The sequence below is a fragment of the Sporosarcina sp. HYO08 genome, assembly GCF_001563475.1.
GTDB lineage: Bacteria > Bacillota > Bacilli > Bacillales_A > Planococcaceae > Sporosarcina.
In genome coordinates this window covers 173,014-403,699 of record NZ_LPUT01000001.1, presented here as the reverse complement: position 1 = coordinate 403,699, position 230,686 = coordinate 173,014, and the positions used below count along the sequence as shown (strand labels likewise).

Genomic DNA, 230,686 nt, shown 5'->3' with positions numbered 1-230,686 from the left:
ACTTTAAACGCAACGTCTTTACTGTCCTCTTGACGATAGTTTTCACCTGATACCTTTTCAATCGAATGAATAATCGGCATGAAAAGATCCGTATCGAAGTTTGTCGGAGCATCTTGAAGAACGGATGCTAACCGCTCAAGCCCCATTCCTGTATCAATATTCTTTTTCGGAAGCGGCGTATACGTATGGTCTGGATTATGGTTAAACTCAGAAAATACTAAGTTCCAAATTTCTAAATAACGTTCATTTTCTCCGCCCGGATAAAGTTCCGGATCAGAAAAGTCATCTCCATAGGCAGGACCACGGTCAAAGAAGATTTCAGAGTTCGGTCCACTTGGTCCTTCTCCGATATCCCAGAAATTTCCTTCCAGACGAATAATGCGCTCTTCTGGAATTTGGATTTGATCGCGCCAAATGGCATAAGCCTCTTCATCTTCCGGATGCACCGTTACGGATAACAAATCTGGATCCATGCCAATCCATTTTTCGTCTGTTAAAAATTCCCACGCACGAAGTATCGCTTCCTCTTTGAAATAATCACCAATCGAAAAATTGCCAAGCATTTCAAAAAATGTATGGTGACGCGCCGTTTTTCCGACATTTTCAATATCATTTGTTCGAATCGATTTTTGTGCATTCACGATTCGCGGATTAGCCGGAACGACCCGTCCATCAAAATATTTTTTTAGTGTTGCGACTCCGCTGTTGATCCAAAGTAATGACGGATCATCAATTGGAACGAGCGGCGCAGAAGGCTCAATACTGTGACTATGTTCCTTGAAATAGTCTAAAAACAATTTTCGAATTTCAGATGCAGATCGCTTTTTCATTCATTTTTCCTCCTTTTTATTTGCGAACATAAAAAAACCTCGCCCCCTAAAACAAGGGGCGAGGTTTGTCTATATACTCGCGGTACCACCCTAATTACCGGACAAACAAACTTCCGATATCTCTGGTTGCCTTAACGCGGCGGACGGCAGGGATTAACTGCACTTAGGAGTAGCTTTCCGACAGGACACTCGAAAACCCTTTCAGCCGAGGGGGTTTCTTTCTGCACGAGTTGACATGCGTACTTTCTCCGTCAACGTATTAAATATTTACGCTAATACTTCATTTTCTAATTGAGATTATAAGGAACTTTTTTCCCGCTGTCAATTAGTTGCATCCGAAAAGTCATACGGCGATACACCTTTCATGCCGATCATTGGATCTACATGGACGAATGTTTCCGTTGTGAGTGCGTATATTTTAGGTTTCACGTCTTCTGTCTGGGCATTTTTTTGTTTTTCGTCCAGTGTTGCTTCTTGCGCGTTCGCTTCTGCTGACATAACATCTCCGGTCAATCTTTCCTTAAGTGTTGTCTGTCTTTTCTGTTCATCTATTCGTTTGATGCCTGCTTTAAATTCATCCTGCTCACCGCAGAGTATTAAAAAGTTTTTCGCACGTGTAATGCCTGTGTAAATTAAATTACGTTGCAGCATTTTCCGATGGCTGCGCACGATCGGCATAATGACGATCGGAAATTCACTGCCTTGGGATTTATGTATCGAACAGCAATAGGCGAGCGTAATTTGGTTTAAATCACTGCGTTCATACGTCACTTCTATCCCGTCATATGACACAACGAGCAACTCTTTTTTATCTACAGTTTCTTTCGCTTTAATAATCGCAATAACTTCACCCATATCTCCATTAAACACATTGCTTTCTGGCTGGTTGACGAGTTGCAGCACTTTGTCGCCAATACGGTATATCGCATCTCCAAAAACAACTTCTTTTCGATCAGGTCCGGGCGGATTGACCATTTCTTGGATCATCTTGTTAATGCCGTCAATACCGGCGGGACCTTTATACATCGGGGCTAGCACTTGAATATCTTTGATTGGATGTCCTTTCGCTAGCGCATTTTTCACAACTTGCTCAACGACTTTCAAAATTTGATCGGTGCCCGATTGAATGAAAGAGCGATCGGATGTCTTCGCTGTTACGTCGTCAGCCCATTCGGCACGCTTAATCATATGCGCCATTTCAACAATCGTAGACCCGGCACTTTGACGATAAATATCGGTCAATTCAACAATCGGCACTTTTTCCGACTCAAGAAGATCTCGCAATACTTGGCCTGGACCTACCGGCGGCAATTGATCTTGGTCTCCGACAAAAAGAAGCTGCACATCATCCGCGACCGCTTTTAGCAGTTGATGGGCAAGCCATGTGTCAACCATCGACATCTCATCAATAATAATGAGCCGTCCTTTTATTTCACGCTCTGTTTCTTCTTCTTTTTCTTGTCCAGTAAAGCCAAGCAGCCGATGAATCGTCATGGCGGGCAACCCTGTCGATTCGGCCATTCTTTTTGCCGCCCGTCCAGTTGGTGCTGCTAAAATAATCGGAAACGGCTCTTGCTTTTTGGCATATTCTTTCGGATCCAACGATAAGCCATGCAGTTTCGCATATACTTCTACGAGTCCGCGAATCACCGTCGTCTTACCCGTTCCAGGCCCCCCTGTTAAAATCATCGTCGGGGAATGCAGCGCTGTTTCGATTGCAGATACTTGCGTTTCTGCATAGTAAACACCAAGGGATTCCTCAACTTCCCCAATCGCTTTTCGAATTTCAGAGACTGGAAATTGATCCGCCAGCTCGTTCTGAAGGATTTTCTCAATCTTTGAAGCTATGCCTATTTCTGAAAAGTACAAAGAAGGTATATAAAGTCTTTGCCCTTCTCCCGAAAGCTTGCTTTCCTCGACAAGTTCTATAATTGCCTGGGAAATATCCGAATATTGAATCTCTATCCTTTGACTCATCTCTAATAGACGTTTCACTTCTGGTAATGCGGTCTCCGCTTCCAAATAGACATGCCCCGAGGACAGCACGGATTGGTTCATCGTATGCAAAATTGCAGCTTTGATCCGTGCTGGGTGATTGCCTGTAATACCAAGATGCTTCCCTAATTCATCGGCACGTTGAAAGCCAACCCCTTCAACTTCTTCAATGAGACGGTACGGATTTTCAGTTAATAAATCGATTGTCTCTCCTTGATACGTTTGATAAATACGCATCGAAACTTGAGGGCCAAATCCCCATTCATTCAATTGGATAACCGTCCGTTCCAGGCCCATGTTTTGCTGAAGGACGGAAACGATCGTATCTTTTCTTTCATCTGTCAATCTAGGGACGGTATCGAGCACAGAAGGATCTTCCAGTATCTTTTTAATCGCGTCTTTACCAAGTTTTTTGACAATCGAATTTGCCGTTCGAAGTCCAATTCCTGGAAATAAGTCTCCTGACAAATAATGAACGAGTCCCGTTTCCGTCGCTGGCATTTCTTTGGCAAATGTCTGTACATCGAATTGTGCGCCATAAGTCGGATGACTCACAAGTTTTCCTGTAAATTTATAATCTTCATCACTTGAGAGTTCTGGAAAATTGCCTTTTACAACGATTTCTTTATGCTCATAGCTACTATTTGTTTTGTGGATTTTTAGTTTAGCAATGGTAAACAAGTTGGTCGCATTATGGAAAATTGTTACGATCGGCCGACCGATAACAAATTGCTCAGTCGTTTCCGCTTCGATATGCTCTTCCATTGCAGCCACCCTTTCCTAATTATTGTCGCCCATTTGAATCATGTCGTAAATATAACGTGCCTGCACATGATCTGGTTCAATCGTATATGCTTTTTCTAAATGCTCAAGCGCCGTTTCTTTTTGATCGGTTGAAACTGCAAGCAGCATCCCTAAGTTATAATGAGCATCTGCATTATTTTCATCTTCCGCAATAATGAATCTAAACTCTTTTTCTGCTTCACTAAAAATCTCCATTTTAGCTAGTAAAATACCATATGACAATCGAATTTCCAAATCATTCGGTGAAAGTTCGGATGCCCGTTGCAAATAAGGCAACGCAAGCTTATCATTGTCCGCGCGCTCCAGGCTTTTGCCGAGCATGAAATAGGCATCTGCCTCATTAACGCCTTGGCGAATTGCTCTTTCATACAGTTTGGCCGCTTCACCGTAGCGTTCTTGATTGTAATAAAGATTCGCAAGTCCATAAAATGCCGTTCCTGATTGTTCATCTAGCGTAATCGCTTTTTGAAAAAACGGCTCGGCTTTTTCGGAATCCCCGAGCGACGCAAAAATATTTCCTAAGTTAATATAGCCAACCGCATTTTCCGGATCTTCCTCAACCGCTTTGACAAAAGCTTCGACAGCTTTCTCGTAGTTGCCTTCTTGCAAGGCAGTGATCCCTTTTTCGGTATAATTCATTTTCACAAACTCCTATCCAACATAGTCCAACTGCTTGCCGTTTTTAATAACCGTATCGATTGTTCCCCCGCCTAGACACTCTTCTCCGTCGTAAAATACGACTGCTTGTCCTGGTGTAATCGCTCGAACTGGTTCTTTAAAACGGACAATTGCCGTATCATCACTTGTTACTTCGACTGTCACTTCTGTATCCGGCTGGCGGTAGCGGAACTTCGCTGTACACGTAAATGTGTTTGGCAGTTCTCGTGCTGTCGCAAAGCTTAACTGGACTGCCGTTAAGCTATCCGAATAAAGCGCATCATTGTGAAAACCTTGACCGACAAGGAGTACATTCGCCTGTAAGTCTTTTCCTAAAACGAACCAAGGCTCTCCTGCTCCGCCAATCCCTAAGCCATGCCGCTGTCCGATTGTGTAATACATCAAGCCATCATGCTTTCCGACCGTTTCACCGTCCATCGTTTTCATGTCACCAGGCTGCGCTGGAAGGTATTGCCCTAAAAATTCTTTAAAGTTTCTTTCACCGATAAAGCAAATGCCCGTGGAATCTTTCTTTTTGGCAGTCGTCAAGCCTGCTTCTTCCGCTTTTTTGCGCACTTCGCTTTTATCCAAATGACCGAGCGGGAACATGACTTTTTGCAATTGGTCTTGTGTTAATTGGTTTAAAAAATACGTTTGGTCTTTGTTCGTATCTTTCCCCCGAAGCATCGACACGCCGTTTTCCGTTTGAACAACTTGTGCATAATGACCCGTCGCCAAATAATCCGCGCCGAGGCTCATTGCATGGTCTAAAAATGCATTGAATTTAATTTCCTTATTGCACATGACGTCTGGATTTGGCGTACGGCCTGCTTTGTATTCATCTAAAAAGTACGTAAATACTTTATCCCAATATTGTTGCTCAAAATTAACTGCGTAATAGGGAATGCCAATTTCATTACAAACACTAATGACATCTTCATAATCCTCAGTGGCTGTACAAACACCAAATTCGTCTGTATCATCCCAGTTTTTCATGAAGATCCCAATGACGTCATAACCCTGTTCTTTTAATAATAATGCTGCAACGGATGAATCGACGCCTCCGGACATGCCGATGACGACGCGTGTATCCGCTGGCGCTTTCGATGTTGTCATATTTTTTTCATCCTTTATCTATTCATTATTTCGTCATTCGCAGAATGATGTCTGCTGTTCTTTCTGCTGCCTGTTGAATCTTTGCCTCATCAAGTCCAAGACCGAAGCTAAAGCGTACGGAATTCCGCAATCTTTCGGAACCTTCTCCGAACAGGGCAGTTAATACGTGCGATGGATCCAATGAACCCGCTGTACAAGCCGATCCGCTGGAAACTGCCACTCCTGCAAGATCCAGATTCACAAGCAAAGATTCAATGTCCGTGCCTGGAAAACTAAAATTGACGATATGCGGCAGCCGTTCTATGGATGGTTCAACATTATGAATATATTGTACGCCCGCCTTTTCGAATGTCTCCGTGAATATTTCCCCATACCTTTTATAGGCAGCCGTATTCGCCTCCATATTTTTTAGGGCGATTTGGACGGCTTCCGAAAAGGCGATAATACCCGGAACATTCTCCGTACCAGCACGACGTTTCCGCTCTTGTTCACCGCCATAAATGACCGGCGTTGTTAAAATGCCTTTTCGCTGATAAAGAAAGCCGACACCTTTGGGGCCGTTTAATTTATGAGAAGAAACGGAAAGTAAATCGACACCGATTTTTTCTACATCGATCGGCACTAATCCATAAGCTTGCACCGCGTCTGTATGGAAGATTGATTGATGTTCCTTTAGCAGTTCCCCAATTTCACGAATCGGCTGGATCGTACCGACTTCGTTATTGCCAAACATGATCGACACAAGAATCGTTTGATCTGTTAAAGCTTGTTTCACTTGTTCTACATCTATTTGTCCGTTGTCATTGACTTCTAAATACGTCACGTTAAACCCTTGCGCTTCCAGCTGTTTACATGGATTTAAAACGGCATGATGCTCAATATTTGTTGTCAGTATATGATTGCCTTGACCTTTCATCGCAAGGGCTGAGCCGAAAATTGCAATATTATCCGCTTCCGTTCCGCCCGAAGTGAAAATAATTTCGCTTGGTTCCGCGTGGATCGAAGCAGCTAAACGTTTGCGCGCATGGTCCAGCACTTTTCGAGCTTCACGCCCGAAACTATGAATGCTCGATGGATTTCCCAAACAGTGTTCAAGCTGTTCCTTATATACTTCTATGACAGCCGGATGTACCGGCGTTGTCGCCGCATGATCAAGATAAACCCGTTTCATCATATGTGTGAAAACTCCTTTAAATATAAAACATGTAATTATCGGTGACGTTAGACTTGCCAGATTCAATTAAATCATCGATCGTCGTTGTATCTAACACGGCGCGCACCGCATCGCCCATTCTCTTCCAAAGTTCACGTTGCGGAACATCCGATTCCTCGAGTCCTTCTACCAATTGGATCGGTCCTTCTAGCACGCGAATAACATCCCCAGCAGTGATCTCCGCAGGTGTTTTCGTTAACATATAGCCGCCGTAAGCACCGCGGACACTTTTGACGATGCCGCTATTTCGAAGAGGCGGAATGAGCTGCTCCAAATAGGCTTCAGACAAGTCATGGTCTTCTGCGATTTTTCGAAGCGGGATTGGCCCCTCACCGAATTTACTTCCTAATGCGACGACGACCGTCAACCCATATCGTCCTTTTGTAGATATCTTCAACATTAACCCCGTCCTTTTCCTCAATTACCTCAAAATATTATAGCATAACTGACCCATTCACTTCCTTCAAATGACTTCATGCTTTTCGTACTGTATAATGAAGGAACAGATGTACGAGGGGTGATTTTTTGCACAATGAACCACTAGCTTTTCGAATGAGACCGAGAACAATTGATGAAATTGCCGGCCAACGAGACATTATTGGTCCGGATACAGCACTTTATCGCATGATTAAAAATGGGCATGTGCCATCGATGCTGTTGTACGGTGAACCAGGCATCGGCAAAACGTCGCTCGCCTATGCCATTGCCGGTACGAGCAGTTTGCCATTCATCGCTAAAAATGCAACCGTTTCAGGCAAAAAAGATATTGAAGAGGTCGTTGCAGAAGCAAGATTGACAGGAAAAGTTTTATTATTTCTCGATGAGATTCATCGTTTCAATAAATTACAACAAGATACACTGCTTCCCCACGTGGAAAGCGGTGCAATCGTATTAATTGGCGCTACAACGGAAAACCCATTTCACGATGTCAATCCCGCGATCCGCTCCAGGTGCGGCGAAATCCGGCAATTATCGCGTTTAGAAGCGGACGATTTAATGGGAGTACTACAAAGGGCTTTAACAGATGAAGAGCGTGGTCTCGGTAAACTTTCGATCTCCATCGCAGACGGACAGTTGCGAAAAATTGCGGAAGGGACGAACGGCGATGCAAGAAAAGCATTGACCTTATTAGAATCAGTCATTTCCGCAAGCGACGAACAAAACGGCGTTACGGTCGTTGAAGATTGGCTCGTCGAGAATTTAATCGGACGTATTGGCGTCTTTGGCGATAAAAAAGGTACGCACTTTTATAATTTACTATCGGCGCTACAAAAATCCGTACGCGGCAGCGACGTTAATGCGGCCGTCTATTATTTAGCCCATTTGCTTGAAGTCGGTGACCTTGTCGCAGTATCGCGCCGGCTTCTCGTTATGGCATACGAAGATATTGGCCTTGCCGCACCTGAAGTCGGTCCGCATGTATTAGCTGCAACTGATGCAGCCGTTCGACTTGGCATGCCGGAAGCGAGGATTCCGCTGGCCAACGCTGTCGTTGAAATGTGTCTTGCTTCTAAATCCAATTCAGCTTACAAGGCAGTAGATGCGGCCATTCGAGCAATTAACGAAGGTAAAACTGGCGACATCCCCCTTCATGTACGGGATGCCCATTATGCGGGCGCCGAGGCGCTCGGCCACGTCGGCTATGAATATCCGCACGACACACCCATCGGCTCATTCGGTGGCTGGGTCAATCAACAATATTTACCGGACAAACTGGAAGGAACGGAATTTTATCAACCCGTTCTTGCCGGCGAAGAGAAGAGGCTCGCCGCCATCTATGAGAGATTGAAAGAGTTTCGGAAGAAGTGATCCGTTTACATTTTTCAAGTCACTAAAAACGCCGCATGGATATACCCCCATGCGGCGTTTTTAGTTATACTTTATCTTTCACACGTTCCACTTTAATATCTTTTACGATATCATTAATGACCCAGCTTGCACAGACTAATCCAGCTACAGACGGAACGAAGGCGTTCGATGCGGGTGGCATCTTCGCTTTACGGATCACCGCATCTGGTTTTCCGACTGTGTCGACAACGTCTTCTCTGACAACGATCGGGCTCTCATCTGAAAACACGACGGGAACGCCTTTCTTAATGCCTGCTTTTCGCAACTGCAGGCGAATAACTTTTGCGATTGGATCTGTATGCGTTTTAGAGATATCTGCAATTTTGAATCGCGTTGGATCCATTTTATTTGCAGCACCCATAGACGATATCACTTTCACGCCGCGCGCGACACATTCTTTGATCAGGTGAATTTTATAACTAATCGTATCCGATGCGTCAATGACGTAATCCGGTTTGTAGCTAAAAAACTCTTCGTATGTCTCTTCCGTATAAAACATATGAAGTGAGATCACTTCACAATCTTTATTAATATCTTGGATGCGCTCTTTCATCACTTCTGTTTTCGAACGGCCAATTGTCGACAAATACGCAACGAGCTGACGATTAATATTTGTAATATCAACATCGTCTTTATCTATCAAAATAATGCGTCCGATTCCACTTCTTGCACACGCTTCGGCAGCAAAAGAGCCGACGCCCCCAACGCCAAGGATCGCTACCGTCATGTCCGCCATCCGTTTAACGCCAGCCTTACCGATGGCCAATTCATTTCTTGAAAATTGATGCAGCAAACTAATTCCGCCTTCCGTCAATGGCTAATAAGCCCAAAATAGTCCGTATAAATTACGCCTCGACGTAATTGCGTCCAGATTTTGAATCGAGCTTGAGGCCTACAGGAGGTAGGTCATGCAGGCGTCGCGACAGGATGTCGCGCACTTAGACTGCCTTCCACTTACTCCTTTCAAAATCTGTGACATCCGCCGGAGGCTTTATCTGCATTCAGCGGGCGGTTGGCCGACCGCTGAATGCAGATAAAAACCCCCTCAATGATTGAGGGGGTATGAAAGTCAAATAAGAACAAATCCCAAATGTGCCGTCCATGTCGATATCGTTTTGATCCTGCGGGTTTTCAGCAGGTGGGTGTCCTATCCGGCCGTTCTGGCGTCCCTAATAAGGGCATGTCATCCAAGCCAAAATCCAGACTCCCTACGATAGAATGTTCGGTCAAAACTGAATTGCACCGACGAACACTTCAGGATTCGTATTACCAGTATGGTAACACATTTTTTTTTCCAGTTCAAGAAATTTCACACCGGAATTTCAAGAATAGTTCGTATTATCTCATTTCACCAACTTATTAGCATTACACAACGAGACTTAAGACTTAATGCTTATGCCTAATTCTCTTAACTGCATTGGGTCAACATGATCAGGTGCAGCTGTCAGTAAATCGCTCGCACTTGCTGTTTTCGGGAACGCAATTGTATCACGCAAGTTTGTAGAGCCTGCCAGTAACATCACGATGCGGTCTAGGCCAAACGCGATTCCACCATGTGGAGGTGTTCCGTATTCAAATGCATCAAGTAAGAACCCGAACTGTTCTCTCGCCTGTTCTTCACTGAATCCAAGCGCTTTGAACATTTTTTCTTGTACTTCACGTTGATAAATACGCAAAGATCCTCCGCCAAGCTCATAACCATTTAACACAAGGTCATACGCCTGCGCCTTCACGTTTTCCGGCTCTGATTCTAATTGATCAACATCTGCCGGCATTGTGAATGGGTGGTGAGCAGCATAATAACGGCCGTCTTCTTCGTCATATTCAAATAATGGCCATTCTGTCACCCATAGGAAGTTGAATAGAGAATCATCAATTAATCCGTGCTCTTGACCTAATTTCAAACGAAGTGCGCCAAGTGCATCTGCCACAACGTTCTTCTGATCCGCAACGAAAAGAAGTAAATCCCCCGGTTCCGCACCCGCAACCATGCGGAGCGCCTCACCATCTTCGCCTTGGAAGAATTTCGCGATCGGTCCTTTTACGCCTTCCTCATCGACTTTTAGCCAAGCGAGTCCTTTTGCTCCGTATACCGCTGCAAATTCAGCTAGACCGTCAATTTCTTTTCGAGTATAACGATCTGCGGAGCCTTTTGCATTGATTAGTTTCACTTGACCGCCTGCTTCGATTGCACCTGTAAACACTTTAAGATCCGTCTTTCCCGCGACTTCTGACACGTCGATTAGTTCCATACCGAAACGTGTATCAGGTTTGTCAGAGCCGAAACGTTCCATCGCTTCCTTGTACGGCATGCGCTTAAATGGAACTTCGATGTCAATGCCTTTGACGTCCTTCATCACTTTTTGCATGAGGCGCTCGTTCAGCTCAATAATTTCTTCCATCGACATGAAACTCATTTCCATATCGATTTGTGTGAACTCTGGCTGGCGATCTGCACGTAAGTCCTCATCGCGGAAACAGCGTGCAATTTGGTAATAACGATCGAAACCAGATACCATAAGCATTTGTTTAAAGAGCTGTGGCGATTGCGGAAGTGCATAAAATGCCCCTTCATGTACACGGCTCGGTACAAGATAGTCGCGTGCGCCTTCCGGTGTCGATTTTGTTAAAATCGGTGTTTCAACTTCTAAGAAACCTTCATCGTCCAAGAAATTGCGAACTGTCTTTGTAATATCCGAACGCATTTTGAAGACATTCGCCAATTTCGAACGGCGCAAGTCCAAATAGCGGTATTTCAAACGAACTTCTTCCCCTACATCTGTTTCATCTTCAATCATGAATGGCGGTGTTTTCGATGCATTGATAATGTGAATCGTTTCTACTTGCACTTCAATAGCGCCTGTTTTGATATTTGGATTTTTCGTTTGTTCATCACGCTCAATGACTTTACCTGTCAATTCAACGACATATTCACTGCGAAGCTGATCCGCAATTTTAAGCGCTTCTTTTGAAAAGTCTTGGTTGAAAACGGTTTGCACGATACCTGTACGATCTCGAACATCGACAAAAATAATTTCGCCTAAGTCTCTTCTTTTTTGAACCCAGCCTTTTAACGTGACCGTTTCACCAATTACTTTCTCTGTTAACTCTCCACAATAATGCGTACGTTGCATGTTTAGTTCCGCCTTTCTTTATCCGATCAATGATTCTTGTAGTTTTTTTACGAGTTCTGCTGCCGATACTTTTTCTTGTGAACCTTCAGCCATATTTTTCAGCTGAACAACGCCCTCTGTGATTTCATCTTCACCGATTAATATAACATTTTGCGCTTTCAGCCGATCAGCTGACTTCATCTGTGCCTTCATTTTCCGGCCTGTGTAGTCCATATCGGCACGGATGCCGGCCACACGTAACTCCTGCAGCAATTTGAAGCCCGGTTTTCGTGCCTCGTCACCAAGTGTGACAATGTACACATCAAGCATGGATTCGTCCGAAAATGCTTTCCCTTCCGCTTCCATCGCAAGCAATAATCGTTCAATACTCATCGCGAAGCCGATGCCCGGCGCGGATGGGCCGCCGATTTCTTCCGCAAGTCCATTGTAACGTCCACCGCCGCATAAAGTCGTGATCGCTCCAAAACCATCCGACGTACTCATGATTTCGAATGCAGTATGGTTATAATAATCGAGCCCGCGCACTAAGTTCGCATCGACGACGTATGGAATACCTGCATCATCTAAATAGCTTTTCACTTCCGTGAAATAACTTGCTGATTCTTCATTTAAATAATCCGCAAGTGACGGAGCGGACGCGATCAATGGGTTGTCGCGATCTACTTTACAATCTAAAATGCGCAATGGATTTCGTTCTAGCCTTGACTTACAATCTGAACAAAAGCCTTCGATATGCGATTTAAAATGTGCAATCAACGCATCGCGATGCGCTTTTCTCGATTCATTGTCACCAAGCGAATTGAGGACAAGTTTCAAATCCGTTAAGCCAACACGTTTGTACACGTCCATCGCTAGCGCAATGACTTCCGCGTCAATCGCTGGATCCGCGCTGCCGATCGCCTCTACGCCAAATTGAACGAATTGACGATAGCGCCCAGCCTGCTGACGTTCGTAGCGGAACATTGGACCTGTGTAATAGAGCTTGATCGGCTGATCCGGATACCCAAACATTTTGTTTTCAACGAATGAACGAACGACAGATGCGGTTCCTTCAGGTCGTAACGTCATGGAACGATTACCGCGGTCAGTGAACGTATACATTTCCTTCTGTACAACGTCTGTTGTTTCCCCTACCGTCCGTTGAAATAATTCCGTTGCTTCAAACATCGGTGTGCGAATTTCTTTGTATCGATACAAGTCGCAAGTTTCATTAATGATTCGTTCAACTTTTTGCCATTTCCACGATTCAGAAGGTAAAATATCTTGTGTCCCTCTAGGCACCTTAAAATTCATATCCCAAATCCTCCTTTGTCCAAACAAAAAAGACTCCCCTCCCTTGCGACTGCAAGGGACGAGAGCCTTAATAGCTTCCGCGGTTCCACCCTGATTGGCGCCGACAAATCCTGCGCCCACTCAAATCCGGATAACGGCCGGTTCCGTCCATACCTACTGAAAAGTTCTTCGTTCGGCATGGAGCTTCGATGGTGTTTTTCATCATACCTGTCTGCAGGATGGATTTCAGCCATGTCCGTCCCTCTCTAATCAGCCATTTGTATAACTACTTTCCACGTCATTAGCACATTTTGTTGAATTAAACTTAATCATAAAGAGTCCCGCACAAAGTGTCAACCTTTTTAACTATTTCTGTTGAATGAATGCGTATAATGATTTTTTTGATTGGACTAATGAATCTTTTTTGCATTCCCATCTAGTTTTTACCATCAGGAACTTCTACAATAGAAAGAAAAGGAGGGGAATTTATATTGTTGAAGATTAGTAGAGTAGCCATCGCATTCCTTTTACTTGTGACACTTTTCCAAGACTTGCCCGTCACAAATGCTGCTTCTACAACAGTTGTGATCGACGCAGCGCCATTAAATGTTCGCTCGGGTCCTGGACTTACTTATCAAATAACAGGTTCCCTCAAAAAAGGTGAACGTGTAGAAGTCGTCAACACGTCAGGTGATTGGTATGAAATTCGTCTCGGAAATGGGACAGGATGGATCGCTTCATGGCTAACTTCATCCGATCAGGAAACCAAGCCCCAAAACATAAAAATCGTCTCACGCGTCGATGCATTGAATGTTCGCACGGAACCGTCCGTTAATGCGGCAGTTTTAACAAGGCTTCATGCGGGAGATGAGGCGCTGATGATCGGAAAAAGTGGTGTTTGGGCATCGATCGCAGTAAATGGGATCAATGGTTGGGTACATACAGACTACATAACAGAAGTGAAAAGTGCATCGCAAAAGGAACACGTCCAAGAAAAAACGTCCTTTGACCGTTTTACCGTTTCCGTCGATGCGTTAAATGTTCGAAAAAAAGCAGATTTATCCTCTCGGAAAGTTCGCGTAATCCACAAAGGTGAAACATATACAGTGAAAGAGATTAACGGCAATTGGGTACGCCTTTCGCTGCAAGATCAGGAAGAAGGATGGGTCTATGCATTTTACGGTACATTGTCTTCACAAAAGAAGAGTGTTTCCGCACAATCCGTTGCACCAACAATTGGAATTGTAACAATCCTTGAAAATGGGACAAACATTAGAATGCAAGCAACAACTGCTTCCGACGTCGTTGTACGTGCGAATGCCGGCGATCAATTCGCGATTCTAGAAGAAGTAGACAATTGGTTTAAAATCGCCCTGCCATCAGGTGAAACTGCACACGTTGCCAAATGGGTTGTTACGACTGACGTTGCCGCGCAATCGGCGCCTAAGAAAAAGAATAAAGAGAAGCGTGTCCCCGGCACTTTGCAAGGATTGACAATTGTTATTGACCCAGGGCACGGCGGCAATGATCGAGGGACAACTGGTACATTCGGTACAGATGAAAAAGAACTAACGCTGCTCACCTCTGAACTACTCGCTAACAAACTAACAGCTGCAGGCGCAAATGTCGTATTAACACGTGAATCGGATACATATGTGACACTTCGTAAACGTGTGACGATCAGTCACCAACACGAAGCAGATGCTTTTATTAGTATTCATTACGACGCCAGCCTTAATTCTTCCATTAATGGTTTCACGACGTATTACTTTGCGCAGAAAAAATTAGCTGAGGCAATTAATGACGGACTTGCTTCCTCCATTCACTTGCGTAATCGTGGCTCACAGCCTGCCGATTATCTTGTATTGCGGGAAAATCGCCAGAAATCTATTTTAATTGAACTCGGTTTCTTATCGAATCCAGCTGAAGAACGCGCGATGACGAATAACTTATTCCGTGAAAAAGCAGCCCAAGGGATTTATAAAGGACTTATTCATTATTTCGATGCGAATTAATGGCGTGATGCCGTAAAAAAAACAGGCGGAGGGAAAATCCCTCCGCCTGCTTCGCTTTCAAAGGCTGTCCTTTTTAGCAATTCACTTCGATTCTACGATGATCGTAACTGGTCCATCGTTCAACAGTTGGACATCCATCATCGCACCGAATACCCCTGTTTCAACTGTTAACCCTTCTGCCTTCAACTGGCAATTGAAATAATGCCAAAGCGGCTCGGCCTGCTCAGGTCTTGCAGCCTCGATAAAGCTCGGACGTCTTCCTTTTCTTGTATCCCCGTAAAGTGTAAATTGTGATATTGACAAAATATCCCCGCCCGCTTCAAAAATCGAACGGTTCATCTTTCCTTCTTCATCTTCCCATAACCGAAGTCCTGCGATTTTCTTCGCAATATAATCAGCATCCGCTTCTGTATCATCATGTGTGATCCCGACAAGTAACACATAGCCTTTTTCAATAGATCCAGTCACTTCCCCGTCCACTTTGACAGATGCAGCACCTGATCGTTGCAATACAACTTTCATGTTCCACCGTCCAATTAATTGATACCGCGCTGTACAGAATAAATATCCCCAACACGTTTAATCCGATCAACAATTCGATGCAGATGATCGACGTTTGTAATTTTCAGCGTCATATTAATATGCGCAATTTTGTCACGATCCATTTTTGCGCCAACAGCAATGATCGGCGTTTTGGATTCCGCGATGACCATCATCACTTCATTTAACAAACCTTGTCGATCAAATCCAGTAATTTCAAGGTCGACTTGGAATTCCTTTTTCAGCTCAACATTCCCTGGTGCCCATTCAACTTCAATAATACGATCGGTTTCCTGATCGCTAGGTTGAATATTTGGACAGTCCGTGCGGTGAACCGAAACCCCGCGCCCTTTTGTGATAAATCCGACAATTTCATCACCCGGAATGGGATTACAACATTTTGACAACCGAATGAGCAAATTATCGATTCCTTTAACGATAACGCCTGATTCCGTTGTTTGTTCTTGCTGAATCGTCTTCATATCAGAAACAATTTTATCGATGGTTTCTTGCTGTTCACGCTCTTTGCGCATTCGTTCCGCTAGGCGATTGACAACTTGTTGTGCGGAAATGCCGCCCGAACCAATGGCTGCATACATATCTTCTTCTGAAGTGAAGCTAAACTTTTCAATTGCCCGTTTAATATTGTCAGGCGTAAGAACGTCCTTCGCGTCATATTCCTGCGTGCGAATCTCTCTTTCGACAATTTCACGGCCTTTGTCAATATTCTCTTCCCGCAATTGCTTTTTGAAGAATTGCCGGATTTTATTTCTCGCTTGTGAAGTAATGGCAATTTTTAGCCAATCGCGGCTTGGCCCGAATGATTGCTTAGACGTTAACACTTCGATAATATTTCCCGTGAATAGTTCCGTATCGAGCGGCACGATTTTGCCGTTGACTTTTGCACCGATTGTTCGGTTACCTACTTCAGAGTGTACCCGATATGCGAAATCGATCGGCACTGACCCTTTCGGCAATTCGATGACGTCCCCATCCGGTGTAAACACATAAACCATGTCGGAAAACAAGTCGAACTTCAACGACTCCATAAATTCTTCCGCGTTTGAAGATTCATTTTGAATTTCTAAAATCTCTCTAAACCACGTAAGTTTTGAATCAATATCGCTTGGGTTTGAAATTGATTTCCCCTCTTTGTAAGCCCAATGCGCAGCCACCCCGAATTCGGAAATTTTATGCATTTCTTCCGTTCGAATTTGCACCTCGAGCGGATCTCCTGCGGGACCAACAACTGTTGTATGAATCGACTGGTATAAATTTTGCTTCGGCATCGCAATATAGTCTTTAAATCGACCGGGCATCGGCTTCCACAATGTATGAATGATCCCTAATACTGCATAGCAGTCTTTAATACTTTTAACAATGATTCGGACGGCAAGCAAATCATAAATTTCGTTAAACTCTTTCTTCTGAACGATCATTTTACGATAGATGGAATACAAATGTTTTGGACGGCCCGAAAGATCTGCCTCAATATCCATTGCCTTAATTTCGGAACGGATTTGATCCATCACATCGTCTAAATAGTCTTCACGTTCGACACGTTTACGCTTCATCATATTAACGATTCGATAATATTGCTGCGGATTTAAGTAGCGAAGCGCTATGTCTTCTAACTCCCACTTGATCGCAGAAATTCCTAGACGGTGCGCAAGCGGTGCGAAAATTTCTAACGTTTCCGCTGCCACACGGCGCTGTTTCTCCTCCCTAACATGTTTGAGCGTGCGCATATTGTGCAAGCGGTCCGCTAATTTTATGAGAATGACACGAATATCTTGTGCCATTGCGATAAACATCTTCCGATGGTTTTCTGCTTGTTTTTCTTCTTTCGAACGAAATTTTAATTTTTCCAACTTCGTCACGCCATCCACCAGCATGGCCACTTCCTCGCCAAACTCACGGACAACGTCTTCTCTAGAGACGTGCGTATCTTCAACGACATCATGAAGAAATCCTGCGGCGACTGTCGAAGGGTCCATCTGTAAATTAGCTAGAATACCCGCAACTTGCACCGGGTGCAGAATATACGCCTCTCCGGAGCTTCTAAACTGCCCTTCGTGTGCGGACTTCGCGGCCTCATAGGCCTTTCTGACGAATGCTACGTGTTGATCATTCATATAGGTGGCAACAATTTTGAAAATGTCTTCCGCCATCATGTCACGATTCTTCGCCATGTTTCTTCCCCTTTTCGACATATTTCCAAAAAAATGATAATAATTCTATTGTATGTAAAAATGCGTTCGAATGTAAAGCGAATATTACTACTTTTAACAACACCTCATGATTTTTTGACAAAATTCGACATCGTAGACAAAGAATTGTCACAATTCCTATTAAAAAACCGTATAGAAAAGAAGCTATCCTAAAAGTGCCTGGCACTTTTAGGATAGCCTCATCATTTTCTCTTAATAAGTAATTAACGAGCGCATTTCATAGCCTTTAATTTTTTCGCGGCCATTTAAATACGACAATTCAATAATAAACGCACAGCCAGCCACAACACCGCCAAGCTGCTCAACGAGTTCAATTGTTGCGCCGATTGTTCCGCCTGTCGCAAGTAAATCATCAATGATTAGGATGCGTTGTCCCGGTTTAATCGCATCTTTATGAATTGTTAATGTATCGGTGCCATATTCAAGATCATATTCCACCTGTACCGTTTCCCTCGGCAACTTTCCGGGTTTACGAACAGGTGCAAAACCAATTTCAAGTGCATAAGCGACGGGACAACCGATGATAAAGCCGCGTGCTTCCGGACCAACGATCATATCTACCTCCAGCTCCTTGGCATATTTTACGATTTCATCAGTTGCATACTTATACGCTTCACCGTTGTCCATAATAGTCGTAATATCCTTAAAGGTAATGCCTTTTTTCGGATAGTCTGGAACGATGGTGACAAATTGTTTTAAATCCATACTCCGGTTTCCTCCCTGTCGACAGCTTCGCTTCTTGCAGACGAAAGCAATCGTTTCAATTCAATATAAGGTGCATATAATAGTTGTTGCTCAAGCTCCATCTGTTGAACGCGGCGTTGATACGTCGGCGCTTCAGACAGATCTCTTTTTGCAGCAGTCTCAATCATAGAAACAAGGCCATTTTCCATCTTAACAAATCCAAGCTCAGAAAACACCTGTGACATGAACTGAACGGTTTCAACTTTCCAACCTTTATGCTTTGCAAGTTGCGCAGAGTGCGTACCCGCATCAAAAGAACCGCGGTTTTTCAAGAAACTGTAAAACCATCCAAACTGTGACCGATCAGGCAGTCCGTCAAAATACATGGAATCCGGAACATAAAAATGGGCATACACCCGTTTCGGATTCATTTGACCGACAAGCTGCTCCAATTGCCCTTTCGAATGCGGCATATCTAATAAAACAATATGATCTGCATTTGGTATTAATCCCGGTTCAGCCAAATGTATGGCAATCCCTTTTAGCATTGTTTGGAAGTGATGAACCGACGCTTCTCGAAAGGCGATAAACGCTGTCTTTTTCTCTGGTATAATTGGCAGCCACCTCATCGGCTCCCGCATACCGCGCAAATCGAAGAGCTGCCATTCGTCCGTCCGAATATCTTTCAGCAGCAGTTGCGGTTTTTTATGACCATTCCACTCATTCACTTGTAAATCTCCAATAACAGAAAACTTCACATCCGGCGTTAGTTGGTCTGCCAAATGTCCGATGCCAAACCCAATCGTATCAAGCGAATTCGACAAGTCTGCTAACGTTAGTTTTAAATGATTTTTCGATGCGCCAATTTTTCGGATAGACTCAGCCTTCACCTCTTCGATCATGAAAGTCGGCTTATCAAACGCCATTCCAAAAGGCCGCAATAGCTCTAATGATTCCAAAACCGATACATCGATTTCATCGATTGCAAGCGGCACATCGATGAGCAATTCAGGTATGAGCATGTCATCCGTCAATACTTCCTCCGCTTGTCGGATTAAATTGTCCCGCAACTGATCGATGTCATTGATCGCAAGCGACAGACCTGCCGCCATTTGATGTCCGCCAAAATGAGGCAGCAACTGTGCATTTTTGGACAGTTCACCAAATAAGTCAAAGCCTGCAATACTTCGTGCAGACCCTTTCGCCATCCCCGTTTCCGGATCAATCGATAAAACAATGGAAGGGCGATAGTATTTATCGGTGAGGCGAGAAGCAACAATGCCGACCACACCGGCATTCCACCCCTCCCCCGCTATGACAAGCACATGCGGAATATTTTCACCGTATAATGTTGTAATCATTTGATCCGCTTCTTCAGTAATCATCTTTACAATCGCTTGACGTTCTTTATTCAGCCCGTCAAGCTCTTCTGCAAGCATGGAAGCAGTTGCTGCGTCATCTGTCGTTAATAAATCAACAGCAGGTGATGCATCCCCAAGCCGCCCCGCAGCATTCAGCCTTGGTCCCATCGTAAACCCAATTGTGTCTTCAGTCAGTTCGGACTGTACAGTGCTGCTCACTCCAATGAGTGCTCGAATGCCAGGTCGATGTGACAACCGTAAACGCCGTAAACCTTCTTTAACAAAATAACGATTTTCATCCCGTAATGGAACCAAATCGGCGACCGTTCCAATGGCAACAAACTCCAGCAAGTCCAGCGGAACATCTTCCAGCAGTGCACATGCAAGTTTAAATGCGACCCCCACACCAGCCAGCTCCTCGAATGGGTAAGAACCTTCCGGGTGTCTCGGGTGAATAATTGCATCGGCAGCTGGCAGCACTTCACCCATTTCATGGTGATCCGTAACAATAACGTCCATGCCAAGCGATTTTGCGTAAGCGACTTCATCAATGCCCGAAATCCCATTATCCACCGTAATGATGAGGGATGCTCCTTGTTCATATAGTTCTAAAAACAACTCTTTATTCGGTCCATAGCCATGTAAAAAACGATCTGGAATCGCAAAAAACACATCGGCTCCCAAACGCTCAAGCGCCGTCTTTAAAACCGAAATACTCGTTACACCATCGGCATCATAATCCCCAAAAATAGCAATTTTTTCATTCGTTTCAATTTTTTTCTGAATCATCGATACGGCGATATCCATGTCATGCAGTAAATAAGGATCATGCATGCTCGTTTCGTCCATATATAGAAAAGCTTTTGCCGCTACTGGGTCCGTTATTCCTCTCGACGCAAGTATTTTCGCGTGCATGGACGGTATATTCAATTCTTTCATTAACTGTTGGACGCTGTTTTCATCAGGTCGATCAATTGTCCATCTTTTCATTGATTCTATCAACATCTTTCACATCCTTACGTTCCATTATAACGGATGGCACACACGATCGAAAGAAAAGTATGGTCAAAGCACACGATGAAAAAGCACTGTCTTTTCATGAGAGAGATCAGACAGTGCTTTCATCGATTTGCTTTTCAATTTTCAAAGTAAAACTCTACATTAGACAACGGGTTCGTCTGATCCCCATTGCTTTTTCTCTTTCTCGACTTTAATCGACCCTTTATTTTTCATTTCTCGTTTTTTCAAGTCATACCAAATTTGGGCGGAAATGAAAATCGAAGAATAGGTTCCTGCGATTAGTCCGATCAGAAGTGCAATCGAGAAAGGTCGAATGGATTCAGCACCCATTAGCATAAGTGCCACTACGACAAAGACCACAGTCAGAACTGTATTGACAGAGCGTCCCAATGTCTGACGCAGGGATTTATTGACAATATCCGCAAGTTCCGCTGCATCCTTAATGGTGCCGCGGCGATTAAGGTTTTCCCTAATTCGGTCGAACGTAACAATCGTATCGTTGATGGAATACCCAACAATCGTCAAGACGGCCGCGATGAATGTAATGTCTACTTCAAGACGCGAGATGCTGAATATAGCCAACATAAAGAATGCGTCATGGATAAGCCCAATAATTGTCGCCGCCCCCATGCGCCATTCAAAACGGAAAGCCACGTAGACTAGAATGCCAAGGGCTGCATAGAGCAGTGCATAAAATGCGTTTTTCGCAAGCTCTTTACCGACCGTAGGTGAAACGGTTGATACATTCGGATCGGCACCATAAACCGCAGCAAGATCCGCTTTAAATTTGTTGACTTCTTCCTGATTGAAATCTTCTTTGTACCGGACAACACCAATATTTTTAGTCTCGCCAGAAATAACGATATCACTGGATGGATGGCCAATTTTTTCTAGTTGTTGTTGAAGATCAGCTTCCACCAATGGTTCGTTCGACAGAACTTCAACACGTGTACCACTCGAGAAATCGATACCAAGATTCAGTTTGAATACACCGAGCATAATCGCACCTGCAAGAAGAAGAATCATCGACAGCACATAAAATCTCTTCCGCGTACCGACAAAATCGAAGCGATCGAATTTCGTTGTAAGATCAAGTGTTTCTAATCCTTCTTCAGGAGCATGAACTTTCTTTTTCGAAATACCAAAAAGTTCTGTTTTTCCGTCAAGGCTGCCGCTATTTACCAAGAGGCCAAGCAACAGTCGGGATCCCCATACAGCTGTCACAAAGCTGACAAGAATACTAATAATCAAGATCAATGCAAACCCTTTAACAGAGCTTGTCCCGAAGATGAAGAGAACGACCGCTGCTAGAATCGTTGTAATATTCGCATCCAAGATAGCCGTGAATGCTTGTTTCGCCCCTGCTTGGAATGATGTCTTCACCGATTTCCCAACGCGAAGTTCTTCTCGAATTCGCTCATAGGTTAGGATATTCGCATCGACTGCCATACCGACTCCGAGCATAAGCGCCGCGATCCCCGGCAATGTCAGTACGCCATTAATCAGCGTAAAGACAAGCAAGATTAAATAAATATAGATCGATAGTGTAACAACGGCAACAAATCCAGGTAAGCGGTAATACACAAGCATGAAGAGGAAAATCAATGCAATACCGATAGTCCCAGCAAATACTGTTTTATTTAACGCTTGTTCACCGAACTGAGCACCGATGGATGTTGAATAAATTTCTTCTAAGTGAACAGGTAATGCCCCAGCATTTAAAATACCCGCGAGATTTTTCGTTTCTTCAACGGAAAAAGAACCTGAGATCTCAACATTTGAAGAGTTGATCGGATATTGTACGCGCGGATCCGATACAAATGCTGGATTCGGCTTCATCATCTCTTCTTTATAAGAATCGACGCCTTCTTCAAAGTCGAGCCAAATGACAAGTACATTATCCGGTGCCGGCATGCTTGAAACTTTAGTTGTCACTTCGCCAAACTTATTAGGATCTTTCATTTCCAGCGTAACGACTGGATTCCCATTTTCGCCAAAATTGGCTTTGGCTTTTCCTTCTTTCAAATCCGTGCCATCGAGAAGCAAATTGTCATTGGCATCCCTAAACGTTAAGTTCGCTTGCGTGGAAAGCAATTCACGTGCGGATTCCTGATCTTCTACACCGGCAAGCTGTACACGAATACGATTCCCTGACTCGACTGAAATGATCGGTTCACTTACACCGAGCACATCGACCCGTCGTCCGAGAGCACTGGCCGTATCCGTCACCATACTCTCTGTTACTTTCGATTCTCCGTCTTTCTTCAACGGCTCAACTTGATATAAAACTTCAAAACCGCCTTGTAAATCAAGTCCAAGCTTTACATCTTTCACAATCGGATTGGATGTCGTTCCAATCGTCGTTGCAAAAACGACGAGCAATAATAGGAACGCTATAATCCGTCCTCTACTTTTCATAATCCCTTTTTCCCCCTCTAATTTGAATGCAAGGTACCGCAAACGAATATGTAACTAAATGCATTCTCGCATTCATCCCGCTACTTCTAGAAAGGGACTTCTGTAGCTGACGCTTCGCTTTCAGTACAAAAACATTTGCTAAATCTAGTGGTCGTTATTCATTTAAAAATACACTACTCATTATGAAACACGGATTCCTATGTGTCAAACAGTTGCGTATAGGAGTCTATTAATTTTTCTTTTCCGATTTTGGCGGAGCAAGCAGTGTTTCCAATTCTGCGCGATTCAGATCCGAAAACCAATCGGACTCCCGCTGTTCTTCAATCTGCTTGAATGTCATATATTCAGCAGGTGAAATGCTAAGAATACCATTCACGATTTCATGCATCCGCATCGATTCAACATTTTTATTCCGCCATTTTTTACGAATACAGTACGTCCAAATGTCCTCTTCCGTGACCGCTTCATAACCGTAAAGATGGAATTCCTTCATTTTACTTTCAATTGCCGGCAGTGTATGGGTAAAGATTTTTTCAGATTCAATGGCCATCTTCTCCATTCCTTTCCTACTTGAGTCGTAAGTCCGCGCCCATATGCATAGGTTTAGTGTATACGAAATGTCCGGAATTGAGAAGGAGTTGTTTGATTTGTCGTCATTTGTGCGAGGTACAGTTGTCTTAATGGCTGCTGTCTTTCTTTCAAAGCTGCTCGGTTTTGTTTATCGGATTCAATTTATGCGAATTGCGGGTGAAGAAGCAGTCGGTATTTACATGACGGCTTATCCAGCGTTCATCTTTTTTCTATCGCTCGTCCAGCTCGGGGTTCCAATTGCACTTGCGAAAGTGATCGCCGAACTCGATGCAAAAGGGCAATCCGCAAAGCTTGGTGCAGTGATGAAAACAGCGACATTTATCACGCTTTTAACTTCCCTTGTTTTCATTCCCGCATCTATTCTTTTTGTTCCTTATCTAGCGGAAACGCTGCTTGGCAATGCCGCCTCTTCCACCACTTTGTATGTCGGAATTGCCATTGTTCCAATTGCAGCCATCGGCGGGTTAATCCGCGGGTATTTCCAAGGAATTGCTCGTATTGAGGAAACGGCATGGTCACAAATTATCGAACAAGCTTGCCGCATCGCACTCATCACTTGGATGCTGCCCTATTTACTTCAGTCCGACCAAACTGCAATAAACGCCGCCTATGCAATGGGCATTACACTTATTGCTGAAGGTTTGTCTGTATTGTATTTACTTTTCAAGTATCGTCAGCGTAAAAAGCAAGTCGCACAAAAAAAAGAAAAACAACAACGATATCCAATGGAACCGCTGCTCGAAATTGCCCTTCCTTCATCCGGAAGCCGGTTATTCGGAACTTTCACATGGTTTTTAGAGCCTATCATCTTTATCCGGGCACTGGGCATGTCGGGTATTGCGGCAGTCGCGGCTACTTCCCTATACGGGGTCATTTCTGGCGTTCTCATTCCACTCTTGCTATTCCCGTCGTTCATCCCATACGCATTGTCTGTTGTACTCGTTCCGGCCGTCAGTGCTGCAGCTGCTTCGAAAAATGTCCGCAAGCTTCAAGAAAGAATTCATTTGTCGCTTCGGTTATCCGCCATTACAGGAACTTTTGCGGCGGCAGTTTTCTACATACACGGACAGGCGCTTGCTGAAAAACTGTTCCATGTGACAGATGGTGCCTCTTATATGTCAATTCTTGCGCCTGTCTTTTTCTTTTACTATATTCAAAGCCCGCTCTATTCGATTTTACAAGCAACTGGAGATGCAAAAGCCGGCATGATGAACTCCGTTTACGGCGGTGTTGCGAAGCTGGGCGTCATGTTTATCCTTGCATCACAGCCCGGCTTGCAAGAAGCGGGGGCTGTTTTGGCCATTGGCTTCGGCGTACTGGTCACATCATTTCTTCATATTGCAACGCTCCGAAAAAACAAAGAAACTGCTACAGGATTTCGGATGTTTGCACTGCCTTATTTATCATTTATCTTAGTTTGCATTATGCGCCCGATTTTTCTGCCAGTCGGAGATGAAGGATTATTCATGGAATGTTCGATCACCGTATTGTTTCTTTTAATTCTTATGATGCTAACAGGCCAAGTAAAGAAAAGCGATTTTTTCCTATTCAAAAAACTGTCGAAAAGTCGTCATTGAAACTTCTCTTTTAGTTGGAATTTCAACTCCCCATTTTCAATTGAACAGTAAAAAACATGCCGCACATCATAGATGCCATGGCTTGACAACTCTTTGTCAAGCCAGTCTTTTGTTTTCCCGACAAGTTTTAAATGTCTCTCTTGAACGACACCATCGGAAATGAGAGCAAGAACAGGTTGTACATTTTCATACTTAAAGACCGACAAATTGCCGGAAGGCTCCAAAAAGGCATATGAAACTTCGTATACGGAACCAATTTGCTGTTCGCGAAGCTGTTGAAATAAGTCATCTAAATTATAGCGCTGCTTCCGCATTTCAGACTCCAAAATGACACCGTCTCTAATAATGAGTGTTGGATCACCATCCACAATATCCCTAAACTTCTTACTTTTTAATGATATGAACGACGTTAATATTTGGATAAACAATAAAATAATCATCGGTACAATCGCATGCGATAGCTTTTTATCCGGTGAATCAAGTGAAATGGCAGCAACTTCTGCCATAATAACAAAAATAACAACGTCAATAATGCTAAGTTCACCGACTTCTCGCTTCCCCATGATCCGTAAAATGACCAAAATGACCACATAGAGGAGCACGGTCCGAAAACCGATGATGACTAAATCTGGCATAGACACCCCCCTTTTAGGAAAGCATGCCCGAAACCATTACTGAACTATACAAAAAAGACGACCGGCATTTGGAATGTTATCCCTTCGCCGATCATCTTTTCATACATCTTCAATCTTATGATACTTCAACGACACGTCCAACTGCTTGACGATCGAATTGCATGATCGTACTGTCAGACACCTTTAAAAATACAGATGTTTCGTCAACTGCATCGATTGTTCCATGGATGCCGCCGATCGTAATGACTTTATCTCCGCGCTTCAATTCGCTTTGCATTTGTTTCGTCGCTTTTTGTCTCTTTTGCGCTGGTCGAATTAGTAGAAACCACATCACTGCGAACATCGCAATGAAAGGCAGTAAACTCATTATGCTTTCCATTCAATTAATCCCCCTTTCAATCACGTTTTTTATTATACAAGATTCAAAAGTTTTTTGCATTCGGTTTATTAAATCCATAACGCTCAAAAAACTCCTCGCGGAAATCGAGTAAACGATCTTCACGTATTGCTTCTCGAACTTGCGCCATTAAATTCAATAAGAAATGAAGATTATGATACGTCGTTAAACGAATGCCGAACGTTTCTTCCGCGCGGATTAAATGATGAACATAAGCACGGCTATAGTTTTTACACGTATAGCAATCGCAGTTTTCATCGAGCGGACGGTAATCATTTTTGAATTTTGCGTTCCGGACAACGAGTCGCCCTTCGCTCGTCATTAATGTTCCATTTCGGGCAATGCGTGTCGGTAGTACGCAGTCAAACATATCTATGCCGCGGATCGCTCCATCAATGAGGGAATCCGGCGATCCTACGCCCATTAAATAACGCGGCTTGTCCTGCGGTAACAATGGCGTCGTAAATTCAAGCACACGATTCATAATGTCTTTCGGTTCTCCCACCGAAAGACCGCCAATTGCGTATCCCGGGAAGTCAAGAGATATTAAGTCTTGCGCACTTTGCTTACGGAGCTCTTCAAATTCTCCTCCTTGCACAATCCCAAATAATGCCTGGTCGTCTGGTCGTGCATGCGCTTCTAAACAACGCTCAGCCCATCTGGATGTCCGTTCAACACTTGCTTTCATATACTCGAAAGTAGCCGGGAACGGCGGGCATTCGTCAAATGCCATCATAATATCTGGACCGAGTGCATTTTGAATTTCCATCGCTTTTTCTGGGCTTAAAAACAATTTACTCCCATTTAAATGATGTCTAAAATGAACGCCTTCTTCTTCGATCTTGCGGAAATCGCTCAACGAGAATACTTGGAATCCCCCGGAATCCGTTAAAATCGGACGATCCCAGTTCATAAATTTATGCAGTCCGCCTGCTTCTTGAATAATCTCATGTCCTGGACGGAGCCATAGATGGTACGTGTTACTCAAAATAATACCTGCGCCCATTGCTTTTAGCTCTTCAGGCGACATCGTTTTCACCGTCGCCTGCGTACCGACCGGCATAAATGCAGGTGTTTCAAATGATCCGTGCGGCGTATGGACAATGCCCAGCCGAGCCCCGGTCTGTTTACATGTTTTAATATGTTCGTATGTGATTGCTGCCATAATTACAATTCCTTCCTACGCGGTGAGCGGATGAACATCGCATCTCCAAAACTGAAAAAGCGATAGTTTTGCCGCACTGCCTCATGATAAGCCGCAAGAACTTTGTCTCGCGATGCAAATGCCGAAACGAGCATAACGAGCGTCGATTTCGGTAAATGAAAATTCGTAATGAGTCCATCCAATACACGAAATGGATAGCCTGGGTAAATGAAGATTGAAGTCCAGCCGCTAGAGGCAATGATTTTCCCATCGTTTGCCGAAGCGATCGTTTCAAGTGTTCTCGCGGAAGTCGTACCGACCGCAATGACACGGCCCCCCCGTGCTTTTGTGTTGTTGATCGACTCCGCTGTCGCTTCGCTTACCTGATAATATTCGGCATGCATCGTATGATTTTCGATCGTATCGACGCTCACCGGACGGAATGTGCCAAGCCCTACATGCAATGTGATGAATGCAAGGTCGATACCTTTTTCTTTTATTTGCTGCAAGTATTCATCCGTAAAATGAAGTCCCGCTGTCGGCGCTGCTGCCGAGCCGCGTTCTTTGGCAAACACAGTTTGGTACCGCTCCTGATCGTCAAGCGTCTCACTAATATAGGGCGGAAGCGGCATGGTCCCAAGCGCGTCCAGCACTTCATAAAATATCCCATCATAAGAGAATTTAAACGTGCGGCCGCCTTGTTCGAGAATGCCCGTGCATTCCGCTTTCAATCGGCCATCGCCGAATGTAACAACTGTGCCAACCTTTACCCTTTTCGCCGGTTTCACAAGTGTTTCCCACTCGTCGATATCCAATTCTTTTAATAATAATACTTCAATTGCGGCACCCGTATCTTCTTTTACACCCATTAACCGTGCAGGCAGCACTCTCGTGTCATTTAAAACGAGAAGATCTCCCGCTTCCAATTCGTCTATGAGCGCTTTAAATTGATGATGCCGGATTTCACCCGTTTCTTTATCAAGCACCATCAAGCGGCTCGCTGTACGATCTTTGAGCGGCGTTTGGGCAATGAGGTGATCTGGCAATTCAAAATCAAATTCATTTACATCCATATTTTAAAATAAACTCCCTTTATTAAATTAAATAAATCACTCTTCCGGATAATTATAACCGAAATGTTCGTAGGCCATCCTTGTGGCAATACGCCCCCGCGGTGTCCGCTGAAGAAAACCGATTTGCAGTAAGTATGGCTCATAGACATCTTCAATCGTTACCGACTCTTCCCCAATACTTGCTGCAATTGTGTCGATACCAACCGGCCCCCCGCGAAAACGTTCGATCATGCCCGTTAATAGCTTATGGTCAATGTAGTCGAGCCCATGAGAGTCCACTTGCAACAGTTCAAGTGCTTCCGCAGCAATACCCGCCGTAATCTGGCCATTCCCTTTCACTTGCGCAAAATCGCGCACTCGCCGTAAAAGCCGATTGGCAATTCGCGGTGTTCCTCGTGAACGGCGCGCAATTTCCCCGGCCGCTTGCTCATCGATTTCCACATCAAACAATCCTGCACTTCGAATGACAATTTCAGTTAAAGGATTGACATCGTAATATTCTAGACGAAGCGGAACCCCAAAGCGGTCTCGGAGCGGTGCGGACAATGATCCTGCGCGCGTCGTCGCGCCAATCAGTGTAAATGGCGGTAAGTCGAGACGAATGGAGCGTGCAGATGGTCCCGTACCGACAATAATATCGAGACAAAAATCTTCCATGGCTGGATACAGCACTTCCTCAATCGCGCGGTTTAAACGGTGAATTTCATCGATGAACAAAACATCGCCTGGTTCAAGTGAAGATACGACTGCCGCAAGGTCTCCAGCCCGTTCAATCGCAGGCCCGCTTGTCATTCGTACATTAACATCCATCTCATTGGCAATGACGGTGGCAAGCGTTGTTTTCCCAAGGCCAGGCGGTCCATACAGCAAAACATGATCTAAGCTTTCACTTCGCCCTTTCGCTGCCTCAATAAAAATACTCAAATTGTCCTTTACCTTTTCTTGCCCAATATACTGATGGAGAAACTGCGGTCTTAATGACTGCTCGAATCGTTCATCAAATTGTGACACTTCTCCTGATAGGACTCGTTCCACACCGTCCGCCATCCTTTCTCACACTAGCAGTTCAAACTAGCTTTTATCATAAACTGTCAGCCTGCCTATTCGCCATTCATTTGTTTACAAACTTATTTTTGCTTTAATAATAATCGTAAAGCCAATTTCATATAGCCTTCTGTGTCGTGCTCTTCTTTTTCCAACTTTGGCTTCACTTTGTTTAGTTCCCGCTGTGAATAGCCGAGTGCTTGGAGTGCCAAGATCGCTTCGTCGAGCGCATCGTTTTCAACGAGTGTTAATAACGTCACTTCTTCATCCGGCATTTCAATTTCGCTAAATAAATCATGCAGCTTCCCTTTTAAATCTAAAATCATTTGACGCGCTGTCTTTTTTCCAACGCCTGGAAATTGTACAAGAAAACCTTCATCTTCACGTTCGATGGCACTGACGACTTGCGCCGGTATGCCATTTGCTAAAATCGCCAGCGCTCCTTTTGGTCCAATGCCCGAAACGGTAATAAGTTTTTTAAATAACTCTCGCTGCTCTAACGTTTTAAATCCGAGAAGCATTTGTGCATCATCTCGAACATGTAAATAAGTAAACACTTGTTGAACTTCTTCTGTTTTATGAAACGCATATGGATTAGGCGTCAAAATTTGCCAGCCGACGCCCCCCTGCTCCAACGTAATATATTCAGGCGTCACACGCGTAACTAAACCTTTTATGTAATCGTACACAGCTACTTCTCCTCCTATGCCTTAAGTGATTATAGCATACGAACGCACTTTCTATCTATTTGTCTAATCAAATTAAAAAGGATTGTCCCAGAAGTGCCTGGCACCGCTAAACACTGTCAAAACATAGTATCACTGTTCAATCACGATACTATCTTTAGCGCTCGATGGTGCCTGGATCTTCATTTTGGGACAACCCCCACTTAAACCGGTATGATCAATCGAAAAGTTGTTCCTTTACCTTTTTTACTTTTCACATCAATTTTTCCTTTTAAACTATGCACGATACTATACACCATTAGCATGCCAAGACCCGTACCTTCTTTTTTCGTCGAATAGTACGGATCCCCTAATTGTTCAATTTCTTCCTCTGTCATGCCGATGCCTGTATCCCCTATTTGAATAATAATTTGTTTTTTCCGTTCGAATACATCGATCGATAAAATACCGCCTGTCTCTTTCATCGCTTCAATCCCATTTTTGTATAGGTTTAGTAAACATTGACGAAGTTGGTTTTGATCGTAATCCTTTTGCAAAGTGTTTGAAAATCGTGTCTGAATCTTAACCCGATGTGTATTCGCGTAAGGCTTCATAATATTTCCCACGTATTCGATATCCTCTTTAAAATCGCCTGTAACCATATGGATGGATTGCGGCTTTGAATACGCAAGAAAGTCACTTACGATCGATTCCGCACGCTGTAGCTCGTCCAATGAATAATCAATATAGGCCTTTTCCTCAGGGGAAAGAGACTTGGAACCTTTTAACAGCTGTAAGAAGCCATTCGTAACGGTCAGCGGATTTCGTATTTCGTGGGCGATACTTGCGGACAACTCACTAAGTACTTCAAGTTTTTCTGAATGTACGTACATCTTTCGGCTTTCTATATTCGACCGGATTTTCTCACAAAGAAGAACGACAAAGAGCATCCCTGTAGCCGTCGTTAAAATGGAGTCGATCGCAAGCCAGCGAAAAATATGTAATTTCCCTTTATACAGATAGAAAACTTGCGACAAGTAAATACAAACATTTAACACCGCAATTGACGTAGCGGCGACAACACGCTGTTTTGGCCCCATACGATTGAATTTTTTACTGAGCAGCGGAACGATCAGAAAAAAAACTGTCGAGTAAAGAAAAGACTCGATGACACCATCTCCACCAATAAAAAAACGAACCACATTTAGCACAATATAAAGTGGAAACACCTTTTTATAACCGCCGTATAAAGCAAGAACCGCAAACGGAATATAGCGCAAATCTACGATATAACCAACCTCTAATTTGACTGGAAAAAGCATGCACAGTACCATTGAGATAACTGAAAAAAAGACAACGATATGATTAAATTGATTTTTATGATCTTCTATGAAAATTAAGTAGATCATGATCGGGAAAATTAAAAATAAAGCATTAATGAGCAATGTTTCAAGCAAAACGAACTTCCTCTCGTGAGTCATTTTCGCATAGATGCATATTTCTATTGTACAACAAGTTGTACATTAGTCATATGTCGTTTCACTAAAAAATCTGTTCAAACGAAGATATCAAACCCATCTTCGCTCGAACAGATATCCGTTTTACTCTTCCGCATTGTGGAAAACGTTTTGTACGTCGTCGTCATCCTCAAGCATGTCAAGCATTTTCTCAAACTTTTCGACATTCTCTTCGGCGAGCGCCGTGTACATAGACGGAATCATTTCCACTTCAGCGGAAATAAATGCAATGCCTTCAGCTTCTAATGCCTCTTTCACAGATAAGAAATCGGATGGCTGCGTAATAATTTCAAAGCCTTCTTCAGAAGACATAATGTCCTCCGCCCCTGCTTCAAGAGCCGCCATCATGACAGCATCCTCGTCTGTCTCGGCTGTCCGTTCAATGAACAAACGACCTTTACGATCAAACATATAACTAACGGAACCACTTTCACCTAAGTTCCCGCCGTTTTTATTAAATGCTACGCGGACATTTGGCGCCGTGCGGTTACGGTTTTCTGTTAAACAATAGACGAGAACCGCGACCCCTCCAGGACCATATCCTTCGTAGATAATTTCTTCGTAATTTTCATCTGAGCCAGCGCCAGTCGCTTTATCGATTGCTCTTTTAATGACATCATTCGGCACATTTGCACTTTTTGCTTTTTCTAAGGCAAGACGCAGCGTTGGATTCGTCTCCGGATCGGGACCGCCCGATTTAGCGGCAACGTAAATTTCTCTCGACATCTTTTGAAAGATCTTTCCACGTTTCGCATCTTGCGCGCCTTTGCGGTGCTGTATATTTTTCCACTTGGAATGTCCTGCCATAAAGAAACCCCCTAATTTTTTATCCGTTCTACATCATACCATAATTTCGGCCAATGTGAGAGAGCGGAATCTGTAAATAGGGTCAACTGCTTCGCTTGCCTTTCCCTTGACTGAGGAGAAAGTGTAAATAAATGGAGCCATTCTCGAATGACCTCATTTGGAAAAAGCAGAAGGGATAACGATGCTTCATCTAATTTTTGTAATGATGGCTGTTCGTCAAATAAAAAATTCACATCATATCCGATCTGCGGCAACACACGGTGAATCCATAGTGCAAGCTCAGTTCCGGGCGGTCCCGTACAAGCTAAGTCAAAATCGATAAAGCGGATCATCCCATTTGGATCACGCAAAATATTATGGTGGACAACATCCCCATGTAAAAGCGTTCCATCTAATACATTTCTATACACCTTTTTAATATGTGAAAGTGCATTTTCGGCATAATAAAGAATTTCGTCAATCTGGCTTTCCTCGAGATAAGCGCTACATGCTTTTTTAATCCCTTTGAATCTAGCAATCCGATCTTTCCACTTTTCAAGAATGGGATAAGGATGTAAAAAAACGGATGCATGCCAATCAATTTGTGCAGTTGTTTTGTGCAAGGCATGCAAGGCTGCCAATGAATCGATACGGTCGATTCGTTTTTTAAAGTTCACAGCCTTTGCACCATCAAGCCATGGTTGAACAATCATAAGGGGATCATCTTCGATCTCGATCGGTACGATGTGCGGAAAAGATACAGATTCCAATGCGTTATGGATAAAACGCACTTTCTTCGCCGTTGAGATAGAATGGTATCCCTTGACGGAAAAATATGAACCCTCTTTCTCCATTTTCCAGACGTTTTCTTTTATCTTCTCAAATTTCCCCTCCAGCACCATATGCCGATCAATAGGCCCCGTACCAGTCAAAACCAGGGTACGGTGCGGGCATCATTTGATGGTGTGGGTGAGGTGGACAGCCACATGGGTAACCAATATAAAGCGGCATCATTCGCGGTTGCGGTTGACCGCCGCCACAGCCACAGCCATAATCAAATCCATGGGAATAACTTGGGAGCGGCATACATGGATTAAATTGGCCTGCTGGCGCTACTTGCTGTGGAACATACCCCATTCCAGGTGAAAACGGAAGGCCGCCAAACTCCTCCAGCTCATCAAACCCTTCCATTTCTCCCTCTGCTGCTACCTCAGGTTCCTCAGCAATTCCAGGTGATTCGATCAATTGCCAGCCCCCTGGCATCGGATATGGCAGTGGCTGCGGCATCGGTGCTGGTTCTGGAGATGGCATCGCTGCTTCTTCCATTTCCTCCATAACCGCTTCCTCTATTGGCTGTTCCGGAGCTAACAGCGGTGCAGCTTCCTCTGTTCCCGCCATAACTTCAGGCGCTTCTGTCATTTGTGGTACTTGCATTGCTTGAATTTGTCCGGCATGCATGAACGGATGGCAGTCGGCATCGTAAATCGGCATCCAACCGCATGGAACTCCAAAAATTGGCTGTACATAAGGCGGCGCCTGGTACATCGGCATTTGCGGCATTGGCATTTGCGGTGGCATTGGCATCTGCGGCGGCATCGGCGTCGGTTGGGCCGGCGGTGGAATCGGTGTCGTCGCTTCCGGCGCTACTTCCGGTGCAGGTGCTGGCGCCTGTGGGAACGGAAACGGAATTGGGATTGGCATTGACGGCATTTCAAACTCCGGTTGCGGTGCAGGTTGCGGAACCGGTGGAACCGGCGGCGCTTCTGTTTTAGTCGGCTTCACCTGTTCTTTTTTCACCGGTGGACGCTCATGCTTTTTCTCATGATGTGGTTTCTTTTCATGATGCTTCTCGTGATGCTGTTTTACGGGATGCTTATGTTTTTCCGGCTTCTTCCCACCATGTGCAGGCAAAAAGATTTTCATCCCAGGAACAATATAGTCGGGATTGGCAAGATGCGCATTTACCCGTTTTAATTCATCAAACGGAATGCCGTATTGGCGCGCAATCTTCCACAGCGTATCCCCTTTAACAACAATGTGGACTTCCACTTAAAAATTTCCCCCTTCCATCAATCCATCGTATGAACGGACGCCCGTCTTTGTGCTACAAACGGAATGTCCTCTCTAACTATGTATATTAAGATAGAAGTGGCAATATTCAATTGCTGCCTAATTCGATTCGATGAAGAATGCGTGTGATATTGGTTTCCAAAACAATTTTATTGTTCAAAAAAACCCATCACGATTTTAGATATGTGATGGGTTTTCATTATAGAAATAATAAGAACCAAATGATTGAACTGTACAATCTAACGCACTAAGCTCTTCCAAAGCGCCTTTCATCATTGGGTGATCTTCAGATTCATTCACGTCGATAATGAAGAAGTAATTGCCAAGGCCAGTTTTCATGGGTCTTGATTCGATTTTGCTTAAGTTGAGTCCACGCCACGCAAAAACAGATAAAATTTTATGCAACATACCGGATCGATCATCTTCCGGCTGTTTCACCATGAGCGTCGTTTTCTTGAAATCAGAGTGACCTTTTTGCGCAATGTATTCTTTCCGCAAAGACAAAACGACAAAACGTGTGTGGTTAAAGTGAAAATCATGAATATTTTCTTCTGCAATATGTAAATCATACTTTTCCGCTGATAGCCTGTTGGCAATCGCCGCAATTTGCTCATCGGGATGTTCCGCAATATATTTTGCCGCCGCAGCTGTCGAAGTTGTTTGAATTAATGGAACGCGGCGGTAATTATATTGCAAAAACTTATGGCATTGTGCGAGTGCATGCGGATGAGAATTAATCGATTTCAATTGATCGAGCGAGTTGGCTTGTTTTTTATTGACCAGCAAATGCTGTTCAATCGGAATATTAATTTCCGCGTTAATGAACAATTCACTGCCGTGGAACAAATAGTCGATCGTTAGCGGCACGGATCCTTCCAGCGCGTTTTCTAGCGGAACAAGTGCATACGCCACGTGCCCTGCGGCTACCGCTTCAATACAATCCGGAATCGTCGCGTGCGGCACTAATCCTTCCGCGCCGAAAAAAGAACTGGCCGCCACATGTGTAAATGATGCATCTGGCCCCAAAAATGCAACAGTTGGTACGAACGTTTTTTCTTTCATTTCCCCATTTCCTCCTATATGTACTAAATGGCTCCGGAACTAATTAACGTAACCGAATCGACAAAATCAGGTGCTTTTAACCGTTGGAGCAACTCCTCCATTTTAATGGGCATTTCTGTCACGTCTAGCGATAGTGTAATATTTGCACGTGCTTGAACAGGAATCGTTTGGTGGATCGTCAGGACGTTGCATTTTGCATTTGAAACAATTTGTAGCAACGTCGCGAGCGATCCCTTTCGATCTTCAAGCTGAATAAAAATCGTCAACACACGTTCGCGAGCAATCGATTCAAAAGGAAATACTGTATCTCGGTATTTGTAAAATGCGCTTCGAGACAATCCCACCCGCTTCGTCGCATCTTGAATCGTCGACTCTTCCCCGCTCGCTAAAAGCCTTTTCGCTTCCAACATTTTTTGCATCGATTCCGTTAACACATCTTCTCTCACAAGGTAAAACTGGCCTTCACCAAGCTGTTTCAAGTGATTTCCCCCTCCCAAGAACACTTCGCTTTATCTCTATTTCTTATTCTAGGAATTCAAATTCAAAGTCCATAATACGAACGATGTCGCCGTCTTGTGCACCACGCGCTCGCAGTGCATCATCGACACCCATTCCGCGAAGCTGCCTTGCGAATTTACGAACCGATTGGTCAAAGTTGAAGTCTGTCATTTTAAACAATCGTTCAAGCGCATAGCCAGATAACACAAATGCACCATCGTCATCCCGCGTAATTCTAAAGTTTGCTTCTTCTGCTTCATGTTTATAAAGCACTGCATGCTCTTCTTCATCTTCTTCAATTTCGTAAAGCGGGAACTCTGGCGTCGTTTCCAATAAGTCCATCACTGCAAATAACAGTGGATCCAGTCCTTGTCGCGTAACGGCCGAAATTGGGAAGATTTGTGCCTGTTCATCATTTAACTTTTCTTTAAATGCTTGTAAATTCTCTTCCGCATTCGGCATGTCCATTTTATTCGCAACGATAATTTGCGGACGTTCCGTTAAACGTAAATTGTATTTTTCCAATTCCTCATTAATCGTTTCATAATCTTCGAAAGGATCTCTTCCTTCCATTCCGGACATATCAATGACATGAATAATGACGCGTGTCCGTTCGATATGACGTAAAAACTGATGACCAAGCCCAATCCCCTCGTGCGCCCCTTCGATTAACCCCGGTAAATCAGCCATGACAAATGCACGACCGTCTTCCGTTTCAACCATCCCCAAATTGGGTACGAGCGTTGTAAAATGATAATCAGCAATTTTCGGTTTGGCAGCAGAGACGACAGACAATAACGTCGATTTGCCGACACTTGGAAATCCAACTAAACCAGCATCTGCCAACACTTTCAACTCAAGGGTTACTTCCCGTTCAAGACCTGGCTCTCCCTTTTCGGAAAGCTCCGGCGCAGGATTTTGCGGCGTCGCAAATCGGCTATTTCCACGCCCTCCACGTCCACCTTTCGCAATGACGGCTTTTTGGCCATGTTCAACGAGATCTGCAATGACATGGTCCGATTCCAAATCTTTCACAACAGTTCCAGGCGGCACTTTAACAACTAAATCTTCTGCGCCTTTCCCATGCTTATTTTTACTCATACCGTGCTCTCCGCGCGGTGCTTTAAAATGACGTTGATAACGGAAATCCATCAACGTGCGCAAGCCCTCGTCAACGATAAAGACGACATCTCCGCCTTTCCCGCCATCACCGCCGGCCGGTCCGCCATATGCAATGTATTTCTCCCGACGGAATGCTACCATTCCATCGCCACCGTCACCGCCTTTAACATAAATTTTAACGTGATCGACAAACATGTAATTTCCTCCTATTGTCCACGAATGGTGAACGTCCATTGATTTTCTGAATCAGTTGCTGTGACCTCAAAATCACCCATCGGCTCCGGCAGTTCGAGCTTTCGCCGAAAATCACCTTGAATCGTAAAGCGTAAAGACCAGCTCGTTTGTGATGCATAAACGCTAATATTTACTTCATAATCACTTAAAGGGTCAATCCATCGTTCGATCTCTTGAAACAGCTTATCCAAATAAGATGCCACATCCACATCATTCGACTTTCTGACCCCACGCTCAATTTCCGTTGTTACTGTTTTTGAAAATGTCGGATGCAGCCAAACGAACGTATGAATCCAAGTCTCTACAGCGGGAAGACCGAGCTTATCGAGCACGGCTTCTTCGCGCATTCGTTCAGTAATTCGAAGTATATTTGTTCTGGCTGCTTCTTTTTGATCCAGGTCTAGATTCAATAATACTAATTGCAATTCATTCAAAAAATCATGACGTGCATATTTCAATGCCTCTTTAATTGTTAGCTTTTTCATTTCCATACTGTGTGTAAGACTTGTTGGAATTTCAGACGTGAAGGATGCAAGTCTATCCCCTTTCCCCACAATTTCAACATTATTCCAATTTGACAATTCCCTTGACTATCAGTATAACATTTCTCGTCAAAAAACCTCAAAATAAAAAGGACTGCAAATATTGTGTGCAGTCCTTTTTTTCGTATATTATGCTTCTTGAGCTTCTGGATATACGCTAACTTTCTTTTTGTTACGGCCTAGACGTTCAAAACGTACTACACCGTCAACTTTTGCGAAAAGTGTATCGTCTCCGCCGCGGCCAACGTTTTCACCTGGGTGAATTTTTGTTCCGCGTTGACGATAAAGGATGGATCCGCCTGTTACGAATTGTCCGTCCGCACGCTTTGCGCCAAGACGTTTCGCTTCAGAGTCACGACCGTTTCGTGTCGAACCTACCCCTTTTTTCGATGCGAAAAACTGGAGATCTAAACGTAGCATGTGTGCCACCTCCTACTATTTGAGGATGATTTTTATATGTTGCCCATAATCTTTTTCAATCGTCTGCAAAGAAACAATCATTGCCTGTACGATTAATTGTGCGTCATAATCGTTATCGGATTCAGGAATACTAACCTTTAAATAACCGCCGTCTGTTCCTTGTTGGATGTCAGGGGTCATTCCTGCGAGGGCAATGATCGCATTGACAGCACCAAATGATACTGCTGATGCGCCCGCACAGACAAGATCTTTTCCATGTTCCGCATAATCGGCATGGCCTGTCATTTCAAAAGAAGTGATGCGGCCGTTGGACTGTTTATTGATAATGACTTTAATCATATCAGCTTACAGATTGATGCCTTCGATGACAACTTTTGTGTAAGGCTGACGATGACCTTGCTTTTTGTGGTAGTTCTTTTTCGGCTTGTATTTGAATACAGTGATTTTCTTAGCGCGGCCTTGTTTAACGATTTTACCCGTTACAGAAGCACCTTCCACGAATGGAGCGCCAACTTTCACGTCTTCTCCACCAACGAATAGAACTTTGTCGAATGTAACTGTTTCTTCAGCTTCACCAACTACTTTTTCAATGTAGATTTCTTGGCCTTGTTCGACTTTGATTTGTTTACCACCAGTTTCGATAATTGCGTACATACTTGCACCTCCTCATTAGACTCAGACTCGCCTTCACAGGTGATCCATAAGGATGCTTGTACCTGATCAGCGCGGTTGTAGCACGGGTGCTACAAACAATAACATTTGAATATTACCATGGATAATGCTTCACGTCAACCTTTTCAGTTTTAAATTTAAATAAGCCGCTTCATATTTTCGAAAACGAAAAACCGAGATATTTTGAATAAGAAGAAAAAGTGCAAGAAGGATATATGGAAGGGTTTTTGGCAAACCAGCAGACAATATAAGAATCGCAGCAAAAAGGAAACAAATCGAATGCACAATTAACACCGTGCGCATTCTTACCCCTTCTCCGCCGATCCTCGTTAAAGCGCTAAGCACTTGGCCGCCGTCAAGTGGTAAAATCGGCAGCAAGTTGACAGCTAATAACGCCATTTGGATCCGAATGACTTCTTCGCTTGCGGGGAATTTAAAAAGAAGCGCTGCACATAAAAGCAAAGCTGTCGCAGTCGGACCTCCGAGTGCGACGGCAAGCCTAGCTGGTGTAGTTGCTAAATGACGGTCCTTGATCTGTATTTCTCCGCCATACGGCATGATTGTACAAGACCTAACTGTCATGCCGACAAACTTTGCAGCTAGCAAATGGCCAAACTCATGAAATAGAAGTGAAGTAAACAAAATCGCATAGAGCGATAACCCGCCTGTAAATGCAAGGCCAATAAAAACTGGAAGCAAGACAGGGTGAATGCGAAACTTCATCATTCAACGAGCGATGTATTGCCGCCCGATAAATACGTCGGCATGAGCGAAGCATCTAGCTTAACGCCATTACGCTTCACCATCAAATACATCGTTCCCTCTTCCAATAATGCCAGCGTGTCCCCTTCTTTCACAGCTGTATAAGGAAGTTTAGAAAATGTGCCAACAAACCCATACGTCACTTCATCCCCATCATCGTACATGACGGTGATCGTCTTGCCTGATTCCCGTGTGAAACCTGTGAAAATAACAAGGCCATTCCCTTGCGCTGCAATCGGCAACGGATCTGTGTACGATACGATGACACCATCTTTGTAGGGCTGCATCGATTCATACGCCGCAATGAGCGGTCCTGTTTCGTCTGGAATTTCCCCCGTTACAGCGATTGTCCGCGGGGTCGCATCTTTTAACATCGAAGCTACCCACTTTTTCATTTCGATAAAATCTTCACCTGTCGTCACGTATTGTGACACAGGTTTCAGTAAAATGCCCGTATCCTCAAGCTTTGCAACACCGAAAACAGCAAGTGCCAACAGAATTGCCAGCACCCACTTCGTCCTCCATTTCACCCGTGCACCACCACCCGTTTTTGTCAGTATATGAATGGGACACGGGGAATATTAAACTATTGAAAAATCGAGTGACTATCATCGCCTAGTTCATAAGTGCGATCACAAAATTACGAGCACACTTTTATAAAAAATCCCCAACACAAAAAACATGTTGGGGATTTGGTTACCTCGCAAAAATTGCTTTTAACTTCCCGAAAAATCCTTGCTTACTCGACTCTAGTGACATAAGCGGTACGGATTCTCCTAAAATTCTGCGTGCAATATTACGGTATCCAATTGCAGCGGGATTGGCCGGGTCCATGACGACGGGTTCTCCTTTATTAGAAGCTGAAATCACGTTTTCGTCATCCAGCACGATTCCTAGTAAATCGATCGATAAATGCGTGGTAATGTCGTTTACATCCAGCGCATCTCCCGATGACATCAGTTGGCTTTTAATCCGGTTAATAATCAATTTTGGCGGTTCAATCGATTCTTGTTCTAACAAACCGATAATGCGATCCGCGTCACGTACCGCCGAAATTTCTGGTGTCGTGACAACAATGGCACGATCCGCACCGGCAATTGCATTTTTATAACCTTGCTCAATTCCCGCAGGGCAATCAATTAATACATAGTCGTAATCACGTTTCAATTCAGTAATCAGTTCTTTCATTTGCTCCGGGGTTACGGCGTTTTTGTCCGTCGTTTGAGCAGCGGGCAATAAAAAGAGTCCTTCATCAAAACGTTTATCTTTCACAAGTGCTTGATGCACTTTACAGCGACCTTCGATGACATCGACTAAATCATAGATAATTCTATTTTCAAGTCCAAGAATGACGTCAAGGTTTCGAAGACCGATGTCGGTGTCAATCAGACACACTTTCTTGCCTTGTAGGGCCAATGCAGTTCCAAGGTTTGCGGATGTCGTCGTCTTACCGACACCGCCTTTACCAGATGTTATCACAATTGCTTCACCCAACTCAGCTTCCCCCTTTAAATGTAGACAGATTCGGACGGAGTATCCGAAGTTCCTGCAGACGGTCAATCGCAATGAAGCCATTCGCATGCAAATACGCACATTCCATTTCCGGTTGCTCCGACAAAATGGTGAGCTCATCCGTCATGATCTCAAGTTTGTCCGCAATCATTAAATGTGTTGCCTCCAGCCATGATGCCGCGATCACTGCATCCGTATTACCTTTCGCGCCTGCATGGGCAAATCCTTTGAGTCTGCCTAAAATATATATGCTGCCGGCTGCAACGACGCGGCCATTTGGGTTCACGTCGCCAATCACGACCAAATCGCCTTCTGCCTCCACGACTTGTCCTGATCGAATTATACCGACATACGTTTCTGATTGTTGTTCTACGATTTTCCGGTTACATTCTTCCGACGTGATGACATCGCTCTGAACTTTCGACACACGTAAATTCGGAGATTCGTGAATTACGCAAATAATCTCCTTCACTTCATCTTCATTACAATAACGATTTCCTGTATGGACTTGGACAGCAACCTCCTCCATTCCATCTAAGCCATCTTCCTGCACTTTTTTCCGAAGTTCCGCAATCATTTCTGTGTAGGAACATTTATCATCCAGGCGAAGAACAAGTCCATCCTTCGTCCCTTTGATTGTCACATATTGTTGCTTCACCATTTGCGTCCCCCCGCGATTTCCTCAATTCACAAAATATCACCACGTTTAAGAAGTACCCTTTTGTAAATTACATTTTTAAATAACCAGCCAAACATTATGATAAAAATGGAGTTGGCAACCATTGTTGGCACAAGCCTTGTCACGATAAACTCATCCAAATGAATCGATGTCAAAGCAATTAGGCTTGCGAAGAAAAATGAAAATAATTCCAGCAAAATGATCATTGATAAAGACAAGAACATCACCGTTACAATATGACGATGCACTTCGCGAATGATCAATGATGCGATAAAACAAATTAACGGATATAGGAATGCGTATAAACCAATAATATCAATGTGAAACATATCATACAAGAGTCCGAGTATGATTCCGTAAACGATTGCACGCTCACGGCTATAGTAGGCTGTAATGAAAATCAAATAAATCATCACAAATCGCGGAACAAGCGTATATCGAATATCTCCCAATTCAATCGGCGAAAAAAGACTAAAGACAGGCTCCAAGAAAAATAATAAAACAGCAATAAGAGGGACGACGAATCGGATCATGATCCATCCTCCCCCTTCGTGTCTTTATCTGAGATGCCAGCGTCCGTTCCATTCGGATCAGTCGTCACGTTCCGTCTTGTCACAATGACATGATCAAGCATCGAAAAGTCTGCCGCAGGACGAATATACGCAAGTTTTGTCAGCCCATAATCATCTGTCGACACTTCCGTAATTTCGCCGATCAAGAGACCTTTCGGAAAAATACCGCCAAGACCTGAAGAAATTACCTTTTGCCCTTCTTTGACATCGAGCCGCGAATCGATCCGTTTCATGATCAATTCACTCCGCTCATGGTCGTACCCTTCAATCAGGCCAAAAACTTTTGTACCTGCCACAACCGCCGCAACGCGAAAGTTCCGATTTTCCGTTGTTAAAAGCTCAACCGTAGACGTTAACGGCGTCACCAAAACGACCTTTCCGATGAGTCCATTGGATGTAATGACGGCCATATTTTTTTCAATCCCATGCACTTCCCCCCGATCAATAATGAGTTTTTGTTCCCACTGGTCAGGATTCCGTGAAATAACGGTTGCTTGCACAGAATCATAAGCCCGTAAATCATCTTCCTTCTTGACAATGTTGAGTAAACGCTCATTTTCTGATCGCAAATCGATGACTTCCGCTTGTGTCGCCGCGTACTCACTTAATCTCGCTTTTAACTGCTTGTTTTCCTCATATGTATTCAATACCCCATCAATGTTCCCGATGACATTCGTTATGTAATGTGCCGGCTTTGAGAACAGCGATTGTCCAAAGCCGACGACATCCTTGACTAGTTGTTCCGGTAGGCTGGCATGTTGCCGATCCTTCAGGGAGAATGAAATTAATGCCACAAGCACGATAATGCTCACGAGCAGTAAGATCAATCGTTTATTTGAAAAAAATCGCGGCATTGCCTGTGCGCCCCCTCATTATTTTGCTTGCATTTTGCGAATAACATCTATATTGTCGAGTGCTTTACCTGTTCCAATTGCTACACAGTCAAGTGGATCTTCCGCGATAAAGACAGGCATATTTGTTTCGTCTGATATGACTTTGTCTAAATTACGCAGCAACGCGCCACCGCCTGTTAAGACAATTCCGCGTTCCATGACGTCGGATGATAACTCTGGCGGAGTTGTTTCAAGCGTCTTTTTCACACCTTCAATAATTTGTGCAATCGATTCTTTCAATGCATCGACAATTTCAGCCGAATCAATTTCAAGTGTTTTTGGCAGACCTGTCAACAAGTCCCGTCCGCGAATTTCCATTTTCTCGGATTTTTCCAATGCTCTTGCAGAGCCAACTTCGATTTTAATCGCTTCAGCTGTACGCTCACCAATTGTTAAATTGTACGTTTTGCGGATATAGCTAATAATGGCATGATCCATTGTATCGCCGCCAACACGAATCGATGAACTTGTAACAATTCCACCAAGTGAAATAACCGCGACTTCCGTTGTACCACCACCAATATCGACGACCATACTGCCAGTAGGTTCCCAAACTGGCAGATTTGCGCCAATTGCCGCTGCAAAAGGTTCTTCAATCGTAAACGCATCTTTCGCACCCGCTTGTTTTGCCGCGTCTGTTACAGCACGTTGTTCAACGGATGTAATGCCAAACGGCACACAAACCATGACATTTGGCTTTTTCCAAGCACTGCCAGATGCCTTTGTCGCTTCTCTCATATAATGTTCAATCATTGCTGTCGTAATTTCAAAATCGGCGATAACACCGTCTTTCATCGGACGTGTCGCAACAATCGATCCAGGTGTACGACCGATCATATTTTTCGCTGCACTTCCGACTGCGACAATTTCGCCCGTATGCGTATTTTTCGCCACAACTGAAGGTTCTCTAAGTACAATTCCTTTTCCTTTTATAAAAACAAGTGTATTCGCTGTGCCAAGGTCAATCCCAACATCTCTTGATCCAAATCCAAACAAGTAAGTTCTTCCTTTCTTCTAAACCGCTCCGTAAACGGCATTCATGAAATCATACACCATAGTATAACGGATAGAAGCAAAAATTTACAGTGACACATGATGCCAATCTGCTTTTAGTTCAATGAAACTAGAAAAATAATTGAAATCGTTAGTCCAAGGGCTTCACATGTACCCCTTTTCTTTAAGGCTAATGAACTTATGATCCCCGACAATAATATGATCGAGCACGTCAATGCCCATAATTGAACCCGCTTCTATTAATCTTTTTGTAACGTCGATGTCCTCTGGTGATGGTGCTGGGTGCCCAGAGGGATGATTATGCGCGATGATAATCGAGGCGGCGGAACGTTTTACGGCTTCGCGGAATACCTCCCTAGGGTGTACAATGGAAGAATTTAATCCGCCGATAAAAACAGTCTTTTTATAAAGCACTTCATTTTTCACATTTAAAAACAACACGATTAAATGTTCCTGTTTTAAGGAAGACATATCCGTCATTAAATATGCGGCTGCGTCTTCGGGTGAGCGGATGGCATAGCGGCCGCCTTCTGTATGCTTTCTGTATAATCGTTTACCAAGTTCTGCCGACGCAAGAATTTGGACAGCTTTTGCCTGTCCTACCCCTTTGACGGACATTAACTCTTCAATCGTTGCATCTTTTAAATCTTGAATTTGGTCAAGGCTCGATAAAATTCGATTGGCGAGAACGAGGACAGATTCTTTTCTTGTCCCCGTCCGCAGCAAAATGGCGATCAACTCTTGATTCGATAAACTCTCCGCTCCTTGTCGAATGAGTCGCTCTCGCGGCCGATCAGCGATATGTACATCTCGAATCATCATTTTCGGCTGAAGATCAATCGGCATTTGGTTGACCTCCTTCCTGTAAAACAATCAGTTGAAGTCGTCGTAGTTCTTCCACAAGCTTTGCGATCGGAAGCCCGACGACCGTGTGATAATCCCCTTCAATTTTGGCGACAAGGAGCGCCCCTGCCGTTTGAATACCATAGGCGCCCGCCTTGTCCATCGGGTCTTTGGAGCGAACGTAAGCATCGATAAGCGCATCATCTAGCTTTCGAAATGTTACAATCGTTTCGGTCGCAAAGGTCTCGACTTGTCCGTTATGATAAATGCCGACGCCTGTTATGACAGAATGTTCACGGCCTGAAAGCTTCCTCAGAAACCGAATGGCCTCCGCCTCTGATGCCGGCTTTGGATAAACAACACCGTCTTGCACAACGATCGTATCCGCACCGATCACGATCGCTTCTTCATGCCCGGCCGCAACCGCCCACGTCTTTTTAGCAGCCAATGCCCGGGCCAATCCTTGAAAATCATCGCCTTTCCACCCTACATCCTCCGATACATCGCTTGGAATGACCGCAAAAGGCAGTCCAAGCAGTTGCAGCAACTCTCTTCTGCGTGGTGAAGCAGACGCTAAAATCACTCGTTTTGGCGCGATAAACTTCATAAAAAATCCCTCCTTTTTCTTTAGTTTACCCGAAGGGACGATTTGTGAAAATTGTGCCGAAAAGCGAATAATAAGAACTTAATAGGCAATTCTGGCTCAAAATGAAATTTTCACGCATGGATCTGTATGAGAATAATGAGAGAGCAAATGTAATTTAACGATGCCAACATCATCCGTAAACGTTGTCATAGCGGCGATATGACTATTAAACGCTTTCGTTTTTTCGTCGGGTTCCACCCCCTCTTCCGCTTTCGCCAAAGATTTAATTTGCGCCAATTCAGTCGCTGTCATCACTTCACGTAACTTGCTTGCGCCTACCGCTTCACATGCCGCTGGGTTCGCCGTAAAAGGCTTTCGGAAAGTCCCTTCTTCTGCGCTTACCGGGATCGTACTGCCAGCTGCACCGACCATTGACCAGACGTAAAACTGACCGTCCACTTCGACCAACGCCGCTTTTGCGAGCGCTGGGTTTTCATTCATAAAAGAAGTCGCGGCTTCTTTTGAAGAAAAGACGCCATGCTGTTTCGCCACTAACGAAATCGCTTCGCTGTCGGCGACCGGCTGCTCATCTTTTCCCTCAGGTCCCGATGTCGCCACTTTATCGCCATTCGCCCCCGCAGAATCTTTCCCATTCGTATTCATCAACAACAACCCAATGACCGCAACCGCTCCAATGCCGATCAAGACACCATGCAAGATCGCCATAAAAACCGACATATTTGAATACTGTTTACCGAACTTCATTTCCGACCACCTCGTCTGTAGGATAGGCTTAACTATCTATTCACCGTAACAGACGAGACATGAAAAAGAACAAGACGCATGTCGCCTTGTTCTGAAAAACTTTTCGACCGTTCAAAACAAATTCGTATACCAACCGACAATTTCAGATCCCCAGAAATAAACAATCACAGCCGCAGTGGCAATGGACGGCCCAAAAGGAATCGGTGTTTTTCGTCCTTGCCCGGTACGTTTTAAAAAGATGAGCCCAACGATCGAGCCAATGAGCGCTGCCAAAAATAACGTCAACAACGTATGAACCGTTCCGAGCACGAGTCCAATGACGAAAAACAATTTAATATCACCGCCGCCCATGCCGCCTTTCGACACGACCGCGATGAGCAGTAAAATAAGAAATCCGGCCGCCGCACCGAGCAAACTATCCCACCAAGGCGCGAGAGGAATAAACAAACGCAAGATGAGCAAAACAACCCCAAACGGCAACAGCACTTTGTCGGGAATTAACATATACGCAATATCCGATACCGTAATGATGACGAGCAGTGAGATGAATAGCAGTGCTATGATAAGTTCCATTGAAAACCCGAGCATCCAATAGCTCAGCACGAATAGTACGCCTGTCAACAGCTCCATAAATGGATAGATCAGGCTAATACGTGTGCCGCATCCTCTGCACTTTCCTCCTAAAAAAAGAAATGAAAATACAGGCACAAGATCGAGCGCACCGAGCCGACGTTCACAAATTGTACAATGTGAAGGCGGCGAGACGATCGATTCTTTTTTTGGCACGCGCAGTCCGACGACATTGTAGAAAGAGCCTAAGGCGATGCCGTATATGAAAAAGAAAACACTTATAACGATCCCCATAAAAATCTCCCTCTATCAGGTACCGATCTACTCACACAATCTATGAAGGTCAACATGTATAAGTGACTGGCACCCAAGTAATCACTCTTCAGAATAGAATGTTGTCAATTGCACAGAAACGCTTATACGCTTGTCAGGATCTTTTAATGCCAACTCCCCTTCACCCGGTTGAGCGATATCGATCGTATCAATGCGAACCACACGTTCCAGTGATTCAAGCTCCTTTAAAAAGAGCATTAAATAATCCGCGTCCAGCGTCATCAGATCAATATGCAACGTCATCAGTTTTAGTTCGGGGGGAAGTGTTGTAATATCAATAAACGTAACAGGCTTTTCTTCTTCAGAATTCTCTTCTTGCTTCTGAGCCTGTTCTTCCTGTTGTTCCTCGGCTTCTTTTTTCGCCTCTTCTTCCGCGGGTGTTAACTTCGTCGATTGTGACACTTCATCATCGTAATTATTAAATGTGATCGCGATGATTTTTGATTCACTAATGAGCTCCACTTCATTCAAATCACGAAGGAGCTTATCCAAATCCCGGCTGACCGGAAGTTTTTTTCGAAGTTCATAGTCGTCAGATGTACTCGTTTCCACTTTACTTAAAGCGATTATTTGCTTTTCTAAAGCAATGGTTTCTTGCTGAATTTGTGTGATTGATCGTTCCAATTGATCTTTTTCTGCGATTTTTGGATAGATCAAATAATAATAGACGGCGCCAAGCAACACGAACGCTAGGAGGCCGAGTAAGAGGGCAAGCAATTTATTTTCTGCAAACGATCCCCTCATTGAACGACACCTCCGTTTCGTAAATACGATGGCTCGATCGTCACCGTAATTGTATTAGCAAAACGTTCTACTTCATCGAAGCTTGTCGTTTTTTCTTCCTCATCATCTTTCGGACTAAATGTGGAAATACTTTCAACTTTAACATCTGTGAAATAAGCACTGCCGTCTACATCACCGATATACGTCGAGACATGCGACAGTGTTTCAAAATCGACATCGACTGTAATGGTGTTTTCGGTAAACTTATACGAACGAACATATGTATTTTCCGGGATATACTTTAGCAGCTCTGTAAGTAATGGCGATACCGGATATGATACGCTTTCTATAAACTGCACTGATGTCGCAAGGTCTGCCACAACAGGCGTTTCTAGTGCAGCGACTTTCGCTTGAAGCTGCGATTTCCCCGCTTCTTCGGTTTGTTTCATCGCTTGCAATCGGTCGATGTTTTTAGAAACGATCACATATTGGGTACCGATCCCGATGAATAATAACGCGAAAACGATGCCGAAAATGATGAAGAACAGCCTTTTATTGGCTAATGACCGATCCCTTTTCGGTAATAAGTTAATGTCGGGTGCCATTATTTGGGTGCCTCCCTCTCAAAGCCAAGCCGATCAATGCCGCATGCTTCGCCTCAAATTGAGGGAAATCCCGCTGCACATACACATCGTCAATGACATGAACCGGTAAATCGATGACCGTTTTCAGCTGTTCGACGATGAATGTCATTTCCGGATTGTCACCCATCATGACAATGTCATCGACAGATTCCTCACCTTTATTCAAAGAGAAGCGGTAGAAATTCAAAATGCGCTCGATTTCAAACAGATGATTGATTAACGTTTGTCGATACTCTTCAATATCCTCTTCATATGTATAACCCTTGTCCATTGAATAACGCCAGCTGCGAGATGGATTTTCAGTCGGCTGGTAACGAAGAAATTCAACGTTGCCATCTGTATAAATACTGAGCGCAGCAGCATGAATCGACCAATCGATGAGTAAATACGTTCGACTCTCTTTAAAAAAGGAGGTATGTTTCAAGAAACGGATATTCGATAACGTCCGGACATCTAAAATCGTCGGATGCAACCCAACATCTTCAAACAATTGCATGGCCTTATAAATTTCATCAGAAGGTGCCGCAAACAAAACCGCTTCCCCGTCATCTGGCACATGGTCGTACACATCGATCAACGGATCGTCAAACGGCAAATGGATCGTCTGCCCAATTTCCATCTCAACATACGCTTTAAGTTCCTCTGTCGCAACATCATCGGGATGCGTAAACGCCCGCATCATAACGGAGTGATCCGGCGTAAAAAAACGAACATCACTTTTTGAGATATTCCACTCTTTGACAAAGGTTTTTAGCGTATCAAATAAAGCCAATTCATCTTTTACTTCTTCGTCTACAATGACACCTGGCTTTAATACGACTTCATGGACAGTAGCCATTGATAAATCGCCAGTAGTGTCTACAAGCGCACGTATTGCAAAATCATCCATTTCAAGCGAGACAGTTCGTTTTCTCTTTCTACGAAACATACCCGTTCCTCCTTTTTCTAAAAACAGTAATTTCCTCTCTTCTGGATGCCAATCATTAACATCTTCACCTTACGGGTGCCAGAGACCCAAGGGAACAAATTACCGTTGTGCGGGCTTGCGAACGAATGTATTGGGAGAAGACAGCAGCCTGGAGGGCTGCTGTAAAAGAATATAATCTCAAGTGTTAAAATATTATTGAATAGTAGTATCACCACTAATATCTTTAGCTTTTTTAGTATCAGCATTAATAATATCTATTGTTGCACCAGTGAATGATATAGAATGACCATTTACTTTCTGATTAGAAGTTCCTGTAATTGCATGTGGTTTTTCTTTAGTAATTGATGTACCTTCCGGGAATTTTCCTATCGACTCTAAATAGCCCTCATCTTTTAGTTCTTTAAGAGTGACTGTATCGGTACCATTTAGGCCTTCTGGATTGTCAGTGAAGAAAATATTCGCAGCATTTAAGGCATTAATCGCATCCCCTTTTACCGCATTATAACGTGAATTATCAATAATATTCCCAATCGCCGGCACAGCAATCGCCGCAATAACCGCTAAAATAACAATAACTGCTAGTAACTCAACGAGCGTTAACCCTTTCTCGTTTTTTAACTGCTTTCTTAGTTTCTTTAACATGTTTATCCCTCCATTTATTTTTTCTTCGTTCCTCTATGATGTTTCTATGTGGTCTCCCTCCCTTTCCCTCCCTTCTGCCAGCACTGTCCCTCTGGGTGGTGCCAGGCGGAGTCACAATTCACGGAAGGACGCGAATTGTGTCTCCGTCCGGCACCACAACAGGTGTTAGATCTGCTCATACAAGCTAAACATCGGCACCATAATCGCGAGTACAATTGTCCCAACAACTGCCGCCAGGATGACGATCATAAGCGGTTCGATCATGGATTTCAATGTGTCGACGGTACGGTCGACGTCGTCTTCGTAGAAGTCGGCGATTTTTTCGAGCATGTAGTCGAGTGAGCCGGTTTGTTCGCCGATTGCTGTCATTTGGGTGACGAGCGGCGGGAAGAGCCAGCTTTTTTGGAGTGGTGCGGTTAAGGTGCTCCCTTTTTCCAAGCTTGCTCTTGATTCCAAAACAACTTTTCCGATGACCGGATTTCCGACGACGCGCTCGACGATCGTTAATGCTTGTAAGATCGGAACTGAGCTGCTAAACAACGATGCTAGTGTTCGAGACATTCTTGCAATGGCCGATTTTTGCAGCAGCTTGCCAAAGATCGGCATGCGAAGAAGTAAGTAATGGACTTGATAGTGAATGTCTTTATTCGTTTTATAAAGATAATTAAAACCGATAGTGGCAATGATCAGAACGATAGCGATAAGCCACCACGCTGTTTTCAACATGTCACTTGCTTTCATGACGAGCACTGTAATGAGCGGCAGTTCTGCGTCAAAGTCTTCGAACATCGCAACGAATTGCGGCACGATCGTTAAGAGTAAAAAAACGACGACGATTGCCGTAATCACGGCTAAAACAGCTGGGTAAATCATTGTTGATTGGATTTTCTTTTTCAATGTGTGCTGTTTCTCGTAATAGAAAGCTAATCTGTCCAATGTCTCTTCCAAATTCCCTGTCGCTTCTCCCGCCCGTACCATGTTCACGAACATTGGCGGGAAAACTTTGCTGATTTTCCCGGCCGCGGTTGAAAAAGCGGTTCCTGACCGGACATCCTCTTCTACGGTGTATAAAGCTTGCTTCAACGCTTTACTCGGCGTTTGTTCGGCTAAAATTTTTGTTGATTCCACAAGGGGGATGCCCGCGCGAATGAGCGTTGCAAACTGCCGGCAATAGACAACGAAGTCTTCATTTTTCACACGTGATCCAAAGGATATTTGCTTATGTAAAATACTTGTCGATTCTGCAATTTCCCTCGGATTAATCCCTTGCTGCCGCAACTTGGCAACGGCAGCGTTTTTGGATTCTGCATCGACAATGCCTTTTTTCACCCGGCCATCCGCCGTCCTGCCGATATACTTAAAAACGGTCACTGGAATTCACCTTCATCCAAATACTGCTTCACATCGTTGAAGTCGATGATTCCTTTTGTAATGAGCTGTTGAATGGATGATTCTAGCGTATGCATGCCAAGCGCCCGACTTGTCTGCAATATATTCGGGATTTGATGGACTTTTTCGGAACGAATTAAATTGGCAATTGCCGGCACTTGAATTAACACTTCCGTTGCTGGGACACGTCCCCGACCCTCTTTTTTCACGAACAGTCGTTGCGAGATAATCCCTTGTAATACGTTTGCGATTTGAATGCGAATTTGCGCCTGTTGGTGCGGTGGAAAAACATCAATCATTCGGTCGATCGTTGTTGCGGCACTACTCGTGTGAAGTGTCGCTAAAACGAGATGACCTGTTTCCGCAGCTGTAATGGCAGTGGAGATCGTTTCCAAGTCCCGCATTTCCCCGACGAGAATAACTTCGGGGTCTTGACGTAAAGCTGCTCGTAGCCCGTTAGCAAAACTCATCGTATCCGATCCAACTTCCCGTTGGTTGACCATCGATTTTTTATGGACATGTAAATATTCGATTGGATCTTCTAACGTTACAATATGCTTTGCGGAATACTCGTTGATGTGATTAACCATTGCTGCTAGCGTTGTTGATTTTCCAGAGCCGGTTGGACCTGTCACAAGAATAAGTCCTTGCGGCTTTTCTGCAAGTTCATATAAAACGTGTGGCATCGCCAGCTGTTCGACCGTTGGAATTTCTGACGGAATGAATCTGGCCGCAATAGCGATTAACCCACGTTGATGAAAAGCATTCACACGGTAGCGGCCAACTCCAGGCAAAGCGTAACTAAAGTCCATTTCCCCTTTTGCTTTAAACGCTTCTTTTCCCGATACGGGTAAAATGCCATCTAACATCTCCTCTAAATCTGTCGGCATTAGCTTCCGGTCATCTAATTGACGTAATTGACCGTCCACTCGAATGACAGCAGGTATTCCAACAGTAGCATGTAAATCCGATGCACCTTGTTCATACGCTACCCTTAGCAATTTGTTGATCCTACTCGACATCGCTTCCCCCCCTTTAATTAGACGTCGCTACCCTTAATACCTCATCGATCGTTGTGAGTCCATCCGCAACTTTTTGCAACCCATCTTCCATTAACGTCTTAAATCCTTTCGTTTTGGCGTATTCGCGAATTTCTATTGATGTAGCTTGTTTGGTAATTTGTCCTTTAATCATTTCATCCACCTGCAACAATTCGTGAATAGCAAGACGTCCGCGGTATCCGGTATTTGTACAAGCTGGACAACCTTTTCCTTGAGTGATTTTTGTTACTGGAATATCGTACTGTTCAAACACCTTTTGTTCATGTTCAGACGGCGCTCGATGCTCTGCGCAATCACGACACACACGTCGAACAAGTCTTTGCGCCATCACCCCAAGCAGTGAAGAAGATAAAAGGTAAGGCTCGATTCCCATATCTGTCAATCTTGAAATAGATTCGATCGCATTGTTTGTATGTAGTGTACTTAGTACGAGGTGACCCGTTAACGATGAACGGATCGCAATTTGCGCGGTTTCCATATCGCGGATTTCCCCGATCATAATAACGTCCGGGTCTTGACGTAAAATAGAACGCAAACCAGAAGCAAACGTTAAGCCGATTTCTTCGTGTACTTGAATTTGATTGATCCCTGCGAGTTGATATTCGACCGGATCTTCAATCGTAATGATATTGACTTTTTCATCATTTAAATGGTTAAGCCCCGCGTACAAAGTTGACGATTTACCGGATCCAGTCGGCCCTGTTATTAATAAAATGCCATTTGGCTTATTCAACATCGACTGAAAAGCTTGTAAGTTTTGTGCTGTAAATCCCAGGTTATCTAAGTCATTTAACGCGTTGCTTAAATCCAAGACCCGCATAACGATTTTCTCACCGTAAATCGTTGGCAACGTCGAAAGCCGGATATCGATCGGGCGATGATGAACGATCGATTTAATGCGGCCATCTTGCGGAATCCTTTTTTCCGTAATATTTAAATTGCCCATAATTTTAACGCGTGCAATGACGATGTTCTGCATGTTTTTCGGCAATGTCCGTTCTTCCCGTAAAACCCCATCGACCCGGTAACGAATTTTCAAATCTTGATCTTGCGGATCAAAATGGATATCACTTGCACGTTGCACGACACCATTTGCGATGATTTGATTGACTAGACGGACGATCGGTGAGTCTTTATCAGTGATATCATTAATTTGTGCTTCTTCATCCGCCGAAACTAAGTCACCCATCGCATCTTCCATCGATTCTTCCAAGTCATAGTACTTCGTAATCGTCCTAAAAATATCGTCCTTTGCCGCAATACTCGTTTCAATTTGACATCCCGTTACCATGCGGAGTTCTTCGATCGCAAAATAGTCCATCGGATCAGCCATTGCGATTAGTAACTTGTTTTGGTCGCGTCGGACAGGCATGAGATCTGCCCGCTTCGCTAATTCTTTCGGCACAAGGCGGATTAGTTCCGGATCGATTGGATACTGGCTTAAATGGATGCGCGGAATGCCAAGCTGCTTTTCCAGTACTTCGATTAATTGGTTTTCCGTAATCCATTGTTGCTTGATAAAATAGTCACCGATTCTTTCATCGCGCTTTTTATGGGCAAGTGCCTCTTCTAATTGTACTGTAGTAATAATATTCGCTTCGACTAACAAGTCACCGATTCGTTTTCGTGAAGCAGGTCTCACTAGAAACGCACCTCTATTTCTTTATTTTGTCCGGATAAGATTGCCGCCTTTATCATATACAGCGTCTTTTGAATCTTTGTTATCCGCTCCTTCTTTTGATGGAGACTTGTCTAGATTTTTCTCATCCGGTTGTTTAGTTGCTCCTGCGGACGTACCATCTGTTGGCGTAGACGTGCCATCTTGTGTGACAGTTGCCGGCGGTGCCTCTGCGGATGAAACTAAAACAATTCGATGAATAGGCGGATAAAAGTCACGACTAATTAATTCATCCTTTTCTAACGAGCCGCCTGAATAGACTTTATACACCTGTACACGGAAACCGTCTTTCCCTTCCTGCTCGACTTTTTGATGTCCAGCGGTCAAATTTGGCGTCAGTCTATAGATCGTTCTCGGTTTCACAGTTGCTTTATTGGACACTAGGTAAGATACGGTCATATCTGTTTTAAATGAATAGACTTCGATTAGTAAACGACCTTCTTTGATATCGGCATAAATGACATATGGTCTACCCGTTTGATTTTCGAATGCCAAATCGAGCCCTCTTCTGACATCGACTTTCGCTTCGATCCCCGGTTCTAAGTATGCTGGTACTTTACCTTGGGAATGACGTTCTACTACGATCAACTCTGTTTGCAACATCGCGCTGTATAGCGTGGAAGCGACAAAATTTGCCGCATCTGCTGAATAAAGGCTATCCGTTTCATTCAGCGTCGCTAAAAAAGAATATTTTTCTTCGTTTGTAATGATCGTTTCATTTAAAGCGGCGGCTATTTGAAAAATGCCTGTACCATTTTCCGCAGTGTCTTGCAGCTCAAATGAAATTCGATCCATATTGTCTTTCGACAGGGCTATTTCTTTCGGTTGAACAACTTCGCTTTTTAATGCCCCCGCATGTTCTCGAATCGCTTGAATGGTTTCTTCTTTATAAAAGAAAGGCGCCCCATCTAACAACTTATTAACTTCCTCATCGATTGTTACTTCCAATGGAATTCGCACTTGCCTTTTACCGCCCCAAAGCTGATACCAAGGTTTTTCGGTTAAGTTTATGTAATGATCTACTGTTTTTTGTATGTCAAAATGGATAAAATTGGCGGGCACTTCGAATGCACCTGTCTCGCCTTGTACGATCACATCATGTTTTTTCCAATTGGCCACTTCTTCCGCCAAAAGTGCTAACATGTCATTTTTCTTTACGCCATCGACTTGTATGCCAGCAATCGAACCCATATCGCTTTCATCTTTTGCCGAAACGAATGTAGATGGCGTCACCATTTGAATATATAAGAAAATAGTCAAGAGACCCAAAAAAACGATAGGGAAATAGAACTTAAGTCTCATCTGGCAATGTCCCCTTTATCAATTAAGCTTCCCAATTAATGGTTAAACAAATCTATTTACCTATGATTATACTTTCTTTAAAGAATACAGCAACTATTTTTTTGATTTTCACACATAACATTAATAACTTTTCTACAAAATTAGTAAAATATACATATTTTTGTTTCATATCTGAAATAGCTAAAAATCGGATATCTTTTCACCATCACCTCCTGAAAAATTTCGGCATATCTTCATAAAAAAGATCGGTCGCCCGATCTAAGGATTAATCCATTAAGCTTGCAATTAAATAGAGCGAACCAGCAACTACTTTTTTGCATCCGTTATCACTTAACTGTAATAACGTTTCTTCCACACTTGTTGTCGTTGTCTTGTCGTCATGCTCACAATGATTTAGTAATTCGTGCGCACTAATTGCTTCTGGATGTGGAAAAGAAACAAATGTAAAGGAAGCCGCCACAGGGATTAACTCCTGCAAAGTACCTTCAATATCCTTTCCTTTTATCATCCCAATGATAAAATCTACCTTCTCCCCCGGAAATTCCGTTCGAATTGTATGTGCGAGCATTTTCGCCGCAGCGGGATTATGTGCCCCATCCATATAGACATCCGCTGCAATTTGTTGAAAACGAAAGGCTAATTGGGCGGTTCGAATGGCGGTTGCGACTGCTTGTTCTTGAAGGTCAATACCCGCCACTTGTAATGTTTCAATGGCGACAGCTGCATTGATCGCTTGGTGGGGACCTTTCATTTTCCGCTCTGGCAAACGGAATTTACGCATACCATTGAACTGTTCCCCCTTTAAAGATTGCTTCATCGTAAATTGATCATTGTAAAGAAAAAGTTGACTATTATTAATATCGGCTGCTTTCCGCATAATTTGAAGGGTTTCTCCCTGTAACGGCCCGCAAATGACCGGGACCCCTTCCTTTATAATGCCTGCTTTTTGCGTCGCAATTTCTGAAAGGGTGCCACCAAGAAACGTCGTATGATCGAGTGCGACGGATGTAACGACCGATGCAATCGGCTGTACAACATTCGTGCTGTCCAAAAGCCCCCCCATTCCAGTTTCCAACAAGACGTAATCGGGCCCAATCCGGTCAAACGTAATAAATGCCGCAACCGTCAGCAATTCAAAATCCGTTAATTGCCCACTTAGCCCTGCTCGTCGAATCGTTTGGAATGTGCTATCAAGTTCCTCTTCTGGGATCGGTTTCCCATTTAGTCGTATTTGATCATGGATATCAATGAGTGCTGGAGATGAAAATACGCCCATTGAAAATTGATGTTCTCGCAAAATTGCTTCCATAAAAGCAATAGTGGAACCTTTTCCATTCGTACCAGCCACATGAATGGCCCGGATATTTTTTTCGGGATTGCCCACTTTTTCTAATGCATGTTTGATCGCATCTAGTCCAGGTTTGATCGAATGATCGCTTTGTATAGCCCATTTTGTTAAATAATGTTGTAGTTTGGGAATCATGTAAACCCTCCGTGTGGTAAAATCTATCTAGAAAAAGTATATCATGGTCGGGGGAACGGGAATTGAAGAAATGCTGGATTATTTATAATGGAAGTTTAACGAGTGATAAATTTAAAGATCAGGCCGAATTAGTAAAAGAAGCCGCCGAAAAAGCAGGCATTGCCGCAGAACTGAAAAAAAACTATGAAGTGATGATGAATTTGAAGGAAATCGTGGATCAGCCACCCCATTTCATCGTTTTTCTCGATAAAGATATTTTACTTGCAAAGTATTTAAAAAACGCAGGGATCCCAGTTTTTAATGACCCGGAAGTGATTCATACATGCGATAATAAGGCGTACCAATATTTGGAATTGGCGAAGCATGGAGTGTCAATGCCAGAAACGATCCTTGCGCCGAAAGTATATCCCAAATTTACGATTCAGGAATCCGGCTATTATGAGCGTGTGGTGGAACAGCTTGGACTCCCAATGATTATTAAAGAAGGTCATGGATCGTTTGGTATGAAAGTGTATTTAATCGAAAACGAGGAGCAATTTTATGAAAAAGTGGAAGCGTTGCGAGGTGTCGATTACGTCTTTCAAAAGTTCATCGCCACGAGCCGCGGACGGGATATTCGGGTGAATATTGTCGGCAAGAAAATCGTTGCTGCGATGTATCGCTATTCCGAGACAGATTTCAGGGCGAATATTACAAATGGCGGCGTTGCGCGTCAAGTTGAACTGACGGCGGAGCAAGCGAAACTGGCATTGCGAGCGGCACAAGCTGTTGGCGCAGAGTTTGCGGGTGTCGATTTATTATTTGGCGAAAACGAAGAGCCACTCGTCTGTGAAGTGAATGCTGCCGCGCATATTCGTAATATTTACAATGTCACTGGGATTAATGTTGCAGATGCGATGATTGCGTATATTTTGGAGAAGCTCGGATGAAGGGGTATGTGTATTATTCAAGTTTTGAGGCAAATCGCAACGGGGCGTTTATCATTGATTTACAAAAAGAAGCGTCCGCGATCGGCATTGAATTGACGTTACTGGTAGATGATGAAAAACCTGAAGCAGATGCAGATTTTATTTTATACCGTGATCGTAACCACGAACGTTCTGCTGGATGGGAAGACGCGGGTTTCCGTATTTTCAACCGATCCGAAGTGAACCGTGTTGCGAATCATAAGCTGCGTACGTTTGAGTTTGCGACAATGCTTGGCATTCAAGCCATCCCGACTAAACGCGTTCAGGAAGTGACGGATATTCGAACCTACCCCATTGTACTAAAGACGGTTGACGGACATGGTGGAAATGAAGTTGTGCGATGCGAATCTTCACATGATGCAAAAGTGTTTTTGAAGGAGTTCTCAAATCGGGAACTCATTATGCAGCCTTTTATTCAATCGGGTTCCACTGACGTACGAGTCTTCATGATGGGAAATGAGGTGCTCGGTGCGGTAAAACGAATCGGCAATGATTCATTCAAATCCAATTATACACTTGGCGGAACTGTTGAAAAATACGAGTTGGTAAACTGGCAAGTAAAAGAAGTCACGATGATCACCCAGGTGTTAAAAAGTGACTATATCGGGATCGACTTTTTATTATTGCCAGATGGCCGCTGGATTTTGAATGAAATTGAAGATCCGGTCGGTGCCAGATCAATGTACGCGACGCATGATTTTTCGGTGGCAAGGAAACTGCTGAACTATATCAATGAAGAGATCAATATGCTTGTTCGGATGTGATGTTCTGGCAGGTGATTCGTTCGATCCTTTCATTTTCTCTCCTTTGAAACGAGTCACTTGATGGAAATCATGCTCATTGTTATAGTCATTAAAGAAGAATGGGGGAATTCGATGCTTGAACAATTAGGCATTACGACCGTTACATTAGATTTGCCTTTCCGACTGAACCATGTGAATTGTTTTATGGCAGAAGGTGAAAATGGCTGGACTATTATCGATGCAGGACTACATAATACGTATACGAAAGCAGTTTGGGAAGAACAGATACGCGGTAAAAACATAACGGATCTATATATCACCCACTATCATCCAGATCATTTTGGTTTTGCCGGCAGACTTCAACAAATGACCGATGCACGCGTATCTATGTCAAAAACAGATGCCCACAATAGCCTTTCAAAATGGAATATGGATTTTATCCAGGAGCTGCCCGTTCATTACGAAAAAGCAGGGCTTCCGCTTGAAATGGCTCATCACATTGCGAAAGACAATGAAAAAGCCATTCGTTCTGTCACGCCTTTTCCGACATTCGATCATTATTTCACGGAAGGTGAGAAGGTTCTGATCGGACGTTATGAATATGAAGTGATCTTTACACCGGGGCACGCTGAGGGATTGGTTTGCTTTTATAATGCAGAGAAAAATGTACTTTTTTCAACCGATCATATTTTGCCGGGCATCAGCCCCAATATTTCGCATTGGTTTGGAAAAGAGGAGAATCCGCTGCGATCGTTTTTTCATTCATTAGAGAAAGTGAAACAATTAGATGTGGAGTTTGTCATTCCTTCACATGGGAGACCTTTTTACGGTGCGAATGAGCGAATTAATGAACTCATTAAGCATCATGAGGAACGATTGGAAGAAACACTTCAAGTGATCACTGTGGAGTCGACGGTTTTTGAAACGTGCGAGCGCCTCTTCCGCCGGGAATTGTCCGTCCACGAATCACGGTTTGCGATTGGTGAAACGTTGGCACATCTAGAATACTTGCGGCAGGATGGTCAATGCCTGAGAGAGTTAAAAGATGGTAAGTGGTATTACTCGGCAAATTAAAAAATAGCGGCACCCATTCGCGGGTGACTGCTATTTTTTATGATCATCATTGCGTAGGTACGGCCAAGTTTTCTAAGAGTTGTTCGTACACCCTTTCCGTCAGCACCGGATCTGGATCGACACCATTTTTCTTTGGAACATCATATTGGGTCAAGATAAAATGGTGTTTCGGCTGCAGGTCATGCCTTGCTAAAATATGCTTCGAACAAGAGAGCGGACAGCCATCCAGCGCAATAATATCCCTGCCCGACTTCGCCGTTTTCACAAGTGATTTGACATCGCCGCCGACACCCGCAATACAAGACATTTCCGCAATTTCCGCCCGATCCATTTTAATCGCAATTGTATTAGCGGTCTGAGCTGCGGAAGAGCAGCCCGAACATGAATAAACAAGCGGCATATCTGTTTTTTTCCTCATCCTCACACAACTCCTATCTATCTTTATACTCGAACAATTCAAAGTATTCGAGAGTTAAGTTTAATACACTTCTAGATTCAATTCTGTGATAAATATCACAGATAATTTTGTTTTTAGTTGTGTGAGGATTTTGTTGTGCTGGACTTGCTTGTTTAAACAATCCAATAGCTTCTTTATGAAGGCACTTACGAAGTTACTGATCTGGATTTAAGAGAAAAACGTCTTTCTCGATTTGTACGGTTTTATGTTTTAAATATCTAATGTCTTTGGAAACCGTAGCTTCAAATGCAATGCGGGCCTTCGCAACTTCTTCAAACTGTAAACCGATCCCATTTAGTTTCTCGTCAATCGAATCCAGACGAGAATCCACCTGTTCAAAACGATTTTCCATGTTCGATTCAACTTGTTCAAAGCGGTTCGACATTTCTGATTCAATATGCTCAAAGCGATTGGTCATCTCTGATTCAAAACCCTCGAAGTGGTTTGTCATCTTTGATTCAAAACCCTCGAAGCGGTTTGTCATCCCCGATTCAAAACCCTCGAAGCGGTTTGTCATCCCCGATTCAAAACCCTCGAAACGGTTCGTCATTTCCGATTGGAGTTCATTAACACGACCATTCATTTTGGACATTTCCGTCTGTAGTTCGGAAATAGATCCCATCATTTTCTTCATCATTTCTAACATTTGTTTTTCCATTAAACTCCACCTCCGAATCTTCTTTATGTATTTTTGTTTTTATTTAATATCTACGCTGACCCTTACTATATAACAGAAAAGAGAGTACGTAAATTGTACAGAAAGTCGGATAACTTCATTTTGGAATTGAATTTGAGGGCATTTTTAGATTTTAAACGAAAAAGACTATCTAATTCCGTGAAAAATAAAATTTTGATGAATAAAAACATCCCTTGATCAAAAAGGGATCAAAGGATGTCGAATAAGTTGAAATTGTGGAACGCGTAGGCACCTTAAAATCTTTCAGCCTCAATATATTTGGGGCCAACGCTAGGATGAACAAACCAGTTTATCTTAGGATTAATGAGATTCGGACAGTTCGCTTTACTAGGTTGCACTTTATATTGATCTAAATCACCCAAGTTATTACCCGTTACATTTCCCTGCACAAATATGCTTGCATTATTTATTTTACCAGGGCCAGTATGAAAATAGGCATTACCATTTACAACGATATAAACTTTTCCACTAATATTTTCAGGTACACTTCCCAATACTGTTAAATCGCCATCCACTACGATACATGTATGATTATTAATATCTATATTCCCTTCAATATACAAATCATTCATTACAGTCAGATTTGTATTGTGATTTCCATTCACCGCTGTAAGATTACCTTTGATATGAAGATCTTTATTAATTGGGCCGTAACCATTTTTAGGTATTTCAAATCCTTTTTCTATTATCAAGACATCATCTCTTGTAGGTGGGGAGTGCTTCCCATCCAGATCCTTCCCATTTTTAGTATTTATGACAATTGTTGCTTCGATTTTGCTTCTTGTTGTTCCAGATATTGGTTCCCCTAATGACTCTATTTTAATTTGTAACCTTTCTTCAACATTGTCATAGATACTATTAATCCTTTTTACTTTATAACCATAACCTACTTCTGGAATAGATATTCCTACTATATTATTCTTCAAACTATCAATATCTTCATCGTTACTAGAAACAGCCTGTTCCACAATCTTTTCCACTTCTGCCTTATAATGCAAAACCCCCATCTCCGCCAAGTGCCTCGCCTGCACTCGCTCCTCTTTCTTCTTAAATTGCTTTGCTGCGGAGATGTTCATCGTAAGAAGACTCATTCCCAGTAGCGTGAAAACTACCACGAGCAATAGCACTATCAATAACGCACTACCACGTTCACTATTCCTAATTTTCATCTTGATCCCTCCTCGTATATTAGAAGTAGGAGCTACTGTAACTTGCTAAATATTGTATCAACCGAGAATGATTTACCGTCCTTTTCAATTGTTAATTCGAAAGTAGGTGAGCCCAATCGAGCTATAGTTGGAGTCACACTATACGTATAACCTTCAGATATTATCTTTCCATTCATTTTTAGAACCTTATTAGCGGCATCACTTTCCAACTTAATTTCATTTTTATATTCTACGTCTGTGATGTCCCCCTGACGTTTCAAATACTCTTTTCTAACTGTTTCTGTAATATAATTCGCTTCCTGCTGAAGTTTTTGGTTTGTAGCGCTTCGTTCGGATGCCCTGAATCCATTAATAAAGACTGTTGTAAGCAAGGTTATCATAATACCCACAACGGCAAGAACTGCAAGCAATTCTATTAGCGTTAGACCACGTTCATTTTTCATGGCGTTTCCTCGCTAACATTAAAGTACATTTCTGTTGTAAATGGTAAGGCTTTAATTCCTGTTTCAGAAAGTGATTCTATGGTAATTATTGCTTTACCTAGGGTGGAAATCGGACCCGGAGTTGCATTAATTTCCACTTTATAAGAAGGATAAGTCGTAGTGTCTACATATAAGCCGCCAACAAGTTGAAATTCATCTAACCCAAGAATCTCGTCCTGACTTTCGATATCGCGGATTTTTGCTACGACTTCCTCCGCGACTTGCACAGCTGTCAACTTCTCTTTATTAAACTTAGAGTATTTTGTAGATTGAGTGAAAAAGCTAAAAAAAGTGACTAATACAATGGAAAGAATAACAATCGCCGCTAGCACTTCCACCAGCGACAACCCACGCTCATCTATCCGTTTGTTCAACTTTCCCATCCCGATCCCCCTTTTACAAAGTGATTACTAATTCATTTTTCCTATATACAAATTATAATTCTATTAAACTACTGTAACTTCAATACCATATTACCATAAATTACTTGCAAGCTATCAATTTCAATCTTCGGTTTTTTTGAATTTCCTACATAACAAAAACCCCGCAGAAATTTCTCTCCGCGAGGCTTTCCATGCTCTAAAATATTAAATCTCTTTCAACTCCTGCATACGGCGCTCAACCGCCGCACGTTTTTCCAGGTAGTCTTTTTCTTTTGCACGTTCTTCCTCTACAACTGCCTCTGGGGCTTTGGAAATGAAACGTTCGTTGGATAGTTTTCCTTGGACGCGTTTGACTTCGCTTTCCCATTTCGCCAGTTCTTTTTGAAGTCGTGCGAGTTCTTCATCGATATTTAACAAGCCTTCAAGCGGCAGGAATAGTTCTGCGCCTGTGACGACTGCTGACATCGATTTGCCTGGGGCTTCGATGTCTTTTCCGATTGTGAGTGTTTCTGGGTTACAGAAGCGTTCGATGTAGCCGCGGTTTGCTTCGAGCACCGCACTCGTTGCTTCATCTTTTGCCGCAATGTAGAGCGGCACTTTTTTGCTCATTGGTGTGTTCACTTCTGCGCGGATATTTCGTACTGCACGAATGATGTCCATGAGCAGTTTCATATTTGAAGCACGCTCAACATCAGATAGTTTTTCATCGACAGTCGGCCATGCCGCCACTGTGATGGACTCCCCTTCATGCGGCAAGTTTTGCCAAATTTCTTCCGTGATGAATGGCATGAATGGATGCAACAAACGCATTGTGTTGTCGAGCACGTGCGCAAGCACCGAACGTGTCATTTTCTTCGCAGCTTCGTCTTCTCCGTACAATGGCAGCTTCGCCATTTCGATATACCAGTCACAGAAATCATCCCAAATGAAATTATAAAGCGCACGACCCACTTCACCGAATTCATATTTATCCGCGAGATGCGTCACTTGCTCGATCGTTTCATTCAAACGTGTTAATATCCATGCGTCAGCTACAGATTTCTCGCCGGATAGATCGATCTCATCATACGTCATGCCATCCATATTCATGAGTGCAAAGCGGGATGCGTTCCAAATTTTGTTCGCAAAGTTCCATACTGCTTCTACTTTCTCATTTGAATAACGAAGGTCATGCCCTGGTGACGATCCCGTCGATAAGAAGTAGCGGAGTGCATCTGCCCCGTACTTGTCGATGACATCCATCGGGTCAACGCCGTTGCCAAGTGACTTGGACATTTTGCGTCCATCTTCCGCACGTACAAGTCCGTGAATTAAGACATCTTTAAATGGACGCTGCCCTGTAAACTCTTTTCCTTGGAAAATCATGCGGGATACCCAGAAGAAAATGATGTCATACCCTGTCACAAGCGCATCTGTCGGGTAGTAGCGCTTGAATTCTTCATTGTCTACATCTGGCCAGCCCATCGTTGAAAACGGCCATAATGCAGAGGAGAACCATGTGTCCAATACGTCTTCGTCTTGCTTCCAATTTTCAGCGTCTTGAGGCGCATCGTGTCCAACGTATACTTCGCCCGTTTCCTTGTGGTACCAAGCCGGAATACGGTGCCCCCACCAAAGTTGACGTGAAATACACCAATCATGAATGTTTTCCATCCAGTTCAAATACGTCTTTTCAAAACGTTCCGGCACGAAATGGACTTTGTCTTCTGATTGTTGCAGTTTAATCGCTTCATCCGCTAGCGGCTGCATTTTAACGAACCACTGCGTAGAAAGGTAAGGCTCAACGACTGCGCCGCTGCGCTCAGAATGTCCGACAGAGTGCAAGTGATCTTCGATTTTGAACAGAACGCCCATGTCTTGCAAGTCCTTCACAATTTGCTTCCGGCATTCAAAACGATCCATGCCGTTATATTTACCAGCCAGTTCATTCATCGTGCCGTCTTCATTCATGACAAGTACGCGCGGCAAGTCATGACGGTTACCGATTTCAAAGTCATTCGGGTCATGCGCAGGCGTAATTTTCACGGCGCCACTTCCAAACTCCATATCAACGTAGTCGTCTGCGACAATCGGGATTTCACGTTCAACGATTGGCAATTTTACCATTTTACCGATTAAATGCTTATAGCGCTCATCTTCTGGATGCACCGCAACGGCTGTATCGCCGAGCATCGTTTCTGGACGTGTCGTCGCAATTTCGATGCTGCCCGTACCATCCGCCAGCGGATAACGCATATGATAGAATGCGCCTTGTACATCTTTGTGAATAACTTCGATGTCGGAAAGAGCTGTTTTTGTCGCTGGGTCCCAGTTAATAATATATTCACCGCGGTAAATAAACCCTTTTTCGTACAACTTGACAAACACTTCACGCACCGCACGTGAAAGTCCCTCATCTAACGTGAAGCGCTCGCGTGTGTAATCAAGCCCAAGCCCAAGCTTTGCCCATTGTTCACGAATATGACCTGCATATTCTTCTTTCCATTTCCATGTTTCTTCCAAAAACTTTTCGCGCCCTAAATCATAGCGTGACTTTCCTTCTTCACGCAATCGTGCTTCAACACGTGCTTGGGTTGCGATGCCAGCATGGTCCATTCCAGGAAGCCATAAAGCATCATATCCTTGCATACGTTTCATACGAACGAGAATATCTTGTAATGTCGTATCCCATGCGTGGCCTAAGTGCAGTTTTCCTGTCACGTTCGGCGGTGGAATGACGATTGTATACGGTTCTTTCTCGCTTTTTGGCTGTGCCTCAAAATACTTCCCTTTTAACCACCATTCGTAACGACCCGATTCAATCGCCCCGGGATCGTATTTTGTTGGCATTGACGTTTGCTGTTCGTTCGTCATAACTAAATTCCTCCTTAAAATTGAACACAAAAAAACTCCTGTCGTCTTTAAAGGACGAAGGAGTTGTTCGCGGTACCACCTTTATTCGTGTACGTAAAATCACGTACACCTCAACCTGCTTTAACGGCTTCAAACCGGTTCCCGCTATGATTACTTTCACGGAAACTGCTCATGGGTGACTTCGGTCAATCGTTTATAGGTCCTTTCACCACCGGATCCCTCTCTACAATAAACAAATTGACGTACTCTTCCAATCATCGCATCAGTATTCAATTGTCACTATTGTAGCGGAAGCCTTACGCGAACGTCAAGTAATTAACTGTAATATACTATACGAAAGGATGGTGTCATGAGAAAAGGCTATAACCCATACTTGCTGCCGCCATGGTTGCGGAAATGTCGATTTTACTGCAAAGGCATTATCATTCCCATTTGCGTTTTTCAACTTATTCGATTGTTGATTGTTCCTACAACAGCAGACTTTTTACTATTTTGTATCTTATGCGGCTTAGCTTTTATTTTGTACAAAGATATCATTTGAACGGAACGTGGATGTAGAAATTCCATCTCCCAATCCTGCAATGAAAGCAAGAGCTTCGTCCTCTTCGCTGTAAGGTGTGCTATGTGTCACGACGGCTTTAGGTGCTTCATCTGCCTCGGCATTCGCTTCCTCCTTAAAGTCGTCGGCCATTGCCTCTGCGGTCTCAAAATTCTCCTCTGCTTGTGCAGCATTTGCTTCCACATTTTCTGCTTCTTCTACTAATGCGATCTCTGTAGAAGGCGTCACCTCTTCCTGTGCAGCAGTCATTTCCTCCTCCTGTACTTCCGCTGCAACGTCTTCTACTTTCGCTTGCTGTAAACATTCCACGTTCCAAATGACGTTAAGTGAACCTTGTCCGTCAGTTTCATATGTCGCGTCGGTTGCAGAAACATGCAAGGGTCCTTGCACGTCAGCTGGCAAATCGATGTTAAGAGGTACCGCATATTCGAAATACCCTGTATTCTCGGCTACCTCCACATCACCAACAAAGACGGCTGATTCCGGGATCTCTTCCACCGTCTGCTCGTTATCAAAATTCAAATTGACCGCAATATGATAAATACCAGACAGACGTATTGAATCATTCGTACGTTTTTCTGTATAACCCGGCGTTATTTTTATTGACTCGGCACTGATTGGCATACCTACATGCTCCGGAAACGCGAATGTCTCTTGCATTTTCCATTTTTTGGACTCCATAGTTCGTCTCCTCCCCTATTCCTTCACAAAATATGATATGCATAAGGGTCTAGACATAGAAGAAAACCTCCTATGAAAAATCATAGGAGGTTCATTGTCGCTCGCTTTATCTCGCTAATTGTGCAAAGACTTTATGGAATGCTTCTACCGTCTTCGCAATATGTTCTTCCGTGTGCGCCGTTGACAAGAACATGCCTTCAAACTGTGATGGCGGCAAGAAGATACCTTCCTCGGCCATTAAGCGGTAGTATTCTGCAAATAGTTCTAGATCAGATGATTTCGCTTGATCGTAATTTGCCACTTTTTCATTCGTGAAGAAAAAGCCAATCATTGAGCCCGCGCGGTTTACCGTATGCGGAATGTTATATTTCTCGGCAGCTTCTCTGAAGCCCGCCTCCAACTGGTCACCAAGCTTGGTGAAATACTCATAAGAAGCTGGCGTTAACTGTTTTAGTGTTTCGATGCCCGCTGTCATTGCAAGTGGATTTCCAGATAACGTACCCGCTTGGTAAACCGTTCCCGCCGGTGCAACATTTTCCATTATTTCACGTTTACCGCCGTACGCACCAACTGGTAATCCGCCGCCAATCACTTTTCCTAAACAAGTCAAGTCAGGTGTGACGCCGTAATAGCCTTGTGCGCAGTTGTATCCAACACGGAATCCTGTCATCACTTCATCGAAAATGAGCAAGGTGCCATTGCTTTCTGTTAACTCACGCAAGCCTTCCAAGAATCCCGGCGTTGGAGGGACGACGCCCATATTTCCTGCAACAGGTTCCACAATAACAGCTGCCAAATCTTCGCCGTACTGTTCGAACGCTACTTTTACACTGTCCAAATCGTTATAAGCAACTGTAATCGTATTTTGCGCAATAGACTCAGGTACGCCCGGGCTATCTGGCAATCCAAGTGTTGCCACACCCGATCCCGCCTTAATTAATAGCGAATCGCCGTGGCCGTGATAACAACCCTCGAACTTCAAAATTTTGTTGCGATTTGTATAGCCGCGTGCCAAACGGAGCGCACTCATCGTCGCTTCTGTTCCCGAGGAAACCATACGCACCATCTCAATCGAAGGAATCCGGTCAATGACAATCTTCGCCAGTTCGTTTTCAAGCAAAGTTGGCGCCCCAAAGCTGGATCCTGTTTCAGCAGCTTTTTGAATGCCAGAAACCACTGCCGGATCCGAGTGTCCTAAAATAAGTGGACCCCAAGACAATACGTAGTCTATGTATTCGTTGCCATCGATGTCCGTAATCATTGCACCTTTTCCGCTTTCCATAAAAATCGGATCCATATTGACGGATTTAAATGCGCGGACAGGCGAGTTAACACCGCCCGGCAATAGTTCTACTGCTTCTTTAAATGCCTGTTTCGATTTATCGTAATTTCTTCCCAATTATTTTCCCTCCAGCCAGCGCGCTGCATCTTTCGCGTGGTACGTCATGATCAAATCCGCACCTGCACGCTTCATACTTGTTAACGTTTCAAGAACGATTTCTTCTTCATTGATCCAGCCATTCCCAGCAGCTGCTTTAATCATGGAGTATTCGCCGCTTACGTTGTACGCAACAACTGGCAGGGCAAAGTTGTTTTTAACATCTCGCATAATATCTAAATAAGAAAGGGCTGGCTTGACGATTAAGAAATCTGCGCCTTCCTCTTCGTCAGATGCAGCTTCGCGGATTGCTTCCATGCGGTTGGCCGGATCCATTTGATACGTTTTACGATCGCCGAACTGCGGAGAAGAATGCGCTGCATCACGGAATGGTCCGTAGTAAGCGGATGCATATTTCACCGCATACGACATAATCGGAATGTCTTCAAAACCTGCCTCATCCAACCCTTGACGAATCGCTGCGACAAAGCCGTCCATCATATTAGACGGCGCAATAATATCTGCGCCGGCTTTCGCTTGGCTAATCGCTGTACGTGTTAGCAATTCAAGGGATGGATCATTCAACACTTTGCCATTTTCAATAACGCCGCAGTGACCATGGTCTGTATATTGGCACAAACATGTATCCGCGATGACAACAAGATTTGGATGACGTTCTTTCACAAAGCGAGTCGCACGCTGGACAATCCCTTCATCTGCATAAGCTTCTGAACCATGCGCATCTTTAGAAGCCGGAACACCGAAAAGAATAATCGAGGGAATGCCGAGAGATACGACTTCATCGACTTCTTTTTCTAGATGATCGAGGGACATTTGATAAATACCTGGCATAGAAGCAACAGGGTTCTTCACATTCTCCCCTTCAACAACAAAAATCGGATAAATAAAATCTTCTTTTTGAAGTACAGTTTCACGTACCATTGAACGCAATGTAGACGTATTGCGTAAACGGCGATTGCGTCGGAATTGCAAATTGTTCATAGTTTGTTCCCTTCTTTCTGCCCCGCTAACGTATTAACGAGATCCATGAGTGTGTAAGTATCTGGCCTGACGTGAACGGTTGCACCCGCATCGAGCAGTGCGTTTTCTGTTACATGCCCAATCGCACCAATTGTGTAACCATTCCACCCGCATACCGGCACTACTTGCTGCGCAAAAACATTGACTGCCGAGGGGCTGGCAAATAGCACATTCACCATTTTTTTTTCTTGAATAGTTTGGATGAGCGCGTCTGCCGATTCTTCCGCAGACACTGTTTCATATACCGTCCATTCATCGACATCGAACGGTAACTCTTCTTTAATAAGACTGCCAGCCATCGTACCACGTAAAAATAAGACGCGCCGCACCGTATATTGTTCAGGTCTAAATTCTTTTACTAACGTATCAGCACTGAAAACGGTTGGAATAAAGTCTACCCGAAACCCAAGCCCTTCAAGCGCTTCCGCAGTTCGCGTACCGACTGCGGCAATTTGGGAGCGGATCGTATCGGCAGGTATTTGATAACGTTCAAGTTTTGCTTGAAACGCATCTACCGCACTTTGACTCGTAAAAATGAGCCAATCATATGTAGGACAGGCGAGCATTCGCAGCTCGTCCGTTGTTTCACGTATTTCTTTCACTTGAATAAGCGGAAAAGAGATCGGTACCCCGCCATATTGCGTCACAAGATCGAATACATCCTTAGACTTTGGTGTACCGGTGAAAATGACAGTTTCGCCTTGTAATGGCTTATCGTCCTTCATCCAATTGTGCCATCACTTTCTCAATCACTTCTGTTGCGCCTTCTTTCCTGAGCGCTTTCGCCACTTCTTCCCCAACCGTTACAGGGTCGTTATGGATCATCGTATTTTTAAAGACTTGTTTAGCATCCGGAGACGCAACATAGCCTGTGAACTTCACTTGCTCTCCATCATATTGTGCAATTCCTGCGATCGGCACCTGGCAAGATCCATCCATTGCAGCAAGGAAAGTTCGCTCTGCTTCGACTTCTTTCCATGTCTTATCATCGGAAACTTTCGCAAGCTCTGCGAGTAATTCTTGATCATCCGCACGGCATTCAATGGCAAGGGCACCTTGTCCAACCGCTGGAATGCAATCCTCAATGGACATGAATTCTGTAATCATATCCATGCTCCACCCAACCCGTTTCATGCCGGCTGCCGCGAGTAGAATGGCATCATATTCACCGTCTTGTAGTTTTTTCATACGCGTATCGATATTGCCCCGGATCCATTTGATTTCAAGATCAGGACGAAGCAGCAATAATTGTGAACTTCTGCGCAAACTTGACGTTCCGACGACTGCGCCCGCCGGCAAATCTTTAAATTTCACATGACCATTTGAGATAAAGGCATCGCGCGCATCTTCACGCGGCGGTATGCAGCCGATCACAAGGCCATCCGGAAGATTGGCGGGCATATCCTTCATACTATGCACCGCAAAGTCGATTTCTTTGTCGAAAAGCGCTTGTTGGATTTCTTTCACGAAAAGACCTTTCCCACCCACTTTGGACAACTGAACATCGATGATGCGATCGCCTTTTGTAACGATTTCTTTTACTTCAAATTCAAACGGTGCACCCGCTGCCTTCATTTGCTCGATAAACCAATTTGTTTGCGTCAATGCAAGTTTGCTTCGTCTTGACCCTACGATGATTTTTCTCAACTTACTCCAACCTTTCGTAACCAATTGTGCCTCGCGACTTCCATCTTACATCCAAAAATGGAATCCGGATAATTTACTGCCTAAGAAAAAGTTAATAATAACGAAAAGAAAAGCAAAAATATTTGCCCATGCAAAATCATTCGCAATTAGCTTTCCACTTCGCTGTAAAAATAAAACAGATCCGTAAACGGCAATGAGGAAAAAAGAGCCCATAATTTTCATATCGAATAAAGACCATTCCGAAAGCGCGACATGCGCCCATTGCATCCCTAAAATTAAACTAATAAACAATACAGGTATTCCTATGTAAATGGCTACCTTCATGCCTGTTGCAGTTTGTTGCAATGATGGCAATCGGCTAAATTGCTTAGACCATTTCTTCTTTTTTAACAATGTATATAAAAAAAGATAAAGCACAGCAAACACAAATGCTGCCGAAAACAACGTATAGGATAAAATCGCAAATGTGATATGAATAAATAAAAGCTCAGAAATGAGCGCTTCTCCGATTGGAGATTGTTCAATTTGAATCGGTGCAAATGTGTGGATCGTCATGAAAATAAATCCAATTACATTTAAAAAGAAAACGGCATAGCCCACTTTATAAAATAAATGCAACAAAATAGAAAGCGTTAACAGCAACCATGCATAGAAGTAAATTCCTTCAAATAAGGAAAGAACCGGAAATCTTTTCATCCCGATCATATACGAGATAAGAAAACCAGTTTGTAATAGAAAGACAATTGTCAAAATCCAAAAAGCACTGCGATGTATAATTTTATTATTATTTAAATAATCTATAAAATAAAAGACGAGGCTGGCAGCGTACAAAATGACCATACCCTCGTGGAGCCTTGCCATCGTCAAGTCCGCCATAAGCCTTCTCTACCTTTCAAAAAAGAGTTACCTACAGTATAGCATTCATGCGCAGGCAACTCTTCTGACAAAGACTTAAAGATTATTGTAGGGGTTGTCCTAGAAGTGCTTGGCACCGCTAAACACTGTTAAAATATAGTATCGTCTTACCGTTTACGATACTATATTTAGTGTTCAATGGTGCCTGGCTCTTCGTTTTGGGACAGCCCCCTTTGCTACTTAAGTTAACGAAGGGTTCGCTGCAATTTTTTCGGCACGGGCACGCAGCCTTTCTTTCGCTTGTTTTGCGAGCTGTTCTTTCTCTTGCAAAACATCTTCATGAATGCCAAAAATTTGTTGGAACAACGCAATCTTTTCCGTCGGATTCGATTCCATTGCCAGTTCTTTCACTTGTAAAATAGGATCTTTCAGCAATTGGTTAACTATTGACTTCGTATGCTTGCTTAATATTTTCTTTTCACGTGCTGTTAAATTTGGCATTTTGTTTTCAATGCTTGTCATTGTTTCAGCCTGAATACGATGTGCCTTTTGACGAAGTGCAGAAATGACAGGAACGACGCCTAAAGTAGCGATCCACTCCCGGAACACGACGATTTCCTTTTCAATCATAAGACAAATCTCTTCTGCCGCACGTTCCCGCTCTGCTAAGTTTGCATTCACAATCCCTTGCAAGTCATCAATATCATAAAGGAAAACATTTGCTAATTTAGCAATTTCGGGATCCAGATCTCTTGGTACTGCAATGTCGACCATGAAAATCGGACTCCCTTTTCGAAGCTTTTCCACATATTGCATGAGTTCAAAATCGATGACGTAATTCGTTGCACCCGTCGAGCTGATTAAGATGTCCGCTTCTAGCAATGCACATTGTAATTGGTCCAGCGATTTCGCCTCGCCGCCGAATTGCTCCGCTAGTTCTTCTGCTTTTGACAGCGTACGGTTAATAACCGTTACTTTTTCCGCCCCGCTGCCGTACAAGTTTTTAATCGCAAGCTCGCCCATTTTACCTGCACCTAAAATAGCAACATGTTTATTTTTCAATGAGCCAAAAACTTTCTTCGCAAGTTCGACTGCTGCGTAGGAAACAGAAACGGCATTTTCACCGATCGCTGTTTCAGAATGCGCGCGTTTCGCAAATGTGACAGCTTGTTTAAATAATTCATTGAAAATAGTTCCAGTTGTACCAATTTCCTGTGCTTGTAAAAAGCTATCACGTACTTGCCCCAAAATTTGCGTCTCACCTAATACCATTGAATCTATACCAGCAGATACTCTCATCAAATGCTCGACTGCACCGTCATTTTCACGGATGACAAGATGGGATGAAAACGTATCGATTGGCAAGTTGAACCAGTCCGCCAAAAAGCGCTTTACATAATAGCGTCCCGTATGAAGCTGGTCTACCACCGCATAGATTTCCGTACGATTGCATGTTGAAATAATAATATTTTCTAATATACTTTTTTGTTGTTGTAATGTTTGCATCGCCTGTGACAATTCTGTTTCGGCGAATGATAATTTCTCTCTTATTTCGACAGGAGCAGTCCTGTGATTGACACCGACTACGATTGTATGCACCAGGTGCTCACACCTTTCACGTTCTATATTCACAATTTTCATTATAACATATCCAGTTCATACTATATGATCAAAATGTGAACAACATATGAATAGTAGGGGTTTAAAGGATACTTTTATAATCATTCTAATATATTATATCGCGTAACGAAGCATCTTTCAATTAATGTCTTTTTTTGGCATAGTTAAAAAAATCCGGCGACGAGTTTTCGCCTGCCGGATTTCCTATGATGTAATTCCTACATTCTATCTTCAATTTCTCTCCAAGCCTGTTCCATGCCGATTCCTTTTTCGGATGAAAAAACAATGAGCGGATCAGTTTTACGCATTTGTAGCTGATCTTTAATGACTTTTTTATGTTTCTCCCATTTGCCGCGGGGTATTTTATCCGCTTTCGTCGCAATGACAATTGCGGGAATGTCGTAATGAGCTAAAAAATCATACATAAGGCAGTCGTCAGCCGTTGGCGGATGGCGCAAATCGACAATTTGTATGACAGCGCGCAGTTCTTGACGGCCCGTCATATATTGCTCGATCATTTTTCCCCATGCTTCTCTTTCTGTTTTAGAAACTTTGGCATAGCCATAACCCGGGACATCAACAAAAAACAACTGCTCTTCGATTTTATAAAAGTTTAATGTTTGCGTTTTCCCAGGCTTTGAAGATGTCCGCGCAAGACTTTTTCTTCCGATCATTTTGTTGATAAAAGAGGATTTCCCAACATTTGAACGGCCTGCCAGCGCGAATTCTGGATACCCTTCTATCGGATATTGCTCAGGTTTTACAGCACTCATAATCATTTCTACTTGATGGACTTTCATGAAGAAGTCGCCTCCAATGCAATTTCAAGCACTTCTTCGGCACTTGACACAAGCTTAAATGTCAATTCCTTACGAACGCTTTCTGGAATGTCTTCAATATCACGTTCATTGTCAATCGGTAAAATAATTGTCTTTAACCCTGCACGATGGGCACTTAACGTTTTTTCTTTTACGCCGCCAATCGGCAACACGCGTCCTCTTAATGTGATTTCACCTGTCATCCCAACTTCTCGACGCACTTTTCTTTTCGTTAAAGCGGAAACTAGCGCGGTCGCAATCGTTACGCCCGCTGACGGACCGTCCTTCGGAATCGCTCCTTCGGGCACATGGATATGAATGTCACAAGTTTCGTGGAAATCCCGATCAATCCCAAATTCTTCTGTTTTAGAGCGCACGTACGACAAGGCTGTTTGGGCGGATTCTTTCATGACATCCCCAAGTTTCCCAGTTAAAATAAGCTTTCCTTTCCCTGGGGAAAGGGAAACTTCAATTTGCAATGTGTCGCCGCCGACTTGCGTATAGGCCAGGCCGGTCGCAACACCGATTTGATTGACTGTTTCAGCTAGTCCAAAACGGAATTTTCTTTTACCGAGTAACGACTCTAACGTTTTCGGGCTAACCGTAATACTTTTTCTTTCTTCCGTTACAATGAGTTTTGCAGCTTTCCGGCAAATCCCCGCTACTGCACGCTCGAGACTTCGAACACCAGCCTCACGTGTATAGTACCTGATAATGTCTAAAATCGCAGCATCATTAAAACGAACTTGTGACTTCGTTAAGCCATGTTCTTTCAACTGACGCGGGATTAAATGGTTTTTAACAATGAAGCTTTTTTCAATCTCCGTATACCCCGCAATTGAAATGATTTCCATCCGATCACGCAATGGACCTGGAATTGCACTTAAATCATTCGCTGTTGCGATAAATAACACACTCGATAAGTCATAGGGCTCTTCAATATAGTGGTCACTGAACGTTCCATTTTGTTCGGGATCCAATACTTCGAGCATCGCTGCCGAAGGATCACGGCGGAAATCATTCGACATTTTATCAATTTCGTCGAGTAAAAAGACAGGGTTAATTTTCCCAGCTTTTTTCATCCCTTGAATAATACGTCCTGGCATCGCACCAACGTACGTTCTTCGATGACCTCGAATTTCAGATTCGTCGCGTACGCCTCCGAGTGAAATTCGAACGAACTTTCTGCCAAGTGATTCAGCAATTGAACGTGCTAAAGAAGTTTTCCCCACACCCGGCGGACCTTCCAAACAGAGAATTGGACCACGCAGTGAATTTGTTAGCTGGCGGACGGCTAAATACTCAAGTATTCGCTCCTTTACCGTTTCGAGCCCTTCATGGTCACGATTCAGAATTTCTTCTGAGCGGCTCAAATTGAGCTGATCTTTCGTCGCATCTGACCAAGGAAGTGTGACAAGCCATTCAATATAGTTTCGAATGACGCCGCTTTCCGCAGCAGCTGTCGGAATGCGCTCATATCGGTCTAGCTCACGAAGCGCTGCTTCCCTCACACCTTCTGGCATATTTGCAGCTTCAATGCGTTCACTTAGTTCTGAGACTTCAAGCCCTTTTCCGTCTTTGTCTCCCAGTTCTGTTTGAATGGCTTTCATTTGTTCACGTAAGTAAAATTCTTTTTGCGTCCGTTCCATCGCTTCACGAACACGCTCATTAATTTTTTGTTCAAGATTTAATACTTCTTGTTCATTGTACAGTCGATTGATGAGCCATTCGAGACGCTCTTTGACATCTATCATTTCTAATATTTCTTGTTTTGCAAGCTGTTTAAGTGGTAAATGAGAAGCGACCATGTCTGCAAGCCTACCCGGTTCCGTGATTGCAGCAACGGAATTATACGTTTCCTTCGTCACACGCTTTGATACATTAGAATACTTCTTAAAATACTTTAACAATGTGCGCATGAGCGCTTCGGATTCCGCATTTACTTCTTTGTCATCCGGAAAGCCCGTTACTTCAACGATCGGATACAAGTCCGCCTCTTCATAATTTGACCATTTCGCCCGTTCAATACCTTCAATAAGTACACGATACGTCCCATTAGGAAGTTGTGTCATTGATTTAACATGTGCTAATGTACCAATTTCAAAAAGATCGTCTTGTTCTGGATTCTCATTGTTCATATCTTGCTGTGTAGCGAGAAATATGAAGTTATCTTGTGCAATCGCATGTTCAATGGCGAAAACAGATCGTTCTCTCCCTACGTCAATATGTAAAATCATCGTTGGGTAAACGAGCAGCCCGCGAAGTGGCAAGAGAGGAATGTTCTTTTTTTTGTTTGTAGACATGCGGAAGTCACCTCCATTTAGATATGTATACCCGATTTTCGCATTCGTATAAGTAAGGCCCTTTTAGAAAATCGGGTGTAATCGTTTCCTTGTTCTTATGTAAGGCAGAAAAAGCTGACTACCGATGAGCGCATAGATACGTGCGTCGCCGGAGTCAGCTTCTCTGTAGCAATTTTGTTAGGCTGAATTTTTCTCCTTGTCTAGCTCAACCTGGCTGCCGTCTTCCCGATAAAGGATCGGGCTCGACTTCCCTAACACTGCGCCCTGTGTAATGACACATTCAGTTACTTCCTCTAACGAAGGAAGTTCATACATTACGTCCAGCATGATGTTTTCAATGATGGAACGAAGTCCACGGGCGCCCGTCTTGCGCTCGATTGCTTCTTTTGCAATTTCAATGAGTGCACCATCTTCAAATCGCAATGTCACATCGTCGAGTTCCAGCATTTTCTGGTATTGCTTGACAATTGCGTTTTTTGGAATTGTAAGGATTTGATAAAGCATATCTTCCGTTAGCTGTTCCAAGCTCGCAATGACCGGCAAACGACCGATAAATTCTGGAATGAGTCCGTAGCGCTGAAGATCTTCAGGAATTAGCTTTGAAAGGACAGATTCTCCTTCTTTCACTTTCGTCGTTTCAGTTCCAAATCCGATGACTTTACGGCCAATGCGGCGTTTGATAATGTCTTCAATGCCGTCAAATGCACCGCCAACGATAAAGAGAATATTCGTTGTATCGATTTGAATAAATTCTTGATGCGGATGCTTGCGCCCCCCTTGAGGTGGTACACTCGCAACCGTTCCTTCTAAGATTTTCAGAAGTGCTTGCTGCACGCCTTCACCAGATACATCACGTGTGATCGATGCATTTTCTGATTTTCTTGCAACTTTATCAATTTCGTCAATATAAATAATACCTTTTTCAGCACGTTCAACATCATAATCAGCCGATTGGATTAATTTGAGCAAGATATTTTCAACGTCTTCTCCGACATAGCCTGCTTCTGTTAATGAAGTAGCATCTGCAATTGCGAATGGAACGTCAAGAATTCTTGCAAGCGTTTGCGCAAGCAATGTTTTACCGCTTCCAGTAGGGCCGATTAGAACAATGTTTGACTTCGAAAGCTCAACATCATCAATCTTGCTATTCGAGTTGACGCGTTTATAATGGTTGTAAACTGCCACTGCAAGTGATTTTTTTGCACGATCCTGTCCAATCAAATAATCGTCGAGTATGCTTTGTATCTCTTTCGGCTTTGGAACGTCTTTTAGTTCAAATCCTTCTTCTAAACCGACTTCCTCTTCAACGATTTCAGCACAAAGTTCAACACATTCATCACAAATATAGACGCCTTGTCCGGCAACTAATTTTCGAACCTGATCTTGGGATTTTCCGCAAAAAGAACAGTGTAGGTTATCTTTTTCATCGTTAAATTTGAACATTATGCTCACCCCTATTCAAGTGACAATCTTACAAGATTCCTTCACTTTTATCAACTAATTCGTATTCATTTGTATGTATGTAGCGCACATTGTATGCAAAACAAGGTACGGTCTTCACCCGTACCTTGTGCTTATTTGATCTTTTTATTCTGTTACCTTTGCATTTTCAACAAGAAATTCAACTGTTTTGTTGAAGCGCAGGTCATTTTCTAGAACAGTTGTGCCGCCAAGCATAGACTTGATTTTTTCAATTTCCATATTGAATTGAGCAGCCATTTTCTCAAGTTCAGCATTGACTTCTTCTTCTGTTACTTCAATGTTTTCTGCTTTTCCAATTGCTTCTAGCGTTAATGAAACACGGACACGGCTTAGTGCATCGTCTTTCATTTGCTCACGAAGTGCTTCCTCGTTCTGACCAGAGAACTGGAAGTAAAGCTCAAGGTTCATACCTTGCATTTGTAGGCGTTGTCCGAATTCTTCCATCATGCGATCGATTTCGCTATCGATCATGACTTGTGGAATATCGACTTCTGCGTTGCGTGCTGCCTCTTCAACAAGGTCATCGCGCATCGCTGTTTCAGCAGCTTTTTTCTTTTCTTCGCTCGTTTGTTCTGTTAGCTTTGCACGAAGCGCGTCTAAACTTTCAACTTCTTCATCGATTTCTTTTGCAAGCTCATCGTCCAAAGCCGGGACTTCTTTCCCTTTAATTTCATGGATTTTCACTTTGAATACTGCTGGTTTACCCGCAAGCTCAGCTGCATGGTATTCTTCTGGGAATGACACTTCGACGTCTTTTTCTTCGCCTTGTTTCAATCCGACCAATTGCTCTTCAAAGCCTGGGATGAATGAACCAGAACCGATTTCAAGGTCATAACCTTCTGCTTTACCGCCTTCAAATGCTTCTTCACCTACGAAGCCTTCGAAATCCAAGGTAACTGTATCGCCGTTTTCAACAGCACCGTCTTCTTTCACAACCATTTCAGCAAATGCTTGTTGACGGTCTTTTAGTTGCTCTTCAATTTCTTCTTCTGTTACTTCTGTCTCTTGTTTTTTCACTTCAAGACCTTTGTACTCACCTAGTTTAACTTCTGGTTTCAATGTAACAACCGCAGTGAAGATCAAGTTCTTGCCTTGTTCCATTTGCTCGATGTCGATTTCCGGACGATCCACTGGCTCAATATCCGCTTCTTCGACAGCTTTTGCATATGCTTCAGGAAGAATGAAATCAAGTGCATCGTTGTAAAGTGCTTCTACACCATACATTTTTTCAAACATTTTACGCGGCATTTTCCCTTTACGGAAGCCCGGTGCTTGCACTTGCTTAACTACCTTTTGGAACGCTTTGTCAAGACCTAAAGCTACTTCTGCTGCTGGTACTTCAACTGTTAGCGTACCTTTGTTTCCCTCTTGTTTTTCAAATTTAACTGACATTCTAAAACCCTCCAAATCATTATGGCCACTATATGTTCGCACTATTATAGTCCGTTATAATAACCATTACAGTATATCATAGTCTCTTCATCTTTCAACAAATTTCATATTTTGAATTGAAGCTTTTATTCATCCGGAATCGCATCGATTCGATGAATGAGTTGGTTCAGTTCTGTAACCGGAAACTCAAATCCTAATAATAAACATTCTATGTAATTTTCATAAGCCGCTGCAATTTCTTCTGCCTCGTAATCCCCCCATCCAAAGGGATACATTGTAATGGTGAATTTCTCAATAAGTGCCCGAGCCATTTCCAAGCGTGTCGGGTCTTTGATAAGCGTTTCGTCCAAGACATCCATCACTTTATCCGTTTGTGGATCTTTGCCCGGAAAATCCAGTTGAGCGGGAACAATTGTCTTTTCCATTCCGAACTTATGAACTGTCACTTCTCCGTCATAGCCTTCCTGTTGAAGAAGTGTTAATGCAAAAGTTATGACAGCAGGTGATATGTCTTCCTGCCCGGCAATTTGAACAAGCGTCGGAAGCATAGCGGTCAAATCGCTGCCTTCTAATGAAGCGAGTACATGTTGCTGCGTACTTGTATTCATGTTAAGGAAGTCATTAAGTGTAAACATTTCGTTTTGTATCCACTCTTCAGAGACATATCGCCTGGATAGACGGCTATTTAGTTCGCGCAAGTATTGAAACTTATTCAGCATGTCTTCCGGGATGACTTTTTCGTCTAGCAATGCCCCGATTGTCAATTCCACTTCCTCATATTCCTGCAATTGAATGCTGATCGTTAAATACAGTTCCATTGCATCTATATAATTTGCAGTCCCGCTAAGCAGCAATTTCCCCGCGATTTCTTTAGCACGCTCAAAATCTTTCGTTTCATATAAAGCGACAGCATATGGACCAAGGAATGAAACATCTTCTGGCTCGTAAACAATCGCCTGATCGAATGCTTCAATAGCTTCTTCAAATTTTGATCGCTCAACAGCCTGCAAACCTTTTTGCACAAGTCTTTCGAAAGTACCCGGGAAAACAATGACATTTCCGTTTTTCCGCAGCCTTTGGTATTTCCTGCGCATTTCCGCTCACCACCTTCACTTTCACCACTATAACACAGCCATGCAAAATGTTGGAAATCTAAAGGAATAGTTATCGCCACCGCAGTTTTCAAAGTTATGTTATAATTTCCATGTTTAAACAACTGGTTAACCTTTCCAAAAGATTTATTTGCATGCTTGAAAGTAGCGACTTCTGACATCAATGACATAATCATTACATATTTTGTATTGGGGGTATGTGGTTATGATTAAAGAAAAAGTAGCGATTATTACTGGTTCTGCAAGGGGCATTGGGTTCGAGATCGGAAAAACTTTTGCTAATAATGGCGCAAAGGTTGTGTTGTCTGACCTTGACCAAAACGCTGTTGAACAATCTGCGCTCGCTCTTCAGGATAAAGGCTTTGAAGTGATCGGCTTGAAAGCAGATGTAACAAGCGAAAGTGACATCGTTCAGCTAATTGATCAAACGAAAGAAAAATTTGGCCGAGTTGACATTCTTATTAACAATGCTGGGTTGCAGCATGTCTCGCCGATCGAAGAATTTCCGACAGAAAAGTTCGAGCTGATGATTAAAATTATGTTGACCGCGCCTTTTATTGCGATCAAGCATGTGCTGCCCATTATGAAAGAACAAAACTTTGGCAGAATTATTAACATCGCATCTATTAATGGATTAATCGGCTTTGCGAACAAAGCAGCCTACAACAGCGCAAAACATGGCGTCATTGGACTGACAAAAGTTGCCGCCTTGGAAAGCGCCTCATCAGGCATAACAGTCAACGCCCTTTGTCCAGGCTATGTAGACACACCACTCGTTCGCGGTCAACTTGAGGACTTGGCAAAAACAAGAAATGTTCCGTTAGAAAGCGTTTTAGAAGAAGTAATCTATCCGCTCGTTCCACAAAACCGCTTGCTTGATGTTAGTGAAATCGCTGACTACGCGATTTTCCTAGCAAGTGAAAAAGCACGGGGTGTAACCGGTCAAGCGGTTGTCCTCGATGGTGGGTATACGGCGCAATAATATGAAAAAACCGTGGATTCCTTTAGAATCACACGGTTTTTTTCATTGATTATTAAAGTCCACCAACGATTTTTTCATATTGTACTGGCTTCGGTGCAACTTTCGCTCTTTCTAAAGCTGGTGTGTCAGGACGTGCAATTTGATAAACAGCTGCCCCAACGATTTCCGCAGTTTCTTGAAGTTTTGCTTTGCTAATTTTATCTAGTGAATCCTGTGGTGTATGGTACCAAGGCTCAGTTGGACTGTGGATAAATAAGGCAGCTGGAATACCTGCATTATGGAACGGCACGTGGTCGCTTCGACTCTCTTGTCCATATCCTAGCGGATTAGCTGTTCTAACACCAGCAGCCGCAGCCAAGTCAGTAACAACATTCTTCTCCCCGTCTACTGTGAACATGACGAGATCACCAGCATCTCCACTTCCGACCATGTCCAATTGGAACATCCCGACAATTCGATCACGCTCATCTTGAGAAAGTGATTCTACATATGCATAAGAGCCAAGAAGACCTACTTCCTCTGCACCGAACGTTATAAAGCGGATTTCCGTATCTGTCGGCATATTGGCCATCACACGCGCTAATTCAATGGTAGTAGCTGTGCCGGAAGCATCGTCATTCGCACCCGGAGAACCTGGAACAGAATCGTGATGGGCACCGACGACAATAATCTGGTTCGTTGCTTTCTTTTTATTCGTTGGCTTTTTAACAGCTACGACATTTTGAGAGGTTTGCTGTAAAATGCCGCCGCCTGCCACTTCGACAGTTGCCGAAATTGTTTGTCCATCAGCTAAAAATGCTGCTAGTTTTTCACCATCAGCTTGTGATAGCGCAACAGCCGGAACAAAATTATCATTTGGTGCCCCAAGTGTCCCATTTAGTGAACCTGTCGTATTGTTAAAGATGATGACTGCCGATGCCCCTGCTTCTGCAGCATTCAAAACTTTATCAGCAAAGGAAATGTCTCCTCTTTTAATTAAAACAATTTTGTCAGTTACATCAATCCCTGCCAAATCAGATGCTTGTCCAAGACCTGCATACACCAATTCACCCGCGGCTTCTCCATTCGGCGTATACGTTAAATTAGAAGCTGTCATGGCAGCGTCCGCTACAGTAACAGAAATAGTTGGCTCCTGGTAACTTTCGAATGTAAACGGCTGGATCTCGGTCTCGTATCCGAACGAAGAAAATTTCGATTCGATATACTGAGCTGCCCTCGACTCTGCTTCAGTACCCGCTACGCGCGGTTCACTCGAAAGATGTTTAATGTCATTATAAATGTTGTCGACATTAATTCTTTTGACGATTTTATTATCAAAAGCTTGTTGTGCTTGCGGGGCCGGACCGGGCACATCCTTTGCATACGCCGCAGGAATCCCCATTGTTAAACTTGCTGCGAGCAATAGAGCCATAAACGGTTTTCTTTTCATTACTTCATCATGCCTCCTAAATTATAGTTACATAATTTAGTATAGTAGATACGATTATAGGAGAAAGTCTAATTAGAACCAATTTTCCGAATAGTCATTTTGGTAATTTTATGTAAATTAGGGCTAAAATTTACTTACATGAATATTTAATCCTCATATCTTATAAATTACCCACCCCTTGCAAGCGTAAAAAACGACTGACTTTTCACCTATCTATCCATGCATTTAACAAGACTTTTATTTTTCAAAAAACCCAAAACGGACTTAATTCCTAACTTCAATGGGATTCTATTAGGGGTTTTCAATAAAGAAAGAGCTAAAACCCAAATAGGTATTAGCTCATATTACAATTTATTCATTTCAAATAAAACGAAGAGCCATTAATGATTTCTACATCATCCCTAGCTTTCATCTCCCCCATTAAATGAAACAAAGCTTCGTCTTTTCTCTTCGCTTCAATCATACAATCAATTTGCGGAACGCTGCCCTTGATCGCTTTTAAAAACGTAAAAAACAGTTCCATGTCAACAAAGTCTGCATGATGCCGAAATTCCTTTTTACTTTTCGGGCTTGAAATATGCATTTTCACAGGAAGTGAAGAATGTCTCCACGATTGAATGACACGATCCCAATGCTCTTCCCAATTAGCGTGTTGATGGTGGGCGAGGTGATGATGATAATCGAACACAAGTGGAATATCCAGTTTTTCACACAAGTAAAGACTGTCCTCCAACGTAAAAGAAGTATCATCATTTTCAAGCATGATCATTTTTTGAATCGACCTCGGGACCAACATCCAATTATCGATAAAACGTTCCAGCGAGGTTTCCGTATCCTTATAATTGCCCCCCACATGCATCACACAGCGATGGGTCGCGTCAATTCCCATCCCTTTTAATAATAAATAATGCATCTTCAGTGTTTGAATGGAATTTTTTAAGATCTCTTTTTTCATAGAATTAATGAGCACAAAATGATCCGGATGAAAATCAATTCTTATGTTGTGCTCTTTCACAAAATTGCCAATCTCCCGCAACTGTTTTTGCAAGGGTCTCAGATAATTCCAATCAGTAAGTTCTGGATGGTTGGCCAGCGGGATTAGACGCGAAGTTAAACGATAAAAATGGATATCAGAGGCTGCATTATGTTTTAGAATTCTAAGCGTATTTTCTAAATTAGAAAGCGAAATCCGTTCCAATTTACGAATAGCAGCATCTCGTTCATCTATTTTTTGAAATTGCGCAAAGGTCATCGTTTGAGAAGGTGATGCGTTTTTTAATTCCATACTCATTGCCACATAGCCTAAACGAACAATCGTCATCTTTTCACCTCCCGTATTCACCATTCCACCGTTGAGCCCGAAATACGTTTCACGCCTCGGATGGAAGCAATGTCTTCAATAATTTTATGCATGGCTAAGTTCTTTTGCTTCGCTTCGATCATAATATCAAAGTCCCGATCAAGCTCCTTTGCCATTTTCAAAAACGGGAGGATAAACGCTAAAGAGACAAAATCAGCATGCGCTCGAAAAGCTTCATCTGTTTTCGGTGACGATATATGGACTTTTGGTATTGCAGAAAAACTTGTCCACGTATCAAATATTCGCGACAAATAATTGGAGAGATCAACCTCCCCTTTATTAGCCATGTAGTGATGATAATCTAGAACCATAGGGATATTTTCCTTTTCGCAAGTAATGAGTGTTTCCTTTACATCGTATGTCTTATCGTCATTTTCAAGCGTCATCTGTTTTTTAATAGTTGCAGGTAATTTTTTTATATTCTGATGAAAACGTTTTACTGCACTTTCTTTATCTCCATACGCTCCACCAATATGAATATTAATGATGCTTTTTTCAAGTACATTCATCGCTTCCAGCATTTTAAAATGGTATTCCATATTCTTTACAGCATTTACAGTCACTTCTTCCCGAGGACTCGTAAAAAGCGTAAATTGATTAGGATGGAAGCTTGGCCGCAGTTCAAATTGATGGATGAGCCGTCCTAGCTCCTCCCACTCACTTTTGAATGGCGTTACGAAATCCCACATCACTTCTGGATGGGTCGCCAAAGGAACAAGTAAACTTGAAAACCGATATAATTTTATTTCATGTGCGATGTTATAATGTAAAATTCTTTTTGTATGCTGTAAATTCTGCGCTGTTACTAATTTCAGTTTGTCCAGTCGTTCACTTTTAGAAAGCGCTGCATAGCGAGCAAAGGTTAAAGTTTTGGAAGGGCTCGCATCCCATAACCCTATTGCATTGGCTACATACCCAAAACGAATCTTCATCTGTTTTTCTCCTCCATTTTAATGCCGACCAGACCGAAACAATTAGATTTCCGATTAATGGGCATTTAATTAAGTGTACCCTTTATCAATTTTTAGATTCCGTTCTTTACAAAGGTTGTTAAGTAAAAGATAACGACACGAAAAACTAAAAAGACTGTAAATGTTATTTTTCAACATTTACAGTCTTTCTCTTACTTATAAGATAAAATCACTCATCACATGAATCATTTTGAAGTTGCAACAAGTTTGTCCCTGTCCACTTTGCTATTTAGTAGCTTAAGGAGATCGAGGAAATCATCATCCCGTGTGTAGATGGCTTTTTCACCATAATCATCGTATTTGTAAAAACCTTGATTCGTCCGAATGCCATGTTGATCATTTCCCACCATTTCCGTTAAGAAGAAAGGACCTTCTTTTGTATTGGATAGGTCTTCCATAATTTTTCCAACCATCGCTTTTGTTGTTTCTAGACCGGCTAAATCCTGAATTTCCATCGGATTGCAAAAAAACCATTTAAAGCCCACGCTTCCTTTCATCGCAATATCGATATCTTCTGCTGTCGCTACACCCGTTTCAATTAAATGTTGAAAATTCCGTCAATACTACTTAATTCTATTATCCGAACTAGATTCATGAATGTCCAATCGAAATTCTTTTGCATTTACCGTTATATTTAATGTTTTTTCTATTCACTTCATGAACCATATATACTTTTAGACAACAAAAACCCTTCCAATTATAATAAATTAGAAGGGTTTTGTTCTAGCGTATTTCCATTACGTCCCAGGAGGGATTCGAACCCCCGACCGACGGCTTAGAAGGCCGTTGCTCTATCCTGCTGAGCTACTGAGACAAGTTATTCAATCGGCTTAACCGCTTGATTGATAACGACATTTTTTATTATAGGCAAGACGGAAAGATTTGTCAACGCTATTTTCAAAAAAACTTTTTCTCCATATAGTTTACTGCTTCATGCTGCATTGTTTTGAAGGTTACTTTCAGCGTTTCATCCCATTCAATGACCGCATATGTCGCTGGATTCCCGCCACGCGGCAGCAATGTGCTCCCTGGATTGACGAATAAAATATCATCTTTCATTTCCGCTCCATATACATGCGAATGGCCGAATAGGACAATATCCGCCTCTTGCTCTTTCGCGCTATAGTACACATTCATGAGCGAACGTTTTACATCGTGTTCGTGGCCATGAACAGCCAATACCTTTTTCCCTTTCACATCTATAATAACGGATTTCGGGAAATTGTTATCGTAATCACAGTTGCCGCGCACGACATGCATGGACTTTAATACTGGATCGTCCGCACCTAGCTCACTATCCCCACAATGGAAAATGGCGTCTGCGGACAGTCCCGCTACTGCTTCTATTGTTTGTCGATCACCATGTGAATCACTTAATACAATGATTTTCATGCATTTCCCTCCATTCAAATTAACAAAGCAGGGGAAAAATCCCCTGCCGATTTATTTCAATAAAGTTGGCAGCCTCGACTCTAGCTTTGCCAGCGCATTGCCTCGATGTGAAATCGCACCTTTTTCCTCTGCTGTCATTTGTGCCATCGTCCGGTTTTGTTCCGGCACATAAAAAATCGGATCATAACCAAAGCCATTTTCGCCCTTCCGTTCACGTGCAATCAGTCCTTCGCAGCTTCCAGAAAACGTTTCAGTCGCTAGACCTGGTCCCGCAATTGCGAGCACACAGCGGAAACGGGCCGTACGCTGTTCATCCGCCGTCTGATCAAGTTCTTTTAGCACTTTATCGATATTCGCTTCATCACTCTTCTCGCCGCCCGCATAACGCGCGGAATACACACTAGGCGCACCATTAAGAGCGTCTATTTCCAATCCACTATCATCAGCAATGACGACTTTACCGAGCATCTTTGACACTGCCTCTGCCTTTAAAATTGCGTTTTCTTCAAATGTCGTCCCTGTTTCTTCGACATCAATCGGCTCGTCAATGTCATTTAACGTTAATACACGAATATCATATGGTTTAAAAAGCGTTTCAAAATCAACGGCTTTCCCTTTATTATTCGTCGCGATTAATATTTCTTTCATGCCTCATCCACTTCTTTCTGTCCGACGTATTGGCTCATTTCCCCTAACGCTTCGGTTTGAGCAGCAAACAACTGTTGGATGCCTGACTCGGCCAATTCAACGAGTGCATTCATTTCATCGCGCGTGAAAGTAGCTTCTTCACCCGTTCCTTGAAGTTCTACAAAAGCGCCAGCACCCGTCATCACAACATTCATATCGACAGCCGCTTCGGAGTCTTCTACATAATCCAAATCAAGGATTAACTGTCCTTCCCCAGTTTTACCAACACTCGTCGCGGCAAGGAAATCTGTGATCGGGAATGTCTTCAATTCTTTTTCCTTATATAGTTTTCCAGCAGCAATTGCCATCGCGACAAATGCACCTGTTATGGACGCTGTTCGTGTCCCGCCGTCCGCTTGAATGACATCGCAGTCAATCCAAATCGTCCGTTCGCCAAATGACTCTAAATCAACGACAGCACGCATCGCTCGTCCTATAAGTCGTTGGATCTCCATTGTGCGTCCGCCAACTTTACCGCGTGACGATTCACGAATCGTCCGCTGTCCTGTTGCGCGCGGCAACATACTATATTCCGCCGTTACCCAACCTTTACCGCTTCCTCGTAAAAAAGGAGGGACTCTCTCTTCTATTGTTGCCGTACAGATAACTTTTGTATTTCCAACTGAAATAAGTACAGAACCTTCGGGATGAATTAAATAATCCGTTTCAATTGTTACAGGTCTTAATTCATTCAATGCTCTTCCATCATGTCTCATATCGGGGTACCCTCCACCATTCTAATTGCGAATCCATCTTATCATATCCTATTTCATCAGCGCAAAAACCCGGAACGGCGATTGCCGTTCCGGAAGCTGATCATTTTTAATTTCAAAAAGCGATTGTCCTGACATCTGCCTCATCAATCGCTAACCAATCGAGGGCAATTTCCCGAAAATGCATTGTTGAACCGGATGTGAAAAATACGGGCGGCACAGCATGGCTAGCATAATTTTTTAAATTACAATCACGCAAAGTTTTTTCGATATCATGGACCGTTTCCACGGCGGATGAAATAATTTTCACACCCTCGGGAAGCGCATTTTGAATATGGTTCTTTAATAACGGGTAATGCGTGCAACCAAGTATCGCCGTATCAAATTCCTTACCGACAAGACTTTGAAGTCCACTTTGCACGACATTGCCCGCATATGCTGATTTGTATTGTCCACTTTCAACGAGCGGCACAAATTCTGGACAAGCGAGCGCATGAATCGTCGCAGTTGGCAAATGGTCATGAATAGCCTGTTGATAAGCCCCACTTTGAATCGTTCCCGACGTTGCAAGTACAGCAATCTTTCTACTGTCCGTCTCTTTTACAGCAGCACGTGCGCCTGGATCGATCACGCCAATGACAGGAAAGGTAAAATGCGATCTCACCTTGTCCAACGCGACAGCGGTGGCTGTATTGCATGCAATGACAAGCATTTTAATTCCCATCGCCTGCAGTGCATTCGCCATTTCCATTGTAAATGTGATCACTTCTTCGGGAGTACGCGGACCATATGGACAGCGTGCATCATCCCCTATGTAAATAATCGGTTCATTTGGCAAGCTTTCCAGCATTCTTTTGACAACGGTCAACCCGCCGACGCCCGAATCGATTACGCCGATTGGTGCATCCATCGTGACCACCTCAATCTTTCATCATTTCTTCATGTAGCTTGCCTAATAGATGCGTAAAGTTTTCAACTTCATCTTCGTCAAAATTCGTTAAGACAGAATTCAAGTACATGCGTCGTTTTTCAATTACTTCTTCGATAATTCTCTCGCCTTCCCCAAGCAAGTGAATGCGGACAACGCGGCGATCTTTCTGGTCCCGCACACGTTTTACTAAATTGTTGTTTTCCATGCGATCAACTAAATCTGTCGTCGTACTAAATGCAAGATACATTTTATTCGACAATTCTCCAATCGTCATATCGCCTTCCTCAAATAACCATTGCAAGGCAATAAATTGCGGCGGTGTAATCGTATAGTTACTTAATATCTTCCGCCCTTGCTGCTTAATAATACCGGCAATGTAACGTAATTCCTTCTCCATTCGTGCAACATTTTTTGTATATTCAACCTTTGGATTGAATTCTTCCGTCAAAATTTTCTACCTCCCGGCTCACGAACTTTCACTTATTGTCACCTTTTTTGCTATTTAAGGCAATAGTTTTTGGATGTTCTTCTCCGACACCTCAAACAATGGTTGCATTTTATTCATAAAAATAATATAGTACATTACAACAGTAATGCACTGGTTATCAGGAGGTAAAGCGCATGCTCGAGATGGATGGATCAAAGCCAATTTACGTTCAAATCGCAGAGTGGCTTGAAAAAGAGATTATCGATGAAACGTTAAAATCCGATGAAAAAGTCTATTCGCAATACCAACTTGCAGATTTATTCAATATCAATCCGGCAACAGCAGGAAAAGGGCTTACACTGCTGATCGACGCCGAAATTATTTACAAACGGCGAGGGCTTGGCACATTTGTTGCATCCGATGCACGAGAAAAGTTGCTCGCTAAACGAAAAGTACATACACTTCACCGCCTCATTGAAGAACTGCTCGATGAAGCAGAACTTCTTGGGATCGATGAACAGCATTTATTATCGAAAATACGAGCTACGCGAAACAAGAGAGAAGGGGATTTGAGATGACAGCTGTGGAGTTGATGAATGTTACAAAAAAGTATCACAAGCACCTTGCGCTGAATGGTTTGGATGTCAACATTAAAAAAGATGTAATGACTGGTGTAATTGGAAGAAACGGCGTTGGCAAAACAACGATGATGAAAATGATTGCCGGGTTTGTACAGGAAACATCGGGTACGATTCGCGTTTTCGGGGAAAGTCCTTTTAATAACTTAACCGTGTCGGCGAATGTTTTATTTGTCGATGATGCGATGCAATTTGCACAGACGATGTCATTGCATGATATTTTAAAAGAATGCAAGCGTTTCTATCCGAATTGGGATCATGCACTAGCAGATCGTCTCGTTCAATATTTTGGTTTTCACCTAGACGCGCGGCACCGTTATTTATCCAAAGGAAAGAAAAATACTTTCAACGCAATTATCGGAATCGCAGCCCGCTGTGCGCTTACGCTTTTCGATGAACCGATTACAGGCATGGATGCAGGCGTCCGTAAAGACTTTTACCGCGCCTTATTAAAAGACTATATTGCGCATCCTCGCACTATTTTGCTTTCCAGTCATCATTTTGAAGAAATGGAAGACTTACTGGAAGATGTATTAATCATCCAAAATGGAAAAGCACACTTTCACGGTTCGGTGACAGAATTACAAGAAATGCTCATTTCATTAAAAGGAAATGGTGAAATTCTCGCATCAGCTGCAGCAGGTAAAACGGTAGTCTACCAACAAAAATCAGGACCGTATACCGAGTGGCTTGTCGAAAATACTTTTACAGCAGCGGAGTTGGATCGTTTGAAGTCAAAGAGAGTAATTGCTACCCCGGTATCGGCGAATAGTGCTTACCTTGCCTTGACAGAGCAACGAACAGGAGGGATCGACGATGTATTTGCATGAACCAAAACTGTTTGATGTCGTGAAGCGGCAATTTATCTATAAAATGAGTGCGAATGCCACCCCTTTTACGATGCTAGTGATCTTACAAATTATTTCTCTTGTCCTATTATCCGGCAGTATGGGCAGTCCAGATCCGTTTTATGACCATAACAATATCGCTTATACGATCAATGCTTTTTCAAACGATGGAATTCTTGGCCTTACTTGGTTTTGGGCGGCTGTTTTTGGTTTTCTGCTGACGTCACTGGCCCAGCGTGATGAAGCTTTTTCATTCGTAACGAATCGGCTTAGTCATCATCTGGCAAACTTCTTCGTCATGTTGAGTGCTGCTCTATTCGGCGGACTATCTGCTGTTTTAAGCGGATCTATTATAAAACTCTATGCATTTCTGAGATATGGTGAAGTCATAATGGAAACGACCGGTCTCCTCACAGCACCTATGGATTTCATTTTACGTCTTGTAACAGCTGTTTTATATACCTTGCTTTTTCTCGTCATCGCCTATACAATCGGGACATTTATCCAAGTGAATCGCTTTTTTATTTTCCTCTTTGGCGCGCTATGGATGCTGCTAATTCGTTCCATAAGTTCATCGCATGGAGAAAGTTTCACGGGAAAAATCTTTCACTTTTTCGCCGGTGAAACATCTACGAGTCTGTTTATCTTGAAAATGATTATGACGGTTGTTGTTTTATGCACAATTTCAATTACAATATCGAATCGATTGGAAGTGAGAAAATAATGTTTGCTTTTATCCCTTTTGTTACTATTCTTATCGTTATTTCCTTCTTCTTGATTATAAGAAAAAGAAGCGCTCCACGGCGTTTCATCCACATTGGTCGGAAAATTCACATTGGATTCATCAGTGGGTATATTGCTTTGTTATGTATTGGACTCGTTTTTGCTGAAATTGCCGAAGTGAAGAGTCGAGGGGATATGCCTGAAAAAGTTAATGGCAATTTACTGTCTATTTATTTCGATCAAATCATACAGAAAAATGGCCCTGTTGACTCTTCTTTTATTCTTGACGAACGACAACATACAGCGGGCGAATCATTGACAATTCACCATCCACATGAGAATGCTACTATTTATGTCGAACGGACAAAAGATCAAGGCATCATTAAAGAAATTATTTATAAACCGCTGCTTGATATCAATCAATACGATTTCTCGGAAAGCGTGAAAGTTGCAAAGCCCATCTGGCGGAATAATGAATTGACGATCCCCGAACAGCCCAAAAACTTCATTCGCTACATTTCCTATCATGATTCCGCGGTTATGAATCAATTAACGACAGCCCGCGGTGCAGGTTATAACGGATTTAGTTCTGGCTATCAAACAATGGTTGTCCACCTGACCGTCCCGGAAAATGTAGATATCCACTTAGATTCTACTGATTATGTGACATTTATAGACAAATAGATCAATATAAAAAACTAAGAAGATGCCTCCCCCTTGTCGAATTTTGGGGAAGGCATTCACGATGCTTCTATATGGATTGAACACTCGGGATTTATTCATTCAACGAGTATTTACCACAGCAATCTCAAATCATTTACTTTACTTGTAATTCACCTAATCTTATTAATTCGACAATCGCTTGAGCTCTCCCCGATACTCCGAGTTTTTGAATTGTATTCGAAATATGGTTTCGGACAGTCTTTTCGCTAATGCCGAGCCGTCCCGCGATGTCTTTGGTCGTTTGATCATCGACGAGCAGATGAAAAATTTCTCGCTCTCTTGCGGTCAGCAAAGAACGGTGTTTCGATTCTCCTGTCAAGACGCGCCCCTCCTATCACTTTCACTTTACAATATGTGAAGATTTGCTAGGCTGTGCCGGCTTGTTGCTTATTTTTAACAGTTCTTAAATTTTTATGATTGAAGGGATTTTCTCAGACAGTTTAATATGGTAAGATCGGTTTTTCTCCATACAGCACATAAGGTTTTTCTCAATCAAAAACCCCTCACTCGATAGTTTACTCCGAGTGAGGGGAAATCGTTCCTTTAGTCTACCATATGGTCACTTCCGAAGAAGTTTTTGAACATTTGAACCGTCGTTGCGCGGCTAATTGAAGCGATCGATGTCGTTAACGGAATACCTTTCGGACAGGCAACTACACAGTTTTGTGAGTTACCGCATTCTGTAATTCCACCGTCGCCCATAACAGTCGCAAGACGCTCGTCTTTGTTCATCGAACCTGTTGGGTGTGCGTTGAATAGGCGCACTTGCGACATTAATGCTGGACCCATAAAGTTCGTTTTATCGTTCACATTCGGGCACGCCTCTAAGCATACACCGCATGTCATACATTTAGAAAGTTCGTACGCCCATTGACGTTTACGTTCAGGCATACGCGGACCTTCACCAAGATCGTACGTACCGTCAATCGGCACCCATGCTTTAATTTTCTTTAGGGAATCAAACATAAATTCACGGTCAACGATTAAATCGCGGACGACTGGGAATGTCTTCATCGGCTCAAGACGAATCGGCTGTGTAAACTGGTCAACAAGCGCAGTACAGGACTGGCGTGGACGGCCGTTAATAACCATTGAACAAGCGCCGCATACTTCTTCCAAACAGTTGCTATCCCAAACGACAGGTGTCGTTTTTTTACCTTCTGCATTGACAGGATTTCGTTGAATCTCCATCAAAGCGGCAATGACGTTCATATTCGGTCTATAGGGAATCGCAAATTTCTCCCAATATGGCTTTGTATCGGCCTTGTCTTGTCGAAGAATTTCAAATTGAACTGTTTTTTGTGCAGTCTGCTGTTCTTGTACGGCAGTAGTACTCAATGCTGTCAATCTCCTTTCTTCGCAGAATAATCGCGTTTACGTGGCGGAATTAAAGATACATCAATCTCTTCATAGTGGAAGATCGGTGCAGAAGCTCCGTCAAATTTCGCCATCGTTGTTTTCATAAAGTTTTCGTCATCACGGTCCGGGAAATCTGGCTTGTAATGGGCACCACGGCTCTCATCACGATTCAGTGCTCCAAGCGTGATCACTCGAGCTAAGTATAGCATGTTTTTCAATTGACGCGTGAAAGTCGCGCCTTGGTTTGACCATTGCTGCGTATCTGTCATATTGATATTTTCATAGCGCTCAAGAAGTTCTTGAATCTTCTCATCAGTTTGTTTCAGCTTGTCATTGTAACGTACAACTGTTACGTTATCCGTCATCCATTCGCCAAGCTCTTTGTGGAGTAAGTACGCATTTTCCGTACCTTCCATTTTAAGCGTTGCTTCCCATTTCTCTTGCTCTTCTTTAATCGCAGCATCGAAAATAGTGGATGGAAGTTCTTCTGTTGTACGTTTTAGACCCTTCATATAGTTAACAGCATTTGGTCCTGCAACCATTCCGCCGTAAATTGCTGAAAGAAGGGAGTTGGCACCGAGACGGTTTGCACCGTGCTGTGAGTAATCACACTCACCCGCTGCGAACAATCCAGGAATATTTGTATGCTGATCGTAATCGACCCAAAGTCCACCCATTGAATAGTGAACAGCTGGGAAGATTTTCATCGGCAATTTACGTGGGTCATCGCCTGTGAATTTCTCATAGATTTCAATGATTCCGCCAAGCTTGATGTCAAGCTCTTTTGGATCTTTATGAGAAAGGTCAAGGTAGACCATGTTTTCTCCATTGACGCCAAGCTTTTGATTGACACAGACGTCGAAAATTTCACGTGTCGCAATATCACGCGGGACAAGGTTACCGTAATCTGGATATTTCTCTTCCAAGAAATACCAAGGTTTACCGTCCTTATACGTCCAAACACGCCCACCTTCACCACGTGCAGACTCACTCATGAGACGAAGTTTATCGTCACCTGGGATCGCTGTCGGGTGGATTTGAATGAATTCGCCGTTCGCATAGTAAGCACCTTGCTGATAAACAATGGATGCTGCAGAACCTGTGTTAATGACAGAGTTTGTCGATTTACCAAAGATGATCCCAGGTCCGCCCGTTGCCATAATGACCGCATCGCCTCGGAACGCTTGGATTTCCATCGTTTTCAAGTTTTGCGCTTTAACGCCGCGGCAAATCCCTTCGTCATCTAAAATCACACCTAGGAATTCCCAGTGCTCGTATTTTTGAACAAGACCGTCTACCTCAAAGCGGCGAACTTGCTCATCTAAAGCGTATAGAAGTTGTTGTCCAGTCGTTGCACCAGCGAATGCTGTACGGTGGTGAAGTGTCCCTCCGAAACGACGGAAGTCTAGTAGACCTTCTGGTGTACGGTTGAACATAACCCCCATACGATCTAGTAAATTAATGATACCAGGTGCTGCGTCAGTCATCGCTTTTACAGGCGGCTGATTTGCTAGGAAGTCACCACCATAAACCGTATCATCGAAGTGAATTGCAGGTGAGTCACCTTCACCTTTCGTATTTACTGCACCGTTAATACCGCCTTGTGCACAAACGGAGTGGGAGCGTTTAACCGGAACGAGAGAGAATAAGTCAACCGGAGTACCTGCCTCCGCTGCTTTGATGACTGCCATCAAGCCGGCTAAACCGCCACCGACGACAATCAATCTGCCTTTTGCCATTATTGTTTCACTCCTCAAATTAGTCGTAAACCCTTTTTCTTTTCATTCCATAAAACTACTAAACTGGATAAGGAAAAAACTTACATTATTAAACGAATGCAAATAGTGCGCGTACGCCAATTACGGATAGCACCAAGAAAGCTCCGATTGTCACGTACGTCACGATCGTTTGTGAACGTGGAGACTGCGTAATTCCCCATGTCACACAGAAGGACCAAAGTCCATTTGCCAAGTGGAAAGTCGCCGCAAGAACACCAGCAATGTAAAATACAAGCATGAATGGATTTGATAAGATATTCGCCATCATATCAAAGTCAACATCTGCCCCGAGCGCCTTCTGAATTCTTGTTTCGTAAACATGCCATGCAATAAAGATGACAAGGAAAATACCCGTCAAACGCTGTAAGAAGAACATCCAGTTACGGAATGTTCCGTAGCGCTGAACATTGTTTTGCGCCGTGAAAGCTATGTACAAACCATAGAACGCGTGGAACATAAGTGGGATGTAGATGATGAACCACTCTAAGAACAGAACGAATGGTAAGTTCCCCATAAAATTCGATGCGTTGTTAAATGCTTCCGGACCGCGGGTTGCAAAATGGTTAATGACCAAGTGTTGAGCGACAAAAAGCCCAACCGGAATAATTCCGAGCAATGAATGAAGGCGGCGCAAATAGAAATCTGCTTCTTTCGACAATTCTTTTACCCTCCCTTATTCTGAGTTAACCGTCAAGGTTGTCATCTTTTAGACAATATCAGATATTGACGGTATGACTCTACATGTTACAATATGAGAACATGTCCATTGTACTCCTCCTATTTGAGGAGGTCAAGATGACGAAATGCTTTCTACGGAGTCATTTTTTGAAAAATCCTTTTTTTTTAAAAAAATCTACGCATATTTTCTATATGATGAAATACTAGGACGTTGAAGGGATTGCGTATTTGAATGGAAAATTTGTCAACAACAAAGCCAACACATTTTGGCTATGAAATTTTAAAAGATCATGTACTTCCTAGTATTCTCGGAAAGCACGAAGAAGAAATTCTCTATTGGGCTGGAAAAGATGTGGCAAGGAAATTCCCTGTATTCAGTACAGATGAACTACCGGAATTTTTCAAAGAGGCAGGATGGGGAGAACTAATTCTCGAAAAAACTGTGAAAGATTCTGCTTTTTACATACTCAAAAACATTTCTGGCCAGTCGACCGCTCAAAACCGAGTGTTTACTTTGGAGGCTGGATTTCTTGCGGAACAATACCAAAAGCTTAACGGTGTATTAACAGAATGTTACGGAGAGAAAAATGAAAATAATGATACCGTTCAGTTCCAGGTAAAATGGGATAAGAAAACGACTGTCTAAATAAATACAGCCCGTCACTTTGTTTGTGGCGAGCTGTTTTTTATCTTTGTCACTCTTTCTCCTTCGCTTTCTCATAAAAATACGTTGCCACATTTTCCGCAACTTTAACAGGCAACCCTGCCTCCCGCAATTGCTCAACTGATGCTTCTCGAATTTTTTTAATGGAGCCAAAATGTTTAAGTAATAACGTTTTTCGTTTCGGCCCGACGCCCGGCAATCCATCTAAGGTCGATGTTAGAGCACTCTTTTCACGCTTCTGTCTATGGAAAGTAATGGCAAAACGGTGCACTTCATCCTGGATGCGTTGCAGCAAGTAAAATGCCTCGCTCGTTTTTTTCAACGGAATGACTTCCGGCGGCTCACCGTAAAGCAACTCTGCTGTTTGGTGTTTTTCATCCTTTGCTAAGCCGGCAATTGGAATAGGTAAACCGAGTTCATCTTCGATAATTTCTCTTGCCGCTTCCATGTGACCTTTTCCGCCGTCAATGACGATTAAATCAGGCAGCGGCAACTGCTCTTTCAATACGCGTGTATAGCGTCTGCGCACAACTTCCCGCATGGCCGCATAGTCATCGTGGGCTGCCGCATGTTTCGTTTTATATTTTCGGTAATCTTTACGATTCGGTCTTCCGTCGATAAATGATACCATTGCCGACACTGGGTCTGCGCCGTACGTGTGGGAGTTGTCAAATGCCTCGATACGAAGTGGAACAGAGATATTCATTGCCTCACCCAGCTCTTCACACGCACCGATCGTTCGCTGCTCTTGTCGTTCTATGAGCTGGAATTTTTCCTTCAGTGACAGTTTGGCATTTTTCATCGCAAGACTGACAAGATCTTTCTTTTTCCCTCGCTGCGGAATGAAGACGTTGGCATTCAATAGTTTAGCAACCATTTCACGGTCTATTCCTTGAGGCAAAAAGATCTCTTTCGGGATAAAGTGCTCGGGTTGATCGTAAAAACGACCGATGAAAGTGAGCAGCTCTTCTTCCGGATCTTGATACATCGGGAAAAGAGATACATCACGTTCGATCAATTTTCCCTGCCTGACAAAAAAGACTTGCACACACATCCAACCTTTTTCGACGGCATAGCCGAAAATATCTCGATCGGTAAAGTCATTCATCGTAATTGTTTGCTTTTCCATAACCGCTTCAATATTCGTAATTTGATCCCGATATTCTTTGGCTCGTTCGAATTCCAAGTTTTCAGCAGCTTCTTGCATTTTCTTCATTAAATCTTTTTTCACTTCTTTATAGCCGCCATTTAAAAAGCGTGTAATGTCATCCGTCATTTCTTTATAAGTTTCTTGAGAGATTTCATTGACACATGGGGCTAAACACTGTCCAAGATGATAATATAAACAAACCCGGTCGGGCAGCGTATGACATTTACGATATTTATATAAACGATCCAGCAATTTTTTCGTTTCACCTGCCGCCGTTGCATGCGGATACGGACCAAAATATTTGCCTTTATCTTTTTTTACTTGTCTCGTAATGATTAGCTTCGGATGACGTTCTGCCGTTAATTTCAAATATGGATACGTTTTGTCATCCTTCAGCATAATATTGTATTTTGGGTCGTACGTTTTGATCAAGTTCAATTCCAGCACTAAGGCCTCGATGTCCGAGGCAGTGACAATGTATTCAAAATCCTCAATTTCACCGACAAGCCGCTGCGTTTTCGCATCATGACTTCCCGTGAAATAGCTTCTTACCCGATTTTTCAGCACCTTTGCTTTCCCGACGTAAATAATCGTTCCTTGCCGGTCTTTCATTAAATAACAGCCCGGTAAATCGGGTAAAATGGCTAATTTTTGTTCGATCAAATCATTCATCATTATTCACCTGCCAAAAAACCGGGTGCCTCTAAAGGGACCCGGTGATTTCATCTATGATGCATTGATATCATTATGCGTGTTTGTCGATCAATTGAGCCAAAGCTTCTTTCGGCTGGAAACCGACAACTTTGTCTACAATTTCTCCGTCTTTGAAAAGTACAAGTGTTGGGATGGACATAATGCCGAATTTTCCAGCTGTCCCTTGGTTATTATCCACGTCTACTTTTACAATTTTCGCTTTGCCTTCTACTTCGCCGTTCAACTCTTCAAGAACAGGCGCAATCATTTTACAAGGTCCGCACCATGGTGCCCAAAAGTCAACAAGGACAAGACCTTCTTTAATGTTCTCATCGAAGTTTTGATCAGTTGCATTAATAATAGCCATCTTAACAATATCCTCCTTAAATGTATGTTCAAAAAAGCAAGTCTGGAAAGTCACTAAACTTTGAACATCGCTTTAAACTATGAACGTATTATAGCATGCACCTATTTCCCAAGCTAAGTATATGCTTTACAAAAGGGGAGAATTGGGAAATCACGTTAAAAAGAGAACTTTTCAGCGAAAAGTCCCCCCCATTCAATCACGATTTAATTTTCTTTATTTCCTCGATCATCAGTGGAATCACATCGAAGAGATCTCCAACGATTCCGTAATCTGCAATTTTAAAAATGGTTGCTTCTGGATCTTTGTTAATCGCGACGATTACTTTGGAATTCGACATGCCCGCAACGTGCTGAATTGCACCCGATATACCGGCAGCTATGTAAAGATCCGGCGTAACCACTTTTCCTGTCTGACCAATTTGAAGTGAATAGTCACAGTAATCCGCATCACATGCACCGCGAGAAGCACCCACTGCTCCACCCAACAAATTAGCAAGTTCTTCTAATGGCTTGAAGCCATCTGCACTTTTAACGCCGCGGCCTCCTGCTACAACAACCTTAGCTTCCGACAGATCTACTCCTTCGGTAGACTTGCGAACGACTTCTTTGATAATGGAGCGGAGATTCGAAATGTCTACGGCTACTGATGAAACGGCCCCTGTTCTACCTGCATCATGCTCAAGCGCCGAAATGTTATTCGGACGAATCGTGACGAACAATAAACCTTCTTTGTTTCTCACTTTTTCAAACGCTTTACCCGAATAAATCGGACGAACAAATACCGCATCTTCGCCTTCACCTTCAATTGCTGTGACATCGGAAATGAGGCCGGAAGCTAACTTACTAGCGATTTTAGGTGATAGGTCTTTCCCAAGCGCCGTATGACCAAATACAATCGCGTCAGGTTTTTCTTGTTCATAAACAGCCGTAAAAGCCTGTCCGAAGCCATCGGATGTATAGTGTTTCAAATTCGGATGCTCAACGGTAACCACTCGATCGGCACCGTAGTGAATCATTTCCTGTGCCAAGTCTTTCACCGCATCACCAGCGAGAACACCAATTACTTCTCCTCCGCCCGATACCTGTTTAGCTGCCGCAATGGCTTCAAATGTGACGTTACGCAATGCCCCTTCTCGCGCTTCCCCCAAAACAATCACTTTATTAGACATATAAAGTCCCCCTTGTTTAACGATAATCCATTGAATGAGTTGACAAGCCGATAGATACCCCGTCAGGCAATTTAAATGACTTTCGCTTCTTTATTCAACAATGTGACGAGCTCACTTACTTGGTCTGCTAAATCACCTTCAAGAATACGTCCCGCTTCTTTTTCGGCTGGAAGAAATATTTCAACCGTCTCTGTTTTCGCTTCCACATCGTCCTCATCCAAATCTAAATCATCGAGTTCAAGCCCTTCAAGCGGCTTTCTTTTTGCCTTCATAATCCCTGGAAGTGATGGATAACGCGGGTCATTTAGACCTTGCTGTGCCGTAACGAGAAGTGGCAACGATGTTTCAATCGTTTCAGAATCCCCTTCGACATCCCGTGTAATTGTTACGGAAGTTCCATCAATTTCAAGCCCCGTAATTGTCGTAACATAGTTGATGCCAAGCAATTCCGCCACGCGCGGTCCAACTTGACCAGATCCGCCATCGATCGCAACATTTCCTGCAAGAATCAGGTCTACCTCTTTATCTTTTAAATACTCGGCAACGATTTTTGCAGTTGAAAATTCATCCGCCTCGTCTAAATCGTCTTCGGTATTAATTAAAACTGCTTTGTCTGCCCCCATCGCCAAAGCCGTCCGAAGTTCCTTTTCCGATTCTTCTGATCCGACGGTTAGCACCGTAACTTCCCCGCCATGCTCGTCACGTACTTGAATCGCCTCTTCAATTGCATATTCATCGTACGGATTAATGATGAACTCAGCACTGTCCTCATTAATTTTGCCATTGGCAACTGAGATTTTTTCTTCCGTATCAAAAGTGCGCTTCATTAATACAAAAATGTTCATATTGAAAACCCCCTTAACATTTTACGTTACTTCCCTTTAAACATAGGCGTACGTTTCTCAATGAATGCTTGAATGCCTTCTTGTGCATCTTCTGACACAAAAACAGTACCGAATGCAGCCGCTTCCGCTTTTACACCGTTATGATAATCAGCAGACTTTGCGTATTGTAGCATTTCCAAAGCAGCTTTCATCGCTACTGGACTTTTCAACGCAATTTTTTTTGCAAGTTCCATTGTTTGCGGCAGCAGCTCTTCTTCTCCATAAGCACGGTTCGCCAATCCCCATTGAACCGCTTCTGATCCTGTGATCGGCTCACTTGTTAATAGCATTTCCGCAGCTTTTGGTATCCCCACATAGCGAGGTAGGCGCTGTGTCCCAGCAAACCCTGGGATCAGTCCCAACTGCAATTCAGGTAAGCCGAGTTTTGCATTTTCTGTAACGATTCGAATATGACAGCTCATCGCAAGCTCTAGACCGCCGCCAAGCGCTGCACCGTGAATTGCGGCAATGACCGGCTTTGAAAACGCTTCCACTCTTTCGAAAACATTTTGACCGTTTTCGGCAAGCTTTGAAAATGCCTCTCCTGAAGTGACGGATGTAAATTCTTTAATGTCTGCCCCCGCAGAAAAAAATCGACCTTCTCCATGTAAAACGATGACGCGAACTGCATCATCATTTTCTACCTGATCGAGTAAAGTGTTGACTTCCTGAATCAGTCCGCGTGAAAGTGCATTGGCGGGCGGCCGTTGGATCGTTGCAACTGCAATGCCATCCTGAATCACCACTTTCAGAAAATCCATTTTCCCCATCCCCTTTCTTACTATGCTTGCATGCCTTTCATGATGAGTTTATGGACTTCAGGCGCAAGCTTCAACAAGTCATATTTTTGCTCATTCATCACCCATGAAGTGATCGTTTCATCGATGGTGCCAAAGATCATTTGACGCGCTAGGCGATGATCTACGCCCGCGTTAAACTCACCGTTGTCAATTCCTTCTTTCAAAATTGAGTCAAGCAAGGCTAAATATTCCTTTAACGTATCATTAATCTTATAACGCAAATCTTTGTTTGACTGCCTGAGCTCCAACTGCGTAACAATCGCAAGGTGGCGATTTTCGTGAAGTACGCGGAAATGGTTTTCAATCCACTTCTTCAACCTATCATTGGCGCTTATTTCCATTTCCATTAGTTCAGCCACATTATCTATAAAAATTGCTAGTTTTTCCCGAAACACAGAGATGAGAATATCTTCCTTACTTTTGAAATAAAGATAGATTGTGCCATCTGCAACGCCCGCCTCTTTCGCAATTTTAGATACTTGGGCTTGATGAAAACCGTTTTCTGCAATCACAATAACCGCAGCGTCTAGTATTTGCATGTATTTTGGTTTATCCCGCTTCACTTTTTTCACCACCTACATAATGAAAATATGAATGAATGACAATTCATTCATATTTTCATAGTAGTCCCATTTTACTGAACAGTCAAGCATTTCATGAAGAGATACGGGTTTCACTTTCTCCTTTCTTTTGTTCTTCTTCTATGAGTTGACGTCTTAATATTTTTCCAACTGCTGTCTTTGGCAATTCAGTTCTGAATTCATAATATTTAGGTACTTTAAAAGACGCTAAATGTTTTCGGCAATATTGATCCAGCTCTTCTTCTGTTACCGAATGACCTTCTTTTAATACAATATAAGCCTTAACTGTTTCACCCCTGTACGGATCAGGTACACCTGCTACGACACATTCTAAAATGGCTTTATGCTCATACAATACTTCTTCAATTTCCCTAGGATAAACATTAAAGCCACTTGCGATAATCATGTCTTTTTTTCGATCAACGATGTAGAAATAACCGTTATCATCCATATATCCAAGATCACCTGTTAATAACCATCCATCACGAAAGCTCTCTTCCGTTTCTTCCGGTCTATTCCAGTAGCCTTTCATCACTTGCGGTCCTTTTACAGCAATCTCTCCGATTTCTCCATTTGAAAGAGGTTCAGATGTTTCAAGTCCTAAAATACAAGCATCTGTATCTGGCCACGGTACACCGACTGAACCGGTTACTCGTTCGCCGAACCATAAAAAATTCGCATGTGTCACTGGAGACGTTTCCGTTAAACCATAACCTTCAACAAGCTTGCCGCCGGTCACTTTTTCAAATTCATCTTGTACATCGAGCGGTAAAGCTGCCGATCCACTTATACAGGCTTTAATCGAGGAAAGGTCATATTTAGCCAGATCAGGATGGTTTAATAAACCAATATAAATCGTTGGCGCACCTGGAAATATCGTTGTCTTTTGTTTATCAATCGCTTTTAATGTCGTTTCAAAATCAAATTTCGGGATGAGCACCATTTTATTGCTTAGCATGACCGTAAGCAACAATACGGTTGTCATGCCGTAAACGTGAAAGAAAGGCAAAATGCCCAATACCGTTTCTTCGCCTTCTTCACATTTATACAGCCACTCGCTGCACATACGGACATTCGCATTAAGGTTAGCATGGGTGAGCATAACACCTTTAGGCGGTCCTGTTGTGCCTCCGGTATATTGTAAAATCGCTAGATCTTCGTCATAATGAAACTCGTAATCAATCGGTTCTACTTTTCCTGTCTTTAAAATTTCAGTATACAGATGGTTCATCCCACGATGTTCAATTTTCACAGCAACGCCGTGTTCCTTTTTCTGAATGAACGGGTAAATGAGATTCTTTGGAAATGGCAAATAATCTTTAATGCTTGTAACAATCAGGTGTTCGAGTTTTGTCTGTTGAACTATTTTGGATATTCTCGGGTACAAGATATCAAGTGAAATAATGGCTTTTGCACCAGAGTCTTTCATTTGATAGGCAAGTTCCCGCTCGGTATAAAGCGGATTGGTCTGCACGACGACGGCACCGCAATATAAGATCCCATAAAATGCTACGGCATTTTGCGGACAATTTGGCAGCATAATCGCAACGCGGTCCCCGCGTTCAATGCCAATGGACTGAAGATAATTGGCAAACTTTAATGCCGTTTCATAGAACTCTTTGTACGTTAGCTCTTTCCCCATAAAATGGATGGCTGTTTTTGTAGGAAACTTTGTTGCAGCTCTCGTCAAATACGCTTGAATCGGAATCCGTTCATAATCGATGGACGTTGAAATTTCGGGCGGATAAAATTGTAACCATGGTTTTGACGTCACGGTAAAACCCCCTTTTTTCAATTCGCAAACTATTCCTGTAATAATAGTATATAGACTAGTGAATGCGCTTACAACGAAAAAAATGAAAAAACCTTGACCAAAAATGACGGTCAAGGCGTATTCGTAAACATCCAATAAATTCCGATCAATACAAATAAAACACAAACAATAATTAAAATCTTTGAAAGTCTTTCCATTCTTCACTACCCCTAAGAAATACTTGCACCAATGACAAAAGACAATCCGACTGAAATTGTTAAAGAAATAAAGCCGACTGCCCGATTATCCGCTTCGATCTCTTTGTCAATATTAAATTTCGGCGTAAAAAATTCAAATAAAATATAAGCAAAGACGAGCAGCGTAAAGCCAAACAATCCCCAACCCAACATTTCAGGCAGCGAATTATGCTGCTGAATAGAATGGCGAAAAATATTAGCAACACCAAATATTTTGCCGCCCGTTGCCATTGCAACGGAAAAATTTCCTTTCCGAATTTCTTCCCAGTTTTTGTACTTTGTTACAAGCTCAAATAGAACCATTGAAACAACTAAACAAAGTACTACGACACTGAAGTAACCAGCTGATTCAACTAATGGGTGACTCCAAAAACCAGTTTTCCCCACCGTATACCCGCTCCTTTAGCTACAGGGGTTGCTCCAAAACGAAGAGCCAGGCACCATTGAACATTAAACATAGCATCGAATACGGAATATGATACTACATTTTGACAATGTGTAGCGGTGCCAGGCACTTCTAGGATAGTCCCGATTGATCTAGGAGAACTTTCTACATATTTTTCCGTTCTCGCATCATTCTCTTTACGGAAAGAGCGGCAAAAGGTTTCAATTTATTTTAATTCAACGACAGTGACACCGTGGCCGCCTTCGCCCGCTTCACCAAAACGATACTTTTTCACACGCGGATGTTTTTTCAAATATTGTTGGATGCCCTGGCGAAGTGCACCTGTTCCTTTCCCGTGAATAATGGAAACTTGGTGATAGTTCGCCAATATCGCATCGTCCAAATATTTTTCCGTGCGCACAATAGCATCTTCATAACGTTCCCCGCGAAGATCTAATTCAAGTTTGACGGCTGTATTTCTACCCGTCACGAAAGAAGTCGCAGCCATTTTCTTTTCTTTTTCTGGCTTTACATATTCAAGGCCTGATTGCTCCAGCTTCATTTTTAAAATACCAATCTGGACGATCCATTCATTGTCAGAAGCCTTTTCAATCAACGTCCCTTTTTGCCCATAGCTAAGCACTTTCACTTCATCGCCAGCCTCGAGCGGACGTAGCGCAGCTTTCGCTTGAACGGCTTTCTTTTTCGCTTCAGCAGGTGCTGCTTCTTCTAGCCGTTTACGCGCTTCGATCAATTCATGCTCTTTTATATTGGCACCGACGTTTAAACGCATTGCCCGTAAATCCGAGATCACGGCTTCTGATTCATGCTTTGCATTCTGGACAATTTTTTTCGCTTTTTCCTTCGCCTGTTCTGTTAAACGTTCTTTCATCTCTTCGAACGCTGCAAGCTTTTCTTCCAACTCTGCCTTTAAATGTTCTGTTTCAAGCAGCAGCCTATGTGTTTCTTCGGCTTCTTTTTCTGATTGAATACGGCTCGTTTCAAGAGATGCAATCATCGAGTCGACTTCGCCGCGATCTGTTCCCGTAAACGATTTCGCACGGTCAATAATACGATCTTGCAGGCCAAGTCTTTTAGAAATTTCAAAAGCGTTACTCCGTCCAGGTACGCCGATTAATAGTCGGTACGTCGGACTTAAAGTATCCACGTCAAATTCAACACTCGCATTTCTCACACCTGGACGATTATACCCATAAGCTTTCAATTCCGGATAATGGGTTGTGGCCATAACACGCGCACCACTTCCATGAATTTCATCCAAAATGGAAATGGCAAGCGCCGCCCCTTCTTGCGGGTCCGTCCCAGACCCCAGTTCATCCAACAGTATTAATGAACGATCGTCGTACCTCTTCAAAATATCGACAATATTGACCATATGAGAAGAAAATGTACTCAAACTTTGTTCAATAGACTGCTCATCTCCAATATCCGCATAGACCGAGTCGAATACGGCAACTTCCGAGCCATCAAGTGCAGGAATTGGAAGGCCCGCTTGTGCCATAAGTGTGCAGAGCCCAACTGTTTTCAACGTCACAGTCTTTCCGCCTGTATTCGGCCCCGTAATGACGACCGTTGTAAATTCTTTACCGAATTCAATTGTATTGGCAACAGCATCTTCAATCGAAATGAGCGGATGTCTCGCTTTCGCAAGTCGAATAGTTCCTTCATTATTAACATCTGGTTTCGTACATTTGTGGGCAGTCCCGAATTTAGCTTTGGCCAGCACAACATCAATATCCGCTAGCACATTTACGAGAATAAATAATTCATGCGCTACTTCTTGCACGTGAGCTGATAACTCCAACAAGATCTTTTCAATTTCTTCTCGTTCTTGCACTTTTAACTTTCGAATTTCATTATTTGCTTGAACGACCGCATCCGGCTCAATAAACAATGTCTGTCCCGATGCCGACATGTCGTGTACAACTCCCCCGTAATGCGAACGGTATTCTGCTTTTACAGGAATAACATAACGATCATTCCGAATCGTGACAATGGAATCCGACAGCATTTTTGCTGCATTGCGTCCGCGTGTGTAACTTTCGAGCCTTTCCCTAATCCGTCCTTCTTGAATGCGTAAACTTTGACGGATTGAACGAAGCGCGCTCGATGCACTGTCTAACACATGACCGTTCTCGTCAATCGCAGCATTAATTTCATGTTCTAATCCTGTTAAAATCGGAATACTGTCTTTCTTATTTACAAAATGTGGGATATCAATTTCTTTGTCATCGACAATCGCTTCGATAAATTGCCGGAAGATCCGGCTTGCGCGAATCGTATTGGAGATTTCCATTAATTCTTGGGCGCTTAACATGCCGCCCAATTGCGCACGTTTTGCGTGGGGGCGAACGTCTGTTATTCCACCCATCGGCACGTTTCCACGAACGCGTAAAATCGATAAACCTTCGTCTGTTTCCTCGAGCAGTCGTACAACTTCTTCATAGTCACGCACCGGTTCAAGTTTTTCCGTCAATGCTTGTCCGGTGGATGACGTACAATACGTTGCAACAATTCCTCGGATTTTATCAAACTCAAGTGTTTTTAAGACACGGGGTTCCAATGTCTTACACTCCCTTTCACTTCCGTATAATATCGCGGATAAATTTCTCGAGCGGCCATGTATTCACGACCGTCTCTTTTTTGATCCAAGCTTTTTGCGCATAGTTCACACCAGTGTCCATGTACATCAATTGATTGATCGTATGGGCATCTGTGTTAATCGCAATCGGCACGCCTTTTTCCTGTGCCAATGCTAAGTAGTCCACAGCTAAGTCTAACCGATACGGATTGGCATTCAACTCTAAAATTTTGCCGTATTCTTTTGCCCATTCGATGAGCTGCGGCACGTCTGGATCGTAGCCGTCCCTTTTGCCGATAATCCGTCCTGTCGGGTGTGCGATCATGTCAACATGCGGATGCTTGATCGCCGCATGCAACCTTTCCATAATTTGTTCCTGCGGCTGATTAAAATTCGAATGAATCGATGCAATGACAAAATCCAGTTCACTTAGTAATTCATCGTCAAAATCAAGTGTGGCGTCCGGTAAAATATCCATTTCCGTTCCGCAAAAAATTTCAATATCATCATATTCATCGTTTAATGCGCGAATTTCCGCAATTTGCGCCCGTACTCTTTCAGGTGTAAGGCCGTTCGCTACTTTTAAATATTGTGTATGGTCAGTAATGACAAGATGCGAATAGCCTTTTAGTCGGCAAGCTTCTACCATTTCCCGAATGGAGTAAGCGCCGTCCGACCACGTCGTATGCATATGAAGGTCTGAGCGGATATCATCCAATGTGACTAACTCTTTGATCTCCCCCGCACGGTCAATTTCACGTCCATCTTTTCGAAGCGACGGTGGGATCAAAGGCAAATCAAAATAAGCAAAAAAAGCCTCTTCCGACTCAAATGTCGTTACTTCACCCTCTTCATTTTCAACACCGTACTCACTAATTTTCAAGCCTTTCGACTTTGCGAGCTGACGCATCCGAACGTTATGATCCTTCGATCCTGTGAAATGATGCAAAGCAGATGCAAACTGCTCGTCCCTAACAAAACGAAAATCGGCGTCAATTTGCTCCTCTAGATCTAGTGTAACCGACAGTTTCGAATCACCGGCAGCAATCGTATTGGCAATTGGCAATGCTTTCAATAATTGCTCCCGAACTTGTGCCGGTTCAGTCGTAACAACGATAAAATCGACATCACTGCTTTCCTCTTCCGTTCTTCTGAAACTCCCAGCAACTGAAAAACGCTGCACCCCTTCCATGTTTTCCAATTGCTGTTCAACGAAGGCGACGACTTGTTCAACTTGCCAAATGGGAACTTTTCCGTCTTGCGAACTAAGCGATTCGAGCATCGCCAAAATGTTTTCTTCTGTCTTTTTTCCAAACCCCGGAACACCGCGTACTTTCCCTTCTTCACATGCTGCCTGAAGTGAATCCAATGAATCGATACCAAGCGCCTCATGCAGCTTTGCGATGCGTTTCCCTCCGAGACCCGGAACCTTCAAGAGCGGAATAAGTCCTTTCGGTACAGTTTCTTCAAGTTCTAGTAACAAATCTGACTGCCCTTTTTCGAGCAAGTCCGTAATGACAGCTCCCGTTCCTTTTCCAATACCTTTTAGCTTTAATATATCATCCATTTCAGATAAGCTTCGCGGGTCAAGCTCTAATACATTGGCCGCTTTTCTAAACGCGCTTACTTTAAACGGATTTTCTCCAAGCAGTTCCATATATAAAGCGATTTTTTCCAACGTCCGAACAATCGTTTTTTTATTCAATCAAAGCCCTCCTGTCTTTAAAAAAGCTTCCCTCCTTGGAAGGGGGAAGCACTTAACTTTTATAAATATACCACCATTTCTTCACCGACTCCGTCAAGATCGGCGTATGCTCCAATATCGCTTTTCCTAGCAATGACTTCCCAACAAACTGTTGGATCAAATCAATTGGCAACATTGCAACGACATAAAGTATGAAAAAAAGTACAACGTAAAACTCGACAAATCCTAATGCTGCCCCCAAAAATCGCGAAACAAAACCAAGCACAGGCAAATGCTTAAGAAAATCAAACATCGAAGCCAGAAGCTGTGTTGCAAATTTAACGACGACAAATAGTAGGACGAATGCAAGAAGTCGATAAAATGTGAGGTCCAAATCAAGCTGCTCCACTTTTAAACTTAGTTTCGCACCTGCAGTTACGCCGGGATATGGAATCCAAAGCACAAATTTGTCTGCAAATTGTTTATAATACTTATAAGCAACTGTCAATGCAATAATAAAGCCAATCATATGTATGAATTGCACTACTAGACCGCGTTTAAAGCCGGTAATGAGTCCTCCTAATAAAAGAAGGAGTATAAGTAAATCAACCATAGCCTATTCTTCAACCTTTCAACTTTTGCAATTCTTCTTCCATTTGTTCAACTTGCTCTTTTAGCTTAAGATAGTCATGTACGCAATTGACTGCAGTTAATACAGCTATTTTCGCACTGTCGAGATAGGGATTGCGCTCACTGATTTCACGCATCTTGTCATCGACCATCGAGGCGACGAGTCGCATATGACTGCTCGTTTCAGATCCAACAATTGTATAAGTCTGACCGTATATGTCGACTGCGGTACGAGTCTTCTGGTTGTTGTCTGCCAATGACATTTTCCCTCCTCTCGTTTTGACTAGCATTTGAATAGGGTATTCTCCTATTCTTCAGTAGCGGTCACATACTGAATTGTAGCTTTTTTCTCATCATCTTACCACTAAATCGAGGCAGACTTTTATGAATTAAATAAAGACAAACTATGCTTTTCATCATACCATGAAAAAGATTCACTTGTCATGATACCGACGTTAAAGACTTAGTACTTTACCCGGCGGAAACTCTATCTCCCTTCGAAAGGATGCTTTAAATGAGTAATCAAGTTATTTTATTAAATAATGATCAAATGAAAAAAGTATTACACCATTATGCTAATCAACAAGTGGAGCGCAATGCACCTGGTGTTGTATTTGCGGCGAAACTATCTGATACAGCCGTGACTGCCTATAAATCTGGTAAAGTCCTTTTTCAAGGCGCCGGAGCGGAAAGAGAAGCCGGACTTTGGGGCACCACGCAAAACAAAAAATCTTCAAAAACGCCAAGTCAGCAACAAACAAAAGGAGATCGGCTGCCAAAAGACCTTGCTTCGTTATCAGTCGTCGGGTCTGATGAAACCGGTACAGGTGATTTCTTTGGACCCGTTACGGTTTGTGCTTGTTTTGTACGGGCGGATCAAGTGGAACTCGTTCGTGAGTTGGGCGTAAAAGACTCTAAACAGCTGACGGATGATCTTATGCGACAAATCGCCCCGGACTTAGAAGCGACACTTATTCATAGTGTATTGACGTTGAAAAACGATAAATACAATGATGTGCAAGGGCGAGGGTGGTCACAAGGGAAGATTAAGGCGCTTCTTCATAATCAAGCGCTCAAACATGTTCTTCGAAAAATGGATGGCGATAAGCCTGATCATATTTTAATTGACCAATTTGCGGAAAGAGGTATCTATTACAATCACATTCAAGGGGAGTCAGAAATTATTCGTGAAAACGTCCTATTTTCAACGAAAGCAGAAGGACTTCATGTATCCGTAGCCGCCGCATCTATTATTGCCCGTGTTGCATTTTTGAAGGAAATGGATCGATTAAGTAAAATTGCAGGGATAGAACTGCCAAAAGGTGCCGGTCCAAAAGTCGATGAAATCGCCGCACGTATTTACCTATCCAAAGGTGAAGAGGCCTTGAAGTCGATGACCAAGTGGCATTTTGCCAATGCGAAAAAAGCGAAAGCGATTGTGGCGAAAAGAAGAAATTAAACGTAACTAATAAGAGCATCATCCGTTCTAATTCACTGAGGTGAACATGATGGGAAAAGTAATATGGCTTTTTACGCTAGTAATTGTACTTGCTGCATGTGGCGCAAATGAATCCCAAAGTACAACAAATGGATCTACACCAAGTGAACCCCTTCCACCTGCCGAAGCTACTGTGGAAGATAGCAATTTTGTCTACCGGCTATTTACAGAGAAGGACGTATATGATGAATTTGGTGATACGGCGATCTTTGCGGAATTGACTTATGTCGGTGAGAAGGAGTCGATCGATATTTACCATGCGGCTTCCCCATTCTATTTTCCAATAGAAGAAAGGATCCGTGGAATCAAAGTCGATTATGCGATGAATGAACCGCTTATTGTGCGGACATTGAAAAAAGGAGAACCGTTTCGGGAAAAATATATCTTCGCCGGCGGTTACAGCGATGCAGACGATGGAAAATCTGTAGATTTCATCAAGACACTGATGGATAAGGGATTTCCTGAAGGTGAATACATTATTCATGGTTCCGCCCAATTTTCCACGGCAGATTCGGCGGATTTGACGGATCATGAAGCATTCAAGATGAAGACCGATATTGGATTCACTGTGACAAAACCGGTGAACAAATAAAGAAAAAACGCAGTTGGAAATGAGTCCAACTGCGTTTTTTTATTATCCGCGAAGTACCGCCCCTGCTTCATCTGTTAATGCTTTTAATACTTTATCATGCGCTTTGACAACTTCTTCGTCCGTTAATGTACGTTCTGGGTCGAAGTATGTGAGGGAGAAGGCTAATGATTTCTTCCCTTCTTCTACATTTGCACCTTCGTACAAGTCAAAGAGACGAACGTCTTTTAACAACTTGCCGCCCGCATTGCGAATAATCGCTTGAAGTGTTCCAGCAGATGTTTCAGAAGCAACGACAAGCGCGATATCACGTGACATAGATGGGAATCTTGGTACCTGCGTATACAGCACTTCATCTACTTCTGTTTGAAGCACTTTTTGCAAGTTAATTTCCATTATATATGTTTCTTTCAAATCGCGTTTCTTTTGTTCTGTCGGGTGAATTTGTCCGATCAATCCAATCTCTTCGCCATTCAATAAAATTTTCGCCGTACGGCCTGGATGCATGCCCTCTACCACGGCCTGTTCGAATGAAAGCCCATCAAGTTGACCGATGCTGTCCATCATGCCTTCCACGATCCCTTTCATGACGAAGAAATCGACTTTTTTACTTTCACCTTGCCATGCATGGTCTACCCATTTGCCCGTTAGGACAGCAGCTACATGTTCAACTTCTTTCGGCAACCCATCTTCTTCTAGGCCAAGGAAAACTGAACCTGTTTCATACAACGCAACCGATTCGATGCGGCGTGCAACGTTATAAGTTGCTGCTTCTAGTAAATGCGGAATTAGGCTTTGACGCAGGACACTGCGCTCTTCGCTCATCGGCATCAGCAATTCGGTGACTGGCGCAGTTTCAAGCGCGTATTGCTGTGCATGTTCTTTGGATGTCAATGAATACGTCAGTGCTTGGTAAAGACCTGCACCTTCCAAAAATGCACGAACTGTACGGCGCTTCGCTTGGTAAGGCGTTAAACCACCTGGTGTTGACTCCCCAACTGGCAATGTCATTGGAATTTCATCGTACCCATACAAACGAGCGATTTCCTCGATGATATCTTCTTCAATGCGAAGATCTTGGCGGCGCGTTGGCGCGTCAATGACAAGTTTCCCGCTGACTGCTTCAGTAGGAATTTGCAGACGGTCTAATATGGACAACATATCTTCCAACGAAATTTTCATGCCAAGGCGGTTATTAATCGTATCGGGTGATACCGTAATGCGTGCTGGTGTTTTATCTAACTCGTCAATGACAACAGATCCGGCAAGTACTTCTCCGCCTGCAAGTTCAGCCATTAGCTGTGCTGCACGTTCAGCTGCTTGTGCGACGCGCTCCGGGTCTACGCCTTTTTCAAAACGCGTGCTTGCATCACTGCGAAGACCAAGTTCTTTTGACGTTTGACGAACGGATGCCGGTGCAAAATAAGCCGACTCAATGACGACTGTCGTTGTACCATCATGTACTTCGGAATTTAATCCGCCCATGACACCTGCAACTGCTACCGGCTCTTGGCCATTTGTAATGACAAGGTTATGCCCTTTCAATGTACGTTCTGCTTCATCGAGCGTCGTAATTTTCTCGCCTTCTTCTGCACGTCGAACAACAATTTCTTCTGTTTCTAACCGATCGTAGTCAAAGGCATGGAGAGGCTGACCGTATTCCATCAATACAAAGTTCGTAATGTCTACCACGTTATTATGTGGACGCACGCCTGCCGCCATTAAATAATTTTGAAGCCAAAGCGGTGATTCTGCGACTTTAACGTTTTTTACAACTTTTGCGACATACATTGGATTGTCTTCAATCGCATCCACACGCAGTTTTAACACATCTTCTGCTCTTTCGGCTGATTCCGTATAGGAAACTTCCGGCAGAACAATGCCTTGCGATAAAATTGCACCGACTTCGTACGCAACGCCTAGCATGCTAAGAGCGTCTGAACGGTTTGGCGTCAAATCGAATTCAAGTACTTGATCGTCTAGGCCAAGGAGCGGCAATGCATCTTCACCTGGAATTGCACTATCTGGAAGTACGTAAATGCCTTCTGCATAGGCTTTTGGAACAAGTTTTCCTTCAATTGCAAGCTCTTGAAGCGAGCAAATCATCCCGTTAGACTCTTCCCCGCGCAGCTTCGCTTTTTTAATTTTAAAATTGCCCGGAAGTACTGCACCCGGGCGTGCCACGATGACTTTTTGTCCTTCTGCAACGTTCGGCGCACCACAAATAATTTGTGTCGTTTCTTCGCCGACATCCACTTGACAAATGCTTAATTTATCCGCTTCTGGATGTTTGACACATTCTTTGACATAGCCGACAACAACATTTGTCATGCCGTGTGAGCGGTCAATGATTGCGTCGACTTCAATCCCTGCACGTGTAATTTTCTCCGCCAGTTCTTCAACTGCGATGTTTTTTATATTAACGTAATCCCCTAACCATTTCGTTGATACTAACATACCTGTTTCCTCCTTATGCTTCCGTCCGGTGGAATTGGGAAATGAACCGCACATCATTCGTATAGAAATGACGGATATCTTCCACACCATATTTCAACATTGCAATACGCTCAGGACCCATACCAAATGCAAATCCTGTAACGGCCGATGAATCATAGCCAGCCATTTCCAGCACATTCGGATGCACCATACCCGCACCTAAAATTTCAATCCATCCAGTCTTTTTACAGACGTTACAGCCATCTCCACCGCATTTGAAGCAAGAAATGTCCATTTCAACGGACGGCTCTGTAAACGGGAAAAAGCTTGGTCGAAGACGAATTTCACGATCTGCCCCGAACATTTTTTTCGCAAATAATGAAAGTGTTCCTTTCAAATCACTCATGCGAATGTTTTCACCGACGACAAGTCCTTCGATTTGCGTAAACTGATGAGAATGCGTGGCATCGTCGCTATCTCGGCGATACACTTTCCCCGGGCAAATGATTTTGATCGCTGCGCCGTCTTTCGCTTCCATCGTTCTTGCTTGCACCGGTGATGTATGCGTGCGAAGAAGTATTTCCTCGGAAATATAGAAAGAATCTTGCATATCGCGTGCAGGGTGTCCTTTTGGCAAGTTTAGCGCCTCGAAATTGTAATAATCCTTTTCAACTTCCGGACCTTCCGCGATTTCATAGCCCATGCTAATGAAGAAGTCCTCAATTTCCTCAACAACACGTGTGAGTGGATGATGATTGCCCGTACGTACAGGACGACCCGGTAATGTTACGTCAATCGCTTCTTTTGCAAGCTGTTCGTTAATCGCTTGCTCTTCTAGATGAGCCATGCGCTCTTCCAACTGTGTCGTGACCGTTTCACGAATGACGTTTACAAGCGCCCCCATTTTTGGACGTTCCTCGGCTGGTAGTTTCCCCATCCCTTTTAACAGATCCGTAATTGGCCCTTTTTTACCTAAATACGCCACTCGAACTTCATTCAGTTCTTTCGTATTTGAAGCTGCTTCGATTTTGGCAAGCGCTTCGTCTTTTAATTGATTTAACTGTGTTTCCATTTTTAACGCTCCTTTCGAAATTTGTGATAACCACTTAAGACTTTTATTGTTATCCCTTAAGAACAATAAAAAACCCCGCCCCTATAAAAGGGACGAGGATTATTTCGCGGTACCACCCTGATTTATCATACAAATTGTATGATCACTCAAATCGGAATAACGGTCCGTTGCCGGCGCGCCTTTACAGCAAATACTGGTCTAAGCGGCAGCTCGCGGGGTGAACTTCAACAATGCGTTACCCATTCGCGCTTCCAGTCATGGCGCAAACTCCCTGTCAGTTTGTCATTTGTTTACTTTTCCCGGTCAAAGCTTTTTTAAATTACTGTAAGATCATCATCAAGTATACCTGATTCCACATTTTTCATCAACAATTCACTTATCGAACATATGTATAAAGCAAAATACCTGTCGCCACTGCAACGTTCAACGATTCTGCCTGCCCGTACATTGGAATTTTGACGATGTGGTCTGCCTGGTCTAATAGTTCTTCATTGACGCCGCTTCCTTCATTTCCAACGAGGAGGGCGAATGACGACTCGGGCGCAATTTCTGTATAATTGACTGCGTCTCGCAAGCCAGTGCCCAACACTTTTATGCCAGCATTCTTTGCATTTGCCGTCCACTCTGCAAGATCGCCTCTAACAACAGGAATATGAAAATGAGCACCTTGTGCGGATCGAACTGTTTTCGGGCTATATGGATCCGCGGACCCTTTTCCAAGAATGACAGCATCCATTCCAGCAGCATCCGCTGTTCGAATCATTGTCCCGACATTTCCTGGATCTTGGACTGCATCGATTAACAGAATCTTTTCCCATGCAGCAAAATGGTTTTCATCATACTGCGGCTGGCGACAATGTGCAAAAATGCCTTGGGATTGCTCTGTCTCTGCTATTTCTTTGGCAACTGCTTGAGAAAGTTCTACAAGGTGAACGCCCTCCACGTTTAAATTCGCCGGAAGCTCTACCCCTTCACGGATCATAATCGATAAAAGTATGCCTTCTGTTTTTAATGCTTCTTCAACAAGATGAAAGCCTTCAATGAGAAATTCTTCTGATTTGTCACGCTCTTTCCTTGTTGTGACAAGCTTCTTCCAATGCTTGACTAACGCATTTTGTGTGGATTCAATTCGTTTCATCTGGGTAACCGCCTTTTTTCTTTTTAGTGTATCAAAAAAGGCGGTATAGTTGGCGATTTTTGTGTCCAATATATTTGTAGGAGGATGATCAACATGAATTTTCAAATTCGAGATGCCATTACAGCCAATATGACAAATAATAATGCCGAGCAAATCCGCAGCGTCGTAGAAGATGCGATTAAACGTGGCGAAGAGCATTTGCTGCCTGGTCTTGGCGTATTTTTCGAAAAGCTTTGGAATAGTGCAGACGAGCAAGAAAAATCCCAAATGGCTGGCGAGCTTCAAAGAGCTTTCGCAGGCTGACGAAAATGTAAGATGTAGTGAATAGTGCCAAGTACATGTGCAGTTAGCGCATATACTTGGCACTGTTTTTTTCAGCACTTATTCGCTCCTTTTTAATTTCCAGTAGCAATTGGCATTTCTCCAATCAATTCCATACAATACAGTACCTATCTCAATCTCTATTATTTCAGTAGGTTTAGTAGCTGATTACCTTGAATACAAAACCCCTTTTTCTCGATTAACTTTTCCGAACATTATAAAAATACGTTTACAATAGTTATGCAATTATGATAGGTTAGTTGTTAAATAGGAAAGGATGAGGGGAAAATGGCACAAGTTGAAAGTTTTTTACTCGACCATACAAAAGTAAAGGCGCCGTATGTGCGGTTGGCTGGAACTGAACAACACGAAAAAGGAAGCAAGCTGCAAAAGTATGATTTACGTTTTTTACAGCCAAATGAAGATGCCATGCCAACTTCGGCAGTTCATACATTGGAACATCTGCTTGCAACGTATATGCGTGATGAGCTGGAAGGAATTGTAGACATCTCACCGATGGGATGCCGAACAGGGTTTTACATGATCATTTGGGATGAACACAGGCCGAAGGAAATCGCCGCAGCTTTAACAAAAGTGCTTGAAAAGGTCATTGTGACAGAACATATTCCGGCAGTTTCTGCACTCGAATGCGGAAACTACCGTGATCACTCACTGTTTTCTGCACAAGAATATGCAAAGCAAGTCGTCGAAGCTGGACTTAGTGACGACCCGTTTCGTTCAAAAGAAGCTGTTGTGAAATAATAAAAAAGGATCCCGGGCAATTCCCTGGATCCTTTTTATTGTTCAATTTTATCCCAACAATGCCGCCAATACAGCTTTTTGTGCATGCAATCGATTGCCTGCCTGCTGGAAAACATACGAGTTTGGTCCGTCGATGACAGATGTCGCCACTTCTTCTTCACGGTGCGCTGGTAAACAATGTAGGAACATATAATCATCTTTGGCGTGAGCCACTAACGCATCGTTAATTTGAAAGCCTTGGAACGCTTTCAATCTTGCCTCTGTTTCCGCCTCTTGCCCCATACTCGTCCAGACATCTGTATAAACCGCATCTGCATTCACAACAGCTTCAACCGGATCATTCGTTGCAAACACACTGCCGCCATTTGCTTCGGCAATTGCCTTCGCTTTTTCTAGTAAATCCGCATCGTATTCAAAGCCTTTTGGCGTAGCGATTGCCGCATGCATCCCCATATGTGCAGCTGCAATGATGAGTGAATGCGCAACATTGTTGCCATCCCCGACGTAGGCAATTTTCTTTCCTAAAAGTGAACCTTTTACTTCCAAAATTGTCAACAAGTCTGCCAACGCTTGACATGGATGGAAAATATCTGTTAGTCCATTGATCACCGGTACGGATGTATGTGTGGCCAGTTCCTTCACCATTTCGTGTGAATTGGCGCGAATCATCACACCGTCCAAGTATTCCGACAACACATGACCTGTATCGTATACAGATTCACCTCGGCCAATTTGCAAATCACGTGCGTTCATGAACATCGCATGGCCCCCAAGCTGGATCATGCCCACTTCAAAAGAAATACGCGTGCGCGTTGAATGTTTCTCAAAAATCATGCCAAGTGTTTTACCTGCTAATAATGGCGGCATATTCCCAGCCTCCATGTCTTCTTTCATATCTTTAGCAAAATGTAATAAGTAAGCAATTTCTTCACTTGTATAGTCAAGGAGTGATAATAGATCTCTTCCTTTTAACCCATCCGCTATCGTTGTTAAATTCTTTTCCATCATCACCATACCCTCATCCCCAATCGAATTTTTGAATGTATAAATTAGTATATACATGTATATTTATGAAGTCAACTGAATTTTTATTAATTTAAAACAAAAAAATACTCAGTCTAACGAATAGACTGAGTATTTTTTCACTCTTATTCAAAAGTAATTCGATTAACCGTTTCGCGATCTAATTTTTTGATCACTTCAACGACCAATTTTACAGCATTTTCATAATCATCACGATGGAGCATCGCTGCATGGCTATGAATATAACGTGTTGGAATACAGATCGCTAAAGAAGGAACGCCTTTCCCGGAAAGGTGGATCGACCCTGCGTCTGTTCCGCCGCCTGACATCGTTTCGAATTGATAAGGAATACCATGTTCTTCGGCCGTATCTACAACGAGATCACGCAAACCTTTATGCGAAACCATCGACGCATCGAATAAGACGAGCTGTGGACCGTGGCCCATTTTACCCATCGCTTCTTTTGCCGTAACACCAGGTGTGTCGCCCGCGATGCCTACATCGACTGCAAAACCAATATCCGGCTCGATTTTTGCTGCTGCTGTACGTGCACCGCGAAGACCGACTTCTTCCTGTGCCGCACCGACGCCGAAAACAATATTCGGATGCTTTTCATCTTTCAATGCTTTCATCACGTCAATCGCAATCGCACAACCGATTCGGTTATCCCATGCTTTTGCAAGTAAATATTTGTCATTGTTCATCACGGTAAATTCGAAGTAGGGAACGACCATGTCTCCTGGCAAAATGCCCCATTCCATCGCTTCTTCTTTTGACGTTGCACCGATATCAATGAACATATCTTTAATTTCGACAGGTTTTTTACGCGCTTCAGGAGATAAAATATGCGGCGGTTTAGAACCAATGATCCCCGTAACCGTATCGCCTTTACGCGTGACGATCGTGACGCGCTGCGCAAGCATTACTTGTGACCACCAGCCGCCAACTGTTTGGAAGGATAGGAAACCTTTGTCGTCGATTTTAGTGACCATGAATCCGACCTCGTCGAGATGTCCGGCAACCATAATCTTTGGCCCGTTCTCTTCTCCTGTTTTCTTGGCGATTAAAGAACCGAGGTTATCTTGTTCGAGATCATCGGCATAAGGTGTTATGTATTTCTTCATCACCTCACGCACTTCACGCTCGTTCCCAGGGATCCCTTTTGCATCCGTTAGTTCTTTTAACATGGTTAATGTTTCATCTAAATTGGTCAAAATAGTTAGCCCTCCTAAATATGTCCTACAGAATTAGTATATGCGAAATGGAGAGCGCTTTCAAAATTATAGGCATCATGAATAAGAACTGAACCTCCAAAAGGGTACTTTTTTCAAGTGTCCGCTTCTCGGGGTTCAGTTCATTATTTATTTGGAAGTTTTCTCAAATTCATTGTTTTTTTCCAATAGAATCGATAGCTGGTAAATTGATGCAACAAAAATAGTAGAAGTTAAAAATAGAAAAAATGTACTTAGATTAAAGTATTGATTATTCACATGAATCGTTATCCCAGACGTAATATCATGCACATACTGTAAGTTAACGAATCCATTTTTTTTAATTAAAGCATTTTTGATGACTTCCCGGTATTCCTCCAATTCCTTCCTTTGGTAAATAAAAGCAACAACCACATGCGTTGCCGTCAAGACGATAAAAGAAATTAAAATTTTTCTCCGAATAGCATATGCTTTAAAAATAGAAACCCATAAGACGACCATAATAAAGAATATTGGAATCAAAATAAACGCGATTAATAAAGCAGGGTTTCCATTTCCCGAAGAGGTTCCTGGAGACACGGTCATTTTATTAATAACAGAAAAAATTAACAAAGTCAGTAAGGCTAATAAAAAAAGTGTGATTTTTATTTTCTTCATCCTTATTCACATCTTTCCTTTTTTGTTATGATGTAGTATCCCTTCTTATCCTATCATTTCGTCGGCATATTAACGGAATGATTTTTTACAAAGATTATCCGATTTTATACACTTCAAATATACCAATATTTACACATTGAATATCTAGTCCTATTGACCCTTTCAATCAAAACTTAACGCTTAAATCATTAAAACAGTTCCTTTTATAGGTTCTATGCGCGAGGCAAATCTCTTGGCGATTAAAGAACTGGGGTTATCTTGCCCTAGTACGTCGGCATAAGGTTTTTGTATTTCTTCATCACTTCACGCTTGTTTCCAGAACCCCATTCGCATCTGTTAGTTCTTTAAGCTTTGTTAATGTTTCATCTAAATTGGTCAAAATAGTTGGCCCTGCTAAATAGTTCCTACAAAACAAAGTTCAGATGATTTTTATGTCGAATTCGGCTATAATAAGGAAAAGAAGGCGCAAAGGAGGGAATACATTTTGGACGATTGTTGAAAGCAATCAAAATGAATTGAAAGAACTGCGGACAGCCATTGATAATAATCAAAGTGAACTGAAAGGACTGCGATCCATTGTTGAATCCAACCATATTAAGCTTACTGAAAAAATCGATACCGTCGAAGCTGACCTTTCCGAAAAAATTAGAAAAATGGACAAAAAAGTGACCGTTCTATCAAATGAACTGCTAGAAACGAAAGCCGGTGTATTGCGTTTACAACAACTGAATTAACACCAAAAATACGTATGCCCAAATTCTTCCTTCATTTGGTCATGCGTATTTTTGTTTTTTGGAGAATCATACCGATAAGTTACTAAAACATGCTTCATGAACAGAAGCAATACCCCTGACCGCAAGCATTCGTGGGTCACTTTCGATTCGATGTGTGTGCACCTATGCCCTTATGCTATACTATAGAAAAGAATTCGGAGGGATTTCGTTGGCACAATCAAAATCAAATCAACGAATAACAATTTCTGAGATCAACGAATGGACCGGCAGTTGGGAATTAATTGACGGAACACCTTACAATATGACGCCCGCCCCTACCCCGCTTCACCAACGAATTGTTGGAGAGCTTTTTTTCATGCTCCGTACACACTTCGGGAGAAACGGTTGTTCTGTCTATGTTGCACCTTTCGATGTACAGCTAGACCCAGCAGATGATTATACGATTGTGCAACCAGATTTATCCGTTTTTTGTAACGACAATCAAGTTGGAGAAAAACGAGCAAAAGGTGCGCCGGAACTAATTGTCGAGGTGCTATCTCGTTCTACCGCCCTTAAGGATCGGAACAATAAATACAACTTATATGAACGAACCGGCGTTAAAGAATATTGGCTTGTAGACCCAACCAACGAAACGATTGAAGTATACGGATTATCAGAAGGTAGCTATCAAAAACGGCAAGTTTTTGGTCATGTAGATACGCTATCCTCATTCGTTTTTCCGGAACTTGCAATTGAATTGGATGAAATCTTTTCAGATTGAAGCATCGTGGCAAGCTTCTGAAAAATGCTTGACGAATACGAAAAATGCCCTCGCCGATGAGCAGCCGAGGGCATTTCTTTAATGTTATTTTCCAATGCGAGATTTGTGTTCAAATTGTGTGTATGACTGTGGTCGAATACTTAGGATTCATTAGCCGCAGTAGAAATTTCTTCCTGCCACTCATCTTCCAGGTCCTCATCCAACACAAGATTATAAATTTTCCATTTGCCGTCTGCGTCTTTCTTCAAGTAAGCTGTTCCAGAAGCATCTACGGTAATAGAAAAAGATAAGTCTGGCGATGTTAAGGACACCTTATATTTTAGATTATCTACACGTACTTCCGCCAATCGCTTGTTGACAGCTACAGCATGAAGAGAATAGTCACTGATCGATTCTATTGAAAGATCACCGTCTAATTCTTCCATGTCCTCCTCGATCCCTAAACTTTCCAATGAATAGGACAAGTGATAGCCTGTTGCCGTCTCATGATAAAGGGCTTCCAGTGCCGGTGTGTTTGCTTCCTGTGTCAATCGAAGCTCTTCTTGAATGTTACGATCCACCACCGCTGTAACAGCCTGCCCATCTTCCGAGGTACCCGTTTCCTGATTCATCGCGCGGTCGATGAGAGTAATCGCTTGGCCGCGAGTGGAAAGATTATGCGGCTTAAATGTATCGCCATAGCCTTGAACAATACCAGTGGCGGCTAATTTGGCAATCGCTTCATAAGCAAAGCTTGAAGCCGGCACGTCTTTAAATGTTTTCATCGTTTCTTGAAGTGGCACAGTGTTTTTAAATGCCCGGTAAATCATCACGGCCATTTGGTCACGTGTTATGTTGTCATCCGGATGGAATTTACCATCGTTATGTCCGGTGATAATCCCTTGGCTGCTTGCGATGCGAACATAGTCGTAATACCATTTCCCTTGTTTCACATCCGGGAACGTTTTGGCTGTTGCTTCTTCTTGAAGCGACAAAGCATTTACTAAAATTTTTGTAAACTGTGCCCGCGTCACTTTCTCATCCGGACGGACTGTCACATAGGTGTCCTCGTATACTTCACCGTCTTCCTCATATACTTCCGTTTCCACGTATCCGTCAATAATGTCCATATTAATAAAGCGTTCAATGGAATCATAAAAACGATGATCTGGACCGATATCTCCGATCCAATAACGTTCAGTCGGTTTGACAGCTGCTGAGGCCGGGGATACGGCAAACAGACCAAATACCAAACACAAAGCTAATAAAATACGAATTCCTTTCAATGTGCTTTCCTCTCTTCTATTCAATTTTATGTATTGCAGAAACCTATTATAGCTGATCAATAGAAAATAAAATACATAATTTCCAACGATTGTGACAGGTAATAAATGTATTGAATCCCAAAAAGAGATAGCCGCCAAAACAACATGATTATCAGAGTATGCCACCTCCATTTAACAGGCATATTGTACAAGAAAAAAGCAATTCATTCCTCGATTAAATCGGGAATGAATCACTTTTTATTTGCTTCATTATTTCGCAACAATATTCATAAGCCTTTCTAGATTGGTATGGCCTCACCTACGAAATGGGGGTAATTACTCAATAAGGATAACCCTTATAACAATTCTTTCCGCAAATCCGCAACACTCTCAAAGGCCCCAAGCTTGTTTATTGGAAAACGTTTCATAATCGTAAGCGCTTATATAACTAAAGTTATCTTTTGTTTTCTTCTTATAGGCTTTAGAAGTAACGGTTAACAGTTCCTCAAACTCAAGATCTAAATCGAACAGAGACGGATTGGCTAATACTCTCTCAAAATATGATTGTCCTCTTGCTACAACAGCACATCTGGCATACAGAAATTGATCTGGCGAGAAATAATTATCTGCTTCATGAGTTTGGTGTGCATAGGCAGGCGTATCAAGTAAGAATAATTTGTAACTAAGTGTTTCTTCGAAAGCAAATATGGTCTCAACTGTCCGTTCACTTAATTCTTTGATAAGGATGCCCACATTTTTTTTAAGCGGCTTCTGTTGCTTTCCATTCAATAAACAAATTAAGCTCCAAAATTCAGCATCGTCCATATGTTCATATGTTAACTGATCGCCACTTTCGTTATCCTTTACTTCCTTTATCCTTAAGTGAACCGCCTCTTTATTTTCTCTTTCCCACTCTTCTTGATAAACTAAATCCATTGGCAAATAGTCTTTCCAATTCCCTGCGTAACGGTTCGATTCTAATTCTTCCTCATGTTTAGAAATTTCTTCTGTACGAAGCCATATATAATTCTTAGATGGATAGCCATCAACCCAGAATATAGACCAATCTGTACCTTCTATCATTCCCCTGTTTTGATAAAAAGCCTTTTTTAAACTTTGATGATTTAGAGAGGGCATTTTTTCTTCGTAATAATTAGTCAACAATAATAAAAAAGAATCATCGACCCTTTTTAAAACCTTAACGGCTCCCCACTTATCAGTCGGCAATTTAACCGCATAAAGATCTCCTGTGTTTACATCTGTTTTTAACTTCTCCACATTTTCAACTCCTTCTACGCGATCAAGGCATAGGCCTTTTATGCTTGCCAGCCGACAAATCTAACTGTCCTGTTTTGTGTAACCGGTTTACAGAAGCTCTTTCCCATTGTAAGGCTCTACTCCTACCTCTAATTTTTTTATGGACTACGACTGGACTGTACCTCCCAACTTCTTTTCCATTCCACTTATTCGCCTGTCTATTAGCTCTTGGTGAAGAACCATTCTTGTTTAGTTTTTGTGCACTAATGCCAACCTTCACAACCTTACCAGTTTTGTTATCAAATATATGATAACCGTGATTAGTAGCTTTGCTCAATTTACTGTTCTTGTTAATGGCCCCTATTAACTTCCCGGCCTTTTTCAAATGCCCAACTTTGACAAAACTGCTGCCGGTTTCCCAAGACACTGATCCAGCAAGCGCCCAGCCTTGTTTACCTGAGGCTTTTCCGGCTTTATACGCTTTGTAGCCGTCATATGCCGCAAAGCCAGCATTGATAACTGCCCATGCATAATTTCCATCTGGATCTGTCATCATAACCGGGTTGTTGTTCGCGTAGGCGTAGCCGTTTTGGGTCTTCGGATCGTCTGTGTCTCCACCTTCTGGGTCTGTTGTCAGAAAGACACCTTCTGTCGGCTGGTAATAGCGGGCAATCAGGTAGTACAAGCCGGTCTCTTCGTCATAGCGGTAACCTTTGTAGCGGATCGGGTTTTCCGTTGCCATTATGCCGCTTTGAGAAAGAATATTACCCCACGCATCGTACGTATAAGAAGCAACGACCGTGCCGGATGCATTTGTCAGTCCAGTAATTTCTTTGAGACTGTTATACGTATAATAATAGTTCTGGCCGCCTTTTGACATCATCACCGGCAAGCCGTCCGGGTCATAGACATAGTCTGCCGTAATATTGCCGGCGCTGTCCGTTTCAAACAGGACGTTAATTCCCTGATCATAATGATAGTTGGTTTTCTTGCCGCCGACCGTCTTACTCGTACGGCGTCCTTCGTCGTCATAAGTATAAGAGGCAATCACTGTGCCGGCATTGTTTTTAATAGAAGTGATCTGGTCAAAACTATTATACACATAAGTGTATTGACCGTCTTTTGTACGATTGCCATTGGTCTTAAAATAATACACCTGGCCGTTAATAATGATATAATTAATTTATTAACCACATAATAAATAGTGGAGGGAATCTAATTGTCTGAAAAAGCAATTGAGACTTTGAAGAATTTTTTATTTAGTATGAGCCATGAGGAAGTCAAGATCTTAAATACAGATGGACAAGGTGAGTCATTTTATTTAACATTTATTCTATTTAAAGAAAGCGAACTAGAAAACGAACAACTAGGATACAGTGTAGATGAACAAGGAAATTCATTAATAGGCAAGTCTAAAGGGGATTGGCAAGAAGGATGGATAGTCATTGGTTATGAAGAAGATCTTGGAGATCCTTTAATTGTTGATACTGTTCGAGAAAACTATCCAGTACTCACTGCTGAACATGGGGCTGGCGAATGGGAACCAATTATTCTCTTTCATTCCCTCCATGATTTGATAAAGAGTATCAGCTAATTATTACTAAAGCTGATACTCTTTCTGTTAATTTAATAGGGATTTAACTCCCAAACCCTGTTGTCGATTGTATTTTTTTCATTAACCAGCAATCAAAACTTTCATAGCGAAAAACGAGTTTCGCTGATCTTCTCGTCAACTCAACTACACTTCCATCAACTTCGATAGCAAATATTGTTTTAGGGGTACCGCCAAAATAGAACATATCGCCAGGAATTTTGCAGGGAGGATCCTCAATCTCCTCAATTAAATCATATGGCTGATACAACTGTTCTTCTCGAGACATTCCTTTTTCTAAAAATCCTTTCCCATAAATGTAAAAATCCCCCCCAAATAGAAAAATGCCATTGCATAGGGACAAAAACTTTTTGTACGGTTCAGGAAACTTCTTCTTAGTTTTTTTTTCAAGTAAATCTATATCAGATGGAGGCAGTGGGTGAAAAATATGATGTACCCAACCTTCTACACCCGTTTCGTAAGCCTTGTTAATTAACACTGTTTTATTTTTCAATGTTTTAAAATCCAATATTTTTTCCTTTTCAATTATGTGTAAAATCTCTGTTCTATAATCCATTTATATTATCATCACTTTCTTTTAATGAATTTACCAGTCGTTTGATTTTTCCAGTTACCACCATGGAGTCTTAAGTGTTGTTTTTTTGAAACAAAACGAACGTTTTTTGCTGACCCTGCTAAATGAGGATAATTTTTCACACTATTTATATGGTGTCCTATCATTCCCTTTGCTTTCCCAGTAGTCAAAATTTCCGCTCTTCTCTTACCACTCCATTTTCTAGTACCCTGACCTGTTTTTGCAATCATTTCCCTTTCTGCTTTCCAAGCACGATTGACCCCTGTTCCTCTAGTACCGTTAATATATTTTGAAGTTGCCCCAAGCGCTTTCCCAGCCTTTTTCAAATGCCCAACTTTGACAAAACTGCTGCCGGTTTCCCAAGCCACTGATCCGGCAAGCGCCCAGCCTTGTTTACCTGCGGCTTTTCCGGCTTTATATGCTTTGTAGCCGTCATATGCCGCAAAGCCGGCGTTGATCACTGCCCAAGCATAATTTCCGTCAGGGTCTGTCATCATAACTGGGTTGTTGTTCGCGTAGGCGTAGCCGTTCTGGGTCTTCGGATCGTCTGGGTCCCCACCTTCCGGATCCGTTGTCAGAAAGACACCTTCTGCCGGCTGGTAATAGCGGGCAATCAGGTAGTACAAGCCTGTCTCATCGTCATAGCGATAGCCTTTGTAGCGGATCGGGTTTTCCGCGGCCATTATGCCGCTTTGAGAAAGTATATTGCCCCACGCATCATACGTATAAGAAGCAACCACCGTGCCGGATGCATTTGTCAGTCCAGTAATTTCTTTGAGACTGTTATACGTATAATAATAGTTCTGGCCGCCTTTTGACATCATTACTGGCAAGCCGTCCGGATCATAGACATAATCTGCCGTGATATTGCCTGCGCTGTCCGTTTCAAACAGGACGTTAATTCCCTGGTCATAATGATAGTTCGTTTTCTTGCCGCCAACCGTCTTACTCGTACGGCGCCCTTCGTCGTCATAAGTGTAAGAGGCAATCACTGTGCCAGCATTGTTTTTAATAGAAGTGATCTGGTCAAAACTATTATACACATAAGTGTATTGACCGTCTTTTGTACGGTTGCCATTCGCATCGTATGAATACGTTTGGCCGTTCACGGACGCCAAGCGATTGTTGGCATCATAATCGTACGAGATACTCGTCGTGGTGCCATTTTTTACTGTCATTTTGGATTTGCGGTTTCCAACAACGTCATACGTATACGATTCGTTAAGTTGAGCAGTATTAATCGTTTGCGTTTCCAGTTGGTTAGCTTTATCATACGTAAACGCCTTATTGCCAGATGAGGAAGTGACAGCATTTATATTTCCGTTCAAGTCGTATCCTAGTGTTTCGTCTAACAAGACTGACGTGTCCTTGGTCACTTTTAGTGTCTTCATCTGTTGGGCGTCATCATACGTATAAGTCGTATGCACACCGTTGACATAACGGCGTTGCTGTGGTTCACCAGTCGGGAAATACTCATAAGTTCCCTGTACGGCCTCATTACGATACCAATTTTTCATTCTGTCTGCATTGTTAAAAACAAAGCGTTGAGAAAAGGATATGCCGTTTGAAGTTCCTTTTATATTCGTTAATGTTTCCGTTAACGAGTAGCCATATTCAATCAGCTGCTTGCCGTTGGAAGCTGTCTTTAGCTTATCCGCTTTATCATACGTAAACGTGGAAACGGTGCTTGTATCTCCATTTTTCACGGCCGTTGTGTTACCGTTTTTATCATAGTCATAATGCCATTTTAAAAAGCCATTCACTGAAATATCTTTCGGGCGGCTGTTGGCATCATAATCCGTTTTGATCGTAGTGACGCCATCCGGTTTCTTTTCCGTCGTCATATTGCCAAGTGCGTCATAGCCATATGTTGTGATCTGGTTAAGCGGTTCTTTACGGGTGATAAATTGGTTCTGGTTATTGTAGCCCAGTGTCGTCGTATATCCTCTTGCGTTCTTAATGGTGGTCAAATTGCCGTTATCGTCATAACCATATGATGTCTCATTGCCTTTTTCGTCCACAGTGGACTTCAATTGCTCCTGTTCATCATAATCAAACGATACCTTGTTTCCCTTTGGATCAGTGACTTCTTTGGCGTTTCCATATTGATCATTGATGATGGATGTTTTCCGTCCCAAAGCATCCAGGAACTTCGTCGGATAGTTCTGCATGGCATCATATTCATACTCTTCAGGAATGCCGTCTGGCGGTGTCATGGTTTTTAAATTGCCGTAAGGCTCATAATACGTATACGTCGTTTCTTCCTTTAGGGGATTGATTTCTTTAATGACGTCGCCGTAGACATTATATTGATACGTCATGATTCCATCCGCATCGGTCACCGTTAACGGCTGACTGAAGCCGTTATACGTATAAGAGGTTTTACTCCCCATCGCATCCGTTGTCGTTTCCAGATTCCCTTTGGCATCGTACGTATTCACCGTGAGATTCCCTTTTGGATCAGTCTCTGTTAGCATGTTATAATTCGCGTCATAGGTGAAGGAGAAGCTGAAACCCATCGGATCGGTAACGGCAGTAATGATGTAATTGCTGTTTAAATCATATCTTGTTTCCTGATTAAAAGCATCGAACTCACTGGCCGTTAAATTATAGATGTCATATACATACGTAATATCCGACGCTACATCTGAAATAGTTGGTTGTTTAACTTGAAATAGTTGGTTGTTTAACTTGCTCCAGAAACTCGGCATTATAAATATAAGTCGTTGTTTGATTATTCGCGTCAATGACGTTGTTTAGTCTGCCATCAGTGCCATAATTATACGTGGTAGTCGAACCAGTAAGGTCATCTTTATATATGGTAGAAGTTTTCAATCGCCCAGCCGTGTCATACGTATAGGAAAACTTTTTAACGTTTTCAAACGTTCCGTGGACAATCCGACCGTTCTCATACGCCAGCGTGAGCGTGCGTCCAGTTGCGTCTGTAATGCCCGTGAGTGTTCCATCCGCCTGGCGTTTGTAAATAATTTTGTTTTTATTCCGGTCTTCCGCATAATCAATCGGATAAATTCGGCCTTGCTGCTCCGGGTTCTTAATTAGGTCGCGGAACACAACCCGATTTCCATTAAAGTCTGTGATGACAAAAGCATCTGCATTTGCTTTAACAAGCTGTAAATATAAGCCGGCTGGAGCCTTATACGTTTTAGTAACGGTATTATACGTAAATAAGTGCACGGTTCCATCTGTGTCTGTATAGAGAACGTCTCCGTTTGGAAATTCAGCTACCGTTTCGCTTCCCGTGTATGACCATCCTACCCCTAGTGGCGAGTCATCCACCGCTTTTGAGTTATACGTCCGTGCAAAAGAAAAGCCCGAATTCCCTCTTCCTGTAACAGAAAAATCAGCAAAGTCAAGTACGAGGTTTCCTGTTCCTAAATTAACATACCCTTGTCCATCCGACAATTCATGTTCAGCATAAGACCAGTAACTTTCCAAGCCTAGACGGCTGACAGGGTAATACGTAATGGTTAACTTTGGAGAATATTGTAGTTTACTTGAATAGTCACCTGAGTAAAATTTCTTATAAGTGGCTAATGTTTCATTCGTAGCTTTCAGCATCAAGCCCAAGTTTTGAGTAGGCTGATCCATCCATTTTTGAACGATTTCCGGCTTAATGGTCCATTTGAACAATTGGGGCTCAACTGCGGCTGTATCCAACGCGCCTACAGTTTGTGAAGAAAGAAGACTGGAGTTAAAATCTCCCCCTTTATTGGTCCAAAGTGCGCTTTGTGTCCGGCGCTGCCATGTCGCACGGTTTTCTTCCCACGCACTGCTTGCCTCGTATAATCCAATAGAAGAAGCTGTATCATTCCACACGGACGACAGCCGGAGGTTTAACTGCGCATTCATAACTTTGGAACCAGCAGGCAGTTTTCCAAGATCGAACTGAATAAGAGACCTAACAATATTATTGGTTGTGCTATGGAAGCCCGCTCCCATTTCTAAATCGGCTCCCCCAGTCTGATCAGGCGCCGCGCTGCGGATCGTTGTGTCATTTAAATCATTCTTCGGTTGGTATACTTTTACAGTTGGGTCAATGATAACCGGATAGACACGATCATCGGACATGAGCCAATCCATTGAAGGTTTCAACTCAACAATCCATTGATCGCCTTTTTGGAAGCTTGATACCTCAATGTCATTGCTCCAAGATCCTTCCGGAATTGGATTCTCTAAACGAGAGACGAATCCTTCAGACTTTGCGGAATCCATCATAAATGGTTTTTCAATGACAAACTTTCGTTCCTTACTTTTAAGATCTAGTAAGTAAAGTTCTCCTTCAGCTGTTTGTTCAACGGTCATTCCCGGAATTTTAAGCGCAAAAGAAAATAAGAGCGGTTCATTACTCGAAGGTTTTTCTTGAAGAATGATATCTTCTTTAATTTTCTCACTGCCTATTGTATAGGAGAGATCCGTACCCTTATAAATATTTTCATATAGTCACTTGGTTTTCTTCTATGACAGCCGCACGATTTGCCGGCTTTTCACCGTTCTTCGTCATAGAGGTAATATCAACCGTTTTTCCTTCGTACTGAAGTGACACTAATGGTTCAGCGGTAATCATTTTTGACGAAAAAGATGCCCCAAACGCATTTTTTTCGTTTTGATAGCGACCCGCTTTATTCCTTTTTAACGTATTATCGATTTCTTCCCATTTCTTCGTTTTTTGATCCTTATAATGAATGGGATCAGCAGAAATTTCGAGCTTATGCGCGCCATTTTTCTGTTGGTACACTTTTGAATAGGCGGTTCGTTTCTCCTTTATCTCTCCTTCACTTTGAAAGGCAGGGAAATTCACCTTCTCCGCAGTTTTTTCTTCCTGTGGTACATCTATTGCACTCGCGGCTTGTAATGGCAGAAAAATATTACAAACTAGGGCGATAACTACCAATTTAGAAATAAATCTTTTCATAAATTCTCCTCCTCATAGCTTAAAAGTATATCCAGTTTTCTTCACTTAAACTAGTGGTTACTTTTGTCAATTTACTAGAATTATATCTAGCGAAATGATACCCAGTAGGAGATATTTTTTCATTATTTCTCGGATTAGCAACCATCAAAATCCTTTAAGATAAAAAGCTGTTTAGCCCTGTAAAAAACAAAAAATGCTAGATACAAATCCACTTTGTACCTAGCATTTTACATTCACTTCATTATTTTAGCACTGTATTATAAGTCTTCCTTGATTGGCATGGTTCACCACCGAAATGGGGGTATTTACTCAATATAGATAACCCTTATAATAACTCTTTCCGCAAATCCGCAGCGCTTTTCGGAGATAATAATCCCGGCGCAATGTCAAACACTGTTTTCGCACCGACATCTCCGTTTTGATTTAAACGGTAAGCTGCACGTGCATAGGCAACAAGAACGCTGGATGTGAATTCAGGGTTGCTGTCAAGCTTCAATGAATATTCCATCACTTGCGCATTCCCTTCACCTGTTTTTCCGCTGCGGATGACGAAACCGCCATGTGGCATTGCGGAATGGTCACGCGCCAGTTCCTCTTCAGAAATAAAATTGACAGTCGTGTCGTAGTCCGCGAAATAGTCAGGCATTGTGACGATCGCTTCTTTTACTTGCTCTGCATTTGCGCCTTCTTCTAACACAACATAGCACTCACGCGTATGCTTTTCTCTCGTTGTGAGTTCCGGTAAAGATCCACTGCGCACACGATCGACAGCTTCCGTATTTGGAATCGTATATTGAACCGCACCTTTCACGCCTCCGACTCTTCTGACCGCATCAGAATGACCTTGGCTCAAACCTTTCCCCCAAAACGTGTAGGTTGCGCCTTCTGCTAAAACGGCTTCCCCATACAGGCGATTAATAGAGAATAATCCTGGATCCCAGCCAACAGAAATGATTGCCGTTTTACCATTTGGTTTCGCCGCTGCATCGACCGCCTCAAAATATTCGGGAATTTTTGCGTGCGTGTCAAAGCTATCAATCGTATTAAAATGTGCGGAAAGCGCAGGACCTTGTTCGGGCAAGTCGTTTTTCGACCCTCCGCAAAGAATGAGCACATCGATGTCTTCTTTGTAGTTTTGAATATCATCCATTTTATAAACGGGTACGTCTTTATTTAAAAGCGTAACGTCTTCAGGGTTTCTACGCGTAAATACACCTACTAATTTCATGTCTTTGTTTTGACCGATTGCGGATTCAACGCCGCGGCCTAAATTTCCATAACCTGCAATCCCAATTCGTATTGTCATTGATTTAATCCCCTTTCCAATGAATGCTTATTATTTTATCAGTTTATCGGATGAAATGCGCTTGTTTTTTCAAACTTTTTGTCAAAGTCAATTTATTATGATTGTATCTTTTAAACTGTATTACTGAAATGTTCACAGTCTATCCTTTTACCTCTTTCTATATAAAATGATAAGCTATATATATTGAACTATGGAAAAGATTTAAGAAATGGGGCTTTTGTGTTGCGTGCTTTTGTCTATTTAATCGTTTTCTTCTCGTTTTTTGATTTATTTTCACAGTTGCCGATTATGAGTCCTTTTGCGCTTTCGCTTGGGGCCACGCCTTTCTTAACAGGACTTGCGGTTGGCATGTATTCTTTTTCTAATACGATCGGCAACGTCATATCCGGCTTTATGACAGATCGCAGAGGTCCTTATCTCATTTTAATGATCGGTCTATTTGCGTCGGCGATTTCTCTTTTTCTCTACGCATTTGCCTTTGATCCGATTTCGCTCTTAGGCATTCGCTTTATCCATGGCTTTATGGAAGGACTTATCGTTCCTGCGGCATTTACGTACTTGGCCAATCAGGCGGAAACGACAAAACGAGGCAGCAGTGTTGCCGTTTCTGGTGCATTCGTCGGCATGGCTGCCATTATTGGACCAGCCTATGGCGGCATTCTTTCGGCTAAAACAAGCACCCCATTCATTTTAAGTGTAAATGGCGGTGCCATGCTTCTACTAGCCATCTCGGCATTCTTTGTCCTTCGTTCTTTTTCAATCGTTCAAAAGAACAAAGAAAAGTCTGCAAAACACTTTAGAGTGCGCCATTTATTTCAAAATCCTGGCATGGTGCGTGCTTTTGCCGGTGCGTTTTTCCTCATGTTCTCGCAGGGCGTATTAGCGCTCGTATTACCGCTTAAAGTAGAAGCTTTAGGATTTGATTCGAAGACGAGCGGGATGTTACTAAGTGCCTTTGGCGTTGTCGCCATTCTCATTTTCTTACTGCCGATTAACCGGGTATTTGACCGCGTTCGTCCAATTGTCACACTCGCATTCGGCATTTCTCTGATGGGCCTTAGCTTACTATTGTTAAGCCACATTACAGATTTAAGTTATTTGTACGCGGCTATGGCAATTTATGGGATTGGCTTTGCATTTCTTTTCCCATCGATCAATTCCTTGCTGATCGATTCGTCTGCACCCGAATCTCGCGGAAAAGCCTATGGCTATTTCTATGCTTTCTTCTCGATCGGTGTTGTGGCGGGTTCAAGTGTCATCGGCGCATTAGATCTTGGCTTTCGCGGTGCATTCCTTTTAACAGGAGTAATTTTACTGTCAGTTGCCATTTATATTTTAATGGGTTTGCGTAAAAAAATGATATCTTTAACAAACTAAAAAATCCGAAGCACAGTCAAGTTGACTGCACTTCGGATTTTTCATTTTCTTTCATAATATACGTCTTAATTTCATCTAAAAATAGTTCTCCGTACTTTTCAAGTTTTGCAAGACCGACACCATTTACTTCTAAAAACGTTTCATCGGTAACAGGTCTTTTTGCGACCATATCCCGTAATGTTTTATCCGAAAAAACAACGAATGGCGGGACGCCCGCATCTTGCGCAAGCTGCATGCGAAGTGCCCGCAACTGTTCAAACAATGGATCGTCAGTTGTAATTTGCTTTGTCACAACAACGGATACTTTCCGGAATACTTTTATTTTCCCAAGCAAAACATCTTTTCCTTGATCCGTTACATAAATGATCGGAAACTGTCCATTTTCCACACCTAAATAATTTTCAGAGATAATAAATTCAATGAAATCTGATATGTCTTTTGTCGTAGTGCCTTTCATTAATCCGTAAGTAGAAAGCTGATGAAATCCAAGTTCCATCAGTTTCTTATTGCGTGACCCGTTTAACACTTGCGCAATCATCGTTTTGCCGAACCGCTGCCCCATTCGAATGACGCAAGATAATACTTTTTGAACGTCCACTGTTACGTCCGTACTTTCCCTTGTATCGGTACAATTTGCGCAGCGACTGCATGCTGCGGCATCCAACTCGCCAAAGTACGTAACGATAAACTTTTGTAGGCAGGACTCTGTATGGCAATAATCGATCATCGATTGCAGTTTCTCCAGTTCCGCCGGGATTCTATTTTCGTCTTGCGATTGGTCGATTAAAAAACGCTGCGTCTGAACGTCTTGCGATGAAAACAGCAATGTGCATTCACTGTCTAATCCATCGCGCCCCGCACGCCCTGCCTCTTGGTAATAACTTTCCATATTTTTCGGCATTTGATAATGGATCACGTATCTAATATTGCTTTTATCAATACCCATCCCGAAAGCATTTGTCGCAACCATAACGGTCACTTCATCCATTAAAAATCGGTCTTGCTCCGATTGACGGTCTGTATCCGACATGCCCGCATGGTATTTGGCCACGGCCACGCCGTTTTTTTGCAGCATACTATGGACATGATCAACCGTTTTTCGTGTCGCCGCATAAATAATACCTGCTTCTCCCACATTTTTTTGTACATACGCCTTTACATATTTTTCACGGTCTTGACCTTTAATCACTGAGAACGTTAAGTTAGATCGTTCGAACCCTGTCATGACAGTGTTTTCTTCTTCTATATTTAACTGTTGGCAAATATCTTCGCGAACAGCAGGTGTCGCAGTAGCGGTCAGTGCTAAGACAACCGGCTTTTCATCGAATAAAGAAACAATGCTGCTAATCGCGCGATAGCTTGGACGAAAATCATGCCCCCACTGTGAAATACAATGGGCCTCGTCAATGGCGATCATCGGAATAGTCATTTTTGACAATTCGTTTGTAAACGACGGAGAATGCAATCTTTCAGGTGCAACGTACAGAAGTTTATAATGGCCTTGGGCAGCCAGCTCCATCGTACCGAAATATTCATCGGATGAAAGTGTACTGTTAATATAGGCCGCAGAAATACCAACTTGATGCAGCGCATCGACTTGATCTTTCATTAATGAAATCAATGGTGAAATGACGAGAACTGTTCCTTCCATTACAAGCGCGGGGACTTGATAACAAATCGATTTCCCACCGCCAGTCGGCATGACGCAAAGTGTATCTTTTCCATCTAGAACACTCTGAATCACTTGCTCTTGACCAGATCGAAAGGATGGATAGCCAAAATAAGTTGTAAGTATCTCTAATGCCTTTTCGATTTCCAGAACCCCTTCCTTTTAATGATGAAAAAAGCACCTATTTTCGGTGCCTTTCAACGTATTTTTATTCAAATAGTAACCGCTCTTCATCACGGCTATGTATATCGTTCACAATCATTAGTGAATAAAAGCGATGAATGACATTCGGACTTAACTGTTCTTTTTCTCTCAGCTCTTCAATGTCCTTTACGATTATGCGCATCAGATCGTGATCCCGGATGAGTTGAATAACAACATCTTTTAATTCAGGTTTTGCCGTCGCTATTTCTTCATAGAAACCAGCTTCTTCCGCGTCTGCATGTGCGATGACACGAGTTTTCCAGTAATCAACAAGGTCATCTGCCGCCATGTTTGCGGATTCCAAATCCCCTTCTCTTAATAACGCGATAAGATCGCTTGTTTTTTGTTCCGCACCCGCAAGACCACCTTCATGGATCGCACGGTGCGAATGAAGTTGCTTCAATGCCGGTCCTGATTTTGGTTTTTCCATTTTGTTCATCCTTTCAGAACGGAATTCTACTTCAACAATACCAGATTGGCTCATATATTGAAACTGAACTGTGAGCCTATCCACTTATTAAAAATCCTCTCCCCAGCATTTTGCTGTGGAGAGGATTTTTCTAGCGGGCAAGCTCCCAAAAAATGACAATTAAAATAATGATGAGGGCAATCGCGAGCAATGTCCATTCTTTGCGATCTGGCTTATCTCGTCTGCTATCGGCTTTTTGAGCCATACAACCATCCCCTTCGTCTTTACACTCTTATATAATGAATATTCCCTTTCCACATGAATATAAACAGGACTAAATAAGAGATGTTTCAAGCTTTCCTTTTCCATTTTTGACGGTTGCTTTTCCATAAGCGCCATTGACAAAGGTCATTTGAGGGGGAACATGTCCAATGTCCGCATCATAGACGATTGGAATGCCAGTCAATTCGGCAAGTCTTTCCATCGCATCAATATCTGTAAAACCTTCTTTCGCTTCTCCAGCTGCGGTTCGTCCAAAAATAATGCCCGATGCATGATCGAACCAACCGGCATTGTATAGTTGCAAAATTGAACGATAAAAATCTGGCGCATCCAAATCGCAGTTTTCAAGCGCCCATATAATTTGATCGCCCGGAATGCACTTTTTTTGAAACGCTTTCACATCACCGAAAGGCGTTCCAACTAAATGGCGAATCGTATCGATACATCCCGCTAGCAATCGCCCTTCAAACTGTGCTCCATCACCGTCGATCACTTTCCATTCCGTGTCGCAATCCAGTTTAAAAACATAGGGATCTGGCAGTGCAAAATGCTGCCATTCTGATTGATATTTTTCGGATGACTGTTGAACGATTGTAGCACCTGTTTCTGCTGTGATCATCTCTAGAAATTTCGCGGTGACCGGATCCCAGGCATCACTTCGCACATCGACAAAATTCGTTCCATGTGCGGTTGCGATTCCAGTCATCAGCGTGATGGATAACAATAAAGTGCTCGTATCAGAATAGCCAACAATCCATTTCGGTCGTAATTGATCAAAGTCTATAAGCGGAAGAATCTCAATGAGGAAATGACCACCCCATGGCGGGATGATCGCCGCAATTTCATCACTTTCCATCATCTCGTTAAATTCTGCAGTCCGGATTCCTTTTGGTGTAGATGTCAACTTTTCATCCGTCCAAACTGTATCCCCTAATTTAACAGAAAATCCCCGTTGCTCAAATTGATGTGCGGCTTTTCTTAACAAATGATGTAATTCACTTTCAACGCCGGATGATGTGGCTGTAACACCTATCGTTTGTCCTTTTCGGATTGGGTTTGGATACCGAATCATAGCAATCCCTCGTTTCTGTTCAATTATTCTGACGTTTAAAATGCTCCTATCATTGATTCTATCACGTTTTCTGGTAAGCTATTGACAGAAGACTTTGCCTGGAGTTGAAGCCATGGATTTACTAATGATCATATTGCCCGTGTTTTTAATTTTTTTAATTGGGTATGTTGGACAAAAGTGGATCGGGTTTGACATTAAGTCAATTTCTACAGCGGCATTGTATTTAATGTCTCCCTTTCTCGCGTTTCGTACATTTTACATGAATGACTTAACAATGGATTATTTTTACATCATTGTGACGAGCCTAATTTTAACTGTTATCCTATTAGCTACTGTATGGTCGACGGCTATTTTTATGAAAGCCTCTCGCTCCCAACTGTCAGCCATGATTTTGGGCGGTGTTTTTATGAACAGCGGCAATTATGGCGCGCCTGTTGTATTATTTGCATTCGGTGCAGCGGGATTTGACTATGCGGTTATTATGATGGTTTTCCAATCTTTGCTGATGAACACAATTGGCATCTTTTTCGCCTCGCTTGGCGGTGAAGAAAAAGCGACGTTGAAGCAGTCCTTGCAACGGGTCATCCGGATGCCGCTTATTCATGCAGCAATTATTGGCGTGGGTTTGCAATTATTATCGATTTCTATTCCCGAAACGCTGCTTGGGGGGATTAGCCTTGTGGCTGATGCTTCGATCCCGACTGTTATGCTCGTTCTTGGCATGCAGCTAGCTGTCATAGTAAGAAAAAAAGTGGCCTATCGTTTTGTTGTCTCCGTCGGGGTCATCCGGATGTTCGCTTCTCCAATCATTGCAGCAATTATTTTATTCTTTTTACCTGTTAATGATTTGTTAAAATCGGTTATTATTTTGCAGGCCGCGATGCCGGCAGCAGCGAATACAACAATGTTTGCTTTACAGTTTGGAACAGAGCCAGACCTCGTTTCCTTTACAACTTTTGCGACAACAATTGTTAGCTTAGCAACCATTCCATGTGTATTATTTTTTCTTGGTGTCTAATTTCGCAATTATACAAATATGCAAAAACCATCCCCCGCCTAAAAAAGGGATGGTTTTTGCGATTATACAAATCTCCGATACACTTTCTTCCCATCGTATGAAAATACAACCTCTTTCTTATCCGAATACGTTTGCAAATGAACGATACGGCCCCATAATTGGTAAATATACGGTAAAACATGTTCCAAATAATGCAAGTCAAGCTCAGTTTCTTCATACTTATGCACAAGAAACAATTCGCCATTGCGCAAGTAATCCCCGTTTTCAACGACAATATATGGGAAACCGCCGTTCACTCGCATGGATACCAATTGATCTCGAACTGTCTCATATTCTTTCGTCGTAATCGTATAGTTACTTCCTTTTTTCTCAAACAAGTAGAGATCTTCCCGCTGCACAAGATCTTTCGTTAAATAATTGCGGATAAAAGAAATGTCTGACTCTACTTCACGGACTTCAAACATTTTTTCTCTTCCGCGATTAGGCTCTGCGCCAAAACGGATCATTTCTTCCGTTGGATCATTGTATCTTTTCTCGATATCTTCAAATATTTTAAGACCCAAATAATAAGGGTTAATGGATGTTTTTGATGGCTGTACGACGCCGGCATTTAGCGTTGCAAACTCAATTGTTTCATCGGTTGTCAAATCCATTTCCCGGATAATTCTTTGGTGCCAATAAGAGGCCCATCCTTCGTTCATAATTTTCGTCTCAAGCTGCGGCCAAAAGTAGAGCATTTCTTCTCGGATCATTGTTAAAATATCACGCTGCCACTCTTCCAACTCTCGACTATTTTCCAAGATAAATAAAAGGAGATCTTTCTCTGGACTAGGCGGGATCTTTTTTCTCTTTTGGTGCGGGACCTGCGCGTTATTTTCCTGTTCGTCTAATCCCCACAGATCATCGTAAGGTGATTTTCGGCTAGAAAAAACCTCTTCTTCATCGTCTTCCACGTCATTTTCGTTCAGTCTTGGCCGAATGATGGAAGGATCGATATGCTCTTGGATCGCCAAAACAGCATCCAAAAACTTTTCTACCTCTTCTTTCCCATGGATGAGCTCATATTTTGTAATTCGTTCTGCGGTCGCCGTCATACTTTCAACCATATCTCGTCTCGTATTTGAAAATCGAACATTGTTTTTGAAAAAATCACAATGTGCAAGCACATGCGCGATAATAAGTTTATTTTGAATCAGACTGTTCGTGTCCAGCAAAAAGGCATAACAAGGATTTGAGTTAATGACCAACTCATAGATTTGGCTTAGTCCTAGATCATATTGCAGCTTCATTTTATGGAATTGTTTTCCGAAACTCCAATGCGAAAAACGTGTTGGCATGCCGTATGCGCCGAATGTATAAATAATATCGGCCGGGCATATTTCATACCGCATTGGATAAAAATCCAAGCCGAACCCACTGGCAATTTCCGTAATTTCATCGATTGCTCGATGAAGTTTTTGCATTTCAGGCAATTGGATCCCCCCGACTCTTTTGTCACGCTGCCGCTTACAGTTGCTCCACTTCGTTTTTGAAGAAACTTTTGAGCGCGAAATACACATCTCGATTTTCTTTCAAAATATAATGACGAAACTTTGGATGATCTATTTTTTTATACGTCGACATAAGCGTAGAGTACCGGCTATAGGCATTGACTTCTCCGTATCCAAACATATTTGAAACGGCCATTAGTTCATTGACAAGCTGAATACATTTTGGATTATCCGAAGACATGTTTTCACCATCAGAGAAATGGAACGGATAAATATTATAACGGGTCGGGCTATATTTTTGTTTAATTAGTTCCAGTGCTTTTAAATAGGCAGATGAACAAATCGTTCCACCGCTTTCCCCTTTTGAAAAAAAATCCTCTTCAGTTAGCACTTTCGCTTCCGTATGGTGGCCGATAAATTCAATATCAACAGAACCGTATTTTGAACGTAAAAATTTAGTCATCCAAAAGAAAAAGCTGCGCGCGATGTACTTTTCAAAAGTTCCCATTGAAGCGCTCGTATCCATCATCGCAAGAACAACTGCTTTTGATTCGGGTTTTGTTACGTCATTCCACGTTTTAAAGCGTAAGTCATCATTATGAAAAGGGGCAATTTCTGCTTTTCCTTTCATCGCATTGCGCCGAATTGCCGTTAAAATGGTTCTTTTTTTATCAATATTGCCGATCAAACCTTTTTTCCGAACATCATTGAACTCAATTTTATCCGTCGTAATTTCGGCCTGTTCTTTCTGCGCCAAGTTTGGTAGTTCCAGCTCTTTAAATAAAGCTTCTTCAATTTCAGCCATCGACACTTCGGCTTCGTAAAAGTCTTGCCCGGGCTGATCCCCTGCTTTTTTCCCCTGGCCAGCAGCATTTTTTCCTTGGGATCCATCCCGCGCGACAACGTCTCCTACCTCACTGTCCCCATCGCCTTGTCCTACATGCTTGGATTTATCGTAATTGTAACGTATCTTATATTCGTCCAACGAACGAATTGGAATTTTAATAACTTCCCGGCCATTTGACATGACAATGTTTTCCTCGCTTACTAAATCCGGCAAATTATTCCGGATGGCATCTTTCACCTTATCCATATGACGTTTTTGATCTTGATGACCTTTTCGGTGAAGCGACCAATTTTCTTGCGAGATCACAAATTGATCTTTTGGGTTTTCGTTCATCTCCATCCGCACCTATCTTTTGATTTCTAGTATTCTTTGACCTTACCTTAAAAGTTTCTACTATTATATGCATAAGCAGACAAGTTATTGCCTTCTAATTGGATAAAAACAAGACCAATCTGAGATTAGCCTTGTTTTCATCCAAAACCATTAACGACCTATCGATTCAATAAGCTGCCGACATATCTGAGCAACTCGTTTGCAGACACGGAATTGTAACCATGCTCATCAATGAGACGCGCGACGACTTCATTTACTTTTTTCAACTGGGACTCATCCGGTGTTTTCGTTGAAGTCGTAATTTTGACAACGTCTTTTAAATCCGCAAAAAGTTTCTTTTGAATCGCTTCACGCAAACGTTCATGAGATCTATAGTCAAACCGTTTCCCTTTGCGAGCAAACGCAGAAATACGAATGAGAATTTCTTCGCGGAATGCTCTCTTTGCATTTTCTGAAATGCCGATTTGTTCTTCTATCGAACGCATAAGTTTTTCGTCTGGATTCATCTCTTCACCGGTTAACGGATCTCTTAGTTTATTTTTATTGCAAAATGCTTCCACATTGTCTAAATAGTTATCCATCAATGTTTTAGCAGATTCCTCGTAGGAATAGACAAATGCTTTTTGAACTTCTTTTTTCGCAATTTCATCGTATTCTCTTCTTGCGACCGAAATATAATTCATGAAGTTTTCTTTGTCTTCTTTTGAAATCGATGCATGCTGATCAAGTCCATCTTTTAAAGAACGCAACACATCGAGCGCATTGATCGACGGCACTTCTTTGCGGATAATGGCCGATGAAATGCGGTTAATGACATAGCGCGGGTCGATCCCGTGCATCCCCTCAGTCGCGAATTCTTTTTTCATTTCCTCGACATCGACCTGGTTAAAACCTTCTACACTTTCACCGTCATACAAGCGCATTTTCTTCACAATGTCCATCCCTTGTTTCTTCGAACTTTCAAGTCTCGTTAACACTGAGAAGATGGCAGCAACACGTAAGGCATGCGGCGCAATATGCACATGCGCCATGTCACTTTCTTTAATCATTTTTTCGTAAATGCGTTCTTCCTGGCTAACTTTTAAATTATAAGGAATCGGCATGACAATAATTCTGGAATGCAGCGCCTCGTTCTTTTTATTGGATATAAAGGAACGATATTCTGTCTCGTTTGTATGCGCAACGATCAGTTCATCGGCACTGATCAAGGCGAAACGGCCAGCTTTAAAATTCCCTTCTTGCGTCAATGATAGTAAATGCCAGAGGAACTTTTCGTCCAGCTTCAACATTTCTTGAAACTCCATCATGCCGCGGTTTGCTTTATTTAATTCCCCATCGAAACGATACGCACGCGGATCCGACTCCGAACCGAATTCAGCAATCGTCGAAAAGTCGATACTTCCCGTTAAGTCAGCAATATCTTGTGATTTTGGATCAGATGGTGTAAACGTTCCAATCCCGACACGCTTAGCCTCTGAGAAGAAAATACGTTCAACTATTACATCTTCGATCCGGCCATCATATTCAGTTTCTAGACGCATTGTATTTAATGGTGAAAGACTGCCTTCAATCCGAATGCCATACTCTTCAAAAAAATCTTCCCGTAAATGCTCAGGGATTAAATGAAGCGGGTCTTCATGCATCGGGCACCCCTTAATGGCATAAACCGCACCTTCATCTGTTCTCGAATAATTTTCAAGCCCGCGCTTTAACAATGTTACAATGGTTGATTTCCCACCACTAACTGGCCCCATTAACAGTAAAACTCTTTTACGTACATCTAATCGTTTGGCAGCTGGATGAAAATACTCTTCAACAAGACGTTCGATTGACTCTTCCAAGCCGAAAATTTCATTGCCGAAAAACTGATACATCTTATGACCGTTTCGTTCAACCAAACCGGAATTTTTAATCATATTATACACACGTGAATGCGCCGTTTGAGCGACTTCTGGTCTTTCTTTCACGATCTCTAAATATTGCTCAAATGTCCCTTCCCATTTCAACCGGTTTTCTTTATCACGATAGTTTCTTACTCTGCTTAAAATATCCAACAAATTCCCTCCATTCAGGGCTTGGTTTTATCCATAGTATGCAGTGGGCCACTTGATCATGCGCAGAAGAACCAAGTTAAAAAAAGCTAGGTTTGAAACAACCTATACGTTGTTTCAAATCTAGCTGATCGAATTTAAATATTTAGTTGTGATTAGATTTACTTGGACTAAACATATTCGCTACGATTAAACCCATAATGAATGCGATGATACTCATCACAAAAGGAGTGCCACTTTCAGGGATCCCCGGGTAAATAACGAATACCGAGCCAATGATTAAACCAATAATCGCCGCAAATGTGACATGTGTGTAATGCGAAAGCAAATAGCTAATCGCTTTACTGCTGACAATGAAGCCCGCAATCACGCCTGCACCAATGACCAATATAATAGGGAAATTCAAATTAGACAAAGCGCCGATCGCCGTTGAATAAACGCCTAGTAATAGAAGGATAAATGATCCGCTAATTCCTGGCAATAGCATCGCCATACTTCCAGCCCATCCCGCCAAAAATAAACCGATTGCATTGGATGGCGTTAATGAAGTAATCGGCGTTGAATCATGTGGTTTAATAAATGCCATCGAAGCAAGTGCAGCGCCGACAATGAGAATAAGCAAAAAATGCGCCCAGTTGAAATGCGTTTTCACTTCTGCCTGTTTCATCATAAAAGGTAATACACCTATGATCAAACCGATAAAAAAGTATTGTGTAGGATCATGATAATTTTTCAATAAAAATTCGATGACCCTACTAAATAATAGTAGCGTCACACCGATTCCGATTGCAAGCGGTAACAAAAACCCAATATACTTCTTCCAATTACGGCTAAAAAAGCCACTGATTGATGTTAATAGCTCATCGTATATACCAAGAATAAATGCAATCGTACCCCCACTTACTCCCGGTATTAAATCACTAATTCCCATAAAGAATCCGCGATATAAATTTTTCCATTGCATTTTACGCGTTCCTCCATTCTTTTGAGTACAAGGGTATTTCATCATTACAATGGAATTATAAAATAACCTCAGACTCTAAAAAAGACGTCTGAACGGCTAGAAAACCATTCAGACGATTTGGTTTGACCCTAAAATAGTTATTAGGCCAATGAATTCTTCTTTACTTCTTCAATTGCTTTTAAACGTGCATCGAATTCCTCTACAGTCAAATCGTGTTCAACGAAGTAACGGTTTCGTGGATGTGTACGGCATTCATCCGAGCAACTGCGCATATAGAAATGCTCATTTTCCTCAGAACAAAGAATTTTCGCATTGCATTCTGGGTTTGCACAGTTCACATAACGCTCACATGGCTCGCCGTCAAAATGATCTCGGCCGACTACGACGTGTTCTACTTGGTTGATCGGTACTGCGATACGCTCATCAAAGACGTACATTTGTCCATCCCAAAGCTGCCCCTTCGCAACTGGGTCTTTTCCATACATCGCAATTCCACCATGTAATTGACTAACATCCTCATATCCCTCACGAACGAGCCATCCGGAAAACTTCTCGCAGCGAATACCGCCTGTGCAATACGTAAGAATTTTTTTCCCTTCGAACATTTCTTTATTCTCCCGCATCCATTGCGGCAAATCTCGGAAGTTCTCAATGTCAGGTCGTACTGAACCGCGGAAATGACCGAGGTCATATTCATAGTCATTTCTTGCATCAATCACAATCGTGTCTTCCTCTTGCATTTGTTTAAACCACTCTTCAGGGCTTAAACGCTTACCTGTTAATTCGTTCGGGTCAATATCATCTTCCAAGCTTAAGTTGACAATTTCTTCACGTGGACGGACATGCATTTTTTTAAAGGCGTGTCCATCTGTCTCGTCAATTTTGAAAACGATATCGCTAAAACGTTCATCGCTCGTAAGCTCTTTCATGTAAGCATCTGTTTGTTCAACCGTACCAGAACAAGTTCCATTAATTCCTTCTGTTCCGACAAGTATTCTGCCTTTCAACCCAATTTCCTTACAAAACGCCAAATGTGCATTAGCAAATTCCACTGGATCCTCAATGTGTACATATTTATAGTACAGAAGTACCCGATACGTTCCTTTTTCCATTTTTCCAACCACCTTGTTTAGTATAATTGCAGGTTATATTCAACAACCGGATCGGATGATTCAAATGTGTTTAATTCGGACGCAATTACGCCGAGGTGTAATTGATTACATAAGAAAAACCCGTATTTGCAATATCCGGGGTGAAATAATTGTATCATATCCCACCAGGGAGAAAAAGTTTTTTCTACCTCAGCCCCCTTATTCATTATTTTCAAAACATAGGCCCCTTCTAAAGAAAAAAGAATCAGACAATCTTCAATTCAATTGGTATACCTTGTCTTTTCATGTATACTAGTTTCATAAGTTCATCATAAAATTCGACAGTTTCCTTGTAACAAACTGGAGATTGATCCGTCTAATTTTCTAGCAAATAAAAAAGGGGTCTTTACTATGAAACGATCACAGCGAAAACGGCGCATTTCGTGGATTGATGTTACTTTTTCGATCGCCATTATTACGCTGACATTTGCAGCAATCTATTTAATAACCCAAAAGACAAAAAATGAAGCTCTGGCTACCAGTGGTAAGGAAAATGTTACGACAGTTATCATTGTCGATACGATCGACTCCAGTTATCCAGGCATTAAAATCGTAACGGAAACATCGAATGATGCTATTTCACCATTCGCTATTCAATATCCTCAAAGTGTTCATCAAGATTTCAACGATGAGGTTACTAGTTATATAGAAACCGCCAAACAACAATATTTAACAACCATAAACCAGCAACAAGAGGTAAACGGGAAAACAGCCGGGGAACTTAATATTTCGTTCGAAACAGTACCTCATGATTCTGGAATCTATTCTTTTATCATCAAAAAAGACAGGTTCATAGACAAATCAAATCAGAAAAAGGAAATTCATGTCTTCCATTTAAATCCTGAAACCGGTAACCAACTGACCGTTGAACAATTATTCAACGAAGATCCAAACAATCTTAAACAGTTGTCATCCATCGTCCGAAATACCATTTATAAGGACCCGATGCTGCAAGAAAACCTCGACCTGCAAAATGTACATATCGCAACGGAGGAACTGTGGAACAACTTTAATAATTTTGCACTAACAAATGATCATTTACGATTTTATTTTCAGCAAGGAGCGTTTTCGGCAGATGAACTGGAACCACCATTCGCTGTCATTCCGCTAAAAGAAATCAATACTATGCTAGCGGATGAATTTAAATTACCTCTCGATGAAAGTCAAATGACAGATCATGCAACAAAAACATTAGAAAATGAAATTGAATCCACTGAAAATAAAGAAGTGACAAACCCAGGCAGCGAATCGAATACGATAGATCCAATAGTAGACGGTCCAAAACGGGTTGCTTTAACATTTGATGACGGCCCAGATCCAAAAATTACGACGCAAATACTAGACATCTTAAAAAAATATGAAGCGCCAGCGACATTTTTCATGTTGGGCAGCCGCGTTGAATATTACCCAGAAATCGCAAAGCTTGTTCAAGTAGCTGGACATGAGCTAGGGAATCATACATGGACCCACCCAGATCTGCGAAAATTGAGTGTAGAAAAAATCCAAAGTGAAATTAACCAAACGACAGCAATCATTGAACAGGAAACAGGACAAAAAGTAACAGCTTTTAGACCCCCTTACGGAGCGATCAATCAAACCGTACGCAGCCAGACAAGCTTACCTGTTGCGCTATGGGATGTCGATACACTCGATTGGCAACATCATAATCCAACAAAAATTCTTGAAATCGTAAAACAACAAACAAAAGATGGAAGTATTATCTTAATGCATGATATCCACCAATCTACAGCCGATGGATTAGATGCTGTCCTTTCTTTTTTACAAAACGAAGGTTATGTTTTTGTCACAGTTTCAGAGATTTTGAATAAATGAATGGTGAATCCTCTAACAAACTAGTTAGGGGATTTTTTGTACTTTATAACAGCATTTCTGTTATAATAGTATTAGAACAGATGGGAGGACTACATGATGCTCATTCGAATTGAACCAGACTCGGAAATCCCCATATACCTTCAATTGACCCATGAACTAATTGAACTAATGGCGCGCGGGAAGTTAAAAGACGGCGATCCATTGCCATCCGTCCGCTCCTTTGCAGCCGATCTTGGTGTTAATATGCATACCGTTAATAAGGCATATCATGAACTAGAGCGGAAGCAATTCATCCAAATCATTCCAAAGTCCGGTGCAATTGTTTCATCAATTTCTAACGATATGGCTCAGTTTCATCATGAACGAATAACTACGGCATTACAACCAGTCATTGCAGAGGCACTTGTGATCGGAATGAGTGATAGGGAAATCAAGGCAGTTGTTTCTTCCATTATGAAAGATTTGAGAGGTGAGTAAAAATTGATCCATTTACTATTTATTGTAATCATTGGTTTTATCGTCATTATGCAAACCTCAATCCCTTATTTGCTGAAGCGGACCATTGCATTTGGCGTATCCATTCCCGAGGGACACACGGACGATCCATCAATTGCATCTTACAAAAAGATCTACGCAATTGTGAGCAGCATCGTTGGCATTGCCGGATTAATCGCATACGTAAGTTGGATGAGCGGCAGAAGTCTGTCTGGAGAGAAGGTTGTTTTGGCTGGACTCTTTATCCAGTTCAGCATTCTTTTCGTTTCTATGGCACTCTATTTATATTTCCACGCCAAAGTTATTCAACTAAAACGAGCGAAGCAATGGGGAGCTAACTTAAAACAAGTAAGGATTGTCGATTTAGAGGCACGCGCGAAGGATGAAATGCTTCCATCTTATTTGTATATCATTCCAATGCTCATTACAATTGGATTAATGATTTACACAGGTACCCAATATCATCTCATGCCGGAACGAATTCCTACGCATTGGGGTCCCAATGGCCAACCTGATGCCTTTACGGAAAAAACACCTTTTTCCGTCATTGCGACATTGCTCATCGCGCTCATCATACAAGCGATGATGCTCATGATCAATGTTTTCACGAAAAAGTCAGGCATCCGTATTCGCGCCACTAAACGTCAAACATCTCAAATTCAGCAATTGTCCTTTAGAAAATATACAAGTTGGTTCTTATTTTTGACAACAGTGCTCATTACAACGCTTTTTGGGTTTTTACAGGTAACGACCATTCATGCGGAACTTGAAAATGCTATGCTAATGATGGCAGCGCCACTTGTTTTTTTAGTAATCATTCTCCTTGCTACCGCAGCTTATGCATTTAAAGTCGGTCAAAGCGGTTCACGGATTGAAGTACAGGTAGAGGATGATGCCATTACCGGGATAACAGATTTTGATGATGACCGTTTCTGGAAGTTTGGTGTTTTCTACATGAATAAAAATGATCCTTCGATATTCGTTGAAAAAAGATTTGGCATCGGCTGGACAATTAATTTTGGAAATCCGATTGGTTACCTCATCCTTTTTGTTCCAATTTTACTCATTTTAGCCATTTCATTTTTAGTATGATGCGAATCCATGCAAAAAGCCGCCAAAATGGACGGCTTTTTGCATTAGGAATTATCTATATTACCCAAAAACACTTGTACTATGGAGCGGCTGCAGTCTTGCTTTAGGGTCCACATATGCTTTTGCGTGATTAACCGCTATTGGCGCTTCGCCGAGCCCAACTGCAATAAGCTTCACTTTCCCGTCATAAGTCGTAACATCTCCAGCCGCATAAATGCCTTCAATATTCGTTTCCATACGTGAATTGACGATGATTGAATTTCGATCCATTTCTAATCCCCATTCCTTTAACGGACCAAGAGACGAAATATTTCCATAGTTGACAATTACATGATCTACAGAAAGTTTTTGTTCAGAACCATCCTTGGCGGCTAAAGTCACTTCCTGAACTTTTCCTTCTTCGCCTTCAATTGCTTTAACTGTAAGCGATGTTTTCACATCAACTTTTGACTCCATTAGCTGATTGACACTCGTTTCATGTGCTGTAAAACGTTCACGTCGGTGAACAAGCGTTACGGATTTGGCAATGTTTTCAAGCATCAGTGCCCAGTCAACAGCTGAATCCCCGCCCCCGCATACAAGTATATTCTGACCTTCGAATAGATTTAAATCTTTAATGCTATAGTGCAGTGAGGTTCCTTCAAATAGCACTTCTTCTTTCAACCCAATTTTACGCGGTTGGAATGCTCCGATCCCCGCTGTTAATAGGATCGTACGTGTCAAATGTGTTCCTTTATCCGTTTTAAGGATAAAATGATCGCCGTCACGCATGGCGGATAACGCCGTTTCACCAAGGTGAATTTCCGGCTTTGCATAATGTGCCTGCGTTACTAAATTCGCGACAAAATCCTTTGCAAGAATTTTAGGAAATCCCCCTACATCGTATATATATTTATCGGGATATAGCTCAATGAGCTGCCCGCCTAACTGCGGAAGGCTATCAATAATTTTCACTGACATTTCACGCATACCGGCGTAGAATGAGGCGAACAGGCCTGTCGGTCCTCCACCTATGATCGTAATATCAACGACTTCTTTATTCATCATTCAACACTCCAATTACGTTAGTTTCTTTAGTTTACAAAACCTTTTCTTCTTGCTTTACACGTTATCTACTATATTTTATTTTAAATTGATTGAATACAGCGATAAGTTTTATTGTTTATAATGCGATTTGCAAAATTGAAGAACCATTTCTTTTTCTTCTTCTTCCAATTCAAAATCGAGCGGTTTGTCTGTCGATCGATCGAAAAAATGATTTGATGCGATCCATTCTTTTTCACCATCTACTGCAAAAATGACACGAAGTCCTGTTCCCTCTTCAACGTAAAGCTCGTCATTCTCTTCTAATAATATATACAGTAAAAACTCAAAACGTTTTCCTTGAATAATCCCGGTCGGATCCACTAATTCTTCAAAACTATACTCTTGAATATTCAATAATTTTCAACCCTTCAATCAAAATGTTTATCACCTTGTAACTACATCTTTTATCATACAACAATCTTTCTGTTTTTAACATTATAAAGGACGTTTCTTTTCATAACTCAAGAAACACTTAAAAACCGATCGGAAAATATTTTTCCAATCGGTTTTTACATTTGGTTACATAAGACCAATCGCTTTGCCGTCTTGATCAATATCCATCTGCAAGGCAGATGGTGCTTTTGGTAAGCCCGGCATCGTCATAATATCACCCGTTAAGCAGACGAGGAATCCTGCGCCAAGCTTTGGAATAATTTCTCTAATCGTGATGGAAAATTGTTCTGGGCGACCTAATAACTTTGGATTATCCGAGAAGGAATATTGAGTTTTCGCCATACAAATCGGTAAAATATCCCATCCATTTTCTTTAATATTCCGCAGGCTCTTCATCGCTTGGTCGGAGAAAATCACATGACTTCCACCATATACTTTTTGTACAATTGTTTCTACTTTTTCCTCAATCGATTGTTCAACATCATAAAGTGGTGCAAAATTGTTTGACCCTTTTAAAATATCGAGAACTTGCTCTGCTAAAGCGATCCCACCTTCGCCGCCATGTTCCCAAACGTTTGTAAGCGCAACACGCAATCCATTTGCTTCACACCATAAGATGATCGCTTCAAGCTCTTCGGGAGAATCTTTTACGAAGCGGTTGACCGCAACGACTGGTTGAACGCCGAATGATTGAATCGTTTCAACATGCTTTGCAAGATTCGCAATACCGTCTTTTACAGCTTGAACATTTTCATTGATCAGCTCTGCTTTCGGTACGCCGCCATGCATTTTTAATGCCCGGACTGTTGCGACGATCACGACTGCGTCCGGTGCAAAACCGCCTTGACGTCCTTTAATATGCATAAATTTCTCTGCACCTAGGTCTGAGCCGAAGCCCGCTTCCGTCACAACGATATCTGCCAACTTCCGCGCAGTGTTCGTCGCAACTATTGAATTACATCCATGCGCAATATTGGCAAATGGACCACCATGTATAAATGCCGGTGTTCCTTCGATTGTTTGGACAAGGTTTGGCTTAAATGCGTCTTTTAACAATAGTGTAAGTGCACCTTCCACACCTAGGTCCTGTACTGTGACAGCTTTCTTATCGTACGTATAGCCGATGACAATGCGGGATATTCTGTCTTTTAAGTCTTGCAAACTTGAAGCTAGGCAAAAAACCGCCATAATTTCAGATGCCACTGTAATATCGAAGCCATCTTCTCTTGGTACACCTTGCGTCGGCCCCCCAAGACCTACAACGACGTTGCGTAGTGCACGGTCATTCATATCTAACACGCGTTTCCAAGTAATACGTCTTGGATCAATTTGAAGCGCATTTCCCTGATGGATATGGTTGTCGATTAACGCGCTCAGCGCATTATTTGCAGTGGTAATGGCATGAATGTCGCCATTGAAATGAAGATTAATCTCTTCCATTGGGACAACTTGCGCATACCCCCCACCAGTTGCGCCACCTTTTATCCCCATTACCGGACCAAGCGATGGTTCACGCAGGGCGATCATCGTTTTTTCACCGAGCCTTGATAAAGCATCGGCAAGTCCAACAGTTACTGTGGATTTTCCTTCCCCAGCAGGCGTCGGACTGATCGCGGTCACTAGAACGACCTTTCCATTCGTCGTCTTTTCCGGTAATTTCGCAATATCTATTTTCGCTTTATATTTACCGTATGGCTCAACCGCATCTTCTGGGATATTTATTTTTTTTGCGATTTCTCCAATCGGCTTCATAATCGCTTTAGAAGCGATTTCTAAATCATTCAGTGGCAATGTTTTTGTCATTTGCACCTCCACCTTTCCTATCAATAGTATAACACTTTTCAGTCATCTAATAAGTGAATATTATGGCTATAAGGTGGCATATTTACTGAATGTTAAAGAGCACCTTACCAAATTGCTGATTTGTTTCTAGATAGTCAAAAGCCTCTGGTGCATCATCCAACGTATAGGCTTTATCGATTACAGGGGTGATTTGATATTGCTCCATAAAGGCAAGCATTTCTTGTAGTTCTTCCTTGCTTCCCATCGTAGAACCGAATAGCTGATATTGTCCATAGAAGAAGTTTCGTAAATCCAATTCAACAACATCTTCTGTCGTTGCACCGAACACAACGATGCGTCCGCCCTTTTTAAGAGTTGCCAGCGATCGGTTGAATGTTGCTTTTCCAACACTTTCAATCACCAGATCAATTGTTTCTTCTTTTAACGCAGCTTCCCAATCTGCATTCGTATCAAGTGCAAGATCGGCTCCAAGGGCTAATGCTTGCTGTCGCTTTTGCTCGTCTCGGGACGTCACGATGACACGCGCACCGCATTTTTTCGCAAATTGAACAAGAAAGCTCGCCACACCGCTTCCCGCACCAGGAATGAAAACAGTTTGTCCTGCTTTTAATTCACCTTTCGTAAACAATGCACGGTAACCAGTAAGACCCGCAAGCGCTACTACAGCCGCTTGTTCCCAAGAGAAATGAGCAGGCTTCCGCTCTAGCTGGTCTTCTGAAATCGCAATTTTCTCTGCAAATGTTCCGTGATCAGGCATCCCTAAAATATCAAATGCAGCAGGCGGTGCCACGCTATTTTTCTCCCAGCGCAATGCTGGATTAATGATCACTTCATCTCCGACTGCAAACGTTGTCACACCTTCCCCCACAGATTCAACAATACCAGCACCATCTGAACCAAGGATAAGTGCCTCTGCCTGATTACCTCTACGTCTCGGAATATATAAATCGCGTCGATTTAAACCCGCAACTTTAATCGACACAATTACTTCCCCTTGTTTTGCAACAGGATCTTCTATTTGTCCAACCTTCAATTTTCCCATTTCATGAATAACAGCTTTCAAACCATTCATCCCTTCCCCATTTTTTAATTCTTTTTCACATGTTCATCATACCGCACACCAACTCGTTTTCAAACCTTTCCAAAAACAAAAAGACCTCCTAATAAGGAAGCCTTCTTAGTTCTTTGTATGGAATAAAGTCACGACAACAATTTCAGGTTGATTAAACAATCGAATCGGAATTATACTGTTACCAAGTCCCCTGCTCACTACCATTTGGTGATCATTTCGTTCGTAAATACCAGACGTGAACTTTGGAAACCAACCTTGACCAGGAGCGATCAGCCCGCCGATCCCCGGAATTCGGAACTGGCCGCCATGTGCGTGACCGCTAAAGGTAAGATCTACATGATTTTCAGCATATAGGTCAAAATGTTCCGGCCGATGTGATAACAGCATTTTAAATGTTGTGTCGGGAACATGCCGAAAGGCTTCTTGAATAGCAAGTTGAATAGCATCCTTCTCTTCAAGAACACTTGAAAGTGGATCTTCAATGCCGCCAATTGCGATTAGCTCATTTTCCAGCGTGTTGATCACCATCGCCTCATTAGATAATACATGCACGCCTAGTAATTGCAGCTCTTCTTTAATGTGGTCCGTGTCATTTGTCGCAATTTCATGGTTCCCAGTGACATAATAGAGCGGTGCAACATACTGAAGTGCACGTATTAACTGTAAACTTTGCTCAAGATTATATCGATTGCTATCGATCAAATCACCTGTTATAAAAATAGCGTGCGGCGTAATCATTTTGACTTTCCGTACAACCTGTTCATGATTTTCGCCAAACATAGAATCATGCACGTCGGATAATTGAACAATCCGAAATGGGGCTACACTTTCTGGAATCTTTTCAGAAATGACTTCATACCAAGTTGTCTTCACAGTAGTATTTTGTTGATAAATAAAAAAGCCAAATACGCAAATCCCACAAAGAATGTATAAAATGCGTTTTTTTCGTTGTACATTTAGATCCATCGTTTTTTGATTTTTGCTAGTTCAAGCAGTTCAAGTACATCTTTTTTCGGCAGATCGGCGATAATTTCTAGTAGCTCCAACTCTGCCCGTTTTCGCCCTTTCCCGCTTCGATACCGACATTTATTCTCCGCATCTATTTGTTCGTATAATAAGTTCATATTGCCCGCATCATTTTCCGATTGATCCGCAACAATTGTCTCTTTTAATTTATCGTAAAGCGTCTCCACATTTTGACGGCCCGAATGAATAAATGCGGAAGACGCATGGATATCTCCCATGATTAATTCATCCGTTGACACATTAAACCGTTCAGATATTTTGGCGATCCATGCAGCAGATGGGGCATTTTTTCCTTTTTCCCAATCTTTAATACGGCTTGCGGAAGTACCAATTGCTGCCCCGAAAGCCATCATAGATAACTGACGTTGTTCACGTAACCTTTTCAGTCTCATTCCGAAACCCTCTTTACTCCATTCGTTCATGGCGAGGCCCCCTAAAAAGTTAGATTGTACTTCCATTATTTTTTATCCAACGAAAACTGTCAATCTTTATTTTTTCACCATTTTTAATATCCACTTTTTTGACGAATATAATTTTCTTCGTTTTTTAATATATATGCGGAAATAATATCTTCATTGGTGAATCCTAGTTTTTTTGCAATAGCTCCGTAATGGATCCAAATTTGTTCATAGGCTTCTTTCGTTTGTTGATCTAAAAACTGGTTGATCACTTGATTTGTTTTCAAAAACAAGTGCGTTAACTGTCCAACGACTTCTCCTTTCGGCCATTCTTCAAGAGAATTAAACCCTTTTTCGATTCCAAGTGAAAGGATAAAGTGAATAGAATCTACGTACTCCTCCAAAATCACTTCTTTTTCAGACGCGCCTTTTAAGCTCCAAAATTTAAAGCATCTCGTTTCATTTGCCAGTTCGGCCAGCTCAACGAGAAGTGCTAATCCTTTTTCTTCAAAAACATTTTGTTGTCCTTCTCGACTTTGTTGGATAAATGCATCTAATTGTTGCTGCATTTGAAATAGTTTTGTTAACTTCATAAATTCCTCCGAAAAATTATTTTTTTTGAAACCAAATTGATCCGTAAGCCGTATATAAGGTGTATCGCTATGTATCTTTTTAAAGGGGGATCTGTTATGGGACTCATCATTCGTTTTGTCATAATAGCTTTTATCGTCTACTTATTTTACAGAGGTATACGTTACTTGACGGATCCAAAGCGCAAACTTGACGAAGCTTTCGAACAAGAACAATTTTATTTTTATGACGATGTGAAAAATGTCCAAAAAAATTTTTTTATCACCTACAAAGGTGCGATGTTCGAAGGTGAAAAATATTTGGGCACGACGGAGGATTCGTTCGACGTTGTCTCGATCTTTGTATGGGTAAAGGACGAAACAAAATTGCAAGGGTTCACAAAAGACGATTTTCATTTCCTTGCCTCCGAAATCCATTCCAACTATCCGAAAGCCGATATTAACTGGAAAAATCCAATTGAACAATTGTTGAAAAACTGAGAACCCCCTTAAGTGCGGGGTTTTTCTTTTTCTATATAGTTATCATTCCAGGCAAACGAATGCCGAGAAGATACAAAACGACAATACCATAAGTAAGGGCCAACAGGAGAAATCCAATACGGAATGAAGTGTGTCTTGTTTTATGCTTAAAGATTTGCATGCCAAGATAAGCTCCAATACCCCCACCTAATAAGCCAAGTAGCCATAAGTTTTTTTCAGGAATCCGCCGCTGTCTCATTTTCGCCTGCCGTTTATCAATTCCCATTGCTGCAAATGCCCATAATGACATAGCAGCCATCCACCATAAGAAGACAGTTTGCATGCGATCTCCCTCCATCTATTTTACTCTTAATACATCTTACACTTTTTGAGACAACAAAAAAATAGTAAAAAATAAAAACAACCCCAACTACAAGAAGTTAGGGTTGTTTACAATCAAATTTATTTTGCGATTGATTTTTTAGCTGTTTCTGCAAGTTGAGCAAATGCAGCTGCATCTGTTACTGCAAGATCAGCAAGCATTTTGCGGTTTACTTCGATACCAGCCATTTTCAAGCCGTGCATCAATGTGCTGTATGAAAGACCATTCATACGTGCAGCCGCGTTAATACGTGTAATCCAAAGTTTACGGAAATCACGTTTTTTCTGACGGCGGTCACGGTATGCATAGTTGAATGATTTCATTACTTGTTGGTTTGCAACTTTGTAAAGTCTATGTTTTGACCCGAAGTAGCCTTTAGCTAATTTTAATACCCGATTACGACGCTTGCGCGTTACTGTTCCACCTTTTACGCGTGGCATAGTGCATTACCTCCTGCTTTTCTGTCCGATTATGGTTTGGATTATTTCATGTATGTGATCATTTCACGAATGCGTTTGTAGTCGCCTGACGAAACGAGTGCAGCTTTGCGTAGATGACGTTTCGCTTTAGTTGGTTTGTTTGCAAAAAGGTGACTTGTGTAAGCACGGCCACGTTTCACTTTACCAGTTCCAGTTTTTTTGAAACGTTTCGCTGAGCCGCGGTGAGTTTTCATTTTTGGCATGATCTGTTCCTCCTAAATCTTCGTTGTTACTGTTTTTCGGCTGTCGGCGCAAGTATTAAGAACATGCTCCGGCCCTCCATCTTCGGTCGTTGTTCAACCGTCGATATTTCTTTACATGCTTCTGCAAAGCGGTCAAGGACGCGTTGTCCAATTTCCTTATGCGTAATTGCACGTCCACGGAAACGGATTGAGCATTTCACCTTATCGCCTTTTTCAAGGAATTTGATCGCATTTCGTAGTTTCGTCTGAAAATCATGCTCATCGATCGTCGGGCTTAACCTAACTTCTTTGAGAAGTATGATTTTCTGATTTTTACGTACTTCGCGTTCCTTTTTCTGTTGCTCAAATTTGAACTTCCCATAGTCCATGATACGAGCTACTGGGGGTTTTGCTTGTGGAGCGACAAGGACGAGGTCCAAATTCGCACGAGCGGCAATATCAAGCGCTTCATTGCGTGATTTGATTCCGAGCTGTTCACCGTTGTGGTCAATCAGTCGCAGCTCGCGGGCACGAATACCCTCATTTACGTACATGTCTTTGCTAATAGTAATCCACCTCCGAATATTGTCTCGAGAATACATGTTTTGGGTATACTGCTTTTTCACATTAGATGAAGGCAGTTCCTCAGGTCCGTCCAATGAAAATAAAAAAGGTAGACAAAGTTGATTTGTCTACCCGCGTATGTGTACGTGCAAAAAATGCACGGCACGATCACTCATGTGCTGACCTGTCAACAACGGTTAGGCGTCAATCAGGTGAGAAGCGGGTAGCCTCTTCTTATACCACAAACTGTATTCAGTCATTACTAACCTTAATCACTTTATCACGGTTTTGTAATCGTGTCAATAGATTTCAAAAGAGATTTTCCCCTTAGTATTGCTGAACTTCCTCTTTTAACTTTGATAAGAACGCATCGAATGATAGGCTCTCAGATTTCTGTTCGCCGTATTTTCGCACGTTGACTTCTCCAGATTCTACTTCTTTGTCGCCTAGCACAAGCATGTATGGAACTTTTTGCATTTGTGCTTCCCGGATTTTATAGCCGATTTTTTCATCACGGCTGTCAATATTTACGCGGAAACCTGCTGCAACAAGTTTTTCTCGGACGTCGTTTGCATAGTCAAAATGCACGTCCGGGGAAACTGGAATGACTTCTACTTGAACAGGGGCAAGCCATGTTGGGAATGCGCCTTTGTATTCTTCAATAAGGAATGCGACAAAACGCTCCATTGTAGAGACGACACCACGGTGGATGACGACAGGACGATGCTGCTTGCCATCTTCTCCGACATAAGTGAGATCAAAGCGCTCCGGCAATAGGAAATCCAATTGAACTGTCGAAAGTGTCTCTTCCATACCAATCGCTGTTTTGACTTGTACGTCAAGCTTTGGTCCGTAGAATGCAGCTTCTCCGTCTGCTTCCACATAGTCATACCCTAATTCATCCATCGCTTCTTTCAACATGCTTTGCGCACGTTCCCACATTGCATCATCATCAAAATACTTCTCTGTATCTTCTGGATCACGGTAAGAAAGTCGGAATGAGTAGTCCTCAATTTTGAAATCTTTATAGACGTCAATGACAAGTTGGACAACTCGTTTAAATTCTTCCTTAATCTGATCCGGGCGAACGAAGATATGTGCATCGTTCAATGTCATGCCGCGAACACGCTGCAACCCTGAAAGCGCTCCGGACATTTCATAGCGGTGCATCGTTCCAAGTTCAGCAATTCGAAGCGGTAAATTTCGATACGAGTGAATGCCGTTTTTGTAAATCATCATATGATGCGGGCAGTTCATCGGGCGCAGAACAAGGTCTTCATTATCCATGCTCATTGCCGGGAACATGCCATCTTGGTAATGCCCCCAGTGGCCGGAAGTTTTATAAAGCTCAACACTTCCGAGTACAGGCGTATAGACGTGTTGATAGCCAAGTTTTTCTTCTTTATCAACAATGTAACGCTCGATGATGCGGCGAATTGTTGCACCTTTTGGCAGCCACAAAGGAAGCCCTTGTCCGACTTTTTGGGAATTCATAAAGAGGTCTAGCTCTTTACCAATTTTACGGTGATCACGTTCTTTTGCTTCTTCAAGCATCCGTAAATGTTCTTGCAGTTCATCTTTTTTGAAAAATGCCGTTCCATAAATACGCTGCAACATTTTGTTATCGGAATTTCCGCGCCAGTAAGCACCCGCAATGCTTAATAATTTGAATTCCTTTAGTTTGCCTGTAGAAGGAACGTGCACGCCGCGGCAAAGATCAAAGAATTCGCCTTGTTCATAAATCGATACCTGCTCGCCTTCTGGAATCGCTTCGAGCAGCTCCAATTTATATTCGTCATCAATTTCTTTAAATCGTTTTTCCGCTTCTTCGCGTGAAACGTCATGACGAACAACTTCGACGTTTTCGCCGATGATTCTTTTCATTTCTTTTTCTAGCTCCGGCAAATCATCCGCTGTGATTGGCTCAGGAGAATCGATGTCATAATAAAAACCATTTTCAATGACTGGCCCAATGCCTAATTTGGCATCTGGGAATTTCCGCTTGACCGCTTGCGCTAAAAGATGCGCTGTACTGTGACGTAAAATCTCAAGTGCCTCTGAGGATTGAGGTGTGATGATGGCAATTTCACCATCTGCTTGGATCGGTGTTTTCAGATCGATCAACTGGCCCCCCAACTTACCTGCTAACGCGTTTCTGCGTAATCCCGGACTAATCGATGCCGCAACATCTTCTGTAGTTGTTCCTTTAGAAAATTCTTTTACTGCCCCATCCGGGAATGTTAGTTTAATCATGTCTGACATTTTATTACACTCCTTTTTACTGTTACGAACTTTACAAAACGACAAAAAAGCCCCGTCCCTATAAAAGGGACGAGGCTGTGCTCGTGGTTCCACCCTTCTTCCTTCTGTCCGAATGCTCCCGAAAAGCGGTAGCGTCTAGACGCTAGTGCTAGACAAAAAAGCATCGGAAAGACGAAGCTCGATTGCGGCTAACGGACCGTTACCGGCATCAACTACTACTGTTCACTGATGCTGCTCAGAGGTGGTAAATCGATCATTCATTCCTCAAGGTTTCCAGCCATTGACCTTGTTCTCTGGTAAGATGAATCAATCAATTATTATCCTCTTCTATGCATTTACCTTTAATTAAGAATGAGTATACGCCTGTTTTCAATATATTGCAAGCTTGAATTTTTTCGTATAAGTTTAAAGTAATCGTCCATAGTATGAATAGTGCCGCAACCCAAGCACAATGCAATGAAAATCACACAACAAAATACGATGACTGTATAATGCCTGTCCGGAACTTTTCCAGACAGGCATTATTAATGTCCTCTTCTATTTTCCCCATCTAATTGAATAGGGATTGAACCTGCTCGAACTCTTTCCATAATGCGTGCAGCCTTCACCACTTCTTTTTCACCGCGCTGCGTATAGGCCAAGTGATGCTCCAACCCTTCAAAATCAAAGTTTGATGTGAAAAAGGTCGGTAGTTTTTCAGCCATTCGATGTTGCAAGATCGTTCCTAATACTTCATCGCGTGTCCAAGTAGACATCGTTTCCGCCCCAATATCATCAAGCATAAGTACTTGTGCATTTTTCACAAAATCAATCTTCTCATTTAGTGATTGATCTTGAATGGATTGTTTCATTTCACGCAAAAATTCAGGTACGTAAACGACGACGGTTCGAACCCGTCGATTGGCCAATTCATTTGCAAGTGCGCCTAGTATAAAGGACTTTCCGATGCCAAAAGGACCGTAAATATACAAGCCGCGTTCAGGCAGCTTCCCTGTCTGGTCAAAATTCGTTAAAAATCGATGAGCTGCTTCTACGGCATGCACTCTGCTGTCATCATAAAAAATATCTATGTCAGGCAAGCGTGCCTCCATCACATCTTTCGGCATGTACAGACTATCAACCATTTTTGAGACATTTCGCCGTTCATCGTCTAGTTGTTTATTTGGACATTTCGTATAATCTACGTCAATGAGCCCTTGCGCTAACACCAATTTCGGTTCAAAGCCCTTTAACATGTTTACGCAGTTAGACAAATCCGTACAACGGCCGCAGCCGTGAGAAGATGTTGCATATTCATATAGCTTTCCAAGACTTCGATCCACGATTTCTTTGTTGACTTCACTGGCATGAGCCGATAAAAACTGTTGCACGCCAGGATGCTCCATCACTTCACCCCGGAGCTGTTCATAGCGCTTGACAAAGTCGGGTGCTTTCACAACACGTTTCATCGTTTCTCCAATCCTCTCCAAATCATTCCACCTCATTTCTAAGTGCATTCATTTTCTTCAATAATTCCTGGCGTTTCTGATCAATTGCAGGGTCAGATGCTGGTGCCTGATCTTTCGGTTTTTGTTCTTTTTTATAAAACCACTCTGGTATTTTCTCTTCACGGGAAGCTGTCTTTTTTCTTCTAGACGGCTGCTTTTTCTGTTCTTCATTTTTCCATTTTAAATATTGGTCTTGTTCTCTTCTGGAAATTTCTAAAGCAGCCCTTGCGTCATTAATCCCCTTGTTCATCCAATGGGAAGCGATCCGTTCCACGTAATTATTCGTTAATTTTCCGTCATTTCTTAAATAGACGTACTGCAGTAAAACATTGACGACCCCTACAGAAAACCCGTGTGTATTAATAAGCTTTTCCGCCAATTTCACATCTACTGAAAGTGGCTCCTTCCCGTTAATATCTCTTAGCATTTCGATTGGAGGCGTGTTTTCCAAGTAAAAAATTAATTCATCCTCACGTGTTACAGGCCTTTCCGGCATTTTCGGCACTGTCTGTTGAAACACTTTGTGTAAAATTGGCGCTTCCTGAGAGACATGTAATTTATAAAACTCTGCTGCAGCTTTTCGCAAACGTTCCTCAGGTAACTGCAACTGATCATCTAGCGCCATCATGATAACTTTCTGCATGTCTAATGGCGTAAGTGAGTATAGAAAAGCAAGTCTTGCAATGAGGTCGTTGGAAATAGACGACAATGCAGACTGTGGTACCATTTGCTCTGATAAACCCGATCGAAGCAGATCAAAATCAAAATCAAAATCATTTTGTTCAAAAGGAATACCTTCTGATGCTTTCTTTCCTACAAACTGTGATGGCTCATTGCTCATGGATGCGAAGTCTACTTGAACAGGCTTATACACATCAAGGAATGTTCGAGATATATCGTTAAAACCTGCTTCTACCTCGTTGTTGACCATAAAGCGGGTACGTAAATTACGATATGACTGTTCGCCAATTTTACTAAAAAGAAATGTAGATAGTAGAGGGTCTGCAAAAAAGGTTTTTGCATCTAATGGAGGCAACAATTCATATGCAAATTCTCGAATAGCGCCTTCAGTTTTTTGATACGTTCGCATAAGTCCAATTGCCTCAAGAGAAATACGCGCTTCGAAAATCGGACCAAGAGGCAATGTTAATGTATTCATTAAATGATAATGTGTATATTCTTTTTTAAAAGGCTGCTCCGCATCTGCCCACAGTGTCATAAAAAGGCTCATCGCTTGAGAACCGATGAGCGGCTGGTAAAATAATGTAAGCAATTGTCGATCATAGTCCGAAAATGGATGTGACAACCTTATTTTATAAACATCTACGGGTTGCAGTTCTTTATAAAGTGCCGCCATCGACATCCTCCTTTTTAGGTGCTGTCCCACACTCGACTGTTAGTCTGTTTTACGTTGAGCATCCTCTAGTTTTTCACAGCTTTTTCGGTTTTGCAACTTCTGTAATTCCTCGATGAAAAAGTCGATATCTTTGTACTGGCGATAAACGGATGCAAAACGGACATACGCGACTTCATCAACATCCGCTAACCGTTCCATCACCATTTCACCGACTTGATCGGATTGAATTTCCGAAACACCTGAACTTCTTAGATCTTTTTCAATCAAGTAGACGATGTTTTTTAAATCCTCCAAAGGAACCGGTCGTTTTTCACATGCTCGCAGAAGCCCGCGTAATAGTTTTTCACCACTAAACTCTTCTTGTGAACCGTCTTTTTTCACGACAATTAACGGCATATATTCCACCTTTTCGAACGTCGTAAAACGGAACCCGCACTTTTCACATTCCCTGCGACGCCGAATCGATCTGCTTTCTTCTGCCGGTCTAGAATCGACGACCCGGGTGCCATTGTAATGGCAAGCTGGACATTTCATAATTGTTTCCACCGCTTTTCCGTAAATAGTAGTATTATTATAACAGAAAACCATATAGGGATAGGTTTTTCAAGTAAATCTTTCCCTCAGTTCAATAGAACGAGAAAAACGTCCTACCGTCATCTCGTCTTGGTAGGACGCTTTTCATCACATTTATTTTAGGCGTTCATTTTAAGGTCTTCTTTAGCGATTGACTTTAAACTATCAGCTACTTTTTTTGTCAATCCAACAACGCGTGCAGAATAACCCCATTCATTATCATACCATGCAAGTACTTTAACTTTGCGATCACCCATAACAATTGTTGAAAGTCCATCAATAATGGCAGACTCTGAAGATGTGTTGAAGTCGATCGATACAAGCGGCTCTGTTGTGAAACGAAGAATACCCGCAAGTGGTCCTTCAGCAGCCTTTTGGAATGCTTCGTTGATCATTTCGACAGTCACGTCCTTCTCGACATCTACAACTAGATCGACAAGGGAAACGTTTGGTGTTGGTACGCGTAATGCCATTCCATGAATTTTCCCTTCCAGTTCTGGAAGTACAAGAGACAATGCTTTCGCAGCGCCTGTTGAAGTTGGAATGATTGACTGTGCACATGCACGTGCACGACGAAGATCTTTATGCGGATTATCCAAGTTTTTCTGGTCGTTTGTATAAGCATGAACCGTCGTCATTAAGCCGTTTACAATTCCGAAAGAATCATTCAATACTTTTACGACTGGTGCAAGACAGTTTGTTGTACAGCTCGCATTCGAAATGACTTCATGTTTTTTAATGTCAAGCTTGTCATCGTTCACACCCAGAACAATTGTGACATCCTCATTTTTACCAGGAGCTGTTAATAATACCTTTTTCGCGCCGGCATCTAGATGAAGTGCAGCTTTTTCACGATCATTAAAGACACCCGTTGCTTCAATTACAATGTCCACGCCAAGCTCTTTCCAAGGAAGTTTTGAAGGATCACGTTCAGCGATCAATTTCACACGCTTACCATTTACAACTAATGCATTATCTTCTGCAATTACTTCACCATCAAATGTACCGTGATTTGTATCATATTTAATAAGGTGTGCCAATGTTTCCGCCGGATAAGATGCATTCACCGCAACAATATTAAGATCATCCTCAAGAATCATTTGACGAAATACCATTCTACCAATTCGTCCAAACCCATTAATCGCAATTGAAGTAGCCATAATTCAAGTCCTCCCGCGTCTGTGTTATACTTTTTCTATATCATATGGTAATTAGTATAACATATTTCAAACAAAATGAAAGTCTCTAATGAATAAATAGAATATTCTCGCCATTGCGTTGTTTTGGGTTAGATGTTCCATGCCTCAATTAGCGTATTTAATTGACGCTCCGTTTCCGCCAATGTACCATTATTATGAATAATAGCATCTGCCCGTTTTTCTTTGTCCGCCACCGGAATTTGTGATTGAATCCGCTTTTTGGCTTCTTCTTCCGATAACACATTTCGATCCATAAGCCGCCTTAATTGCACTTCTGGTGTAACGGAGACGACAAGTATTTTTTCAACATATGATTCCAGTTTGCTTTCAAACAAAAGTGGAATATCCATAATGATCGTGCCCGCGCCTGCTGCGATCCATTTTTCTTTTTGAGACAACATTTCTTTACGAATAGCGGGATGAATGATGCCGTTTAGTTTTTCGCGTTCGGCAGGATGTGTAAAAATCCATTCCCCCAGCCGTTCTCGGTTTAACGAACCATCTTCACGAATAAACTCCATCCCAAATTGTTGTTGAATCTCTAATAGTGTGGGACTGCCGGGCTCAACGACTAACCGCGCAATTTCATCTGCATCAACGATCGGATATCCCTTTTCCTTTAACATCTTGGACACAGTACTTTTACCACTAGCAATACTTCCTGTTAATCCGATAATCACTTTAGCCACAATCCCCTCGCATTACTTTTGACAAGCTGGGCAATAAACGGACGTTCGACCGGCAATTTTCATACTTTTTGTCTCTTTCCCGCAATCTGGACAAGTTTTTCTGCCGTACATTTTAAGCCGATCCTGCATCGTCCCCGCCTGTCCATTGATATTCCGGTAATCAGAAATAGAGCTGCCTCCCGCATCGATGCTCTCCTGTAAAACATCAACAATTACGCGAAATAATTCCTTTTTCTTTTTTTCGCTAATTCGATCCGCTGTTCTAGCAGGATGGAGGCCCATCTTAAATAACGCTTCTGTCGCGTAAATATTGCCGCATCCCGAAATGACATGCCCATCCATGATCACTTCTTTAATCGGCTTCTTATGGTATTTTGGTGTAGCTGCCATTGAAAGAAAATATTCACAAGCCCCTTCGTCAAATGGTTCTGGTGCCATTTTAAGAAGCGACGGATGATCTGATTCACAGCCTAGAAGTCTTAATTCCCCAAAGCGGCGAATATCTGAATAGACGAGTAATCGACCATTGCCCAATGTCAAAATGACATGGGCATGGTTCCTAAATTTCGCTTCGGGTATTTGGTCAACCGTTTCAACTGAAAACCAAGCACCAGACATGCCTAGATGGCTTACAAGCAAACAGGTTTTTTCGTCTTTCATTAATTGGAAGTAAATATATTTGCTTCTCCTCGTCACTTCGGAAATCGTCATTCCTACTAACTGTTCTGCAAACTCTTCAACAGGGATTCCTTTTATGATTGTTTCTTTACCAAGCTGCTTCGATTCAATGACCGTTTCAGATACAGTTACAGATTGAATGGTTTGACCGATCGAAACAGGTTGCAGTGCACGAACAACTCCTTCTACCTCTGGCAATTCAGGCATAGCATTCCCTCACTTCGTATCATACCAAGACAAACCATACGCCCAATCAACTTTAAGCGGCACCTTTAACGAGATCGCATTTTCCATCACTTCTGGTACGATTTGTTTCAGTTTTTCAAGTTCTTCTTGGGGCGCTTCGAAAATTAACTCGTCATGTACTTGTAGCAGCATGCGTGTTTGCATATTCTCTTCTTTAAGTCTTTCCGCCATATCAATCATCGCTTTTTTAATGATGTCTGCCGCACTTCCTTGGATCGGTGTGTTCATCGCAGTTCTTTCAGCAAAACCTCTTAAATTGAAATTCGAACTTGTAATTTCCGGTAAATAACGTCTTCTATTTAAGAGTGTTGTGACATATCCTTTCATTTTTGCATCTGCCACGATATCATCCATATATTGCTTGACGCCTGGAAAGCTCGCTAAATACGTATCGATAAATTGCCCTGCTTCTTTTCGTGTAATGTTTAAGTTTTGCGATAAACCATAATCACTAATTCCATAAATAATGCCAAAGTTAACAGCTTTTGCGGCGCGGCGCATGTTAGACGTTACTTCTTCTTGACCGACACCGAATACATCCATCGCTGTTTTCGTATGGATGTCCGCTCCTTCCCTGAACGCTTCAATTAACTTTTCGTCTTTAGAAATGTGTGCAAGTACGCGCAACTCAATTTGGGAATAGTCTGCTGCAAACATATACCAACCGGGCTCCGATGGGACAAAGGCAGCCCGAATTTTCCGGCCTTCCTCTAAGCGGATCGGTATGTTTTGCAAGTTTGGATTAATGGAGCTTAAACGTCCAGTCGTTGTAAGAGCTTGCTGGAATCGCGTATGAATTTTTCCATCCTCATGGATTTCTTTTGATAACCCTTCAATATAAGTGGAATTCAGTTTGCCTAATTGACGGTACGTTAAAATATGACCGATAATTTCATGTTCGCTTTCAAGTTTTTCAAGTACATCGGCTGCCGTTGAATAGCCTGTTTTTGTTTTTTTAATTGGTGTAAGACCAATTTTTTCAAATAAAATGACACCAAGCTGTTTGGGAGAATTAATGTTGAATTTTTCTCCAGCCATTTCATAGATAACTTTTTCTAGCTCTTGAAGTCTTGCTGTTAGTTCTGCCCCGATATTTTGCAACGTTTGCAGATCTGCTTTCACGCCAGTGGATTCCATTTTCCAAAGAATCTTTGCAAGCGGAAGCTCAAGTTCATGATACAGCTCAAATTGGCCATTTTCCTTTAGTCTATCTTCTAATTTAGCACGCAACATCCAAATGGCTTTTGCTTTTCTGCTTGCATGTTCTGCGACTTCTTGTTCTGATGGTACGGATTTTTTGGCGCCTTTTCCATAGACCACCTCATCTTGCTCAACATCCGTTAAGCCAAATTCGCGTGTAATGGATGCAACATCCGTTTGAGAGAGGGATGGATTGACAATGTACGCCGCAAGGACAAGATCGAATTCCAAACCTTGTACTTCAACTCCACGTTCTAGTAGGGCAGCATAGGCTGCTTTAGAATCCGATGTAAATTTCTTTTTTGTTTCATCTTGCAACCAGTTTTTGAATGCTTCAGATTCAAGCGCAACAGATGTCGGGGCAAATAGTACTTGATCTTCATCCGCCAAACTAAAGCCTAGAATGTCTGCTGTTAAATAATTTTCGTCCATCATTTCAACATGGAACGCCATTACACCTTTCAGATCCGCGTCCGTAAGTTCAGATACAATCTTCACTTCAATTTCGGCCATCGGTTCCGAGGATGCTTCCGGTGCAATTTTATCTAATAATGTTTTGAATTTTAGTTCGCTGTAAATATCAACTACTTTTTCCATATCCGGCCCACTGTAAGATAACTCATCAAGTGAAACAGTAATCGGTGCGTTCACCTCAATTGTCGCCAATTCTTTACTCATAAAAGCTTGACGCTCATTTTCTGTTAAATTCTCTTTTAATTTTTTGGCCGTAATTGTTCCAAGGGATTCATAAACTTTTTCGATCGAACCAAATTCCTTCAATAGCTTTAATGCTGTTTTTTCACCAACACCTGGGACGCCTGGAATGTTATCGGAAGGATCTCCCATTAATCCTTTCATGTCGATAATTTGATGCGGCTGGATGCCATACTTTTCAAAAACATGATCCGGTGTAAATTTTTCAATATCCGTTATGCCTTTGCGGGTAATATAGACAGTTGTATGCTCACTTGCAAGCTGTGTTAAGTCTTTATCCCCTGAAATGACAACGACTTCCATCTCTTCCCCGTCTCCTGCCTGACTGAGCGTGCCGATGATGTCATCCGCTTCATATTGGTCAAGCTCGTATTGCGGGATGTTGTAAGCTTCTAATAGTTTTCGTAAATAAGGGAATTGTTCGGATAGCTCAGGCGGTGTTTTTTGCCTGCCTCCTTTATACTCTCCAAATGTTTTATGACGGAATGTCGTCTTTCCGGCATCCCATGCAACGAGTATATGTGTCGGCTTTTCATCCGCAAGAATATTTTGCAACATCATCGTAAATCCGTAGACAGCATTCGTATGGATCCCGCTATCATTTGTTAATAAAGGCAATGCGAAAAATGCCCGATACGCAAGGCTATTGCCGTCCAATAAGACGATTTTCTTTCTAGTCGTCATCGAATCAACCACTCCTCATTCATCGTTCTATATTTAATCAAAAAAGAACGTCATCTTCATTTATCTTACCACTTCAGGCAGGTTAAATGAAAATGACGTGTCATGCGATACTATAAATAAGGCCAAGCAGACTTTTCTGTATGGCCAATTGGTGGGAATCAATACACAGTCTCAGACTTCCTTATTCTTTCAATAATTCTTCTTTTCCGATAAAGCATTTTGCCTGCTTCCCCAATATCATTAAGTGCCGAACGATTAATGAACGCACCAAACACTAGGCCTGCTATAGGGATCATTTGAAAAAGCTTTTTCCAACCCATTCCATCCCGATAGGAAAAAACAACTTCACGCCAGCCCTGCATCTCAGAAAGCACTTCGCGTTTTGAGGCAGCAGTTGGATCATTGAAGTTAGACAGTTGCGTCAAGATCGCTTGTTTCCCGACAATATCGGCGGAAACAAATTGTAAACATTTTACGATAAACAAACGCTCTTCTTTGTCATTTGGATCATACCCATAACAAAGGGCAATGTCTTGTAACGTCTTTAATTGCAAACCAAGTAACAACGGGATGTCAACCGTTAACGTGAAAACGCCGCCAATGCCAGTAGTCGCACCTTGCAGCGCCGCAAGATTTTTTCTATTGCTTGTTATTTTTTCAACCGTATCATCCATTGTAGAGATGGAAAGCTTCTGAACATCTTCCAATGTCCCGATCATCATCGTGGGATAATAATCAGGAATCTTGGAAGCCGAACTTAAATAACGCCCGCCAGTTTGAATATACTTACCAAGCTCATCCAACAATAATCCGATTTTCTGTTGTATAAAATTCGGTGTCCATTTATCAATTAACTTAAAGGGATAACGCCCAATCTTTTCCCAAAACCATAAACCGCTTTGATCTTTCTCCCAACTCTCTACTTTTTTTAGTTCTTCTGCCAGCCATTCTTTAGATTCAGTCACTTTGCATATTTCCTCCTTCTTTTCCTTGATCTATCCAACTCTTTATCCACCGAGTGATCATGCCCGATATGATGGGATCCATCCTTTTTTATATAGAAACGCAAGGATATTCAGAAAATGAGAAGACACTTTCTTCGGAAAAAAACATTTTGTATACAACTGATCATAAGCTTTTTTCAAATTCATCCATTGTCTACAATCTTTCATTTGTCTAAATCGTGCCACATCAATGATCATGATTTCATCGGTGTCAGTGAGAAAAATATTTCGTAAATGGATATCAGATGGATTCAATCCCCGTTCCGCCGCCAAGGATAAGGCATGATCAATTTCTTTTATATGCGCTTTCGTAATGATCTTTCCTTTAGACAATCTTTCAAAAAGCGTAAGCCCTTCGATATAATCCATAACAATATAATTCAATCCCGATTCATAAATTGCCGGGTAATAAGGAATATCTTGAAGTATTTTATAAATAGCAGCTTCTTCTTTCGCAATATGGGAATAAGCCGGAAAAAATATTTTAATGGCTTTCCCAGATGACTGAATTCTAAACACGAATGCACTTCTGCCTGTTCCGATATGTTCTAATGCATCACCGTAACTGATTAAACGATTCTTCCCATCAATATGGACCGTCTTGGCTAGCGTTTCATACGTAGACAAAATGTAACCTCCAATAAAAATAAAATAAAACAAGGTGATAGTACCAATGATGGATCAAATCACCTTAAAAAAGACAAAAGACCTCACCAAATAATCGGTAAGGTCTCGCAAACAACTGTCGTTGTCAACAAAGCCGGAGGAAAAACCTCGTATTGACGACTTTGCTGGATAGCTACTCCCCTTAAAGGAAGTGAAACATTTATAATTGTAGGTTATAGTATAAGCGCTCTAAAACGTTGCGTCAATTCTAAAGGCCGCCTTCTTCGTCATATCAAAATGCTAACAGGATCCTATTCGAAAGGTCATGTTTACTCGAAATAACCCGTTAATACTTTCGCATATGGTGAATTGGCCGGAATAATAATCATCGTTTCATCGCCGACAGTTTTTGTATAGGATTGTAGTGTTCGATAGAGATTATAAAATTCTGGGTCTTTCGAGAAGGTCTCATTGTAAATTTTTGCAGCCTCAGCTTCACCTTCTGCGTGAATAATTGCGGCTTCTTTTTTAGCAGTTGCCAGCATTTCTTGAACTTCACGATCTGTCTCCGCCTCAATTCTTCGTTTTGCAGCATCTCCTTCGGATAAATACGTCTGTGCAGTCGATTCACGTTCAGAGATCATTCGTGTATAAATAGAGTGCTCGTTTTCCTCGGGAAGGTCAATGCGCTTCATGCGGACATCAATCACTTCAATACCAAAATTACCTTCTTCTAAAAATGCATTCACACGTTCCGTAACACGGTCATTTAAACTTCCGCGAGAAGAATTTTCATCGTTGACGACTTCTACATAATTGAGTTGACCAAGTTCTGTTCGTACAACAGAGTAAATAAATTCTTCCATACGCATTTCAGCATTAATAATATTTCTAGCATTCGCAATCATTTTCGCAGGATCTGTTATTTTCCACACCGCATAATTATCAATAATGATGCGTTTTTTATCCCTCGTGTTAATTTCTGCTTCTGAGACATTATACGTCATTTGGTTTTTCGGAAGAGAAGTGACACTTTGAATGAAAGGTATTTTCATATTGATACCCGGTTCTTTTACGATACGTTTAATTTCCCCAAATTGACGGACGACCTTATACTCATTTTCTTTTACGATAAATATATTGGCTACTGCAATGACCAAGATCGCAAAGAGTATTGTAGCGACGAAAGCTGGTTTCGCATATTTTTTAACATCCACTGGTTTTTTAGGCATATTTGTAATCTTTGAATCGCCACCGCCTTTTTGTTGTTTTGACCGCCCACGTTCTTTGAATTTTTCTTCTATACTTTTAAATGGATTTTGGTTATTATTCGTCATTCTTTCTTGCCCCCTTCCTCGTTATTTGCTGGCGGAGGTGTTTGGTTTTCCAATTGTTGCAGTGGTAAATACTTAACCGTTTCCCCTTGGTCGTTCATAATGTAAATCTTAGCTTTCGGCAATACTTGCTCTAACGTTTCCATGACGAGACGCTGTCTTGTAATTGCCTTATTCGTTACATATTCGGAATGGAGCTTTGAGAAGAGTGCAACATCCCCACGCGCTTGCTCAATACGGGCTGTTTTCTGTCCAAGGGCACGTGATTTAACCGCGTCAACTTCTCCCATCGCTTCGTTTTTCTTTTGGTTTTCATATTTTTGTGCTTCGTTTATTTTCGTATTTTTTGTTTCACGGGCATCCGTAACTGCTGTAAATGCAGCCCGAACCTCATCGTTCGGTAGTTCAACGTCTTGTAACTTGACGCCTTGGATCGCGATTCCGATATCATATTTTCCAATCAATGTCGTTAATAATTCTCTCGTTTGCGCCTCAATTTCCGCTTTTCCGTCGGTTAATGCCGCGTCAATGGTCGAGCTTCCAATAACAGAACGAATTGAGGCTGACGTTGCATCATGTAAAATCTCCTTCGGGTTTTGTGAGTTGAACAAATATTTTTGCGGTTCCGTAATTTTCCACTGCACGACAAGGTCTGTCAGAACGATATATTCGTCTCCAGTAATCATTTTTGTTTCCTTATCGAACGATACGAGTTCTCCTCCCGCATCTTGTTTATAACCGAATTGAAGACTGTAGGTCTCCTTCGACAATTTTTCAACATGCTGAATCGGCCATGGCAGTTTAAAGTGCAAACCAGAATCTGTTATTGTGGCGTCTGCGTTTCCGAAAGTAATCACAACAGCTTGTTCCGATTCATCAACTGTATACCATGTTGTAAATCCAACTATGATGAGCAGAATGCCAACAACCGCCATTCCGATCGCCATCATTAATCGGCGTGTACCCATGTAATAGCCCCCTTATTGTATGTATAATTCTTTTACGAACAAGCAGCTTAAAAGTTTCATATCCTTCAAAAAAAAAAAAAAAACGACCCGGCTTCGGATCGTTAATGTGGTTGTTGTAATGGTAGTTGAATTCGGAATTCGCTTCCAACCCCAATCGTACTTTCTACTTCAACCGTTCCGTGATGTGCTTCAACAAGATGCTTAACGATTGCCAAACCAAGTCCCGTTCCACCAGAATCCCGACTTCTTGCCCGATCCACTCGATAGAAGCGTTCAAATAATCGCGGGAGTTCGGATTGCTTAATGCCAATTCCTTGATCTTTTATGGAAATGAGCACACTTGTATCCACTTGTTCAATTGTAATCGTTATCGTCGTCAATTCCCTCGAGTAACTAATCGCATTCGTTAGCAAATTGACCATCACTTGCATCAGTCTGCTTTCATCCCCTTGAATCACAATATCGTCTGACCCATGTACTACGGCTTTCATCTCTTTACGTTTCAATTTCCCAAGAACTATTTTTAATGCTTCATCAATCATTGGTTTAATATGCACAGGAGCGATTTGCAGCGAAAACCCTTCTCTTTCGGCACCCGACAATACAAGCAAATCTTTAATGAGCACGTGGAGTCTTTCGCTTTCCTTTTGAATGATTTGAAGAAATTCCTTAAGGATTTCCGGGTCATCCATTGCGCCATCTAATAACGTCTCCGAGAAACCTTTAATCGATGTCACCGGAGTGCGCAGTTCGTGTGAGACATTTGCCACAAAATCTTTTCGCACTTCCTCTAAACGAATTAGCTTCGTAATATCGTGCATCACAACAATGATCCCAAGCCAATTACCATGAATTCCAATAACCGGAGCCCCGTAAACATTCATATAGATACTATAGCCGCTGTCTGACTGGATCCGCACTTGTTTTTCGTGAACTTTTTCAGTCATAAACACTTCTTCAATCAAATGGGCAATATCGGCAGGTAATCCAATTTCCTTTACTGTTTTCCCGACCAACTCATCTTTTGAAAAGCCAAATGTCTTTTCGAATACACCATTTGCCAAATTGACAAATCCTTGCCGTCCAAATGTAAGCAAACCGCTGCCCATACTTTCAATAAGGGTTTTTAGCCGTTCTTGTTCTGTCGTTTGGTGTGTCGACATTTCTTGCAGACTTACTGCAATTGTATTGATAGCATTTGCTAATTCCGAATCATATTCCGGATCTTCCGTTTGAATGCGAGTAAAATAATCCCCCTTTGCAATTTGAATGGCCTTTTTCGTTATTTCATCCACAGGCTTTGCGTACTGCCGCATCATTTTTGCTGCTATAATCATTGAGAGCAAGAAGGCAATGATTAAAATTGTGATAAGAAAAATCCAATATTTCACTCGAACTGTCAATTCAATATCATCAGCAAATAATGGAAAAAACTGGCCTAGGACAATGCCAAGACCAGTTAATAGTATTGAAAAAAGGATAGCGCAGGCCATGACTAAACGACTATAAAAACCTTTCATGACAGTTTGGTCTCCTCGAATTTATAACCGATTCCTCTCACTGTCTTAATATAAGTAGGTTTTCTCGTATTCTCCTCAATTTTTTCCCTTAAATGGCTAACATGAACATCTACAATTCTTGTATCCCCTGCAAAATCATAATTCCATACTGCACTTAATAGTTGATCGCGCGATAGCACGATGTTTTTATTTTGCATAAAATAGACAAGCAGTTCAAATTCCTTCGGTGTAAAATCTAATGCTTGATCATTTAAATACACTTCGTATCGATCCGGATAAACCGTTAAAGAACCGGATTTTAAAGTCGTTGATACAGCGACCGGCTCATTCCGTTCCCCACTTCGCCTTAAAACAGCTTTTACTCGCGCTAGCACTTCTCTTGGACTAAATGGTTTTGTCATATAATCATCAGCACCAATTTCAAGTCCCAAAACTTTATCTAGCTCATCACTTTTCGCTGTTAGCATAATGATTGGGATCGGAATCCCTTTTTTTCGCAACGTTTTGCAAACTTCAATTCCATCCATTTTAGGAAGCATTAAATCTAATAAAATTAAATCTGGATTTTCTTGTTCTGCTTTTTCAATCGCTTCTTTTCCATCTACAGCAAGAACCGTTTCGTACCCAACTTTCTGCAAATTATATTCTAATAGTGTACGGATGGGCTGTTCGTCTTCTACAATTAGGATTTTCTGTGATTCTACATTCATCTGTCTACCATTCTCCAATTAAAAGTTTTCCATCGCTTCAGAAATTAGTCTTTCAACAAGTTTCGGAGGAACGACTGAAACCGTTCCCGATATAACGATGTCTTCATTTTCATCTATTGCCTCAACTTGAATGACAACTTGATTTTCTTCTTTATTGACTTGAACAACTTCCAATAAAAAGTCGATCGTCGCATAATGAAAGACGGGTTTTGGAAAGGATAGATGCTGTTCGATGACATGGGAACCTGGACCCGGCAAATACTTGGACACTGCCGATGTTACTACGCCTATTAACATAATAGCTGGTACAACTGGTTTTTCAAAAGCTGTTTGAGAGGCAAAGTCATGCTGAATATACAGTGGGTTACCATCATTTGTTAAGCCTAAGTAGAGAAGCAAATCTTTGTCTTCGATTTTTTCAGTTAGTTTGAGTTTCTCACCAACGGACATTTCCTCAATTTTTCTACCGATTCGCCGCTTTTTCCCCAATATCAAACTGTATTCCCCCTCCAAACGTTATTAGTAATAGTGTATCAATAGTTATAATAAAAATCGAGCGGCATAGCGCCGCTCGTTATTATCACTTTAAATTTATGCTAAAACGTTCATAACAGCCCTTACGGAATCTGCTGACTTACCAAGTGCAACTTTTTCTGTGTCTGTTAAATCAAGTTCAATAATTTTTTCGATTCCACCTGCGCCTAAAACCGTTGGAACGCCTAAGTAAATACCATCCATACCGTATTCACCTTCAAGATAAGCAATTGAAGGCAGAACACGCTTCTGATCTTTTAAGATCGCTTCTGCCATCTCAACGAGCGCTGCAGCAGGTGCGTAGTATGCAGAACCATTGCCTAGCAAGTTCACAATTTCCGCGCCGCCTTTTCGTGTTCGATCCACAATTTCTTCTAGACGATCCGCTGGTATTAGTTTCTCAAGCGGAATACCACCAGCATAAGAGTAACGAACGAGTGGTACCATGTCATCGCCATGTCCACCGAGAACAAAACCTGTTACGTCTTTTACAGAAAGATTTAACTCCTGCGCTACAAACGTACGGAACCGCGCAGTATCTAATATACCCGACTGTCCAATGACACGCTCTTTCGGGAATCCGGACTCTTTATAAACAGTATAAGTCATTGCATCAACAGGGTTTGTTAATACAATAATTGTCGTGTTTGGGGAATGCTTTACGACTTCGCTCGTAACGGCTTTCATGACTTTCTGATTTGTTTGAACAAGGTCGTCGCGGCTCATGCCTGGTTTACGTGCAATTCCAGCAGTAATAATGACGATATCTGAGTCTCTCGTTTCATTATAATCAGATGTCCCAATAATGTTTACATCGAAACCTTGAACAGGGCTCGCTTCAAGCATATCAAGCGCTTTCCCTTTCGTTGGATTTTCCATTTGAGGAATGTCTACAAGAACAACATCACATAATTCTTTCTGCGCTAGAAGAAATGCTGTTGTCGCACCGGTAAATCCGGAGCCAATTACCGAGACTTTTTTTCGTTTCATTGTCATAAGGAATTCCTCCTTTAAATTAAATACAACATAAGGAGAAGGTTACACCCTTCTCCTTATGTTTGCAACTTATAAAACTTATAGATTTTTAATTAATTCATCTGCAAACTCAGATGCTTTTACTTCTGTTGCGCCGTCCATTAGACGTGCAAAGTCATACGTGACAACTTTAGATGCAATTGTTTTTTCGATCGAAGCAGTAATCATATCTGCTGCTTCTTTCCATCCCAAGTGTTCGAGCATAAGGACACCTGAAAGAAGAACAGATGATGGGTTTACTTTGTCGAGACCTGCATATTTCGGAGCTGTACCGTGCGTTGCTTCAAAAATAGCATGTCCTGAATCGTAGTTAATGTTCGCACCCGGTGCAATTCCAATTCCGCCGACTTGCGCAGCAAGTGCATCAGAAATGTAGTCCCCGTTCAAGTTCATTGTTGCAACAACGTCAAACTCTTTTGGACGCGTTAAGATTTGTTGTAGGAAAATATCTGCAATCGCATCTTTAACGATAATTTTCCCTGCTGCTTCCGCATCTGCTTGTGCCTTGTTTGCAGCGTCGGTGCCTTCAGCTTCTTTAATCTTGTCATATTGTCTCCAAGTGAACACTTTGTCACCGAATTCTTGTTCAGCAACTTCGTAACCCCAGTTAGCGAATGCACCTTCTGTGAACTTCATAATATTTCCTTTATGAACGAGCGTCAATGACTTACGGCCTTCTCTAATAATATAGTTCAAAGCACCGCGTACAAGACGTTTTGTTCCTTCTTCAGAAACTGGCTTAATACCAATTCCGGAAGTTTCAGGGAAACGGATTTTGTCAACACCCATTTCATTTTGTAGGAAATCAATTAATTTTTTGACTTCTGCAGAGCCTTGTTGGTATTCAATGCCCGCGTAAATATCTTCTGTATTCTCACGGAAAATGACCATATCACAATCTTCAGGACGTTTTACCGGAGATGGGACACCTTCAAAGTAACGAACTGGGCGCAAGCAAGTGTAAAGATCCAACTCTTGACGAAGCGCAACGTTTAATGAGCGGAACCCGCCGCCGATTGGCGTTGTTAAAGGTCCTTTAATCGCGATTAGGTACTCTTCAATTGTATCTAGTGTTTCTTGCGGCAACCATTCACCAGTTTCATTGAATGCCTTCTCTCCAGCAAGAACTTCTTTCCAAACAATTTTTTTCTGTCCGTTGTATGCTTTCTCGACTGCCGCTTCTAGTACACGAGAAGCCGCATGCCAGATATCAGGACCCGTACCATCACCAATAATAAAAGGAATCACTGGTTGATCTGGAACATTTAAAACCCCGTTTGTTACTACAATTTTACCTTCGTTCGACATTCCAATTTCCTCCCTGCTTCAAAATCTGAGGGCTGATACATGATTGCATCGTCCCTTCAGTTGTCAGTTTCGATCTCTTTTTATCTTTCATTAATTGGTACATACTTTTGCATGCCTGGACCTGTATAGTCCGCACGCGGACGAATTAAACGGTTGTTTGAATATTGCTCAAGAATATGCGCAATCCAACCAGATACGCGAGATACCGCAAAGATCGGTGTAAATAAATCATGATCGATCCCAAGTGAATGGTATACGGACGCCGAGTAAAAGTCAACATTCGGCGGCAACTGCTTTTCACCCGTGACGATCTCTTCTATTTTTCTCGACATATTGTAATATTTCTCTTCACCGCGCAACTTTGTCAGGCGTTTTGACATCTCACGAAGATGCTTCGCACGCGGGTCACCTTGACGGTAAACACGGTGGCCGAAGCCCATGATTTTTTCTTTGTTATTCAATTTTTCACGGATATACGATTCAACCTTTTCTTCAGAACCTATTTCCGTAAGCATTTTCATGACCGCCTCGTTGGCACCACCATGAAGTGGACCTTTTAACGCACCAAGCGCAGCTGTGATTCCTGAATACATATCTGAAAGGGTAGCTACACACACACGTGCTGTGAATGTAGATGCATTCAATTCATGGTCTGCATGTAATACAAGCGCTTTATCAAATGCCTCGATTGCAATTTCCTCTGGCTCTTGTCCAGAAAGCATGTATAAAAAGTTTGCTGCATAGCCGAGTTCCACTTTAGGTGCAACTGGTTCAAGTCCTTTGCGAATACGTGAAAAAGCAGTGACAATTGTTGCAATTTTCGCCTGAAGTTTAATCGCTTTTTCATAATTCGCCTCATTGGACATATCCTCTGCTTTGTCATCGTATAATCCGAGGAGGGATATTGCTGTGCGCAAAGCCGCCATTGGATGTACTTGATCGATTGCATATGATTTAAAATGAGCTAGAACTTCTTTGGGCACGGCCATTTCAGCCGCCAATTGCTTTTTAAGTTCTAACAACTCATTTTCTTTCGGCAGACGCTGATGCCATAGAAGGTAAACTACTTCTTCAAAACTGGCATTCTCTGCTAGGTCATCAATGTCATAGCCGACGTATGTAAGTGTGTCATCAATAATAGAACTAATTGCTGACTGTGTCGCTACAACTCCCTCCAACCCTTTTGTGGATGTCATAACTATCGCTCCTTCTTTCAGTTATCCGTTAATCGGTTCGTATGTACACTTTAGGATCAACGGCCTGATAATAATAGCAGCGGACTTCCTTCCCTTGTAATTCCTGGAAGGTCTTCTCTTCATCGCAACATCTCCCGCATACAAGCGGGCCAAGCACGTTGCTCCGCAAGCACTTCCCGTCCCCCCTCGCTGGTCCTTAACGTTAGAGAGTGTTTTCTATTTTGGAAAGGTAGTCTCTAAAAATGCTTTCAATGATCATTATAATCAATATTGTCAGTTTTGTGAATGAAAACGCACGTTTTTGTTTTTACATACTTTTTTATATAGTCTAAAAAGGAGATGAAAAAGAGCTGTGGATCGTCAGAAATATAGCATTTTTCGATCAAAAATGCTTAATTGGCTTCCTGCATTATTAGCAGGTATTTTTCTTTTTATCGTGCCTCCTGTTGCAATTGCCATTATCGTTGCCTACTTTACCGCCCCGCTTGTCAGTGCGATGCGGACAGTTACAAAACTCCCATTAACATTATGCGCACTATTTGTCATGATTTTAATGATTAGTCTATTTAGTGCATCTATTGTTATGGCGCTGACAGGCCTAATGGATATATTGCCAATTGTGGAGCTGCACATTGCACCCTTTACAACGAATACAGATCTTGTTGCCCAAATGTTAACATTTTTAGAGGGCAAAGTAATTGAATACGGACATGCGTTGCTCGAGTATGGGATTACTTTCATCAGTACAACATTCCAGCAATTGTTTAGCGTATTTATTTTTCTCATTGCCTATTTTTTTGCTTTACGTGAATCAGGAAAAAATCGTCTCTGGTTTCTCGTCTACTTTCCAACGAGACTTCGCCGTCCAGCAAAAAATATATTTTCAGAAGCAAGTAGATTGGTAGGCACTTTTATCTCAGTAGAAGCAAGATTAGTTTTTTTAACTTTTTTAATCATAATGATCGGCTTCTTTTTCCTGCAATTTCAAGCACCGGTCGGAACGGCATTTTTAATTTCACTAGCAGACAGTTTGCCATTTCTTGGAATCGGGTTATTCCTTCTGCCAATGGCTGCCTTTTTCCTCTATACAGATCAATTTTTTATCGGCATTTCGCTCATTTTACTTTATGTTTTCACGATGATTACTCGACAAATTGCCGAATCGTATATGTGGGCCTCAACTTTCCATTTGAAGCCCATTCATGCTTTCTTTATAACAGCTTGTTCCGTGTATCTATTTGGCCTACCCGGTATTCTATTGACACCTTTCCTTCTTTTCGCTGCTTTTAAAGTGAAGCAGCATCCCTTGTTTACAATATCGTAATTTGACCATTTTTCATTTTCTTATAAATCCATTTTAGGATGACTGGTCGAATAAGATTTCTAGGTCCTTGAAATAGCAGTAGGAATCCGACAAAATCTGTTATAAAGCCCGGCATAATTAATAGTAAACCACCGAAAAAAATACACACACTATCGATCAGGGCGTTCCCGGGTGTTTCCATTGTCGCCATTCGACTTTTCAAATCATGTAAAGCTTTCAAGCCTTGTTTTTTCGCAAAATAAGCGCCGCCCACTCCGGTTAACAAAATGATCGATATTGTTGGCATAAGCCCAAGTTCTTGTCCTGAATAGATCAGCAAAAAAAGTTCAGCTGCCGGGATTGCAATAAATAAAATGATTAGCCACTTCATCAAAGTATACCTCCAAAAAAGGCTGCTTTCTAAAATTCGAAAGCAGCCCGTCTATTTCCTTATAAAACACTTGCATGACCATTATAAATGACACCTGACTCAGCATCCATTGTGACGTCTTGGTTATGTGCAATAAGTTTCGTTGCATTTTCAACACCAACGATCACAGGTATGCCTAAACTGAGACCAACTACTGCCGCGTGACTCGTAAGCCCACCTTCTTCAGTTATTAATCCCGCACATTTTTCAATCGCAGGCATCATGTCACGATCAGATCCATTCGTTACAATAATCGCTCCTTGTGTATCTTGCTGAAGCGCATCATGCGAATTTGTAACGACGACAGCCTTACCAAATGCAACATTTTTTCCGATCCCTTGTCCGCGTGCAAGCATGTCTCCGATCACATGAATTTTCATTAAGTTTGTCGTCCCGGCCTTACCTACAGGAACGCCAGCAGTAATAATGACGACATCGCCATGCCCAACGTACTGATGCTTCACACTTTCTTCGACCGTTTCCTGTAAAATGCCGTCTATCGACGTTACTTTTTCACCAACAATCGGATAAACCCCCCAAGCAAGTGTTAGTTGCTGGGAACGGCTTTCATTTGACGTCATCGCGATGATTGGACAGCCTGGGCGATATTTAGCAATCATCCTTGCAGTTTGCCCACTTTCCGTCGGCGCAAGAATTGCTTTAACTTTGAGATTGATCGCTGTATAAGCGGCAGCTTGCCCAATGGCATCTGTCATATTTCCATGCTTCTCACGTCGACGGGTATTAACGACTGTTCGGTAATCAACAGCCCCCTCCGTTGTACGCGCAATTTTGTCCATCGTTAAAACAGATTCGACTGGATAAATCCCAGCTGCCGTTTCACCTGACAGCATAATTGCATCCGTACCATCCAAAATCGCATTCGCAACATCACTTGCTTCAGCCCGTGTTGGCCTCGGATTGCGTTGCATTGAGTCTAGCATTTGCGTTGCGGTAATGACAGGTTTACCTGCTTGGTTACATTTTTCGATGAGCCTTTTTTGAACGAGCGGGACTTCTTCGGCGGGAATTTCAACGCCTAAATCACCGCGCGCAACCATTAAACCGTCCGAAATCGCTAAAATTTCATCGATATTCATGACGCCTTCTTCATTTTCAATCTTCGGAATGATGTGCATATGGGAACCATTGTTTTTCTCTAAAAGCCCTCGTATTTCCATGACATCGGAAGGTCTACGGATAAAAGACGCCGCAATGAAGTCAATGCCTTCTCGAATACCGAATAAGATGTCTTCCGCATCTTTTTCCGTCATGCCCGGAAGTTGAACGGATACACCAGGTACGTTGACACCTTTTTTATCCTTCAAAACACCTGTATTCATCACTTGTGTATGAATTCGACCTTGTGCTATGTCTTTTCCGATCACTTCTAATTGTATTAGTCCATCATCTAAAAGAATCGTCGCACCTTCGTCTACATCTTCAATTAATTGATCATAAGAAATTGAAAAAACAGTTTCGTCTCCCAATACTTCTTGCATGGAAATATCAATTTGTTGCCCCGAAACAAGTTCGATTTGACCATCTCGCATCGCATGTGTTCGAATTTCAGGACCTTTCGTATCAAGTAAAATACCGACGATTTTCCCTTTCTTTCTTGCTACTTCCCGAATCGTTTCAATTCGTTTTTTATGTTCTTCATGGTTACCATGTGAAAAGTTTAGACGCGCAACATTCATTCCTGCATCAATTAGCTGCTCAAGAACTTCTGGTGACTCACTTGCTGGACCAATTGTACAAACTATTTTCGTTTTTCGCATCCCAATCGCCCCTTTATACTATTAGATGGAAAGCTCTTTAGAAAGCTTGTATAGATCTGCTTCCCATTCGTCATTTTTTTCAAAAACATCTTCCAAACTATAGTCTATCACTCGGTGTTTACGCATGCCAATTGCAACGCTGCCTTTTCCTTCTTTTAGTACTTCAACAGCTCGTGCGCCGTATTGGCTCGCAATGACACGGTCCCGTGCAGAAGGAGAGCCGCCGCGTTGAATGTGGCCGAGTACTGAAACTCTTGTCTCAATGCCCGCAACTTTTTTAAGTATGACAGCTAGTTCTGCGGCTGTCATCACACCTTCAGCAACAATAATAATGCTATGTTTCTTCCCTCGACCCGTACCGCTTCTAAGTCGATCAATAATTGCGGGCACTTCATATTTTTCTTCCGGGATCAAGATTGTCTCCGCACCAGCAGCTAGTCCAGACCATAGCGCAAGATCCCCAGCATCACGTCCCATTACTTCGATGATAAACGTGCGTTCATGAGAAGTAGCTGTGTCTCGAATTTTATCAATTGCATCGATTACCGTATTGAGTGCTGTATCAAACCCAATCGTAAACTCGGTGCCGTTAATGTCATTATCTATTGTTGCGGGCACACAAACGCATGGAAAACCAAGCTTCGCTAACTCATACGCCCCGCGGAAAGAACCATCTCCTCCGATCACGACAAGTCCTTCGATATCATTTTTCTTCAATTGTTCAAGTGCTTCCTCACGACCTTCTAGTGTGTGGAACTCCGGACTGCGAGCAGTTCGTAACATCGTGCCGCCGCGGTGAATAATGTCTCCAACCGATCCAAGCTGCAATAATTCAATTTTACCTTCAATGAGGCCCTGGTACCCATTAAAAACACCCGCTACTTCAAGTCCCTCGAAAATCGCTTTACGGACAACTGCACGCACAGCTGCATTCATGCCTGGTGCATCTCCGCCACTTGTAAGTACAGCGATCTTTTTCATTCGAATCACTCCTCCAAAATGTAACCATTTTAATGCTGGTTGAGTTCGTGCAAAAAAAACGGTAAAACCAGGCTTAAACTAAAAAGCAATTTAAACCTGGTTCTCCTCTTTTCGAGTTCTACAATTCTTATTCGGAAAACACACCGATTTCACGGAACTTTGTATAACGATCTTCTACAAGCTCCATTCCATCAAGCCCGCAAAGTTGATCGAGTGAGCGGCGGATGGAATGTCCGATTTGGGTTGCCTGCGCATTCGGATCACGATGCGCACCCCCTAACACTTCAGGGATGATCTCATCTATAATGCCCATTTCTTTTAAGTGCGGTGCAGTAATTTTCATCGCTTCCGCGGCCTGCTTTGCAAGACTTGCATCTTTCCACAAAATTGAAGCTGCTCCTTCGGGGGATATCACCGAGTACGTGGAATTTTCAAGCATATGGATATGGTTGGAAACCCCGAGGGCTAGCGCTCCACCGCTTCCCCCTTCTCCTATAACAATAGACACAACCGGCACAGTAAGTCCTGCCATTTCCACTAAATTACGTGCGATCGCTTCACTTTGCCCACGTTCTTCAGCGGCTTTTCCTGGATATGCACCCTTTGTGTCGATGAAACAAATAATAGGTCTTTTAAACTTTTCCGCTTGCTTCATTAAACGTAATGCCTTTCGATAGCCTTCTGGATGCGGCATACCAAAATTACGTTTCACATTTTCCTTCGTATCTTTTCCTCGTTGGTGACCGATCACCGTAATGGGCATCCCTTCATAAGATGCAATTCCACCAACAATTGCAGCATCGTCTCCATACGTCCGATCCCCATGGAGCTCCACAAAGTCTTCGAAAAGCTGTTGAATATAGTCGATCGTCGTTGGACGGTCTGGGTGCCTTGCCACTTGAACACGATCCCAAGGCGTCATATTGCTATAAATATCTACTTCTAAATTTTTTAATCGATTTTTCAATGTTTTAATCTCAACGGAGAGATCTACCTCGTTAGATGCAGTATATTCTTCAAGCTCCATAATTTTCTCTCGTAACTTTACGACTGGCTCTTCAAATGTTAATGTTTTACTCATTCTCTTTCGCCTCCCTGATGTGCAATCGCAAAATTTTGGAAAGCGTTTCTTTTAATTGAGCGCGATGAACAACGGCATCCAATTGACCGTGTTCAAGTAAAAATTCTGCCGTTTGAAAATCCTCCGGCAGTTTTTCTCTAACCGTCTGTTCAATGACACGTCTACCCGCAAAGCCAATGAGTGCTTTCGGTTCCGCCAGATTAATATCGCCCACTGATGCAAAGCTTGCCGAAACGCCGCCCGTTGTTGGGTAAGTCATGACGGATATGTAAAGCAAGCCTTTTTCGGCATGACGGTTAAGGGCAACACTTGTTTTCGCCATTTGCATAAGCGACAAGACCCCTTCTTGCATACGTGCACCGCCACTAGCTGAAAAGATAATCATTGGAATACCTAACGCCGTCGCTTTTTCAACCGCTCGGGTTATTTTTTCACCTACGACTGAGCCCATTGATCCCATTCGGAAATGAGCGTCCATAATGGCTACAGCGACTTCCTGCCCGTCAATATGACCCGTTCCTGTTAAAACCGCTTCATTCAATCCCGTTATAACGGCATCTGCTTCAATCTTTTCCATATAAGATGGAAACTGCAATGGATTTTCCGATTTTAATTGATCATCTATGGATTTAAATGTATCTTCATCAAAAAGACACGCTACCCGTTCAGCAGCTGTCATTTTGAAATGATGGTCACACTTCGTGCAAACTTTAAGAGACTTGTTCAAATCCTTCGTCAATAAGATCGTTTTACATTCCGGGCATTTCGTCATAAGACCTTCCGGCACATCATTCTTCGCATCATTGGAAGGCATCGTCACCGCTCGTTTTTTTCTGTTTTTCGTGAATATATCTCGAATCATTTTTTTCTTTCCCTTCTCTCACCTTCAACTAATTACATCCATTTTGTAATAGTTCTTTCATTAATTCACAACTCCTGCAAAAAAGTGGTCGGACCACTCCTGTTTAATAGAATACAGAAAACGCTATAGAACGTAAAGTGAAAGATGGCGATGCCCACTGAGCGCAAATACATAATCTAAGAAACGGCAGTCGCTTGGTGAACAATGATCTGCGGCTTTCCGGCACGATGTTCAACGACCCCCTCCACAATTAGCAAAGTCATTTCAGTCAAATCAAAGCTTAACGATGCATATTGCCTCGGAAAAAATGTGCAAGATATTTGGCCGGTTTCGTCTTGGATCGTCACAAATGCCATAGCTTCTCCTTTTTTAGTTCGAATGTGTCTGATCGCTGTAACAAGTCCAATCATTCGAACAAATTGTCCACCACTCATCGAAGGGATCATCGAAATGTCTTGATAAGCTTTTGGATCTGTTGTTTTTTTCACTTCAACAGCAGGATGCTCAGAAAGGTAAAAACCTAATACTTCTCGTTCAAATTCAAGCATTTGCATTCTCGTCATCGTTCCACCAGGAGTATATTTAGGAACAGCCCCGAAACTTATGATATCTGTCAATAAATCATTACCTTCTGTCGGACGGATAAAAAGCGCATGTGAGATCGCAGCATCAATGGAGGCAAGCAGGACAGCACGAGATTGTTCAAAGTCATCAAGGGCACCGGCTTTAACAAGTGGCACGACTACTTTCTCAACAAAAATCTTTCCACCTAAGGCACCCGCCATATCAAACAAAGTTTTCCACGGCCCACTTGATTGTCGTGCCTCTTTCAATACATTGTAAAATGTTGGGGAAATGCCTTTAATGGTGCCAAGACCGATTCGTATACGATCTTTTTCAACAGTATACAAATATTTACTTTTATGAACGGATGGCGGCAAAATGCTTATATTTTTAGCCTGTATTTCACGTAAGGCCTCCATCGTTTTTTCCTGGTTGCCAACTATGGATGATAACAATGCCGCATAAAAATAAGCAGGCTTGTTTGCCTTTAAATAGGCAAGTCGATAAGAAATAAGTGAATAAGCAACAGCGTGGCTTTTCGGAAAACCGTAATCGGCAAACTTCACGATTAAATCATAAACAGCGTGGGCAGTCTCCATGGGGAATCCGTTTTTCAACGCACTTTCTGTGAAGTGCGTTCTTTCTTGTTGTAGCAGGTCATGATGTTTTTTACTGACAGCTCGGCGCAGCAAATCTGCTTCTGCAACTGTATACCCTGCAAAGTGAACAGCGATTTGCATGATTTGTTCTTGATACACAATTACACCATACGTTTCTGCCAATATAGGTTCCAGTTGCGGGTGAATATAGTGTATTTTCTCATGATGATTTTTTCGCTTGCTATAGAGCGGAATCTGTTCCATCGGGCCTGGTCGATAGAGGGCATTGATGGCAAATAGATCTTCAAATTGTGTGGGTTGAATCGTTCTAAGCGCTTCTCGCATGCCCGCCGATTCAAACTGAAAGACCCCCGTCATATCCCCCGCCCTAAACAATTCAAATGTTTTCGGATCGTTCAATGGAATTTTTTCAAAATCTAAATACTTACCTTCATTATAAAAGATCATCTTGCGAATACGATCTAACAATGTCAAATTACGAAGGCCAAGGAAATCCATTTTCAAAAGACCTCTCTCTTCCACTTCGCCCATCGGCCACTGCGTCAAGTAAATGTCTTCTGCCCCGCTCTGAAGTGGAACAATCTCGACAAGCGGGATCGGAGAAAGAATTACACCAGCCGCATGTGTCGAAGCATTGCGCGGGAGCCCTTCGAGTTTTTGAACGGCGTCGGCCCATTGCTCTCGCATTGGATCCATCGCAATCCATTTTTGTAAAACGGAAGATTGAGCAATTACCTCTCCTATTTTAATACTTGAACGATCGGGAATTTCCTTCGTCATGAACGCCATTTCTTCATTCGTAAAGTCAAAAACACGTCCGACATTGCGGGCCACTGATTTTGCCGATAATGTACCAAATGTAATGATTTGTGCAACATGCGTTTTCCCATATTTGCGAGCGACATAGTCAATAACTTCTGCACGCCGGTCATCTGCAAAATCGATATCGATGTCAGGCATTGTCACCCGCTCAGGATTCAAAAACCGTTCAAAAAGCAAATCATATTTTAATGGATCAACATCCGTAATTCGAAGGGCAAACGCCACGAGAGACCCCGCCGATGAACCGCGTCCCGGCCCTGTTAATATGTTTGAACGGGCAGCAAAGCGCATGAAGTCTTCAACAATTAAAAAATAATCAGCAAATCCCATTTCCCCTATTATTTTCAGTTCGTATCGTAATCGTTCCAAATACTGCTCTCCCACTTGCCCAAGCCGGCTATTTAAGCCTTCCATACTATTTCTCTCCAAAACAGCAATAGATGTCTCCCCTTCTGGAACAGGAAACTTCGGCATTCTTACTTCGCGGGGCGGGATAGCCGCATTGCATGATAAAATCATATTTGCCGTTTGGTGCAGCCATTCGATCCGATCAGAAAACCATGAACTTAACTCGTCTTCTGTCGGCAGATGCGCCGAGGCAATGGAGTCACTTTCAAGTTCTTTTAGCTTGACACCGGTTCGAATCGCTTTGGCCACTTGATAGGAAAATGCATCTTCCCGATCAATGTATCTAGCTTCAACTACTGCAACAATTGTCGTTTCAGTAGTTGTAGCGATTTCAACAATTTTGTCTTCTTCTGTGTGTATTTTCCCATTCGGTCTACTCATACCGATGAACGTCATTGCATTCGTATGAACTCCTTCTTTGACCTGTTGAAATGATTGTAAGTCACGGAAATCCACCCAAGAATGGTCTGTGAGCGGACACACAATAATGCAACCCGAGCTGTATGCTTTTAACCAATGATATGGCAAAGTTTCACTTTCACGAATGGAAATTGCACTACTCATTTTCAATAAATTTTGGAATCCCTCATCATCTTTTGCATAGATATATAGAAGGACTGTTTCATTTTTCTTTATTTCCAATTGAACTGACAATCCAACGACGGGGCGAATACCATACTTTGTCATCTGCCGACAAAATGAATGCACGCCGTACAACTTGGAATTGACCATTGCGACGGCACTAGCCCCTCTTCTTTGAAGAAGTGGGGCTAGTTGGTCAAGCTTGATAATACTGCGCAGTAAATCTGCACCCGTCAGTACTTGCGGATAGACAAGTTCCAATTCAATCCCTCCGCTCATTTAGTTCGTTTTACATAACTTTTGGATTTCGCCAATTAAATGATCAGCTTCCTCCCAAGTAGAGACAGACGCTCCAGAAGCGAGTGGATGACCTCCCCCACCAAATCGAGCTGCCAATCCATTAATGACAGGACCTTTTGATCGAAGCCGCGCACGAATTTGATCTTCTTCTTCAATGAAAATGACCCATGCTTTAATGCCTTTCACTTCTCCTAAAGACCCAACAAGCTGTGACGTTTCAGAAGCGGTCACTTCGAACTGCTTTAAAGTCTTATTATCAATCTTGATATAAGCTGCTCCATTTTCATCTATGACAAAGTTCTGATAAATGAATCCTTGTAAATGTAAAATTTCACGCTCCACTTCATACATGCCCGCAAATAACTGTGGGCGATCGAATGAATGCCGAATGAGTTTCCTTGCTGCATCAAATGTTTTTTCTGTTGTACTTGGAAACATAAATCGACCAGTATCTCCCACGATGCCGGCAAAAAGCAACCTTGCTGTTTCATCTGACATTTTCCATCCGCGGGACGCAGAACCTTCCTCAAATAATGCAAAAATCATTTCAGAAGTCGAACTCGCTGTAGGATCGACCCATCGCAGATCCCCGTATTGATCAACATCCGGATGATGGTCAATTTTTAAAACAAACGCACCTTCTTTGTAAAACTCTCCGTCTATTCGTTCTGTATTGCCAGTATCCGTTATAATGACCAAAGCATTTTGATAAGTCGTTTGCGTGACTTCATCTTGCGTTGTCAAATAAGATAACAATTCATCATGTGTCCCGGCGGCATATACGTTCTTTTCCGGATAGTTCGTCTGAATCAACGTCTTTAGGCCAACCTGTGACCCATAGGCATCCGGGTCAGGCCGAACATGCCGATGGATAATAATCGTTTCATAGGATTCAATTGTGTCAATGATTTGACTTTTCACTAGTAAATTCCCCCTGGCTTCATATATTCGGGTCGCAATCCGTTTAAAAAGCCGCTACAATGTATAGTGGGCGTATGCAATGGAGGGCTTTTCATGATATTAAATTTCATTATCGTATTTCTAATTATTTTATCGGGTGTCGCTTACTTTTATTTCAAAACACGGCAATTCCGTACAAGCCAGCGACTTCCAATCCAGAAGAAAATGTATGCCAGCATGGCGGGCGCTTCTTTAGGTGCACTGCTTTTATTTTTCGGGATCAACCAGTTTATTATTTTCGATGGAATGATCACCTATATCATAGCTGCTATTTTTATTGTTTTAGGGCTTGTCTCATTCACACATCATTATCGCGCCCATAAGCATTATCAACAATTTGTTGATGAAGAAATCATATTAAATGAAAACTGATGCACTTAAGTGCATCAGTTTTTTTATTCATCTAAGAAGTATTATAACTGCCAATAAAGGCTCCTGCTCTAGATTGTTAACCCAAAAGCTGGAACATAACCATTGCTTTGGCAATTAACTCATTTTCACTATAAATATTGAAATCTAATTTAACAAAGCGGCGGCCTATGTGTAAAATATTCGATTCGACTTGGACAACACTGCCAAGCTGTGGATGCTTGATGAAGTACAAAGAGACGTTTTCCGGTACGCTTTCACCACGTTTACGCGATTTAATTGCTTGTTTCCCCGCTTCTGTCACTAAGGTCGTCAATGCGCCGTACGACAAGGAACCAAACTGATTGGTCAACTGCGGCGTTACCGTAAACTCGACTGTATTCGACGGGTCCGATACCGATTTCATTTGATTTTTAACGATATCATCAATTGTTTCTCCTTGCTGCGGCTGTCTTTGCGCCATTTGAAATGCTTTCAAAACGTCTTGACGACTGATCATTCCATCAAGCATACCGGATTCGGTAACAACTGGTACGAGGTCTATCCCTTCCCAGATCATGCTATGCCCCGCCGACGCCACACTTGTTTTACGGGTAGCAGTAATGGGATGGCGCGTCATTACTTTTTCAATTGTTTCATCATCCGATTTACCGATAATATCTCGGGACGTTACAATACCGACAAGCTTGTCATTTTTGTCGACGACAGGATAGCCAGAATGGGAAGTTTGGCGGTTCAACGCTTTAAAATCTGCAACTCTGTCATTCATTGTAAGAGCAACAGTTTCTGTTAATGGCGTCACAATATCATCCACTAACAAAATCTCCTTTTCAATCATTTGGTCGAAAATGGCACGATTAAGCATCGTCGCCACTGTAAACGTATCATAGCTTGTGGAAATGATCGGCAGCTCCAATTCATCTGCCAATTTCTTCGCCTCATCTGATGCATCAAAACCACCTGTTACAAGCACCGCTGCACCAGCATGCAGTGCCGTTTCATGTGCTTTAAGCCGATTCCCAACGATTAGTAAACTGCCGGCATCCGTGTACCGCATCATGTCATCTAGCTTCATAGCACCAATCACAAACTTCGTTAGCGTTTTATGTAATCCTCCACGTCCTCCAAGGACTTGGCCGTCCACAATATTTAACACTTCAGCGTATGTGAGCCGCTCAATGTTTTCTTTTTGCTTTTTTTCAATTCGAATGGTGCCGACCCGTTCGATTGTATTTACTAACTTTTGATTTTCTGCTTCTTTGATGGCACGATAAGCTGTTCCTTCGCTTACGGCCAATTCTTTTGCAACTTGGCGAACAGAAATTTTCTCGCCAATGTCCAGCCCTTCAATATATCGTAATATTAATTCGTGTTTAGTCGACATAATTTCACCTTTTCCTATCATGTCCTTTAGGACATTTTACCACAACTGTAAAGAAAAGCGTCGAACAATGCCGTTTCTGAAGATATGGAAACCCAATCTAGTCTGTTTATACGTCAACGAGATCGGGTTCTGGTAGAAATAACTTACAGATTCAATGATTCTCCAGGCTCCATAATTCTTACATCATGCCCTTTGACAAGTGATTTGAATGTTTGCGGATCCTGCTCAATCGGCGGAAACGTATTGAAATGAATCGGAACGGCAAGCTTCGGGTTAAGTAATTCAACCGCGAATGCAGCATCATCTGGACCCATTGTGAAATTATCGCCGATCGGCAAAAATGCAATGTCGATTGGATGACGTTGGCCAATTAAAGCCATATCTCCAAACAAAGATGTATCTCCCGCATGATAAACCGTTTTCTCCTCGGCTGTAATTAGAATTCCAGCTGGCATACCGGTATAAATGGTTTCATTATTTTCCGTTGTGTAAGAAGAGCTATGAAAAGCTTTTGTATATTTGACAATGCCAAAGTCGAACGCTTTTGAACCGCCAATATTCATCCCGTGTGTTTGAATTCCTTGAGAGCTTAAATAGTCCGCGAGCTCAACTGGTGCAACAACAAGTGCATCAGTAGCTTTCGCAATTTCAATCGTATCCCCTACATGGTCATTATGTCCATGCGTTAACAAGATCACATCCGGCTTGACATCGTTCACCTGAAGATCTGTTAACTTATTTCCATTAATAAATGGATCGATCAAAATGGTCTTTCCTTTTGTTTTAATTTGCACAACTGCATGTCCATGATAAGAAATTTGCATAATAAAAACCTCCATCAATTAACCGATATAGAACAAACTTCCATAAAAAACTTCAAAATCCTCTTTTTCAATAAAATACAGATGAATCTAAAGCAGCTTCCTTCACCAATATTATCCTAATTTAAAAGAAGCTATGGCAAAAAATCGCCATAGCTTCCGCACCTGTTGAAAACCATTCGTTAAGTGGTACTGTCATCGTGACCAGATGGTTCAACAGGATAAAATCTTTTTATTCTATAAATGTTTTAAACTTATTTTCTGCTCAATTCGCGACTTAGTAATGTGTCAGCTGGAACATACTCAAGACCTTGCGCTTCAGCAACTGCTTTGTACGTTACGTGACCTTCCATTGTGTTAATTCCTTTTTGTAGTGGAAGGTTGTCCAGGCAAGCTTGTTTGTAACCTTTGTTCGCAATTTGCAATGCGTATGGAACCGTTACGTTCGTTAAAGCTGTTGTAGATGTTTGCGGAACAGCACCTGGCATATTTGCAACTGCATAGTGAACAACACCATGTTTCTCATATGTTGGGTTGTCATGTGTTGTTACGCGGTCAGACGTAGCGAAAATACCACCTTGGTCGATCGCGATGTCAACTAGAACTGAACCTGGTTTCATTGACTTAACCATTTCTTCAGATACTAGTTTTGGAGCTTTCGCGCCAGGGATCAGTACTGCACCAACAACTAGGTCTGCATCTTTCACCGCGTTTGCAATGTTGAATGGATTTGATACGAGTGTTTGAATATCATTTCCAAAGATTTCATCTAGATAACGAAGACGATCTACAGACAGATCAAGAACTGTTACTTTGGCACCCATGCCCACAGCAACGCGCGCTGCATTTGCTCCGGCTTGTCCGCCACCAATTACGACAACATTTCCGCGAGAAACGCCTGGTACACCGCTTAACAGAATTCCTTTTCCACCGTTTGTTGCTTGTAAGTACTGCGCACCAATTTGTGTAGCCATACGACCCGCAACTTCACTCATCGGCGCAAGTAGTGGAAGTGAATTGTTTGGAAGCTGTACTGTTTCATAAGCGATTCCAACTACTTTTTTATCAAGGAGAGCTTTTGTTAATTCTACTTCTGGCGCAAGGTGCAAATACGTGAATAGAATTTGCCCTTCACGGAAGTAGCCGTACTCAGATGCAATTGGTTCTTTAACCTTCATAACCATATCTGCATCCCAAGCTTCAGCCGCAGTGGTAACGATTTTCGCGCCCGCTTCGATATACTCTTCATCTGTAAAGCTTGAGCCAAGACCCGCACCTGTTTCGATGACTACTTCATGTCCTGCTGATTTCAAGTTAAAAACGCCTGCCGGTGTCATTGCGACACGATTCTCATTGTTTTTAATTTCTTTAGGAACACCAATAATCATTATAACTCCTCCTAATAAGCTACATTTTTTCTGGTTTTCCGATATAGTTAGAAAACCAGAACATATCAATCTTATCAGAAAGGACAAAAACTTTCCTCTCTTTTTTAATTGTCGGAATATTCAATTTTCCCAGAACTGAAATATCTTGTCTTTATTGACAGGTTAGCGATAAATTTGTCGAAATTCACAAAAAAGACAAGATTTTTCACGAGATTAAAAGGTTTTCTTGCACTTTTCTCGAATAAATAATATATAGGAAGAAGTAGAAGAAACATTAATTATAATGGATGGAGTGAGTGATATGTCATTAGTTTATAAGCAAATTATTGTTGCAGTTGATGGTTCAAAAGAATCGGAATGGGCTTTCAAAAAAGCAGTTGCTATCGCAAAGCGAAATGATGCACACTTAAACTTAGTGAACATTATAGATACACGTTCCTACGCTGCGGTTGAAGCATATGATCGTTCGATTGCTGAGCGAGCGCAGAAATTTGCAGAAGAATTGCTAAACGAGTATAAAGCCAAAGCTGAAGGAGCAGGTTTGCATCACGTCAAAGTTCTTGTCGAATATGGTTCCCCTAAGTCTATGATTTCCAAAGACCTTTCTAGAAAACTAGATGCTGATTTAATCATTTGTGGTGCGACGGGGTTGAATGCAGTTGAGCGATTCCTCATCGGAAGTGTTTCAGAAAACATTGTGCGGACTGCGAAATGCGACGTCCTTGTTATTCGAACACCAGAAGATGATACCATTCAATAGTCCCCGTTAATTAAAAATTAAAAAGGGGGATCCCAGAAGTGCCTGACTCTTCGTTTTGGAACATCCCCCTTTTTTCACAATCCTGCCACACGCACCGTGTCTCTCGCGATCATCACTTCTTCGTTCGTTGGAATGACAAGCACTTTGACGGGTGAATAGGGATGGTTAATGTATGCTTCCATACCGCGAATTTTATTTAAATCCGGATCGAAATAAACCCCCATAAACTCAAGGCCTTGTAACACTTTTTGTCGAATAACATCGCTATTTTCTCCAATTCCTGCCGTGAAAATAATTGCGTCAACGCCGCCCATTCTCGCTGCATACGAGCCGATATACTTGTGAATACGATCCGCAAATACTTCCAGTGCCAGTTGGGCTCTTTCATTTCCTTCCGAGGCTTTGATTTCAATATCACGCAAATCACTAGAAAAGCCTGAAACTGCAAGCATCCCAGACTCTTTGTTCAACACATTCAACACTTCTTCTACAGATTTGCCAGTCTGATCCATAATATAGGGAATGAGTGCAGGGTCAATATTCCCCGACCGCGTTCCCATCGTAACGCCGGCTAGCGGTGTAAAGCCCATTGATGTATCAAGTGATTTACCACCTTTAACAGCTGCAATGCTTGCACCATTTCCGAGGTGACATGAGATGAGTCGCGTGTCTTGCAGCGGACGGTTCAGAATTTCAGCTGCGCGTTCTGTCACGTATTTATGGCTTGTGCCATGAAATCCGTATTTACGAATCCCGTATTTCTCATAGTATTCACGCGGCAATGGATATAGAAAAGAACTTTCAGGCATTGACTGGTGGAACGCTGTATCAAAAATCGCTACGGCTGGAACATTCGGCAATGCCTTTTTAAATTCTTCAATGCCGACAATATTCGCCGGGTTGTGAAGTGGAGCAAGATTAGACAATTCTTCTAATGCTTCAAGCATTTCTTCTGTTATTAAAACCGAATCGCTAAACACTTCACCCCCATGCACAACGCGGTGACCTATCCCATCAATTTCCTCGTAGGAAGAAACAACGCCTTCACTTAACAATATGTCCAATAGCATGGCGACTGCATCTGCATGATCCGGAATATCTTGCGTCAATTCTGTTTTCCCATTAGCAGATTTAATCGTAAAAATCGAATTTGACAGTCCAATTCTTTCAATTTGTCCCTTTGCAATGACATCCTCCCTGGGCATTTGAAGCAATTGAAATTTCAATGATGAACTTCCGGCATTGATCGCTAATATATTTTTCATTCATAAAAGCCCCTTTATAACAAATTAGTATTCCACGCTTTTGTTCAGAAAAACAGCTCTTCATTTATTTTTTCAGCGATTCCTCTTCTGTCCACATATCAATTTTCTGCAAAAACAGCGCCATCGCATGCTTATTTGTCATATCCGGTACTTTTGCAAGGAGAACATCCGATTGCTTCATACCTGAGAATGGCTTTTGTAAAATGAGGATACTTTTAGCAAGGCTCGCATTTTTAAACAATGAATCCGGTAATTGAATGACAGCTCGAATCGCTGTTTTATTTTTTAAATACGGATGTAAAACGGAGGATTGATCCGAATCGAATAAGTTTGCCGGCATGATAAAGATGCCGAATCCGCCTTCTTTTGTATGCTTCATCGACTGTTCAATAAATAAATGGTGTGCATACGCATGCCCTTCCTTTGGCATCAGTTCATAGTCCATCGCATTTTCATCATCCGGATAAAAACCAACAGGCAAATCACTGACCGTCATGTCGACAGGGTCAACGAGAAGCGGTCGCAATGCATCTTGAATGAAAAAAGTGACAGGTTGCTCAAGCAGTTCACTCGTTATTGCAGATAATTTGACGAGCAGATCATCAATTTCAACCGCAGTTGCGCTGATACGTCCATCCATCGCATTCATGACCGTGTAAAGTAAATTTCCCGTTCCAGCTGCTGGGTCAAGCACCGTTACCGATTGTTGACCGTCAGCTAATTTGCTAGCAATGTGTCCAATTAACATGCCTATTGAATCGGGCGTCATTTGGTGATGGGGCTGTGCAGACTGCTTCATCCCTTTCAAAATGGCAAGTTGAATGCCCCGACGAATCTCTTCTTTCGAAATAGGATCTGTCAAAAGTAGTTTCGATGGATCATCAAGCCATCTTTCACATGCTTCAATAGCAGCTTCTAAGTAAAGCATTTCCTTAGACTCTGCATATGTATCAATAAATGAAAAGATTTTTTGTACATTTGTCGTCATATCTATCCCTCTACCAACGAAACCCACCCGATTCCAGGTGGGTTTCGTTTTTTATTCTTTTAACGCCTTTACTGCTTCAATCGCCTTTTCATAGTTTGGATGATCCGTATTTTCACTTACGTATTCAACATATGTGACATTGTCATCTTGATCGACGACAAATATGGATCTAGAAAGTAAGCGAAGCTCTTGAATGACTACACCGTACGCTTCTCCAAATGAAAGATCTCGGTGATCTGACAACGTATGAACATTGTCAATTCCTTCAGCGGCACACCATCTTGCTTGTGCAAAAGGTAAATCACAAGAAATTGTCAAAACTTGTACATCGTTACCAAGCGCTGCCGCCTCTTCATTAAATTTGCGCGTTTGCGTAGCGCATACACCTGTATCGATCGAAGGAATCACACTGATTAAGCGGATTTTCCCTTTCGAATCCGCAAGTGTAACCGGACTTAAGTCATTTGCTAAGACCGTGAAATCCGGCGCCTTGTCACCAACAGAAACTTCTTTACCAAGTAATGTAACAGGATTATTCTTAAATGTAACGTTTGCCATGAAGATGCCCCCCCTTTACATCATCCATTCTACTAAAGGAAGTTCATTCCTTGCAACTAATAAGGAATCTTCTTTCACTGTCTATGCATCTTTTATTGGGTGGTCAACCGGCATGGAGACATTCGGCAAGGTTTTCCTCTCATAGACATCTTCATGGACAACGAGTGTATCCGCAAACAGATCGTGCAGCGCTTCTTTCTTCGGCATGAAAATGACAAGAAGGTAAGGAATCCAAAGCATTTTGGAAATAAATCGTCCAATCACCTCTCGAAATAGGACGGTCGACCACGTTAGTTCCTTTTGATCTTTTGGAATGACCTTGATTCCCATGATCATTTTGCCAACAGTCTGTTTAAAAAATTTTGTCATGAAAGCAAAATACACAAGCAATAATAGTAATGCAGTCAATTTGTAAACGCTAAAGATCCAAAAAAACGGGTTTGAAATTTCAATACCCATCACTCTGAAAAGCGGTTTAATAAATATCCCGCCAATCGCAGACAACACGATTAAATCAATGAAATATGCCCAGAAACGCGTCCAAAACCCGGCAAACTTCAGCTGATATTTGTCTTGATTCACTTCCTCATACTGCGTAACAACAGATTCTGACATTAGCTGATCTGAATACTCCACAAGTTCTCCCCCCTTACCTTTCGCCGTACAAATACATCATACGCGGTGCATGATAGTCGTTTAACAATTTACCAATAAGCTCTGTTTCGATCGTTGAACCGAATACGCGATCCATTTTTAAACCAAATAGTGAACTTAAGCTATCTTCCGCCATATATTCAAAAACCATCGCATCTTGTAAATTGAAATCCTCTTTCATCGAGGAAATAACATCACTGGCTTTACCAAATTCATCCGCAAGACCCGCTGCAATCGCTTGACGTCCATTCATAATGCGGCCGTCTGCCACTTTTTTCACTTCGGCTTCCGACATGCCCCGACCTTCTTCAATAATATCCACAAATCGTTCATAAGAATCATTAATCATTTCTTGAAGCATCGCACGTTCCTCTTCTTTCATTGGACGCGCCCCGCTCATAATATCTTTATAAGGTCCTGTTTTAATCGTATTAAAATCGATGCCATACTTTTCGGCCAATCCTGAATAATTCACAGTTTCCATAATGACACCGATTGACCCGGTAATCGTCTCCCGATTGACAAAAATTTTCTCAGCAGGCGCCGCCACATAATAACCGCCAGAAGCAGCCATTCCGCCCATTGATACATAAATCGGAATTTCCCTTTCTGTTTGGATCTTGCGGATTGCGTCATAAATATCCGCCGATTCCACAACACCGCCACCTGGTGAGTTTACTTTAAAGACGACACCTTTCACCGATTGGTCCTCTAAAATATCATTCAACTGACTCATAAACAATTGGTGATTGTATCCACTCGCTAAAAAGCGTGAGGAAGCGCCTAAGTCTTGGATGACGCCATCAAGCGAGACGACAGCAATGCGGTCATGCACACTTCCCTCTTCAATAACCGCTTCCGTATAACCGGCGGAAGATGCCATCATATCTTCAAAGAAACCACTGTAATCCCTCGTAAAAAAATAAGATAGTGAATTAATGCCGACCGATACGAAAACGAGTGCCGCCGCAACAATAATTGCGATCCACCTTTTCATGTTCATATCTAACTCCTCCTTTATTATGTATGATCACTAATACGTACGAAACCCAAAAATGTTTCACTCCATGATAAAATAGATATATTGCACTCGAAAGGGGTAAAAAACGAATGACAGATCGAATGAATATTTACATTTATAGCAAACATGATAAGGACTCCCTCGATAAAAAATCTAAAGTGGAAGATGCCTTAATTCATGAAGGCTTCACAATAACTGAAAATGATCATGAAGCAAATATCATTATCAGCATTGGAAATGATGGTACATTTTTACAAGCCGTAAGGAAAACTGGTTTTCGCCAAGACTGTCTATATGCTGGAATTTCAACCCAGGGCCGTCAAGGATTATATTGCGATTTCTTTTATAACAACCTTTACCAAATGTCGCAAGCAATCCGCACATTAGATCTAAAAGTACGAAAATATCCATTAATACAAGTGACCATTGACGAGAAGAAACCATTCTACTGTTTGAATGAATTTAGCATCCGTTCAAATATTATCCGAACTTTTGTATTAGATGTTGTTATTGACGACGTTCTATTTGAAACATTCCTGGGAGATGGACTTATTATTTCCACGCCGACAGGAAGTACAGCCTATAATAAATCAAACAATGGCGCTGTCGTCGACCCATTGCTTCCTTGTTTCCAAGTAACGGAACTTGCTTCTGTTAACAATAACAAATACCGGACACTTGGTTCTTCTTTCATTTTAAGCGGTGACCGAAAACTAGAGTTGAAAGTTCGTCATGACGGCAATGATTTCCCGCTCACAGCGGTGGACAACGAAGCACTCGGCATTCGTCAAGTCGAAAACGTAAAAATCGAGTTAAGTGACCGTGTCATTAAAACCGTTAAATTGAAAGACAATTCTTTCTGGCAAAAAGTGCAGCGAATGTTTTTATAAAGAGGAAAAAGTTAAGAAGCCAACTTATAATAGTTGACTTCTTTTTGTTTTGAACAGTTCTATTAATTTCGACAATGTAAATAATAATAACGCAGACCAGATAAAAGAAAATGACAGCAAGTCAATAGCACCAAATGATTCTTTATAAATAAAGACACCGATCATTAAAATCATGGTAGGTGCAATATATTGAAGGAATCCAGCTACATATAACGGAATTTGCTGAACACCTTTCGCATACAAAACGAGCGGCAACGCTGTCACTGCACCCGTCAAGATGAGCAATAGATCTGTGCTAAACGACACATGAAAGATACTTACTGACTCATTGAAAAACATCCATACATAGTATAGCAAGGCAAAAGGCGTGATAAGTAATGTTTCAATGGTTAGTCCACGCAGTGCATCCAGCTGAATTTGTTTTTTGATCAACCCATAAACAGCAAACGTAATCGCTAAATAGGCCGCGAGCCATGGAAACTGCCCGTAGGATATCGTCAAAATGGCTACACCAATTGCTGCAAGTAAAAAAGCAATTTGATGTGAACCGGATAGTTTTTCTTTTAAGAAAAAAACACCTAAGAGGACAGAGATAAGTGGGTTAATATAATAACCTAAGCTCGTTTGTACGATAAAGTTATGATTCACTGCCCATATGTATACAAACCAGTTACTCGAAACGAGTGCCGAAGCCATAAATAATAACCAAAAATCTTTTTTCGATCGCCGAAGTGCTTTCAAATCTGCTTGTAACTCTTTTCCTTTTCCTATTAGCAAAATGACGATCCACGTTAAAATGAATGCCCAAATAATACGACTGACTAATATTTCCGCACTGCCGACATGCTCGAGGCTTTTCCAATAAATGGGCATTACACCCCATACGATATAGGAACTTACAGCCCAGAGGACGCCGCTTTTTTCTGATGGCAACGGGCAATCCCCCTTACTATTTTTGTTTCCGAAATAATAAATTAATTATAGACCTCCTTTAGACAATACGCAAAGTATTTTTTTAACTGAAAATCACCTTGTTGCTGGGACTTTCTGTCGAATAAAAAACTCCGCCTTTGGATATCGTTCCAAGGCGGAATATTGTATTATTGCTCTTGTTCTTTTTTTCTAAGCTGTACACGCATGATTTTACCTGATGCAGTCTTTGGAAGGTCATCGATAAATTCAATTTTTCGCGGATACTTATAAGGGGCCGTTAATGATTTTACATGCTCCTGCAGTTCGGTAATAAGATTCGCTGCTTCATCTTTTTTCGTAGGATCCCGAAGGACAACAAAAGCTTTAACAACAGCTCCCCGATCTGGATCTGGGCTTGCGACAACCGCACATTCCTTGACAGCAGGATGCTTCGTTAAGGCATCTTCCACTTCGAATGGTCCAATTGTATAGCCCGAACTAATAATGATGTCATCGCCTCTTCCTTCAAACCAAAAATAGCCTTCTTCGTCCATTTTTGCCTGGTCGCCAGTGACATAATAGTCTCCTCGGAATTGCATCTGCGTTCGCTCTGGATCATTTAAATATTCTTTAAATAAGGCAGGAGTTGAAACGTGAACTGCAATATCTCCAACTTCACCCACTGCAGCAACCTCTCCGTATTCATTAATAATATCTACCCGATTGCCTGGTGTCGGCTTGCCCATTGAGCCCGATTTCGGTTCCATTCCGAGCATCGTTCCTACAAGAAGTGTGTTTTCAGTTTGACCATAGCCATCTCGAACTTGCAGTGAAAAAACATTTTGGAATATGTCAATGACTTCACGATTTAAAGGTTCACCTGCGGAGACTGCACTACGAATAGAGGATAAGTTCTGTTGTCCAAGATTTTCTGCCTTGGCCATAAATCGATACTCAGTAGGTGTACAACATAAAACATTCACTTGATACGTTTCGATGAGCTGAAAGTACGTTTGTATATCAAATTTCCCATTGTAAACCAGTCCCGTTGCTCCACTTCCAAGAACGGAAAGAAAAGGTGTCCAAATCCATTTTTGCCAACCAGGTGCTGCAGTCGCCCAGACAACATCGCCTTCCTGAATTCCTAGCCAATTTGGACCAGTCGTTCGAAGATGCGCATAGCCCCAACCATGCGTATGAACAACGCCTTTTGGTTCTCCTGTTGTCCCGGATGTGTAAGATAGAAATGCTGTATCTGTACTTTTGATGGCAGGTGCATCGAAAGCAGATGTAACAGTTTCCATCTGCTCGGTTAAAGATAATTGCCCTTCTACTGCTTTTCCAATTACAAAAAGTTGTACATTGTTCAGTTGTTTTACATCTTGAAATTGATCTGTAAAGGCTTCATAAGCAACAATTGCCTTTGCGCCGCTGTGCGCCAATCGATAGTCAATGTCTGCCGCCCTTAGCATTTCTGAGCTAGGAATAACAACAAGCCCCGCTTTTAGCGCACCAATATACGTAACATAAGCTTCTATCATTCGAGGTACCATAACAAGAACGACATCGCCTTTTTCTAATCCATTTTTTTGAAAAACATTTGCAGCTCGATTTGCCATTTCCAGAAGTGAATCGTATGTAATTTCTTTCGCTTCTTGTTGTTGATTCACAAATTTCAGTGCTTTTCTGCCTTCACCCGTCGCAAACTTTTCAAATTCATCCACAATATTATACTGTTCGGGTGCTACTAATTCATCTCTGTTCATGTGGCACTCTCCCTTTTTCCCTCATTATATCACCATTAGAATGAAAGAGAATTTATTTTTAAAAAATGTTCTAGTTTCGGTTTTACAGGAAATACTACATACAAAAAGCTGTCCCGAAATTTTTCGGAACAGCTGATTGTTAGTGATTATTGCTGAAAGCCTTTCATTTGTTGTTGAGCTTGTCGCACTAATCGCTTAGTAATTTCTCCGCCGACGGATCCGTTGGCACGCGATGAAGCTTCAGCTCCTAGTTGCACTCCAAATTCCGCTGCGATTTCGTTTTTCATTTGGTCAAGTGCTTGTTGTACACCTGGCACCAAAAGTTGGTTTGAATTTCCGCTGTTGTTGTTTGCCATCTGTCTCTCACCTCCTTGTTGACTATAGAATGTTCCGTATCCGGAATTTCATACAGGAGGATTGAATGGTAATTTTTACAAATTAAAGCAGACTTTCAAACTCATCGGTTTCCTGAATTGGCAGCTCTATAACGGTACGTTCTTGAACGGCTTTTTCGATCATTGGTTCAAAATCAGAAAAGCTTTCATAATACTCCACTTTCTGAAGCTTCGGTTTTGTTTTTGGATTAGCCGGTGTAAAGATCGTACAGCAATCTTCATATGGCTGAATGGAAATATCGTATGTGCCAATTTTTTGAGCAAGATCGATAATTTCCAGCTTATCTGCCGCAATTAATGGACGTAAAATAGGTGTTGACGTGACCGCGTTAATCGCCGTTAAACTATCTAGCGTTTGACTCGCAACTTGACCAAGACTTTCGCCTGTCACAATTGCGAGCGCCTCTGCTTCTTGGCGCACTTGATCCGCAATTTGCAGCATGACACGCCGCGTTGTCGTCATGGATAGATTATCCGGCACTTGATGAACAATCATTTGTTGAATTTCAGTAAATGGAATAATATGAAGCTTGACAGACGCTCCAAAAGAACTTAACTGCGTCGCTAAATCCATTACTTTTTTCTTTGCCATTTCACTTGTAAATGGCGGGCTTGCAAAGTGAATAGCATCTAAAGAGACGCCGCGTTTCATCATTAAATAGCCGGCAACAGGACTATCGATTCCACCAGATAACATTAAAAGCGAATGACCATTTGAACCGATCGGCATGCCGCCTGCCCCTTGATATACCTTTGATGTGAGATACGCACCATCTTGTCGAATCTCAACATGAAGTAAAATATCAGGCTTTTTCATTTTCACACCTAGTTCAGGAAAATTCCTTAGCACATGTGCGCCAATTTCTTGTTGGAGCTCTCCAGTTACATAAGGAAAGGATTTATCGATTCGTTTAATTTCGACTTTAAATGTTTTGTCTGCTGTTTCATCAGATCCGATCACATGAATCGCCGTTTCTTTGATCGCTTCCAGTGTTGCTTCACACTTTGCAACCGGGCTAAAAGATTGAATACCAAAAACATGCGAAAGCCTTTTAATCGCAATTTCCATCTCATCTTGATCATTTGCTGTCAGAAACATACGGTCACGGTCAGATGTAAGTTTAATCGATCGCAAATCATGCAACGCCGACTGTATATTATTCCGTAATTTACGGACAAACATATTTCGATTTCGTCCTTTTAATGAAAGTTCTCCATATCTAATTAGCAGTTCATTCCACTTCATCATGTTGTCCCCTTCCAAGTAATTCCATAAACGATGCTAGTATTTTTTTAAATTCCTCAATCTGCTGATCGCTATTCATATTGCCAAAGCTTATACGAATGACACCATTTTTATATTTTTGAGGAATGCCAAGTGCTTCAATGACATGCCCAGCATTCCCGCTTTTCGATGAACATGCACTGGATGTCGAAAGTGTAATCCCTTTTTCTTGGAAAAAGTTAACGGCCACTTCACCTTTAATATGTTGAAAAGCAATCGTAAGTATATGTGGACTTGCCTGTTCCGGCGCTAATACAAGTATTTGATCCTTTCGCACATACTGATCAACAAATTGTATTAACTGATTTCGCCATTGCCTGAAATCCTTTCTTTCTTCTTCCACTGCATTTAAACGAATGGATTTAGCTAAGGAAACAGCATCCGGAACAGACACTGTTCCACTCCTGAGGCCTTTTTCTTGTCCGCCTCCGAAATTTATCGCATGTGGAATGACACCCTTTTTCATTGCCAATAAACCAGAGCCTTTTAGACCATGAATTTTATGGGCAGAAATAGTGATCATATCCGGTCCTTTTGCATCTAATTGGATGGGTAGCTTTCCAAAGCTTTGTACCGCATCTGAATGGAAGACTGCTCTCGATTTTTGCTTGATCATTTGACTGATCGCTTCAATGGGCTGAACAGCGCCAATTTCGTTATTGACATGCATGATACTTACAACGATTGTATCTTTTCTAATTGCAGCTTCTAAGTCTTCTATAGAAATGACACCGTCAGTATTTACTGGTAAATAATCCACTTCAAACCCTTGCGCTTCCAAATACTCCATCGCACGCAAAATAGATGGATGCTCAATTTTTGAAGTAATGAGATGGTTCCCTCTCGACTGAAGCGCCTTTGCTAAACCGATTACCGCCAAATTATTGGCTTCCGTCCCACCGGAAGTAAAAATAACTTCGCCATTAGGTGCACCTAAAATAGACAAAATTTGTGCCCGGGATCGCTCTAGTAAAGCTTCCGCTTCTTTTCCTTTTAAATGCAGGGATGCAGGATTTGCGTAATAGCGTTTATTCACTTCAATGTAAGACTGAAGAATGCGGTCATCGAGCTGGGTCGTTGCACTATTATCAAAATAAATCATCTTCTCTTCCTTTCATAATAAGCGTGACAAAGCCACCTGCAATGACTTGCTGGTGGCTGTTGTATTTCTTTTTCAATCTGATCAAGTCAAACTTGTTCTTTCACAAGCTCTTGAATTTTTTTCATCGCACCTGGCTCAACTTCTTCAACCGCAGTAGCCGCTTCCTCCAGTGCTTTTGTGTAGCGAAACTGTCTAAATGATTCTTCAGCATCTAAAAGTCGCTCATGCATGTCAGGATGTGTTGCCCGGTACCGATTGCCGTACTGGATAATCCATTCAGTCAGCATAACGTTTTCAATCAATTCTTCTATTTTATCATTCACTTCTTGAACAACTTTTTCAGCATTTTCTAAATAAGAGTCAACAAGCGCCATGCTAAGCGGCACTTCTTGTAAACATTGATCGACAAGGTAAATTTGTTCATCTGCCTCTTCTAAGCGCGCTTCCATATCATCAGGTATTCCAGGGATATTTCCACGATGTAGTTTTCGTTCAGCATTTTGTAATTTTCGGGAAAGCTCTTCAAGCTTCGTTCTTACAGCCTTCTCGTCAAGCCGCAGATTCTCTAAACGATTCGTAAAGCTCTCTTGTTCTTCCGAAATTTTGGCTAGTTCCTCAAAAATGCTTTCCAATTCATCCTGTAAACCGGTAAATGCAGATGTTTGTCCTTCTAAACGAGTTGTAAGTACCTCAAAACGACTTTCCAGTATTTCCAATTTCTTTAAGGATTGCTGTGGAATTTGCGCTTCACTTTCATCGATGCGGTAACTTTGCTGAACGTAAATTGCTTCGTTTGATGTTTCTCTCGCTTCCATTATGATTGATGTTAACTTTCCCGCAACGCGATCATAATATTCTTCTACATAATGCTTAGCTGTCACTTCTTTTTCAAGCATATCATAACAAGATTCAATTCGATCATTGATGTCGATGACCCGTTGTTGTACAAATTCAACTTCCAACGTCGCCATTTTTTCTAGCAACTCCTGCAATTCGGTTTCAATTGTGTCCAGATGATTGAGTAGACCTAGATGTTCCAAGTAATAGGATTGGCCTTCCATTTCCCTAATACCGTTTCGAAGTTCGCGAATCGATGCTGGAATCTTACTTTGCAATTCAGAAAGAAGTAGTGGAATATCGCGGATTAAAGTAAACAATCGTTCCCCTTGCGCGGATAATGTAATGACAATTTCTCTTGCAAGCAAGTAATTCCCATTGGCTGTAAGCTCTTCGTATTCTTGAAATTTCGGATTAAATGCTTCTAATTCTCTTTCAAGCGGATTGGCTGTCATTCCAAAAGAATGCTGATGAGCGAGAACGGTTTTCCGCGCTGCCCGGTGCTGTTCTTTTAACTTTTCCATCTCAATGCGATTTTTTTCTTCACTACCGATTAATTCATTTAACTCTTGTAAAATATTGTTCATCTTCTTATCACAAAGACGAATTTTCTCTCGTATTTCTTTTTCAATTTCTGTAGCCTTTCTAAAGCGAAAACGATCGACCATATCTTCAACATCAAAAAGCAATGTATCAATTTCTGGCATTTGGACATCAGCTACCTCTGTCCATTCATTGCGCCAGCGCTCAAATTTTTCTTCTGTTTCACCTGTCATATTCAATTGTTTCACTTTAGTCATTTCTTCTATGATCGGCTTATTTTGAATTTGTAGTTTTTCCGTTTCAAGTCGTCCAATTTCTTGTATATGTTTGCGCCTAAATAAAAAAGCGAGAATTGCCAATGCAATCAATAGCACTATTGGAATGATGAAGAATTTCATCGTGCTCCTCCTATTCCGTGTCACTGTTACGATGAGATGATACTACCTTTTATATAATACCATGTTTTTGCACACAAAGTCGCGAATTCGAATGATTTCTAGGGAAAATCTGTTTTCCTTGTAATTTCACGCGAATCTTGTGTGAAATATAGGAAACCGATATACTTCTAGTACATCATAAATCTGGGGGCGTTTAACTTGTTCGTATCAATCAATTATTCAACAGATGTCGCTGAACAATATAACCAACTGGCAAACCAGCTCGATGCATTATTAACGGGCGAAAAAAATAAATATGCCAATTTAAGCAACGCATCTGCATTGCTTAACCAATTTTTCGACCGCATTAACTGGGTCGGGTTTTATTTAATGGATGGTGATGACGAGCTTGTACTTGGGCCGTTCCAAGGACTGCCGGCCTGCATTCGGATTCCGTTAGGGAAAGGTGTTTGCGGTGCGTCTGCGAAACAAAAAGAAACCATTATTGTTCCGGATGTGAATGCTTTTCCAGGTCATATCGTTTGCGATGCCGCATCGCAATCTGAAATTGTTGTTCCGCTATTGAAGGATGGCGTCTTGCACGGTGTATTGGATATCGACAGTCCAGAATTAGATCGATTTACAGAGGATGATCAAAAGGGACTTGAACAATTTGTAAGTATTTTAATGAAACATATTTAATCCATTGTAAAAAAACTGGACAGTCCTGACCGTTCCGGACTGCCCAGTTTCTTTTATGCGCGCTCCGACACCGAAGCTTCTACTATCCTAAAGGCTGATTCTAAGTCAGCGATCAAATCTTCCGCATGCTCTAAGCCAACTGAAAGACGGATCAAAGAATCTGTAATCCCCATTTGAAGACGATCTTGTTCTGGGACACTAGAATGGGTCATCGTTGCCGGATGTTGAATCAGTGTTTCGGCATCCCCTAAGCTTACAGCGATTTTAATAAGGGATAGACTATCCAGGAATAACTGCGCTGCTTCTTTTCCACCTTTAACTGTAAATGAAATAAGCCCCCCGCCTGCACGCATTTGTCGTTTTGCGATCTCATACAGTGGATTATCTGGATCGAACGGATAAAATATTTCATCGACAAGTTTCTCTTTCTTCAAATAGTTAATCAATTTTTCTGCATTCGAAGAATGACGTTCCATCCGGACTGGCAATGTCTTCAATCCTCTGATTAATAGCCATGCATCAAATGGAGATATAATGCCTCCGTAATCTTTTTGAATGGTGAGTCGAATTTTCTCTATCTCGTCTTTTTCTTTCCCGATCAACAGACCCGCGATTACATCTCCGTGCCCATTAATATACTTTGTCGCACTATGCAACACAAAGTCAGCGCCAATTGAAAGCGGGTTTTGCAAATAAGGAGATGAAAATGTATTATCGACTACGACCCGTAAGCCATGGCGTTTAGCTACGTTTACGACCGCATGTAAATCAACGAGTTCCATCGTTGGATTGATCGGGGATTCAACATAAATACAGACTGTTTCAGGCCTAATAGCTTTTTCGATTTCTTCTTCCGTTCCCATTTGCACAAGATCGTGCGTAATATTATATTTTTCCGCCATGATCTTTAACAACCCAAAAGTACACCCGTAAATGCCCCGTGTGCATAAAATATGATCTCCCGACTTTGTTAAATGAACAAGCAATGTACTGACCGCTGCCATCCCTGATCCGAACGCCAACGCCCCGCCGCCATTTTCAAGTGAAGCAATTCGCTCTTCTAATACATGAACCGTAGGATTTCCAAGCCGCGAGTAAATATAGCCTTCTTCCTCACCCGAAAAACGACGTTCCCCTTGTCTTGCATCATCAAAAGAATAAGTTGATGTTTGGAATAAAGGAACAGTTAAACTGCCGCCAAAATCTTTGTCATTATAGCCTTCATGAATAACCTTTGTGTCTTTGTGCAGTTGTCGTTCTTTCACTGCCGCCACTTCCTTTCTCGCAATTCAAAAGAATCACATATCACCTTTCTTCTAGTCTACCCTTTTTTAGTCGGTATGCGCAAGACGACAGCCCAATTCGACAAGTTTCTACGCTTTTTTTATCAATTCAAGTTCATAGAATCCTCATTTAGGAAAGTAACTACTTGGTTCTTGCCAAAATGCTTAGCCCTATAGAGCGCTTTGTCTGTGAATTGGAACAGTTCTTCATAGGTCAATTCATGTTTGTAAGTCCATACAAATTTCCCAATCGACACGGTCACTTGCGGTAATGTCCGTTTAGGTATTTCTTTTAAAATCCGATTCGTCAATGTGGTCGCATCAGCATGGTCTGTCATTGGCAAATAAATGGTAAATTCTTCTCCGCCCCATCTTCCTGCAATGCCTTTCCCATCGATTTCTGATTGTAAAAAAGCAGCAATTTGTTTGAGCACTTCATCCCCAGCAGCGTGTCCAAATTCATCGTTCACTTGTTTAAAGTTATCCACGTCCATTAAAAGAAAGACTCCTTTTTCATCATGTTCAAGTGCTTCTCGCATCACCTTTTCCATATAACTGCGCGTGTACAACTGTGTTAAATGATCACGGTCAATGAGATCTTGCAATTGGTGCTGTAATTTTTTTGTGGATTCATTGACAAGCCGCAAGCCCTCAATAAGCTTATGGGATTCTTCTTGCAAGTTTGCTTTTTCGATCGCACATCCGACAATAGTTGAAAGGTTTTCTAAATATCCTTGATCGATGCTTGAAAAACGTGTATGAATACCCACTTGAACCTGTAAAACACCGTGCGTTTGTTGTCTTCCATTGATCGGTACATTGAATTTAATCGACAAACCATCTGCTGTTTTCTCAATATTGGATTTCCGGGTGATCATTGTTTGCGCAATTGACCCATCACCATTTTCAAGATGAAATACGAGACCCCGTCCTGCGAGATCTTCTCTTCCGTTTGTTAAAAATAGTTTTAGATCAGATGTGGGGAATGATTCCGAAACTACTTTTAAAAATTCGTCAAAAATGACCTGACGATCAGTTGTAGCATTTAGCAATTCCGACAACTGCAATAATACACCTTGATACTGTTCTTTTTGCACCAATAATACCATTTTCCAAACTGCGATTATGTAATCATTCACTACTTTTTTAAACTCTTCAAGATGGGGTGTATCGGCAAATTCACGCCACTTCGCAGTTGTTTTAAATAAAAAGAGCCCGACCTGCCCTCGCTTTGGACCGTGAAAAAGTAAATAACTGTCCGCATATTCATAACCTGCATCCGAAAATTTGGCATAGGGAAAATCTTGAGCAGCCATCTCTTCAATTTCTTCTATATTAATTTGAATGACTTTTATAGTTGTTAAAGTATTCCGATGGTTGAGTGGTTTAAAATAACCACTTTCGTAAACAAAATAATCTGCCTTTTCTATATCGAAAAAAAGTCGTAATTTCGGCACCATAATTTCAAACCATTGTTCGTATGAATGTAAAGTTGTTACTTCCGTCCATAAGTTCATTAGTTCACTTTTAAATTGGTATAAAACGAGCTCTTGATCTGACATAAAAAAATCACCTCTACTTCACCGCTAAAATAATCCCACAATTATATGTCTATTCTAATCCAATAGAACTATAAAGACAAATACAAATATAGGTCTTAATATGTATATATTTGTCGAAACAAGATGCTTGACTATGTTTTCGTTCTTTGTTAAGATGGTTGATGTGTAAAATATTTGCAGCAGTTGTGTGTTTCGGATTGTCCAGTCTATTCCTTTCAAAAGGTGCATTGTGTAACCTCTTGGCTGCAGAGGCGAAGTTGCAAGATGATAGAATGGCATGCGAATTGAACACATCTGGTTCTTATTTTATACAAAATAAAACCAAAACAGAGGAGGAGTCATTCATGGCTCGTTATACAGGTCCATCTTGGAAACTATCCCGTCGCCTTGGTATTTCACTAAGCGGCACAGGTAAAGAAATTGAAAAACGTCCTTACGCACCAGGACAACACGGTCCAAACCAACGTAAAAAACTTTCCGAATACGGAATGCAATTACAAGAAAAACAAAAACTTCGTTTCATGTACGGAGTGAACGAACGTCAATTTAAAACGATTTTCAACAAAGCTGGTAAAATGCCAGGTAAACACGGTGAAAACTTCATGATCCTTCTTGAAACTCGCCTAGACAACCTAGTATACCGCATGGGTCTTGCGCGCACTCGCCGCGCAGCTCGCCAACTTGTAAACCACGGCCACGTAATGGTTGATGGTAAACGTGTTGACATCCCATCTTACAGCGTAAAACCTGGTCAAGAGATCTCTCTTCGTGAAAAATCTCAAAACCTTGACATTGTAAATGAAGCTATCGAAGTGAACAACTTTGTTCCTGAGTACGTTTCTTTCAACAATGACGCAAAAGTTGGTCAATTCGTTCGTATGCCTGAGCGCAGCGAATTGAATTCAGAAATTAACGAAGCACTTATCGTTGAGTTCTACTCTCGTTAATAAAATCACTTTGCAATTAGCAGTATTGAAAACCCTGAAACAATCGTTTCGGGGTTTTCAAATTGGTGATATTTGGCAGTTTATTTTTTCAATGTAAAGGACATAATGACTGTACAACAGTTAGATGACTGTTAAAAGCCGCCAGCTCTTTATAAGATGGCGGCTTTTTTAATGTTTTCTCACTTTACCCGTTTTCCCCCGTTTAGTGCAGCTCCCGCAAGAGCGGATGCAAGAAAAATCGCGTCGTCAATTGGAAGTGTGCCTTCTTTTACATTTTTTTCATGTTCTGCGGATGAAAAAATCCCTTTCTCACGTGCAAGCTTATAAATGGCAGCCATCTCTTCTTTTTGCTGATCCGTTAAATCCAAATAGCGAACCTCCTTCTTTTCCGATATATACCGTTGTCCAAAAACACGGACAATATAATACTTCGCAACCGCTTCAGCATATTGCCGCCAATTATGAAGCAATTTTTTCATGTCTGCTGTATGATCTGCGAATCCATATTCAACAATGACTGTACGGACTTTTCCCGTCATTCGATGCATATAATAGTAGTCGCCATTAAAGGCTTTTCGAGTATATGTCTTTCTTCGCTTCGCTCCTTGATTGACAAGGGCATCTAAAATGCCATTGGCAATGGTTGGTCGATCATAAATAGAATAGATCACCTCGGCGCCCTCTCCGCCGCCGGAGTTTATATGATTGCAAATGCAGTAGTCAGCCCCCGAGGCTTTCACGCGATTAGTTCTTGTTGTGGGGCCAAGATACTCGTCTCTTGTACGCGTCATCACAACTTTTATGCCGTTACGCTCGAAATGCCGTTTTTGCTCAAAAGAAATATCCAGCGTTAAATCTTTCTCTTTCCAGTAAGCATTCGACCCTCCCCCCGGATCGATCCCGCCATGACCGGGGTCTATGCAGATGATTTTGGTCATTCTCCACGTCCTTATTTCTTTCTCAAGGCAATCTATTTATATATATACCCTTAAACTTGATATGGTGCATTAATCGCGCAAATAACAGCCATAAAAAATGCCGTTTTCCTTTCGGAAAACGACATTTTTAATTTATACAAATTTAACCATCGTATATTTTTTCTTCCCGCGGCGGATAATCGTAAAGGCATCCTGCAAACGATCTGTAGCGCTGACTTCGTAAGCTGTATCCGTCACGCGCTCCCCATTAAATGAAATCGCTCCGTTCGTGATGTCTTCACGGGCTTGACGTTTCGACGAAGAAACACCGGCTTCAACGATGAAATCTACAATATTTTTCTCTTCTTTTGCCATTTCAACTGAAGGCACATCTTTAAATGCATCTTTCATTTCTTCAACAGAAAGCAGCTTTAAATCACCGCTGAATAAAGCTTTTGAAATTCGAATCGCTTGATCCAGCGCTTCTTGACCATGGATAAGACGGGTCATTTCTTCCGCTAAAGATTGTTGTGCTTGACGTAAATGTGGTTCTTCTTGCACAGCTACTTCAAGCTTTTCGATCTCTTCTCGACTTAAAAATGTGAAAATCTTTAAGTATTTTACCACATCTGCGTCAGCTGTATTAATCCAGAACTGATAAAATTCATACGGGGAAGTTTTTTCAGCATCAAGCCAGACTGCCCCGCCCGCAGATTTTCCAAACTTCGTCCCATCTGCTTTCGTAACAAGTGGTATCGTAATGCCAAACGCCTTCACTTCTTCTTCATGCATTTTACGAATAACTTCTAGTCCTGTTGTAATATTCCCCCATTGGTCAGAACCGCCGATTTGTACACGGCAGCCATAGTTGTCAAATAAATGGTTAAAGTCAATTCCTTGAATGAGCATGTAGGAAAACTCTGTGAAAGAAATGCCACTTTCTAAACGAGAGGCAACATTATCTTTTGCCAACATGTAATTGACACCGAGCAGTTTTCCATAGTCACGTAAGAACTCGATCATCGTCATAGATCCAATCCAGTCATTGTTATTAACTAATCGTGCGCCATTTTCAACTTCAAAATCGAAAATTCGCTGTAACTGTTTTTGAATACCTTCCACGTTTTTTGCAATTTGCTCAGTCGTCTGAAGTTGCCTTTCTTCCGTCCTTCCGGATGGATCACCGATCATGCCCGTTGCGCCGCCTACGAGTAAAATTGGACGATGTCCATGCATTTGGAATCGACGGAGTGTTAACATAGGTACGATATGTCCGATATGCATACTGTCGGCCGTTGGGTCTACACCGCAATAAAGTCCAATTTTCTCTTCATTTAATACAGCAGCCAAGCCTTCTTCGTCTGTTTGTTGGTAGACGAGTCCTCTCCATTTTAAATCTTCCATCAATGCATTCGTCATTCTGAATCCCTCCAACTATTCATCAAAATAAAAAACGCCCCTACATGATTAAAAATCATGCAGGGACGTTACATACTACATAACGCGGTACCACCCGGCTTGAGAACAATTTCTCCGCTTTCAAAACGTATTATCGCAGCGTCTGCGTTACACTCCAAAGCTGTAATTCACAATCGGTACACCGAACAGCTTTCACCAACCGCTGTCTCTCTAAATCAGTTTTACCGCCGCTACTTCGACTTTTTCAACGTGTAAAAATTTATACTTCCTTAAGTTTAAACGATTTTTAGAAGTTGTCAAATACTTTCAATGAACATAATGATAATATGTTATAATTGAAATCGATTTTAGGGGGGATTTTAGTGACCGAACATAAAAAAAATCGGATAGACCAACTAGAAGAAAAATATGAAAGTTTCCAACAAACAAAATGGGCAAAAAGAATGCGAATTACATCCGGTGTTTTTTGGAATCTTTTTATTGTTATGATCATATTCGGGCTTACCTTTACTGTATTTGCAGCTTCAGTAGGTGCAGGTTATTTTGCCTCTCTAGTTGAAAAAGAACCGCTGCGGACTAAAAAGGAAATGCGGGATGCCATTTTTAATTATGAGGAAACGTCTGAGCTTTATTTTGCCGATGGGGTCTATATCGGTAAAGTCAATGCAGACTTAGAAAGAAAAGAAACAAAGCTTGAAAATGTATCTAAATATGTCATCGATGCTGTTTTGGCTACAGAAGATGAGTACTTTGAAGAACATAATGGCATCGTGCCAAAAGCTGTCTTTCGCGGGATTTTCCAAGACGTCTCCAACTCGGCCAGTCAAACGGGCGGCTCAACGCTTACACAGCAATTGATCAAAAACCAAGTGCTAACGAATGAAATTTCTTACGAACGAAAGGCAAAAGAAATTTTGCTCGCCATGCGACTTGAGCATTTTATGAAAAAAAATGAAATTTTAGAGGCATATTTGAATATTATTCCTTACGGCAGAAATGCCAACGGACAAAACATTGCTGGAATTGAAACTGCAGCGGGCGGCATTTTTAATAAGAAAGCAAGTGAATTAAATTTGCCGCAGGCAGCATTTATTGCAGGTATTCCACAAGCACCTTTTGCCTACACCCCCTTTAAAAGCGGCGGTGGTGTAAAAGAAGCTGAATATTTAAAACCAGGGATTAATCGAATGCAAACCGTTCTGTTTCGCATGAAAGAGACAGGCTATATTACAGAAGCACAATATAATGAAGCAATCGCTTATGATATTACAAAAGATTTCCGCGATCCGGAAAAACGCGCAAATGAGCGCTATCCGTATTTAACACAGGAAATTCAAAACCGTACAGTTGAAATTTTAGCAAGAATACTTGCTGAAAAAGACGGTGTTGATCCGGAGCGATTGGATAAGGAAAAAAAGCTTTCTGAAAAATACGCAATTCTCGCGACACGGTCAATGAAAAATGATGGGTATCGTATTTTCTCTACAGTTAACCAAAAACTTTTTGACAGAATGAACGAAGTCGCCAATTCATTTAATCATTATGGATTTACGTATACACGGGAGAGAAAAGACCCCGAAACTGGGGAAGTTGAATATTACGAGGATCCAGTTCAAGTTGGGGCAATTATGATTGAAAACCACACAGGTCGTATTTTATCCTTTGTTGGCGGCCGTGATTTTGAACTGACAAATGTAAACCATGCGACACAAGCCTATCGCCAAAATGGTTCTTCGATGAAACCGCTGCTTGTCTATGCACCTGCCATTGAATATGGTGTGATTGGTGCTGGAAGTCCAGTCGTTGATGTTAAATTTAGAGTAGGCGGATGGGCGCCAAGCAACTATTTGGCATCTCAAGAGATGGGTATTATTCCTGCTCGTGAGGCGTTAGCACGCTCGTTAAACCTTGCAACAGCAAGACTATATCGGGATATTATCGACAGAAGACCTGCAGAGTTTCTAGAGAAAATGAAATTTAGCAAGCTCCAACCTGGTGATTATGAAAACTACTCAGCATCTTACGGTGGTATGGCAGTCGGTGTAAGCGTTGAAGAAAATACAAATGCATTCTCGACCTTTGCGAATGACGGACAGTTCATCGAATCGTACATGATCGAAAAAATTGAGGATATGTCGGGCAATATCGTTTATGAGCATAAAGTCGAACCAGTCGACGTGTTTAGTCCACAAACAGCCTATATTATTACCGATATGCTGCGAGATGTATTGAAAGCACCTGGAACAGGTTCTCAAGTTCCAAAGTACATGAATTTCCGTCCAGATCTCGCGCTCAAAACAGGGACAACGGATTTTTATGGAGATGCTTGGATCGTCGGCTATAATCCAAATGTTTCACTCGGCGTTTGGCTCGGATATAAAGATAAAATGGTTAATGGACAAAAACGCGGTTTATTCCCAAGAGGTTTGCAAAGCAAAACATTGCATCCAACGACAAGGACAAGCATGTTATTCGGCAGATTTATGAATGCTGCGAATGAAGTCACACCTGAACTTGTCGGAGCCGGCGATCGATTTAAATGGCCGGAAGGCGTTGTAACAAGATCATTTTGCGGCATTTCTGGAATGGCTCCATCGGCAGGCTGTTCAACTGCCGGTCTCGTTCGTTCGGATCTCTTTAATGCAAAAGTAATGGTACCGAATAAGGCCGACGACAGCATTACTTCATCGTCTTCTGTCTCAGTAAAAGGAGTCAGATACCAACCATTGCCTTCAACACCAGCAGAATTTATCACAGCTGGAGGTGTTGGCGTTAACAAAGCCTTTATCGACAGAATGCTAGGACCATGGAAAGGAAATCCAGCAAGACTCTTCCCTGCGAACTCTAGATTTTCAACACATGTTGTATCCGGATCCGTTTTCAATGCCGATTCCGCACCACCAGCCGCAGTAAGTGTAGCAGTGAACGGAGCGACAATGACATGGGGACACTCCGCATCGAATGACGTGATCGGTTATTACGTCTATGAAGGCGGCAGAAAAATTGCCACGATTCGAGATGGTTCCGCACATTCCTATACAATTGGCGCAGGTTCGTATACTGTGAGAGCTGTTGACATTACAGGACTATTATCTGCACCGTCCAATGTTGTGACGATCGGGGCCACGGAACCTAATCAAGGGCTGGAGAAGTCGGAGCCAGAAACACAACAACCTGGAACGACAACTCCAACAAAACCAACACCCCCTAACAACGGGGACAGCAATAATGGCAACGGTGAGAATGCTGGAAATAACAATAACGGAAATGGCAACAATAATAGTAATGGCGGCAATGGCAACAACGATACATCACCGCCCGCCGACGAGGAAAACGGAAAAACAAAACAATAAAAAAAACAGCGAGGCCGTCCTAAAACAAAGTGCCAGGCACTTCTAGGACAGCCCCGCTGTTTTGATTTTTACTATTTTCACAAAAAGCATGTCCACCATTACAGTAGACATGCTTCATAAAATTTATCAATCTTCCATCGTCGACAAATCACCTGTCGGCAAATTAAGCTCCCAAGCTTTCAACACGCGTCGCATAATTTTACCGCTGCGTGTTTTAGGCAGCTTGTCCTTAAATTCAATTTCACGAGGTGCAGCATGTGCTGCAAGCCCTTTTTTGACGAATTGTTTAATATCTTCTTCCAATTCCTCAGAAGGTTCATAGCCATCATGCAAGGCAACGAATGCTTTGATGACTTCACCGCGAATCGGATCAGGCTTACCAATGACACCCGCTTCAACAATTGCTGGGTGTTCTAGCAACTTGCTTTCGACTTCGAACGGTCCGACACGTTCGCCGCTCGTCATAATGACATCATCGACACGGCCTTGGAAGAAGAAATAACCCTCCTCATCCATATAGGCTGAATCCCCAGAAACATACCATTCGTTATTCAAGAAATAAGAATCATACTTCTCTTGGTTGTTCCAAATTTGACGCATCATAGCGGGCCAACCTTTTTTAATCGCCAAGTTCCCCATACGGTTTGGCGGCAGCACATTTCCTTGGTTATCCACGATTGCCACTTCAATTCCCGGAACTGGTTTACCCATCGAGCCTGGTTTAATCGGCAAAGAACCAAAGTTACAAATCGTTTGCGCACCCGTTTCCGTCATCCACCAAGTATCATGGATCCGTAAGTTAAAAACATCCATTCCCCATCGAATGACTTCTGGATTTAGCGGCTCTCCTACAGATAAAATATGGCGCAGTGAAGAAAGATCATACTTGCTCAATGGACCTTCTCCAGCTCCCATTAACATACGGAATGCTGTTGGTGCGCTGTACCAAACGGTTACACCATATTCTTCGATTGCTTGATACCAAGCATCTGTTGAGAATCTGCCGCCTAATACTAGACTCGTTGCACCCGCAATCATCGGACCGAAAATACCATAGGCAGTCCCGGTAATCCAGCCCGGATCCGCCGTGCACCAGAACACATCTTCATCTCTTAAATCGAGTACCCAGCGCGTCGTTTGCAATTGTTGCACCATCGCTTCTTGAACATGCACAATCCCTTTCGGCTTGCCTGTCGAGCCGGATGTATAGTGAAGTAATGTTGGGGACTCACGATCGAGCCATACAACATCAAATTTAGACGAAGCTTCTTTCATATATTTATTGAAATCAACGAAGATTCCCTTCTCCTCAACGTTGTCTCCGACAAGAAATACCGTCTTTAAATGCGGTAATTTTTCAATTGGCACACGGTTTAAAAGTTCCGGTGTTGTAATTAATACCTTTGCTTCACTGTCAGATAGTCGATCGTATACAGCACCTTCCATAAATGCCTCAAAAAGTGGTCCAACAATTGCGCCAACTTTTAATGCACCTAATAATGAAAAGTACAGTTCCGGAGATCTCGGCATAAAAATGAAAATCCGATCCCCTTTTTCAAGTGAAGAATGATTGGACAATACATTAGCTGCTTTATTAGACATGCGTTTCATTTGGTCATACGTATAGGCCTCTTTTCTGTTTGGATCTTGGAAATAGAGTGCCACTTTGTTTTTTCGGAATGAATTCGCATGACGATCTACCGCTTCATGGGCAATATTCACACGCCCTGTTTCATGCCAACTAAATTCTTTTTCGATGTCTGACCAGTTGAATTGTTGCACTGCAGAATTATAATCCCCCAATTGATAATTCCCCTGAACAACCGGTAATGTTTTAACTACCATACATTTCACCCTTCCAAAAATTAATATTTCCATTGTACATCATTTTTCTCCAAATTTACCAACTCTTTTTGTCTTCTTAATAAACTTTTCAAAAATACAGAAGCATCCATTATTTGTGTGTTTGTTGTATACTAAAAGTATATGTACTTTAGTAAGGCGGTGGAAAACTGTGAAACATATTAAAACGTATAATGCTATGGAAGTTAAGCATAAAAATGGTGCGGTTATTGTAGAGGGTCCCATTTCTCCAACAGAATTGACCAATCTTGAGTTCCACAAAGAACTTATCGCTTTTCGTCCTTCCGACCAACAACATCAGGCATTAATTGAAATTGCGCAATTGCCGGAAGGACGAATCATCATTGTCCGTGATCGAAATGTGATTGTTGGATATGTAACATTTTTATATCCAGATCCGCTTGAGCGATGGTCGCAAGGTAATATGAAAAATTTAATAGAACTCGGTGCAATAGAAATCATCCCAAAGTTTCGTGAAGGCGGCGTCGGTAAAGCACTACTAGAAGTGTCCATGATGGATGATGCAATGGAAGACTATATCATTTTAACGACAGAATATTACTGGCATTGGGACTTAAAAGGGACAAAACTCAATGTTTGGGAATATAGAAAAATAATGGAGAAAATGATGAGTGCAGGCGGATTGGAATATTACGCAACAGATGATCCTGAAATTAGCTCTCATCCAGCTAATTGTTTAATGGCAAGAATTGGGGAGCGCATTGACCAGGAATCGATCCAACAATTCGATAGCCTACGCTTCATCAATCGGTTCATGTACTAATATTTGGAGGTGTTTAGATGTTAATCGAAGAAATTATGAAAAAAGATGTCTTAACACTTTCTCCCACTCACACTGTACAAGATGCATTGCTTATTATGCGCAACGAGAGGATTCGCCATCTGCCCATTTTAACAGATGATGACACGCTCGTTGGCATTTTGTCAGACCGAGATTTAAAAGGAGTTGTACCGTCATCTTTTGCGGAACAAAACAAAGCGGCTGCTTACGAAACGCCCCTTGCTGAAGTGATGACCAAAAATCCGATCGTGGGCCATCCAATGGACTTCGTAGAAGAAGCTGCTGTTATTTTCTACGACAACAAAATTGGCTCGCTTCCAATCATTTCAAATCATAAGTTAGTAGGCATTATTACAGAAACAGACTTGTTATATAAATATATTGAATTAACCGGTGCTCATCAACCCGGCTCCCAAATTGAAATTAAAGTGCCAAATGAGCCGGGCATTCTTTTTGAAGTTTCAAAGGTTTTCTATGAGTTGAAGACAAATGTCCTAAGTATCCTTGTCTATCCAGATCAGGAAAATGCTTCGAATAGAATTCTTGTTATTCGGATCAATTCTATGAATCCACTACATATTATCAACGGACTCAAAGATCGCGGGTTTGATGTCCTTTGGCCAAACTTTCCGGGAATGAATCAATGAGTAAAATGAAAGATGCTGTATTTATCTTTTCAGAAGATCAGCTAAGCTATTCTTTTTCCGATACACATCCGTTCAACCAAAAACGAATTGTCCTCACATTGGATTTGCTCAAAAAAACGGGCGCAATTCAAAACGCGGACATCGTCACACCCCGCATCGCAACGGATGAAGAGCTGCTGCTCGCTCACGATCCCGCCTATATAGAAATTGTTAAAAAGGCCGGACGTGGAGAACTTCAAGAAAATGAAGGGATTTTATATGGTATCGGCACGGAAGATACACCTATTTTTCCGAACATGCATGATGCAAGCGCTTACCTCGTCGGCGGAACATTAACCGCCGTCGATGAAGTCATGGAAGGACGCGCCAAACATGCATTAAACCTAGGTGGTGGGTTGCATCATGGCTTTAAAGGGAAAGCTTCCGGATTTTGTGTATACAATGACAGTTCAGTTGCCATTGAATATATCCGTAAAAAATACGGCGTTCGCGTGCTTTATATAGATACCGATGCACATCATGGCGATGGTGTACAATGGAGCTTTTATGATGAACCAGACATTTGCACTTTTTCTATTCACGAAACGGGACGTTATTTATTTCCCGGAACAGGTGCAGTTACAGAACGCGGAAATGGCGGAGGATACGGAACGTCTTTTAATTTTCCAATCGATGCCTTTACGGAAGACGAATCATTTTTATCCATTTATAAAACAGCATTCAAAGAAGTCACGGAATATTTTAAACCGGATGTCATTTTAACGCAAAATGGGGCCGATGCCCATTATTTTGACCCTTTGACACATCTATACGGAACGATGAATCTTTACCGTGAAATTCCGAGGTTCGCAAAAGAAATGGCTGATCAATATTGTGAGGGACGCTGGATTGCCGTTGGCGGCGGCGGATACGATATCTGGCGTGTTGTCCCTAGAGCATGGGCACATATTTGGTTTGCCATGAAACAGCTTCCGACGCCGATAGGTCCATTGCCAGCATCATGGCTGTCCAAATGGCAAGAAGAAGCGCCAGTCCCTTTTATTCCAACATGGGAGGACCCGACCCCACTGTATGAGCCAATCCCAAGAAAAGCTGAAATAACGGAAAAAAATGCGCAAATGCTTGAACGTGCCTTACATTTGATACGCAATGAATCTAAGAAATAAATAAATGACAAAAAGCAATTCTCCCTGGCCGCTATGGTTTTGGAAGAATTGCTTTTTTTACGACTTTATGGAATGACGGTCTTCTACCCGAAACGGCAGAATGACTTGCTCCTCTTCAACCTCTTCGCCATTCATTAATTTTGTGAGTAAGCGCATTGCCACCGCGCCTAAATCATAAAGTGGCACAACAATTGTCGTTAACTGCGGACGTACAATGTTCACAAGGTTAGAATGCTCAAAACAAATGAGATCATAATCACCAGGTACATTCAAGCCATCGTCACGTAATCCATTTACTATGCCGGCCGCAAGCTTGTCATTGCTGACAAACAGCCCCGTCGGATCACCCGGCAGCCCTTTAATTTCTTTCCAACCTTCATAAGCACTTTCATACGTGTCGCCAATTTCGACAATATAATCTTCGTTCACTTCGATGCCAGCGTCTTTTAAAGCACGTATATAGCCTGCTTTTTTATAGACACCGTTCATATCCCGTGCGAATGGTCCCGATACGAAAACAATTTTTTTATGGCCGCTTTCGATTAACTTCGTAACTGCAACATATGCCCCTTCTTCATAGTCGATACTAACTGACGCTAACTTTTTTTCTAAATCCGGAATTCCGGCAAGGACAATCGGTACATTCGCGGTAGACATTTCTTTCCGTACATCTTCGGAGATCGAATCACTTAAAAAAATGAGCCCGTCCACTTGTTTACCGAGGTGGTCTTCGATTAACTCCACCTCTCTTGTTGTCCGCTCATCAGAATTCGAAAGGATAATATTATATTCATACATCGTCGCCACATCGGCAATCCCTCTTGAAAGTTCCGAGTAAAAACTTTTCGAGATATCCGGAACGATCACACCAACCGTTGTTGTCTTTTTACTTGCAAGCCCCCGTGCTACAGCATTCGGACGATAGCCAAGCCGCTCGATACAATTAAGTACTTTTTTTCGTGTTTCGGGTTTTACGTTCGGATTGCCATTTACGACGCGTGAAACCGTCGCCATCGAAACGTTCGCCTCCCTAGCAACGTCGTAAATTGTTACTGCCATTTGAAATGACTCCTCTCCTAATCTTTACCTTTATTATAAACAAAAAGCCGGAACTATGAAAGTTCCGGCATCAATGTTTTAAACCGTGTGGTGTGTTTTCATATACTGGTTTAGTTGTTCGTAAAATTCATCAAATTGCTTCAAGTCCATTTGCTGTGCAGAATCGGACAATGCAACAGCTGGATCTGGGTGAACTTCGGCCATAACGCCGTCCGCGCCAACAGCGAGCGCTGCTTTTGCAGTTGGCAATAGCAAATCTTTTCTTCCAGTCGAGTGTGTCACGTCAACAAAAACTGGTAAATGCGTTTCTTGCTTTAAAATTGGAACAGCAGAAATGTCTAATGTATTTCGCGTTGCACGTTCGTACGTACGGATTCCGCGCTCACAAAGGATAATTTGATCGTTTCCTTTAGACATAATATATTCTGCTGCATTGATGAATTCATCAATCGTTGCCGCTAGACCGCGTTTAAGGAGAACTGGTTTATTCACCATTCCCGCCTCTCTTAGCAATTCAAAGTTTTGCATGTTTCGCGCGCCAATTTGAATGACATCAATGTAGTCCAGCGCTTCTTCTAAGTGAGATGGTGTAATGATCTCTGTTACAACAGAGAGACCCGTTTCATCCGAAACACGCTTTAAAATCTTTAAGCCTTCCAGGCCGAGCCCTTGGAAGTCGTACGGTGATGTACGCGGCTTATAAGCACCTCCGCGGATAAATGGCTGACCTTTCGCTTTAATCGACTGAGCAACCGCCGATACTTGCTCATACGATTCAACTGCACATGGTCCGTAAATAAAAGATGGTTTTCCATTTCCGACTTGGTGGCCATTAATATCAACAATTGTATCTTCTGCTTTTCGCTTACGTGAAACGAGAAGTGCGTTGCGTTGTTCATCTTCTTGAATCTCCAATGCAGACATGAAGATCCCTTTAAAAATTTGCTCCAGAACGCCATTTGGCAGAGGGCCATGATTATATTCCTTTAACGCATTTAGCATTTGTCTTTCACGGATTGGATCATACCGGTTAACACCTTGCTTTTCCTTTACTTTCCCAATTTCTTGAACCATTTCTGTTCGTTGGTTGACTAAATCTAATATTTTGACATTTAATTCGTCAACTTGACTTCTTAACTCATTTAAATGATTAGTCATCTTGTATGTCTCCTCCCCGTTGTTTTGCTTAATCTATAATAGTAACTAGTATAATGAAAAATTTGTGAAAAGTCACGTTGTTTCTCTAATAATAATGAAAAACAACGAAAAACAACGAAAAACCTCCAACTTCCCCGGTTTGGAAGTTGGAGGTTCACTCATTTCTCCTCTTTTACGTCAGAAACGTAATTTTGGTTCGTAATTTTATTGTCGCCTAAATTGTCGCTATTGTCATATGAAACATTACTATTTTTTGTCGACTGGTTGCTTGGTGATTGGTTTTGGTCGCCCGCGACCGCATCCTTAAATGCTTCCGCCGTTGCTGTTAAATTATTTTCATCCAGGGTGTCCACACTATCATTCGCTTTTTGCTGAACGTATTCCATTGACTCTTCGCCTTCGGATGAAGCTGTCCCATCATCCATTGGCATAGAAGCTTTGGGTTTCAATGATTTCACTTTATTGACAATTTGTCCGGATTGTTCTTGAAAAGTTTTTGAAAGTTCTCCAGATTTTTCTTTTGCGACCGATGTGAATCCAGATGCTTTTTCCTTTGCGACAGCGCTAATCTCAATACTTTTATCTTTCAGTTGACTAGCCTGTTGAGAAAAGTCTTCTCTCATTTCACTGCCCGATTTTGGCGCCAGGAATAATGCTGCAGCCGCACCGATGACACCACCAACCAATGCGCCATATAAAAAGCTTGCTGCGCCGGAGCCATCGTCTTCTTTATAGACATTGTGGGCAGGATGATAATTTGTCGGCAAATAAGCTTCTTGACCGTACGTGTTTTCATACAAGTCTTTTCTAGATTGGTACTCTTGATTCATTTGTTGATCATTGTAATTCGGCTTCGTTGTTGACATTGGCAATTCCTCCTAAGTTTAGAACATTATATTTACAATCAATATTTAGGGCCTGGCAGTTTTTTGGGTTCTTCTTTTGGACGATAGGCTGTCCACCCCGTAGATTGTCGAGCTTTTCTTTCTCTCACCTTTTCCATTACATCGATTACGACATTACTCCATTGGACAACTTGAGCAATTTTTTCACTGTTCTTTTCTGCTTCTTCTGTGATCGATGTCGATACTTTTCGAACCGATGCATTAAGTCCAGAAACAGAATCACCCACTCCTTTAACTGCATCGACAACCGAATTTAGTTTTTCGGCTTTTTGCTGAACATCTTCAGCTAAATTATTCGTTTTGTGAAGTAGCTCCGTCGTTTCTCTTGTGACGCCATCGAGCTGTCCCGTTAATTGATCCATCGTTTCTGAAACGCTGTGCAACGTTCGCTTAAGCGAGGTTAACGTGATGGCAAGCGCTATGCATAGTACTAAAAATGCAATGGCTGCGATAATTGCTGCTATGTACAATAAATTCTCCATGACAAATTCCTCCTCAATCACGCCTATTAACAATTTGTTCCCAATTTAATCCGATAATAAACGTTTTTCGCCAATAACTATAACTTCGACAACTTCCTAGTTTTTCCTTCTAATTTTACACAAAAAATTACCAAAAAAGCATAATAATGTATAGTGTGAAATAAGGAATTCTATTAACTATACTCTGGTGTTTTCGCCTGCTAACCTCTCGGATTATTCTTAATTATGTACACATTTATTTCAACTTATATAGTTTCTAAGAAAAAACAGCCAGACCCGGTGGATCAAGCTGTTTCTTCTGTTTCAATTTGCTTTTTAAATTCGTTCATATACTTTTGCACATCGCCTGCACCCATAAATAAATAGATGGCATTCCTATGAGCATTCAACCTGCCAATATCTTCAAGTAGAATATGCTTTGCACCAGCAATTTTATCTACCAAATCATTTACCGACAAGCTGCCAGAAGTTTCGCGGGCTGAGCCGAATATATCGCAGAGATAGACATGATCGGCAGATGACAAACTATTCGCAAACTCATCTAGGAGCGCTGCTGTCCTTGTAAACGTATGTGGTTGGAAGATCGCAACAATTTCCCGATCAGGGTATTTTTGTTTCGCTGATTGAAGCGTTGCATTAATTTCCGTCGGATGATGTGCATAATCATCGATGATCGTCCGCCCCGCTATTTCCATGACTGTAAATCGTCTTTTGACACCTTGGAATGAAGAGAGCCTATCTTCCAGCACCGCAACAGGAATGCCTTCATAATGGCAAAGCGCAATGACGCCAAGTGCATTTAAAATGGCATGGTCACCTGCAAGCGGAATCGTAAATGTATGGAAAAATTCATTGCGGACGAACACATCAAACTTCGTATATGCGGAAGTCTTTTCAATGTTTTTAGCCGCAAAGTCATTGGACTCATCAAGACCATAATAGACAACTGGTACATTCGCTTGAATCTTTTGGAGATGACGGTCATCACCGCAGGCGATTAATGCCTTTTTAACACGAAGTGCCATCGCACCGAATGCATCTAATACGTCATCTAAATCCTTAAAATAGTCCGGATGATCAAAATCGATATTCGTTATAATTGCATAATCTGGTTCATAGGCGAGGAAATGGCGTTTATATTCACATGCTTCAAAAACAAAGTATTCACTGCTCGCCAGACCTTCTCCAGTACCATCTCCAATTAAGTAGGTAGTTGGCTTATATCCAGACAAAACGTGGGATAGCAGACCAGTTGTTGATGTTTTCCCATGCGTTCCCGTGACACCAATAGAAATGAATTTTTCCATATAGTTTCCAAGAAAATCATGGTAGCGAATAATTTCCAGTTCTAATTCTTTTGCTTTTACCATTTCAGGATGCGTATCAGGGAAAGCATTTCCGGCAATGATGGTCATACCTTTTTGTATATTATTTTCATCGAATGGATAAATTGGTATTTTTCTTTCATGTAAAGGATCTTCTGTAAAAAAATACTTTTCTATATCCGAACCTTGTACTTCATAATTTGAATCATGAAGGATCTGTGCAAGCGAACTCATTCCCGACCCCTTGATTCCAATAAAATGGAACAATGTCATAGTGCAACCTCCCAGGATCATCTCTGATCCCTTTTTAATAAAAAACATCTATTCAAAGTACCTTGCTAGGTACTTATTATTATCAATTAAAAAATTGAGCCAAATCACTTTCACTTGCATACACATCACGTGCTTTACTGCCTCGTTGACCGGAAATAAAACCGTTTTTCTCCATGCGGTCAATCAATTTCGCTGCACGGTTATAGCCTATGCTAAAATTTCGTTGAAGTAATGAAGTCGATGCGCTTCCTTGCTCAACAACGAATTGGCAAGCCTCTTCAAAAAGTGGATCGGTCTCTTCCTCCTCAATCGCATTCGCTAGAAGATCTTCTTGACCAAACAAATAATCTGGTTCCGCTTCGTTCCGAACGTGTTCTATTATACGTTCAATTTCATCATCTGTGACAAATGTCCCTTGAAGACGAACTGGGGAAGATTTTCCATTTCCTATATACAGCATATCCCCTTTGCCAAGCAGTCGGTCGGCCCCTGGTGTATCAATAATCGTTCTAGAATCTACCTGGGAAGAGACGGAGAATGCAATACGCGTCGGCACATTCGCCTTAATAAGTCCGGTGATGACGTCAACAGACGGTCTTTGTGTAGCAATGATTAAGTGAATGCCGCACGCACGAGCCTTTTGAGCTATTCGGCTAATGGACACTTCTACATCATTTGGAGCCATCATCATCAAATCAGCAAGTTCATCAATCACAATTAGTAAATACGGCATTTTCAAAGAAAAACGCCTGTCTTCGATAACCGCTTTATTATACCGTTCAATATCCCGCACACCAGCATGCGCTAGCAATTCGTAGCGGCGTTCCATTTCTGCAACTGCCCATTTTAGCGCCGCCGTTGCAGCTTTTACATCCGTAATGACGGGGCTGATAAGATGCGGGATGCCGTTGAAAGGTGCAAGTTCCACCATTTTCGGGTCAATAAGCATCATTTTCAAGTCCGTCGGAGACGCCTTATAAAGTAGACTGACCAAAATTGAATTAATGCATACAGACTTACCAGAACCGGTTGCGCCTGCAATCATTCCATGCGGCATTTTACGCAAATCAAGCGTCACAGGTTTTCCTGTCAAACTTAAACCAAGCACCGCTTCAAGTGGTGATGTCGAACTTTTAAATTGTTCTGTATTGATCACCTCAGAAATACGAACCGCCCTCGTTTGACGATTTGGAATTTCAATGCCGATGGAGCTTCTCCCCGGAATCGGTGCTTGAATCCGAATATCTTCGGCAGCTAAAGCAAGCTTAAGATCATCGGTTAAATTGCGAACTTTACTCACTTTTGTTCCTTGACCGACTGTTAGCTCAAAACGCGTAACAGTTGGCCCTTGAACCGCTTCAATGACAGTTGCCTGTACCGAAAAATGCGATAATGACTCTTCAAGCTTCTCCGATTGAGACTCGAGCCATTCCAAATCTTCAATTTGGGATTCGGGCGGCACTAGAAAATCTAAAGAAGGCAGCGCATAGTAAGGTTCCTCTTCTACCTCTTCAACCGTATCTCTTTCCGCCTCTGTGACTGCTTCTATTTTCTCTTCTGTCAGATCGAGCTGTTGAGGTGATAATTCCGCTTCTTTTGTACTGGCCAACTCCGCTTTAGCCGTCGTTTGTTGCTCGCGGAGCGCCAATTTTTCTTTATCAGATTTTAACATGATCACATTGAACGGAATGACCCGCTCTTTTTTTTCCACTATCGGTTCCGCAGTTTCAATGGATGAAGCAACAATCTGCTCTTCTACTTCTCTTGTCATTGCAGGAAGATTTGCGCTAGAAACTTCTTCGTTCGCATCCGCTACAATCGGATCTTCCATTCTTTCCTTTTGTACGGAGAACTGTTCTTCTATTTCTTGCTCTTTCATTTCTTCTTGTATGCTAAGCGCTTCTTGCTCTTCAATTACTTTTTGAAGCGCTTGTTCCTCTTCAACCGGTTGCGTGATTTGCTCTACATTGGTCGCCTGATTTTCACTTTTTACAACTATATCTTGTAACTCATCAAGAAGTTCTTCACTTTCAAAGTCTTCTATTGCCGGTTTAATTTCTACTTCATTCACTACCAACTTATCAAAAGATTCCGTATGCTCTTCTTCAAGCCTTTCATCTAATTCTTCGTTCTCTTCTATTTTAGTTTCTATAGAATTTAGTACAGAATCTTTTTCACTAATTAGCTCATCTACCGATCGAACTACAACTTCTTTAACTTCTTCTTGAACAATACTGCTGGCTGCCTGATGTTTGCCTTCTTCAAGTTCTACTTCTACCCGCGTTTTTTCTATTTCTTTCCCCCTTGAACGCAGAGACATATAGTCATCCATAGCGCGGGACAAAGGATTAAAAGCAGGCGCTCTTTTTTCTACATTAAAACCGTATATAGGGGACGGAACTTCCGTCGGTGTAAACGGTTTGCCCGATCGTTTTTGAACAGCGGAGATATTCGCTTCAGCTTTGGGTGAAGTAGATTCTAGCACACCCATCTTTTTTTCTATGTTACTTTCAGGCTCTAATACAACACGATTTTGATATTTAGACACGGTACCGGCCCTAAATATTTTGCCTGTCGTTTCTTGTGTTGGCCATCTGTCATTTTGATAAAGCGGGACTGTTTCATATTCCTCGTCTTTTTCTTGAAAAAATTGTTCCTCAAAATGACTTCTTTCAGTTGTTGGCGCATCCTTCCATCCATAGATTTCCGCATCAGTAATCATTGGAAATCGAAAGTTAGGGCGCGGTCTTTCTAGCTCTTGTTCATTAATTATAATAGATTCATTTTCGTTTGTTTTCGTTTCATTTGGAATTTCTTCCACATTCTCTTCTTCCGTTTGAAAGAACCGATTCTTCATTTTCGTAAACCATTTCAAGACTATCACTCTTTTCTCGTCAATCACCTTATTCTAACAGGATTTGAGCGCATTTATCAATTGCTTCGATAAAAGGGGAAAAACGTACCACGCAGGTACGTTTTTCTAGTTTCAGTGTGTAAATGGCTCACCGGCAACAGCACTTTCTTCTAAGACAAGAATCCCTTTTGCTTCCGATGCATTAGGTAGTGCAAGCTCCTTTGCCGAACAGATCATCCCAGACGATGCGACACCACGCAATTCAGCATCA

At 42.1% G+C, this 230,686-nt stretch carries 214 protein-coding genes, 1 tRNA gene, 1 other RNA gene and 6 other annotated features (2 of these 222 running past the window's edge); of the genes, 35 read left to right on the top strand and 181 right to left on the bottom strand.

All coding sequences use genetic code 11. The features are described 5' to 3' along the window. The 6 genes from alaS to AU377_RS01930 all read right to left on the bottom strand — a co-directional run. On the bottom strand, nt 1-830 hold the beginning of the coding sequence (gene alaS / locus AU377_RS01955) for an alanine--tRNA ligase (RefSeq protein ID WP_067403306.1). The gene continues 1,801 nt to the left of window position 1, outside the view; only the first 830 of its 2,631 coding nucleotides appear in the window; the start codon lies at nt 828-830; the stop codon falls past the left edge of the window. A 321-nt stretch (nt 831-1,151) separates the two neighbouring features. Next, entirely contained in the window at nt 1,152-3,590 is a 2,439-nt protein-coding gene (locus AU377_RS01950; RefSeq protein ID WP_067403304.1) for an ATP-dependent RecD-like DNA helicase, read from the bottom strand. A 15-nt stretch (nt 3,591-3,605) separates the two neighbouring features. Continuing rightward, on the bottom strand, nt 3,606-4,268 hold the full coding sequence (locus AU377_RS01945; protein WP_067403301.1) for a lipopolysaccharide assembly protein LapB: 663 nt from the start codon (nt 4,266-4,268) through the stop codon (nt 3,606-3,608). Nucleotides 4,269-4,280: 12 nt separating this feature from the next. Next, nucleotides 4,281-5,402: a tRNA 2-thiouridine(34) synthase MnmA gene (mnmA, locus tag AU377_RS01940; RefSeq protein ID WP_067403298.1), complete on the bottom strand. Its 1,122-nt coding sequence runs from the start codon at nt 5,400-5,402 to the stop codon at nt 4,281-4,283. A 25-nt stretch (nt 5,403-5,427) separates the two neighbouring features. After that, a complete protein-coding gene (locus AU377_RS01935; protein WP_067403908.1) occupies nt 5,428-6,573 on the bottom strand; it encodes a cysteine desulfurase family protein in 1,146 nt (381 codons plus the stop codon). A gap of 19 nt (nt 6,574-6,592) precedes the next feature. Continuing rightward, nucleotides 6,593-7,012, bottom strand: coding sequence for an Rrf2 family transcriptional regulator (locus AU377_RS01930; protein ID WP_067403906.1), 420 nt, complete (start codon nt 7,010-7,012; stop codon nt 6,593-6,595). 128 nt (nt 7,013-7,140) lie between these two features. Between AU377_RS01930 and AU377_RS01925 the strand changes: the two genes are divergently transcribed. Continuing rightward, nucleotides 7,141-8,424 (top strand): replication-associated recombination protein A, encoded by a 1,284-nt coding sequence (locus AU377_RS01925; RefSeq protein WP_067403295.1) that lies wholly within the window; start codon nt 7,141-7,143, stop codon nt 8,422-8,424. A 64-nt stretch (nt 8,425-8,488) separates the two neighbouring features. Here the strand turns inward: AU377_RS01925 and AU377_RS01920 are convergent, their stop codons facing one another. From AU377_RS01920 to hisS, 4 genes are all read right to left on the bottom strand, one after another. Next, the gene (locus AU377_RS01920; RefSeq protein ID WP_067403292.1) at nt 8,489-9,256 is read right to left on the bottom strand and encodes a ThiF family adenylyltransferase; all 768 of its coding nucleotides are present in this window, start codon (nt 9,254-9,256) and stop codon (nt 8,489-8,491) included. A 286-nt stretch (nt 9,257-9,542) separates the two neighbouring features. Next, a non-coding RNA gene (gene ssrS / locus AU377_RS01915) (6S RNA) lies at nt 9,543-9,727 on the bottom strand. 115 nt (nt 9,728-9,842) lie between these two features. Then, nucleotides 9,843-11,597, bottom strand: a complete 1,755-nt coding sequence (gene aspS / locus AU377_RS01910) for an aspartate--tRNA ligase (RefSeq protein ID WP_067403289.1) — start codon at nt 11,595-11,597, stop codon at nt 9,843-9,845. An 18-nt stretch (nt 11,598-11,615) separates the two neighbouring features. Then, entirely contained in the window at nt 11,616-12,890 is a 1,275-nt protein-coding gene (gene hisS / locus AU377_RS01905; protein WP_067403285.1) for a histidine--tRNA ligase, read from the bottom strand. 51 nt (nt 12,891-12,941) lie between these two features. Further along, nucleotides 12,942-13,180, bottom strand: a binding site (T-box leader). 180 nt (nt 13,181-13,360) lie between these two features. On the opposite strand from hisS, the gene AU377_RS01895 reads away from it, so the two are divergent. Continuing rightward, the gene (locus AU377_RS01895) at nt 13,361-14,884 is read left to right on the top strand and encodes an N-acetylmuramoyl-L-alanine amidase (RefSeq protein WP_253724352.1); all 1,524 of its coding nucleotides are present in this window, start codon (nt 13,361-13,363) and stop codon (nt 14,882-14,884) included. A gap of 81 nt (nt 14,885-14,965) precedes the next feature. Here the strand turns inward: AU377_RS01895 and dtd are convergent, their stop codons facing one another. The 6 genes from dtd to AU377_RS01865 all read right to left on the bottom strand — a co-directional run bounded on the left by dtd (nt 14,966) and on the right by AU377_RS01865 (nt 23,697). Continuing rightward, entirely contained in the window at nt 14,966-15,406 is a 441-nt protein-coding gene (gene dtd / locus AU377_RS01890; protein WP_067403276.1) for a D-aminoacyl-tRNA deacylase, read from the bottom strand. A gap of 14 nt (nt 15,407-15,420) precedes the next feature. Further along, a complete protein-coding gene (locus AU377_RS01885; RefSeq protein ID WP_067403273.1) occupies nt 15,421-17,616 on the bottom strand; it encodes a bifunctional (p)ppGpp synthetase/guanosine-3',5'-bis(diphosphate) 3'-pyrophosphohydrolase in 2,196 nt (731 codons plus the stop codon). Nucleotides 17,617-17,847: 231 nt separating this feature from the next. After that, nucleotides 17,848-18,360 carry an adenine phosphoribosyltransferase gene (locus tag AU377_RS01880; protein WP_067403270.1) on the bottom strand — a complete coding sequence of 171 codons (513 nt, stop codon included), beginning with the start codon at nt 18,358-18,360 and terminating at the stop codon, nt 17,848-17,850. Then, nucleotides 18,351-20,702, bottom strand: a complete 2,352-nt coding sequence (gene recJ / locus AU377_RS01875; protein WP_067403903.1) for a single-stranded-DNA-specific exonuclease RecJ — start codon at nt 20,700-20,702, stop codon at nt 18,351-18,353. Before recJ ends, AU377_RS01880 begins: the two co-directional genes overlap by 10 nt. Nucleotides 20,703-20,861: 159 nt before the next feature. Continuing rightward, nucleotides 20,862-23,138 (bottom strand): protein translocase subunit SecDF, encoded by a 2,277-nt coding sequence (gene secDF, locus AU377_RS01870; protein WP_067403266.1) that lies wholly within the window; start codon nt 23,136-23,138, stop codon nt 20,862-20,864. Between the two features lie 229 nt (nt 23,139-23,367). Continuing rightward, nucleotides 23,368-23,697, bottom strand: a complete 330-nt coding sequence (locus tag AU377_RS01865; protein WP_253724351.1) for a post-transcriptional regulator — start codon at nt 23,695-23,697, stop codon at nt 23,368-23,370. Between the two features lie 88 nt (nt 23,698-23,785). Here AU377_RS01865 and AU377_RS01860 point away from each other — a divergent pair, with 88 nt between their 5' ends. After that, nucleotides 23,786-25,306 (top strand): oligosaccharide flippase family protein, encoded by a 1,521-nt coding sequence (locus AU377_RS01860; protein WP_067403258.1) that lies wholly within the window; start codon nt 23,786-23,788, stop codon nt 25,304-25,306. Here AU377_RS01860 and AU377_RS01855 read toward each other — a convergent pair. The 37 genes from AU377_RS01855 to AU377_RS01675 all read right to left on the bottom strand — a co-directional run bounded on the left by AU377_RS01855 (nt 25,300) and on the right by AU377_RS01675 (nt 57,566). After that, nucleotides 25,300-25,941: a DUF421 domain-containing protein gene (locus tag AU377_RS01855; RefSeq protein ID WP_067403255.1), complete on the bottom strand. Its 642-nt coding sequence runs from the start codon at nt 25,939-25,941 to the stop codon at nt 25,300-25,302. The genes AU377_RS01860 and AU377_RS01855 overlap by 7 nt on opposite strands. 115 nt (nt 25,942-26,056) lie before the next feature. Next, nucleotides 26,057-26,320 (bottom strand): preprotein translocase subunit YajC, encoded by a 264-nt coding sequence (yajC, locus tag AU377_RS01850; protein WP_067403250.1) that lies wholly within the window; start codon nt 26,318-26,320, stop codon nt 26,057-26,059. Nucleotides 26,321-26,363: 43 nt separating this feature from the next. Next, nucleotides 26,364-27,503 carry a tRNA guanosine(34) transglycosylase Tgt gene (gene tgt, locus AU377_RS01845; RefSeq protein ID WP_067403247.1) on the bottom strand — a complete coding sequence of 380 codons (1,140 nt, stop codon included), beginning with the start codon at nt 27,501-27,503 and terminating at the stop codon, nt 26,364-26,366. Between the two features lie 2 nt (nt 27,504-27,505). Beyond that, a complete protein-coding gene (gene queA, locus AU377_RS01840) occupies nt 27,506-28,555 on the bottom strand; it encodes a tRNA preQ1(34) S-adenosylmethionine ribosyltransferase-isomerase QueA (protein ID WP_067403244.1) in 1,050 nt (349 codons plus the stop codon). 36 nt (nt 28,556-28,591) lie between these two features. Next, nucleotides 28,592-29,602: a Holliday junction branch migration DNA helicase RuvB gene (gene ruvB, locus AU377_RS01835; protein ID WP_067403242.1), complete on the bottom strand. Its 1,011-nt coding sequence runs from the start codon at nt 29,600-29,602 to the stop codon at nt 28,592-28,594. Nucleotides 29,603-29,682: 80 nt separating this feature from the next. Further along, on the bottom strand, nt 29,683-30,288 hold the full coding sequence (gene ruvA / locus AU377_RS01830; protein ID WP_067403239.1) for a Holliday junction branch migration protein RuvA: 606 nt from the start codon (nt 30,286-30,288) through the stop codon (nt 29,683-29,685). A 200-nt stretch (nt 30,289-30,488) separates the two neighbouring features. Beyond that, complete coding sequence (locus tag AU377_RS01825; protein WP_067403237.1) at nt 30,489-31,721, bottom strand: ATP-binding protein; 1,233 nt, start codon at nt 31,719-31,721, stop codon at nt 30,489-30,491. 144 nt (nt 31,722-31,865) lie between these two features. Continuing rightward, nucleotides 31,866-32,588 carry a YebC/PmpR family DNA-binding transcriptional regulator gene (locus AU377_RS01820; protein WP_067403234.1) on the bottom strand — a complete coding sequence of 241 codons (723 nt, stop codon included), beginning with the start codon at nt 32,586-32,588 and terminating at the stop codon, nt 31,866-31,868. Between the two features lie 11 nt (nt 32,589-32,599). Then, nucleotides 32,600-33,421, bottom strand: a complete 822-nt coding sequence (locus AU377_RS01815) for an aminoglycoside phosphotransferase family protein (protein ID WP_172794004.1) — start codon at nt 33,419-33,421, stop codon at nt 32,600-32,602. Nucleotides 33,422-33,476: 55 nt separating this feature from the next. Then, nucleotides 33,477-34,616, bottom strand: coding sequence for a SafA/ExsA family spore coat assembly protein (safA, locus tag AU377_RS15865; protein ID WP_067403229.1), 1,140 nt, complete (start codon nt 34,614-34,616; stop codon nt 33,477-33,479). A gap of 198 nt (nt 34,617-34,814) precedes the next feature. After that, nucleotides 34,815-35,699 carry a prephenate dehydratase gene (pheA, locus tag AU377_RS01805; protein WP_067403224.1) on the bottom strand — a complete coding sequence of 295 codons (885 nt, stop codon included), beginning with the start codon at nt 35,697-35,699 and terminating at the stop codon, nt 34,815-34,817. Nucleotides 35,700-35,722: 23 nt separating this feature from the next. Then, nucleotides 35,723-36,178, bottom strand: a complete 456-nt coding sequence (locus tag AU377_RS01800) for an ACT domain-containing protein (protein ID WP_067403219.1) — start codon at nt 36,176-36,178, stop codon at nt 35,723-35,725. A gap of 43 nt (nt 36,179-36,221) precedes the next feature. Next, nucleotides 36,222-37,514 carry a GTPase ObgE gene (gene obgE, locus AU377_RS01795; protein WP_067403216.1) on the bottom strand — a complete coding sequence of 431 codons (1,293 nt, stop codon included), beginning with the start codon at nt 37,512-37,514 and terminating at the stop codon, nt 36,222-36,224. An 11-nt stretch (nt 37,515-37,525) separates the two neighbouring features. Further along, nucleotides 37,526-38,134 (bottom strand): Spo0B domain-containing protein, encoded by a 609-nt coding sequence (locus tag AU377_RS01790; protein WP_067403213.1) that lies wholly within the window; start codon nt 38,132-38,134, stop codon nt 37,526-37,528. Between the two features lie 90 nt (nt 38,135-38,224). Further along, nucleotides 38,225-38,515, bottom strand: a complete 291-nt coding sequence (gene rpmA / locus AU377_RS01785; RefSeq protein WP_067403210.1) for a 50S ribosomal protein L27 — start codon at nt 38,513-38,515, stop codon at nt 38,225-38,227. Between the two features lie 15 nt (nt 38,516-38,530). Beyond that, entirely contained in the window at nt 38,531-38,854 is a 324-nt protein-coding gene (locus tag AU377_RS01780) for a ribosomal-processing cysteine protease Prp (RefSeq protein ID WP_067403207.1), read from the bottom strand. 6 nt (nt 38,855-38,860) lie between these two features. Then, the gene (gene rplU / locus AU377_RS01775) at nt 38,861-39,169 is read right to left on the bottom strand and encodes a 50S ribosomal protein L21 (protein ID WP_067403203.1); all 309 of its coding nucleotides are present in this window, start codon (nt 39,167-39,169) and stop codon (nt 38,861-38,863) included. A gap of 13 nt (nt 39,170-39,182) precedes the next feature. Continuing rightward, nucleotides 39,183-39,256: a sequence feature (ribosomal protein L21 leader region), on the bottom strand. A gap of 42 nt (nt 39,257-39,298) precedes the next feature. Beyond that, a complete protein-coding gene (locus tag AU377_RS01770; protein WP_067403200.1) occupies nt 39,299-39,913 on the bottom strand; it encodes a site-2 protease family protein in 615 nt (204 codons plus the stop codon). Then, on the bottom strand, nt 39,910-40,479 hold the full coding sequence (locus AU377_RS01765; RefSeq protein WP_156450350.1) for a hypothetical protein: 570 nt from the start codon (nt 40,477-40,479) through the stop codon (nt 39,910-39,912). The genes AU377_RS01770 and AU377_RS01765 overlap by 4 nt, the downstream gene beginning before the upstream one ends. A 166-nt stretch (nt 40,480-40,645) precedes the next feature. Then, a complete protein-coding gene (gene minD, locus AU377_RS01760) occupies nt 40,646-41,443 on the bottom strand; it encodes a septum site-determining protein MinD (RefSeq protein ID WP_067403195.1) in 798 nt (265 codons plus the stop codon). A gap of 1 nt (nt 41,444) precedes the next feature. Next, nucleotides 41,445-42,122 carry a septum site-determining protein MinC gene (gene minC, locus AU377_RS01755; RefSeq protein ID WP_067403193.1) on the bottom strand — a complete coding sequence of 226 codons (678 nt, stop codon included), beginning with the start codon at nt 42,120-42,122 and terminating at the stop codon, nt 41,445-41,447. Nucleotides 42,123-42,148: 26 nt separating this feature from the next. Then, entirely contained in the window at nt 42,149-42,673 is a 525-nt protein-coding gene (gene mreD, locus AU377_RS01750) for a rod shape-determining protein MreD (RefSeq protein WP_067403190.1), read from the bottom strand. Further along, nucleotides 42,670-43,566, bottom strand: coding sequence for a rod shape-determining protein MreC (mreC, locus tag AU377_RS01745; protein WP_067403187.1), 897 nt, complete (start codon nt 43,564-43,566; stop codon nt 42,670-42,672). The genes mreD and mreC overlap by 4 nt, the downstream gene beginning before the upstream one ends. Nucleotides 43,567-43,584: 18 nt before the next feature. Further along, nucleotides 43,585-44,601 (bottom strand): rod shape-determining protein, encoded by a 1,017-nt coding sequence (locus AU377_RS01740; RefSeq protein ID WP_067403184.1) that lies wholly within the window; start codon nt 44,599-44,601, stop codon nt 43,585-43,587. Nucleotides 44,602-44,763: 162 nt separating this feature from the next. Continuing rightward, on the bottom strand, nt 44,764-45,465 hold the full coding sequence (gene radC / locus AU377_RS01735; protein WP_067403181.1) for a DNA repair protein RadC: 702 nt from the start codon (nt 45,463-45,465) through the stop codon (nt 44,764-44,766). Continuing rightward, nucleotides 45,455-46,069 carry a nucleoside triphosphate pyrophosphatase gene (locus AU377_RS01730; RefSeq protein WP_067403178.1) on the bottom strand — a complete coding sequence of 205 codons (615 nt, stop codon included), beginning with the start codon at nt 46,067-46,069 and terminating at the stop codon, nt 45,455-45,457. The genes radC and AU377_RS01730 overlap by 11 nt, the downstream gene beginning before the upstream one ends. A 96-nt stretch (nt 46,070-46,165) precedes the next feature. Continuing rightward, complete coding sequence (locus AU377_RS01725; protein WP_067403175.1) at nt 46,166-46,813, bottom strand: hypothetical protein; 648 nt, start codon at nt 46,811-46,813, stop codon at nt 46,166-46,168. A gap of 111 nt (nt 46,814-46,924) precedes the next feature. After that, entirely contained in the window at nt 46,925-47,677 is a 753-nt protein-coding gene (locus tag AU377_RS01720; protein WP_067403172.1) for an A24 family peptidase, read from the bottom strand. Nucleotides 47,678-47,758: 81 nt separating this feature from the next. After that, complete coding sequence (locus tag AU377_RS01715) at nt 47,759-48,460, bottom strand: hypothetical protein (protein WP_067403169.1); 702 nt, start codon at nt 48,458-48,460, stop codon at nt 47,759-47,761. Next, the gene (locus AU377_RS01710) at nt 48,457-49,044 is read right to left on the bottom strand and encodes a PilN domain-containing protein (RefSeq protein ID WP_067403166.1); all 588 of its coding nucleotides are present in this window, start codon (nt 49,042-49,044) and stop codon (nt 48,457-48,459) included. The genes AU377_RS01715 and AU377_RS01710 overlap by 4 nt, the downstream gene beginning before the upstream one ends. Beyond that, entirely contained in the window at nt 49,028-50,011 is a 984-nt protein-coding gene (pilM, locus tag AU377_RS01705) for a type IV pilus biogenesis protein PilM (RefSeq protein ID WP_067403163.1), read from the bottom strand. Before pilM ends, AU377_RS01710 begins: the two co-directional genes overlap by 17 nt. Before the next feature lie 192 nt (nt 50,012-50,203). Then, entirely contained in the window at nt 50,204-50,653 is a 450-nt protein-coding gene (locus AU377_RS01700) for a type II secretion system protein (RefSeq protein ID WP_067403160.1), read from the bottom strand. 165 nt (nt 50,654-50,818) lie between these two features. Continuing rightward, nucleotides 50,819-52,024, bottom strand: coding sequence for a type II secretion system F family protein (locus AU377_RS01695; protein ID WP_067403157.1), 1,206 nt, complete (start codon nt 52,022-52,024; stop codon nt 50,819-50,821). Beyond that, entirely contained in the window at nt 52,021-53,064 is a 1,044-nt protein-coding gene (locus AU377_RS01690) for a type IV pilus twitching motility protein PilT (protein WP_067403153.1), read from the bottom strand. Before AU377_RS01690 ends, AU377_RS01695 begins: the two co-directional genes overlap by 4 nt. Nucleotides 53,065-53,077: 13 nt before the next feature. Then, nucleotides 53,078-54,745: a GspE/PulE family protein gene (locus AU377_RS01685; RefSeq protein ID WP_067403150.1), complete on the bottom strand. Its 1,668-nt coding sequence runs from the start codon at nt 54,743-54,745 to the stop codon at nt 53,078-53,080. Nucleotides 54,746-54,766: 21 nt separating this feature from the next. Continuing rightward, on the bottom strand, nt 54,767-56,083 hold the full coding sequence (locus AU377_RS01680) for a VanW family protein (RefSeq protein ID WP_067403148.1): 1,317 nt from the start codon (nt 56,081-56,083) through the stop codon (nt 54,767-54,769). 265 nt (nt 56,084-56,348) lie between these two features. Beyond that, nucleotides 56,349-57,566: a folylpolyglutamate synthase/dihydrofolate synthase family protein gene (locus AU377_RS01675; RefSeq protein ID WP_067403145.1), complete on the bottom strand. Its 1,218-nt coding sequence runs from the start codon at nt 57,564-57,566 to the stop codon at nt 56,349-56,351. 62 nt (nt 57,567-57,628) lie between these two features. On the opposite strand from AU377_RS01675, the gene AU377_RS01670 reads away from it, so the two are divergent. From AU377_RS01670 to AU377_RS01660, 3 genes are all read left to right on the top strand, one after another. Continuing rightward, on the top strand, nt 57,629-58,495 hold the full coding sequence (locus tag AU377_RS01670) for a RimK family alpha-L-glutamate ligase (protein ID WP_067403142.1): 867 nt from the start codon (nt 57,629-57,631) through the stop codon (nt 58,493-58,495). Beyond that, nucleotides 58,492-59,298 carry a RimK family alpha-L-glutamate ligase gene (locus AU377_RS01665; RefSeq protein WP_067403139.1) on the top strand — a complete coding sequence of 269 codons (807 nt, stop codon included), beginning with the start codon at nt 58,492-58,494 and terminating at the stop codon, nt 59,296-59,298. Before AU377_RS01670 ends, AU377_RS01665 begins: the two co-directional genes overlap by 4 nt. 111 nt (nt 59,299-59,409) lie before the next feature. Further along, complete coding sequence (locus AU377_RS01660) at nt 59,410-60,351, top strand: MBL fold metallo-hydrolase (protein WP_067403902.1); 942 nt, start codon at nt 59,410-59,412, stop codon at nt 60,349-60,351. A gap of 46 nt (nt 60,352-60,397) precedes the next feature. Here AU377_RS01660 and AU377_RS01655 read toward each other — a convergent pair whose 3' ends face one another. The 18 genes from AU377_RS01655 to AU377_RS01570 form a co-directional block, all read right to left on the bottom strand. Beyond that, a complete protein-coding gene (locus AU377_RS01655) occupies nt 60,398-60,769 on the bottom strand; it encodes a putative zinc-binding protein (RefSeq protein ID WP_067403136.1) in 372 nt (123 codons plus the stop codon). Nucleotides 60,770-60,962: 193 nt separating this feature from the next. Then, entirely contained in the window at nt 60,963-61,466 is a 504-nt protein-coding gene (locus AU377_RS01650) for a hypothetical protein (RefSeq protein ID WP_067403132.1), read from the bottom strand. A gap of 272 nt (nt 61,467-61,738) precedes the next feature. Further along, nucleotides 61,739-62,674, bottom strand: coding sequence for a hypothetical protein (locus AU377_RS01645; protein WP_067403127.1), 936 nt, complete (start codon nt 62,672-62,674; stop codon nt 61,739-61,741). Between the two features lie 32 nt (nt 62,675-62,706). Further along, nucleotides 62,707-63,117 carry a type II secretion system protein gene (locus AU377_RS01640; RefSeq protein ID WP_067403124.1) on the bottom strand — a complete coding sequence of 137 codons (411 nt, stop codon included), beginning with the start codon at nt 63,115-63,117 and terminating at the stop codon, nt 62,707-62,709. Next, nucleotides 63,114-63,539 carry a prepilin-type N-terminal cleavage/methylation domain-containing protein gene (locus AU377_RS01635; RefSeq protein ID WP_067403120.1) on the bottom strand — a complete coding sequence of 142 codons (426 nt, stop codon included), beginning with the start codon at nt 63,537-63,539 and terminating at the stop codon, nt 63,114-63,116. The genes AU377_RS01640 and AU377_RS01635 overlap by 4 nt, the downstream gene beginning before the upstream one ends. Before the next feature lie 204 nt (nt 63,540-63,743). Next, entirely contained in the window at nt 63,744-66,392 is a 2,649-nt protein-coding gene (locus AU377_RS01630; RefSeq protein WP_067403115.1) for a valine--tRNA ligase, read from the bottom strand. Nucleotides 66,393-66,439: 47 nt separating this feature from the next. Continuing rightward, nucleotides 66,440-66,659: a binding site (T-box leader), on the bottom strand. Between the two features lie 241 nt (nt 66,660-66,900). After that, nucleotides 66,901-67,632, bottom strand: coding sequence for a hypothetical protein (locus tag AU377_RS01625; protein ID WP_067403112.1), 732 nt, complete (start codon nt 67,630-67,632; stop codon nt 66,901-66,903). A 106-nt stretch (nt 67,633-67,738) separates the two neighbouring features. Beyond that, nucleotides 67,739-69,031 (bottom strand): glutamate-1-semialdehyde 2,1-aminomutase, encoded by a 1,293-nt coding sequence (hemL, locus tag AU377_RS01620; protein ID WP_067403110.1) that lies wholly within the window; start codon nt 69,029-69,031, stop codon nt 67,739-67,741. Further along, nucleotides 69,032-70,012 (bottom strand): porphobilinogen synthase, encoded by a 981-nt coding sequence (gene hemB / locus AU377_RS01615; protein ID WP_067403107.1) that lies wholly within the window; start codon nt 70,010-70,012, stop codon nt 69,032-69,034. Continuing rightward, nucleotides 70,009-70,776, bottom strand: a complete 768-nt coding sequence (locus AU377_RS01610; RefSeq protein WP_067403104.1) for a uroporphyrinogen-III synthase — start codon at nt 70,774-70,776, stop codon at nt 70,009-70,011. Before AU377_RS01610 ends, hemB begins: the two co-directional genes overlap by 4 nt. Continuing rightward, a complete protein-coding gene (gene hemC, locus AU377_RS01605) occupies nt 70,763-71,698 on the bottom strand; it encodes a hydroxymethylbilane synthase (RefSeq protein WP_067403095.1) in 936 nt (311 codons plus the stop codon). Before hemC ends, AU377_RS01610 begins: the two co-directional genes overlap by 14 nt. Nucleotides 71,699-71,743: 45 nt before the next feature. Then, nucleotides 71,744-72,574 carry a cytochrome c biogenesis protein CcsA gene (ccsA, locus tag AU377_RS01600; protein WP_067403092.1) on the bottom strand — a complete coding sequence of 277 codons (831 nt, stop codon included), beginning with the start codon at nt 72,572-72,574 and terminating at the stop codon, nt 71,744-71,746. A 219-nt stretch (nt 72,575-72,793) separates the two neighbouring features. Continuing rightward, nucleotides 72,794-74,152 carry a glutamyl-tRNA reductase gene (gene hemA, locus AU377_RS01595; RefSeq protein ID WP_067403089.1) on the bottom strand — a complete coding sequence of 453 codons (1,359 nt, stop codon included), beginning with the start codon at nt 74,150-74,152 and terminating at the stop codon, nt 72,794-72,796. A gap of 239 nt (nt 74,153-74,391) precedes the next feature. Beyond that, complete coding sequence (gene yihA, locus AU377_RS01590; protein ID WP_067403086.1) at nt 74,392-74,973, bottom strand: ribosome biogenesis GTP-binding protein YihA/YsxC; 582 nt, start codon at nt 74,971-74,973, stop codon at nt 74,392-74,394. Further along, complete coding sequence (gene lon / locus AU377_RS01585) at nt 74,970-77,294, bottom strand: endopeptidase La (protein WP_067403083.1); 2,325 nt, start codon at nt 77,292-77,294, stop codon at nt 74,970-74,972. Before lon ends, yihA begins: the two co-directional genes overlap by 4 nt. Before the next feature lie 177 nt (nt 77,295-77,471). Further along, entirely contained in the window at nt 77,472-78,737 is a 1,266-nt protein-coding gene (clpX, locus tag AU377_RS01580) for an ATP-dependent protease ATP-binding subunit ClpX (RefSeq protein ID WP_067403080.1), read from the bottom strand. A 144-nt stretch (nt 78,738-78,881) separates the two neighbouring features. After that, the gene (gene tig / locus AU377_RS01575) at nt 78,882-80,168 is read right to left on the bottom strand and encodes a trigger factor (protein ID WP_067403078.1); all 1,287 of its coding nucleotides are present in this window, start codon (nt 80,166-80,168) and stop codon (nt 78,882-78,884) included. 125 nt (nt 80,169-80,293) lie between these two features. Then, complete coding sequence (locus AU377_RS01570) at nt 80,294-81,262, bottom strand: tetratricopeptide repeat protein (RefSeq protein WP_067403075.1); 969 nt, start codon at nt 81,260-81,262, stop codon at nt 80,294-80,296. 223 nt (nt 81,263-81,485) lie between these two features. On the opposite strand from AU377_RS01570, the gene AU377_RS01565 reads away from it, so the two are divergent. Further along, the gene (locus AU377_RS01565; RefSeq protein ID WP_067403072.1) at nt 81,486-82,262 is read left to right on the top strand and encodes a 3-hydroxybutyrate dehydrogenase; all 777 of its coding nucleotides are present in this window, start codon (nt 81,486-81,488) and stop codon (nt 82,260-82,262) included. A 52-nt stretch (nt 82,263-82,314) separates the two neighbouring features. Here the strand turns inward: AU377_RS01565 and AU377_RS01560 are convergent, their stop codons facing one another. The 10 genes from AU377_RS01560 to AU377_RS01515 all read right to left on the bottom strand — a co-directional run bounded on the left by AU377_RS01560 (nt 82,315) and on the right by AU377_RS01515 (nt 90,142). After that, complete coding sequence (locus AU377_RS01560) at nt 82,315-83,691, bottom strand: M28 family peptidase (protein ID WP_067403070.1); 1,377 nt, start codon at nt 83,689-83,691, stop codon at nt 82,315-82,317. A 355-nt stretch (nt 83,692-84,046) separates the two neighbouring features. Then, on the bottom strand, nt 84,047-85,012 hold the full coding sequence (gene uvsE, locus AU377_RS01555; protein WP_067403067.1) for a UV DNA damage repair endonuclease UvsE: 966 nt from the start codon (nt 85,010-85,012) through the stop codon (nt 84,047-84,049). Between the two features lie 17 nt (nt 85,013-85,029). Beyond that, nucleotides 85,030-85,983, bottom strand: a complete 954-nt coding sequence (gene uvsE / locus AU377_RS01550) for a UV DNA damage repair endonuclease UvsE (protein ID WP_067403064.1) — start codon at nt 85,981-85,983, stop codon at nt 85,030-85,032. A 224-nt stretch (nt 85,984-86,207) separates the two neighbouring features. Further along, nucleotides 86,208-86,561 (bottom strand): 3-hydroxyacyl-CoA dehydrogenase family protein, encoded by a 354-nt coding sequence (locus tag AU377_RS01545; RefSeq protein ID WP_082731871.1) that lies wholly within the window; start codon nt 86,559-86,561, stop codon nt 86,208-86,210. A 201-nt stretch (nt 86,562-86,762) separates the two neighbouring features. Continuing rightward, a tRNA-Arg gene (locus tag AU377_RS01540) sits at nt 86,763-86,836 on the bottom strand. Nucleotides 86,837-86,919: 83 nt separating this feature from the next. After that, nucleotides 86,920-87,414: a metallophosphoesterase gene (locus AU377_RS01535; RefSeq protein ID WP_067403058.1), complete on the bottom strand. Its 495-nt coding sequence runs from the start codon at nt 87,412-87,414 to the stop codon at nt 86,920-86,922. 51 nt (nt 87,415-87,465) lie between these two features. Then, a complete protein-coding gene (locus AU377_RS01530; RefSeq protein ID WP_067403055.1) occupies nt 87,466-88,062 on the bottom strand; it encodes an XTP/dITP diphosphatase in 597 nt (198 codons plus the stop codon). Beyond that, nucleotides 88,059-88,817, bottom strand: coding sequence for a ribonuclease PH (gene rph / locus AU377_RS01525; RefSeq protein WP_067403052.1), 759 nt, complete (start codon nt 88,815-88,817; stop codon nt 88,059-88,061). Before rph ends, AU377_RS01530 begins: the two co-directional genes overlap by 4 nt. Nucleotides 88,818-88,929: 112 nt before the next feature. Then, nucleotides 88,930-89,724, bottom strand: coding sequence for a glutamate racemase (gene racE, locus AU377_RS01520; RefSeq protein ID WP_067403049.1), 795 nt, complete (start codon nt 89,722-89,724; stop codon nt 88,930-88,932). Nucleotides 89,725-89,734: 10 nt separating this feature from the next. Next, nucleotides 89,735-90,142, bottom strand: coding sequence for a MarR family winged helix-turn-helix transcriptional regulator (locus AU377_RS01515; RefSeq protein ID WP_156450360.1), 408 nt, complete (start codon nt 90,140-90,142; stop codon nt 89,735-89,737). A 224-nt stretch (nt 90,143-90,366) separates the two neighbouring features. Between AU377_RS01515 and AU377_RS01510 the strand changes: the two genes are divergently transcribed. From AU377_RS01510 to AU377_RS01495, 4 genes are all read left to right on the top strand, one after another. Next, on the top strand, nt 90,367-90,750 hold the full coding sequence (locus AU377_RS01510; protein ID WP_067403043.1) for a GntR family transcriptional regulator: 384 nt from the start codon (nt 90,367-90,369) through the stop codon (nt 90,748-90,750). Beyond that, nucleotides 90,747-91,640 (top strand): ATP-binding cassette domain-containing protein, encoded by an 894-nt coding sequence (locus AU377_RS01505; protein ID WP_067403040.1) that lies wholly within the window; start codon nt 90,747-90,749, stop codon nt 91,638-91,640. The genes AU377_RS01510 and AU377_RS01505 overlap by 4 nt, the downstream gene beginning before the upstream one ends. Next, nucleotides 91,627-92,382: a hypothetical protein gene (locus AU377_RS01500; protein WP_067403038.1), complete on the top strand. Its 756-nt coding sequence runs from the start codon at nt 91,627-91,629 to the stop codon at nt 92,380-92,382. Before AU377_RS01505 ends, AU377_RS01500 begins: the two co-directional genes overlap by 14 nt. A gap of 137 nt (nt 92,383-92,519) precedes the next feature. Continuing rightward, on the top strand, nt 92,520-93,065 hold the full coding sequence (locus AU377_RS01495; RefSeq protein WP_156450349.1) for a hypothetical protein: 546 nt from the start codon (nt 92,520-92,522) through the stop codon (nt 93,063-93,065). 133 nt (nt 93,066-93,198) lie between these two features. Here the strand turns inward: AU377_RS01495 and AU377_RS01490 are convergent, their stop codons facing one another. From AU377_RS01490 to AU377_RS01475, 4 genes are all read right to left on the bottom strand, one after another. Continuing rightward, nucleotides 93,199-93,423, bottom strand: a complete 225-nt coding sequence (locus AU377_RS01490; protein ID WP_067403035.1) for a LuxR C-terminal-related transcriptional regulator — start codon at nt 93,421-93,423, stop codon at nt 93,199-93,201. Between the two features lie 224 nt (nt 93,424-93,647). After that, the gene (gene sdhB, locus AU377_RS01485) at nt 93,648-94,442 is read right to left on the bottom strand and encodes a succinate dehydrogenase iron-sulfur subunit (protein WP_067403032.1); all 795 of its coding nucleotides are present in this window, start codon (nt 94,440-94,442) and stop codon (nt 93,648-93,650) included. Nucleotides 94,443-94,447: 5 nt separating this feature from the next. After that, complete coding sequence (sdhA, locus tag AU377_RS01480) at nt 94,448-96,202, bottom strand: succinate dehydrogenase flavoprotein subunit (RefSeq protein WP_067403029.1); 1,755 nt, start codon at nt 96,200-96,202, stop codon at nt 94,448-94,450. A gap of 88 nt (nt 96,203-96,290) precedes the next feature. Continuing rightward, the gene (locus tag AU377_RS01475) at nt 96,291-96,899 is read right to left on the bottom strand and encodes a succinate dehydrogenase cytochrome b558 subunit (RefSeq protein ID WP_067403026.1); all 609 of its coding nucleotides are present in this window, start codon (nt 96,897-96,899) and stop codon (nt 96,291-96,293) included. Between the two features lie 252 nt (nt 96,900-97,151). On the opposite strand from AU377_RS01475, the gene AU377_RS01470 reads away from it, so the two are divergent. Then, a complete protein-coding gene (locus AU377_RS01470; protein ID WP_067403024.1) occupies nt 97,152-97,565 on the top strand; it encodes a YslB family protein in 414 nt (137 codons plus the stop codon). Between the two features lie 49 nt (nt 97,566-97,614). On the opposite strand, the gene uvrC is transcribed toward AU377_RS01470, so the two are convergent. The 12 genes from uvrC to zapA form a co-directional block, all read right to left on the bottom strand. Continuing rightward, nucleotides 97,615-99,405: an excinuclease ABC subunit UvrC gene (gene uvrC, locus AU377_RS01465; protein WP_067403021.1), complete on the bottom strand. Its 1,791-nt coding sequence runs from the start codon at nt 99,403-99,405 to the stop codon at nt 97,615-97,617. Nucleotides 99,406-99,478: 73 nt separating this feature from the next. After that, nucleotides 99,479-99,793: a thioredoxin gene (gene trxA, locus AU377_RS01460; RefSeq protein ID WP_067403018.1), complete on the bottom strand. Its 315-nt coding sequence runs from the start codon at nt 99,791-99,793 to the stop codon at nt 99,479-99,481. A gap of 196 nt (nt 99,794-99,989) precedes the next feature. After that, complete coding sequence (locus AU377_RS01455) at nt 99,990-100,961, bottom strand: electron transfer flavoprotein subunit alpha/FixB family protein (RefSeq protein ID WP_067403016.1); 972 nt, start codon at nt 100,959-100,961, stop codon at nt 99,990-99,992. A gap of 71 nt (nt 100,962-101,032) precedes the next feature. Further along, nucleotides 101,033-101,806 (bottom strand): electron transfer flavoprotein subunit beta/FixA family protein, encoded by a 774-nt coding sequence (locus tag AU377_RS01450; protein WP_067403013.1) that lies wholly within the window; start codon nt 101,804-101,806, stop codon nt 101,033-101,035. A 26-nt stretch (nt 101,807-101,832) separates the two neighbouring features. Next, nucleotides 101,833-102,606 (bottom strand): enoyl-CoA hydratase, encoded by a 774-nt coding sequence (locus AU377_RS01445; RefSeq protein ID WP_067403010.1) that lies wholly within the window; start codon nt 102,604-102,606, stop codon nt 101,833-101,835. Between the two features lie 20 nt (nt 102,607-102,626). Further along, the gene (locus AU377_RS01440) at nt 102,627-103,208 is read right to left on the bottom strand and encodes a TetR/AcrR family transcriptional regulator (RefSeq protein WP_067403007.1); all 582 of its coding nucleotides are present in this window, start codon (nt 103,206-103,208) and stop codon (nt 102,627-102,629) included. A gap of 91 nt (nt 103,209-103,299) precedes the next feature. Further along, complete coding sequence (locus AU377_RS01435) at nt 103,300-105,000, bottom strand: long-chain-fatty-acid--CoA ligase (protein WP_067403004.1); 1,701 nt, start codon at nt 104,998-105,000, stop codon at nt 103,300-103,302. 209 nt (nt 105,001-105,209) lie between these two features. Further along, entirely contained in the window at nt 105,210-105,623 is a 414-nt protein-coding gene (locus AU377_RS01430; protein WP_067403001.1) for a DUF350 domain-containing protein, read from the bottom strand. Nucleotides 105,624-105,847: 224 nt separating this feature from the next. Beyond that, complete coding sequence (locus AU377_RS01425; protein ID WP_067402998.1) at nt 105,848-108,205, bottom strand: endonuclease MutS2; 2,358 nt, start codon at nt 108,203-108,205, stop codon at nt 105,848-105,850. 16 nt (nt 108,206-108,221) lie between these two features. Next, nucleotides 108,222-109,928, bottom strand: a complete 1,707-nt coding sequence (gene polX / locus AU377_RS01420; protein WP_067402995.1) for a DNA polymerase/3'-5' exonuclease PolX — start codon at nt 109,926-109,928, stop codon at nt 108,222-108,224. Between the two features lie 52 nt (nt 109,929-109,980). Then, nucleotides 109,981-110,520 (bottom strand): CvpA family protein, encoded by a 540-nt coding sequence (locus AU377_RS01415; RefSeq protein WP_067402992.1) that lies wholly within the window; start codon nt 110,518-110,520, stop codon nt 109,981-109,983. A 10-nt stretch (nt 110,521-110,530) separates the two neighbouring features. After that, the gene (zapA, locus tag AU377_RS01410) at nt 110,531-110,800 is read right to left on the bottom strand and encodes a cell division protein ZapA (RefSeq protein WP_067402989.1); all 270 of its coding nucleotides are present in this window, start codon (nt 110,798-110,800) and stop codon (nt 110,531-110,533) included. Between the two features lie 251 nt (nt 110,801-111,051). On the opposite strand from zapA, the gene rnhC reads away from it, so the two are divergent. Then, the gene (gene rnhC / locus AU377_RS01405; protein WP_067402986.1) at nt 111,052-111,996 is read left to right on the top strand and encodes a ribonuclease HIII; all 945 of its coding nucleotides are present in this window, start codon (nt 111,052-111,054) and stop codon (nt 111,994-111,996) included. 49 nt (nt 111,997-112,045) lie between these two features. Next, nucleotides 112,046-112,627, top strand: a complete 582-nt coding sequence (locus AU377_RS01400; protein WP_067402984.1) for a hypothetical protein — start codon at nt 112,046-112,048, stop codon at nt 112,625-112,627. Between the two features lie 42 nt (nt 112,628-112,669). On the opposite strand, the gene pheT is transcribed toward AU377_RS01400, so the two are convergent. From pheT to AU377_RS01385, 3 genes are all read right to left on the bottom strand, one after another. Beyond that, nucleotides 112,670-115,081: a phenylalanine--tRNA ligase subunit beta gene (gene pheT / locus AU377_RS01395; protein WP_067402982.1), complete on the bottom strand. Its 2,412-nt coding sequence runs from the start codon at nt 115,079-115,081 to the stop codon at nt 112,670-112,672. A 13-nt stretch (nt 115,082-115,094) separates the two neighbouring features. Continuing rightward, entirely contained in the window at nt 115,095-116,132 is a 1,038-nt protein-coding gene (pheS, locus tag AU377_RS01390) for a phenylalanine--tRNA ligase subunit alpha (RefSeq protein ID WP_067402979.1), read from the bottom strand. Nucleotides 116,133-116,217: 85 nt separating this feature from the next. Continuing rightward, nucleotides 116,218-116,448, bottom strand: a binding site (T-box leader). Between the two features lie 60 nt (nt 116,449-116,508). Continuing rightward, a complete protein-coding gene (locus AU377_RS01385; protein WP_067402977.1) occupies nt 116,509-117,270 on the bottom strand; it encodes an RNA methyltransferase in 762 nt (253 codons plus the stop codon). Nucleotides 117,271-117,363: 93 nt separating this feature from the next. Between AU377_RS01385 and sspI the strand changes: the two genes are divergently transcribed. Beyond that, nucleotides 117,364-117,573 (top strand): small acid-soluble spore protein SspI, encoded by a 210-nt coding sequence (sspI, locus tag AU377_RS01380; RefSeq protein WP_067402974.1) that lies wholly within the window; start codon nt 117,364-117,366, stop codon nt 117,571-117,573. A gap of 306 nt (nt 117,574-117,879) precedes the next feature. After that, nucleotides 117,880-118,353, top strand: a complete 474-nt coding sequence (locus tag AU377_RS01375) for an S-ribosylhomocysteine lyase (RefSeq protein WP_067402971.1) — start codon at nt 117,880-117,882, stop codon at nt 118,351-118,353. Nucleotides 118,354-118,401: 48 nt separating this feature from the next. Here the strand turns inward: AU377_RS01375 and argF are convergent, their stop codons facing one another. From argF to AU377_RS01360, 3 genes are all read right to left on the bottom strand, one after another. Further along, nucleotides 118,402-119,367: an ornithine carbamoyltransferase gene (gene argF, locus AU377_RS01370; protein ID WP_067402968.1), complete on the bottom strand. Its 966-nt coding sequence runs from the start codon at nt 119,365-119,367 to the stop codon at nt 118,402-118,404. Nucleotides 119,368-119,501: 134 nt separating this feature from the next. Beyond that, the gene (locus tag AU377_RS01365) at nt 119,502-120,590 is read right to left on the bottom strand and encodes a M42 family metallopeptidase (RefSeq protein ID WP_067402966.1); all 1,089 of its coding nucleotides are present in this window, start codon (nt 120,588-120,590) and stop codon (nt 119,502-119,504) included. Nucleotides 120,591-120,737: 147 nt separating this feature from the next. After that, the gene (locus tag AU377_RS01360; RefSeq protein WP_067402963.1) at nt 120,738-121,244 is read right to left on the bottom strand and encodes a hypothetical protein; all 507 of its coding nucleotides are present in this window, start codon (nt 121,242-121,244) and stop codon (nt 120,738-120,740) included. A 431-nt stretch (nt 121,245-121,675) separates the two neighbouring features. Between AU377_RS01360 and AU377_RS01355 the strand changes: the two genes are divergently transcribed. Together AU377_RS01355 and AU377_RS01350 are read left to right on the top strand one after the other, a co-directional pair. Further along, nucleotides 121,676-121,978, top strand: coding sequence for a hypothetical protein (locus tag AU377_RS01355; RefSeq protein WP_067402960.1), 303 nt, complete (start codon nt 121,676-121,678; stop codon nt 121,976-121,978). Between the two features lie 208 nt (nt 121,979-122,186). Next, nucleotides 122,187-122,738: a Uma2 family endonuclease gene (locus tag AU377_RS01350; protein ID WP_253724349.1), complete on the top strand. Its 552-nt coding sequence runs from the start codon at nt 122,187-122,189 to the stop codon at nt 122,736-122,738. 140 nt (nt 122,739-122,878) lie between these two features. Here AU377_RS01350 and AU377_RS01345 read toward each other — a convergent pair whose 3' ends face one another. From AU377_RS01345 to AU377_RS01335, 3 genes are all read right to left on the bottom strand, one after another. Then, nucleotides 122,879-124,003 carry an S-layer homology domain-containing protein gene (locus tag AU377_RS01345; protein WP_067402957.1) on the bottom strand — a complete coding sequence of 375 codons (1,125 nt, stop codon included), beginning with the start codon at nt 124,001-124,003 and terminating at the stop codon, nt 122,879-122,881. A gap of 369 nt (nt 124,004-124,372) precedes the next feature. Beyond that, nucleotides 124,373-125,260, bottom strand: a complete 888-nt coding sequence (locus AU377_RS01340) for a DUF4240 domain-containing protein (protein ID WP_067402954.1) — start codon at nt 125,258-125,260, stop codon at nt 124,373-124,375. A 22-nt stretch (nt 125,261-125,282) separates the two neighbouring features. Further along, nucleotides 125,283-126,395: an RHS repeat-associated core domain-containing protein gene (locus tag AU377_RS01335; protein ID WP_067402951.1), complete on the bottom strand. Its 1,113-nt coding sequence runs from the start codon at nt 126,393-126,395 to the stop codon at nt 125,283-125,285. Nucleotides 126,396-126,458: 63 nt separating this feature from the next. Here AU377_RS01335 and AU377_RS01330 point away from each other — a divergent pair, with 63 nt between their 5' ends. Beyond that, nucleotides 126,459-126,833, top strand: a complete 375-nt coding sequence (locus AU377_RS01330) for a hypothetical protein (RefSeq protein WP_067402948.1) — start codon at nt 126,459-126,461, stop codon at nt 126,831-126,833. A gap of 43 nt (nt 126,834-126,876) precedes the next feature. Here AU377_RS01330 and AU377_RS01325 read toward each other — a convergent pair whose 3' ends face one another. From AU377_RS01325 to AU377_RS01305, 5 genes are all read right to left on the bottom strand, one after another. Then, complete coding sequence (locus AU377_RS01325; RefSeq protein ID WP_067402945.1) at nt 126,877-127,407, bottom strand: SMI1/KNR4 family protein; 531 nt, start codon at nt 127,405-127,407, stop codon at nt 126,877-126,879. A gap of 11 nt (nt 127,408-127,418) precedes the next feature. Beyond that, nucleotides 127,419-130,136, bottom strand: a complete 2,718-nt coding sequence (locus AU377_RS01320) for an RHS repeat-associated core domain-containing protein (protein WP_067402942.1) — start codon at nt 130,134-130,136, stop codon at nt 127,419-127,421. After that, nucleotides 130,090-131,748, bottom strand: a complete 1,659-nt coding sequence (locus tag AU377_RS01315) for a DNRLRE domain-containing protein (RefSeq protein ID WP_067402939.1) — start codon at nt 131,746-131,748, stop codon at nt 130,090-130,092. The genes AU377_RS01320 and AU377_RS01315 overlap by 47 nt, the downstream gene beginning before the upstream one ends. Nucleotides 131,749-131,878: 130 nt before the next feature. Further along, nucleotides 131,879-132,358 (bottom strand): hypothetical protein, encoded by a 480-nt coding sequence (locus AU377_RS01310; RefSeq protein ID WP_067402936.1) that lies wholly within the window; start codon nt 132,356-132,358, stop codon nt 131,879-131,881. A gap of 325 nt (nt 132,359-132,683) precedes the next feature. After that, entirely contained in the window at nt 132,684-133,664 is a 981-nt protein-coding gene (locus tag AU377_RS01305) for a diaminopimelate dehydrogenase (RefSeq protein WP_067402933.1), read from the bottom strand. A 222-nt stretch (nt 133,665-133,886) separates the two neighbouring features. Here AU377_RS01305 and AU377_RS01300 point away from each other — a divergent pair, with 222 nt between their 5' ends. Continuing rightward, the gene (locus tag AU377_RS01300; RefSeq protein WP_067402930.1) at nt 133,887-135,041 is read left to right on the top strand and encodes an MFS transporter; all 1,155 of its coding nucleotides are present in this window, start codon (nt 133,887-133,889) and stop codon (nt 135,039-135,041) included. 16 nt (nt 135,042-135,057) lie between these two features. Here AU377_RS01300 and recQ read toward each other — a convergent pair whose 3' ends face one another. From recQ to AU377_RS01285, 3 genes are all read right to left on the bottom strand, one after another. Beyond that, nucleotides 135,058-136,854 (bottom strand): DNA helicase RecQ, encoded by a 1,797-nt coding sequence (gene recQ, locus AU377_RS01295; RefSeq protein WP_067402927.1) that lies wholly within the window; start codon nt 136,852-136,854, stop codon nt 135,058-135,060. Nucleotides 136,855-136,918: 64 nt separating this feature from the next. Then, on the bottom strand, nt 136,919-137,428 hold the full coding sequence (locus AU377_RS01290) for a hemerythrin domain-containing protein (RefSeq protein ID WP_253724348.1): 510 nt from the start codon (nt 137,426-137,428) through the stop codon (nt 136,919-136,921). A gap of 229 nt (nt 137,429-137,657) precedes the next feature. Further along, entirely contained in the window at nt 137,658-138,677 is a 1,020-nt protein-coding gene (locus AU377_RS01285; RefSeq protein WP_067402922.1) for a S66 peptidase family protein, read from the bottom strand. 112 nt (nt 138,678-138,789) lie between these two features. Here AU377_RS01285 and AU377_RS01280 point away from each other — a divergent pair, with 112 nt between their 5' ends. Next, a complete protein-coding gene (locus AU377_RS01280) occupies nt 138,790-139,695 on the top strand; it encodes an AEC family transporter (protein ID WP_067402918.1) in 906 nt (301 codons plus the stop codon). A gap of 62 nt (nt 139,696-139,757) precedes the next feature. Here AU377_RS01280 and AU377_RS01275 read toward each other — a convergent pair whose 3' ends face one another. The 5 genes from AU377_RS01275 to AU377_RS01255 form a co-directional block, all read right to left on the bottom strand. Next, nucleotides 139,758-141,158 carry a SpoVR family protein gene (locus AU377_RS01275; RefSeq protein ID WP_067403896.1) on the bottom strand — a complete coding sequence of 467 codons (1,401 nt, stop codon included), beginning with the start codon at nt 141,156-141,158 and terminating at the stop codon, nt 139,758-139,760. A gap of 43 nt (nt 141,159-141,201) precedes the next feature. Beyond that, nucleotides 141,202-142,365, bottom strand: a complete 1,164-nt coding sequence (yhbH, locus tag AU377_RS01270) for a sporulation protein YhbH (RefSeq protein ID WP_067402915.1) — start codon at nt 142,363-142,365, stop codon at nt 141,202-141,204. A gap of 158 nt (nt 142,366-142,523) precedes the next feature. Next, nucleotides 142,524-144,419, bottom strand: a complete 1,896-nt coding sequence (locus AU377_RS01265; protein WP_067402911.1) for a PrkA family serine protein kinase — start codon at nt 144,417-144,419, stop codon at nt 142,524-142,526. 142 nt (nt 144,420-144,561) lie between these two features. Further along, on the bottom strand, nt 144,562-145,380 hold the full coding sequence (locus tag AU377_RS01260; protein WP_067402908.1) for a DUF368 domain-containing protein: 819 nt from the start codon (nt 145,378-145,380) through the stop codon (nt 144,562-144,564). A 140-nt stretch (nt 145,381-145,520) separates the two neighbouring features. Continuing rightward, a complete protein-coding gene (locus tag AU377_RS01255) occupies nt 145,521-146,492 on the bottom strand; it encodes a rhodanese-related sulfurtransferase (protein ID WP_067402905.1) in 972 nt (323 codons plus the stop codon). A gap of 390 nt (nt 146,493-146,882) precedes the next feature. Between AU377_RS01255 and AU377_RS01245 the strand changes: the two genes are divergently transcribed. From AU377_RS01245 to AU377_RS01235, 3 genes are all read left to right on the top strand, one after another. Next, entirely contained in the window at nt 146,883-148,364 is a 1,482-nt protein-coding gene (locus AU377_RS01245; protein WP_067402900.1) for a polysaccharide deacetylase family protein, read from the top strand. Between the two features lie 96 nt (nt 148,365-148,460). Continuing rightward, nucleotides 148,461-148,841: a GntR family transcriptional regulator gene (locus tag AU377_RS01240; RefSeq protein WP_067402897.1), complete on the top strand. Its 381-nt coding sequence runs from the start codon at nt 148,461-148,463 to the stop codon at nt 148,839-148,841. Nucleotides 148,842-148,844: 3 nt separating this feature from the next. After that, nucleotides 148,845-149,951 carry a DUF1648 domain-containing protein gene (locus AU377_RS01235; protein WP_067402893.1) on the top strand — a complete coding sequence of 369 codons (1,107 nt, stop codon included), beginning with the start codon at nt 148,845-148,847 and terminating at the stop codon, nt 149,949-149,951. Nucleotides 149,952-150,011: 60 nt separating this feature from the next. Here the strand turns inward: AU377_RS01235 and AU377_RS01230 are convergent, their stop codons facing one another. The 7 genes from AU377_RS01230 to AU377_RS01200 form a co-directional block, all read right to left on the bottom strand. After that, nucleotides 150,012-150,998: an NAD(P)/FAD-dependent oxidoreductase gene (locus tag AU377_RS01230; RefSeq protein ID WP_067402890.1), complete on the bottom strand. Its 987-nt coding sequence runs from the start codon at nt 150,996-150,998 to the stop codon at nt 150,012-150,014. A 108-nt stretch (nt 150,999-151,106) separates the two neighbouring features. Next, nucleotides 151,107-151,391, bottom strand: coding sequence for a DUF6509 family protein (locus AU377_RS01225; protein WP_067402886.1), 285 nt, complete (start codon nt 151,389-151,391; stop codon nt 151,107-151,109). A 165-nt stretch (nt 151,392-151,556) separates the two neighbouring features. Next, on the bottom strand, nt 151,557-153,233 hold the full coding sequence (locus tag AU377_RS01220; protein WP_067402883.1) for a formate--tetrahydrofolate ligase: 1,677 nt from the start codon (nt 153,231-153,233) through the stop codon (nt 151,557-151,559). 82 nt (nt 153,234-153,315) lie between these two features. Continuing rightward, entirely contained in the window at nt 153,316-154,296 is a 981-nt protein-coding gene (locus AU377_RS01215) for a zinc-binding dehydrogenase (RefSeq protein ID WP_067403893.1), read from the bottom strand. Nucleotides 154,297-154,410: 114 nt separating this feature from the next. Then, entirely contained in the window at nt 154,411-155,178 is a 768-nt protein-coding gene (locus AU377_RS01210; RefSeq protein ID WP_253724347.1) for a metallophosphoesterase, read from the bottom strand. A gap of 83 nt (nt 155,179-155,261) precedes the next feature. Then, nucleotides 155,262-155,753 carry a helix-turn-helix domain-containing protein gene (locus tag AU377_RS01205; RefSeq protein WP_067402875.1) on the bottom strand — a complete coding sequence of 164 codons (492 nt, stop codon included), beginning with the start codon at nt 155,751-155,753 and terminating at the stop codon, nt 155,262-155,264. An 83-nt stretch (nt 155,754-155,836) separates the two neighbouring features. Further along, nucleotides 155,837-156,322, bottom strand: coding sequence for a dUTP diphosphatase (locus AU377_RS01200; protein WP_067402872.1), 486 nt, complete (start codon nt 156,320-156,322; stop codon nt 155,837-155,839). Nucleotides 156,323-156,418: 96 nt separating this feature from the next. Between AU377_RS01200 and AU377_RS01195 the strand changes: the two genes are divergently transcribed. After that, nucleotides 156,419-156,799 (top strand): sigma-w pathway protein ysdB, encoded by a 381-nt coding sequence (locus AU377_RS01195; protein WP_067402868.1) that lies wholly within the window; start codon nt 156,419-156,421, stop codon nt 156,797-156,799. 31 nt (nt 156,800-156,830) lie between these two features. Here the strand turns inward: AU377_RS01195 and AU377_RS01190 are convergent, their stop codons facing one another. The 22 genes from AU377_RS01190 to citZ all read right to left on the bottom strand — a co-directional run bounded on the left by AU377_RS01190 (nt 156,831) and on the right by citZ (nt 179,689). After that, nucleotides 156,831-157,121, bottom strand: coding sequence for a DUF1294 domain-containing protein (locus AU377_RS01190; protein ID WP_216635636.1), 291 nt, complete (start codon nt 157,119-157,121; stop codon nt 156,831-156,833). A gap of 119 nt (nt 157,122-157,240) precedes the next feature. Continuing rightward, nucleotides 157,241-157,600 (bottom strand): 50S ribosomal protein L20, encoded by a 360-nt coding sequence (gene rplT, locus AU377_RS01185; RefSeq protein ID WP_067402865.1) that lies wholly within the window; start codon nt 157,598-157,600, stop codon nt 157,241-157,243. A gap of 41 nt (nt 157,601-157,641) precedes the next feature. Then, nucleotides 157,642-157,842 carry a 50S ribosomal protein L35 gene (gene rpmI, locus AU377_RS01180; RefSeq protein ID WP_067402862.1) on the bottom strand — a complete coding sequence of 67 codons (201 nt, stop codon included), beginning with the start codon at nt 157,840-157,842 and terminating at the stop codon, nt 157,642-157,644. Nucleotides 157,843-157,868: 26 nt separating this feature from the next. Further along, nucleotides 157,869-158,375, bottom strand: a complete 507-nt coding sequence (gene infC, locus AU377_RS01175; protein WP_067402859.1) for a translation initiation factor IF-3 — start codon at nt 158,373-158,375, stop codon at nt 157,869-157,871. Between the two features lie 105 nt (nt 158,376-158,480). Further along, nucleotides 158,481-158,627 (bottom strand) — a sequence feature (ribosomal protein L20 leader region). A gap of 85 nt (nt 158,628-158,712) precedes the next feature. Beyond that, nucleotides 158,713-160,647 (bottom strand): threonine--tRNA ligase, encoded by a 1,935-nt coding sequence (gene thrS, locus AU377_RS01170; RefSeq protein ID WP_067402856.1) that lies wholly within the window; start codon nt 160,645-160,647, stop codon nt 158,713-158,715. 62 nt (nt 160,648-160,709) lie between these two features. Further along, nucleotides 160,710-160,986 (bottom strand) — a binding site (T-box leader). A 185-nt stretch (nt 160,987-161,171) separates the two neighbouring features. After that, nucleotides 161,172-162,116, bottom strand: a complete 945-nt coding sequence (gene dnaI / locus AU377_RS01165; protein WP_067402853.1) for a primosomal protein DnaI — start codon at nt 162,114-162,116, stop codon at nt 161,172-161,174. A 1-nt stretch (nt 162,117) separates the two neighbouring features. Next, complete coding sequence (locus AU377_RS01160; RefSeq protein WP_067402851.1) at nt 162,118-163,491, bottom strand: replication initiation and membrane attachment family protein; 1,374 nt, start codon at nt 163,489-163,491, stop codon at nt 162,118-162,120. Nucleotides 163,492-163,530: 39 nt separating this feature from the next. Then, nucleotides 163,531-164,025 carry a transcriptional regulator NrdR gene (gene nrdR, locus AU377_RS01155; protein WP_067402848.1) on the bottom strand — a complete coding sequence of 165 codons (495 nt, stop codon included), beginning with the start codon at nt 164,023-164,025 and terminating at the stop codon, nt 163,531-163,533. A gap of 158 nt (nt 164,026-164,183) precedes the next feature. After that, complete coding sequence (locus AU377_RS01150) at nt 164,184-165,224, bottom strand: glyceraldehyde-3-phosphate dehydrogenase (RefSeq protein ID WP_067402845.1); 1,041 nt, start codon at nt 165,222-165,224, stop codon at nt 164,184-164,186. 128 nt (nt 165,225-165,352) lie between these two features. Next, a complete protein-coding gene (gene coaE, locus AU377_RS01145) occupies nt 165,353-165,943 on the bottom strand; it encodes a dephospho-CoA kinase (protein WP_067402841.1) in 591 nt (196 codons plus the stop codon). Nucleotides 165,944-165,964: 21 nt separating this feature from the next. Continuing rightward, the gene (mutM, locus tag AU377_RS01140; RefSeq protein ID WP_067402838.1) at nt 165,965-166,837 is read right to left on the bottom strand and encodes a bifunctional DNA-formamidopyrimidine glycosylase/DNA-(apurinic or apyrimidinic site) lyase; all 873 of its coding nucleotides are present in this window, start codon (nt 166,835-166,837) and stop codon (nt 165,965-165,967) included. 9 nt (nt 166,838-166,846) lie between these two features. Continuing rightward, nucleotides 166,847-169,474, bottom strand: coding sequence for a DNA polymerase I (polA, locus tag AU377_RS01135; RefSeq protein WP_067402834.1), 2,628 nt, complete (start codon nt 169,472-169,474; stop codon nt 166,847-166,849). 158 nt (nt 169,475-169,632) lie between these two features. Beyond that, nucleotides 169,633-170,439, bottom strand: a complete 807-nt coding sequence (locus AU377_RS01130) for an EcsC family protein (protein ID WP_067402831.1) — start codon at nt 170,437-170,439, stop codon at nt 169,633-169,635. A 57-nt stretch (nt 170,440-170,496) separates the two neighbouring features. Then, the gene (locus AU377_RS01125) at nt 170,497-171,105 is read right to left on the bottom strand and encodes a serine/threonine protein kinase (RefSeq protein WP_067402828.1); all 609 of its coding nucleotides are present in this window, start codon (nt 171,103-171,105) and stop codon (nt 170,497-170,499) included. Nucleotides 171,106-171,413: 308 nt separating this feature from the next. After that, nucleotides 171,414-172,421, bottom strand: coding sequence for a protease modulator HflC (gene hflC / locus AU377_RS01120; protein WP_067402826.1), 1,008 nt, complete (start codon nt 172,419-172,421; stop codon nt 171,414-171,416). Continuing rightward, nucleotides 172,418-173,386, bottom strand: a complete 969-nt coding sequence (gene hflK, locus AU377_RS01115; protein WP_067402823.1) for an FtsH protease activity modulator HflK — start codon at nt 173,384-173,386, stop codon at nt 172,418-172,420. The genes hflC and hflK overlap by 4 nt, the downstream gene beginning before the upstream one ends. A gap of 101 nt (nt 173,387-173,487) precedes the next feature. After that, a complete protein-coding gene (gene pnpS, locus AU377_RS01110; RefSeq protein WP_067402820.1) occupies nt 173,488-174,906 on the bottom strand; it encodes a two-component system histidine kinase PnpS in 1,419 nt (472 codons plus the stop codon). Beyond that, nucleotides 174,903-175,616 carry a response regulator transcription factor gene (locus tag AU377_RS01105; protein ID WP_067402817.1) on the bottom strand — a complete coding sequence of 238 codons (714 nt, stop codon included), beginning with the start codon at nt 175,614-175,616 and terminating at the stop codon, nt 174,903-174,905. The genes pnpS and AU377_RS01105 overlap by 4 nt, the downstream gene beginning before the upstream one ends. 18 nt (nt 175,617-175,634) lie before the next feature. Continuing rightward, nucleotides 175,635-176,111 (bottom strand): MaoC/PaaZ C-terminal domain-containing protein, encoded by a 477-nt coding sequence (locus AU377_RS01100; RefSeq protein ID WP_067402814.1) that lies wholly within the window; start codon nt 176,109-176,111, stop codon nt 175,635-175,637. Nucleotides 176,112-176,207: 96 nt separating this feature from the next. Continuing rightward, on the bottom strand, nt 176,208-177,146 hold the full coding sequence (gene mdh, locus AU377_RS01095) for a malate dehydrogenase (RefSeq protein ID WP_067402811.1): 939 nt from the start codon (nt 177,144-177,146) through the stop codon (nt 176,208-176,210). Nucleotides 177,147-177,224: 78 nt separating this feature from the next. Then, nucleotides 177,225-178,493 (bottom strand): NADP-dependent isocitrate dehydrogenase, encoded by a 1,269-nt coding sequence (gene icd / locus AU377_RS01090; protein WP_067402808.1) that lies wholly within the window; start codon nt 178,491-178,493, stop codon nt 177,225-177,227. 80 nt (nt 178,494-178,573) lie between these two features. Further along, entirely contained in the window at nt 178,574-179,689 is a 1,116-nt protein-coding gene (citZ, locus tag AU377_RS01085; RefSeq protein ID WP_067402805.1) for a citrate synthase, read from the bottom strand. A 352-nt stretch (nt 179,690-180,041) separates the two neighbouring features. Here citZ and AU377_RS01080 point away from each other — a divergent pair, with 352 nt between their 5' ends. After that, nucleotides 180,042-181,013: an AI-2E family transporter gene (locus AU377_RS01080; RefSeq protein WP_067402802.1), complete on the top strand. Its 972-nt coding sequence runs from the start codon at nt 180,042-180,044 to the stop codon at nt 181,011-181,013. On the opposite strand, the gene AU377_RS01075 is transcribed toward AU377_RS01080, so the two are convergent. The 7 genes from AU377_RS01075 to AU377_RS01045 all read right to left on the bottom strand — a co-directional run bounded on the left by AU377_RS01075 (nt 181,000) and on the right by AU377_RS01045 (nt 190,344). Next, nucleotides 181,000-181,383, bottom strand: coding sequence for an FxsA family protein (locus tag AU377_RS01075; protein ID WP_067402800.1), 384 nt, complete (start codon nt 181,381-181,383; stop codon nt 181,000-181,002). The two genes, AU377_RS01080 and AU377_RS01075, sit on opposite strands and share 14 nt — an antisense overlap. Before the next feature lie 59 nt (nt 181,384-181,442). Further along, on the bottom strand, nt 181,443-183,203 hold the full coding sequence (gene pyk, locus AU377_RS01070; protein ID WP_067402796.1) for a pyruvate kinase: 1,761 nt from the start codon (nt 183,201-183,203) through the stop codon (nt 181,443-181,445). Between the two features lie 21 nt (nt 183,204-183,224). Then, nucleotides 183,225-184,184, bottom strand: a complete 960-nt coding sequence (gene pfkA / locus AU377_RS01065; RefSeq protein WP_067402793.1) for a 6-phosphofructokinase — start codon at nt 184,182-184,184, stop codon at nt 183,225-183,227. Between the two features lie 127 nt (nt 184,185-184,311). Further along, nucleotides 184,312-185,265 carry an acetyl-CoA carboxylase carboxyltransferase subunit alpha gene (locus AU377_RS01060; RefSeq protein WP_067402790.1) on the bottom strand — a complete coding sequence of 318 codons (954 nt, stop codon included), beginning with the start codon at nt 185,263-185,265 and terminating at the stop codon, nt 184,312-184,314. Further along, on the bottom strand, nt 185,258-186,079 hold the full coding sequence (accD, locus tag AU377_RS01055; protein ID WP_253724362.1) for an acetyl-CoA carboxylase, carboxyltransferase subunit beta: 822 nt from the start codon (nt 186,077-186,079) through the stop codon (nt 185,258-185,260). The genes AU377_RS01060 and accD overlap by 8 nt, the downstream gene beginning before the upstream one ends. Before the next feature lie 224 nt (nt 186,080-186,303). Then, nucleotides 186,304-189,384: a DNA polymerase III subunit alpha gene (locus AU377_RS01050; protein ID WP_172794003.1), complete on the bottom strand. Its 3,081-nt coding sequence runs from the start codon at nt 189,382-189,384 to the stop codon at nt 186,304-186,306. 18 nt (nt 189,385-189,402) lie between these two features. Then, complete coding sequence (locus tag AU377_RS01045) at nt 189,403-190,344, bottom strand: bifunctional oligoribonuclease/PAP phosphatase NrnA (protein ID WP_067402780.1); 942 nt, start codon at nt 190,342-190,344, stop codon at nt 189,403-189,405. 93 nt (nt 190,345-190,437) lie between these two features. Between AU377_RS01045 and AU377_RS01040 the strand changes: the two genes are divergently transcribed. Then, on the top strand, nt 190,438-190,755 hold the full coding sequence (locus AU377_RS01040) for a YtpI family protein (RefSeq protein ID WP_067402777.1): 318 nt from the start codon (nt 190,438-190,440) through the stop codon (nt 190,753-190,755). A 76-nt stretch (nt 190,756-190,831) separates the two neighbouring features. Here AU377_RS01040 and AU377_RS01035 read toward each other — a convergent pair whose 3' ends face one another. From AU377_RS01035 to ald, 3 genes are all read right to left on the bottom strand, one after another. Next, nucleotides 190,832-192,136, bottom strand: a complete 1,305-nt coding sequence (locus AU377_RS01035) for a DRTGG domain-containing protein (protein ID WP_067402775.1) — start codon at nt 192,134-192,136, stop codon at nt 190,832-190,834. A gap of 143 nt (nt 192,137-192,279) precedes the next feature. After that, nucleotides 192,280-192,960 (bottom strand): metal-dependent hydrolase, encoded by a 681-nt coding sequence (locus AU377_RS01030; RefSeq protein WP_067402772.1) that lies wholly within the window; start codon nt 192,958-192,960, stop codon nt 192,280-192,282. A gap of 251 nt (nt 192,961-193,211) precedes the next feature. Next, nucleotides 193,212-194,345, bottom strand: a complete 1,134-nt coding sequence (ald, locus tag AU377_RS01025) for an alanine dehydrogenase (RefSeq protein ID WP_067402769.1) — start codon at nt 194,343-194,345, stop codon at nt 193,212-193,214. 301 nt (nt 194,346-194,646) lie between these two features. Between ald and AU377_RS01020 the strand changes: the two genes are divergently transcribed. After that, nucleotides 194,647-195,105, top strand: coding sequence for a universal stress protein (locus AU377_RS01020; RefSeq protein WP_067402766.1), 459 nt, complete (start codon nt 194,647-194,649; stop codon nt 195,103-195,105). A 74-nt stretch (nt 195,106-195,179) separates the two neighbouring features. On the opposite strand, the gene AU377_RS01015 is transcribed toward AU377_RS01020, so the two are convergent. The 5 genes from AU377_RS01015 to sppA form a co-directional block, all read right to left on the bottom strand. Further along, nucleotides 195,180-196,370: an acetate kinase gene (locus tag AU377_RS01015; protein ID WP_067402763.1), complete on the bottom strand. Its 1,191-nt coding sequence runs from the start codon at nt 196,368-196,370 to the stop codon at nt 195,180-195,182. Between the two features lie 64 nt (nt 196,371-196,434). Further along, nucleotides 196,435-197,358, bottom strand: coding sequence for a class I SAM-dependent methyltransferase (locus AU377_RS01010; protein ID WP_067402760.1), 924 nt, complete (start codon nt 197,356-197,358; stop codon nt 196,435-196,437). A 51-nt stretch (nt 197,359-197,409) separates the two neighbouring features. Beyond that, nucleotides 197,410-197,916 (bottom strand): thiol peroxidase, encoded by a 507-nt coding sequence (gene tpx / locus AU377_RS01005; protein ID WP_067402758.1) that lies wholly within the window; start codon nt 197,914-197,916, stop codon nt 197,410-197,412. An 81-nt stretch (nt 197,917-197,997) separates the two neighbouring features. Then, nucleotides 197,998-198,552: an RDD family protein gene (locus tag AU377_RS01000; protein WP_253724346.1), complete on the bottom strand. Its 555-nt coding sequence runs from the start codon at nt 198,550-198,552 to the stop codon at nt 197,998-198,000. Between the two features lie 13 nt (nt 198,553-198,565). Continuing rightward, nucleotides 198,566-199,573 carry a signal peptide peptidase SppA gene (gene sppA, locus AU377_RS00995; protein ID WP_067402756.1) on the bottom strand — a complete coding sequence of 336 codons (1,008 nt, stop codon included), beginning with the start codon at nt 199,571-199,573 and terminating at the stop codon, nt 198,566-198,568. Nucleotides 199,574-199,680: 107 nt separating this feature from the next. Here sppA and AU377_RS00990 point away from each other — a divergent pair, with 107 nt between their 5' ends. Next, the gene (locus AU377_RS00990; protein WP_067402754.1) at nt 199,681-200,481 is read left to right on the top strand and encodes an NAD kinase; all 801 of its coding nucleotides are present in this window, start codon (nt 199,681-199,683) and stop codon (nt 200,479-200,481) included. 24 nt (nt 200,482-200,505) lie between these two features. Here AU377_RS00990 and rarD read toward each other — a convergent pair whose 3' ends face one another. The 6 genes from rarD to ezrA all read right to left on the bottom strand — a co-directional run bounded on the left by rarD (nt 200,506) and on the right by ezrA (nt 207,719). After that, a complete protein-coding gene (gene rarD / locus AU377_RS00985) occupies nt 200,506-201,414 on the bottom strand; it encodes an EamA family transporter RarD (protein WP_067402751.1) in 909 nt (302 codons plus the stop codon). A gap of 167 nt (nt 201,415-201,581) precedes the next feature. Beyond that, nucleotides 201,582-203,159 carry an acyl-CoA synthetase gene (locus AU377_RS00980; RefSeq protein ID WP_067402748.1) on the bottom strand — a complete coding sequence of 526 codons (1,578 nt, stop codon included), beginning with the start codon at nt 203,157-203,159 and terminating at the stop codon, nt 201,582-201,584. A gap of 146 nt (nt 203,160-203,305) precedes the next feature. Further along, nucleotides 203,306-203,515 (bottom strand): alpha/beta-type small acid-soluble spore protein, encoded by a 210-nt coding sequence (locus AU377_RS00975; protein WP_067402745.1) that lies wholly within the window; start codon nt 203,513-203,515, stop codon nt 203,306-203,308. An 82-nt stretch (nt 203,516-203,597) separates the two neighbouring features. After that, nucleotides 203,598-204,800 (bottom strand): tRNA uracil 4-sulfurtransferase ThiI, encoded by a 1,203-nt coding sequence (gene thiI, locus AU377_RS00970; RefSeq protein ID WP_067402742.1) that lies wholly within the window; start codon nt 204,798-204,800, stop codon nt 203,598-203,600. Further along, complete coding sequence (locus AU377_RS00965; protein ID WP_067402738.1) at nt 204,787-205,941, bottom strand: cysteine desulfurase family protein; 1,155 nt, start codon at nt 205,939-205,941, stop codon at nt 204,787-204,789. The genes thiI and AU377_RS00965 overlap by 14 nt, the downstream gene beginning before the upstream one ends. A gap of 86 nt (nt 205,942-206,027) precedes the next feature. Further along, on the bottom strand, nt 206,028-207,719 hold the full coding sequence (ezrA, locus tag AU377_RS00960) for a septation ring formation regulator EzrA (RefSeq protein WP_067402735.1): 1,692 nt from the start codon (nt 207,717-207,719) through the stop codon (nt 206,028-206,030). 198 nt (nt 207,720-207,917) lie between these two features. Between ezrA and AU377_RS00955 the strand changes: the two genes are divergently transcribed. Then, nucleotides 207,918-208,400, top strand: coding sequence for a GAF domain-containing protein (locus tag AU377_RS00955; protein ID WP_067402732.1), 483 nt, complete (start codon nt 207,918-207,920; stop codon nt 208,398-208,400). Nucleotides 208,401-208,453: 53 nt separating this feature from the next. Here the strand turns inward: AU377_RS00955 and megL are convergent, their stop codons facing one another. Continuing rightward, nucleotides 208,454-209,665: a methionine gamma-lyase gene (gene megL / locus AU377_RS00950; protein WP_067402729.1), complete on the bottom strand. Its 1,212-nt coding sequence runs from the start codon at nt 209,663-209,665 to the stop codon at nt 208,454-208,456. Between the two features lie 122 nt (nt 209,666-209,787). Beyond that, nucleotides 209,788-211,245 (bottom strand): GGDEF domain-containing protein, encoded by a 1,458-nt coding sequence (locus AU377_RS00945; protein ID WP_067402724.1) that lies wholly within the window; start codon nt 211,243-211,245, stop codon nt 209,788-209,790. A gap of 344 nt (nt 211,246-211,589) precedes the next feature. Between AU377_RS00945 and rpsD the strand changes: the two genes are divergently transcribed. Continuing rightward, the gene (gene rpsD, locus AU377_RS00940; protein WP_067402721.1) at nt 211,590-212,192 is read left to right on the top strand and encodes a 30S ribosomal protein S4; all 603 of its coding nucleotides are present in this window, start codon (nt 211,590-211,592) and stop codon (nt 212,190-212,192) included. Nucleotides 212,193-212,371: 179 nt separating this feature from the next. Here the strand turns inward: rpsD and AU377_RS00935 are convergent, their stop codons facing one another. Continuing rightward, the gene (locus AU377_RS00935; protein WP_067402718.1) at nt 212,372-213,130 is read right to left on the bottom strand and encodes an N-acetylmuramoyl-L-alanine amidase; all 759 of its coding nucleotides are present in this window, start codon (nt 213,128-213,130) and stop codon (nt 212,372-212,374) included. A gap of 132 nt (nt 213,131-213,262) precedes the next feature. Next, nucleotides 213,263-214,528, bottom strand: coding sequence for a tyrosine--tRNA ligase (tyrS, locus tag AU377_RS00930; RefSeq protein ID WP_067402715.1), 1,266 nt, complete (start codon nt 214,526-214,528; stop codon nt 213,263-213,265). Between the two features lie 362 nt (nt 214,529-214,890). Between tyrS and AU377_RS00925 the strand changes: the two genes are divergently transcribed. Continuing rightward, the gene (locus AU377_RS00925; RefSeq protein WP_067402712.1) at nt 214,891-217,881 is read left to right on the top strand and encodes a transglycosylase domain-containing protein; all 2,991 of its coding nucleotides are present in this window, start codon (nt 214,891-214,893) and stop codon (nt 217,879-217,881) included. Between the two features lie 126 nt (nt 217,882-218,007). Here the strand turns inward: AU377_RS00925 and acsA are convergent, their stop codons facing one another. Beyond that, complete coding sequence (gene acsA / locus AU377_RS00920) at nt 218,008-219,726, bottom strand: acetate--CoA ligase (protein ID WP_067402709.1); 1,719 nt, start codon at nt 219,724-219,726, stop codon at nt 218,008-218,010. Between the two features lie 169 nt (nt 219,727-219,895). Between acsA and AU377_RS00915 the strand changes: the two genes are divergently transcribed. The 3 genes from AU377_RS00915 to AU377_RS00905 are packed head-to-tail and all read left to right on the top strand — an operon-like array spanning nt 219,896 to nt 222,359. After that, nucleotides 219,896-220,528: a GNAT family N-acetyltransferase gene (locus AU377_RS00915; protein ID WP_067402707.1), complete on the top strand. Its 633-nt coding sequence runs from the start codon at nt 219,896-219,898 to the stop codon at nt 220,526-220,528. Nucleotides 220,529-220,545: 17 nt separating this feature from the next. After that, nucleotides 220,546-221,193, top strand: a complete 648-nt coding sequence (locus AU377_RS00910) for an acetoin utilization AcuB family protein (protein WP_067402704.1) — start codon at nt 220,546-220,548, stop codon at nt 221,191-221,193. 5 nt (nt 221,194-221,198) lie between these two features. Then, nucleotides 221,199-222,359 carry an acetoin utilization protein AcuC gene (locus AU377_RS00905; RefSeq protein WP_067403885.1) on the top strand — a complete coding sequence of 387 codons (1,161 nt, stop codon included), beginning with the start codon at nt 221,199-221,201 and terminating at the stop codon, nt 222,357-222,359. Nucleotides 222,360-222,416: 57 nt separating this feature from the next. Here the strand turns inward: AU377_RS00905 and ccpA are convergent, their stop codons facing one another. The 7 genes from ccpA to ytpR all read right to left on the bottom strand — a co-directional run. Further along, nucleotides 222,417-223,418: a catabolite control protein A gene (gene ccpA / locus AU377_RS00900; protein ID WP_067402695.1), complete on the bottom strand. Its 1,002-nt coding sequence runs from the start codon at nt 223,416-223,418 to the stop codon at nt 222,417-222,419. A 78-nt stretch (nt 223,419-223,496) separates the two neighbouring features. Beyond that, nucleotides 223,497-224,576 (bottom strand): bifunctional 3-deoxy-7-phosphoheptulonate synthase/chorismate mutase, encoded by a 1,080-nt coding sequence (locus AU377_RS00895; protein WP_067402692.1) that lies wholly within the window; start codon nt 224,574-224,576, stop codon nt 223,497-223,499. Nucleotides 224,577-224,734: 158 nt separating this feature from the next. Next, nucleotides 224,735-225,442 carry a YtxH domain-containing protein gene (locus AU377_RS00890; RefSeq protein ID WP_067402689.1) on the bottom strand — a complete coding sequence of 236 codons (708 nt, stop codon included), beginning with the start codon at nt 225,440-225,442 and terminating at the stop codon, nt 224,735-224,737. A 38-nt stretch (nt 225,443-225,480) separates the two neighbouring features. Beyond that, a complete protein-coding gene (locus tag AU377_RS00885; protein ID WP_067402686.1) occupies nt 225,481-225,963 on the bottom strand; it encodes a DUF948 domain-containing protein in 483 nt (160 codons plus the stop codon). 284 nt (nt 225,964-226,247) lie between these two features. Next, nucleotides 226,248-227,561: a UDP-N-acetylmuramate--L-alanine ligase gene (murC, locus tag AU377_RS00880; protein ID WP_067402683.1), complete on the bottom strand. Its 1,314-nt coding sequence runs from the start codon at nt 227,559-227,561 to the stop codon at nt 226,248-226,250. An 82-nt stretch (nt 227,562-227,643) separates the two neighbouring features. Beyond that, nucleotides 227,644-230,436 (bottom strand): DNA translocase FtsK, encoded by a 2,793-nt coding sequence (locus AU377_RS00875; RefSeq protein WP_253724345.1) that lies wholly within the window; start codon nt 230,434-230,436, stop codon nt 227,644-227,646. 111 nt (nt 230,437-230,547) lie between these two features. After that, nucleotides 230,548-230,686, bottom strand: partial view of a YtpR family tRNA-binding protein gene (gene ytpR / locus AU377_RS00870; RefSeq protein ID WP_067402680.1) — the 3' end only. It continues 467 nt past the right edge of the window; 139 of the gene's 606 nt are visible here — the last part of the coding sequence; its start codon lies beyond the right edge, outside the window — the gene reads right to left on this strand; the stop codon is at nt 230,548-230,550.

Coding starts and splice junctions, on each gene's coding strand:
- AU377_RS01950 (WP_067403304.1), bottom strand. CDS start 3,590: ATGGAAGAGCATATCGAAGCGGAAACGACTGAGCAATTTGTTATCGGT.
- AU377_RS01945 (WP_067403301.1), bottom strand. CDS start 4,268: ATGAATTATACCGAAAAAGGGATCACTGCCTTGCAAGAAGGCAACTAC.
- mnmA (WP_067403298.1), bottom strand. CDS start 5,402: ATGACAACATCGAAAGCGCCAGCGGATACACGCGTCGTCATCGGCATG.
- AU377_RS01935 (WP_067403908.1), bottom strand. CDS start 6,573: ATGAAACGGGTTTATCTTGATCATGCGGCGACAACGCCGGTACATCCG.
- aspS (WP_067403289.1), bottom strand. CDS start 11,597: ATGCAACGTACGCATTATTGTGGAGAGTTAACAGAGAAAGTAATTGGT.
- hisS (WP_067403285.1), bottom strand. CDS start 12,890: ATGAATTTTAAGGTGCCTAGAGGGACACAAGATATTTTACCTTCTGAA.
- dtd (WP_067403276.1), bottom strand. CDS start 15,406: ATGAAAGTTGTATTGCAACGATCAGGTGCTGCATCTGTCAAAGTGGAC.
- AU377_RS01885 (WP_067403273.1), bottom strand. CDS start 17,616: ATGGCGAAGAATCGTGACATGATGGCGGAAGACATTTTCAAAATTGTT.
- AU377_RS01880 (WP_067403270.1), bottom strand. CDS start 18,360: ATGGATTTAAAACAATTTGTCACCATCGTTCCAGACTATCCGAAAAAA.
- secDF (WP_067403266.1), bottom strand. CDS start 23,138: ATGAAAAGTAGAGGACGGATTATAGCGTTCCTATTATTGCTCGTCGTT.
- AU377_RS01865 (WP_253724351.1), bottom strand. CDS start 23,697: ATGGAGAAGATGGCCATTGAATCTGAAAAAATCTTTACCCATACACTG.
- AU377_RS01855 (WP_067403255.1), bottom strand. CDS start 25,941: ATGCCAGATTTAGTCATCATCGGTTTTCGGACCGTGCTCCTCTATGTG.
- yajC (WP_067403250.1), bottom strand. CDS start 26,320: ATGGAAAGCATAATGAGTTTACTGCCTTTCATTGCGATGTTCGCAGTG.
- tgt (WP_067403247.1), bottom strand. CDS start 27,503: ATGGCAGCAATCACATACGAACATATTAAAACATGTAAACAGACCGGG.
- queA (WP_067403244.1), bottom strand. CDS start 28,555: ATGGATGTAAATGAATTTGATTTTGAATTGCCAGATCACCTCATTGCC.
- ruvB (WP_067403242.1), bottom strand. CDS start 29,602: ATGGCGGACGGTGTGGAACGAGTCCTATCAGGAGAAGTGTCACAATTT.
- AU377_RS01820 (WP_067403234.1), bottom strand. CDS start 32,588: ATGGCAGGACATTCCAAGTGGAAAAATATACAGCACCGCAAAGGCGCG.
- AU377_RS01815 (WP_172794004.1), bottom strand. CDS start 33,421: ATGGAGAAAGAGGGTTCATATTTTTCCGTCAAGGGATACCATTCTATC.
- pheA (WP_067403224.1), bottom strand. CDS start 35,699: ATGAAAGAAAAAACGTTCGTACCAACTGTTGCATTTTTGGGGCCAGAT.
- obgE (WP_067403216.1), bottom strand. CDS start 37,514: ATGTTTGTCGATCACGTTAAAATTTATGTTAAAGGCGGTGACGGTGGC.
- rpmA (WP_067403210.1), bottom strand. CDS start 38,515: ATGCTACGTTTAGATCTCCAGTTTTTCGCATCGAAAAAAGGGGTAGGT.
- AU377_RS01780 (WP_067403207.1), bottom strand. CDS start 38,854: ATGATTAAAGTCATTATCAATAAACAGTCCAACGGCCGCATCACTTCT.
- rplU (WP_067403203.1), bottom strand. CDS start 39,169: ATGTACGCAATTATCGAAACTGGTGGTAAACAAATCAAAGTCGAACAA.
- AU377_RS01770 (WP_067403200.1), bottom strand. CDS start 39,913: ATGATGAAGTTTCGCATTCACCCTGTCTTGCTTCCAGTTTTTATTGGC.
- minC (WP_067403193.1), bottom strand. CDS start 42,122: ATGGTGAAGCAACAATATGTGACAATCAAAGGGACGAAGGATGGACTT.
- mreD (WP_067403190.1), bottom strand. CDS start 42,673: ATGATCCGATTCGTCGTCCCTCTTATTGCTGTTTTATTATTTTTCTTG.
- mreC (WP_067403187.1), bottom strand. CDS start 43,566: ATGCCGCGATTTTTTTCAAATAAACGATTGATCTTACTGCTCGTGAGC.
- radC (WP_067403181.1), bottom strand. CDS start 45,465: ATGCCGATTGATCTTCAGCCGAAAATGATGATTCGAGATGTACATATC.
- AU377_RS01730 (WP_067403178.1), bottom strand. CDS start 46,069: ATGAAGTTTATCGCGCCAAAACGAGTGATTTTAGCGTCTGCTTCACCA.
- AU377_RS01725 (WP_067403175.1), bottom strand. CDS start 46,813: ATGAAGTTCGGTAAACAGTATTCAAATATGTCGGTTTTTATGGCGATC.
- AU377_RS01720 (WP_067403172.1), bottom strand. CDS start 47,677: ATGGGGATCGTTATAAGTGTTTTCTTTTTCATATACGGCATCGCCTTA.
- AU377_RS01715 (WP_067403169.1), bottom strand. CDS start 48,460: ATGAGGGGATCGTTTGCAGAAAATAAATTGCTTGCCCTCTTACTCGGC.
- AU377_RS01710 (WP_067403166.1), bottom strand. CDS start 49,044: ATGGCACCCGACATTAACTTATTACCGAAAAGGGATCGGTCATTAGCC.
- pilM (WP_067403163.1), bottom strand. CDS start 50,011: ATGTTTCGTAGAAAGAGAAAACGAACTGTCTCGCTTGAAATGGATGAT.
- AU377_RS01700 (WP_067403160.1), bottom strand. CDS start 50,653: ATGTTAAAGAAACTAAGAAAGCAGTTAAAAAACGAGAAAGGGTTAACG.
- AU377_RS01690 (WP_067403153.1), bottom strand. CDS start 53,064: ATGTCGAGTAGGATCAACAAATTGCTAAGGGTAGCGTATGAACAAGGT.
- AU377_RS01680 (WP_067403148.1), bottom strand. CDS start 56,083: ATGAGACTTAAGTTCTATTTCCCTATCGTTTTTTTGGGTCTCTTGACT.
- AU377_RS01675 (WP_067403145.1), bottom strand. CDS start 57,566: ATGATTCCCAAACTACAACATTATTTAACAAAATGGGCTATACAAAGC.
- AU377_RS01665 (WP_067403139.1), top strand. CDS start 58,492: ATGAAGGGGTATGTGTATTATTCAAGTTTTGAGGCAAATCGCAACGGG.
- AU377_RS01660 (WP_067403902.1), top strand. CDS start 59,410: ATGCTTGAACAATTAGGCATTACGACCGTTACATTAGATTTGCCTTTC.
- AU377_RS01655 (WP_067403136.1), bottom strand. CDS start 60,769: ATGAGGAAAAAAACAGATATGCCGCTTGTTTATTCATGTTCGGGCTGC.
- AU377_RS01650 (WP_067403132.1), bottom strand. CDS start 61,466: ATGGAAAAACAAATGTTAGAAATGATGAAGAAAATGATGGGATCTATT.
- AU377_RS01645 (WP_067403127.1), bottom strand. CDS start 62,674: ATGAAAATTAGGAATAGTGAACGTGGTAGTGCGTTATTGATAGTGCTA.
- AU377_RS01640 (WP_067403124.1), bottom strand. CDS start 63,117: ATGAAAAATGAACGTGGTCTAACGCTAATAGAATTGCTTGCAGTTCTT.
- AU377_RS01635 (WP_067403120.1), bottom strand. CDS start 63,539: ATGGGAAAGTTGAACAAACGGATAGATGAGCGTGGGTTGTCGCTGGTG.
- AU377_RS01630 (WP_067403115.1), bottom strand. CDS start 66,392: ATGACGAACGAACAGCAAACGTCAATGCCAACAAAATACGATCCCGGG.
- AU377_RS01625 (WP_067403112.1), bottom strand. CDS start 67,632: ATGGAGTCCAAAAAATGGAAAATGCAAGAGACATTCGCGTTTCCGGAG.
- hemB (WP_067403107.1), bottom strand. CDS start 70,012: ATGAACAATTTGCAATTCCGACGCAATCGCCGTTTACGCAATACGTCT.
- AU377_RS01610 (WP_067403104.1), bottom strand. CDS start 70,776: ATGAAGGACGATAAGCCATTACAAGGCGAAACTGTCATTTTCACCGGT.
- ccsA (WP_067403092.1), bottom strand. CDS start 72,574: ATGGCGGACTTGACGATGGCAAGGCTCCACGAGGGTATGGTCATTTTG.
- yihA (WP_067403086.1), bottom strand. CDS start 74,973: ATGAAAGTCCATCAAGTAGAAATGATTATGAGTGCTGTAAAACCTGAG.
- lon (WP_067403083.1), bottom strand. CDS start 77,294: ATGTCTACAAACAAAAAAAAGAACATTCCTCTCTTGCCACTTCGCGGG.
- clpX (WP_067403080.1), bottom strand. CDS start 78,737: ATGTTCAAATTTAACGATGAAAAAGATAACCTACACTGTTCTTTTTGC.
- tig (WP_067403078.1), bottom strand. CDS start 80,168: ATGTCAGTTAAATTTGAAAAACAAGAGGGAAACAAAGGTACGCTAACA.
- AU377_RS01570 (WP_067403075.1), bottom strand. CDS start 81,262: ATGCGCAGGAAATACCAAAGGCTGCGGAAAAACGGAAATGTCATTGTT.
- AU377_RS01565 (WP_067403072.1), top strand. CDS start 81,486: ATGATTAAAGAAAAAGTAGCGATTATTACTGGTTCTGCAAGGGGCATT.
- AU377_RS01560 (WP_067403070.1), bottom strand. CDS start 83,691: ATGAAAAGAAAACCGTTTATGGCTCTATTGCTCGCAGCAAGTTTAACA.
- uvsE (WP_067403067.1), bottom strand. CDS start 85,012: ATGACGATTGTTCGTTTAGGCTATGTGGCAATGAGTATGGAATTAAAA.
- uvsE (WP_067403064.1), bottom strand. CDS start 85,983: ATGAAGATTCGTTTTGGGTATGTAGCCAATGCAATAGGGTTATGGGAT.
- AU377_RS01535 (WP_067403058.1), bottom strand. CDS start 87,414: ATGAAAATCATTGTATTAAGTGATTCACATGGTGATCGACAAACAATA.
- AU377_RS01530 (WP_067403055.1), bottom strand. CDS start 88,062: ATGAAAGAAATATTAATCGCGACGAATAATAAAGGGAAAGCCGTTGAT.
- rph (WP_067403052.1), bottom strand. CDS start 88,817: ATGAGACATGATGGAAGAGCATTGAATGAATTAAGACCTGTAACAATT.
- racE (WP_067403049.1), bottom strand. CDS start 89,724: ATGGATGCACCAATCGGCGTAATCGATTCGGGCGTCGGCGGGTTGACC.
- AU377_RS01515 (WP_156450360.1), bottom strand. CDS start 90,142: ATGGAGAAGGAATTACGTTACATTGCCGGTATTATTAAGCAGCAAGGG.
- AU377_RS01510 (WP_067403043.1), top strand. CDS start 90,367: ATGCTCGAGATGGATGGATCAAAGCCAATTTACGTTCAAATCGCAGAG.
- AU377_RS01505 (WP_067403040.1), top strand. CDS start 90,747: ATGACAGCTGTGGAGTTGATGAATGTTACAAAAAAGTATCACAAGCAC.
- AU377_RS01500 (WP_067403038.1), top strand. CDS start 91,627: ATGTATTTGCATGAACCAAAACTGTTTGATGTCGTGAAGCGGCAATTT.
- sdhA (WP_067403029.1), bottom strand. CDS start 96,202: ATGGCAAAAGGCAGATTGATTGTCGTCGGTGGCGGTTTAGCCGGCTTG.
- AU377_RS01470 (WP_067403024.1), top strand. CDS start 97,152: ATGGAAAATTTGTCAACAACAAAGCCAACACATTTTGGCTATGAAATT.
- uvrC (WP_067403021.1), bottom strand. CDS start 99,405: ATGAATGATTTGATCGAACAAAAATTAGCCATTTTACCCGATTTACCG.
- trxA (WP_067403018.1), bottom strand. CDS start 99,793: ATGGCTATTATTAATGCAACTGATCAAAACTTCGATGAGAACATTAAA.
- AU377_RS01455 (WP_067403016.1), bottom strand. CDS start 100,961: ATGTCTAATAAAGTGATTGTTTTGGGGGAAGCGCGAGAAGGGGCATTG.
- AU377_RS01450 (WP_067403013.1), bottom strand. CDS start 101,806: ATGAACATTTTTGTATTAATGAAGCGCACTTTTGATACGGAAGAAAAA.
- AU377_RS01445 (WP_067403010.1), bottom strand. CDS start 102,606: ATGGATTTTCTGAAAGTGGTGATTCAGGATGGCATTGCAGTTGCAACG.
- AU377_RS01415 (WP_067402992.1), bottom strand. CDS start 110,520: ATGGTTGATTTACTTATACTCCTTCTTTTATTAGGAGGACTCATTACC.
- zapA (WP_067402989.1), bottom strand. CDS start 110,800: ATGTCATTGGCAGACAACAACCAGAAGACTCGTACCGCAGTCGACATA.
- rnhC (WP_067402986.1), top strand. CDS start 111,052: ATGAGTAATCAAGTTATTTTATTAAATAATGATCAAATGAAAAAAGTA.
- AU377_RS01400 (WP_067402984.1), top strand. CDS start 112,046: ATGGGAAAAGTAATATGGCTTTTTACGCTAGTAATTGTACTTGCTGCA.
- pheT (WP_067402982.1), bottom strand. CDS start 115,081: ATGTTAGTATCAACGAAATGGTTAGGGGATTACGTTAATATAAAAAAC.
- pheS (WP_067402979.1), bottom strand. CDS start 116,132: ATGGAAACACAGTTAAATCAATTAAAAGACGAAGCGCTTGCCAAAATC.
- AU377_RS01385 (WP_067402977.1), bottom strand. CDS start 117,270: ATGAAACGAATTGAATCCACACAAAATGCGTTAGTCAAGCATTGGAAG.
- sspI (WP_067402974.1), top strand. CDS start 117,364: ATGAATTTTCAAATTCGAGATGCCATTACAGCCAATATGACAAATAAT.
- AU377_RS01375 (WP_067402971.1), top strand. CDS start 117,880: ATGGCACAAGTTGAAAGTTTTTTACTCGACCATACAAAAGTAAAGGCG.
- argF (WP_067402968.1), bottom strand. CDS start 119,367: ATGGTGATGATGGAAAAGAATTTAACAACGATAGCGGATGGGTTAAAA.
- AU377_RS01360 (WP_067402963.1), bottom strand. CDS start 121,244: ATGAAGAAAATAAAAATCACACTTTTTTTATTAGCCTTACTGACTTTG.
- AU377_RS01355 (WP_067402960.1), top strand. CDS start 121,676: ATGTCGAATTCGGCTATAATAAGGAAAAGAAGGCGCAAAGGAGGGAAT.
- AU377_RS01325 (WP_067402945.1), bottom strand. CDS start 127,407: ATGGATTATAGAACAGAGATTTTACACATAATTGAAAAGGAAAAAATA.
- AU377_RS01320 (WP_067402942.1), bottom strand. CDS start 130,136: ATGCCGAGTTTCTGGAGCAAGTTAAACAACCAACTATTTCAAGTTAAA.
- AU377_RS01315 (WP_067402939.1), bottom strand. CDS start 131,748: ATGACCGTTGAACAAACAGCTGAAGGAGAACTTTACTTACTAGATCTT.
- AU377_RS01310 (WP_067402936.1), bottom strand. CDS start 132,358: ATGAAAAGATTTATTTCTAAATTGGTAGTTATCGCCCTAGTTTGTAAT.
- AU377_RS01305 (WP_067402933.1), bottom strand. CDS start 133,664: ATGACAATACGAATTGGGATTGCAGGTTATGGAAATTTAGGCCGCGGC.
- AU377_RS01285 (WP_067402922.1), bottom strand. CDS start 138,677: ATGATTCGGTATCCAAACCCAATCCGAAAAGGACAAACGATAGGTGTT.
- AU377_RS01280 (WP_067402918.1), top strand. CDS start 138,790: ATGGATTTACTAATGATCATATTGCCCGTGTTTTTAATTTTTTTAATT.
- AU377_RS01275 (WP_067403896.1), bottom strand. CDS start 141,158: ATGCAAAAACTTCATCGAGCAATCGATGAAATTACGGAAATTGCCAGT.
- yhbH (WP_067402915.1), bottom strand. CDS start 142,365: ATGAACGAAAACCCAAAAGATCAATTTGTGATCTCGCAAGAAAATTGG.
- AU377_RS01260 (WP_067402908.1), bottom strand. CDS start 145,380: ATGCAATGGAAAAATTTATATCGCGGATTCTTTATGGGAATTAGTGAT.
- AU377_RS01255 (WP_067402905.1), bottom strand. CDS start 146,492: ATGGAAAAAGGAACGTATCGGGTACTTCTGTACTATAAATATGTACAC.
- AU377_RS01245 (WP_067402900.1), top strand. CDS start 146,883: ATGAAACGATCACAGCGAAAACGGCGCATTTCGTGGATTGATGTTACT.
- AU377_RS01240 (WP_067402897.1), top strand. CDS start 148,461: ATGCTCATTCGAATTGAACCAGACTCGGAAATCCCCATATACCTTCAA.
- AU377_RS01230 (WP_067402890.1), bottom strand. CDS start 150,998: ATGATGAATAAAGAAGTCGTTGATATTACGATCATAGGTGGAGGACCG.
- AU377_RS01220 (WP_067402883.1), bottom strand. CDS start 153,233: ATGACAAAAACATTGCCACTGAATGATTTAGAAATCGCTTCTAAAGCG.
- AU377_RS01205 (WP_067402875.1), bottom strand. CDS start 155,753: ATGAACGAATGGAGTAAAGAGGGTTTCGGAATGAGACTGAAAAGGTTA.
- AU377_RS01200 (WP_067402872.1), bottom strand. CDS start 156,322: ATGAAGTTAACAAAACTATTTCAAATGCAGCAACAATTAGATGCATTT.
- AU377_RS01195 (WP_067402868.1), top strand. CDS start 156,419: ATGGGACTCATCATTCGTTTTGTCATAATAGCTTTTATCGTCTACTTA.
- AU377_RS01190 (WP_216635636.1), bottom strand. CDS start 157,121: ATGCAAACTGTCTTCTTATGGTGGATGGCTGCTATGTCATTATGGGCA.
- rplT (WP_067402865.1), bottom strand. CDS start 157,600: ATGCCACGCGTAAAAGGTGGAACAGTAACGCGCAAGCGTCGTAATCGG.
- rpmI (WP_067402862.1), bottom strand. CDS start 157,842: ATGCCAAAAATGAAAACTCACCGCGGCTCAGCGAAACGTTTCAAAAAA.
- infC (WP_067402859.1), bottom strand. CDS start 158,375: ATGTACGTAAATGAGGGTATTCGTGCCCGCGAGCTGCGACTGATTGAC.
- thrS (WP_067402856.1), bottom strand. CDS start 160,647: ATGTCAGACATGATTAAACTAACATTCCCGGATGGGGCAGTAAAAGAA.
- AU377_RS01160 (WP_067402851.1), bottom strand. CDS start 163,491: ATGGCGGCACTTTATAAAGAACTGCAACCCGTAGATGTTTATAAAATA.
- nrdR (WP_067402848.1), bottom strand. CDS start 164,025: ATGAAATGTCCAGCTTGCCATTACAATGGCACCCGGGTCGTCGATTCT.
- AU377_RS01150 (WP_067402845.1), bottom strand. CDS start 165,224: ATGGCTACTTCAATTGCGATTAATGGGTTTGGACGAATTGGTAGAATG.
- mutM (WP_067402838.1), bottom strand. CDS start 166,837: ATGCCTGAATTGCCAGAGGTAGAAGGAGTTGTTCGTGCACTGCAACCT.
- polA (WP_067402834.1), bottom strand. CDS start 169,474: ATGACGACTAGAAAGAAAATCGTCTTATTGGACGGCAATAGCCTTGCG.
- hflC (WP_067402826.1), bottom strand. CDS start 172,421: ATGACGAATAATAACCAAAATCCATTTAAAAGTATAGAAGAAAAATTC.
- hflK (WP_067402823.1), bottom strand. CDS start 173,386: ATGGGTACACGCCGATTAATGATGGCGATCGGAATGGCGGTTGTTGGC.
- pnpS (WP_067402820.1), bottom strand. CDS start 174,906: ATGAAAGGTTTTTATAGTCGTTTAGTCATGGCCTGCGCTATCCTTTTT.
- AU377_RS01105 (WP_067402817.1), bottom strand. CDS start 175,616: ATGAATGTAGAATCACAGAAAATCCTAATTGTAGAAGACGAACAGCCC.
- mdh (WP_067402811.1), bottom strand. CDS start 177,146: ATGACAATGAAACGAAAAAAAGTCTCGGTAATTGGCTCCGGATTTACC.
- icd (WP_067402808.1), bottom strand. CDS start 178,493: ATGTCGAACGAAGGTAAAATTGTAGTAACAAACGGGGTTTTAAATGTT.
- citZ (WP_067402805.1), bottom strand. CDS start 179,689: ATGACATCCACAAAAGGGTTGGAGGGAGTTGTAGCGACACAGTCAGCA.
- AU377_RS01075 (WP_067402800.1), bottom strand. CDS start 181,383: ATGAAGTGGCTAATCATTTTATTTATTGCAATCCCGGCAGCTGAACTT.
- pyk (WP_067402796.1), bottom strand. CDS start 183,203: ATGCGAAAAACGAAAATAGTTTGTACAATTGGTCCAGCAAGTGAGTCA.
- pfkA (WP_067402793.1), bottom strand. CDS start 184,184: ATGAAAAAGATCGCTGTACTTACAAGTGGCGGAGATGCACCAGGCATG.
- AU377_RS01060 (WP_067402790.1), bottom strand. CDS start 185,265: ATGAGTAAAACATTAACATTTGAAGAGCCAGTCGTAAAGTTACGAGAG.
- accD (WP_253724362.1), bottom strand. CDS start 186,079: ATGCCTTCCAATGATGCGAAGAATGATGTGCCGGAAGGTCTTATGACG.
- AU377_RS01040 (WP_067402777.1), top strand. CDS start 190,438: ATGATATTAAATTTCATTATCGTATTTCTAATTATTTTATCGGGTGTC.
- AU377_RS01035 (WP_067402775.1), bottom strand. CDS start 192,136: ATGTCGACTAAACACGAATTAATATTACGATATATTGAAGGGCTGGAC.
- AU377_RS01030 (WP_067402772.1), bottom strand. CDS start 192,960: ATGCAAATTTCTTATCATGGACATGCAGTTGTGCAAATTAAAACAAAA.
- ald (WP_067402769.1), bottom strand. CDS start 194,345: ATGATTATTGGTGTTCCTAAAGAAATTAAAAACAATGAGAATCGTGTC.
- AU377_RS01020 (WP_067402766.1), top strand. CDS start 194,647: ATGTCATTAGTTTATAAGCAAATTATTGTTGCAGTTGATGGTTCAAAA.
- AU377_RS01015 (WP_067402763.1), bottom strand. CDS start 196,370: ATGAAAAATATATTAGCGATCAATGCCGGAAGTTCATCATTGAAATTT.
- AU377_RS01010 (WP_067402760.1), bottom strand. CDS start 197,358: ATGACGACAAATGTACAAAAAATCTTTTCATTTATTGATACATATGCA.
- tpx (WP_067402758.1), bottom strand. CDS start 197,916: ATGGCAAACGTTACATTTAAGAATAATCCTGTTACATTACTTGGTAAA.
- sppA (WP_067402756.1), bottom strand. CDS start 199,573: ATGAACATGAAAAGGTGGATCGCAATTATTGTTGCGGCGGCACTCGTT.
- AU377_RS00990 (WP_067402754.1), top strand. CDS start 199,681: ATGACAGATCGAATGAATATTTACATTTATAGCAAACATGATAAGGAC.
- AU377_RS00980 (WP_067402748.1), bottom strand. CDS start 203,159: ATGAACAGAGATGAATTAGTAGCACCCGAACAGTATAATATTGTGGAT.
- AU377_RS00975 (WP_067402745.1), bottom strand. CDS start 203,515: ATGGCAAACAACAACAGCGGAAATTCAAACCAACTTTTGGTGCCAGGT.
- thiI (WP_067402742.1), bottom strand. CDS start 204,800: ATGAAGTGGAATGAACTGCTAATTAGATATGGAGAACTTTCATTAAAA.
- AU377_RS00965 (WP_067402738.1), bottom strand. CDS start 205,941: ATGATTTATTTTGATAATAGTGCAACGACCCAGCTCGATGACCGCATT.
- ezrA (WP_067402735.1), bottom strand. CDS start 207,719: ATGAAATTCTTCATCATTCCAATAGTGCTATTGATTGCATTGGCAATT.
- AU377_RS00945 (WP_067402724.1), bottom strand. CDS start 211,245: ATGTCAGATCAAGAGCTCGTTTTATACCAATTTAAAAGTGAACTAATG.
- rpsD (WP_067402721.1), top strand. CDS start 211,590: ATGGCTCGTTATACAGGTCCATCTTGGAAACTATCCCGTCGCCTTGGT.
- AU377_RS00935 (WP_067402718.1), bottom strand. CDS start 213,130: ATGACCAAAATCATCTGCATAGACCCCGGTCATGGCGGGATCGATCCG.
- tyrS (WP_067402715.1), bottom strand. CDS start 214,528: ATGACGAATGCATTGATGGAAGATTTAAAATGGAGAGGACTCGTCTAC.
- acsA (WP_067402709.1), bottom strand. CDS start 219,726: ATGGTAGTTAAAACATTACCGGTTGTTCAGGGGAATTATCAATTGGGG.
- AU377_RS00910 (WP_067402704.1), top strand. CDS start 220,546: ATGTTAATCGAAGAAATTATGAAAAAAGATGTCTTAACACTTTCTCCC.
- AU377_RS00905 (WP_067403885.1), top strand. CDS start 221,199: ATGAAAGATGCTGTATTTATCTTTTCAGAAGATCAGCTAAGCTATTCT.
- ccpA (WP_067402695.1), bottom strand. CDS start 223,418: ATGGCAGTAACAATTTACGACGTTGCTAGGGAGGCGAACGTTTCGATG.
- AU377_RS00895 (WP_067402692.1), bottom strand. CDS start 224,576: ATGACTAATCATTTAAATGAGTTAAGAAGTCAAGTTGACGAATTAAAT.
- AU377_RS00890 (WP_067402689.1), bottom strand. CDS start 225,442: ATGTCAACAACGAAGCCGAATTACAATGATCAACAAATGAATCAAGAG.
- AU377_RS00885 (WP_067402686.1), bottom strand. CDS start 225,963: ATGGAGAATTTATTGTACATAGCAGCAATTATCGCAGCCATTGCATTT.
- murC (WP_067402683.1), bottom strand. CDS start 227,561: ATGACATTGTTCCATTTTATTGGAATCAAGGGGTCGGGAATGAGTTCG.